This window comes from Exiguobacterium sp. SH0S1 (assembly GCF_004337165.1).
GTDB lineage: Bacteria > Bacillota > Bacilli > Exiguobacteriales > Exiguobacteriaceae > Exiguobacterium > Exiguobacterium aurantiacum_A.
This window is the reverse complement of record NZ_SJVC01000003.1, coordinates 57,672-286,265: the sequence shown is the minus strand read 5'-3', so window position 1 is coordinate 286,265 and position 228,594 is coordinate 57,672. Positions and strand designations below refer to the sequence as shown.

Sequence of the window (228,594 nt, the reverse complement as noted above, 5' to 3'; positions counted from 1 at the left end):
AATACAACATCCATCCTCCACCGACGCGCTCTAACCATTCAACCGTCTGATGAAACTGATAGTCTGCTACTTGTTTGTACATTTGATCACTTCCTAGTTTCAGCTTAGCAACGACCGAACGGTTTATCGATTTTGAATGTGTTCACACGACACATTCTCGCTCGGTCCGTTTTTGCTGTATACTGGCTGTAGCAAACCTGAATTTAGAAAGGAGAAACCACATGCGCCCACTACAACTGTCTCCCGAGACGGCGGTCGAGCTTGCCAAAAAGTTGAACGTACCGCTTGAAGAACTCATGCATATGCCAAAACATATCCTCGTTCGGAAGATGATGGAGCTTGAAGCATCTAAGACCGAGCCGAACGAAGAAAAGGAGACGGAATGACGTCTCCTTTTTTTGTTACCCTTGTTTATTCTTCCGTTTTTTCGCGACGTACCAGAGTCCAAGGATGGCAAGCGCAGCCCCACCGGCGACGGCGTACTTGCTGTAATCCGGACGGCGTTCTGTCACGACGAGCGTCGACAGCGGCGCGACGGTGAGGTGCCGGTCTTCGACGAGGCGTGGCGCCGTCAAGTTGACGGTATGATCCTCGACATGAACTTCGAACTTGCCTGCTGGCAGCTTCACGTCGACCGGTACTTCGAGTCCGTTATGGTAGACGAGATGACGCTCGACATAACCTTCGACGTGACGATGAAGTTCGTAGGCGATTATCCCTTCTTCTTCGTCAAAGAAACGTAAGTGCTTTCGAATCTGTTCGGTGTTCTCGAGACGGAACAACGGATACTGTTTGCGTAAGTTGATCAAGCCTTTCACATATTCGACGCTCGGCGTCTCTTGCTCGGCCCGGGTCCAGTCCAATCGGTTGATGACCTCGCCCGATTTGAAACTGTTCTCGTCCCCGTCTTTCGTGCGGAAAAACTCTTGACCGCTGTGAAGGAACGGAATGCCTTGACTGAGCAGGACGATCGTCGTCGCAAGACGATGACGGCGACGGCGCGTCGTCTCATTGTCGTCAGGACTAGCGGCGGCAAGTTTGTCCCAAAGCGTCAAGTTGTCATGGCATTCGACGTAGTTGACGACTTGGTTCGGCTCATCGGCGAAGCTTTGACTCGTGACCGCACCGGCGATCCCGCGCTTCACGTCAGCCGTCAGCTCGGCGTTGCCGCTGATCCAGCCCGGCAAGTCTTCGATGAACACGTCACCACGGATTCCGTCCCGGATTGCATCGTTGAACTGGGCGATACGTGGCATTTTATGGGCGTTGTGTTGGTTTGCCTTCTTACGAACTGCCAGTGGTGTATCGAGATCCCAGCCTTCTCCGGTGACGAGGATCGAGGGATCGATCCGGTCGAGTGCTTTGCGGACTTGGTTCATCGTCTTGACGTCATGCAGCCCCATCAAATCAAAGCGGAAGCCGTCGATCATGAACTCTTTGGCCCAATACGAGACACATTCGACGATCAGTTTGCGCATCATCGCCCGCTCTGACGCCGTATCGTTGCCGCACTCCGAGCCGTCGGCAAGCGTCCCGTCCTCGTTCAACCGATAGTAGTAGTCCGGCACGAACTGGCCGAGCGGTGTCGTCAAAGCGTCATACGTATGGTTGAACACGACGTCCATGATGACGCGGATCCCGCGGTCATGGAGCGCTTGAATCATCGCCTTCAATTCGAGGATACGGGCGGCCGGGTCATCCGCTGTCGAGGCGTACGAACCTTCGACCGCGAAATAATGGACCGGGTCATAGCCCCAGTTATAGTTCGACTCGCTTTCCCGCGACTCGTTGACCGAACCGTAGTCAAAGAACGGCATGAGTTGAAGGTGGGTCACGCCGAGCGCTGTGATGTAGTCGAGCGCTGTCGGGTATCCGTTTTTCGTCTTCGTGCCGGCCTCGGTCATCCCGAGGAATTTGCCACGGTGCATGACACCGCCATCCGGGTGGCTCGTCAAATCTCTCACATGTGCTTCATAAATGACCGCTTCTTGCGAAGAGTGGAAGAGCGGACGTTCTTTGATCCAATGGTCCGGGTTGATTGAAGACGGGTCGAGCAGGCAGCCCCGCTTCCCGTTGACGCCGACGACTTTCGCATACGGATCGAGGGATTCGATGCGTTTGCCGTCAACGATTGCCTCGAACACGTAAAACTGACCTTCGAATTGCGCCCGGTCAAGCTCGACCATCCATGTCCCTTTTTCGGCCCGTTCGAGCTCGATGCGATCAAACTTACGCGCCCGCGCCGTACGATAAAGCTTCACTGTCATTTGCTCGGCTACCGGCGACCACACCCGCAGACGGATGAGTTCACTTTTAAACGTCACCCCAAGGTCTTTTCCATGATATGCAACGTGATCCAAGTCTACATTTGTCTGTCTATCGATTGTATGTTCCATCGTTTCACTCCTTCACTGCTTCAAATCTGCTATCATTATAACAAAACCCATACAAAGGATGGATGAAACATGGCAAAAGACAATTCTTTTGATATCGTGTCAGAAATGAACCTCGAAGAAGTGAAAAACGCGATCCAAATCGCCGAAAAAGAAATTTTGAACCGTTACGACTTTAAAGGGTCGAAGAGTGAGATGTCACTCGATAACGGTGACCTTGTCCTCGTCTCAGATGACGATTACAAACTCGAACAGTTAAAAGACGTCATGATCTCGAAGTTGATCAAGCGCGGTGTGCCGACGAAAAACCTCGACTATCAAAAAATCGAACGCGCACTCGGCGGTACCGTCCGTCAACGTGTCAAGTTGAAGAGCGGAATCGACAAAGACGATGCCAAGAAGATCAACAACGCCATCAAAGAGTCGAAGTTGAAAGTGAAATCGCAAATTCAAGACGATCAAATTCGTGTGACGGCCAAGTCACGGGATGACCTACAAGCGGTCATGCAACTCGTCCGTGAGCTCGAGTTATCGGTCGATGCCCAGTTCACGAACTACCGATGAAACTCGCCATCATCAGTGACCCGCACGGTTCGTTTGATGATTTGAAAGCCGTCCTCAAGGCGGTCAGGCGCGAGACCGAGCACATCCTCTGCCTCGGCGACTTGTACGAGTGCCATATCGGCAAAAAACGGCGCAACGAACGGTTTCATGACGTCTCTGACGTCATGACGTTTGACGAGCAGTACGAGGCGCTCTTGACGTTCCCGAGCCTGCGCGGCAACCAAGAAGAACGGATTGACGAAGTGCTCATCGTGTCGCACCCTGTCAAGACCCGCATCTCATTATTGCCTGAACAGACGACACTCGATGAGGCGCTGTTCTTACATGGTCACCAAATCGAGTGGAGCGCCGACTGGGAGCCGATCGTCGAAAAAGGCAAGTACCCGCTCGTCTTCATCGGGCATAGTCATATTCCGGGCATCTACCGGAAAGGCCGCTCGATTCCCTGGGAAATCGGGACACCGTTCAAGTTGAAGAAGAAGCGCTACGTCATCAACGTCGGCGCCGTCATCTTCGACCGAGAATGGTGTCTGTATGATACGAAGACGCGAACAGTCACGCGGATGAAGGCGTGACACAACAAAAGGGACCTTTCGCAGGTCCCTTTTGTCGTATTTACATTTCTTCTGGAGCTTGGACACCGATTAAACGGAGTCCTTCCGTCAAGACGATCGTCACGGCTTTGACGAGCGCGAGACGCGATTGTTTGCCCGCATCTTCTTCAAGCACACGGACGTGGCCGTAATACTTGTTGAACGATTGCGCCAAGTCGAGGACATAACGGCTGATGATCGACGGCTCACGGCGCTCATGGGCACGCGTGATGACGTGTGGGAACGCGTTGAGCATCGTCACGACGCCCCACGTGTGGTCGTCGTCCGCACCTGCGAACGTCGCACCGTCGTAGTTGCCTTTACGGAGGAGCGAGTTCGCCCGTGCGTTCGTGTACTGCACGTAAGGTCCCGTCTCCCCTTCGAACTTGAGCATGCTGTCGAGGTCGAACTCGATGTTGTTGATGCGCTCATTCTTCAAATCGTGGAAGATGACGGCGCCGACGCCGACCATACGAGCCACGTTCTCTGCGTTTGGAAGCTCAGGGTTCTTCTGTTCGATGTTCGCTTGCGCTTTCTCGATCGCTTCTTTCAATACTTCTTCAAGTAGGACGATGCGGCCTTTACGTGTCGACATCTTCTTCCCTTCTTGCAAGATCAAGCCGAACGGTACGTGGTGCATGCCGTCGACGAAGTCGTAACCGAGCTTGCGGAGTACCGAGAACAACTGTTTGAAGTGGAGCGCCTGCTCGCCACCGACGACGTAGTTCGCTTGGACGAAGTTGTACGTCTCATGACGATAGACGGCCGCAGCCAAATCACGTGTCGCGTAAAGCGTCGCGCCGTCTTTCTTTGTGATCAGGCAAGGTGGCAAGTTCTCGTCTTCAAGCGAGACGACCATCGCCCCTTCACTCTCGACGAGCAGGTTCTTCTCTTCGAGCATGGCGACGATCCGGTCCATCTTGTCGTTGTAGAACGCTTCACCGTGGAAGCTGTCAAACTCGACACCGAGGAGATCGTATACTTTTTGGAACTCTTTGAGCGACTCGTCACGGAACCACGTCCACAGTTCGGTCGCTTCAACGTTACCGTCCTCGAGCTTTTTGAACCAAGCACGGCCCTCGTCTTCAAGCTCAGGTTGGGTTTTCGCTTCTTCATGGAAGTGAACGTATAGCTTTAAGAGCTCAGCGATCGGATTTGCCCGGACCGCTTCTTCATCGCCCCACTTCTTATAAGCGACCATGAGTTTCCCGAATTGTGTACCCCAGTCACCGAGATGGTTGACACCGACGACGTTATAGCCGTTTTTGCGAGCGATCTGGTTGATGGCGTTACCGATGACCGTCGAGCGCAAGTGCCCCATCGAGAACGGTTTGGCGATGTTCGGTGATGAGAAGTCCGTGACAATCGTCTCGTTGCGTGTTGCATGCGTCGCGTAATCCGCTTGCTCGTCGAGAACCACGTTAATGATTTCCTGCGAGACGACGCCACGGCTCAAGAAGACGTTCACGTATGGACCGGCCGCTTCAACTTTTGTGAACAGTTCGTCGTTCAATTCACCGGCGATGTCAGTCGCAATCATGACCGGCGCTTTCCGGTACGCCTTGGCGAGTTGGAAGCATGGGAACGCGAGATCCCCGTGTGCCTCATGTTTTGGTTTTTCAATCAATGCCTCAATCTGGTCGAGCGTGAGTTCGTCACCGATGACACGTGACAGAGCCTCCGCATACTTGCGTTCATAACTCATGTAAATTTCCTCCTTCAAATCTAGTCATAAAAAAAACGCCCTTTGCACAGATGCAAAGAGACGGGTTGGCCCGCGGTACCACTCTTCTTGCCTGTTTTACACAGACCACTTTAACGGTGATAACGGGGGGCCCCCGGCTACGCCTACTCGCTTCGGATAGCATCTCAAAAGTGCGTTTCGCGATGTTTGTCAGCCTAGGCTCTCACCAATCCCTAGGTCGCTTTGTTGACTAAACGATCGTTACTCTCTTTTTCATCGACTTTCGTCTATGTGGTTGAAAAGCAACTTCATTATAGAGGATATTTGATGTAGACTCAATGCTAGAATTCAGCCATTATGATGAATAGGCAGGACTTGGGCGCAACCGTGCCGAATCTCCTACCATACATATGAGAAGACTTTTCCCACACAGGAGGGAACTATGAATCATTTTCGCAAAATGTCCGTCCTCGGTTGGAGCATTTGGAGTTTGATCGTTTTACTGACCATCACCTTGTTTACAACCGGTGTTCTTGATATTCCGGCGATCGAGCCGCTTCCGTTCATCTTGATCGCGCTGCTCGTCGTCATTTTCCAAATGGACTCGATTGAACGAAAAGGCATTTATTTCACGTTTTCAGAAAGTATCGTCCTCATCATCTTTTTATTCTTTGATTTTGAGACGGCGCTCCTCGTCAACCAAATCGGACTTCTCGTCTTTCAGTTCGCCAACCTAAAACCGCGCGTCGCGCTCCGCCGCTTTCGGTTCACTTATCCTTGGAACGCGATCACGTCATTTTTAGAAATCGCCATCCCGGCAAGTGTTTACTTGGCCCTCGGAGGTGAAACTGGTCTTGGCTTCTATTCGCAGGATTCGTTCGTTCCGCTCGTCGGTCTGATCATTGCCATAATTTTGAACACGGTCGTCCAGAAGTATCAAGTCGGCTGGTGGTTCCGCGTCGATATCCCGGTCCGTGATTTTTTGAGCATCGCGTTTTACACGTACATCGTCAGTTTGGTCTTCATCTTCGCCGCGTCGTTCTTCCGTGAGACGAACTTGCTCGTCGTCAGCAGCATCGCGGCCGCCCTCACGTTCTTTATTAAGCGGTTGATGATTCAAAAAGGGCGCCAAGACGCGTTCAAGTCATTGATCGAACAGTACGATGAAGCGAAAGAGGCCGTCTCCCTATCTCAAAGCGAGGCCCAGGCGATTGAAGTGTTCTTGAGTCAATGTGAGCGCCTCAACCAATATGATAAAGGGTTTGTCGAGTTCGTCCTGTTCGACCGAACGCTCTATTTCGATTTGTTGACGCGACAGCCGATCGACCGTCCACTCGTCTTCGACTTGATGGAAGCGCGCCATCCACACGCCAAGTCTGTCGATTATGAGATGCGCTTCGAATGGGACGCAGCGTTGTCAGATGCGTTTCATGACGATTACCACAGCTTCATCTCAGTCCAGTCAGAAGAGATTGACGGGATTCGCACACGTATCGTCATGATTGGTGAACACGTCTATGGCTATCCCCCCATCATTCAAAACGAGATGGTAAAACTGTTGAAATCGTTCAACCGAACGATCAGCCGATGCCACGAGCGCGACCGCCTATACACGGAAAGCCGCACCGATAGCTTGACGCTGCTCGCCAATGCGCGCGCGTTCTACGAGTATGGGATTCAACAAATCTCGGACGGCTCGATGTACCCGATCTCGGTCGCGATGCTCGACATCGACTTCTTTAAAAAAATCAATGACACGCACGGTCACCAAGTCGGAGACAGCGTGCTCCAAGAGTTCGGGCGGCGAATCCGGCAAATGCTCCGGACCGATGACTTTGCGGCCCGTTACGGGGGCGAGGAGTTCATCTTGCTGCTCAATCATTGCGACGTCGACCAAGCCGTCGATATCGCCGAACGGATTCGGCAGAAAATTGAAGATAAGCCGTTCCGTGTCGATGGGGTCGATATTCCCGTGACCGCCTCGATCGGTGTCGATACGATTCAAGCGTTCGGCGACAAACGGCTTGACGATACGATCCGTAACGCTGACCGGGCCCTTTACGTCGGCGGCAAGTACGCCGGTCGTAACCGCGTCGCCCATTACAACTTTTTGACGACATGACTTCCCCCCGCGTCCACTGGCGCAGGGGGATTTCTGTTGACAACCCGATTTGAAACAGGTACGTTAGGAAACGTGTCTAACAACTACATCATGACGACTTTTTATCAAGAGAGACGGAGGGACTGGCCCTTAGATGTCTCGGCAGCGGGTAACCTGTGCCAAATCCAGCGAGCGTTCTGCTCGAAAGATGAAAAGGGTGTCTCTTACAGAGAGAGCCTTTTTCGGAAGGCTCTTTTTTTCTATTCTTTGAAATGAGGTGAATCGATTGGAACAACCAACAGCTAACAAATGGGCGCTCTTGCCCTTGCTCGTCTTCCTCGTCTTCTTCATCGGGGCGGGTATTTATTATGGCGACTTTTACAAGTTCCCGGTGCTGATCGCGGCGTTGATCGCTTTAATTGTCGCTGCGATGATGACGAAAGGAAGCGTCACTCAGACCGTTGAGCGCATCGCCCAAGGTGCCGGTAATCCAGGCATCTTGATCATGATATTCATCTTCCTGCTCGCCGGTGCGTTCTCGAGCGTCGCCGGTGCAATCGGTGCGATTGACGCGACGGTCAATGCGGCCTTGACGTTCCTGCCACCGTCACTCTTACTGAGCGGACTGTTCGTCATCGCCGCTTTCATCTCGATGGCGATGGGCACATCGACCGGTACGATTGCCGCGCTCGCCCCGATCGCGCTCGGCATCCATCAAGAGAGCGGGGTCAATATCGCGATCGCGGCCGCGGCCGTTGTCGGCGGGGCCATGTTCGGAGACAATTTGTCGTTCATCTCGGATACGACAATCGCCGCCGTCCGGACACAACGGACGAACATGCGCGACAAGTTCCGGACCAACTTTTGGATCGTGCTCCCGGCCGCAATCATCACGACCGTCCTGTTAGCCGTTCTCTCAAGCGGAGAGTCGACGATTGAAGTGGCCGCGTTCGAATGGTACAAGTTGATTCCGTATCTCGCCGTCATCGTCCTCGCCTTGACCGGACTGAACGTCATCCTCGTTTTGCTCGGCGGCATCGCGCTCGCTGGCATCATCGGGCTGATTGACGGAAGCTTGGCCGTCACGTCTTACGTCACGGCGATGGCCGACGGCATGATGGGCATGGCCGAGATCTCGCTCTTGACATTATTCATGGGCGGACTCGTCGGACTCATCTCGCATAACGGTGGACTCACCTATTTACGAGACGCACTCACGTCACGGATTCAACGCCGGGCTGGTGCGGAATGGAGCATCGCCGGGCTCGTCAGTGCGACGAACGTCGCGACGGCGAACAATACGATCTCGATTCTCGTAGCAGGCCCGCTTGCCGCGAATATCGCCGATACGTATGACATCGAACGGAAAAAGTCAGCGAGCGTACTCGACATCTTCTCGTGCGGGGTACAAGGACTTCTGCCTTACGGGGCGCAGCTCCTCATCGCCGCCGAGTTGACGAACACGGCGTCCCCCGCCCTCGTCCCGTATATGTTCTATCCGTTCCTCCTGTTCATTTGCGGAGGCTTGGCGATCGTCTTCAACTTCCCACGTTTCAAAAAAACCAACTAAGCAAAAATCCTCGAAGGCGGTCGCCTTCGAGGATTTTTATGTTCTCGCTTCACGTTTACGTTTGAGCTCTTCGTTCCGTTTTTTGAAAGCGCGCCGTTTGAGAAGTTCTTCGAGACCCCGGCTGATCGCCCACAATACGAGCAAGAGCAAACCGAGCATCGACAAGCGGAACGGGCTTTGGATGAACTCTTGCCACTGATCACCGATGACCGAGAAGATGACGACGACGAGCAGTTTCCCGAATCCGGCCGCCAATACGAACGTCCGGAGCGGCATTTGAATCAAGGCGAGTAAGTACGTGATCAAACTGACCGGGATGAACGGCAACGAATATAAGAATCCGAGCGAGATTGGACTCATATGGTTGATGCGATCGAGCCAATAGACACCCTGTTTATGTTTTTCGAGCCAACGCGTCATCGGTTTGCGGAACACGTATCGGACGGCGGCGAACACGAGGAGCGTCCCTGCCAAACTGCCGATCCATGACAAGAGCACACCGAGCCAGAAGCCATACGTGGCCGCGTTCGCCGAGATGATCAAGACGAGCGGGAGGAACGGGAAAATCGCTTCTAGGAACGGGGCCCCAAGTCCAGCCCAAGGACCTCCCGGCAGTCCTTGGAGCCATTCGATGATGTTCAATATATATTGTTGGAGTGATGTGAGCATTTCAGTTTCCACCTTCGGCTTTCGTTACTACCTTTTACCCGAATTCGTTCAAGAGGACGCATCCCCCTGCCCTCCTCAAAAAAAAATAAAAAGTATTTGCGAAATTTCACTGTGATATCTATCATATAATAATGGACTTGTGGTTGCAGGCAAGTTCATTCGTCGAACGACACAACCCAACGTTCGTTTTCCTGCAAAAAACTGAACACAGGGGAGCAATAACATGGAAACAAAACCAATGCGGGTCTTACTGTACTATAAGTACGTCAACATCGAGGACCCAGAAACACTGACACAACAACACCTCAAGTATTGTAAGGACCTCGGGATCAAAGGACGTATCTTGATTTCTTCCGAAGGAATCAACGGGACGTGCTCGGGCACTTGGGAACAAACCGAACAGTACATGAACGACTTGAAAGCCGATCCATACTTCAGCGACATCGAGTTCAAAATCGATGAAGTCGAAGAGCATGCTTTCAAGAAAATCTTTGTCCGTCACAAACAAGAGCTCGTGACGTGGCGCTTTGATGGCGAGTTCGACGTGCCTAAACAACACGGTGCGTATCTCGAACCGGAAGAATGGAAAGAGATGATGAATCGCGATGATGTCGTCATCCTCGACGTTCGTAACAACTACGAGTACGATCTTGGTCACTTCAAAAATGCGATCAAAATCGACGTAGAGGCTTCTCGTTACATGCCAGACTGGCTCGAGGAGAACAAAGACCTCTACGAAGGGAAAACACTTCTCACGTACTGTACCGGAGGCGTCCGTTGCGAGAAATTTACCGCATATATGCGTGACCAAGGTCACGACAACATTTTCCACTTAAAAGGCGGCGTCGCCATGTACGGCAAAGACGAAGCAACACAAGGGGAAAACTGGGACGGCGAGCTTTACGTCTTTGACGAGCGCATCAACGTCCCAGTCAACACGGTCAATCCGTCAGTCGTTTCAACGTGCATGCACTGTGGAACGAAGACGGTCCGTTACGTTAATTGTGCCAACCCGGAGTGCAATGCCCAACACTTCTGTTGTGAAGAGTGTGAACCCAAACAGATGCGTTCATGCTCGAAAGAGTGTCAGGAGCATCCACGCAACCGCTATATCATCGAGAATATTGCGGAACAACTTCAAGAGACTGAAGGCGTCGTCGGGTAACAAAAATCGACCGAATAGCGTCGCGGGCAAATGCCCGCGACGCTATTTTTGACAGAAACTTTACGTCTAGCGCGGCATGGAATCGGGTATAGTGTAGATACTATTGTCAGACAGGAAGTGACTGAATTGCTCTTTAACGAACCGTTACTCGCCGCAATACTGGCCTGGTTTATCGCCCAGGCGGCCAAACTTGTGACCGAACTCATTCGAACACGTGACTTTGAACTTGAAATTATGTTCGCCTCAGGCGGAATGCCAAGCTCCCACACCTCGACCGTCGTCGCGCTCGCGACCGCGATCGGCCGGGCTGAAGGCCTCGACTCAAGCATGTTCGCCCTCGCGCTCACGTTCGCGACGATCGTCATGTACGACGCGACCGGCGTCCGTCAAGCCGTTGGTTTCCAAGCCCGTCTATTGAACGACTATTTTAAAGGGATCAAGCACGACACGCCGATCTTGAACGAACTCGTCGGCCATACACCGTACCAAGTCATCGTCGGCGCATTGCTCGGCCTCGTCGTCGGACTATTTTTCCCAATGTAAACGATACACATGTCCAGGCATGTCGGTCCCCTCTCAAAAACTGTCCATCTTTTTGTGAACTTTCACAACAGAGACGGTATAGTGATAAAGAGGAGGAATCGACATGCCTTTTTTACAGAAATCATATGAATCACTCGACACGCTCGCCGAAGCGATCGGGCAAGCGATCCGCGCACCGATCACGATCGAAAATCGCCACCATCAGCTACTCGCCTATAGCACGCATCCCGACTCGACCGACCCGGCTAGGATTGCGACCATCATCGGCCGTCGCGTCCCGGAAGCCGTCATCGAAGATTTGTGGGAAAGCGGTATCCTGCAAGAGCTGATCGACCGAGACGAGCCTGTCGTCATCCCAGCCCGGATGGCCATCGGTCTAGGCGAGCGCGCCGCCGTCGTCATCAAGCAGCAAGAAGACGTGCTCGGCTACATTTGGAGCCTGGCCCGGACGACCCCTTTCTCCGAGCAGGAGCTCACCGTCTTGAAGGAAGGGGCAAGTATCGCCAAGAAACTGCTCATGACGATCGCCATGCACGAACGTCGCATCGATGCCGAACTCGAGCGTTTCTTTTTAGAAGTGCTCGCTTCGCCATACCTCGCTTCCGCACATCGGGAACGCTTGAACGAACTTGCCCCGATTGCCGTCGCGAGTCGCCTGACGATCATCGACTGCTTGCAGCCGATCACTCCGCAATTCGCTGAGCGGTTATTTTATGCGCTTGCGACACAAGAAGCGATCGAGGTCGTCCTCCACGCTATCGACGGCCAACAACTGCTCGTCTGGCATTATATGAAGTCCGAGCTGTCTGAAGAAGAGGGCGCCCTCCTCCAGTGGGCCGGTCGCTTCGAGACCCAGCTGCAAGACAAGTTCACTGACGCCGAACCTCGCCTCGGGATTAGCGGGCGTTTCTTCGAAAGCGATACGCTCTATGCCGCGACCGAGGAAGCAAGACGGGTCACATCGCTACGCCGGAAGTTCCCGTTCGAGCTCGCTAGTGCCCGGGCGTTCGAACAAATTGGCATCTATCAACTCGTCCCCGATTTGTCCAGACGAATCGGCCTGCGCCTCGAGACGCACCCGACGATCGAACGGTTGCAGGCGTATGACCAAGTCCACCGCACCGAACTCGTGACGACGCTTGAATGGTATTTCTATTTTGACGGGAACGTCAAACGAGTCGCCGCCCACCTCCATATCCATCCGAACACGGTCTTGTATCGGATTCGACGGATCGAAGAACTGACGAGCATCACCCAAGTCTCGCTCCCGGAACGGGCCGCTATTTATTTAGCGATCAAGGCCGGACAATATCGTCAAGACGACTGATCCCCACTTTGTGAAAAATCACAAAGTGGGGGTTGTCGCTTTTAGAATCCATGCTAAAGACAGCGATTTCACTTGGGTCTATACTAGAGGTGTGAACAAATTGTGTCAGCAGATAGAAAGGGGAATTACACATGAAAATCGGGGTACTGAAAGAGATTAAAAATAACGAAAACCGCGTCGCGTTGACGCCGATGGGTGCATCAGTCTTGACGGAACTCGGACACGAGGTGCTCGTCGAGACGGGAGCCGGCATCGGGAGCGGCTTCACGAATATGGAGTACATCGACGCTGGGGCAAGCATCGTCGATTCAGCACAGGACGTTTGGGGAGACGTTGAACTCGCCTTGAAAGTAAAAGAGCCACAGCCGTCAGAGTATCAATATTTCCGTTCAGACCTTACGCTCTTCACGTATTTACATTTAGCGGCCGAACCTGAACTCACGAAAGCGCTCGTCGATTCAGGCATGACCGCCATCGCCTACGAGACGGTCGAAGTCGACCGCACGCTTCCGCTACTCACACCGATGAGCGAAGTCGCAGGACGGATGGCTGCTCAAATCGGGGCGCAAATTTTAGAAAAACCGCATGGCGGCAAAGGGATCCTCTTGTCAGGTCTTCCTGGAGTGCCTCGTGCGAACGTCACCGTCATCGGGGGCGGTGTCGTCGGGATGAACGCGGCCCGCATCGCGATTGGTCTCGGAGCCAACGTGACAATCATGGACATCAGCCCGGCTCGTCTCCGCCAAATCGACGACCAGTTCGGGAACACGATCAACACGCTCATCTCGAACCGCTATAATATCGCGAAGCAAGTCGCCGAAAGCGACCTCGTCATCGGTGCCGTCCTCATCCCGGGCGCGAAAGCACCTAAGCTCGTCACGAAAGAGATGGTGCAACAAATGTCACCGGGGTCCGTCATCGTTGATGTCGCCATCGACCAAGGTGGGATCTGTGAGACGATCGATCATATTACGACGCATGACGCACCGACGTACGAACGCTACGGTGTGCAGCACTATGCCGTCGCCAACATGCCAGGGGCGGTCCCGCGCACGTCGACGCTCGGTTTGACGAACGCGACGATGCCTTATATCGTCGAGTGCGCTCAAAAAGGAATCTTCCCGGCGCTTCGCGAAAATGCAGCGCTCCTCAAAGGGTTGAACGTCATCGACGGTACGGTCACATACGAAGCCGTCGCCCGTGACCTCGGCTACACGTTCGTACCGGCCTCTGAAGCCGTCACGAAGCAGCTCCACGCGTAATCGAACACATCCGAAATATGCGGACAGAAAGACGCCCGAACGGAAAATCCCGTTCGGGCGTCTTTCGTATGTTTATGCGTTTTCAACGGCGATGTCTTCACCGATGATTTTCACCTCAGGTTCAAGTTCAATCTCAAACTTCTGTTTGACCGTCGCTTGGACGTGACGAATGAGCGAGATGTACTCAGTCGCTGTTGCCTGATTGATATTGACGATGAAACCCGCGTGCTTGAGTGATACTTCCGCCCCGCCGATGCGCTTGCCTTGCAGTCCGCAATCTTGAATCAGTTTGCCGGCAAAGTAACCAGGCGGGCGCTTGAACACACTGCCGCATGACGGATATTCAAGTGGCTGTTTCGATTCACGCTTATGCGTCAAATCGTCCATCACGTCTTTGATCGCTTCATAACCGAGCGGATCGAGTTCGAACGTCGCCTCTAAGACGATCAATCCTTCTTTCGAAACTCGGCTCGTTCGATAATCGAGGTCAAGCTCATCTTTTGAGAGCGTGAGTAGTTCGCCGTCTGGCGTCAAAACGACCGCACTCGCAATCACATCTTTCGTCTCGCCGCCGTAGGCACCCGCGTTCATATAGACAGCGCCTCCGACCGTTCCCGGAATACCGCATGCGAACTCCAGTCCAGACAGCTCTTCAGTGAGCGCCTGGCGCGACACGTCGATGATGGCCGCTCCTGCTTGGGCGATGATTCGGTTGCCGTCACGGCGAATCGTGTTCAACTCGTTCAAGTTCAAGACGATGCCACGCAGGCCGCCGTCTCGAACGATCAAGTTGGAACCGAAACCGAGAATCATGAATGGTACGTTTTCGCGATGGGCGAGCTCAAGGACGGCTTGAACTTCTTCGTACGTGTGTGGGGCCACGAAATAATCCGCTTTCCCGCCCAGTTTTGTATATGTGTGTGCTGACAGCGGCTCGTCTTGCTTGAAGCGCTCGGCCGGGATGATTGTGAGTAGTTGGTCTAAAAAGCTCATGCGTTGCCTCAATCCTTTACGGTCTATTTTATTAGTGCCGCAAGCGAAAAAGTTCGCCTCGGACACGTTGCTGAATGGTTTCAGTACGAAACACAGTATACAAATGTTTACCGAGAGTGACAAGCAACGTTTTCTTTACAATCTAGCAAATGGTTTACAACAATAATGATGTCGCGACGGCTACGACAATCGGGATTGTGAAATTATCCCAATCTCGATACGAAATCGCTTCTGTTAGCGTCGCTATGATGGAAATGATAAACCCATAAGTTACCACTTGCCACATCGGAATATCTTTCCACAAAAACAATAAAAAGAGTACCGCGTACGAACTTAAGAACATGGCCATGCTGCCTTGGAACGATCGCTTTTGCCCATACAGGTCATAGATCACCGTCCCGTATTTGCGTCCAATGAGGGCTGCTAAGCCGTCTCCCCATGCCAATACGAGCGAGCCCGCTAAAAAGGCGAGCGGTTCCGTCTCGAAAAAGAAGAACAAGATGACGAGGAGTGCGATCGGGTAATAGACGGTCCCGAGCGACTTCCGCTCGGTCTGATGGACCGGAGACGGGCTCTTATATAGAAGCCACGCGTTTGCGAACGTAAAGAAAACGAGCGGTATGGCGGCGATGTACCATGTGTCCATCAACCAGACGGCGAGCAATGACCAATGCCCGACCGCAATATGTACGCTCTTTCGAATTGTCTCATCCGTCCAGCCGAGGCGCTTGCCAATCTGTTCGAGACCGACGAGAAACACCAGGACAATGACGATGGACAGAATAGAACTGACCCATTCATTCATCCTTGGACCACCTTTATGTGCGATTTTTATACGTATTCATTATACCTTAATCAGGCCAGAACCTAGCTTCCTTTTCAAACATTTGGTAGAATGAGGTCAAATGACTGTATAGCCCGCGAACGAAGTCGGCTATAGAAAGGATGCCTGTATGCGCGATGCAATTTCGATTCAAACGTTGGCTGATTGCCTTCACTATATGCGGGTTGGTGACGTCGATCGGGCCATCTCACTTTTTCCTGAAGAGGTGCGTGAGCATTTCCCGAAAGAGCTTCGTAAAATCCATTTGTTTCATATTGAAAAGAACGGATTGTCGATCAATCAAATCGTGGCCTTGGCCAACACACTGACCGGAGAACATTTGTCCGCGACGACGATTCAAAACTGGACGAAACGCGAAGTTCGCAAAATCATCGGTGTCCCTCGGGTCGGCAAAAAATATTCACTGCAACAGGCTGCGATCATTTATTTGCTAGACGACTTGAAGCATTTGTTTTCGCTCGAAGAGACGAGCTCGCTGCTCGCACTCATCTTCAACAATCCCGACCGCGACGAGGACGACCTCATCTCCCCGATCGACTTCTACCGCTTGTACGCGGAGTATGCCAAGTCGACGAGCCCGATCGAGATGTTAGATACTCGTGCGAAGCGTTCGATCGAGAAGATGGGACACACCCATCCGAACATCATGCACGTCCTGAAGCTTTGTTTGTACGCGCACCGCGTGACGACACTCGAGCTCGAGGCCAAACACTATTTAAGCCGCTTCATTTGAGCCGATCAAATGAAGCTTTTTTTGTGGAACGCAAAAAAAACACCAGTCGCAGTGACTGGTGTTCGTCATATTGGTTAGACTGACATGGCGACCGGCATCCGTGATTTGACCGTCAACGTCTTCAAAACTGACAACAACTCGAACATCGAGAGCTGATCCGCCTCTTTCGTCAAACAGAAAGAATCGTCATCTTGTTTGCGAAGTTCCGCCACAAGTTTTCCAGCTTTATCGCGAACACTGAACTTGTAGCGTTCGACATCGTATTGAATCGTGTAGAGACCACGTTCATAGACGTTGTATTCACACTTTTTCCCGAATAACGAGAACTTGTCTTTCAATTGACCAATCGCTTGCCCGTCGTGGTTCATGACGACCCACTTTTGACAGTTTGGGATGTACTTCCCGTGAGCGATTTGTCGACCGGACAAGTTGTGCACTTGAACACTGCCCTCCGTGTCGCGGTGAACAGATCCGATTGCATCATTTGTTTCGTCATAAATGGTCGCCTCGCCTTGCGTAAAGACACAACCTTTTACATAAATTAATTTGCGCACCGCTTTTTCCTCCTACTACGTTCCAACCTCGATTTTTGTGTTTGTTCGGTTGGTCATTCTGTGAAACCCCAATTTAGTTTCTAGTAGTCGTGTTTCTCTGTTCAACTACTACATATTTCATATGACGAAGATGATTATTGCACCGTTTGAGGAAAAAGACAACCCCTTTTTCTTCGACACAATCCGCCAGTCTGTCAAAGCTGTGAACAGGCGCCACTTTAGCGCTTAAATCCAGCCTGTTTGAGCAGCTGTTCGAGCTCTGTTCTTGCAATCAGACGAACTTGATTTGGTTCGGCGAGTTCGTATGCACTATCCGTATAGGACGAGTTCGTGACGACCCATCCTTCGTTCGCCCCGTAGTATGGAACGGACGCGGCTACTTGCTGGACCGCTTCGAGTCCGACAACTTTTTCATAGCGTTTTGCTTGGACCGCGATCGACCAGCCGTCCGACGTTTCAAGGAGCAAATCCGCCCCGAAATCACGTGACGCCGGCGTGACCGTCACGGTGTACCCGAGCGCTGTGAACACTTCTTCTAAAAACAGCTCAAACTCACGGCCGTCCATTCGATCAATCCGATCAATCGTCGACAGGCGCATCCGCCAGATGAGCCAAGCAATCCCGAGAGCGAGCACCGTGACGACGCTCCACATCGGTGCTTCAAACCACCATAATCCGATGGCGATCAATAGGCTAAGCGCCATTCCTTTCACGTCAATCGTCCTCCCTACCTTTTCTTTTATTTACTTTACCGAATCAATGCAGGAAAACAAAGGGTCTTCTGTCGAATGTATTCCAAATGTACCCGTTTGATATAAAGAAGGAGGGATCAAACGTTAATGGAGAAAAGGATGTATCTCCAAAACGAACTGCTGCACGCTTTACCTTACGGCGTCGCGCTGATTACGAAGGACGGTACGATCGTTCAGGCGAATCGTCCGTTCATGGAGCAGTTTCCTGAAGACTTACAGACGAAAACGAATATTTTCCACATGGTCAACCAGTCACCTCTCACCATGGAATTGTCGCGCCGGATGGAGCAAGGACTTCCTTGGATATACGAGATGCCGACGATTCGCGTCCATGCGATCCCATATGAACATATATATATTCTCTCCATCGAGCCGCTCCCGCTCGACACGCGGGTCACGGTCCAACATAACGCCTTTGAGGCGATGATGCATACCGAGCTCGACATGGCGATGATCATGACAGATGCCAATCTGCTCATCAATCGCTTCAATAAAGGAGCGACCGAGCTGTTCGGCTATCAACCTCACGAAGTGCTCTATGAGATGACACCGTTCGCCTTGTTCGAGTCGCGAGAACTGAGTGAGAAGCGAACGCATTATCAAGACGAGACGGAGCGCTTGTTGTCGTTCGAACAGATGCTGCGCGTCGCACTCGATCGTGGAGACCGAGAATGGAAGTTTCAGCGTAAAGATCGTACCCATTTTGTCGGCAAACTGTTCATGCAGCCGGTCTATGAACACAATCAAATCATCGGCTTCTTTTTCTTCGTCTTTGATGTCAGCCCTGAAATCGCGCTCAAAGGCGAACTGCTCCATAAAGAGCAGCGTTACCGCATGTTTGCTGAGTCCGTGATTGAAGCTGTCCTGTTTCACGAAGGGGGAACGATTCTTGACGCGAACAAGGCAGCCGAAACGATTTTCCGTATCCCGGCCGAGGACATGGTCGGACGCCAAACGATCGAATTTATCGCGGAAGGCTACCGGGCCGATGTCCTCAGACGGGTCCGTAATCACATTCAAACCCCTTACGAAGTCATCGGACGGCGCGAGGACGGTACCTTTTTAGAGATGGAAGTCTATCCGAAAGAAGTGACGTTCCAAGGCCAGACGCTCCGCGTCGCCGTCATGCGCGATATTAGTGACCGTAAAAAAGTCGAGCGCATGCTTGAACGAGAGAAAAATGCGATTGCTCGTCAGCGCGACATCATCCAATCGATTCTGCAAGCATCGAACGAGGCGTTCGTCTTGACCGAATCGAACGGTAGTGTCCTGTTCATGAACGTGCATGCCCGGCGCTTACTCGACCTGCCCGGCATCGCTCCGAACAAGATGCAGGAACGCATCCCGCTCCTGACGACATTCCGGGGCCGTGATCGCACTGAAATGTTAAAGAAAATCGACCTCTTGCTCGACGGGTCGGCTCGTGAAGTGTCGCTCCGTTTTTCGATTCCGCAACCGAACGATCGCGACGAACAGTATTATGAGATGTACGGAACCGGCATGGACACAAAACGGCAGATTGGGATGGATAGTGGCTTTTTGTTCGTCTTCCGCAACCGGACCGAAGAAGAGCGGATGGACCAAATCAAAAACGAGTTGGTCAGCACCGTCTCACACGAGTTGAGAACGCCATTATCTTCTTTATCAGGATACATCGAATTGATGCTGACACGTGACTTGTCGAAGGACAAGCGCGAACGTTATTTAAAGACGATGGCGAAAGAAGCGAAGCGGTTGACGGACTTGTTGAACGACTTCCTTGATATTCAGCGCATGGAAGATGGCAATCAAGAGTATAAACAAGACCGCTTCGTCCTGAACGAGCTCGTCCGTGAAGTCGTCGAACGCTTCCGCGAGACGACTGACCACTCGATTCATTTCGATGATGCCGACGAGTTGCTCGTTCTCATCGCCGACAAAGACCGGATCGAGCAAGTCATCATCAACTTGCTTTCAAACGCCATCAAGTACTCACCTCACAGTCATGAGATTGAAGTTCGCGTCCGGAAAGAGCACAAGCAAGCCCACGTGTCCGTCCAAGATTTTGGAATCGGGATTCCCGAGCACGCGTTTGAAGAACTGTTCAAAAAATTCTACCGTGTCGACAACTCAGATACGCGTCAAATCGGAGGCACCGGCCTCGGGTTGTCAATCTGTAAGGAGATCATCGAGTCGCACGGCGGCAGCATCGAAGTCGAGTCGAGCGTAGGCGTTGGCTCGACGTTCACGTTCACGTTAGATGTAGCGGAGGAGACGTCATGAATCAATATGCCTTTACCGGTTTCCCAGGATTTTTAGCAGGAAAGCTGATTACCCATCTCGCGACATTGCCAGATCAGATTGGAACGATCTATGCGCTCCATTTACCGGCACAACGACCAGAAGCGCTCGCTTTGAAACAAGAACTGTTAGCCACGACTTCGCTTCAAGACGAGCAGTTAGTGCTTGTTGAAGCCGATATCACACTCCCGGAAGTCATTCTCGACCCGATCATGCGGTCGGTCATCGAACGGGAAGTGAATTATATCTTCCACTTAGCGGCCGCTTATGACTTGAGCATCCCGTATGACGTCGGCTACCGAGTCAACTTGCTCGGGACGAAGCATATGACGGCGTTCGCCAAACGGGCAAAACATTTAAAGCGATACGTCTACTTTAGTACCGCCTACGTCTCCGGACGCCGCCAAGGGACCGTCTATGAGAACGAGCTATGGCATCGGGTCCAGTTTAAAAACCATTACGAGGCTACGAAGTATGAAGCGGAAGCCATCGTCTCCCGTGAACTCGGCTCGATACCCGCGACGATCATCCGTCCCGGTATCGTCATCGGTCATAGCAAGACCGGAGAGACGAAAAAATTCGATGGCGTCTACTTCGTGTTGAAGTTGATGGACCAGTTGCGTCAAGCGGCGCCGCTCCCGTATATCGGACGGCAAAACATCGAAGTGAACCTCGTACCGTATGACTACGTGGTCGAAGCGACTGCTTATCTCGCCCACGCCCCAGTCGGTCTAAAGCGCACGTTCCATTTGACCGACCCGTTCCCGCATGGGGCTCGGGAAGTGTACCGTATGATCCATGAAGCGATGTTTGGTCGCTCGCCTCGCGGAACGATTCCCCATTTCGCCGCAGAAACCGGATTTTCCGCTTTGCAGCTATCGGAACGATATGGGGTTCCAAAAGAACTGCTCGCCTATTTTAAGCATCAAGTCCATTTCGACACGACGCAGACGCTCCGAGCGTTAAACGGGACCGGCATCGTTTGCCCGGATTTACAAGACTACTTGCCTGACATCGTCGCTTATTACAACACACACAAAGAGGCTGGGACATAACTAGCCAGTTTTAAAGCTTTTCAATAAAATGAGAAGAGGCCACCAGGAGCGAACAAGTCGCTCCCGGTGGCCTCTTTCTTATAAATCTACTGGGTTATGTCCAAGCCTCAATAACCTGAAACTGGGTCCTGAACGTTTAATTCAGGACCCAGTTTTTATTCTTTATTCAAAAATAAATGGCAACACGTCACATCATATAGAATGCAGTTATTAGACAAACATTCAGACGGTTCTACATAGTCCTACCAATCGCAGACCGTACTGCGGCCTGAATGGAGGGGACGAGCTCCTTCCCAGAGGAAGCGTTCAAAACGGCGACAACGAACTCGTGGACGCGTCCGCCAAGATCAACGGGCGATGGAAGAAATGTTTCGGCTGGAGAACCGCACAAGAGGCGTTTGTAGAGGAAGTTTTGAGCTCAATTTAACAAAACCTCATTTAAAAAAACCAAAAACGATAAAATTTAAAGATTGCCCAACCAGATATGAAAGCATAAATAATAAATATGCTTCGAGATACGTACGGGATGGTGATGTATTTTAAACTAAGCACTGTGAATAAAGTTATAATTATAGAAATAAATGGTGCCCAATAAAATGCAGACAATACTAAATTGGCATCGTCCTCTGCCGGAAATAATAAAATTAACCAGAAGGATAGAACACACCATGTAATGAAAGAAAACAGAATAAATAAAATTTCTTTCAAATGACTCTCCTACTTTCAAGTGAGGCTAATCGGAAATTGATCCGGGTATTTATTGGACCATTATTATAACCAATTAATTTCACATAATAGGTAACTCCTGCACTGAGACTTACATTTAATTCAGAAAAAACGGTTCCGTTACTATCATCATTATATGCAATTTGATTCATTAAAGACGGATCAGAATAAGGGTGCAACACTGTATCATTCGTCCCGTTTCCTTTTTTGTGTGTCTTCATCCAATTAACAGCTTCTCTTTCGGATAACGGATCTTCCGGTCCATCTGTCGTGCGACCGTGAACAGAATGGTCAGCGAGCCGACACGGCCGAGGAGCATCATGAACATGATGAACCCTTTCCCGGCGTCATTCAGTTCAGCCGTGATGCCGAGCGAGAGCCCGACCGTTCCGAAGGCAGACACGGTCTCGAACAAGAGGGCGGTCGCCGGAATGTGATCATTCGTCAAAATCGTGAGTGCCGTGATCAACATAATAAAGAAGAAGCTCGAGATGGCGACGACGTATGCTTTCTTGATTTGAAACGCGTCGACCGTCCGCTCGAGAATGACTGTCTCTTTTTTACCGGCGATGAACGCCCACATGTCCGCTAAAATGACAGCGACGGTCGTCACTTTAATACCAGATCCCGTTGATGCCGCTCCGGCCCCGATATACATCAAGATGAGGATTAATCCGATCGACACCGGCGCCATCATCGAGATGTCCACCGTATTGAATCCAGCCGTCCGTGTCGTCACCGCTTGAAAGAACGTGACGTTTAACGCCTCGCCAATCGGGCGGCCGTAAAGTGCACCTTCCACTGATACCCACTCGAATAGCATAAGTCCGAACCAGGCGATTCCGTTGATGACGCCAAGCGAAGCAATCATGATTTTCGAATGCAAAGCGAGTCGCTTCCATCGTTTCACTTCGGTCGCGTCGGCAATCGTCGTGAATCCGAGACCCCCAATCATCAAGAGCATCGAAATCGTGACGACGATGGCCGTATTCTGCTCGAACTGCATCAAGCTGTCGGGCCATAATGCAAAACCTGCGTTATTGAACGCCGAGACGGCATGGAAAAAGCCATAATATAGTGCTTCGCCGAACCGATAATCGCTCGTGCTGTAAAGTTCGACCGTCAAAAATAACATTCCGATGAACTGGACGATGATGGTCGTGAAGACGATGTTGCGGACGAGGCGGACCGTTCCGCCCGGACCTGACAAGTTGAGCGATTCTTGGAGTAAGATGCGCTGTTTTAAGCCGATTTTCTTACCGAGCACACTGAGCAGCATGAGCGCGACCGTCATGAATCCGAGTCCGCCGATTTGAATCAAGGCGACGATGACGAGCTCGCCGAACGTATTGAACGATGAGCCGATGTCGATCGTCGACAGGCCGGTCACCGTGCCTGCTGACGTCGCGATGAAGAGGCAATCGATCCAAGAGACCGGTTCGGTTTGGGCGAATGGCATATACAGCAACGTCGCTCCGATCAAGATGGCGAGTAAAAATCCAGTCGCGATAAATCGGGCCGGTTTTTCAAAGATGAGCCGGTATAGCGCCTCAATTCGTTTAAGGCGCAATTCCCGTACGGTCAATCGATGTCGCATCTCGCTATCTCCTTTAAATCGAGTTTTCTAAGCATCATCTTACTCCTCGACGTGTAAATTGCCAACTAGAAAAATGTATCGCTAACCCTTCCTATATTTTTTTGGTAATATTAGAGATAGACTTTATGAATATTGAGGAGGTTGAATGAAACCGTGGACCCTAGTACGGTAGATCATTCGCTAAAGGATGTCTCGCGAAGGTTGGAGCGTCAATCACAATGTATGCCCGCCCATCTCTATTTCCAGCTCGAAGAACTGTTGAATTGGTCACTTGATCAAGAAGTTATGAATCAATTGTACGCATTATTAAAAAAATACGATGTGCTAACCGATATAGAGCGTGAAGAACGAAATATCAGCATCCAACTGCTGATTGACGAAAACGGCGCTTAACCATCGGAACGCATTTGCGGGAGACGAGTTAAGTCTCTCGCTTTTTTTATATCTTGATTTTTTTTAGAAAGGTGGAAAACATAGACATGGATGTCGTCACTTTAGTCGGACTTTTACTCGGTTTCTTTACGTTAATCGGAGGGATGATTTTGAAAGGAGCGGGGGTCGCTCCGCTGATCAACCCTGCGGCCCTCGTCATTATTTTTGTCGGGACGGCGGCCGCGGTCAGTATCGCCGTTTCGAAAGAACAGCTACAGACGGTACCCCAACTATTTAAGATTTTATTCAAAAAACAAGAACTGCCAAGCAAATCTGGTTTGTTGACGCAATTCGTCGACCTGTCGACGCAGGCACGTAAAGAAGGCCTGCTGTCACTCGAGACGGCACTCGAGCAAGTCGAAGAACCGTTTTTGAAACAAGGCATGATGATGGTCATCGACGGTCAACCGTCTGAATATATCGCCGAAGTGATGTCGCGTGATATCGAGAATATGGAAATACGCCATAAAGCGAACGCTGATGTGTTCACGCAAGCAGGCACGTACGCTCCGACGCTCGGTGTACTTGGAGCCGTCATCGGGCTCGTCGCCGCGCTAAAAGACTTATCCGATATTGATAAACTCGGCTACGCCATCTCCGCCGCCTTTGTCGCGACGCTGTTCGGGATTTTCAGTGGATATGTTCTTTGGTTCCCGTTTGCCAACAAGTTGAAGCAATATTCGAAAAGCGAGGTCGTCGTCAAGGAAATGATGATCGAAGGAATTTTGTCGATTCAAGGCGGAGAGTCACCAAAGACGTTAGAAGATAAGTTGGCCGTGTATTTGTCTCCAAAGGAGCGAGCGAACTATGAAGCGCAAAAAGAAGCATGATCATGAAGAACACATCCCGGAAGGCTGGCTCATCCCTTACGCTGACCTGCTGACGTTACTTCTCGCTTTGTTTATCGTGTTGTTCGCCTCAAGTAACGTCGACCAGACGAAGCTCAATAAGATGTCTCAATCGTTCAATCAAGTGTTCTCAGGCGGCACGAGTGTCTTCCAAGCCTCAACGGCGTCAAACAGTGACATTAGCCGAACGGACAAGACAGATACGACCGCCAATCCGCGGACGTATGAGCTAGCCAAACTCGACGAGTTAAAAGAAGAAGTGAATCAGTACATTAAGAAAAATGGATTAGAAGACGAAATCGAGGCGACCATCAACTCAAGTGGGCTCGTCCTGACGATCCAAGACCGGGCTTTGTTCAGCATGGGGGAAGCGACACTCGACGCTGACGCCCGCACGGTCGCCCAGTCGATCAGCGGCATTCTCGAACAAGCCGGGAATCGAGAAATCGTCGTGTCCGGTCATACCGATAACGTGCCGATCAATACGGCTCGTTTCCCGTCGAACTGGGAACTCAGTTCAGCCCGAGCGACTGCGTTCATGCGAGGTCTGTTGACGAATGAGTCGCTCAATCCGAATCAGTTCACGCTCGCAAGCTACGGGGAATATAAGCCGATTGCGACGAACGAAACGGACGCCGGGCGTTCTAAAAATCGCCGTGTCGAAGTATTGATCAAGCCGCTCGTCGACTTATCAGAAGGTTCACCAAAAATGATCGAAACGCTCGTCTTACCATGAAGAAAAGCCCACTCTGCGACAGAGTGGGCTTTTTGTTAACGTGTCCATTCAAAATATTTTCGGGCGAGCTCGGTGAGCGGGCTCTCGAAGAGCCGCTTCCGCCAGTATAGATCGGCCGCTTTCTTAACGGCCTCGCTCCGCGAAGGATACGGATAGATCATACGTGACAACTTGCCGATTTTATCACCGCGTTGCATCGCATAGACGACAATCTGCATCCAATCGCCAGCCGTCATCCCGACCGCGTGTCCTCCGAGAATCTTGCCGTTCTTCCGGGTGATGATTTTGACGAAGCCTGTCTCTTGGCGATCGGCGACGAACCGATCGACTTCGGACAGCTTCGCCTCAAAGATTTCGATGTCATCCCCGTGACGCTCACGCGCCTCGGCCTCGGTCAATCCGACATGGAACACTTCCGGGTCGGTAAACGTGATCCAAGGCATCTTGCTGTAATCGACCTTGTTCCATAGCCCGAACAAGGCGTTGGCGACGACCGCCTTGCCTTCTTCGCCAGCCGCATGTGTGAACGGTAACGTCTTGATCGTATCTCCGATGGCGAAGATGTGGGACTGTGACGTCCGATACGTCGACGTCACATCGACATAGCCGTCTTTCACGTCGACTTTCGCCCGATCAAGGCGAAGTTCTTCGATGCGTGGAGCACGTCCTGTCGCCATGAGCAGTTTTTCCGCCTCATACTCGACAGTTTCCCCATCGACTTCGGCTGTGACTTTGATGCGTCCTGCCACTTCAGCAATCTGTTTGACCTTGACACCGATTTCTAGATGCAGCGCCATCTCAAGCTGTGAGCGGAGCAACGCACTGACAGACTCGTCTTCTTTCGGCAAGAACGCGTCTTGCGCCTCGAGCACGGTCACTTGGCTACCGAGCCGCGCGAACGACTGTGCCAGCTCAAGTCCGACCGTGCCGGCCCCGATGACGATGATGCTCTCTGGGAGCGTCTCTTCTTCAAACACGTTTTCATTCGTTAAGTAGGAAACGTTGTCCAATCCATCGATTGGCGGGACGGTCGGTTTCGACCCGGTCGCGATGACGAACTTTTTACCGATCAGTAAATCGTCACCGACTTTCAGTTCGTACGGGCTTTGGAACGACGCTTCTCCGATGTATACATCGACCCCGATCTTTTCGAAACGCTCCGTCCCATCGTGTTCTTGAATGATCGCCCGCGCTTTGTCGACTCGTGCTTTCGTCGTCTTATAATGATCGCGCCCGTCAAACTCGGCTCCGAGCACACGTGCGGCCTGCATCATCGAACTCGCATCTTTCGAGGCTGCGATGAGCGCCTTCGACGGGATACAGCCGACGTGGAGACAATCGCCACCCAGATGTTTTTTCTTCTCAATCAGTGCGACTTTCACACCTAAATTCGCGGCACCGGCTGCGACCGTCATCCCGGCCGCGCCTCCCCCGATTACAATCAACTGATAGTCCTTCATCCCATCAACCTCCGATATCGTTTGCTTACGTCGTCCATCCGTTTCCGGTTCACACCGAAGTCGGAATGACCGAGTCGTGAAGCAGAACGAAATTCTACTTGTCTCGCTTCATCGTCAAATAAAAATTCCACATCATCTTTAAAACGCATCACTTTCGAAGAGACGACGTAATGGAGCGTGTCCGTCGTCTCCTCGGCAAGCTCCGTCCGAGGTAGCTGCCCCATCACCATTTTGATGGTTTCGACCGTTTGATCGCGGTCTTTTCCATACGGAAGCGGGTCCATGTGCAGCGCTTTGATCGACGTTTGTGTCGATACGGCATTCGGACTTCCTTTCAACGGTTTCAATGTTTTTGCGGCCACGACAAAAAACCTCCCTCATTCTACATACAATTGTATGTATCCTGAATTCGGAAGGTTTAACCCTTTTATTGCAGTTCGCTCGGGTCGAGCGGTAACAGAACTGTCACAGTCGTCCCTTGTCTGACTTCACTTTCGATGACAAGTTTCCCTTCATGCGCCTCGATCAACTCCTTAGCGATCGCAAGGCCGAGGCCGCTGCTGCCTTTCGTCACTTGCGCTTGATAGAACATTTCCGTGATGCGCTGCAAGTGTTCTTTCGAGATGCCAGGTCCTTGATCGATAATCGAGATGAAGGCGACCCGCTCCGACTGGACGAAGCGAACCGTGAGCGTCCCGCCGACTGGTGAGAACCGGATCGCGTTTTCAAGTAAGTTTAAGAATACTTGCTTGAGCCGGTTCTCATCGAATAGACCGACCGACTTGGCCGGGTAGCGCTCGATCAACGTAATCTGCTTATCTTCAAGCGATTGTTTCAGTTGAATCGTTACTTTGCGTAACAGGGAGACGAGATCGAGCTCTTGACGATAGAGCACGAGACGACTCTCCTCGATTTTCGTGTAGTCGAGCAATTGCTCGACGAGACCGATCATTCGCTCGGTCTCCGAATGAATGATACTCAGACCGAGCTCTGTCTCGTCTGACAGTTGTTCGTCCCCGCCTCGGATCGTCTCAGTCCAGCCTTTGATTGAAGTGAGCGGCGTCCTGAGCTCATGGGAGACGTTCGACAAGAATTCGTTGCGCGTCGATTGGTGCTGTTGCACTTTAGCGCCTAAGTAAGTCAGCGTCCGGGCAAGCGCCCCGAGCTCGTGCTTCTCGTTCGAATATACCTCGACGTCGAAATCACCTTGCGCCATCTCGTCAGCCGTCTCAATAATCTCGCGGATCGGACGGACGAAGCGGTCCGCGATTCGGATGACCGCGTATAGCGCCACGAGCCAAATCAAGACACCGATCATGAGGACCGCCATCCAAATCTCGCGGATGAGCGTGTCTAAGTCTGCGAGCGGACGCGTGAAACTGATGGCGAACTCACCCGTTCCCTCGGTCATGATTGGGCTCGTCACCGACAGAAAGTGTTCTTCGTTCACGTCATAGTCTTGGACGACCGACTCTCCTCTAGCGAGACGCTCGAGCTGCTCAGGTGTATACGACGCTTGTTGTGCTCGCTGTCCGGTCGTTTTTATAATCGCGCCAGAGCGGTCGACCATCGTCAAATCCGTACCCGGATACCCGAACGTCCGGACGAGGACCGAGAACGCGCTCGGTGTCTCAAATCCGACTTGCGCCTGTGGATACAAATAAGCACTTGTCGTCGCATGGCTGACCAACGCATCGGACTCATACTCGTAGTAATAACGGTACGTACCGTACGACAGGACGCTTACGAGCAGTAAGAGCACGAGTGTCACGACAATCATCATGCGGATGACGAGCTGTTGTCTCATCCGTCATGTCTCCGCCACTTATAGCCATGCCCCCATAGCGTCTCGATATAGGCCGGATGGCTCGGGTCGTCTTCAATCTTTTGCCGTAAGCGGCGAATGTTGACGTCCACCGTCTTCCGGTCCCCGAAGTAGTTGATGCCCCAAACCGCATCAAGAAGCGCATCACGTGATAAGACGACTTCTTCGTTTTGGACGAGATGACAGATCAAGTCATATTCGGTCGGCGTCAAATCGATCGATTGTCCGTATTTCGTCACTTGTTTCGCCGCCAAGTCGATGGCGAACGGTCCTGACTTGAGACGTTTCTTCTCTTTGCGCTTCACTTTTTCGACGCGTCGCAGGAGCGCATGAATGCGCGCGATGAGCTCGCCCGGGCTGAACGGCTTGGCGATATAGTCGTCCGCCCCTTTCCCGAGACCTTCGATTTTATCTTCTTCAAGCGTGCGTGCCGTCAACATGATGATCCCGACGTTCTCGTCTAAGTCACGAATTGCGGCGCACGCTTCAAAGCCGTCCATCTCAGGCATCATGACGTCTAGCAAGACGATATCGAACGGTTCACGATCGAACGCGGTGACCGCTTCACGGCCGTTCGTTGCCTCAAAGACATCAAATCCGGCTCGTTTTAAATTTACGATGATAAAGCTGCGAATCGCATGCTCATCTTCGGCTACTAATATCCGATTCATATTTCCACCTCTTCTGGAGTTCACTACTCTACATTATAGTTACGTTTTTGCGACAAGGTTGTCAATTGACCTCAAATCGTATTAGGATGGAGTCATTAGATTCTGAAGGAGGACTCCTTACCACTATGAGTTATAACATGATTGTTTTAGATATGGACGATACGCTCCTCACGAGCGACCACACGATTTCCCCTGTCACGAAAGCGGCGTTACTTGACGTCCAAGAACGCGGCCACAAAGTCGTTTTAGCAAGCGGACGTCCGACGTACGCCATGTGGGAAGCAGCTCGTGAACTCGAGCTCGCCAAATATGGTAGTTACATCTTGTCATTCAACGGTGCTTCAATCATCAATTGTGAAACAAATGAAGAAATCTTCTCAAGCACGTTAATGCCAGACACAGTCGCCCACCTCCATGATATCAGTGTCCGGGAGGAAATCGCGATTCATACGTACATCGGTAACGAAATCGTAACCGATCAGCCGAACCCGTATACCGATCTCGAAGGCGAATTGACGGGCATGCCGGTCATCCACGTCAACGATTTCAAAGAAACCGTCACGACCCCTGTCGTCAAATGCCTCATGCTCGGCGATGGAGAAACGCTCGCCCCAATCGAGACGAAGCTACAAGTCGAGCTCGAAGGCAAGCTCGCCGTCGCCCGTTCGAAACCGTTCTTCCTCGAGTTCACGGAAGCCGGTGTGACGAAAGGGACGAGCCTCGCCTTTTTGGCTGACCACGTCGGAATCGACCAAGCACACGTCATCGCTTGCGGAGACGGCAACAACGACTTGACGATGATCGAATGGGCCGGACTCGGTGTCGCCATGGGTAACGCCAACGCCACGGTCAAAGGGAAAGCCGACTTCATCACGAAGTCAAACAATGAAGATGGAATCGCCCACGTCATCGAGACGTACATGAGCAGTGTCGTTACGAATCGTTAAGCAATAACCGTTTGAACCAAGGAGGAATCACGATGAATAAAGGATTGAAACGAGCTGGACTCGGACTAGTCGGAACGGCCGTCGCCGGTGCTGCCTACGTCTTCTTGTCACCGAAGCCTGCGTCCCGTCTCGTCAAAACTTCATTTACTGGAGGCAAGGAAGTCGCGATCAAAGGATTCGACGAAGTCGTTCAAAAGACGTCGGTCCGTAAAGACATCGATTACTATTCTGCCTACGAGAACGGGACGTTCGATTTGATTCGCTATGAAGGCGATAAGCATGTCGTCCCGACAATCTTTTGGGTGCACGGTGGCTCGTTCGTTGGCGGTGATAAGGCCGATGTGTTCAAGTATGCGACGTCGATCGCAAGCAACGGCTACAACGTCGTCAGCATCAACTACGCCCTCGCCCCGGACGTCACGTATCCGGTGCCACTCCAGCAAATCGAAGAGGCGTACACGTATATTGCCGACAACAACGATCGCTTCCGACTCGATCTCGACCGCGTCTTCTTCGCCGGAGACTCGAACGGAGCGCAGCTCGTCGCCCAATTCATCGGGATTCAACTGAACGATGACTATGCACCGTCAGCCGAAGTGAATCAAGTCGTCCCGCAAGACTCGATCCTCGGCGCGGTTCTCTTGTCTGGCCCGTATGATTTGAAACGGACGATTCTCGAGTCTTCGAAAGCCGTCAACCGTTTCTTGTTCAAGCGGATCGGTTGGGCCTACTTCGGGACGTATAATTGGGAGAACCTCCCCATCGTCAACGAAGCGTCTCCTCTCGTCAACATCCCGGCCACGTTCGTCCCGACGTTCATCACCGACGGGAACACGGGGTCGTTCGAGACACAAGCGAAAGAGTTCGCGACGATTCTCTCCGGACGGACTGACGTGACGAGCGTCTTCTATAATCGAGATGAATACGAACTCGGAAACAGCTATCACTTCGAGATGGATCAACCAGCAGCCAGTTCAACGTATCGTCGCTTGATCACGTTCTTGCGCGAAACGACCAAATAAAAACAACCCCGACTTTTTTCAAAGTCGGGGTTGTTTGCGTCATTTGAGCAAATCCATTGCGCGGCCAATCAGCTCGTTGCGAGAGTCTGAAGTTTTCCGTAACGCTTGTAGCCGGTCGATGAGTGCTTGACGAAGCTCGTCTGACTGAACGAGTTCCAAGCATTCAATCTGAGCCAACCAGGCGTCTGCATGCTCAGAGAGGACCATCGGGACGAGAGCGTCGATCGACTCCCCTTGTTCACGCATGAGCCGGATGCGATTGAAGAGCGGGTCGTCTTCCGTCCACGTCCGGGCGTCCCGTTCGATTTGAACCGGTTTCTCTAGGACGACGAGCTCTTCGACGTCCGTGCCCGGGAAGATCGACGGTAGCGAATCGTGTCTCACTTCAAGCGTCGCGAGCTCGATTTGTTTGCCGTCGATGTGCACGCTCACGTCTTCTAGCGTGATCTCGTCTGTCGTCTCGCTGACGATGCGGCCATCGAGGCGAACGTCCGCTTCCGCGAGCGCTTCTTGGATTGGTCCATCTAAAACGAGTAGTCCGTGATTGCTCAAATTGCGAAGCTGGCCGTGGTCAACTTTCACGCAGTCCCCCCATTGAACGAGGGCAACTCGGCCTGTGTTCGTCACGTGTCGAACCGTTCCGACACGGTCGGTCCCATCTTCGAGCCGGATCGTCGATTGACTTCCTGAGGCGAGCGCCTTCTCAAGCGATGCGATTCCGCCCGTGTGGACGGCCATCCGTGATTCGAGTTCATCGAGCGCATCCGTCAACGCCTCGAAGTCAGGGATGACGAACAGTTCACTTTGCATATTCGTCACATCCTGTTTCGTCTCTAGCGCATGCTCGAGGTTGAACGGATGTTTCGTGACGGCGTCGGTCAGGCAGTGACGGCTCTCGCCGACCGAAGACAACAGTCCGGCCCCGTAAATGAGCGGGCGCTCGATGTCGCCGATCAGTCCGAACTCGACCGTCCACCAAAAGATACGTGCCACTTGCTGCGCTTCGGAGAAGCCCGTCACTTGCGCTTTCGCTTCATGCAGCGCTTCTAAGGCGGCTTTGACATCCGCTTCCGTCGAGTTGGCATTCTCTTTCACGATCGTCAGTCGTTTGAGTGCCGCGAACGAGGCGTGTTCCTCACGGTTCATGAACGCTTTCGCGCCAAGTTGACCGAACCGTTTCACGATTTTAGAAAACTCAGGGTCCATCAGCATCGGCGCGTGACCGGCCGCCTCATGGATAATGTCTGGTGCCGGGCTGTACAAGATGTTCTCGACTTTCCGGATGTCGGTCGCGACCGGTAACATCCCGTTCCCTTGGAAGTCAAAGAACGCGACGCCAGGAATCAATCCGTCGACCGCGACCGTCGACCAACCGGCCGCTCGCATCTCGGCGGTCATTTTTTCGACGTCCGGGAGGCGTTCTGGTCCCATGCCTGTCTTTTTCAACCCTTCGATGTAGAACGGATGGGCCTTGCCTTCGAGCGTATGCAAATTGAGCCGTAATACGAAGCGCCAGACCGCGTGATCGGTCGGTGTGTACTCGTTGTAAAACTGGGGCGAGATATGAGGCGCCAAGTGGCGTGGGATTGATTGTGTGAGCATGATATTTCCTCCTTTTGTCTACTGGACGTCAAAAAGTCCCTATCGATTCACTCGATAGGGACGACTTAGCCGCGGTACCACCCTGATTACTAGACGTTGTCTAGTCACTCTAATCCGATAACGGGGGACCGCTCACATGTGAGAGCTCACAAACTGTAATTCGATTCATCTTTTGGGCGTGTTCGCAGCACCACACGCTCTCTGGGCCAGGGAAGATGTCTCTACTTCGGTTTGATCATCGCTTTTGTTACTGTTATGCAGTTATGCTTCTACGCGAACTTGCTTTTAAGCGTTAAAGTATCTTGTTGGTTGTAACTTTACCAAATCGTTTTGTCGACGTCAACAAAAAACAGTCCGCAACTGCGAACTGTCACAAACACCAATCAATTTCAGGTTGTCCCCACTGTTTCAGCAAATCGTTCACTTGCGAGAACGGACGGGATCCGAAGAAGCCGCGGTGTGCCGACAGCGGACTCGGGTGGACCGATGTCAAGATCGCGTGCTGCGGCCCGATCAGCTTTTGTTTCTTTTTGGCATCGTTTCCCCAAAGAATAAACACGATCGGTTGCTCACGCTTCCCGAGTTGCTCGATGATCGAGTCCGTGAACTGAACCCATCCTTGTCCGCGGTGTGATCCGGCCTTACTCGCTTCGACCGTGAGCGCGGTGTTGAGCAACAATACGCCTTGGCGGGCCCAGTTCTCTAGATTCCCGCTCTTCGGCACGCTACAACCCAAGTCTTCATGCAACTCTTGAAAGATGTTGCGCAGCGATGGCGGAAAACGGACACCGTCTTGGACCGAGAAGCTGAGTCCGTGGGCCTGATTCGGACCGTGATACGGGTCTTGGCCGAGGATGACGCATTTGACGTCTTTAAACTTCGTGTAGACGAACGCGTTCCAAATGTCTTCCCGCTGCGGATAGACGGTCGTCGTCGCATACGCCTCATCGACGAACGCTTTCAAGTCAACGAAGTACGGCTGCTCCATCTCTGCTTCAATGATGTCACTCCAGTCGCCGAGCAAGCGGTCTGATAACTGTTCTCCCATTTGATTCGCCCCTTTCCGTCTTATCATACCCGAATCGACGGCACACAAAAAGACGAGCCCAGTGGACTCGTCCGATGATTATACTGTGACTATGCCTGCTACTTCTTTCGCAAGTGCTTCTGCTTTCGCTGTCGCGTCAGCAACGATGTCTTCGATCTTGTCTGGGAACTGGTTCATTCCTTCAACCGCAAGTGTCGTCACTTCGTTCACGCCGACGAACGCAAGCGCTTGACGGAGGTACGCGTCTGCAAAGTTGAGGTCTGTGCCTGTGTAGATGCCGCCTGTCCCTTGAATGTGGATCGCTTGTTTGTTCTCAAGGAGACCGACCGGCCCTTGCTCTGTGTAACGGAACGTCTTGCCGGCTGAGAGGACGCTGTCGAGGAACATCTTCATGCGTGCTGGGAAGAAGAAGTTCCACATCGGCGTCGCAAACACGTAAAGGTCTGCTTCCATGAACTTCTCGAGCATACCGTTCATCGTCGCGACTTTTGAAGCTTCGACGTCTGTGAGTGCTTCACCAGACGCGAATTTTCCCCAAGCGCTTAACACGTCGCCATCGATTTCTTGGACGTCGACATCGTAAAGCTCGATTGCTTCGACTTCAAGCGATGCGTTTTCTTGTTGAAGCTTCGTCATGAACGCTTCTGCGACTTGTTTGCTGTATGACAACTCTGTCGGTTTTGGGTTAGCTGATACGTATAATACTTTTTTCATAATGGGTTCCTCCACTGGTAATCTCTATTTTGATAACAACAGTTAGAACTATATCATCTGTATATCTCACCGTCAATTATTTCAACTTCAAGATAATTGACAAAAAAACAGGCAGGCGTTATTTGCCTGCCGCGTTGTAGCCGACGCGTTTCAATAAATCGATCAACGTCTCGGTCTCTTGTTCGCTGAGCGGTCCATAAATATCTTTGAAGATTTCAATATGCTCAGGATAGACGACGTCCATCAATTGCTTGCCTTCGCCTGTCAACGACGCGTACGTGACACGACGGTCTGACGGGCAGGCGACGCGCTCGATGAGCCCTCGCTTCTCAAGCTTGTCGATCACATACGTGACGCTGCCACTCGTGATCAAAATTTGATCGCCGATTTGTTGCAGCGGCGTATCTCCTCGTTTATACAATACGGATAGAACACCGAACTCTGTTGAATTCAATTGGTGGCGTCTAAGATCGTCTTTGACACGATCACTGATTGCGTCCATCGCTCTTGCTAAGACGACCCATGCCTTCAATTCGAGTGATTCAATCATGTCGGTTTCACCTCAATTCGTTCATCATTTACCTTTAGTATAGCAGGACATGAGCAGTATACGTCGCTAAAAACACTTCGTCAAGAAACTTCTCCGTTGTCGCGTCTCCTTGAAACGTTTAGAATAGAACTATTGTGATTTTTAGAAAGGGTGGACGGTATGCGTGAGTATTATGAGATTTCATTGACGATTAAAGCAGGCTATTTGAGTTCGGTCATCGAGTTGTTGAACCGGGAAGGCATCGCCCCTGACTATGCTCTTGAAAAAGAAGGCGCGGTCTTTTTACTGTTCAACCACTTGCCATGGCCGAACGTCACGCGCGAACCGCACGCAGTCGAGCGTTTCTTGTTGACGTTGTCGCGCGAAGACTACCTGTTCGTCAAGACGAAACGAAAATCGCCCGTACCCGGCCATGAACCGGTCGCCTGCATGGGAGCGTACGATTCGCCTTTCCACGAATATTTGAAAATCGAGCTCGCCGTCGACGAATCCGATGCGAGCCATCTCGATATGTCGGCGTTCCGCCATTACTAAACAACGCACGCGCGTTGTTTTTTTTGATGACTAGGTTTGAGCGTGGACGGGAATATAGGACAATATCTGACTGATAAAGGGGAATGTCTTGAATGGATACAGTTATGTTGATCGTCAACCCATCGTCTGGGAAAGAATTAGGGAAAGAGCATGCGCCGTTCGCTGAAGAAGTGCTACGCGAACGTTACGGAAACGTCGACGTCCGTTTTACTGAAAAAGCCGACGACGCCACACACTTCGCACGAGAAGCGGCGTCGAAACAATATAAAGCCGTCGTCGCCATGGGCGGCGATGGCACGTTAAACGAGACGGTGGCCGGTCTCGCCGAAGCCGATCATCGTCCCGACTTCGGAATCATCCCGCTCGGAACGGTGAACGATTTGGCACGGGCTCTCGGCGTACCGAGTGACCCGAAAGAAGCGATTGAAGCGCTGCGAACGGCAAAACCGTCACCGATGGACATTGGGAAGTATGAACACGGCTACTTCATGAACGTCATCGCCATCGGCCTCATCGCTGAGGCGGTCGATGAAGTCAGCGTCGAAGAGAAGACGAAATGGGGCCCGTTCGCCTACTTGATTGAAGGCATCAAAGCGTTCCGGGAACACAGTCCTTACTCGTTATCAGTTCAGGCCGAAGAGCACACGTTCGACGGGGACGCTTTTCTCGCCGTCATCGCGCTGACGAACTCGGTCGGCGGCTTTGAAAACTTCGAGCCTGATGCGAAGTTGAACGATGGCCTGCTTCACGTCTACTTGTTTGAGAATCTCGGTTTCACAGACGCCTTCCAGCTCGCCCCGGCCTTATTTACCGGCAAGCTTAAAGAAACAGACAGTGTGACCGCGTTCCAGACGAAGCGGGTGTATGTCGATTCGCCTGATTCGCTTCCGGTCAACGCCGATGGGGACACGGGCGGGAAACTCCCGCTCACGTTTGAAGTGCTCCCAAGCCATCTCCAAGTGCTGAAACCAGTCTAATCTCTCGCCTCGGCATAGAAGGCTCGTTCGAGAAAGGAGAGATCGTTCGATGAACATCACACTCGTTCCGCTGCTCGAAGCGTCAGACGACATCGTCAAGACGTTCAACCGGTGGAACAACGATCCCGAAATCGTTCATTTGATCCGCCCTGCTCGCTCGGAAGAAGAACTCGCGGCCGAGCAACGGATGACCGTCGCCGACTTGACGGATCGACTTCAGACACACGATATCTTTCTCATTTACGCTGACGACAGGCTCGTCGGCGAGGTGAACGTGATGTATGACGCAAACCATCTATACGTTCAAGAACCAGGGAGTGCCTGGCTCGGACTCGTCATCGGGGAAGCGGCGGGTCGCGGCAAGGGTGCGGGCAGCGAGGCACTCCGACTTTTGGAGGAACGGCTTCGTCACCAAGGCACCCCGCGCATCGAGCTCGGCGTGTTCGGGTTCAACGAGGCGGCACACCATCTCTATAAGAAGCTCGGTTATGAAGAAATTGCGCGCATCCATGCGTTCACGTACTGGAACGAACAATTTTGGCCTGATATCCGCATGGAAAAGCGACTGACATGACAAAGACCTTCCTCAAGCGAGGAAGGTCTTTCGTCAGTTGTTCAAGTTTTCGACTTCGACGACGCGGAACCCTTTTTGTTCGAGTTTGGCGACGATCTTGTCTTTCTTCGGCTCATCACAGTCAGGCGGCAACGTGATCAAAACACGGCGAAGGACTTTACTCTTCGCGTCGAGCGTCATCAAACTCGCGATAGACGAGTATTTGCTGACGACTTTCGTGATTTTCTCGAGCGCACCTACCTGCTCGCTAAGTGCGATCGTGACGACGTAGCTGCCTGTGTCACGGCTCCACGCCTCTTCGAGCATGCCGAGCATCTTCCCGTGTGGCAAAATGCCGTAAAATTCATTGCTCTCGTCTTTTAGGACCGCGATATACGGTAACTCTTTGATCGAGAAGAAGACTTTGAAGAATCCGTCCGACTCGTGGACGTATTTCTGCGTATTTTTAATCAATTCCATGACGTTGTCGTCAAGGCTCGCGCCACTCATTCCGTGACGGTAAATATGCATCTTATAAATGTTACCGCGGAAAAATATTCCCGTCTCATCGAGGACAGGGACACAGCGGTATCCTGTCTTTTCAAGCGTATCGAGCGCTTCACGTAACGTCGCCTTTTCACTGATTGTGACGACGTCTTTTTTTGGAATGCATAAGCTATGCACTAACATGCGGTTTTCCTCCTAGCAAATTAAAAGTGGTCTACACCCTATTCATTACTATTCCCCAAATATGATTGAAATCCTGCCATCTTTTTCAAAACTTCGATTCAACCTTTGGCGGTCATGGGATTTGTCGTAACGCCTAAAAGTCGTTATAGTGAAACTATCCAAACAGACAAAGGGGATTGAACGACTATGACGATGAAAAAAGCATTAACGATCGCTGGTTCAGATACGAGTGGCGGTGCAGGCATTCAAGCTGACTTGAAGACGATGGAAGAGCTCGGTGTGTATGGCATGACCGCACTCACGGTCATCGTAGCCCAAAACCCGCATAACGCTTGGCACCATGAAGTCTTCCCGATTGATACGACGTTGATCGAGAAGCAGATTGACACCGTCCTCGCCGGAATCGGCGTCGATGCCGTCAAGACAGGGATGCTCCCGACTCCAGAAATCATCGAGCTCGCGGCTCGTAAAATTAAAGAGTACGGCATTCAAAACGCAGTCGTCGACCCGGTCATGGCTTGTAAGGGAGCCGACGAGATCCTCAACCCGGACGTCGCCGTCGCGATGCGTAAGCACCTCGTCCCTGTCGCCAAAATCATCACGCCGAACTTGTTCGAAGCGCGTATGCTCGCTGGCCTCGACAAGACACCGTCGACGATGGAAGAAATCAAAGAAGCCGCACGCTTGATCCATGAGCTCGGTGCTGAAATCGTCATCGTTAAAGTCGGTGGAAAACTTGGGTTCGACACGGCGTTTGACGTCCTCTATGACGGTAACGAGTACCGTCTGCTCGAAAGCGAAAAGATCGAACCTGCTTTCACGCACGGTGGCGGTTGCACATTCTCTTCAGCCATCGCCGCATCACTCGCGAATGGACATTCCGTCGACGAGTCGATTCGCATCGGGAAAGAGTTCATTACAGAAGCGGTCCGTCACTCGTTCCGCCTCAACCAATACGTTGGGCCGACGAACCATACCGGTTATCGTCAAAAACTAGCAACACAATCATAAACAAGGTGGCCCGGGGCGAACGTCCTGGGTCATTATTGCCATTGGAGGAGACTAGCGTGAAACCGATTCAACCTGAAACGATTCAAACGTATTTAAACGCACACGTGTCGACGCCTTTATACGCTCACGTCGAGACGACGAACGGCGCTTACGCCACACATAACGACCCGGATTTCCATAACGCCGGGATGTTTATCCGTAACGTCGTGATCGAGTACAGTATCGGTCAAATCAAAGGAGACGGACCGTATCGAGTCGGACTAAAGCTCGATCACGGCTGGCTCTACGTCGAAGGATTGACCGACTTTGAACAACACGGTGAACAGTTGCTGCTCGCCGGGCACGACCGTCTCGGACGCCTCGCCTGCGCGCTGCATCTAGACGTCAAACCGCTCCCGCAAGGAGCATCGGAGGTGGACAGCCAATGAACGGACCGTTACTTGTTATTTTCCCACACCCGGACGATGAGGCGTTCAGCTCGGCCGGAACGATCATTCAACATCAGAAGAACGGATTCCCCGTCACATACGTCTGTCTGACACTTGGTGAGATGGGCCGTAATATGGGCTCGCCAATCTTCACGACGCGTGAAGAACTACCAAGAATCCGTAAACGCGAGCTCGAGGACGCCTGTGCCGTCATGGGCATCGACGACCTCCGGATGTGGGGACTGCGCGACAAGACCGTCGAATTCGAAGACGAGACCGAACTGACGAATCGCTTCAGCAAGTTGATCGCCGAAGTGAAACCGACCCGCGTCATCTCATTTTATCCAGGATATGCCGTCCATCCCGACCATGAGGCGACAGCACGAGCGGTCGTCCGGGCGCTCCAAGAGATGGACGAAGCGAAGCGTCCCGAATTTTTAGGTGTCGCTTTTGATCACCGGACGGAAGATGAGCTCGGCAAACCTCACGTCCTCATCGAAGTCGGTCAGGAGAGTGCCGCCAAACGTGAGGCGTTGCTCGCCCACCGTTCACAGACGGAAGGGTTGCTCCGTGCAATCGACAACGCAGAAAACGCCCACGTCATGGAGTTACTCCAACGTGAGCGCTTCTATCATTATCCGTTCTCATGATTCAAACGCGTAACGCGTCATATACAGCAACAAACCTACAGTCCCTAACCCGATCAACGTTCCTAGCACGACGACGATATGTCCCATGTTCTCACCTCTACTTGGTTTTACGAACTGAATGAGTAATAAGTTTCAATAACGCGTGTGCGAACACGCGTTATTTTTATTAAAAGTACAAGACGTAGATAACGGCAGCCAAGACGAGCCGGTAAATCGCGAACGGCGTCAGTTTCACTTTGTTGATCAACTTCAAAAAGAATTTGATGGACAGCAACGCGAACAAGAACGCACTGACGAAACCGATCAGGAAAACAGGCAGCGTGTCGACCGTGAAATAGCTCCACTTGCTGTAAAGCGAGAGCGCGCTCGCCCCGAACATGATCGGGACGGCCATGATGAACGTGAAGTCGGCCGCAGCCCGGTGACTCATCCCGAGCAACACTCCGCCCGAAATGGTCGAGCCCGAACGTGAAAAGCCTGGCCAAAGCGAGAAACATTGAATCAAGCCGACTCCAAGCGCTTGTTTGTATGTGATGTCGTCGAGTGTCGGCGTCGTTTGTCGTTTCACGCCGGACAAGTCGGCGGCAATCATGAAGAACGCACCGATGACGAGTCCGATCAATACCGTCTTAATCGAAAACAGATGCGTGTCGATGTAGTCCTCAAACATGAGTCCGAGCACGGCCGCCGGGAGCAGACCGATAAAGATATGTAGCAGGTTCAACTTTTTCGTCGGCCCTTCATGTCGAATCGCGAGCAATTCTTTCGGATTCAATAACGCTTTGAACCGACTCCTGAAAACGACGATGACCGCTAAGATCGAACCGAGCTGAATCACGATCTTGAACGTGTTGGCTACTTCTTGACCTAGAAAACGACTCGAGTTGAGCCAAATATCGTCGACCAAGATCATATGTCCAGTCGAAGAGACAGGCGCGAATTCCGTCAATCCTTCGACGACGCCTAATAAAAAACCGATGAATAATTCATACCATTCCATTGCATTGTCCCCTACTCCAGTATTGCTTTTTATCATACACGGACGGGACGACGTTCTCTCTCGGTCTTAAGACGTAAAAAAAGAGGACGTAATGCCCTCTTTCCCCTTACATCAATAAAGGAAGCCGGCTAATGTGCAATCTTAGCCGCTTCTTGAGACCACCCCCCGACTCAGGACGGCTTGACACGCGCACACGAACGAACCGATGACGAAGAAAGCAGTAAATAGCGACAATCCCGCACCCCCGATGAACAATACACCGAGTCCGATAATCCCGCCATGCAAGAGCATCGATACCGTTGACTCGGTCGTGGCTCGAATCATGGACGGAAGAGCGCGATGGAGCACCCCGAAGTAGAGCGGTTCGACCGCCCCGACGAGTAGCGCCATCAGTGCCATCCAGAGCAGTCCGAACTGATTTGGGAACGTTCCGAGCAGTATAAACCCGATCCCGATACCCCAAGCGATGAGTTGTTGCCAGCGAGCGACCGGGGCAACTTTCAATAACACCGGGGCAAGCAGTTGACCGGGAATTTGAATGAGCAACAGTACGGTTGAGACCGCCCCGAACCAGTAGATCGGGACATTGACGTCACGCGCGTACAGCTGCCAAAACTCATCCACGAAATTGAATGCACTAACGACCAACACGAACGACCCGGTCAGCATGAGCAGTGACTTGTCGTTCCAAATGAAGCGGAAACCAGCCTTTAACTGCCGCCATGTCACCGCTTCTTCGTGGACCACCCGTCTCGGTTCGACGAGCAATAGACTGCACATCGTCGCGATGAACAGGCTCACAAGCGATAGCATGTAGTTGAACTCAAACGGAAACTTGGTCGCGAGCAAACTTCCGCTAAAGGCGGCGATGACGGCCGCGACGAGCCCGATGGCATTCAGGCGACCTAGCAATCGCTCAAACGCATCCGTATCTCCGTCTTGCTCGAGCGTTTCATACAACAAAGCGTTCTCGGACCCGCTGCGCAGCACCGCCCCGATGGCGGACAAACTAATCGCCAAGACAAACCCAATCAACGAAAACGACAGCAACAACACAATAAACGATAGCCATTCGAGCGCAATGCCGATTTGCAGCAGACGTCGTCGTTCCCAGCGGTCGGCTAAGACGCCGGTCGGCACTTCAAGGAACACGACGATGACGGCATAGACGATTTCCGTGTAGACCACTTCTTGAATCGTGATGCCGCGCGACTCCCAAAACAGACGTTCAATCGTATAGGCCGGAATCAACGCCTCAAACCAGCGCATCGCACCAAGCAACCCTACGTTTCGACGGACTTAGCTAGGGGACCGTGCTCTTCGTCTCATCATGATCTCCTCCTTGTTTACCTATTCCCGATTCCACAAAAAAGCCACGGAACATGTCCGTGGCCGATAGATTATTTTAATAGGTTGAGCATCTCACGGTTAAACGCCGGAATGTCGTCCGGTTGACGGCTCGTGACGAGCTGATTTTGGCAGACGACGACTTCTTTGTCGGCATACTTCGCACCGGCATACTCCATGTCGACTTTAATCGACTTGTACCCGGTCGCGTCGCGGCCTTCGAGCGTCTTCGCCGTGATCAACAGTTGCGGCCCGTGACAGATAGCGAATACCGGCTTCTTCGCATCCATGAACGCTTTCGCGAACTGGACGAAACGTTCGTCTTCGCGCAACAAGTCAGGTGAGAATCCGCCTGGTAAGAGCAGAGCGTCAAAGTCTTCTGGAGACACGTCGTCGACACTTTTGTCGATCGTGACTTTTGCCTCGCCTTGTTTGCCTTCGACGGTGTTACCGGCTGCCTTTTCGATCGTGACAACTTCGTGCCCCGCCTCCACCAATGCGTCGCGTGGACCTGTGAACTCTACGTCTTCAAACATATTCGTGATTAGCGTTGCTACTTTTGCCATATCGGAAACACTCCCTAATTTTTGTTTTATGCACATAAGGACTGTTCCACCCGTCACGGACCGTTAAACATTCAGCGGAATTTTGAGACGTACGGATTGTCCCGCTCGAAGAAGCGGTACGCATAGTCACGCGCCTCGCCGCTGTTCGGGATACCGATGCGCGGACCGGCCTCAATCTCGTTCACACCGTCCCCTTCGATAATATAGAGCGGTTCATGTTGGAGCGAGTGTCCGTACAAGTCCATCGTGATCCCGAGCGCCTTCGTCAGTTTACCGGGTCCGTTCGTCCGGTCGAACCGTTTGATGCCAGGACGATTGAATTCAATTAACTCCTGCCCGACGACGGGTTCGATTGCCCGGATCAACACGGCTTCCGGTGAGCCGATCGGACCGCTGACGACGTTCAAGAGCGTATGCGTGTGCATTTGATACGTGTATACATGTCCAGACTGCCCGAACATGATCTCGGTCCGATTCGTCCGTCTGCCGCCAAAACTGTGGGCTGCCTGATCGACCGCCCCGAGATACGCCTCCGTCTCGACAATCTTGCCAATGATCTGTCCGTCGAGATGATCATGGACGAGATAGTGTCCGAGCAACGACCGGGCCAGTTCGAGCGTCGGTTGTTCATAAAATGATGGGTCGAGCCGTTTCATCGTCATCCCTCCTCGTCCTTATTTTCTCAAACGAGGCTTGGCGACACAAAAAAGATGCCCTGAACGCGTTCAGGACATCACTTTCATTACGATGCGAGCTTGATCGCATCACGCTGCTTCCCCAACTTCACGTAACCGAGCACGATCGAGAAGATCGGGCTGAGCCAAAGGAAGAACGCGAACGGTGCGTATTCGAGCACCGGCACGCCGAGTGTCGCGGCGAAGAAGGCACCGGACACACCCCAAGGAATGAGCGGGTTGATGACCGTCCCGCCGTCTTCAAGCGCACGCGACAAGTAACGTGGGTCGATGCCGCGGTCGATAAATCCTTGTTTGAACGCTTGCCCCGGGAGCAAGATCGACAAGTACTGCTCACCGGCGAGCAAGTTGACACCAATCGAACTGAGCACGACTGACAGCACCGAGCTGCCTGGTGACTTCAGACGCTCTAGTAACGCATCGACGATTGCTTGGAACACGCCCAGCTCACGGAGCAGTCCACCGAAGGCGAGGGCAATCAACACGAGGCTGACCGACCAAAGCATCGATTCAAGGCCACCGCGATCGAGCACGGCCGCGATCGTCTCGTTCTCGACGCCCGACTTGAATCCGGCCTGCATGACACCGAACCAGTTCGAGACGTTCCAATTACCTTGGACGAACCCGGCCGTCAACACACCGGCGAACATCCCGACGAGCATCGTCGGCAATACCGGCATCCGACGGAAGGCGAGAACGGCGACGAGGACCGGGGCGAGCAGTGTCAACCATGACAAGTTGAACCGTCCGGCGAGTGCCGTCTGTGCTTCCGCGATTTGCGTCGTGTCGGCTGCTTGACCGCCGCGTCCGAGAACTGTGAATAAGATGAGTGTGATTACAATCGCGGGAACGGTCGTCCCCATCATGAAGCGGATATGGTCGAACAGTTTGACACCAGCCACAGCCGGTGCGAAGTTCGTCGTATCCGATAGCGGACTCATCTTGTCACCGAAGAGCGCACCTGACACGATGGCTCCGGCGGCGAGCGCCGGGGAAATCCCGAGTGCCATCCCGATCCCGAACAAGGCGACCCCGACGGTACCGACCGTCGTGAAGGCACTGCCCGTGAACGATGACACGATCATCGTGATGAGAAGCACGCTCGGTAAGAACCACTGGGCTGAGATTGTATTTAAACCGATGGAGAGGATCGTCGCCACCGTGCCAGACATTTGCCATACTCCGATCAGCATCCCGATCAACAATAAAATCATGATCGGCATAATCGCTTCACGAATCCCGTTGATCATCGCGGTCTCGATGCGTTTAAAGTCGCGCGTACGATAATACGCGTATCCCCCTATTAGTACCATTGTGCCAAAGATCGCCATATGTGGCGTCGCTTTGGCCAAAAACATCAGTGCGAGCAAGGAAATCCCGCTCATCAGCACGACGAATACAGCCTCTTTCCCTTTCATCTGCATCGACGTCCCCTCCTTTCAGTTCCATTATTTTCTACCTAACCGCTTAAACGCTTTTATGCATGAAAGTGTGTCAGTGATGTTCTTTACTATACCTACTTCTCTTTTCCCTGTCAAACGTCTTTTTATGGTAAAGTAAACGCTCGAGGGTGACCTCCGGAGTTCGTAACCTCCTCCGACATCAAAACTAGCGAAAAAGGAAGTGTGCACGTTGCAACACGAAAAAGCATTGGTCGTCTTCAGTGGCGGTCAAGATTCAACCACTTGCCTGTTTTGGGCAAAACAACAATTCTCTCATGTGGAAGCCGTGACGTTCGCCTACGGGCAGCGCCATGATGCGGAAATCGAGGTCGCGAAAGAGATCGCGGCCGAACTTGATGTCCCGCACCACATCCTCGATTTGTCCTTACTCGGACAACTCACCTCAAACGCGTTGACGAGACATGATCTCGACATCGACAATGCGGACGTCCCAAATACGTTCGTCGATGGACGCAACCATTTATTCTTATCTTTTGCGGCCGTCATGGCCAAACAACTCGGTATGCATCACATCATCACCGGCGTCTGTGAGACCGACTTCTCGGGCTACCCGGACTGTCGCGACCAATTCGTCAAATCATTGAACGTGACGCTCAACTTAGCGATGGACTACCCGTTCGTCATCGATACGCCGCTCATGTGGCTCGATAAAAAGCAGACGTGGGAACTCGCGGACCGGCTCGGAGCGTTCGACTTCATCAAAGAGCGGACCCTCACCTGCTATAACGGTGTACTCGGTTCAGGCTGCGGCGAATGTCCGGCGTGTGTACTCCGTCAAAACGGGCTCGCTGCATACGAGGAGGTACGCGTATGAAACACGCCCCATTCCTCGCCCCGACGAGCGTCGAGGCCAAACAAGACGGCTCGCTCATCTACTGCCCGCACCGCGTCCAAATCGTCAAAGAAGTGACGTTCGATGCGGCCCATCACTTGTTTGATTACGATGGGAAGTGCCGAGCGCTCCACGGACATACGTACAAACTTCAAATGGGGATCAGCGGTTTTCTCGACAATCGTGGGATGACGCTCGACTTCGGTGACTTGAAAGCCATCTTTAAAGAAGAGCTCGAACCGTATCTCGACCACCGCTATTTAAATGAGTCCCTTCCATATATGAATACGACAGCAGAAAACATGTGCTACTGGATTTTCGATCAGCTCGCTAAGCACTTGCCTGACGAACGCGACGTCCGCGTCGAATTCGTCCGCCTTTATGAGACACCGACGTCCTACGCCGAGTTCCGGCGCGAATGGCTGGTGGACTGATGAAGATCCCTGTCCTCGAAGTGTTCGGGCCGACGTTTCAAGGTGAAGGCCGCGCCATCGGACAGAAGACGATGTTCGTCCGGACCGCCGGTTGCGATTATCGCTGCGCCTGGTGCGACTCCGCCTTCACCTGGGACGGTTCGGAAAAACCCGACATGCTCTCGGCTGACGAAGTGATCGAGCGCCTTGACGCACTCGGGATGTACGATTACGTCACGATCTCAGGCGGCAACCCGCTCCTCATCGCCGGTATGAAAGATTTGGTCGAAAAGTTGAAGGCACGCGGCGTCAAACTCGCCGTCGAGACACAAGGTAGCCGGTATCAAGACTGGCTCCAAGACATCGACGACGTGACACTCAGCCCGAAACCACCGTCGTCCGGCATGACGACCGATTGGGAAAAACTCGACGCCATCGTCGAACGGCTGCGTCCCGAACAGACGACGTTTAAAATCGCCGTGTTCGATGAGGTCGATCTCGCCTATGCGAAAGACGTCCAAACCCGCTACACCCCGGACGTCATGTACTTGTCGGCCGGCAACCCTGAGCCCGGGGCGGACGGTGACATCACCGACGCGCAGCTCAGACGTTTGAAAGAGTTGTGGGAAGACGTCGCGCGTGACCCGTCATGGCAAAGCGTCCGTGTCTTGCCGCAGCTACACACATTACTGTACGCCAACGAACGTGGCGTCTAAGGAGAATGAATATGAGACCAGAAGACTTACAAGACTTGTCACTCCTCGGCCAGAAGAGCGTCCCATACATTTTTGAATACGCCCCGGACGTGCTCGAGGCGTTCCCGAACCGGCATCCGGAAAACGATTATTTCGTGAAGTTCAACGCACCGGAATTCACATCGCTCTGTCCGATCACGAATCAGCCGGACTTTGCGACGATCTACATCTCGTACATTCCGGACGAAAAACTCGTCGAGTCGAAGTCACTCAAGCTTTATTTATTCAGCTTCCGTAACCACGGCGACTTCCACGAAAACTGCATCAACGTCATCGGGAAAGATCTCGTCAAGCTGATGGAACCGCGCTACCTCGAAGTGTGGGGCAAGTTCACGCCCCGCGGCGGCATCTCGATCGACCCGTACTACAACTACGGCAAGCCGGGCACGAAGTACGAGCAAATGGCCGAACATCGCCTGTTCAACCACGACTTGTACCCTGAGACGGTCGACAACCGTTAAGCAAAAAGTAGGCGCTCATCCAATTGAGCGCCTACTTCTTTTTGTAACGGTTGATTTGTTGCTTGATTGGTTCGCGGAACACGGTCGCGACGAGTGTCAACACGACAAAGACAGCGAGCGCGAGGATGACCAGCTTCATATCCCCGCTCGCGAGGCTACTACCGAGAAAATTATTAGCGAACGCCCCCGGAATCATACCGACCGAGGTCGCGAAGACATAAGCTGGGAGTCGCACTTTCGCCAAACCTGAGGCATAACTGACCAAATCAAAGTTGACGAGCGGGATCAATCGTAAGATCAAGACGTAAAAGAATCCGTCTTCTTCGATTTTGTGCTGAATCTTCTCATAATCGCTCGATTCGAAATGGCGCAGAAACCGGTCTCCGAAGCGAACCGCTACATAATAAGCGACGAGTGCGCTGAGCGTGGCACCGATGACCGTATAGACGACACCGGGCAGCGTCCCGAACGCCAACCCGCCCGCAACCGACAAGACGGACGTCGGAAATAAAATCAACGGGCGAACGGTGAACAATAAAATATAAATGAGCGGGGCGAGCCAACCGAATTGAACGATATAGTCTCGGATCTCCCCCGGTCGCAAGTCGATCCACTGATAGAGAAACGTCGCTGTCCCGAATACGAGCAAAACGACGGCAATGACCCATTGTGTTTTCCACTTGTTCATCGGTCGACCTCCCCTCTTTCTTTCATCATATCGCCTCACCTCGAAAAAGTAACGCCTTCCTTTTTTTAGGAATCACAGTGTGGTACGGTTAGAAAAAGCAGAAGGAGGAATCCCAATGTACCTGGCAGATGCCATCAAATTGAAACACCTGCTCTTGAAGCAGATTGATAAGTTGTTACAAGAAGTCGAACGGGTCGCGTTCATCGAGCTCGAGAAGGATGAGCCGCTCCCGACAATCCAATCCCGCTCGCTCGAGGATATCGAGGTCGAGCTCCAATCGATTCGGACCGACATGCGTCGTCTCGACCGCCTCGTCTGTGAAGCGCACTTGCATAACGTCATCGAGACGAACGATGGACCGCTCCCGCTCGTCGAGGCGATCGAGTTCGCCGTTCAGTTGCGAGCTCAGGCTCGGATGTATCAAGACTTGGCCGAACGTCCGAAACGCGAATTTCAATCGGGTCACGGTGAAGGCACTTCTGTCATCAAGCACGCGCTTTATGATCCGGAACTGTACCGTCTGAAGGCGCTCGACGTCGAGAAACGGGCCAACCGTATCTCAAGCGCTATCGATGCGGCCAATCACCGAACCGAAATCGATTTTGATGCGAGCCGATATATGTAAGCTAAAAACGCGCCGGGGAATATCCCGACGCGTTTTACATGTGATGATGGTCGTTATGATGGTGCGAACCAGACCGACGTCTCGGCGCCGGCTCATCGGCGAACTTCTCGCCGTCCAAAATACCGAGCCGCTTATATTGGCGGTCGACCCGTTCTTTCGTCTCGTCTCCGACGTGCGGTGATTCCATGACGAGTTGATAGCTACCGAGCGCCACCCGGAACGGCTCCATCTGCGTGCGATGGACCGGAAACGACTTCACGTCCCGTAAATAATCGGCGAGACGGTTTGCTGATGCGTCATCGGGATGATCTGCGAGGTCTGAGGCGAAGCGTTGCATGTCTTTCAATAGACCCTTCGTCTTCGTCACTTGGCGAATCATGCTTATAATAGCGATTATAATCACGGTTAAAATGCCGATAATAAAAATCGGAAAGATACTGAACATCCCACTAAAAAACGAATCTCCCATCCCTGTCGAATCGATGTATACTTCTTCCCCGAATGCGAACGTGTTGACCATAATGTCTCCCCCTTTTTTCCTAATATACGGACGCCGCTTCATTTGGTTTCATGCCTACAAAAAAAGCCGCGGCACTCGCCACGGCTCAACTGTCAGTTCAATTGTTTCTCCATCATGATGCGCGGTGCGCCATCTTCCGTGTACGCCCCCATGATGTCGTAGCCGCAGAGCAGGTTCAAAATGATGACGCCTTTGTTCGTGTTGCGCGCTTTCGTCCGAATCGAGTGGAATCCTTGCGCTTTCACCCATTCGAGTTGCGTATCCATCAACTTGCGGCCGATCCCGTACTTTTGGAACTCAGGATGCACGCCGCCAGCCCAGCTATAGAAGCGATATGGCTCAGCCTCGTAGCCGATCTTGAATCCGACGGGCCGGTCGTCAGAAAATGCGAGTAACACGAGCGGGTTGGCATGGCGGTACAGTCGTTCTTTAAAACGAAGTTGGTCGATGTCGCCGTACAGATGGCGATACAGGTTGAAGAATTCCTCTTCAAACTCGCTAAAGTTCGTCGTCACATCTTTCACGATAAATGAACTGGTCGTACTCATCTTTCCATCCCCTTTCGAAATATGGACAAGTTACTCGTACGCCTGTTTATTTCGCCATCTACTCGGATTTTCCTGTTTCTCGCTCAAATGCGTTCAAACCTTTTTGTTTGTACACCCCGAGCGAACGTTTCGGGAGGCTCCGCACCATCCAGTTTTTGAACACACGTTGTTTGTCCTCGATCGATAGTCCGTATCCTTCCGTCACGATATGACGGGCCCGCGTCGTCACGTCATAAAGCGAGATGGCGGCAGCGACCGAGATATTTAAACTTTGGACATAACCTTGCATCGGGATGACGTAATTCCCGTCCGCTTTCGCGAGTGCCTGCTCCGACACACCGTGATGCTCGTTCCCGAATAAGAGCACGGTCGGTTTTGACACGTCGACGTCTTCGAGCGGGATCGCCTCTTCGCTGAGCGCCGTCGCGAGTATTTGATAGCCGTCCGCTTTCAACTGATCGATCGCCTCTTCAATCGAAGCGTGTTCGACGACGTCGACCCAGCGATCGGCACTCTTGGCGATAATCGAGTTCGGTTTGAACTTGGCCCGTCCCTCGACGACGTGAAGCGTCTGCACACCGAACGCGTCCGCCGAACGCAATACGGCCGACTGATTGTGCGGATCGTCAACGCCCTCGGTCAATACCGTGATGTGATTCGTCCGCGTGTTCAATACGTCTTGCATCCGCTTGACGCGGTCTGGCATAAGCATCGAGAACAAGAGCCGATCCTCTTCTTTCATCACGCCCGTTCGTAACAACTCTTCAAGCAACGTGGCCTGCTCTTCTTTTGACAATGCTGATGTCGTCTGTCTCCATCCCATTCTTCTCGCCCCTTTCAACCTCTAGTATTTTAGCGGGATTCGTTTCGACTGACAAGCGACGTCGTAAAACAGCGTATTTTCATCCTTCCATGAAAATTTATGAATTTTAGGAAACCGGTTGCACAAATTTATGCAATCGATTACAATCATTAATGCAAGCGATTGCATTGGCGATCGTTCTTAACAGAGAAAAAGTTCCTAACAGGAAGGAAGCGTATAGCATGAAACAGCTCATCTCATTTGATTTTTGGCAAAAACTCGGTAAGGCCTTGATGGTCGTTATCGCCGTTATGCCGGCAGCAGGACTCATGATCTCGATCGGTAAATTGATCGGCATGTCAGCCGGAGACGTCAGCATCTTGCTCACGACGGCACGCATCATCGAAGACTTAGGTTGGGGCATCATCGTCAACTTACATATCTTGTTCGCGGTCGCCATCGGTGGCTCGTGGGCGAAAGACAAGGCCGGTGGTGCGTTCGCCGCACTGATCGCCTTCATTTTGATCAACCGTGTCACAGGCGCCATCTTTAACGTCAACGGTGCCATGCTCCAAGACCCGGAAGCGACAGTCCAATCCCTCTTTGGGGCCGACCTCGTCGTCGCTGACTACTTCACATCTGTCCTCGGTTCACCTGCCCTGAACATGGGTGTGTTCGTCGGGATCATCGCCGGTTTCCTCGGTGGTGCTCTTTATAACCGGTTCTACAATTTCAGTAAATTGCCGAACGCCTTGTCGTTCTTCAACGGGAAACGGTTCGTTCCGTTCGTCGTCATCCTCGGTTCGGTCGTCGCGGCGATCGCGCTGTCGATCATCTGGCCAACGATTCAAGGGGCACTCAACAGCTTCGGCCAATGGATTGCCACGTCACGTGACACGGCACCGGTCCTCGCGCCGTTCATCTACGGTGCACTCGAACGTCTGTTGTTACCGTTCGGTCTTCACCACATGCTCACCGTTCCGATGAACTACACGGAGCTCGGTGGCACGTACACGATTTTAACGGGCGCGACAGCTGGTTCAGTCGTCGCCGGTCAAGATCCACTTTGGTTAGCTTGGGTGACGGACCTCGTCAACCTTCGCGCCGCTGGGGATACGGCTGCTTACAACACGCTGCTCGCTGACGTCGTACCGGCCCGTTTCAAAGTCGGTCAAGTCATCTTGTCGTTCGCCGCACTCATCGGTGCCGCTTATGCGATGTACCGTAACGTCGATGAGGACAAGAAAGCCCAGTACAAGCCGATGTTCCTCTCGGCCGGTCTCGCCGTCTTCTTGACGGGTGTCACTGAGCCGATCGAGTTCATGTTCATGTTCGTCGCTCCAGTCCTTTACGTCATGTATGCACTCATGGCCGGTGCCGCCTTCGCCTTGGCGGACATTATCGACCTTCGTGTCCACGCGTTCGGTGCGATCGAGCTATTGACGCGGATCCCGATGATCATCAAAGCCGGACTCCTGCAAGACTTGATCAACTTCTTCCTCGTCTCGGCTGCGTTCTTCTTCATCAACTTCGGGGTGTTCAACTTCTTCATCAAGAAGATGAACTTGCCGACGCCTGGACGTAACGGCAACTATATGGAAGAAGCGACAGAGCAATCGACGGTGACCGGCAACGAGCAGGTCATGGGGATTATCGCTCTACTCGGTGGGGAAGATAACATCGAGGACGTCGATGCCTGCATGACACGTCTTCGTGTCACAGTGAAAGATATGTCGCTCGTCTCAGAAGAGCGCGAATGGAAAAAGAACGGCGCCATGGGTCTTATCTTAAAAGACCGCGGTGTCCAAGCAATCTACGGCCCGAAAGCCGACGTGTTGAAGTCTGACATTCAAGACGTCATCGGTGCATAATCAACAGGCCAGCTCGTGCGAGTTGGCCTGTTTTTTCTAAAGGAGGACTACTGTGAATATTTTGACGCTCAACTGTCACGCCTGGTTAGAAGATCGGCAACAAGAGAAAATCGACTCAATCGTAGAACGGATCGCGAGCGAGGAGTATGACATCATCGCGCTCCAAGAAGTGAACCAACATAAAGAAGCGCCGCTGATTGACGGTCTCATCCGTGAAAACAACTTTGCCCACGTCCTCGTTGAAAAACTCCGTGAGCAAGGGGTCGCCTATTACATGACATGGGATTTCGCCCATTACGGGTATGACATCTACGAAGAAGGCGTCGCGATCTTATCGCGGACACCGTTCGTCTCGACCGAGTCGTTCTTTGTCTCCCAAACGACCGACCCGAACGATTACAAGTCCCGAAAAATCGTCAAAGCCGTCGTTAGCGGCACTGACGAACCGACGGCCGTCTACTCGTGCCATCTCGGTTGGTGGCATGATGCGGACGAACCGGCTCGTCACCAGCTCGATGAACTGCTTCGCCGCGTCGAAGATGACGACCGGGCTCTCCTGCTCGGCGACTTCAACAACGACGCGTTTCTGCGCGGTGAAGGCTACGACTATTTGATCGACCACGGTCTTCAAGACTTGTTCTTTCTCGCGGCTGAGCGTGAAGGCGATGCGACCGTCCAAGGAAAAATCGCCGGTTGGGACGAGAACAAGCAGGCGCTTCGCATCGACTTGATGTTGACGAACGCCCCGATCCACGTTTCGCGTCACGCCGTCGTCTTTGACGGCGACAACGGACCAATCGTGTCAGACCATGCCGGTGTCGAAGCGACCGCGTTTTGGCGATGAGACAACCCCTTTCTTTCTGAACTGGAGATAAAGGGGTTTTGCTTTGCCAAAAAATCCTGTATGGTTGGAAACGACTGATGTCTAACAACCTTTGAACGAAAGAAGTGATTACATCTTGACGACCACCCCATCGCTCAGTCGCAACGACTGGACGCTCATCTTATCACTGGCGTTGCTCACGTTCGTGCTCGGCACGAGTGAGTTCGTCATTGTCGGAATTTTACCCGATATCGCGGATGGACTGACCATCTCGATTGCCACCGCCGGGACGCTCGTGTCCGCCTTCGCCATCAGCTTTGCCATCGGCACCCCGCTCATGATGTCGTTCACGAGCCATATGCCGAAACGACGACTTATGCTCGGACTCACGCTCGGCTTCATCGTGCTCAATTTCTTGAGTAGCCAAGCACCGAACTACGGTCTTCTGCTATCAACACGCATGGTGACCGCGGTCGTGACCGGTGTGCTCATCTCGCTCGCCATGCTTGTCGCCAGTGAATCGGTACCGCCGACGAAGCGCGGCATCGCCGTCTCGTTCATCTTCGGCGGCTTCACGATGGCGAACGTGTTCGGTGTTCCGCTCGGGACTTTCATCGGGCAACGCGCGGGCTGGGAAGCGACGTTCTTCATGACGACCGCACTCGGTGTCGTCGCCTTATTCGCGGTCTACCGCGTCGTCCCCAACCAGTTATCGAGCGCGAAGACATCGATCTCTGACCAGCTCCGGCTCTTGACGAATCCGCGTATTTTGATCGCCTTCTTCATCCCGGCTCTTGGATTCGGTGCGACGTACGTCGTCTATACGTATCTCGTCCCGATCTTAAAAGGCGTGCTCGGCGTTCCGGTCGCATGGATCAGTCCGATCCTGCTCGCCTACGGTTTCATCTCGATCTTCAGCAACATGGCGGCCGGGAAAATCGCGAGCCATAACCCGATCGGTCGGCTCCGGTTCGTCTTTCTCATCCAAGCGGTCGTGCTCGCGGCGCTTTATGTGACGACGTCGAACGTGACGCTCGGTCTCATCAACATCGCCCTCATGTCGTTCATGGCGATTCTGCTCACGACGTCGACGCAAATTTATTTGATCGATTTGGCCGAGAAGTTCAACCCAGACGCCAAAGGTCTCGCCTCGTCACTCATGCCTGTCGCGAGCAACGTCGGTATCGGCATGGGGTCTGCTCTTGGTGGTCTCGTCTATGCGAACGCACCGGTCATGATGCTCGCCCTCGTCGGTGGCGCCGTCGCCTTACTGACCGCGGCTTTGACGTCACTCAGTCATCGTCTCGACCAACGCTAAACAGCGTGCCCGAACCCGGGCACGCTGTTTTTTTAGAGCCAATCTATGATTTGATCAATCGTCTCATCAAGTTGTTCTCTTGCGCTGAGCGGGCTGTCGTTATCCCCGTCTTGCGGCCCGTACATCCCAAAGTTGGCATGATTGCCACCTTCGATCTGATGGAACGTGGCGTCACTCGGCACGCTGTCAAGGCTCGTTTCGATATCGGCCGGTGTCGCCAGACCATCCAATTCACCCGAGATCGACAAGACGCGCAAGTCGCTATCCGTCATCGAGCTGATCGGATACGAGGCGAGGAAGATGACCCCGTCGACTTTATCTTCGTTTTCGAGCGCATAGCCCGAGGCGGCCGAACCGCCGAGCGAATGACCGGCGACGTACCAGCGCTCGATATCGGGATGTGCCTCGATGATTGTTTCCGCCGCATCGATATCTAAGATGCCGAGGTTCAAGCGCAGCGACGGGATGGCGACAAAGTGCCCTGCTTCCGCCAATCGGGTCCCGTAATAGGCGTACGCCTCTTTATCGACTTTTGCACCCGGGTACAAGATAATCCCGACCTCGCTCGCCGGGTCACCGAACTCTAGTCGGTTGTCGACCTGTTCAGCTTCAGCCGCATAGCCAAGCGCTTCATCCGTCGGTCCGTACGTCATTTGAGTCCAAACGACGAAGCCGATCACGGCGACAAGGATGACGGCAAGCAACGACAGTCCGATCCACTTCAGTTTTCTCTTCATTATATACCTCCATTTGCATCCACTTCGTCGTCACGGTACACTAATAGTAAAAAAGGGAAATACCAGGGGGACACCATGACGAAAAGTTCTGTAACCACGACGATTCAGTGGTTTATTTTTATTTTAGCTACCAATATTGTACCACCGCTCGCCATCGCCGCCCTATTTGAACTGTCGCCGGCCGAGACGATGACGTTCATCTCGCGCTCGCTGTTCATCTTCGCACTGTTCAGCATCATCCAGACGCTGTTCGGCCACCGTCTGCCGATCTTAGAAGGACCGGCCGGCATTTGGTGGGGTGTGTTCACGCTGTACGCCTCGATCGGCCCTGCCCTTTACGGCAGCGGGCAAGAGACGCTCCAAGCGCTCGGCTTCATGCTGTTCTTGAGCGGTGTGCTCGGCGTCGTCATGACCGTGACCGGACTGCTACGGCGCATGTTGTCGCTATTCACGCCTCAAGTGCTCGGTGTCTATATGATTTTGCTCGTCCTGCAATTATCCGGTGCCGTCATTAAAGGCGGTTTCGGTGTGAGCGAGGACGGCATCAATATCGTGCAAGCCGTCGCGACAGCCGGGCTCGTCTTGTTCGCACTCACGCTCGAGCGGAGCCGCTTCAAACAATACGGTCTCGTCATGACGCTTTTCGTCGGGTTCGGATTGTTCAACCTGCTCGGTCTCGGCAACCCAATCGTTCGTTCGGACTCGTTCTTCCTCGTTCCCGAGCTGTACCCGTTCGGGGCTTGGGTATGGGATTGGAACTTACTTCCGACCGCTTTCGTCATCACACTTCTACTCATGACAAACGTGCTCGCGAACATTAAATTGATTGAGCGCATCGTCAGTTCACGGACGAAACAACAAGTCGAAGGCAACGTCGCCGCGTCCGGCGTCGTCAGCGGCGTCAGTCAGATGGTCGCTGGTTTGTTTGGAACGCCTGGACCGGTCGCGATCTCTGGGACAGCCGGTTTCTTGTCGTCAACGGAGAGCGTGCACCGTGCCCCTCACCTCGTCGCTCACGGCTTAATGATGGTGCTCGCTTTAATCGGACCGTTCGTGTCGCTCATCGCAAGCATCCCGGCCGCGGTCGGGTACGCCATCGTCACCCCGCTCATCGCGACGATGATCATCATCGGGATTAACGAGGCCGCGTTCGAGTTGAACCAAAAGACGGCGTCGCTCACGGTCGGCCTCCCGCTCGTCATCGGGGCCGGGGCGATGTTGCTCCCGCCTGGAGCGATGAACGATTTACCGCCGCTCCTTGCGACCGTGTTCTCGAACGGTCTCGTCCTCGGGACGGTCGTCGCCTTGACGACCGCCATCCTAAGCCGAATCCACGACTAAAAAAGAACTGACCTCGCGCCTGAGGTCAGTTCTTTTCGGTTACGTGCATATGGAAAGCTTTGTCGTGCGGCAAGACGGCACCGTCTTCCGCCTCGAAGTGTTCGCGGTCCTTGAAGTAAGCCGCAATCGTCAACGTGTCCCGATGGAGGGCACGCTTGAACGCTTGCTCGACCGTGACCGGTGTTCCGTCATCGTTTTTCAGTTCGAGACCCATCAGCTTGTAGCCGATCGTTTGACCACCACGGCTCATCTGGCACGCCTCAATCGCATAAGAGACGAGTGTCGGTGTGATGACCGCGTGGACGAACTCGCTCTTCACTTTCTTCCGAACGAGCTGTTCGACACCGAAACTTAGTAACCCGGCAATGACACCGTCAATCATGACGGCTTTCGTGCGTTTACTCGTCACTCGCTTCATTGGCTCATTCCCTGCATCATTCCAGACGTCAACACTTCCGTGCCTTGTCCTTCTTCTGCCGCCATGATCAAGGCTCGGGCCACATGTAACGCTTGGATTGGGGCCGCGTTTGGCACTTTTTCGAGCAACAGTGGTTGGAATGGGCGGCTGACGACTTCAGCCGCTTTCTCACCGAGCCGGAACGACTCGCGGTCGCCGAGTAAGAGCGACGGGCGAGCGATAATCAAGTGCTCGAACCCGAACACTTTGAGCCCGTTCTCGAGTTCGCCTTTCACTCGGTTGTAGAAGAACGGCGAGCGCAATGACGCACCTTGTGCCGAGACAACGGCGTAACGTGTGGCGCCGTGGCGTTTCGCGACACGCGCGACTTCGAGCGGCAACTCGAGGTCGACATGTTTGAACGCCTGCTGCGATCCGGCGACGGCAATCGTCGTACCGAGTGCACAGTACACATCGTCAATGTGAGGCAACGTCTCATCCATCTTCTCAAAGCCGACAACTTCATGTAATTTCGGGTGACTCCAACGTTTCGAGCGGCGGACGACGATCCATACCGCGTCATACCGTTCTTGTTCGAGCAACTGCTCGACGAGCTCGCGTCCGATCAAACCGGTCGCGCCGACAACGAGTGCTGTTTTTCCCATCCTAGTTCCCCCTTGTTACGTACTCCTTTCAGTCTAGCTGACTTGCCGTTCATCGGCAACGACCTCGTCGGGACTGAACCGATCGACGAGACGGAAGAAACCGTTTAAGAACAGGGCTGTGAATGAGCCGGCAACGATGGCGCTATCCGTGAACAGTTGGATCGATTCCGGCATATTGGCGACAATGCCTGGGTTGGCTGTGATGCCGAGCCCGATGCCGATCGAGAGCGCGATCGTGATCAAGTTCTCGTTTTTCGCAAAATCGACTTGGCTAAGGATGCGAATCCCCGACGCGGCGACCGTTCCGAACATGACGAGCATCGCCCCACCGAGCACCGGTTTCGGGATGAGCGTCGTGAACGTCGCGACTTTCGGCAAGAAGCCGAGCAAGATCAAGAGCCCGCTCGTCCAAAAGATGACACGACGTGATTTGACACCCGACAGCTGGACGAGTCCGACGTTTTGACTGAACGTCGTGTACGGGAAGCTGTTGAAGATCCCGCCGAGGATCGTCGCCACACCTTCGGCTCGGTACCCTTTCGTCAATTCGTTCGATCCGATCGGTTTTTTCGTGATATCACTCAATGCCAAGAACACACCAGTCGATTCGATCATCGAGATGATGGCGACGAGCGTCATGACGAGAATGGCCGACACGTCAAACGTCGGCACCCCGAAGTAGAACGGCTGCACCATTTGGAACCAGCCGGCCTCACGGACCGGGCTGAAATCGACGAGACCGAGGAACGCGGCGACACCGGTACCGATCAAGACGGCGAACAAGACCGCTGCCGCCCGACTGAACACGGTACCGACTCGGTTCAAGACGAGAATCAAACCAATCGTCAATCCGCCGAGCGCCAAGTTTTGCATCGAAGCGAAACCAGGCTCACCCGGTGTCCCGCCGCCGATATCATTGATGGCGACCGGGATGAGCGAAAGGCCGATGATCGTCACGACCGAACCAAGGACGACCGGCGGGAAGAATCGGGCCAGTTTGCCGACGAAGCCTGAAATCAAGATGACGATGACACCGCTCGCAATCAACGCCCCATAAATCGCTGTAATACCGCTCGAACTGCCGATGGCGATCATCGGACCGACCGCTGTGAACGTACAACCGAGCACGACCGGTAGCCCAACACCGGTGAAGCGGGTCGTCCATACTTGAAGCAATGTCGCGACGCCGCACATGAACAAATCGATGGCGACGAGATACGCGAGCTCAGTCGGTCCGAGCCCGATGGCCCCACCGACGATAAGCGGGACGATGGCCGCGCCTGTGTACATCGCGAGCAGATGTTGGAACCCGAGACTGGCCGTTTTGAACGTGTTCATCGGACCACCTCTACGAATGAGATGCTATCTGCTCCAAGTTTGGCGATACGGGCGAGTGATTCGACACGATACCCTTTGTCGATCAGTTTTTCCCGTCCTGGCTGGAACGACTTCTCGATGACGATGCCGACACCCGCGACGGTCGCACCGGCCGACTCGACGAGCTGCGTCAAACCGAGCGCCGCTTCCCCGTTCGCGAGGAAGTCATCGATGACGAGGATACGCTCATCCGGTTGGACGAAACGACGGCTCAAGCTGATGCGGTTCGTCTCTTGTTTCGTGAACGAATAGACGTCCGCTTCGACGAGGTCGTCTTGGAGCGTGAGTGATTTTCGTTTGCGGGCGAACACGAACGGGATGCCGAGCTCGAGCGCCGTCATCATCGCTGGGGCGATCCCGCTCGATTCGAGTGTGACGATTCGGTCGATCTGGTCATCACGGAATCGGTCTGCGAATTCACGACCGATCGCCTGCATCAATTCAGGATCGACTTGGTGGTTCAGGAACGCATCGACTTTCAATACTTGGTCCGACAAGGCACGGCCTTCGTCTCTAATTTTGTCTTCTAACTGCTTCATTGTGTTTCCCTCCAATAAAAAAATGCGATTCGTCACCCCTACCCGGGGACGACGAACCGCATGAAAACACAAAGAATGCACACGACAAGCGTCACCCGTAGTCGAACCATTTACGGTGGTTCGGTAGAGACTTGTGAGCCATATTCTCACGGATATACGAGTGCGAATCTTTTTAGTTATATAAGATAAAGTTTATTGTAGACGAGATTGCAGAAATTGCAACCCGTTTATGAAAAGACTGCTAAAAGTCCGATTTTTCTGAAACTGCTGTATACTGAAGATACTGGAAAAACGAGAGGAGCCACATCCATTATGAAGTTATTCGTTCTTGGTGCCACCGGACGGACCGGCCATCAGTTTGTCGATCAAGCCATCGAGCACGGCCATCACGTGACCGCCTTCGTGCGCGAACAGAAAAAACTCATCCCGACCCCACAGCTCGAGATCATAGAAGGCGACGTCACGGACAGTTCGGCGTTGACCGACGCGCTCAAAGGGCACGACGCCGTCATCAGCTGTCTCGGGACCGATTTGAGCGACGCCGATTTCTTGGCCAGCGTGACCGATGCGCTCGTCCCCGCCATGAAAGCGAACGATGTGACGCGCATTCTGTACCTCGCGTCTGCCGGGATTGACAAAGAGATTCCCGGGATCGCCGGAACGGTCGTGACGTTCATGCTCCGGAAGCCGCTTCGCGACCACCGGGCCGCGGTCGACCTGTGGCGCAACTCGTCGTTCGACTACACGATCGTGCGGCCGATGCAACTGACGGACGGTCCGCGAACATCGGTGTACCGGACGGACATCGACGGGATCCCTGCCGACGGTAAACAGATTTCACGCGCTGACGTCGCCCAGTTCATGTTGAACACGGTCGAAGAGAACAGTTTCGTCCGGCAGTCGATCGGACTGGCGTACTAATTTTTTTGAATCCATGCTACAATATCGGATAGTCAACTTTGAAGGGAACGAATACGAATTATGAGTATATTAACAGTACAAAACTTGAGCCACGGTTTCGGTGACCGCGCCATTTTAAATGACGTGTCTTTCCGTCTATTAAAAGGTGAACACATCGGCCTCATCGGAGCAAACGGTGAAGGAAAATCGACGTTCATGAACATCATCACGCGCAAACTGCAACCGGATGAAGGGAAAATCGAGTGGGCGAAAAACGTCCGCGTCGGTTACCTCGACCAGCACGCTGTCCTCGCACGCGGGATGACGATTCGTGACGTGTTGAAAAGCGCGTTCCAATACTTGATCGACATGGAGACACGCATCGGCGAACTCTACATGGAAATGGGCGACGCGTCACCTGAACAGATGGACGACATGCTCGCTGAAGTCGGCGAACTGCAAGAGACGCTCGATTCGAACGACTTTTATATCATCGATGCGAAAGTCGAAGAAGTCGCCCGCGGACTCGGTATTTTAGACGTCGGTCTCGACCGCGACGTCGCTGACCTGTCAGGTGGACAACGGACAAAAGTGTTGCTCGCGAAGCTACTCCTTGAGAAGCCGGACATCCTCCTCCTCGATGAGCCGACCAACTATTTGGATGAGATCCATATCGAGTGGTTGAAGCGTTATCTTCAGAACTACGACAATGCGTTCATCTTGATCTCGCATGATATCCCGTTCTTAAACAGCGTCATCAACTTGGTCTACCATATGGAGAACCAAGATTTGTCGCGTTACGTCGGCGACTACGACAAGTTTATGGAAGTGTACGAGATGAAACGGTCGCAGCTTGAGTCGGCTTATAAACGCCAACAAGCGGAAATCGCTGATTTGAAAGACTTCGTCGCCCGTAACAAGGCCCGCGTCTCGACACGAAACATGGCGATGTCACGTCAAAAGAAACTCGACAAGATGGACGTCATCGAGCTGAGTGCGGAACGTCCGAAGCCAGAGTTCCGTTTCTTGCAGGCGCGCACGTCAGGCCGTCTCATCTTTGACGCAAAAGGTCTCGTCATCGGTTACGATGAGCCGCTCTCACGTCCGCTCGACTTGCAGATGGAGCGCGGTCAGAAGATCGCCCTCGTCGGCGCGAACGGAATCGGGAAGACGACACTCTTGAAGAGTCTGCTCGGCTTGATCAACCCACTTGAAGGAACGGTCGAACGCGGCGAGTTCTTAGAGATCGGCTACTTCGAACAAGAAGCGGCCGTCAGCAACAACACGTGTATCGAAGAGATCTGGAGCGAGTTCCCGTCGCTCAACCAGCAACAAGTCCGGGCCATGCTCGCGAAGTGTGGTCTCATGACGAAACATATCGAAAGTAAAATTGCCGTCCTCAGTGGTGGCGAGAAGGCGAAAGTCCGCCTCTGTAAGCTCCAAAACAACGAGTCAAACTTACTTCTTTTCGATGAGCCGACGAACCACTTGGACGTCGACGCGAAAGAAGAGTTGAAGCGTGCGTTGAAAGAGTATAAAGGCAGCATCTTGCTCATCAGTCACGAACCGGAGTTCTACCAAGACATCGTCACCGACGTCTGGAACTGCGAATCGTGGACGACAAAAGTATTCTAAAACGTGTAGAGGAAGTGTCGCATGACAGGCCCAATCCAATTGAACGAACGCATCGTTCTCTATGACATCATTCGAGGGTTTGCCCTGTGCGGCATCTTCCTCGTCAACATCCCGAGCATGCTCGGGAGCGACTGGATCTTCGGTAAACCGATGTATGAAGGCAGTGACCTCGTCGTAAGGACACTGTTCGACTTGTTCATCCAGACGAAGTTCTATACAATTTTCTCTTTACTGTTCGGCATCGGCTTCTCGATTTTTCTCGAGCGTTCGTACGCGCGCGGGGATTCGGCGAGCCGCTATGTCCGACGCATCATCATCCTTTTCTTGTTCGGACTTGCTCACCTGGCCATCTGGTCGGGTGACATCTTACATACGTATGCGATGTGGGGGTTGTTGCTCCCCTTGTTTTATGGATTGAGCAACCGCGCGATTTTGACGTGGGCGTGGAGTTTGTTGATCGGGAGTTTTCTCTTGTTCTATGGCTCATCTGTCTTGATGGAGTGGACGACGGGGTATTTCAATCCCGGCTATCCGTTCCCGACCGCGTATAACGCCGGTTTTGGTGCTTGGTTCGATTACCGGCTCGACGTCGAGATCTTTAGCGCGATCTCAAACTCTCTGCTTGTCGGGATTGAAATCTTTTGCCTATTCTTATTCGGTCTCTATATCGGGCGTGAGCGGAAGCTGCTCACATGGACGCTTCAAGGATTGACGCGGACGGCCATCATTTGCAGTGTTCTCGCCTTGCCGTTTTTCGGGGTCATCCTTTGGCATCGTTACGGCGGCGGCGCTTACTACTGGACGAACCTAACAGCCGTCCTCATCTCCGGAAAACTGCTCGCGACGACGTACGTCTGTCTGTTCACCGTCGCCGTCCGGAAAGGACTCACATTCCGTCCGCTCCAGGCGCTCGGCCGGATGGCGCTGACGAACTACTTGACGCACACGCTCGTCGTCGTGCTTCCCGTCATCGCGCTCGGGTATTACGGACGTCTGTCGCTCACTGAAGGATTGTTCTTGAGCATCGCGATTTTGATTGCCCAAACGTTCTTCTCGATGTGGTGGCTCAAATCGCATCGCTACGGACCGTTCGAGAAGTTATGGCGGATCGGGACGTACGGGATTCAGAAGAAAGTATCATAGCATGCAGAAAGGCTCGAAGCATCTCGCTTCGAGCCTTTCTCATTTCTTAGTTCGTCGCCGCTGCTGTCAACACAGGAACGATTTGTTTTTTACGTGATACGACGCCAGGAAGTGTCGCAAGGCCGTCTAACAGTTCGACGTTGAACGCTTGTTCGAACAAATCATGCTTCGCACCGACAACGAGTGCTTCTGAATCATTCGTCAAGATGTTCGTGATGGCGAAGACGAACAAGTCGAGCTGTTTGTCAGCAATCGTCTTAGCCATCGCCGCCTCGACTTCACTTTTACGGCTCAACACGTCGTTCGCGTCAACCGTGTTCACTTGGGCGATCTCAATGCGGTAGTCGCCCATCGCGAACTCTTTCGCGTCGAGCGAGATGAGTTCAGGCACCGTCTTCTGGCTCAAGTCGGCTCCTGCTTTCAACATTTCGAGACCGTACGCCTCGACGTCAGTTCCGGCGATGTCTGCAAGCTCTTTCGCTGCTTTGACATCCTCGTCCGTGCATGTCGGTGACTTGAACAAGAGCGAGTCCGAGATGATCGCCGATAGCATCAATCCGGCCATGTCAGATGCGATTTCGACACCGTGTTCTTTGTACAGCTTGAGCAAGATCGTCGCCGTGCAGCCAACCGGCTCCGCCCGGTAGTAGAGTGCGTCTGCCGTTTGGAAGTTAGCGATACGGTGGTGATCGACGACTTCTAAAATGCGTACGTCAGCAATGTCGGGCGCACTTTGTTGGAACTCGTTATGGTCGACCAAGATGACCGAGCTCGTTTCGTCCGATACACGTTCGACGAGGCGCGGCGCCTTGACACGGAAGTGGTCGAGCGCGTATTGCGTCTCCCCGTTCACCTCACCGAGACGGACCGCCTCGGCGTCCATGCCTAATTTCTTTTTCAGTTCAGCGTAAGCGAGCGCCGAACAGATTGTATCCGTATCTGGATTTTTATGTCCGAAGACAAGTACTGTACTCATGATGCATTCTCCTCACTGTTGTAGTTTTCCCTTATCCATTATACCGTCAATCCCCATTCTTTCAATTCCAAAACAAAAAGAGCCTAGACTCGGCTCTTCACGATTGTTCGTCTTCGTCTGTCTCTTCGAGGTCCGAATGATCACCTTTTGAATCTTCTTCGTGCGAGATATCCGGTTGGTCCCGGTTCAACTTCTCTTGTTCTTCTTGTTCACGTTTGTCTTTGTCTGACATCTGTCTCATCCTTTCGGTACTGAGTCTTGTCGTAGACTGTTCCCCGAGGTTGACGCGGTCAAACGGATGTCTCACATCCGTAAACAAACTGTCATGTCAGTCAGCTTGGACGAACACGACTTCATCCCCGCGGATCTCGACGTTGACGTCTTGTCCTTGGAACAACCATTCGTCCTGCTCGGCGACGACGAAACGAATTCCATCTGCGTTCGTCTCGACGACGGCGTTATCAATCTCTTCTGTGATGACACCGACCGAGAACCCGTGCGTCAAATCAGTCGAACCCCCGTATTTAGCGAACAGACGAACCGTCTGTCCCGCCTCGACTTCCATTTCGTCTTTAAAAAATTGGAGTGCTTCTTCCGTCACGTTGATTTTCATGTAACATCCTCCTCTCGACTTCTGTCTTCATTCTAATCGTTTCTCAAAAAGCGAGCGAGGAAGTTGCCTAGAGTGTCGTGCCCGAAAGATACGTGACGGTCAGACTTTGCGCCCTAACCGCACCGCCGTCCATCCCATCGAACGTCACGTCGAACAAGGCGCGACCGATTTCTTCATGCGGCGCGTGCATCGTCGATAAACCGAACGCCTGGCTGATTGGGTGGCCGTCAAACCCGAGGATGGCGACGTCTTCCGGTATGCGGACGCCACGCCGGTGCATCTCCCCTAAAAAACCGAGCGCGACGTAATCGGACGACAAAAAGAGCGCGCGGGGACGCTCTTTTCGTTGAAGGAACTCTGCCGCTAAGCGGATCCCGTCTTCACTCGTCAAGTAACCGGTCCATACCCATCGCTCACGCGCGGACGCCACTTCATCGAAGTAGGCCCGCTGACGCGCGATTGAGCTCGGACTAGACTGCCGCGATAAGACGATACCGATATCCGCATAGCCGGCTTGCGTTAACACATGCAATCCGGCGACGAACGCCGCGTAATGGTCGACATGGACCGAGGAAATCGTCTCAGGCGCACCGACCGTCGCGACCGAGATCGGGCCGAAACTACGGTACGTCTCCAATTCTTCGAACGACATCGCATGCGACAACAGAATTGCCCCATCGACCTCACGATGCTTCAGTAAGTCGAGTGCTTGCCGCTCTTGATCAAGCTTGTACTCGGTCTGCCACATGACGAGACGATACCCTTTCACGAGCGCCGCTTTCGCGAGTCCGTTGACGAACAGTCCGTAGTACGGATGGTCCATATACGGCAACACGACGACGAATCGCTGCGTGCGCCCAGTCGACAGCGTCAGCGCCTGCTGATTCCGTAAATAGCCAAGCTCTGCCATCGCCGCATGGACACGCTGTCGCTTTTCTTTTGAAACGTATGGATGTTCATTAATCACCCGCGAGACCGTCGTCACCGACACGTCCGCTTGTTTCGCGATATCTCGAATGTTCGCCATCCCGCCTCACCTCAATCTGTCAGTCTTTCCATATAGTGTACCCATTCTACTGACCGACTGTCATCTCTTGCCATCACTTGTCGCCGAATCGCTTGGGCGAGACGAAACCGCTCTTCGACGGATAAATGAAGAAACTCATCTTGAAACTGGGCGCACAACATGCGTCCGAACGGTGTGTACAATTGATTGATGACCAGTTCATAGACGATCCCGCTACACCAAGCCTTCCACGTCGTCGGATTCATCAGGCTTCCCTCCTTTGACTCTACCGTACATTCTGAAACGCGTTTCAGAGCAAGCACTTTAGTAATAATCTCTAATTCCGAACATTAAACGCTAAAATGAGAAATTTTTTAGTTTTTTAACTCGAAATCATTGACGATGTCGATTCGATTTCGTATAGTCAACAAGTTGATAACGTGTATTCCACTTTACCGGACAGTTAATGTTCGGAAATTACTACTTATAAGGAGTCTTTCTAATGAACTTATTCCGTTTACAGCAACACGGAACGAACGTTAAACAAGAAGTGATGGCCGGCATCACGACGTTCGTCACGATGGCCTACATCTCGGTCGTCAACCCGGCGATTTTATCCGACGCAGGCATTCCGTTCGCCCAGGCGTTCACGGCGACCATCATCGCCATCTTGATCGGAACCGGATTGATGGCGTTCTATGCCAACCTGCCGATCGCGGTCGCACCTGGGATGGGCTTGAACGCCTTCTTCGCCTATACACTCGTCGCGCAACAACAGATTGCACCCGAAGCCGCGCTCGGCGTCGTCTTCGTCTCGTCGGTCTTCTTCCTGATCTTGTCGCTGTCACCGATCCGGACGAAACTGATTCAAGCGATCCCCGCTTCATTGAAGCACGCCATCACGACCGGTATCGGGTTGTTCATCGCTTCGCTCGGCTTGAAGCTGTCTGGACTCATCGTCGCGGATGAAGCGAACCTCGTCCGTCTCGGGGAGTTGTCGTCACCGAGCGTCTTGCTCGTCCTCGGTGGGCTGATCGTCTCGGCGCTTCTGTTCTCACGTAACGTCCCGGGTTCCCTTCTTATCGGGATGGTGCTCACAGGTATCGCGGCCTACTTCATGGGTCTATTGAAAATCGAAGGCGTGACGGCGATGCCGACGCTACCGGAAGGGTTGATGGTCAACCCGCTCACCGCTTTCTCTGACGTCATCCAATATGGCTTATTCGGGGCCGTATTGTCGTTCTTCCTCGTCACGTTGTTCGACACGACGGGAACGCTCGTCGGTGTCGGCAAGCAAGCCGGTTTGTTGAAAGAAGACGGGACGATCGAGAACGGGCACCGGGCCTTGTTCGCTGATTCACTCGCAACGATGGGGGGCTCACTCGTCGGAACGAGTCCATCGACGGCCTACATCGAGTCGGCCGCAGGTGTCGCCCAAGGTGGACGGACCGGACTGACGACAGCCGTCGTCGCCGGCTTGTTCGGTCTCACGTTGTTCTTTAGTCCGCTCATCGGTGCGATCTCAGGTGTCGCCGCCATCACGGCGCCGGCCCTCATCATCGTCGGCGCACTCATGCTGACGAACGTCCGCTATATCGATTGGACAGATTTCAGTGAATACTTCCCGGCGTTCATGACGATCCTCATCATGCCGCTCTCAGGCAGTATCGAACGTGGGATCGCCTTCGGCTTCATCCTCTACCCGATCTTCAAGGCGATGAACAAAGAGACGGTCCACCCGCTCATCTACTTGTTCGCCGGATTGTTTATTTTGGAAATGTTTTTCCTATAATACTTTACTTTAACCCTCGTTCCCGACGAGGGTTTTTCTGTTATTAATCAGGGAATCACTGTCGTATAGCAGTTTCTTCATGAATATGTATTCATTATCATTTAGTTCTCAATTAGACAGTATTTTACATTTTTTTGAGAAAATGATTCCATTTTTCTGTTTTGTGCTCATTTGTTATGGAATAATAACTGTGAAACCGTTTTCGAATTTGACTAAAATCAGGAAAGAAGGAATGGACATGCCAAACGTGGCGTTGTTCGTCACTTGTCTCTCCGATACGTTATTCCCATCGGTAGGACAAGCGACGGTCGAACTATTAGAACATCTCGGTTGTGACGTCAGCTTCCCGTTCGAGCAGACGTGCTGCGGTCAACCGGCCTATAACAGCGGCTACCATGAAGAGACGAAAAAGATTGCCAAACACATGATTGAGACGTTCGAGAAAGCGGACGCCGACTATATCGTCGGACCGTCCGGCTCGTGTGTCATGATGATGCGCGACTATCCGCACTTGTTCAAAGACGATCCTGTCTGGAAAGAGCGGGCTGAAGCCCATGCGGCGAAGACGTTCGAACTGACGCAGTTCATCGTCGACGTGCTCGAAGTGACAGACGTCGGGGCGAAATTCCCGGCGAAAGCGACGTATCACGCCTCGTGCCATATGACGCGCCTGCTCGGGATCGAGGCGGCACCGGGACAGTTGTTGAAAAACGTTGATGGGTTGACGATGGTCCCACTCGAAGGGGTACATAACTGTTGCGGCTTCGGCGGGACGTTCTCGGTCAAGATGCCGGACGTGTCGGTACAGATGGTCGACGAGAAAGTCGAGTCGATTTTAAAATCAGGGGCCGACGTGTTGATCGGCGCTGATGCGTCTTGTTTGATGAACATCGGGGGGCGCCTGCATAAACAAGGGCATCCGATCAAGGTGATGCATATCGCGGAAGTGTTGAACGAAGGGGTGAAACAAGCATGAGCATGGGGATTCGGTTAGATGAGAAGTTTCAAGATCGGCGGAAAGACGGGATCGATAACCCGTTCATGCGCCAAGCCGTCAGCTCGGCGCAAAATCGCCTGCGCGACGGACGTTTGAACGCGGCCGGAGAACTCGGGGATTGGGAAGCGTTCCGCGACCATTCGGAAGAGATTCGCCAGCACGTGCTCGAGCATCTCGATTATTACTTACACCAGTTGAGTGAGAATATCTCGAAGCGGGGCGGCAACGTCTTCTTCGCCGAGACGCCGGAGGAAGCGAACCGCTATATCCGCGAAGTCGTGCGCGCAAAAGACGCCAAACACGTCGTCAAATCGAAGTCGATGGTGACCGAGGAGATCGGGTTGAACGAGGCGCTTCACGAAGAAGGGTGTACGGTCGTCGAGTCGGATCTCGGGGAATGGATCCTTCAGCTCGACAACGACCCACCGTCGCACATCGTCGCACCGGCGCTCCACAAAGACCGGAACGATGTCCACAAGACGTTCACGACCCATGGCTACGACGGAACGAACGACCCGACCGAGCTCGGCCGCTACGCGCGCCGTGAGCTGCGCAAAGACTTCTTGAAAGCAGAGGTCGGCATCACCGGTTGTAACTTCGCCATCGCCGAGAGCGGCGCCGTCGGTCTCGTCACGAACGAAGGTAACGGGCGGATGGTCACGTCACTCCCGAACACCGTCATCTCGGTCATGGGGATGGAGCGGGTCGTCCCGTCTTACGAAGAGTTCGAAGTGCTCGTCAACATGTTGTGCCGGAGCGCGGTCGGTCAACGGCTCACGTCATATATCACGACGTTCGCCGGCACGAAAAGCGTCGGTGAAGTCGACGGCCCGGAAGAATTCCATCTCGTCATCGTCGACAACAAGCGGTCCGGTATTCTCGGGACTCAGTTCCAGTCCGTGCTCCAATGTATCCGTTGCGCGGCATGTATTAACGTCTGCCCGGTGTATCGTCATATCGGCGGCCACGCCTATGGTTCGATTTATCCGGGACCGATCGGCGCCGTGCTCGCCCCGCTGCTCGACGGTTACGAGAACTATAAAGAACTGCCGTATGCGTCAAGTCTTTGTGGTGCCTGTACGGAAGCGTGTCCGGTCAAAATCCCGCTCCATGAACTGTTGATCGAGCATCGCCGCGTCATCGTCGAAGACAAGAAAAAATCGCCGTTCGTCGAACGCATCGCCATGAAAGGCTTCGCCGTCACATCATCGAGCCCGTTCTTGTTCGAGGCGGCCGAACAGATCGCGCCGTTCGCATCGTCCCCGTTTGCGACAGCGGGGCAAATCGACAAAGGCTTACCGGCTTGGACCGACTCGAAAGACTTGCCGCAGCCGGCCAAACAGACGGTCCGCGACTGGTTTAAGAAACGGGGGAATGCACAATGAATCCAGGAACGATCACCAACCGTGAAGACTTTTTAAAGCGGATCGCGGGACAACTCGGACGCGACGTCGATTTGACGCCTCCGAAACGAGTATACAAGCACCGTCCGCAAGACGAGGTGTTGAAAGACGCTTCAACAGAGGAACTCCTCGAGACGTTCCGTATGGTCGCGACGCGCATTCATACCGACGTCGTCGAATGTGAGTCGACTCATCTCGATGACACGCTCCGTCTTCTCCTCGAACGATACGATGGCAAGACGATTATCGCTGAGGACGATGCACGCATTAAGGAATGGGCACCCGAAACGAGCCTGTCGTTCGACTGGTGGGATGCCGCGCGTCCTGATGACAGCCGCGCCCTTGCCGTAAAAGCTGACGTTGGGATCACGATTGCCGACCAAGCACTCGCTGAAAGTGCGACCATCGTCCAATACGCGGCCCCCGGAAAATCGCGGACGATCAGCTTGTTGCCACAAGATCACATCGCCATCATCCCGAAATCGGTGCTCGTGCCCCGGATGACGCAAGCCGCGAAACAACTGGCCGAACTCGATCGCAACGGCGAGCTCGCCTCACCGCAAGGCGTCAACTTCATCTCGGGCCCGTCAAACTCGGCCGATATTGAGATGAACTTGATCGTCGGTGTCCACGGACCGGTCCGTGTCGCCTACGTTCTCGTACATGATCTCTAACGAAAAGACTCGCCACGACGGCGAGTTTTTTCGTTTATTCTTTATTCGACGGTGATGCTGCCGTTCGTGCTCGTCAGTTTGACTTCAAGCGCACCGTCCCCGAACGTCCGCTCGTTCGTCCGATGCCCAAATATGTCAAGTTGGCCGTTTCTCGTCTTGGCGCGGATGACGGTGTCGCTCGGCTCTTGCTTCAGACGCAGTTCGATTTTTCCGTTCGTCGTCTTCAATCGAAGCGGATGTTCAATCGCATCAATCACACAATCGATACGTCCGTTTGACGACTTCGCCTCGATTGCGCCGTCCACGTCGACGATGTCGAGCCGACCGTTTGACGATTGCAGAGTGAGACGTTCAATGACAGAATCTCTCACTTCGACTCGACCGTTCGATGTTTGAACGTCAAAGTCTTGGCCCGCGCTCATCGTCAGGCAGACGTTCCCGTTTGACGAGCGCACCGTCCCGTGACCGGCCCGGACCTCACTCGCGTTGATGCGACCGTTCTCGCTCTCGACCTCAATCAAAGCAGCTCGCACCTCACGGACGTCACTCGAGCCGTGCCGATTGTTCAGACGGACCGACTCATACGTGTGACGCGGCAACTCGACATGCAACACCGGTGTTTTCGTCCCGAACCACGAGAACAAGTCGGACAGTCCGAAGCGGCGTTCCGACTCGATCCGCACCTCGAGCGTGTCGTTGACGATATCCATCTTGACGCCATGTTCGGTCTCATCTTCTAGTGTCGCGTAGGCATAGCCGTCCGCGGACGGTACAACGTTCACGTGCGCATTTTGAACGCGAATCGAGACGTGTTGAAACGCCACGTTTGGGCTCTTGACGATGGCAGGCGGCGCAATCGGCTCCGCCGCAATCGAATCGACCGACACGAGCAGTTCTGAGGCGAGCATGTTCGGTGTCCCGAGCTCCTCGGCCATCGCTTCGTCACTTTTCCCATCGAGTCGCCCGCTCGCAAAGTATTCCGCAACGTCCCGCAAAATATCGACCCGATCGATGATGCTGATCCCCATGAGCAACCGTTCGAGTTCAGTTAAATACTGCTCTTCTGTCATTTGTCGTCTCCCCTTTTGATCAATTCGTTGACTCCGGTCGTGAATGATTCCCATTCCGCTCGCAATTCGTCTAGATGGACCTTCCCTTGCTCCGTGATGGCGTAGTACTTCCGTGGCGGTCCTTCTACCGACTCCTTCAAATACGTCGTGAAGTAGCCTTCCGACGTGAGTCGCCTGAGGAGCGGATAGACCGCCCCTTCCGAGATGGCAACTCTTGCCGAGATTGCTTGGACGAGCTCATAACCGTAACGGTCATTCGTCTCGACGAGTGCAAGTACACACAAGTTTAAGACCCCTTTTTTAAATTGAGGGTTCAATCGATTCGCCTCCTCTACTGTTCATTAAACAATAGCATATCATTCACTACTATTCAATAGATATTAGCTAACGTGTTTACTGCATCTCGATAAGTGGTATATCGCTGCAGAAATCTGTACAATAGGGGAACGACACTCGTAGTAAAATAATTGTCACAGCCGGAATGTATGTAGTTCCAGGAAGGAACGGTCCCTATGAAAGCTTGGATTGACGAGCGGATCGGAAGGCAGTTTTTATTCGTCTTCTATTTATTCATTGGACTGATCCTCCTCACCTCACTCGCCGTATACGTATATACGGAAAATCGAATCGAAGAGACGACTTCATCGCTCGAGAACGTCAGCGAACGTCGCACGAATGCGACCGAGCTCTTCGAGACATGGCAGTCGATGCAATATGAGATGCGCGGTTACGTCCTCCTCGGTGACGAGGAGTTACTTGCCCGCGTCAAAGAGAAACAAGTCTTGATCGAGACACAGACCGCCTGGTTCGAAACGAACGCGGTCACAGAAAAAGAACAGACGTATGCGGGGGATGCCCGAGCGTTATTCTCAGCCTATCAACAACGCGTCATGCCGAGCCTCGAGCGTTACGTCGTTGCGAAACGGGAAGGTACGGTCACCGAGCCGTTCCTGCAAATGCCGACGCTCGGGAAAGTGACGCCTCAAACCGAAGCTCAGGCCGATCGGAAGTTCAAGATCAATGCGAAGAGCGCGGCTGACATGAGCGCGAGCATCGTCGACATGGAGACGGTGTTCACCGAATACCGCAACGTATTGAACGCGGAAGAAAACCAACTCCGTGCACAGCTCGCCACCCATACGAAATGGGCGCAAGTGCTTTGGCTCCTGTCACTACTCGCGGTACTATTCGTCCTCTTCATTGCGGTTCGGCCTTACGTAAAACGGTTGACCGATCAACTGCAAGAGTTGATCACGAACAGCGAACGGCTCACCGACGACCGAGTCATACCCATCCCTGTTTTGGTATCGACTCGGAACGAGGTCGGGCAACTGACCGAATCGTTCCGTCAAATGGCGTCGTCGCTGTCGTCGCAACGTTATCAAGTCGAAGAAGAGCGTGAGAAGACCGCGCGGCTCTTGCACTCAATCCGTGACGCCGTCATTTATGTCGAACATACGACGCATGAGAAACTCGCCAACCAGGCGCTCTTCGTCATGTTCAATCAGGCCATCACGAAGCAAAACGAGACGGACCTTTATCGGCTTGATGCCGACCTTGAAGAACTCGGTCTCCAAGTCGATCAAAAAGACTCGTTCTTCTCGTTCATGCGCCGAGCGTTCGACGGTGAAGCGATGGAAGAGAGCGTGACGTTCTCAATGAATCAAGAAGAACGGTTCATCCAAATGTACGCTGAAAAGATTCATTTGCGCGGCACACGCCATGGTACGATGCTCGTCTTCCGGGACGTGACGCAAGAAACCGAGGTTGACCGCTTGAAGACAGAACTCGTCGCGACGGTGTCTCATGAATTGCGCACTCCACTCACGAGCATCATCGGGTTTACCGAACTTATGCGCTACCGGACGATGCCGGCTGAACGGACCGATCAATATTTAGGGATGATTCATCAAGAGACGCTCCGTCTCGAGGATTTAATCTCCAACTTACTCGACGTTCAGCGGATGGAGTCAGGTAAACAGACGTATCAAAACGAGCCCGAAAGCTTGTACGATATTTTGGCAGAAACGATTGCCGTCCACCAAGGCGCGAGTCAACACCATGACTTATCGTTTGAATGTGATAACGACATCCTCGTGTACGGGGACCGGAACCGGCTCAGCCAGCTGTTCACGAACCTGCTCCATAACGCGATCAAATATTCACCGAACGGCGGAAAAGTTGCGGTATCCGTCACGAATGACCAGTCGGACGGCGTCGAAATTTCCGTCACGGACTCTGGCATCGGAATTCCGACTTCAGCGCTCCCGAAACTGTTCGACAAGTTTTATCGCGTCGACAATTCGGCCAGCCGGAAGATCGGTGGCACCGGACTCGGTCTTGCCATCTGTAAAGAGATTGTCGAAGGGCATGACGGGACGATCCGGGTCGACTCACGTGTCGGTCTCGGATCGACGTTCACGATCGTCTTGCCGAAATATATCGAGGAAGATCAAATGAGCGGCTAAACAATAAGGGATGACTCGCCTCGGGCGAGCCATCCCTTATGTTATTGAACTTTGTTTTCTGGACCAAATGCCGGATAGAGCGACAAGCCACCGTCAGCAAAGATGGTCGTGCCCGTGACGTAAGACGATTCGTCTGACGCGAGCCACGCTGCCACCGCAGCAATCTGTTCAGGTCGCCCGATCTTATGGGTCGGGATGAGCGCTTCGAGCCCTGTCTTCTCTTCCGGATCTTGCATCGTCTCTTCGTTGATCGGTGTGTCGATCGCACCAGGAGCGATGGCGTTGACCCGAATCTGATTCGGCGCATATTCGAGCGCGACCGACTTCGTGAACATCTTGACCCCGCCTTTACTCGCTGCGTAATGCGTATAGCCCGGGCGTGGGATCACCTCGTGTACCGAGGACATGTTGATGATATTCCCTTTCAAGTCATGCTCGACGAAATACTTGAGTGCGGCCCGTACCCCGAGGAACGTCCCGGTCAGGTTCGTATCGATAATTTTCTTCCAGTTGTCGAGCTCCATCTCGTGCGTTTTCGCTTCGACTTGGACACCGGCGTTGTTGACGAAAATGTCCATCTGTCCAAATTCAGACACTGCTTTTTCGATCATCTTCTCAGCGAGCCCTTCTTCGGCGACGTCACCTTGGACGGCGACGGCTTTACCTCCAGCCGCCTCGATGCCGCGGATGACTTCCTTCATCTCGTCTTCACTGCTTCTGTAATTTAAGACGACGTTGACGCCTTCTTTCGCGTAGCGCTCGGCCACCGCTCGCCCGATTCCTTTTGAACTACCTGTGATTACTGCGACTTTCCCTTGAAGTTCTGGATAGTTTGCCATGTCGTTTCCCCTTTCGTCTTCTCGGTTTGTAGTTCCCGTATTCCCCTCTTCATGAAACCTTTCGGGCTGTCTTTTGAATATTTATGGGAAATCTACTATACTGAAACAAACTATTCGTTTTCAGGACTCGCCTGAAAAACGTACAAACTTATTCTTATGGAGGTGAATCCCCGATTTTTTGGGGAATTTTTGGACAGTCCCATGTTACTCAGTTTATTGATCGTCGCCTTTCTCATCTTCATGACCGCCTTTTTCGTGGCGGCCGAATTTTCAATCGTCAAAGTCCGGAGCGCACGGCTCGACCAACTCGTTCTAGAAGGAAACTCACGAGCGTCCGTCGCTAAAAAAGTGATCGAGAACCTCGATGACTCGCTATCCGCCTCGCAGTTCGGCATCACGCTCGCCGCGCTCGGCCTTGGTTGGATCGGTGCCGATCAAATCGAAGGAATGATTCAACCGCTCGTCGACCGCTTGAGCGTCTCGCCGTCGGTTTCTACATTCCTGTCGTTCTTAATCGCCTTTTTGCTCATCGCCTTTTTACACGTCGTCATCGGCGAACTTGTCCCGAAGACGCTCGCCGTACATGAAGCCGAGAAATTGACGCTGCTCGTCGCCCGGCCGCTCTACTTCTTCACGAAGCTGTTGTATCCGTTCATCCGGGTGCTCAACAGTATGGCCCGGCTCACGCTCCGCTTGTTCGGTGTCAAGACGACGGCGCAAGAGACGGCGCACTCGGAAGAAGAACTCAAAATTATCATGACGGAGAGTTTTCGAAGTGGAGAAATCAACGAGAACGAACTCGCTTACGTTCAAAATATCTTCTCGTTTGATGAACGTGTTGCAAAAGATGCGATGGTGCCGCGGATGAATATGGTGACGATCGATGAAGAAGACTCGATCGAGACGATTATCGCGACCGTCCAAGAGCATCAATATACGCGCTATCCGGTCACACGAGACGGTGACCGCGATGACGTGCTCGGTTTTATTAACGCCAAACAAGTGTTCACGGCCCAACTCGTCAAGAGTGACGCCCCGCTTGAATCGTTTATCCATCAGTTACCGCTCGTCACGGAATTCACACCGCTCCAAGAAGCGATGGTGAAAATGCAGAACGCACGGACGATGATGTGTCTCGTCATCGATGAGTACGGCGGCACCGCCGGCCTGCTTACGATCGAAGACATCCTTGAAGAGATCGTCGGTGAGATTCGCGACGAGTTCGACCGGGACGAACAAGCCGAGATCACTGAAGTCAATCCAGGCCATTATCGCTTGTCTGGTCTCGTGCTCACGCAAGAGATCGAAGAGCGCTTCGGCATTGAGATCGAGGATGACGTCGATACGATTGGTGGTTTCGTCCTCTCGCAAAAAGCGAATGCACGCACCGGCGAACGTTTCGTCCTGCCAGGTGAGCACGAACTGATCGTCCGCGAGATCGACAATCACCGCATCGTCTTCGTCGACTTGATTCTTGCGCATAAAGATCAGCTTCGAGCCGAAATGGACTGAGTGTCTTTGACTGCCCTCCCTTGAACATTAGGGAGGGCTTTTCGATTGACGCTCGAACTGTCGCTATATTTTCAAGGCTTGTCGTGATATACTGCACATATGTTGCTAATTTGAGTGCGTGTCACTCATTGACACAACATCACCGAACAGTTCATTAATGTTCGGTCCAACAACTACAGAAAGAAGGTTACGCATGGAACGTAAACTATTTTTAATTGACGGAAACTCCATGCTGGCCAGTGCCTACTACGGTGCCGCCGCGAGCCGAACGAAAAAAGGACGCGAGGTATCTAAAAACGATCGGAGTGCCGTCATCGGTATGACCGGCCTCATCCGGACGATTCTACGCAGACATCGTCCGTCTCATTTTGTCGTCGTATGGGACGTCTCACGTGAAACATTGTGGCGTCGCGAGCTTTATCCCGGCTATAAACGCCGCCGTCGCCAGACACCACCCGAGTTGAAGGCTCAAATGGAACTCATGCGCCAATTGCTTGAAGAGAGCGGAATCCCGCAATATCAAGTCGAAGGTTATGAGGGAGAAGATTTGATTGCCCACATCGCTCGGAAGTTCAGCTGCAGCGCGCCTGTCGTCATCATGACGAAGGATAAAGACTTGCTTCAGCTCGTGAGCCCACGCATCACAGTATGGCTTCAAACACAGGAGCTTCAGCAAATGCAAGCTCGTTGTGATATCCAAGACAACCGCCCGCTCCCACTCAAGCGACATCTCGAGATTCGTCCTGAGGAGATCGCAGCGTTGTACGAAGGATTGAAGCCGAAACAGCTCTCAGCGGTCAAAGCGTTGACGGGAGACCGTTCAGACGGCATCCCACCTGTAGCCGGCCTTGACGAAAGTCAATCGGTACAGTTGATCAAACGCTTCGGTTCGCTCGATAAGCTTTACACGGCGCTTAGCGTCAAAGGCGATAAACGACAACTGATCAATGAAACGATCGCGGCACTGACGTCAGAGGAAGTGCCCCGTAACTTGAGACGTACACGCAAAAAAGCCGAGCGCAACATGGAGCTCGTCCGTCTCGATGTCACGGTGCCAGAACTTGAACATTTGAAACTGGCTCATCTTGAGCTCAGCATCAATTCAAAACGGGTCGAACAAGCGTATCAAAAACGTGGCATTCGCCTCTCGTTTGATTCGAGTCAAAAGAAAATTTCAGCACGTTAAAAAGCGCGGACATTAGTCCACGCTTTTTATATTGACCGTAATCCCATCGGTGTCGGTGAGCGACCATTCCGACGTCGTCCCTCCGAGTTCGTGGTTCGTCGAAGCGTCGACAAAAAGCGTCCATGCTTCAAGTCCCGCCTCGTCGTTCATCGGTTCAGTCGGACGGGCCCAGACGTTCGCACCGATGTGATGATGATACCCGTCGGCCGCGAGGAACAGTGCACCCGGGTATGAATCGGTCGTGACGGTAAACCCGAGTCGATGTTGATAGAATAATTTCGCCGCTTCGAGGGAACGTACCTTAAAGTGAACGTGTCCCATCGTCGTCCCGACAGGAAGACCTGTGAACGGACGGTCCGCTGCCGCCTCGAGCATCGATTCGTACTCAACCGGATCGGTCGACATCTTCACGTGACCGTTCGCTTCATATTCCCACTTCTCACGTGGCCGATCAGCATACAGCTCGATGCCGTTCCCTTCCGGATCGTTCAAATAAAACGCCTCACTGACCAAATGGTCGCCTTGACCGACTTCAATCCGTCGCTCGATCAAATGACGGAGAATGCGTCCGAGTTCGACGCGGTCCGGAAGCAAGATTGCCATGTGGAACAAGCCGGCCGCCTTTCGGTTCGGACGCACACCTTTGACTTCATGCAAGATGACGAGCGGCGTATTCGGCGCACCGAGCGTGACGCGGTCGATACCGACTTCGAGTACGTCCATTCCAATGACTTGTTCGTAAAACTGTTTCATGTTTTCTAATTCACTGACCCGGAGCGTGACCGGTCCGAGTTGGATATTGGTTAATTTCATGTTTTCTCACCTCTCTCTTTACTATACATGCCGTGTCCCGTTTGCAGAAGACGGCACAAAAAGGTGGTATAGTTACCGAAAGGATACTTAGAGAGGAGCGAGACTCATGACGATGATCTCAAGCTGTGAAGTCGATACCGCACTCGAACTGATCACCGGTAAATGGAAACCATCGATTTTACTCGCGCTCATCAACGGGGGGACGCTCCGGTTCAGTGAACTGAAACGCTCGCTCCCGAACATTAGCCAAAAGATTTTGACAGCCCAGTTGCGTGACTTAGAAGAGCAAGATATCATCATCCGTACCGTCTATCCGGAAGTCCCGCCGCGCGTCGACTATCAGTTGAGCGAGTACGGCAAGACGCTTATCCCGGTACTTGAGACGATGAACGCTTGGGGCATGAAGCACGCTGCGCGCATGCAACAAAAATAAATTGTCCACATGTGGATAACTCATTTCCGTATCACTGCCCATCACTTATCCACAGGAGGATCTCATGATTCGTTATCCACAGTTGACCGGTCGCCACGTCGGCGTAACCGCCCCGTCGTCCGGAGTACCAGCCGCGCGTCATAGTTTATTCGCACGCCACGGCTTCACGCTTCAATTTGAACCGTCTGTTTGGACACAACACAAAGCAAAATCGGCGCCGGCCGCAGTGCGTGCCGAAGAGATGACGCGACTGTTCCACGATGAGGACGTCGATTTGATCATCCCGCCATGGGGCGGCGTCTTGTTGCTCGAGCTACTCGATAAAATCGCTTGGGACACGCTCCCAGCGAAGTGGATGCTCGGCTACTCTGACGTCAGCTTATTTTTATTCGTCTACACGCTCAAGACCGGCATCGCCTCGGCTCACGGGACGAACCTTGTCGATCTGCGCGGGGAATCGTGGGATGCGACGAGTTCGCGTTGGCTCGACGTCTTATCGACGAAACACGGCGAGACCGTCATTCAACTGTCTTCAGAGCAATTTCAAAAAGAATGGCAGCACGGTAATCCGAGTCCATGCGTCTACCATTTGACCGAGCCGACCGTATGGAAATCACTCGGTGGGATGGAAGCGACCGGTCGTCTGCTCGGCGGTTGTATCGACGTCCTCTTGCATACGATTGGGACGCCTTACGGTGACGTCGCTCAGTTCCAACAGACTCATTTGAACGATGAACCGATTCTTTGGTATTTCGAGAACGCCGAAATGGATGTACCGGCACTCAAACGGACCCTGCTTCAAATGAAGTGGGCCGGTTGGTTTGATCATACGACAGGCATCTTGTTCGGCCGCAGCGATGCCCAACCACCGGTACAAGGTTATACGGCAGAAGACGTCTACGCTGAACTACAGGAACTACTCAACGTTCCCATCATTTATGACATCGACTGCGGGCACGTGCCACCACAACTGACACTCATTAACGGTGCCCATGCCTCGATTCAAGTCGAGGACGGGAAAGGCACGCTCATTCAAACGTTCAAGGGCTGAGGATTCAGCCCTTGATTTTTTGTAGCAATTCGGTCAAATGTGTCCGATAAAATCCTTCGGGAAACCTTTGAACAGATCCTTCGATTGAAGGCACTAATTCGAGCCCACACCCGTAACTCGCACCAATCAGCACCCCTTCAAAATAGACGGCCTGATCGATCAAGCTATGTGTCTTCCAACCGTCCATCCCTTCCCATAGCCGCTTGAAAGCCATATCTCCGAGTTCCATCTCACCTTTCATCGCATAATAGACTCCTTGTGACATCTCGATCGCGGCGATGAACGAGTAATCATCACCCAACAGTCGCTCCATTTCCTTAATCTGTTGCCCGAGCTGCTCGACGCGGCCGTAGTGGATGGCATAAAGTGCCTCTGACAAAGCGAGACGCACTTTGGCCACGTGTTCGTCCGTGAACTGAATGTACTGCCTTGCTTTCACAAACGCCTCATTGATCCGTTGTTCGTCTTTCAGGTAAAGAGCACATAATGCAATCGTCCGATTCACATCGTCGGCTCGATAATACGTTCTCGTCTGATGCATGTGTTTAAGGGCAGAATCTAGATGATGGATGGCCCCAGATAGATTCCCTTCATACGTCATTTCTTTCATGACGAGAAGCATCGCATATTCAATCCGAGTTCGTGACGACATGTTTCGCACGTCTAACAATTCCAATCGATCAAACTGTTCGCTCGCTTCCTCAAACTGATTCCACAAAATGTAGTAGTAAGCTTTCCCGATGAGTGCCATCGCCAGCTCATCTTTTTCATCGAGCCGTTCGAACAAATTGATTGCTCGCTCATAATAAGTTAACAGTTCACTGCGCTTATCGCCATGTTTTAAGTTATCTCCCATAATGACGTATGCCTTCCCTTGCCACACCGAGTTCATCTCTGTCGTCAAATATGGGGATAGCGCCTGCTTGGTAGCTTCCTCGTCCCATGGATTAAGGCTCAATTGGGCGTATTCGATGTCTTCGACGAGCGCTTGCAGCTCCGCCTCGCGAGGATCGACAAGTAACGACTGAACCGACACGTCCAACCGCTTGGCAATCTCGCGCAGACTGCGCATCGACGTTTCGGCTTTCCCGTTCTCAATCATACTGAGCATCGATTTCGTGATGATGCCGTCTGCGAGTTGACTTTGCGTCAACTTTTTTTCTTTTCGTAACGTCTTAATCCGTTGTCCAATCATAGAACACCTCTTAAAAGTTAAATTTAATTGAACTTATTGTTTACAAATCTCTCTTTGTCGTCTATTATAATGTTAAATCACATTGAACTTAATTGCAAAGGAGACTATGTATGACTACTTCTACCTCGAACTTGCACGTGTTGTTGCTCGGGAAATTCATGTCGTTGTTCGCTTCCAGCCTATTCACGTTCGTCGCCGGATTGACGGTGCTGACGACTTCCGGATCTGGGCTCCAGTTCGCCCTCGTCTTACTGGCCGGGACGTTGCCTCGTGTTCTATTATCGCCGTTTGCCGGTGCGTATGCCGACAAATTGAACCGAAAACGCGTCATCATCACGATGGAATCGCTCAACGGGCTATTGTTCTTCTTGGCCGGGGCCGCGAGCCTCATTTGGACGTTCGGCGTCCCTGCTTTCTTGATTATTACATGTCTGCTTTCTATCGTCTCCACTTTCTTGTCCGTCACGTTGACGAGTTCGATTCCACTCCTGTTCGACGAAGACGGGCTTCAACGCGCCAATTCGCTCATCCAAAGTATCATTTCCGTCTCAAGCATTGGCACGCCACTTTTAGCCGGGGCGCTGTTCAAGCTATTACCGATTTCAGCGTTCTTGTTCAGCTCATCCCTCTTGTTCCTTATCGCCGCCCTGTTCGCCTCACGTCTCACATTCCAAGCGTATGAACATGTCTCCACCGATCAATCGACGTGGGACGACGTCCGCTCCGGTTTCCGCTATTTGAAACGCCAACGCGTGCTATGGACGCTGACGATTCTTGCGGCGTTCCTCAACTTCTTCTTCGTCGCTTCAGAAGTCCTATTCCCGATTGCCGCCTTGCAGCAGATCGGGGTCAGCCCGCTCCAGTTCGGCTTTTTGGAAAGTATGTTCGCAGTCGGATTTTTAGTCGCCTCACTTGCCCACGCACTGCCGTTCTTTAAGATCAAGTATCGTCTAGCGACGGTCCGCACATCGCTTATCGTCATGGGTTGCCTCTTTATCGGCCCGGCCGTCCCGCTCTATTTCGACTTCTCGGTCACACCCGCCATCGTCTTCCTCACCGGATTCGCTTTGTTGAGCGGTTTCTTCATCATCCGCATCAATATTCCCATCCAACTGTTTTTGCAGACGAACACGGAACCAAGCTACCTCGGTCGTGTCATGGGCGTCCTCGAATCGCTCGCGATGGGGATCACCCCGCTCGGTTTCGTGTCGTTCGGGTTATTGAGCGAATGGATGTCGGTCACGTCACTTTATGCGATTTGCATGGTATGCCTGCTTTCGATCACGCTGTTCGCGATGCACCGCATCCGTCACGATATCACCGCTGAAAAAGCGACGGTACTGGCTGAAGTCGAAAGCGCGCCGACACATCAATGAACGAAAAAAAGACATCGAACGTTTTTCAGTTCGATGTCTTCTCTGTTGATGGAAGGACTCGTTTCTCTAACAAGAACGGTCCGAACGGGATGACCGAAGCCATGACCGCGAGGACTAGTACTTTGAAGCCCCAGTTGAAGCGCCACGCCATGTAAACCGCTGCCGCCACGTAAGCGACGAACAGGAAACCATGGGCCGCACCGACGATGCTGACGGCTAGCGGCATGCCAGCCAAATACTTGAGCGGCATTGCAATCAACAATAAGAGCAGGAATGACATCCCCTCTGTATAACCGAGCCATTTGAATCGAGTTGCGTTCATATCCGTTCTCCTTTTTAATCGATGCTACATTCATCGTAGCCGATAGAGGTGAAGTTTGTCACAGGGGAACGTTAGAAAGTCGTTAGGCTATTTGACGATTTGGTGAACGATGCGAAATTTTTGTTTCGACGAAGCGGCGAAGGAACAAACCGTCGACGCCGATCTTGCCTGCGTTGTAGCCCGCGACGAGAATCAAGACCGATACGATCAACATCGTCGGGTTCGTGCTGACCGTCCCTGACAATAAGAATGCCATGTTCATGACGAGTCCGAAGAAAGCCGCACTGCGTGTGAGGGCACCAAGCAAGAGACCGAGACCAACCAAGAACTCACCGTATGGAATTAAGATATCGAAAAGTGCTGCGTTTGGGATCGCGAAGTTTTCAAGGAATGTTGCCCACCAGCCGGCGACCGCCGGGTGATCTCCCGTCGCAAGCGTGAGCGCATTATTCAGAAAGCCTTCTGATCCGAAGCCGCCCGTGATTTTACCCCATCCGGCTGTGAGCCATTGATAGCCGAGCCAGATCCGTAATACCGTCAAGATGCCGGTTGCGATGTTGTGGTTTTGCCAAAACTTTGTGAACATGATAATTCCTCCTTTTGAATGGTTGAATGATGGCTTATATGTGATTACATTCACAATATATCACCCATGTTCATGTTTTCACATAGCTTGAGACAATAGTTCACGTTTCGTTCATATGTGTGTCACAGGTCAGTCACTTTTTGGAAATTGCACCAAAAAAAGCAATGTCTACTCGAGACATCGCTTCCACTGATTTAAAGATCAACTTGTTGTGGCGGTTGGCCTTTTTTATTCATCACACGCATCGATTGCGGTGAGATTTTTAAAATGACGAGTTTTGGATCATCCGGGCCGTCGAACCAGCCCTCAAGTTTTTCGTTCCACACTTTTTCTTTCATCGACTCGTCATCAGACACCGACGTCTCTCCTAAAATCTCTAGATACGTGTCGCCGACCCCGTCCCCGTCGTAGCCGATCAAGACGTGCGTATACGGATTGTTCTTCAACTCATCGACTTTATCCGTATCTTTCGAGGTTGCCGTATAGAGTGTCAGACCGTCATGGAAAAACGTCATGTATCGGCTGTGCGGCTTCCCTTTATATACCGTGGCCATCGTTCCGACGTTGCTTGCATCTAGAATTTGTTGTGCCGTTGTTTTAGCATCCATTTAAAAAGCCCCCTTATCATAGTCACTCGTATAATCATTCCCTTGCGGCATTTGATTAAACACGAAGACACGAAAAAACCTGCTCGCCGAAGCGAGCAGGTTATAAAATTCCTTGGAAAGGAAGATTAGATTTTTTCAACGTTAGAAGCTTGTGGGCCACGAGCTCCGTCAGTGATTTCGAAAGTTACTGCTTGGCCTTCTTCAAGTGTCTTGAAGCCGTCGCCTTGGATTGCTGAGAAGTGTACGAATACGTCGTCTCCGCCTTCCATTTCGATGAAGCCGTAACCTTTTTCTGAGTTAAACCATTTTACTTTACCTGTGTTCATAATGAACCCTCCTGAAATAAACGCTGTGCGTTCTAGTAGTGCCTTACTAGAAAAAACTGACCAAAAAAAAGCACAAAACTTGTTGGATTATCTTTCATGAAAAATAATCCCAAGCGATTGTGAATTATGTTTCCAGCTATTCTTAATTAAGCACATATGTAATATACCATGGATAAATGCTTCTGTCTACTAAATACTTCGGTTTGCTAAAAATAATTTCAAAACGGGTACACCACATGTAGTGAACGTTAGGAGGACGACTCATATGATGAATCAAATTGACCGCACGCATATCGCTGCCACCATCGCCCGTCACGCGGCCTGGTCGACAGATGAGCTATTGACGGAGACGCTCGCTTGGCATCAAGCGACGCGACACGACCATTATCCTGACCAATCGAAGTCGTACCGCTCCCACTTGCCGATGACGGAACGAATCACACCGGTGACGAGTGCACTCCCGCTCGAGGTCGTCGACGATCTCGTCCGGCCCGTCTGGATGCGTCGTCTCGACGCGGAACATTTGAATTTACTGCAGACGACACGCCATCACGTCGACGTGACCGATTACGGGGCCGTCGGGGACGGCAAGACGGACTGCACGCTCGCATTCCGGCTCGCGCTTCGGTCGAACCGCCACGTCCACGTGCCGGCCGGTGTCTATATCGTCCGTGGCGTCCGGATCCCCTCGAACTGCGTGCTCGAAGGTGCGGGACAGCAGGACACGGTATTACGCTTGGCCGACGGCACACCGAAGCATCGCCGGCTGCTGCGAAATGCGACACCGTTTTATGGGAACCATCACATCGAGGTCGCCCATCTGACGCTCGACTGGAACGTCGAGCGCCTTGGCGACGTCGATCGGACGTCGAGTGGAGACACGGCTTCGAGCGCGTTGACATTCGCCCACGTCAAATTCGCCTGGGTCCATCACGTCACCGCCAAAGGTGCCGGGCTGCACGCGTTCGATATCACCGCCCCTCACTACCATTACCTCGGGGACGGGTTGCGTGCCAAAAAAGGCAGCCGCTACATCTGGCTCGACCGCTGCGAGGCGACGAATTATGGGGACGACGGCATCACGACGCATCATAGCGACGCCATCTACATCACGAACTGCTACTGTCATCACCCGCACGGACGTACGCACGCCCACGGCTTCTCCAATTCAAACGGCATCGAGGTCGATGACGGTTCGCGTCACGTCGTGCTCGTCAACAATATGACGGAAGGTTGTTTTGGAGGCGTCGAGGTGAAAGCCCACGGTACGTCCTCGGCCGCCCATGACGTCCATATTTTTGGGCACGTCTCGTATCGTGATAATCGGTCCTTCAATTTTCGCCACATCGGACACCACTTGGCCGACGATCCCGAGTCGAAGACGGCGCGGTTCATCTCGGGGACGAATTTACTATCGATTGAACCGGTACGCTCGAAGCTATACGCCAAGTCATCACCCCGTAGCCTCGTCATATCGGCGTATCAAGACGTATTGATCCATGGCTTTACGGCCATCGGTGACCCGTCCTATGATTATACAGGACATCCAGCGCTCGCCGTCCAGTATAAGTCTCGGAACGTTCAATTAAAACGGATCGCCACAAGCGGGTTCGTTTCCAGCCGCGCCGACATCGAACTGTTCGGCGGCGACAATCGGACCGATCACGTCACAATCGAAGATGTCACATGCCGGAATTCGGCCCCGATCTCTGTAAAGATCGGCGGACAGCTCGCTAACGTCGTGCTAAAACACATCGAAGGCGAACAAAAAAGTGGAGATGTTCTCATCTCCACGAGTAGCCCGGTCGAAGCGCACGACTTATTCGCTTATGGTTTCTCAGATCGGGTGCGAAGTGACGCTTGAGTCGACTCGACGAGCTCATTCAACCGGGCTTCGTCCAAATTGAGCGAACTGACCGTCTGTTTGGCCATCATCCGGACGATGGCTTTGTCGAGGAAGCCCATCCGCTCAAAGTCATAGCCGCTGCCGACGACTTCGACGAAGTAGGCGTGTGCTCGTAAATGTTCCCCGTACGCGCTTTCGAGCTCACGTTGCCGCTCCGCCGCGGTCGGCGTGCCGGCGCACAAGTACAATCCGAGCGGACGTTCAAGCAATTGGACTTCGCTTTGCTTCAACCAGTCGGTCAGCTCGTCTTGGACTTTCCCCATCCGGATCGATCCCCCGACGATGACGTGGTCGACCGTTGCCCAATCGACGTCTGGCTCATCGACCAAGTTTTGAACGTGGACGTTTCCGGACAACCGTGCGGCCAAAAGATGGGCGACTTTCTCGCTCGTACCATATCGTGACGTATACGCAATCAACGTCTTCATCTCGTTTCCCCCTTATTAAGTCAGAATCTACTCTTCCTATTCCCGAATGGTTTGGAGAATACTATACGCTTGAAAAAAACTCGCCGCTTGGGCGAGTTTTTTGTCATAGTTTGTACACTTGTGCCTCGTAGGGACGAAGCGTGAACGGTTCGATCGGCTCCATGTTGCCGATGATACGGTCTTTGACGTCATACGGCAACGTCCGTTCTTGTGTTTCAGCAGAGAAGTTGCACAGCACGAGCCACGTCTCTCCTTCGAGCGTCCGCGTGAACGCGTAGACGGCTTCGTCTTCAGGGAGCAACAGCTCATACTTCCCGTAGACGACGACCGGATTCTGTTTCCGCAGCGCGATCAACTGACGGTAGTAATGGAAGAGTGAATTCGGATCAAGACGTGCCGCTTCCGCGTTCACGTCGACGTAGTTCGGATTGACATCGATCCACGGCGTACCGGTCGTGAACCCACCTTGCGCGTCAGCCGACCATTGGACCGGCGTCCGCGAATTGTCGCGTCCGCGGGCGTGGATGCCGCGGAAAATCTCCTCGTGCGTCAACAAATCGTTCGATGTGTAATCGCGATACGCGTTGAGCGTCTCGATGTCACGGTACTTGTCGATCGAGTCGAACGCGACGTTCGTCATGCCGAACTCTTCGCCTTGATAAATGTACGGCGTCCCTTTCAACATGTGCAGGAGTGTCGCAAGCATCTTGCCAGAGACGACCCGGTACTCATCCGAATCGTTGCCGAATCGCGAGATCGCCCGCGGTTGGTCGTGGTTGCTCCAATATAGGCTGTTCCAGCCCTCTTCCTCGAGTCCTTCTTGCCAACGCGAGAAGATCGTCTTCAACTCCGTCAGCTTCCAGTCAGTCGGATTCCACTTCCCAAAGCTGCCGTTGCCGACGTCGACGTGCTCGAAATGGAACACCATGTTGAGCTCGTCACGGTCTTCACCGGTGTATAGCTTCGCCTCGTCGACGCTGACACCCGGCATCTCCCCGACCGTGATCGTATCGTACTTCGACAACACTTCACGATTCATCTCTTGCATGAACTCATGGATGCGCGGCCCGTTGAAGAAGAACGGCGTTCCGTCTCCGTAGCCCGTCCCGCGCGTCTTCCCGTCCGGATAGCTTTGGTCTTTCGAGATCATATTGATGACGTCCATCCGGAAACCGTCGACGCCTTTGTCGAGCCAGTAAGCCATCAAATCATACACTTCGCGGCGCAGCGTCTCCGACTCCCAGTTCAAGTCGGGCTGTTTCTTACTGAACAGATGCAGATAATATTCGTCGCTCGCTTCATCGTACGCCCACGCGCTGCCGCCAAAGAAAGCGCCCCAGTTCGTCGGTGGCTGACCGTTCTCGCCTTTTTTCCAAATGTAGTAGTCGCGGTACGGGCTGTCTTTCGAAGACCGAGACTCCATGAACCATTGGTGCTCATCGGAAGAATGGTTGACGACGAGGTCCATCATGATCTTGATGCCGTGACGGTGCGCCTCTTCGAGCATCGCATCGAAATCGTCCATCGTCCCGAACTCATCCATAATCGCACGGTAGTCGCGGATGTCATAGCCGTTGTCATCGTTCGGCGAATCGTACACCGGTGACAACCAGATGACGTCGATCCCGAGTTCAGCCAAATAGGACATCTTTTCCGTGATGCCCGGGATGTCCCCGATTCCGTCCCCGTTCGAGTCGTTAAAGCTGCGCGGATAAATCTGATAGACGACCGCTTCTTTCCACCATTGTTTCATAAAAGTCTCCTCCTCATCATCGGTTCAGATCTGACGTCATCATCGTACCTTGTCCCGCCGCCTGTGCCTATCCATGATATGATTAAAATATGCACAATCTTGCTATTATAAAGGAGTAATTCGATGGAAATCGGCTTTTGTGGCTATTCGTATCACACAGCAGCATATACTTTTCCGTTCGCCAACCGGTTGGACACGTACTTGATCCGCTTGCAGACTGAAGGGTCGGCCCGAATCCTCGTCAACGGGGAGACGTACGTCGCGTACCCCGGCGATCTGCTGCTCGTCAAACCGGGTGACTACTATGAGTTGAATATCGATACCCCGGCGAGTGGCGACTATCATTTGTTCTGCGCTGGTCCGACGCTCGACACCTGGTGGTCGACGACTACCCGCTCACGGCTCACCACGATCTCGATTGACCCTCGCCTCCTCTCGCTTTGGCAACACGTCACGGAAGAGGCACGACGACCGACCGATGAACAGAGCACTGCGTTGATCGAGAAGTTGATCGAGGCGCTTCTGCTCATGCTCGACCGATCGATGCGAGACGTCCGGACGAATGTACGTCCCCCGGTCGTGTCTCGCATGATGCGTTATATAGAAGGAAACGTCACCGCCGACTTCAAAATTGCCGACGTCGCCGCTGCCGTCGACTTGAGCGTATCGCGGACCGTGCATCTCTTTAAGGAAGTGACCGGGATGACGATCATCGAGTACGCGCACACGATCCGGCTCCAGCTCGCCGAAGAGCAAATGCGGTATACGCAACATTCGCTCGAACGGATCGCCGAGCTGTCCGGGTTTCGAACGTATCCTTATTTCCATCGGATTTTCAAACGGAAATATGGCGTCGCACCAGGGGTTTACCGCACACTTCAACAAAAAAACGAAAAAAAATAATCAAAAAGTGATCCATTTTTTGAACCGCTCCGTTAGATGGGTGTAAACAACGACAACCATTCACAAAAAAGGAGCGATTGAACATGAAGAAAAAAACAATGAACAAATTTGTAGCACCGGCACTGGCACTGGGGTTACTCGTACCATTGAACGCCCAAGCAGCAGAGGCGCCAACGGTGAGCACGCCAGCTGGAGACCTTCGTGCCACGCTCGACCAATTACTATCTGAGCATTATGTCTTAGCCGTCACATCGATGATGAAAGCTTACGACGGGGCACCGGATGCCGAAGTCGCAATGAAAGCACTCGATCAAAATGCGCTCGACATGACGCCAGCCATCGCCTCAATCTACGGTGACGAAGGCGCGGCTCAGTTCGAAGACATCTTCGCCGGCCATAACAGCTACTCGGCTGACTTCGTCGAAGCTGCCAAGTCAGACGACAAAGAACTTCGTGCCGAGGCTGAAGCCGAAGTCGATGAGTTCGTCGAAGAATTCTCGACATTCCTCGATGCTGCGACAGAAGGCAACTTACCGAAAGAAGCAGCCGCTGACGTCCTTGAACTTCACGAAGATCAAGTTCTCTCGGTGTTTGATAACTACGTCGCCGGTGACTACGAGTCGGCTTACATGACATACCGTGAAGGCTACAAGCTCATGTTCGACATCAGTAAAGCCCTCTCAGGAGCGGTCGTCACGCAAATGCCTGACAAATTCCCGACACCTGCTGACACGCCAGCTGTAGAGCTTCGTTCGACATTGAACAGCCTCGCCGGTGAACACTTCGCTCTCGCTGCGATCGGCATGCAAAAAGGCTACGACAAAGCGGAAGATTTCGACTACGGCAGCTGGGCTGAAGATCAAAACACGCTCGACTTTAAAGCAGCCATCGGTTCGGTCTACGGTGACGAAGGTGCGGCTCAGTTTGAAAAAGTATGGAACGGAAACCACATCACAGCACAAGGTGACATCGTCGCAGCAACACTTGAAGGCGACGAAGCTAAAATCGAAGAAGCACGCATGAAACTCGATCAGTTCGCTGTCGACTTCAGTACGTTCCTCGATGCAGCGACAGAAGGCAACTTGCCACAAGCGGCCGGTCAAGAAGCGATCATGCAACATGAGGCACTCGTGCTTCAAACGTTTGATCAATATGTAGCCGGTGACGCAGATGCAGCTTGGATGTCATTCCGTGAAGGATACGCGTTCATGTTCGGTGTTGGTGAAACACTCGGTAACGCGATCGTGACACAAATGCCTGACAAGTTCGCTGAAACAGCAATGCCTGCAGAGATGCCTGAAACAGGTCTCGGTGGTGCACAAGCACAATCAATGAATACCCTTTACGCTGGCCTAGCTATACTTGGCGGAATCATGCTCGCCTTTGTTACGCTTCGCAACCGTAAAGTATCAGAACAATAAACTAAAGGAGAGAGCCCAATGAACAAGCGCCATTTGTTTTTGGCGCTCTCTCTATTTTGTTTTGGCTTCTGGTCGTGGACGAGCGCTCAAGAATCGTCATCACCACCTGTAGAAGAAAAACAAATAGAGGAGAGCCCAGATTTATCGGCTGAATTCTCACTTCTACAGGAAGAGGTGAAGAAACTTCGTTTAGCCGAGGAAGAGGAAAGCACTAAAGCCGTGACACCTGTCCAGATTCAAATCCCGAGCATCAATGTCGACACCGCGATCGAACAGGTCGGCGTGCTCGATAACGGACAGATGGGCGTACCCGTTGACGAGAATCAAGTCGGCTGGTTCGAACCCGGTGTCAAACCAGGCAGTAAAGGCAACGCCGTCGTCGCCGGACACGTTGATAGTAAGACGGGGCCCGCCGTCTTTTATGAACTCGATCAACTGAAGACAGGCGATGACGTGACGATTATCGATGAGATGGGCAACACGCTGCGGTTTCGTGTCACAAAAACAGAGAGTTATGACACGAAAAATGCCCCGATCGACGAGATTTTTGGCGCCACGTCAAATCGCAACTTGAACTTGATCACGTGTTCCGGTACGTTCGGGGACGGCGGTTATGACCAACGTTTCGTCGTTTACACGGAGCTTGTCGATAGCGAGATCAAGTCGACAGTCGAACTCGACGCCCCGACGAACGTCACGTTAAGCGGTAACTTGCTCACATGGCACGCGGTCCGTGACGATGCCGTCATCGGCTATCGTGTCTATGAAGTCATCGACGGGAACGCGACACGTATCGAGAGCGTCCCGTCACACGCCCGGAAGAGTGTTGAAGTCACGAACGGGCAGGCAACGTATTACGTGACGGCGATCGACCGGCTTGGAAATGAGTCGACTCCTTCGGAATAACAAAGGAAGCAAAAAAGAGCCCGCAGACGACTGTCTGTGGGCTCTTTCGATTAGACGAAACATGGGATTTGCGGGTTGAACGTCTTGTTGTTCTCCGTCATGATCTGCTTCTTGATCTTGCCTTCTCCGAGATAGACGATACGGTCGGCGAGCGCTTCCGCGTCTTCCTCGTCGTGCGTGACAAAGATCGTCGTCGTGCCCGTCTGTTTGAGGAGACGGCGCAAGTCGTCGCGGATCCGGTGTTGGAGCGACGTGTCCAAGTTACTGAACGGCTCGTCTAAGATCAAGAGGGACGGCTTCGGTGCGAGCGCACGCGCGAGCGCGACACGCTGCTGCTGACCGCCGCTCAGCTCATACGGGTAGCGATGCCGGAACTCAGATAAGTTCACGAGCGTGAGCATCTCCTCGACCCGTTCGTTCCGCTCCTTCCGGCTGAGCTTATGGAGGCCGAAGCGGATGTTCTTCTCAACGGTCATGTGCGGGAAGAGCGCATAGTCTTGAAACACCATGCCGACGCCGCGTTGTTCGGGCGGCATAAACTGGCAGTCGTCACAACAGACGCAATCGTTGACGACGACGACGCCTTGATTTGGCATCTCGAGACCGGCGATGAGGCGCAAGATCGTACTTTTCCCCGAACCGCTGTCGCCGAGGAGGGATACGATTTCGCCTTTCGTGATCGAGAGCGAGAACCCTTTGATCGTCTCTGCTTCTGCACCTTTATAGCTGAAGTGTAAATCGTTGATTTGAACAAACATTAGTCGGCCTCCTTATCAAGCACCTTATGGAACACAAAGATTAACAATCCGCTCATGAGAACGATGACGATCGACGCGAGCGCCGCTTCGTGAATCTTCTCATCACTGACATATTTGAACGCCTGCGTCGCAAGCGTCGAGAAGTTGAACGGCTGCAAGAACAGTGTCAGCGGCAACTCTTTCATAATATCGATGAAGACGAGGATGAACGCGCTCATGATCGCCCCTTTGATCATCGGGATATCGACCCGGAAGAACGTCTGAACCGTGCCCCAACCGAGCATGCGTGACGCTTCCGTGAACGACTTCCCGACTTTCTCAAATCCGCTCTCGATCGAGTTGTAACCGATGGCGAGGAAACGGATGACGTAGGCGAAGATGAGCATGATGAGCGTCGTCCGGAACACGAACGTCTGTCCGAGATCGAGCGCGAGCGCTGCTTTTAGCACCCATTCGTCTAGTAGTAAAAACAACGTGATGACAGCGATGGCGATAGCCGCTCCTGGGATCGAGTAGCCGAGCGTCGTCACTTTCGAGATGACGCGCGTCATGTTCGATGGGAACAACCGCGTATAGTTGGCGATGATGAGTGCGAATACGAGAATGATGATTGTCGCGATAAAGGCGACGCTCACCGTGTTCCAGACGAGGCGGAAAAATTCAGCCGTGAACACTTGCTCGAACGTCAAGAACGTCCAAGCGACGAGTTGGATGAACGGGATCGCGAAAGCGATAACGAAGATCGTCGCCACGTAACCGAACACGGCGTAACGATGCCAGCCGTTCAACGGTCTTGGCTTGAGCGGCTTCACTTTTGTCGTCGCATAGCTGAACTGCTTGCGGCCTCGGACGAGTCGTTCCGCCATCAAGATAGCGATGACGATGATCATGAGCGTGCCGGCAAGTTTTAACGCTGAAGACGTGTCCTTCATGCCGAACCACGTGCTGAAGATGGCCGTACTGAACGTCTGGATTCCGAAGTATTTGACGACGCCGTAGTCGTTCAACACTTCCATCAAGACGAGACTGACACCGCCGATGATGGCGACGCGCGAGATCGGGATGACGACGGTGAAGAAGATATCCCACGACCCGCGTCCGAGGATGCGGGCGTTCTCGATCATCGACGACGACTGATTGTGTAGGAACGCGCGTGTGATCGTATAAATGTACGGATACAAGAACAACGTGAAGATGAAGATCGTCCCTTGGATCGTCATGATATTGAAGTACGTCTGATCCACGGTGATGCCAAACTCGTTGCGCAGCGTCGTCTGGATGACGCCGGTGTAGTTCAAGATGCCATGATACGTGTAAGCACCGATATACGGCGGGATTGCGAGCGGTAAGATGAGCGCCCATTTGAAGAATCGCCGTAACGGGAAGTCATACACCGTGACGAACCAAGCGAGGCTCGTTCCGATGATGGTCGTCAAGAAACCGGTCACGAGCATGATGAACAACGTGTTCCTCACGTACGTCGGCAGCAGATATTCGCGGATGTGTTGCCAATTGTCATTGACCGGTGCGAACAGTTCTACTAAGACGACGATTCCTGGCAAGACGATAAACGACAACGCGATAAAGCTCAGGATGGACCATCCATTCAGTTGTCGTTTGATTGCATACCAGTTCATGTCTTACAGCTCCCGTTTCTTTCATTTACTTCCTGTCCCATCATATCAGTTTCATCGTCCCGGTCATACCTTTAGACTGTCAGGAAACGCAAAAACCTTCGGCCTGAACATGCGTTCAAGCCGAAGTCGTTTTATTTCCAACCAGCTTCGTTGAAGATGCGGATGGCTTCTTGCTGATTTTCACCGAGAACAGATAGGTTGATATCTTGTTCTTTGAACTCACCCCATGATTTGAGGAGCTCGTTCGGCTCGACCGATTCGTTGACCGGGTACTCGTAGTTGGCGCTTGCGAACTGCTCTTGCGCTGACGGGTCAGACATGAACTCCATGAGTTTCTTCGCGTTGTCAGAGTTCTTCGCCGCTTTCGTCATCGCGATTCCAGAGATGTTGACGTGCGTACCTGTCGTGTCTTGGTTCGGGAAGAAGACACCGAGCGCTTCAGCGACTTTCTTCTCTTCCGCGTCTTCTGAGTTCAGCATGAGACCCATGTAGTACGTGTTCATGATGGCCACATCACCTTCACCGGCGACGACGGCTTTCGCTTGGTCACGGTCGTTCCCTTGTGGGTCACGCGCCATGTTGTTGACCATGCCTTCTGCCCATTCTTTCGCTTGGTCGACGCCGTTCACTTCGATGAATGACGAGAGGAGTGAGATGTTGTACATGTTTTCAGATGGACGAACGAGCACTTTCCCATTCCACTGTTCTTCCGTGAGCGCTTCGTACGTCGACAAGTCTTCCGGCTTCACGCGATCTTTCGCGTAGACGATGACACGTGCACGCTTTGTGAGACCGAACCATTCTTTGTCCGTGTCACGGTATTTTTCTGGGATGTTCGACTCAAGCACATCGCTATCGACCGCTTGAAGATGCCCTGCTTCTTTTGCCTGGTGCAAGTTCCCGGCGTCAGCAGTAATGAAGAGATCCGCTTCTGTGTTCTCACCTTCTGTGTTCAAACGTTCGAGAAGTTCATCACCTTTTCCTTCGACGACGTTGACTTTCACGCCCGTCTCTTCTTCGAACTGTTTGTAGAGCTCTTTGTCGACATCGTAATGACGGCTCGAGTAGACGTTGACGACTTTTGATTCTTCTGCCGTCTCATTGTCCCCCGTAGTAGTCGTCTCTTCCGTGCTCGCGCAAGCCGCGAGCAGTGATGTCGTAAGTGCTGCCGAAAGTCCAAGTGCCATGTACTTTTTGTTCATTTATATTTCCCCCATGTTTTAGTCTCTTTGTTGGTAATGATAATTACTCTCAATCACTATAATCGATGATAATCATTCTCATGTCAACCTTTTTTTGAAAACGTTACCAGTAGTTATGTATTTATAACTTAACAGTTTTGACGATATCATTTCTTGACTTCAAAATGATGAGGCGCCTATAGTTGAAATGAAAAGACCGTCTGGTCGGTACAGAAAGGAGTGACGAAATGACAAACCGATCAACTATCACGAAACAAAAACTGTTAGATGCCGCGACCGAGATCATCATGGAGCACGGAGTGCACCAACTGACATTAGATGAAGTCGCAAAGACCGCTGGTGTCTCAAAAGGTGGCCTGTTGTATCATTATCCGTCGAAAGAAGCGCTTTTGACCGCCATCGTCGAACGGCTTCAAACCGAACAAAACGATTTATACGAATCACTTCAGGCTGACGGCCACGGTCCGGTCGAGGCGTTCGTCCGCCTATTTGATGAGACGAAACTCTATCCGGAACGCTCGCCAATTCATATCGATGCCGAGAAGATGATCGCCTTCTTGACGTTATTCGCCGTCGATCAAGCGTACGCCGACCGTTGGAAGCATGACCTCGACACGTTCTTCGCCGAATTTCAACAGACGAGCGATCCCGTCGAGACGATGATCATCCGCTATGCCCTTGAAGGGATGATGATGTCCGAACACTTCAATGTCGGCGTCCCCCCTACCGCTTTAAAACAAGCCATTATCGCTCGACTCATCGAGCGCGCCCGACACATCGATTCGGGAAACTAGACTAATTTATTAGAGGAGAAATGAACCCCATGCAAAAGATCACGACCTTCTCCGTCAACAACAAGTTCGCAGTTTGGTTGATGACGATCATCTTAACGGCCGCCGGAATCTTTGCCGGCCTGACGATGAAACTAGAGACACTGCCTGACATCACGACACCGACCGTCTCGGTGACGACGATTTACCCTGGCGCTTCCCCTGAACAAGTGCTCGACGAAGTGAGCACCGTGCTCGAAGATCGCTTGAAGAGTTTGAACGGTGTCGAACAAGTCCGTTCGTCTTCGTTCCAAAATGCTTCGAACATTCAAATCGATTATGATTTCAGCACGGATATGGAAGCAGCCGAACAACAGGTCAAAGATGCACTCAGCAACGTCGAGCTGCCAGAGTCCGTCCAAGACCCGCAAGTGTCACGCCTCAGCTTCGACGCTTTCCCGGTCGTCGGTGCAGCCGTTTCAGATGAAAGCCTCGATTTGGCTGAGTTGACAAAACTTGTCGAAGACGAGCTCCAACCGGCCCTTGAAGGTGTCGAAGGTGCCCAGCTCGTCCAAATCGCCGGTCAAGAAGTCCGTCGCGTCGAGCTTCGCTTCGACGAGGCCGCACTTGCCGAATACAACTTGACAGAAGATACGGTCAAACAGTTGATTCAAGCAAACGATGCCCGCATCGCGCTCGGTTTGTACGAGCTCGGGGATACGGAACAGGCCGTTGTCATCGACGGGAAGTCGGAGACGCTCGAAGCGTTCCGCGACCTGCAAATCCCGTACTCACCAGCCCCAGCTGAACCGACCGCCCCAGGGACGCCAAGTGGATTCCCGGCTGGCGAGACACCTGAGTTGCCAAGCGAAGTCCCTGGCACAGTCCCACCTGCGAATGTGCCGACAACAGTCCCGACCGTCGCTTTAAGCGAACTCGCGACAATCGAAGACCGCGGCATCGAAGAATCGATTTCGCGGTCGAACGGAGAACGTTCGATCGGGATTCAAGTGACGAAGACACAAGACGCGAACACCGTCGACGTCGTCAACGCCGTCAAAACGATTTTAGACGACTTTGAGGCCGAATATGATACGGCGAACGTCTCAATCACACTCGACCAAGGTCAGCCGATTGAAGAATCGGTCGAGACGATGGTATCGAAGGCGTTACTCGGTGGTCTATTCGCTATTTTGATCATCTTAGTGTTCCTTCGTAACTTCCGTTCGACGATCATTGCTGTCATCTCGATTCCGCTATCGCTCTTGATGGCGCTCATCGTCTTGAAGCAACTCGATATCACGCTCAACATCATGACGCTCGGGGCGATGACCGTCGCGATTGGACGCGTCGTCGATGACTCGATCGTCGTCATCGAAAATATTTATCGTCGACTCACTCGTCCGAACGAACCGTTACGCGGCAAAGCGTTGATCATCGCCGCGACGAAAGAAGTGTTCGTCCCGATCGCGTCATCGACAATCGTGACGATCGCCGTCTTCTTACCGCTCGGTTTCGTGACCGGCTTCGTCGGCGAACTGTTCTTGCCGTTCGCCTTGACCGTCGTCTTCGCTTTGCTCGCTTCGCTCCTCGTCGCGATCACGGTCGTACCGATGATGGCCGATTCGTTCTTTAAAAACCGTAACAAGCTGAAGCCGGAAGAAGGACCCGGTAAACTTGCCGAATGGTACCGCGGTGTGCTCAACTGGTCGCTCAACCACAAGCTCGTCGTCTTCGGACTCGCGACACTTCTCTTGATCGGCAGTTTCGCCCTCGTCCCAGCCATCGGGGTCAACTTCTTGAACCAAGATTCGGAGAAAACGCTGTTCGTCACGTTCGACCCAGAACCAGGACAGACGCTTGACGACTCAATCGCGGCTGCTGAGATCGCCGAGACGTACTTTATGGAAGACCAGCCGAACGCGACCGACGTCCAGTTCACGGTCGGTGGCGAAAACCCGCTCAACCCGGGGAATAACAAGCAAGGGATCTTCATCGTCCAGTACGACCCGGACACAGAAGACTTTGCCGACGTCAAATTGGCAGACATCGAACAATTGAACGAACTTGCCTCAGGCGGAGAATGGAAAGAACAAAACTTCGCCGGCGGTGCCGGAACGAGCGGTGTGACGTATAACGTCTACGCCAACTCGCTCGAAGATCTTGAAGCGATTGTCCCGACATTCATCGAGACGATCGAAGAAGAGACGGACTACGTCCGCCAAGCGACGTCTGATCTTCGTGAGTCATACGTCCAGTACACGTTCAACGTCGATCAACAAGCAGCAGCTGAAGCTGGCGTCTCGGCCGCTCAACTCGCTCAAACGATCGGTCAGTTCCAAGCACAGGCCAGTCCGCTCGCCAGTGTGACGATCGATGACAAACAGCTCGACGTCATCATCCCGACGGAACAAGTCACGTATGACAGCATTGAAGACTTGCAAGCGCAAGAAGTGACGACGCCGTTCGGGCCGCGCCCAATCTCAGACTTCATCGAAGTCGAAGAAGGCACGACGCCGGACACGCTCGTCCAGCGCGACGGCAAGCTCCTTGCTACCGTCAGCGTCGAACTTAGCACGGACAAGGCGACGGAAGCGTCGGCCGCCATCGAAGAACGTGTCTCTGACATCGATCTCCCGACGGGCGTCTCGTATGACGTCGGCGGCGTGACAGAACAGATTCAAGAATCGTTCACGCAGCTCGGCCTCGCGATGCTCGCAGCCATTGCCATCGTCTACTTGGTGCTCGTCGTCACGTTCGGCGGTGCCATCACCCCGTTCGTCGTATTGTTCTCGCTCCCTTATGCGATCATCGGCGGACTCGTCGCCCTCTTGATCACGGGAGAAACGATTTCCGTATCTGCTTTGATTGGTGCGCTCATGTTGATCGGGATCGTCGTCACAAATGCGATCGTCTTGATCGACCGCGTCATTCATAAAGAAGAAGCCGGTCTATCGACGCGTGAAGCGTTGCTCGAAGCAGCCGGTACGCGACTCCGTCCGATCCTTATGACGGCGCTCGCGACAATCGGTGCCTTATCACCACTCGCCCTCGGACTCGAAGGCGGCGCACTCATCTCGAAAGGTCTCGGTGTCACCGTCATCGGCGGACTCACAAGTTCGACGTTACTGACGTTACTCATCGTCCCAATCGTCTATGAGTTCTTCGCTCGATTCCGCAAGAAACAACAAGCATAATTCAAAAAGAGATTTGACCGAGAGCCGGTCAAATCTCTTTTTGTTGTGTTCAGTAACATTGCATGATCATTTCGGTCTCCTCGAATCGTTTGGCCTGAAGCGCCTCTGTCGGAATCAAAAAGTAGAGGATCCCGACATCGCCGAACATGATATCGAGCTCTTCTGACGAATCCATTTGGAAGAGCAGGAACGGCCGCTTGAAGCGGTCACCATATGTGTCCTGAACCTCTTCGAACACATCATTTTGAATTGCGTTCGGATGACCGCCGATTGCGTGAAATTCCTCATCGTCAATCAGCTCTTCGAACGCCTCGAACTGATCGTCATTCAATAGATGGGCGAGCACATCAACGTTCGGTGCGTATGATTCATCAAACGAGACCCCCCGTTCGTTCAGCGCCTCCCCGACTTTGACACGTTCAAGGTCTGTGTCTTCCGTGTACACAACATGCCAAAGATGACGTTCGTCCTTGTCGCCCCACGGTTGTTCTTCCATATCGTAAAAGAAAGACAACAATCCTTTTTTTGGAAGCGCCTCGACCGACTCACAGCCGGCAAAGTCGCTTAAGCGAAATTGCGCCAAAAACGTCAAGTTCTCTCCAGGATGGTCCGACCCGATCGGTAAATCTGGATAACCACCAAATTTCGAATGGCCAATCGCCACCTCTTCTCGTGTCGTTCGAGGCACCATACTCAAATTGATTCGTTGTTGGAACGCGTTCAAGACGTCTGCCCCATTTTTGATTTGATGTTCTTGAATGAACCGTTCGACTGCCGTTTGTTCCATAAATACACCTCATTTGTTAGTAGTGAGCTCATTATACCACCCCGAACATATGTACCCGTTATCTTTTTTGTCATAGCCTCCATCTTGACCTAGATGATAAAGTTTGAGAGAATTCATACGTTTTGAATGTATATGCGAAAGGATGAATCACATGCAACGTCTTATCAAATGGATTATCGGCCTTTCGCTCTTATTTGGCTTGAGCGCGCTCGGGAATTGGATCGTCGCCGTGCTCGCTTTAAAAGTGCCAGGGAGCGTCATCGGCATGGTCCTGTTACTGCTCTTATTGATGACCAAGATCATCCGCGTCGAATGGATCGAAGATAGCGCCGGCTTCTTGACGAAGCACCTCGCCTTTTTCTTCATCCCGATCGCGGTCGGGCTCATGTCGTATAGCTCGCTTTTAAAGGCGGAAGGCGTTCCGCTCTTCCTCGCCTTGATCATTAGCATGACGATCGGTCTCGTCGTGACGGCGGTCGTTTCCGGAAGACACGGTGAGGCGTCATGACCGTCTTCTGGATATTGATTACCATTGCCGTCTATATGTTGAGCCGGAAGCTGTCATTCAAATGGGCGTCCCCGTTCACGAACGTTGTCTTTTTGAGCACGCTCACGCTCATCTTGTTATTGCTCGTCTCTGGACAGACGTACGACACGTATGCGCCGGCGAAAGATGCGATCACGACACTGCTCGGGCCGGCGACAGTGGCGCTCGGCTTGCCGCTCTATCGCAACTTGCCGATCCTGCTCGCTCGGGCTAAACGAGCGCTCGGTGCCATCGTGCTCGGGACGTTATCAACGATTTTCGTCGCTGTCGGTCTCGGAACTGCCCTCAAGTTGACGGATCACGTCTTGCTCGCCTTGTCCGTCAAATCGGTGACCTCGCCAATCGCGCTCGAACTGGCACGACAGTTGCAAGGTGACGCCGCGCTCGCCGCTTCGGTCGCCGTCGCCTGCGGCATCCTTGGCGCCATGCTCGGCCCAGTGATTCTATCTATGTTCAACGTGACCGACCCGTTCACGCGCGGACTCGCCCTTGGGACGATCAGCCACGGCATCGGGACGGCCCAAGCCGCGACCGAACATCCGCTCTCAGGCGCGACAGGCGGAGCTGCGATGGGATTGACCGCTATCCTGACGTCGTTTTTGTTGCCGCTGTTGTTACCATTCCTATTTTAATGGACAGACAGGGAGACGCTTGCTACGCCTCCCTGTCTGTTTTCAAACAATTTTGATACTTTTCAAAACACCTCTCATGCTACACTAAATGAGTAATGATTCATTAGAGGAGGTCTACCATGCAAGCAAAATTGATTGAACGATTAATGACCTACGCAAAGATTGATACCCAATCCGACTTCACGAGTGAGACGACGCCGTCGACGGTGAAACAATGGGATTTGATTCGCCATCTCGAGGCCGAACTGAAGGCGATTGGGCTCGAAGACGTCGAGACCGACGAATACGGCTACTTGTTCGCGACGTTGCCGAGTAACGTCGACTATGACGTGCCGACGATCGGGCTGCTCGCTCACGTCGATACGGCGACCGATTTTACCGGCACAAACGTCAATCCGCAACTCGTCGAACACTACGCGGGTGGCGATATCGTCTTGAACGAGGCACTCAATGTTATCTTGTCACCGCGTGACTTCCCCGAACTTGATGATTACGTCGGCCATACGCTCATGACGACGGACGGAACGACGCTGCTCGGTGCCGATGATAAGGCCGGCATGGCGGAAATCGTCACGGCGGTCGAATACTTACTGGCGCATCCGGAAATCCCACACGGACCGGTCCGGATTGCGTTCACACCGGACGAAGAAATCGGGCGCGGACCACATAAGTTCGACGTCGCCCGCTTCAACGCCGACTTTGCCTACACGATGGACGGCGGTCCGCTTGGCGAACTTCAGTATGAAAGTTTCAACGCTGCCGGAGCGACCGTCACGTTCCACGGCACGAACGTCCACCCGGGTAGCGCCAAGAACAAGATGGTCAACTCGATGAAACTGGCGATGGCGTTCCATAACCGCCTTCCGGCCGACGAGGCACCGGAACATACGAGCCATTATGAAGGATTCTTCCACTTGAACGGATTCTCGGGTGATGTCGAGACGACAGTTCTCCAATACATCATCCGCGACCACGACCGGACGAAGTTCGAAGCCCGGAAAGTCTTGCTCGAGAAACTTGTCGCCGAATGGAAACAAAAATACGGCGAGGCACGCGTCGACTTGAAGATGGACGACCAGTACTACAACATGGCCGAGAAGATCGAGCCGGTCAAACACATCGTCGACACCGTCGCCGACGTCATGCGCGAGCTCGGGATCGAACCGGTAATCGAACCGATCCGCGGCGGGACCGATGGCTCGCAACTGTCGTATATGGGTCTCCCGACGCCAAACATCTTCACTGGCGGCGAGAATTATCACGGCAAGTTCGAGTACGTCTCCGTCAACAATATGGAAAAAGCGACACACGTCATTATCCAGACGCTCCGCACGTTCGCCGAACGCGCGCGAGTATAACACATGCGCCTCCAATCATTCTCTTCTACACTAGAGACATTGGAGGCGATTTTTATGAAGCATACGTTTCACATGAACCTTGACTGGCCCGGCGGACGTAACGACGTCGGCACGATCGAGGCCGAACGGTTGAAGACGCAAATTTCGATTCCCCCGGAAATGGACGGACCTGGTATCGGGACGAATCCCGATGAGATGCTCCTCGGAGCTGCGGCGACGTGCTATATCATCACGCTCGCGGCCATGCTTGGACGGAGCGATCTTTCCCATCAAGGCATCACGATCGACGCCGAAGGTATCGTCGACGTGACGAACGGCGTGTTCACATACGAGACGATCCGTTATAAAACCGTGATCAACGTCCGCGCTGCGGCGACCGACCGGGATATCACGCTCGTCGAACGGATTGCTAAGAAAGCGAAAGACGGCTGTATGATTTCACGCGCCTTGGCCGGCAACGTGACGTTCGAGCTCGACACGACGGTCGTCCGCACGGGCTGACGATGTACCGGTTTGAACGACCGTTAAAAGAAGGGGTGATCGTCAAGCGGCGCAACCGCTTCGTCATGGACGTGTTGCTCGATGACAAGATTGTCGCGTGCCACTGTCCGGTCACAGGGCGAATCGGTGATCTCGTCTTCGACGGTGTGCCTTGCCTCGTTTCGGCGGCAAACAATCCGCGACGCCATACTTCTTTCACGGTGGAAGCCATCTCGATTGACCGGGACAAGCGCTGGATCGGCATCCATCAAGGACGGGCCAACGACTACGTCGAACATCTCTTGAAAGCGGACGCTTTGCCGGTCTTTCCGTCTCTAGAACGTGTCGAACGTGAAATCGTGTCAGGCGGTTCACGCCTCGATTTCAAAGTCGATGCAGTCTACATGGAAGTGAAAACACCGCTGACGGAACTGTTCGTGACGCCGCTCCCTCGCTTTGAAGGAAACGCAAGGAAAACCCCTGTCGAGACGAAACGGTTCATCCGTCATCTTGAAACACTGATCGCGACGTTGCCACAAGCAGGACGGGCCGTTTTATTGTATGTCTTCTTATATGATGCGCCCATCTTCACCGGCAATCCGAAGCGGAGACACGACGCTTTGATTCGCCAACGGATTCGTGACGCGATCGTGGACGGGTTCGAAGTCTGGCAGTTGAACTGCGAAGTCACCTTAGAAGGAATTACCCCGCTGCGCTGTCTCGAGACGACACATTACTTCAATTAAAAAAGCCATCCTGCGATGACTTTTACTGTAGCAAGAGCGGCGTGACGTACGCCTCGATGACAGCGGAGACAGCGAGGAGCGGGACCGCGATAAATAAGAACGTCTTGATCCCTGCGAGCAATAGCGCTTTGAACGTGACGTCCGTCTCTTTTCCTCGTAACTTCTTCCATACATGACGGTTGAGCGACAGTCCCATCGCCGCCCCGAGCAGAATCGCCGAGATTTCGGTGACGCCGTGCGGTAAAATTCCGAGAACGAGCACTTTAATGACCGACTCGCCCGTGAAACCGACGAGCATGGCGACGAGACCGATGACGGCGGCGTTGATGACGACGAACACATATGGGATGAAGAGTGGGATCATCCCGAGTAAGAAGGCGAGCAACGTGACACGTGTATTGTTCACGAACAAGGCGATCATCGTGTCGCGTGCGCTCGAGTCGAACGTCAGCCCGCTCGCTTCAAACGATTCGCCGAGTTGGGCTAAAATCTCGTCGACTTGTTCGGCCGCGACGAACGTGCGGAATAACCAATACGAGACGACGCCTGTCACGAAGAACACGAGCAACAGTCGGACGAAATCTTTGCGGTAGTAGTCGTTCCACGCCTCGCGGATCGATAGTGATGTTTTCATGAACGATTCCCCCTTATCCATTCATACGAATCCGTTCCACATTTGTTTCATATTTACCCGCGACTGCGCGTTTTTAAAAAACGTGATACAATACACGTCGTAAACAAATCAGAAAAACGAGGTATTCTATACATGATTACAGTAAATAACGTAAGTCTTCAATTCGGTGGCCGTAAGTTGTTCGAAGACGTGAACATCAAGTTCACACCAGGCAACTGTTACGGCTTGATCGGCGCGAACGGTGCCGGTAAATCAACATTCTTGAAAATTCTTGCCGGTGAGCAAGAGACGTCAACGGGTGACGTCAGCTTCTCACCTGGCGAACGTCTCGCCGTCCTCAAACAGGACCATTATGCGTACGAAGACCAGGCTGTGCTTGAAACAGTCATCAAAGGCCATGAGCGCTTGTATCAAGTCATGAAAGAAAAAGATGCAATCTATATGAAAGAAGATTTCTCTGACGAAGACGGCATGCGTGCCGCTGAACTCGAAGGTGAATTCGCTGAGATGAACGGTTGGGAAGCCGAGTCGGAAGCCGCAACGGTGCTTCAAGGTCTTGGCATTACTGACGCGTCGCACCATAAACTCATGAGCGAGCTCACGGGTGGCGAGAAAGTCAAGGTACTCCTTGCCCAAGCGTTGTTCGGTAAGCCAGACATCTTGCTCCTCGATGAGCCGACGAACGGACTTGACATCAAAGCGATTCAATGGCTCGAAGAGTTCTTGATCAACTTCGAGAACACTGTCATCGTCGTTTCCCACGACCGTCACTTCTTGAACAAAGTTTGTACACATATGGCTGACCTCGACTTCGGTAAAATTCAACTGTACGTCGGGAACTACGACTTCTGGTACGAGTCGAGCCAACTCGCATCGCGCATGGCCAACGACCAGAACAAGAAAAAAGAAGAGAAGATCAAAGAGCTCCAAAACTTTATCGCTCGTTTCAGCTCGAACGCTTCGAAGGCGCGTCAAGCGACATCGCGTAAAAAGTTGCTCGATAAGATCACACTGGACGACATCCGTCCGTCATCACGCCGTTATCCGTTCGTCGGTTTCTCGATGGAACGTGAAATCGGAAATGACGTCTTGTACGTCGACAACGTCTCGAAGACGATCGACGGCGTCAAAGTACTCGACAACGTCACGTTCTCATTGAACAAAATGGACAAAGTCGCTTTCGTCGGTCGCAACGACGTCGCCATCACGACACTCTTCAAGATCCTCATGGGTGAGATGGAGCCAGACACGGGTACGGTCAAATGGGGCGTGACGACGATCCAATCGTACTTCCCGAAAGACAACTCGGAATACTTCGAAGGCTCAGATAAGAGCATCTTGGACTGGTTACGCCAGTTCTCGCCAGCTGACGAGTCAGATACGTTCCTCCGTGGTTTCCTCGGCCGTATGCTCTTCTCTGGCGAAGAAGTCATGAAGAAAGCGTCTGTCCTCTCAGGGGGAGAGAAAGTTCGTTGCATGCTCTCGAAGATGATGCTCTCGAACTCGAACGTGCTCGTCCTTGACGATCCGACGAACCACTTGGACCTCGAATCGATCACAGCGCTCAACAACGGACTCGAGACGTTCAAAGGCGTACTCCTCTTCAGTTCACATGACCATCAGCTCATCTCGACGATTGCGACACGCATCATCGAAGTGACGCCGAATGGGATTGTCGACAAAGAAGCGACGTACGACCAGTTCCTCGAGAACGAATCGCTTCAACAACAAGTCGAATCACTTTACCAAAACGCATAATAAAAATCGATCGGCGCGTGCGCCGATCGATTTTTTTATTTGACTTCGACTGTCTCCATGACGTGTTCATGGATGTCGTGTCCTTTCGTCACATGAACTTGGACGTTGTACGTACCGGTCTCCGGGAACGTATGCTCACCCGCATAGCTTCCGTTTTCCGTTTCCTCAAGCTTCACCCAATCGTGCTTATCCGCACCGTCTTTGAATACTTCAAGTTGAACGTCCGCACCTGTCAGCACCTCATGGTCAATTTCAACGTTGACGGTGAACGGGCTCGCTTCATTCGCCGTCACTTGCTTTGGATCGAGTGTGATATCGGCCCCGGCGTGTTGGTGATGGTCTGTTTCAGCCTCGGCTTCGGCTTCTGTTTCTGGATGACCGACCGTCACCTTCGCTGTCGGCATCGTATGCATCGCCCGCGCCGTCACGTGGACTTGGACCGTATAGACCGCTTCATCCGCAAACGTTGCTTCCGTCTCATAGACCCCGTCTTCTGTGAGCGAAGCTTTCATCATCTCACTCTCTTCTTTGGCGCCGTTCTTCCACACTTCGAACTTGATCTCGTCCGCATCATCGACCCCTTTGCCGTCTTGCGTGACGCGAACCGATAACGTGACCGCTTCATCTATTTCTGCTGTCGCCGGTACGTTCAATTCTGCTTCGACAGGTTCCATCGACTGCACCGTCTCCGTCGCATTGTCCGCCTCTTCTGTCCCGCATGCCCCAAGGACGAACAAACCGATTATTCCTGTCGCCATCCCGATTCGTTTCACTGTTTGTCTCATTATGAATCCCCCCTAGTTAATCGCTTACACGTTTCACACATTGTTCATGATATCATCCTTTTTCAGGAATTGTGTGATGATTTTGTGATATTTACCACGTCTTCCGCTCATAAATTGAACACAAAATTTGAGAGTCATTATCCAAAAATTCCTTTGCCTATTTTTAGGATTATAACGTGTTTTGGAACAAAACGGGGTATATAAAATATATACACAGCTCAATATATGGAAAGCCTTGACACCAAGATACATACACCAAGAATGGAGGCGAAAGGAAAAATGAAGAGCAAATTTGTACGGTTATTGATGGCCTTGTTGATCCTGCTGGCACCGTTAGTCACCTATCCAAAATCAGCTGATGCCGCTGCTTCGAAGTTCATAACGAGCGTGAACACGACGAGTAAAGTCGTGGCGTTGACGTTCGATGACGGAGCGGATGGTGCGAATACGAACAAGATTTTGGACATACTTGCCAAGAACAACGTCAAAGCCACTTTCTTTTTGACTGGAACCGGCGCCAACCACCATCCTCAATACATTAAAAACATCGCAGCTAAAGGTCACCAAGTAGGTAACCACTCGTACAGCCACCCATACTTCACCCAGTTGACCGCCACTCAAATGAAGACCGAACTCGACCGTACCGAAGCAATTGTTAAATCACTGACCGGCAAAACGACAAAACCGATCTTCCGGGCTCCGTTTGGCGCCGTGAACAGCGCCGTCTTGAGCGGTGTCGGCGCTGCCGGCTACGCTTATACGATCCAATGGAACATCGATACGATTGACTGGAAAGGACTCACTGCTAGCCAAATCAATACGAAAGTCCAAACGAACATCAAACCAGGATCGATCGTCCTCATGCACACCGGTGCTGGTGCGCCAGGCACACCGCTCGCCTTGCCGACGATGATCTCGCAACTGAAAGCAAAAGGCTACAAATTCGTGACAGTTTCCCAATTGCTCGCTTACCAATCTACTTCAACCTCTAAAACGTATACTGTCAAATCAGGCGACACGCTCTATAGCATCGCTCGGGCTTACAACGTCACAGTCGCTGCACTCGCTGCCGCCAACAAGATCACGAACTACAACTTGATCAGTGTCGGTCAAGTGCTCGTCATTCCAGGAACAAGCGTCACGCCACCCCCAACGACGACTGTCAAATATACGGTAAAAGCAGGCGATACACTCTACAAGATTGCGACACTGTACAAAACGACCGTCGCCAAAATCGCTGCTGCCAATAACATCACCAACATCAACCTGATCAGCGTCGGTCAAGTCCTGGTCATCCCAGGAACAACCGTCACTCCTCCGCCAGCGACGACCGTGAAGTATACCGTCAAGTCAGGCGACACGCTCTATAAGATTGCGACGACATATAATACGACCGTCGCCAAAATCGCTGCCGCCAACAACATCACGAACATCAATTTGATCAGCGTCGGTCAAGTGCTCACGATTCCACGCTGAGCAAGTGTAATGTATGAAACTTTTTTATCAAACGCCTCGTAAATGGAAATTAAGAATGATTCATCCATTCATTGAGGGGAGAAATTGAAATGGGACGAACGATGCTACGTCTTGGAATCGAAACAGTAATCGGAATCGGGTTATCTACCGTTATCTTCTTTACTGTGATTTGGCTAGGTTATTCCGATGCACAAACGACCGGAGATCCGATCACATTCGCTAATATCGAAATTTTTCGAGTGACGAACGAGAACGAAATAGCGAATAACGAAAATATGACTTGGATTGGAATTGTGATCACGGGTGCTTGTATCGCATTGGTTGAGACGTATCGTTCTCTTCGAAAGAATCGGTATGCAAAAACAGCCGCATAAAAAAGATGTCCATCGGCCTCGATGGACATCTTTTTTATGCACCGAGACACTCATCGACCATGGCGACCGCAACATGCGGGTCGTTGACACCGTGGACGAGGACCCGACCATCTTTGAATAAGAGCATCCGGTGACCTCGCCACCGCCATTCTAACGTGAATGGCGTCTTTTTCATTGTGATGTCAGCGCGCTCAAGTTGGTTCGCGATCGGCTCAAGTCCTTCGATGGACCGACGAACTTGAACAACGTCACGTCCGCATAGAAGAGCCGTCTGTTGCCGGTTCGAGACGAGACTCGGATACTCGTTCTGTTGGCACGACGGACACGCCGCGTCGACAAGCCGTTCGACATCGAGTCGTTGCGACTGATTTTCCCATAAGTCCTCAATCAAAAGTCGACGTTCCAATTTCTCATGTCGCCCCGTCAAATATTTCAACGCCTCGACAGCTTGCCGGCTCGCGACGTGGTGGACGATTGGCGCCACGACTCCGGCTGTCGCACACGTCTGCCCAGCGAGCGGCAAGTGGCGCATGAGACAGCGGAGACAAGGTGCCTCACCCGGCAATACGGTATAGTTCATGCCATACGCCCCGACGCAAGAAGCGAACAAGAACGGAATGCCTCGCTCGAGCGCGAAATCGTTCAACAACAGACGTGTCTCGACGTTGTCCGTCGCGTCCAAGACGAGGTCGACGTGAGGCAAGGGACGAAGCCAGTCCCACGAGACGTCGGCGATGTGCGCGTCGATTTCAACGTCTCCATTGATTGCTCGCAACCGTTCAAGCGCAGCGATTGCTTTCGGCGTCTCCGCTGTCGCGTCTCGTTCCGTATACAACGTTTGCCGTTGCAGGTTCGTCACTTCCACATAATCTCGGTCGACGATGACGAGTGCGACACCGGCCCGAACGAGCTGATCGGTCACAGCCGCACCGAGCGCGCCGAGACCGACGACAAGTACGCGCTTTGTCATCAGTTCCGCTTGCCCGTCCGCACCGATTCCATGAAAACGGGCTTGCCGTGCATAACGTTCCGACGAGTGTGTCATCGGATATAGTCTCCTGACTTCCCGCCGTGCTTCTCAAGCAAGTAGGTCGGTCCAATGACGATGCCTTTATCGACGGCTTTCGTCATATCATAAACGGTCAACGCCGCAATCGTCGCGGCCGTCAATGCTTCCATCTCGACACCGGTATCGCCTTTTGTTTTGACGAATGATTCGATGATGAGATCGGTGCCATCCCATTCAAACGTCAAATCGATTTTCTTCAAGGCGAGCGGATGACACATCGGGATGATTCGGCTCGTCTCTTTGGCGGCCATGATTCCGGCTACTTGTGCCACAGCGAGGACGTCACCTTTCTCAAGCCCACCGTTTGTGATGAGCTGTTTGAGCGAACTGCTCAATTCGACTGATGTCCGGGCGCGAGCAGTTCGCGTCGTTTCTTCTTTTCCTGATACGTCGACCATCCACGCTCGTCCCTGTCCATTCATATGCGTCAATTCCATCGTGTCACCCTCCACTCACCATCGGGATCACAGCGACCGTGTCGCCGGCCTCGACCACATACTCGTCAGTCTCATAGCGTTCGTTGACCGCGAACATGAGACGCTCTGCACCCGACACGCCCCTGTCCGACAATCCTTTGCGCAGGGAAGCGATTGTTTGCGGAGCGGGAACTGTATAAGATCGAACTGACAATTCTTCTGCCACGTGGGCAAAACATAATACTTTAATCATTTAAGCGTCACTCCTTCCGGGCGTCCAGGCTGCTGTTCTTTTTGATCTCCGATCCATTTCGTGCCATCCGTCCAGTGCTCCCGTTTCCAAATCGGGACAATTTCCTTAATTCGTTCGATTGCGTACCGATTCGCCTCGTAAGCGTCGGCGCGGTGGGCCGAGCTTGTCGCAATCACGACTGCTTCTTCCAAAATATCGAGCCGGCCAATTCGGTGATGAATCGCAGTTAAAGCGCCAGGCCAACGCTCATCGACTTCTTTCGCGATTTGTTCGAGCATTTTCTCGGCCATCGGCACGTAGGATTCGTACTCGAGCAGTTCGGTCTGTTTCGCTCCGGTCATCTCCCTTACCGTTCCGATAAACAGGACGACGGCCCCGACGTTTCGGTGCCGGACCGCTTCGTAGAGTGCCATCGGCTCGAGGGGACGTTCATTCACTTGATACCAGTTCATATGCCATCCACCCTTCCACCGAACTCATCAAGTGATTCCGGTCTTTCACGGAATCACCGATTGCGATCACATTCGTCAAGTTGACCGGTTGTTCAAAACCTTCTCGAACGAGTACCACTTTCGGATAGTTTTTCTGCTTGTAGCCTTCAATGAGCAGCACATCGACGTGCGCTTCATACCAATTCACGAGTAATTCAAACGTGTCGACGGCTTTCCACTCGATGAACGTCCCGTTCTCACTGATCACACTCGATAACACGGCTCCGGCTAGGGCGTGGCGATGCGAGTCAGTCATTGGCAGGTCGAGCGCCCCTCCATGTCCGTGGTGTTTGATCACCCCGACACGGAACCCCGTCGCCGACAACCGTTCTGTCAGCTCGGAAACGAACGATGTCTTTCCGCTATTTTGATAGCCGACCACTTGCAAGATCGTCAAAGTTGATCGATGATTCGACATCGTACCATGTCCCCTTTCTGAAATCCTCTCGTCCCGCCCGGTAGATGGATCAACGCGTTACATGACGCGAGTGAGGAGACGATACCCGACTTATCTTTTCCGCTCGGATGAACGACCGCGTGTCCGGTCGAATCAATCGTCACATGGGCACGTACGAACCGGTCGAACGGATTCGGTTTCGAAAAATCAACACCGAGTTCCGCCTGTACGACCGTACGCTCGGCTTGTCCATATAGCGTCTTCATATATGTCCCGACAAACAATTCCGTACCGACGAAGCAAGCGGACGGATTCCCGGATAACCCGAACAACAATCGGCCTTCGACGTTCGCGACCGTCGTGACGGACCCCGGGCGCATCCCGACTTTGTTGAACAATACAGACGCACCGAGTGCTTCGTAAACGTCCGGTAAGTAGTCAAAATCTCCGACCGACACTCCACCCGTCGTGACGATGGCGTCACTCGTGTGTAGCGCTTCTTCGATTGCATGTTTCGTCGCGGGAAACGTATCGGGAAGAATCCCGCCATATACCGTTCTCCCGCCGAGCTCCTCGATCTGAGCAAGAATCATATAGGTGTTGGAATTGTAAATTTGACCCTCAGCTTTTCTCTCCCCTGGTTCGGAGAGTTCATCCCCTGTCGCGAACACGGTAATCCACGGTTTTGTGAACACCTCGACCCGCTCGTAGCCGAACGTCGCGAGCAAGGCAATGATGCCGGGGTTGATACGGGTGCCACGATTCACGATATGAGCACCGGTCGCCACGTCTTCCCCACGATAGGAGATGTTTTTATCTCGGACAGGACGTTTGAACGTTACTCGTTGTTCATCCGCCTGAACGATTTCGAGCATGACGACCGCGTCTGCCCCGTCTGGGATTTTAGCACCCGTCATGATGCGGATGGCGTGACCGTCTAACAGCGGTGGGCCGACGTGCCCCGCTCCTTGCACGTATTGAACGGACAAGGTCACCGGCTCGTCACGGCTCGCTGACATCAAGTCGACAGCTCGGACCGCGAAGCCGTCATACGGCGATTTATCAAAGGCTGGGACGTCATGCGTCGCGATGAGGTTCGTCGCGAGAATACGTCCATTCGCCTCATGCAGCATGACTGTCTCTATTGCGGGCTCACCCGTCGCTTCTCGGACGAGTGATATCGCTTCATCGATTGCGAGCGGTTTGCGAAACAACGTCGATACCTTCTCCATCAGTCCACTTCCTTCCGTAGCACCGCCGCATATTCGCTCGGTGTGTTCACATTTTTAAACCAATCCCGTTCATCAAACGTGACGATCGTCGCGGCTGCTACATGAGGCATGACCGCCCGCTCGCCTCGTCTTAACGCGTCTTCAAATCGTGGTAACATCGACCGCGGATACAAGGCGATGAGCGGATGCAGTCTGTCGTCCGCAACAGCGACAACCGGGCGACCATCTCGTTCTAAGGCGAGCCGCTCATATACTTCTGAAGGAAGCAGTGGCGTGTCACACGCACAGACAGCGTACCAGTCGTCAGGCTTTTGACGCATCACGGTGACGATGCCGGCGAGCGGTCCCATGCCTCGCCATTCGAAAGTATCTTCAAGCTGATAATCGTCGGTCACCATGCCAGCTGGTACGACGCTCCATTGTGCTGTCGTCGTCGAGACGAGCGTCTGCCTGGCTCGTTCTTCAAACGAGGCGCCTTGATAACGGGCCTGCCATTTCGGAGATCCGAACCGGCGCGACCGGCCCCCTGCCAAGACGATTCCAATCATCGCGTCGCTTCCCAGACGATGTGCGAAAGTTCAGGTAAAATCAATCGTGTCATCGCCAAATCGACGGCTCCGCGTGAACCTGGCATCGAGAAAATGATGGTATTTCCAATGCGTCCAGCCAAGGCCCGTGACAACATCGCAGCCGGACCGATGTCTTCCGTGAAGCTGACATGACGGAACAACTCACCAAAGCCGACCATTTCGCGGTCGAGCAGCGGCCGGATCGTTTCAATCGTGACGTCACGTTTTGTAATACCCGTACCGCCGGTCGTCAAGATGACGTCCATGTTTTCGTCGACCATTCGTTTGACGGCCGCTTCGATTTCTGTCGCATCGTCCTTTGTGATCTCACGATATGTGACCGTGTGCGCGTTCTCTTTTAATAACGTGCAAATATGTTCGCCAGACACGTCCGTATCGAGCGTGCGTGTATCTGAAATCGTTAAAATGGCTGCCTTGACGCTCTTCATGTTTTGATGTGCGTGATTGTGTGCTTGCATGTCTCTATCCTCCGATATAACTCATTTCAATACGATTGCGTGTCCGATTCCCTGTCCGTGTTCGCTCTTCTGAATAACGGTCGTCGCGTACTTCCCACACCATCTTCAGTGTCATGGCGATGAGATCATCGCTCGCCCCGCTGCGGAGCAGTTCACGAATATCAGTCCCGTCTTCAGCGAAAAGACACGTATACCATTTACCGTCACTCGACAGGCGGCCTCGCGTACACGTCCCGCAGAACGGTTGACTGACCGATGAGATGAAACCGACTTGCGCTCCATCGGTGTAACGGTAACGTTGTGCGACTTCTCCTAGTGATTCAGGTGCAAGTGGTTCGAGTAATCCATTTCGTTGTTTCAACACCTCGAGAATCGATTCAGAAGAAACGACATGCTCGACGTTCCACTCGTTCGCCGTGCCGACGTCCATGAATTCGATGTATCGGAGTGTGATGTTTCGCTCTTTGAAATAAGCGGCCATCGGCGCGACTTCGTGATCGTTCCATCCTTTTCGGACGACCATATTCACTTTCACTTCAAGACCTTGCCGTTTCGCCTCATCAATGCCACGGAGGACTGCCTCCGGTGACGTGCCCCGACCGTTCATCATCCCGAACGTCTCGGGCGACAAGGCATCAAGACTGACGTTAACCCGGTCGAGCCCGGCTTGTTTCAATACTTTAGCCATTCGCTCCAAGTAGACGCCGTTCGTCGTCAAACCGATCGTCTCGATTGTCGTGACGGTGCGGAGGCGGCGAATCAACTCATCAAGATTTGGCCTGAGCAGCGGTTCGCCCCCAGTCAAACGAATTTTTCTCACACCATGTGGCGCAACGATGCGAACGAACCGCTCGATTTCATCAAACGACAACAGCTCATCTCGTTTTAAGAATTGATGGTGGCGGAACGCCTCTTCCGGCATACAATAGCGGCAACGGAAGTTACATTTATCAATAACCGAGATGCGTAAATCTTCTAACGGTCGTCTCCGTCGATCAGTCCATGGTGTCATCATGATTCATCCTCTCTGTCAATCAACGACAGAAGGGACTATCAAAGTCCCTTCCTCGGTTGTCAGCGAATCGGTTTCTCAGCCCCGCTTCGCAAGTAGTAGTAAATCGTGGTCGCGATCGAAATCGCATAAAGTCCGAGCATGACGAACAGCGCACCGTTGAATGAGCCGACGAGTTCAAGCGACCAACCGAACATCTTCGGAATGAAGAACGCTCCATATGCCGCGAATGCTGCCGAGAACCCGACAACGGCTGGTGTTTTCGTCGCCACGAACACGTGGGGGATCATCGCGAACGTCGCACCTGAGTTGAGGCCGGTCGCAATGAACAAGACGACGAACGACAAGAAGAACATCGTCAAGTTGTTGTTCGTGATGGCCATGATGACCGATATCGTCCCGAGCGCCATGATACCGAACACGACGAGCGTCACCTTGGCCGCTCCGACCTTATCGCTAATCCAGCCTCCAAACGGGCGCGAAGATGCGCCGAGGAACGCTCCTAGAAACGCAAGCGCCATCAAATCCGATTCAGGGAATTTCAACTTCAAAATCATCGGGAATGCTGCCGCATAGCCGATGAACGAGCCGAATGCAGCGGTATAGAGCAACGTTTGAATCCAAAAATGCTTTTCTTTGAATACACTCGCCTGATCACGGAGCGACTGGCGTGCGGTCGGTAAATTATCCATAAACCAATACGCACAGAGAGCCAACACAATCGTCGGGACGACCCAGAGGAGCGCGGCGTTTTGTAGCCAAATCTGTTGACCGGTCTCCGTCACAAGCGCGTTCCCACCGATGAACCCGAAAATACTTGTCGTAATGACGAGCGGAGTGATCAATTGAACGAGCGAGACACCCAAGTTTCCGATACCTCCGTTAATGCCAAGCGCCGTTCCTTTTTTCGCTTTCGGATAAAACGCACCGATGTTAGCGTTTGAAGAAGAGAAATTCCCACCTCCGAGGCCACAGAGGGCGGCTAAAATCATGAATACCCAATAAGGTGTGTTCACGTTCTGGACAGCGTAAGCGATGCCGAGAAGCGGCAACAATAGCACCGACGTCGAGAAGATCGTCCAGTTCCTTCCGCCGAATATACTGTTCGCAAACGTATAGAAAAAGCGCAACGTCGCCCCGACGAGTCCAGGTAGTGCGGCCAATGTGAACAACTGACCTTGTGTAAAGCTAAACCCGATTGAATTCAATTGAACGGCCGCGACCGACCACATCTGCCAGACGATAAACGCGAGTGTCAATGCCGGGACGGAGACGAGCAAGTTCCGATTGGCGACTTGTTTTCCCGTCCCTTCCCAAAACCCTGCATCCTCTGGCGTCCACTCGGCGAGCGCGTGCGATCCTTTGTCTAATTGTTGCATTGTCTATTCCTCCTCTTAACGGTTCAATTCGTACCCTAATCCCATCCTATCGACCCCCCTATAAAAAAAGTGTGCCTTCTTTCACACTTATTTCGCATTTTGATAGTTTTAATTGCCCTGTCATCAATCTGTGACAATATCTTCTTCTTTTTGTTTCTGTGACATTGAACACAGAAAATCCCTCCCCAATTCCTTACGATAAGGAATAGAGGAGGGATGAAGATGTCACATCTGATTCAAATTCAATGCACACCAGAGGTTCGACTGGCGCTGCAACCATATTTCTATAGTCAAGACGGTGCCCACGTGTTTCGTGTCTTCGGCACGTCGATTGCCGAAGCTACGTTTACAGAGGACGGGATCGAGCTGACGTTTCCACTCGAAAGCCCGATGGAAGAGCTAGAGGCACTTCACAACTTGCTCGTTCGAATCGATACCCACCACGACGTAACGATTGAGGATTCAAAAGCTGTCATTGGCTATTTAAGAGACGGGACGACGGTAACCGTCTACCGCCAGTTCAAACGCTGGCTAGACTTTTTAGCAGCCGCCCGTGTCCGTTCGATGGAAGGCGTCGTCGTTGAGGTCCGCGCAAACGGCGTCAAACTTGCCGAAGGTGTACTCCGGTCTTACGAACTGGTTGAAGACGGTGCGTTTTATGTATCGGCCTGCACAATCGAGGCCGACGGATTAGAACATTTCGAAGGCGAGCTAGCGCTTGCCGCCGTCATGTGATCAATCGATGACACAGACCGAGACGGGACAGTCTTCACAATGGTTGAGTAGCTTTAACCGTGCTAGGTCATGGATGATGATTTGACGAGACGGCAACGAGATGACGCCGTCTTGCGCGAGCTCGTTCAACATACGGTTCACGCGTTCACGCGATGTGCCGCAATAGTTGGCGAGCTCTTGGTTTTTGAGTTTCAAATCGATGAGAATTCCATCTTCCACTTCAACCCCATAACTGTTCGCCATCCGAATGAGCGTCGAGTAGAGCGCTCCCTTTTTCCCGTTCAATACTAAGTCTCGGAATTTTGTATGTTGTTTCCGCATATGTTCATTGATCATAATCATGAACTCGCGAACAAACTCAGGATTTGACGATAAAATCATCGTTTCAATCCGGTCAATTTTGACGGCATAAATCTCGCTATCCTCTAACGCTTTCGCGTTGAATAAATATCTTGGTTCGATCGCGAATAGCGTCAATTCTCCGCAACAAGCCTCCGCACTCAAACAACGTAACGTCAACTCTTTCCCGTTCTCGGTCAATTTCGAGATTTGGATCAGCCCGCTTTTTACAATATAAAATTCAGACGCATCCTCCTGCTCCCGAAACAAGAAACCATTTTTTGGAACATGGATGATCCGATGGGCCAATTTTTTCGTTTCATCGAGCACCATCGTTTTACTAGAGTGAGTCATTTCCACCGACCTTCCTAAAAAAAACCTGTGCAATTTAGAAGCTTGACTTCATTTTAAACACAAATACCTTTGAAACGCAATCAACATTTGGAAGCGCTTCAAAGGGCAGGTTATTATTTATCACTATATTCAATTTTCTTCCAATATCGATATAACAATATAATCAAGCCGACATTTATAATGGCGATGCTCATGAATAGACGCATCGAGGCGTGGTCATACACCATATAGCTTTCGATTGTATATTGAAATAGAATCATATTCGTTGCCAATAAAATGACAAGACCGATTAAACTCCATACTTTAGGCCCCATGATGAATCTCTCTTCCGACCGCAAAGATCTTCCCGTTCTCGATCTCAAGCAAGATTTTAGGAAGTTCTCGCTGTGGCGGTCCTGACTGCGGTTGACCGTCGACACTAAAATAACCGCGGTGGCATGGACATAAGAGCACGTCTTCTTCTTCCACATAGAACACCGGACACTGCAAATGCGTACATTTATTATTATAGGCGACAAATTCGCCGGTCTTCAAATGGACGAGAAGTGACGGTTCCGTGCCCGGATATTCGAATTCAAGCGATTTTCCCTGTTCGAGCGCCTCGACCGTCGTGATGAACTGACGGTCGGTTCTCGGCTCGCTGCGGACGAAAGTTGCGATATTGAACGGGATTGTCGCGAGACCGAGCGCGATGCCGGCACCGAACGTCGACTTGATGAACGCGCGGCGATTCAATTTCACATCGTCAGCTCGGCTCAAGTTATCAACGAGTCCGGATAATCGTTCCCGGTCTTTTGGTTCTTTTGACATAAGTCATCTTCCTTTCTTCCTCAGTCGGAATAGACGCCAAAGAATTCAGGGACGTAATTCCACTTATCGTCTTGGGATGGTTTTTTCCCTTCAATCATGTTCATTTGCACGCGCTGGCGGCGCAATTGCATCATCTCGTCATGATCGATGAAGCGAATCGCATCCGACGGACAAACAGACGCACACATCGGCGCGATATCATGTTTTGAGCGGTCATAGCACATGTCACACTTGTACATCTTGTTCTTCTCAAAATCGAACTTTGGAATCCCGAACGGGCAGGCGAACGTACAGTTGCGGCAGCCGATACATTTTTCTTCCGAAGCGGACAACACGACGCCTTCTGGCGTGATTTGAATCGCATTGGCCGGGCAGACCTGGGCACAGGCCGGATTTTTACATTGCATGCAGATCATCGGGAACGTCTGACGGCTCTCCGAGAAATCGATGTAGTCAACGTAGTTCCGCTCGAGCCCATCGTGGTCCCCGCATTCCCGACAAGCAGCTTGACAGGCCCGACAGCCGATACAGCGTTCAAATTCTAAATACATGACCTTATTCATTTTGTAGGAACCTCCTCATCCATGATGTGACAGCTCGTCGCAATCGCATGGTCCGCCATGAACGGCACGCTCGAACCGAGTGGAACCGTCAACGGGTTAACGTGCAGCGGGGTATTAGCCGGCAATTTTTTCATTTTAACCGCACATACTTTGAATTCGGGCATGCGCGACATCGGGTCAAGGCACGGATTCGTCAATTGGTTGATCGCGAGCTCTTTGCCCCAGTGGTAAGGGACGAAGACCGTGTCTTTTCGAATCGCTTTTGTTAAACGTGCTTCGACGATCATGGAGCCGCGGCGTGTCTTCAATTCGACTTTGTCGCCCGTTTGAAGACCATAGCTTGATGCGAGCTCAGGATGAATCTCAACGAACGGCAGTTTTGACATCGTGCTCAAGAAATCGATGCGTCGTGTCTGGTTCCCCGTAAGGTAGTGGAAGACGACCCGACCTGTCGTGAGCGTGACCGGATATTCTTCATTCGCGTATTCTCCCGCCGGACGATACGTGACGACCGGTAGATTCGCCTTCCCGTTCGCCGTCCCAAAGCGTTCTTTGAACATCGTCGGTGTACCAGGATGATCTTCGGACGGACACGGCCAAAACACACCGTATTCGTTGTCGATCCGATCCCACGTGATACCGGAATAATCAGCCGGTCCGCCTTTCGTGGCGATCCGGAACTCTTCCCAAATCTCAAGCGGCGTTTCGTACGGGAAGTATTGTCCACGGCCCATTCGTTCAGCGATTCGTTTCATGATTTCCCAATCTGGGAGCGACTCTCCGAGCGGCTCACGGACTTTTCGAATCCGAATCACTCGTCCTTCTAAATTCGTTGTCGTCCCTTCATCTTCCGCCCAAGAACAAGCAGGCAACACGACGTCCGCGAACTCACAAGATTCAGACATGAAGAAGTCACTGACGACGAAGAAGTCAAGCTTGTTGAAACTGTCCCAGACGTATGGAAGGTTCGGTGCCGACACGGCCGGGTTCGAGCACATGAGATGCATCGCTCGGATCGTCCCAGCTTGAATTTCATCAAACATCTCGAACGCGGAAACGCCTGGTTTCGGCATTTCGGAAGGATCGATGCCCCAGACCCCGCTCACATATTCGACCGCTTTCGGGTCGGTGAGTTTGCGGTATCCTGGCAACAAGTCGGCTTTTTGTCCGTGCTCGCGCCCACCTTGTCCGTTGCCTTGTCCGGTCATCGTCGCAACGCCAGAGGCGAATTTCCCGATCATGCCACGCAGAAGTGCCATCGATGTGTAGAGCGATACGTTGTCGACCCCTTTTGACTGTTGCTCGACACCACGAGCGAACAACATGACTGATCGTGGGCTCTTCCCATAAATATGACCAGCTTTTTCAATTTTTTCGATCGCGACCCCAGTCACTTCGCTCGTTCGTTCGAGCGACCAGTCCCGGACGGACGCCTTCAACTCTTCGTAGTTATCGCAGCGTTCGTCTACGTAAGCTTGATCGACGTAGTCGTGTTCGACGAGGAAGTTGAGCAACCCCATCGCGAGCGCCGCATCCGTTCCCGGTTTCAAATCGAGGTGGACGTCGGCCACGCGTGCCATCGGAATCTCGCGTGGGTCGGCCACGATGATCTTGGCCCCTTTATCTTTTGCTTTCCAAATATGTTGCGTCGTCGTCGGATGACATTCGGCGATGTTCGAACCGGCGACGAAGAACGTGTCGACGTGCTCAAACTCGGTCCACGGCAGCGTCGCCCCGCGGTCGATCCCGAGCGTCTTCAAAAATCCGCCGGCAGCCGACGACATACAGAAACGTCCGTTATAGTCGATGAACCGTGTCCCGAGCGCTACGCGAGCATACTTCCCGACGAGGTAACACTTTTCGTTCGTCATCGAGACACCACCGAAGACGGAAACCGCATCTTTTCCATGCTCCCGTTGGATCCGTTTGAAGTTCTCTTCAATCACGTCGAGCGCTTCTTCCCATGTCGCTTGTTCAAACTTTCCGTTCCGTTTGATGAGCGGTGTCAAAATGCGGTCTGGGTGCTCGATCGTCTGATAGGCAGTGACCCCTTTCGGACAAAGCTTTCCTTTGTTGACCGGAAAATCATAGCGGGGTTCAACCCCTTTGACGGCCCCAGTCTTCTCATCGACGCGAATGTGCATGCCGCACTGCATCCCGCAGTAGCAACAATGGGTCGTAATCAATTTCTCGCCCGGTTTGATTAAATTTTGTACTTCTGGCGACGTTAAAAAGTCACTCATCGTCTTCCCCTCCATAGAACGTTTCCGCTCTTCGTTTTGAAAATCCACTGACGTGATAGCCGTTGATCGTTTGAAGCGGATAATGCATTCCGTCACTTCCAGACCGTCCTAACGCCGAATCGAGACGGGCCCGACGACGACAGGAATGACAGAGATCTTGGACCGTGTGTGCTTCGTCTACTTTCACGAGTTGGTCCGACCCTTCGAGCAATTGTTTCACTTGTTCGATCTCTTCATGCGTACCCATCGGTTCTCCGCATTTAACGCACAGGTGTCTCATCTTTCGTCTCCTTTGGGCGCCCGAATCCCGGCATCGACATGCCCGTGTTCGTATCGACCGGGTGTGTCGGCAACTGACCGTTCATTAAATTCAACTGCATCTTCACGCGCATCGAACGGCGACACGGTTGGCAATAGTCAGACAGCTGTGTCCCATCTTGCAAGCCGAGCTGGATTGTCTGCGCTTGTAGGATGGCCTGGACGTCCTCGACTTGATTGTCCGTCGCATAGCGTGTGCCACATCCGGCACAGACGCGCGTCTCGTCCGCTTCGACTTCCCGATAGTTCATCGGTACACTAGCAGCCATCGGGCGGACCGGTAAGTGAAACAGCTTGCCGAACGGGAAGTAACATAAAAAGATGATGACCGTCAATTGATGGAACAAGGCGAGCTCATGATGGATAAATCCACCGAAGAACACGTACGAAACAGTTAATAACAAACCCGATACAGTGACGATGAGCAACATGAGGAGCGGCAAAATATCAAACTCGAACCGCTGTGTCACTTTTACGTCTTGATCGTTGATGCGGCGATAAAGCGCCATGAGCACCCCGACTAAAAGCATGAGCGCGGTGATGTTCAAGCCGTTATAGACCATCTCGGCGAACAGCCCGTGAGCGGCCATCTTGATCGTCGGAATATTAAAGACGACGATTTGATACGTCTCGATGTCGATCAAATCAAAACGCATCCATTGGAACGTCAAACCGAACGTGATGGCGAACGATCCGAGGCATCCCCAAGCGATTAACATATGCTGGGTCCAGCGGTACCATCCACGCTCCCAAATAAATTTCTGCAAGACGATGTTGTTGACCGTCGTCGCGGCGATCGCTTTACTGGCACGCTTCTTTTCTGATTTCATCTGTTTGAGACTTCGCTTCAACACTTGCGAGGTGGCCGGCCGGGCAAAGAATAACGTCAACCGGACGACCATCCCGATCATACAGATGACGGCGGCAATGTAATAACCAAACAACGCCATATCCACATGCTCAAATCCTGCCGAGGCAACCCACGTCGAGAGCACCAAGACGGTAAATCCTACGAACGACCACTTCGCGGCGGTCGAATAAAAATGACGATCAGTCATATGTGTTCCCCCTTCTCTTTCCGAACGACTTCATAGTTTCATCATAAAGATGACATCTAGACTTAACTGTTACTTTTTTCACAGATAAGCGATTCGAGACGTGACAGAATAATGAACGAAGGAGGCGCACGCTATGAAATCTTCTATTAAAATATTTTTGTTTCTGACCATCACGGCCATGCTCGTCGTCTTTTCCATCGGTTTCGTCTTCGCCAACCGGGCGACGACCGAACCGGACGTCGAAGGCTATGTGATCGAAGTGAATGAATCTGACCGCACCGCCCTCATCATCAGCGGCATCAGTGCGGACGAGGCAAAACTAACCGCTGATGCGTTGTTCGCACGAGCCGACCCTGAAAACGTGAGCTGGTTCAAATTTCAAGTGAAGGCAACGTTCGAACAGATTGAGGTCGGCGACCACGTTCACATTTGGAAAAAGACCGGTCCGAGCATTCTCAACACTCCGAACCGATCTTATGTGAAAAAAGTCGACGTGCTCGACTAATATTGACGCTTTCCGTAACGTTCGCTCAGCCACAAGACTAAAAACGCCAGGCCGACCAACCATCCGCTCCAAATGAGCGCTTGGGTCATGTCCCCGTTTAACGTGGCCATATAAATCGCTGTGGCGAGCGTCATCGTCTCGCCCGGAATATTCCCAGCAATCATCATCGTGATACCAAATTCCCCGATCGAACGGGCAAATCCGAGGACGAATCCGCTCGTCAAAGCGGGTAAAAGAAGCGGAATCGTGACATACGTGAACAATTGACGTTCCGTTCCACCGAGCACGCGACCGGCCTCGTACCATTCCGCATCCAACTGTTTTAACCCGAGCCGAATCGTCTGGTAGACGAGCGGGAAAGCCGCCAAGGCAGAGGCGATGATGTTCGCTTGTTTCGTGAACAAGATGGTAACCGGCAACAGTCCCCCAATCCCGTTGTGGCCAAGAACGATCAACGCGTATAAACCAATCACGGTCGGCGGCAAGATGAGCGGCAATAAAAATAGCGTCTCGAGCAACCATTTCCCTTTAAACTGGCGATGATGCATGAGATAGGCGGCCCAGAACGCGAGGACGAAGGCAAGCATCGTCGCGATAAACCCGACTTCGAAAGTAAGTTGCAGTGGGGACTGCGTCATTTAGAAAACCCCTTTGCTAAAAAAATCGCTTGAATATCGTCATCGAATAAACGCTCATATACGTCACGCACATATGGACCATGCGTCAAACGGACAGCCGGATAGGAGATGATGCCGGTCGCTTCAAGCGAGACGGCTTGAAGCGCTGCGACACCTTCTGTCAGCTCTGTTTTATACACGAATCCCCCATTCGCATCCCCTTGCTCGACGAGCGTAAGCACTTGTCTCACGTTTTGGGCAAAGATAATCCGAGATTTCACCTGTCCCCATACTTCCGCTTCATCCAACGCCGTTTTCGCATAACGGCCTGCCGGAACGTTCACCGGGTCTCCAATGACGATTCGGGCGCACAACTCCAATTCCTGCCACTCACTCGTGCAACTTTTTCCCTTTGGGGTCACAAACCACAACTCGTTTTTCAAGAACGCATCCCGGTCTAACACGGGCACCTGCAACTTGTCGACATCCTCCTCACTAGCGGCTAAAAAGATGTCAGCCGGAGACCCGTGATTGATTTGGGATCGTAAGGCGCCACTCCCGTTCGTGACGACGCGGATGTCGACGTCGCCGAGTTCGGCTTCAAGTTGTCGTTCCACATGCTCTAGGACTGGTCCTAAACTCGCCGCCGCTAAAATCGTCACGGTCTCGTCATGGGCGCCAGAAGGACTTGACCAGATTTGACTCAATAACAGGACGACCGCTACCCCGACGATGACTCCACTCACCCGCTTCATGATTGATCACTCCTTTGCTTCTCCTTTATCGTAGCGATTGACTCGCGTTCCTTCTGTATCAAATGTCACAAAAATACACCTCCACGTGATGGAGGTGTAAATTGTATCTGTCAGACAAGCGTACGTGCACGCGGGAACAAAACATTGTTCTCAAGGTGAATGTGTTCGAACGTATCTGATTCTAGTGCCTCTAGACGTTGGTAGACGAGTCGATACGTCCCACACGCACCTTCAGGCGGCGTATAGTCGTTCGTAATGTGACGAAGTTCTTTCAAAATGTCACCGGCCGCTGCATGTTCCGACTCGAGCGCTTCTAAAATGGTCATAATCTTACGTTCCGTCTCAGCCGTCGGTGCCGACTCATGTCGAAGCAACATCGGGAAGTCTTCCATCTCTTCTTTGACGATATGCTGTTCAAGCTCCACTTTCAATTGATTGAACAACTGATGGATGCGTCCAAGGTGTGGATGGTTTTGTCCATGCACGCGGAATACTTTCGTCACATATGGTGTGAGCTGTGGCAATTCATCCGTCAAAAATTGGTGATGCTTATAAATAATATGCTCAATCAATTCCGAAGACGAAGCTGCATCCCAATCGATGCTCGTTTCGTTCATCTCCTGTTTGCGTCGATAGAGCGCGTTGACTTCTTCTAAAATATCTTCCGTCGATCGTTTCGACTTGTCTGTCGCTTCAGCGAGCGGTCGATTGCCTCCGCAACAAAAATCGATTCGATTCCGTTTAAAAATGTCTGCTGCTTGCGGGCATTGCTTGACGATTTCAGATACGTGCGTGTCGCTCGTGAATGTTTGTGTCATCTGTCATAACCTCCATGTTCGTTTTGACATGTTCAGCGTAGCAAGCGTTCAACTTTAAAAATGTGAAATACGTCACATTTAAGCAACTAAAATCGCCTCGTTCCATATTTAGACACACAAAAAAAGCCCCTTTTTCAAGGGGCGTTCGTCAATGTGATGGCGTTTCAAACTGTTCCGCCTCGGTCGATCCAGCGAGCGCGGTCGTCGACGACTGTCCGCTCGAGATGACGAGTGAGACTTCATCGAAGTAGCCGGTGCCGACTTCACGCTGATGGCGCGTCGCCGTGTAGCCGTGTTGTTCGGCCGCAAATTCGGCTTGTTGTAACTCAGAATATGCTGCCATCCCACGATCTTTATAGCCGCGGGCGAGCTCGAACATGCCGAAGTTGAGCGAATGGAACCCGGCGAGTGTGACGAATTGGAACTTGTAGCCCATCGCCCCAATCTCTTGTTGGAACGTCGCGATCTCGTCGTCAGACAGCTTCTTCTTCCAGTTGAACGAAGGCGAACAGTTGTAGGCGAGCATTTTTCCAGGATACTTCGCATGGATTGCGTCCGCGAACTGGCGTGCTTCTTGCAAGTCCGGTTCCGATGTCTCGCACCAGACGAGATCGGCGTAAGGAGCATAGGCGAGACCGCGGGCGATCGCCTGCTCGATGCCGGCCTCGGTCCGGTAGAAGCCTTCCGGCGTCCGGTCGCCGACGATGAACGGATGGTCAATCGGGTCGATGTCACTTGTGATCAAGTTGGCCGCATGCGCGTCCGTCCGGGCGACGATAATCGTCGATACGCCCATGACGTCTGCTGCTAGGCGCGCCGCGATCAAGTTTTTCACAGCCGTTTGCGTCGGGAGCAATACTTTACCGCCGAGGTGACCACACTTTTTCTCCGAAGACAGCTGGTCTTCTAAGTGGACACCGGCCGCACCAGACTCGATCATCGCTTTCGTCAGCTCGAAGACGTTGAGCACACCGCCGAACCCAGCTTCCATATCGGCGACGATCGGCGCGAACCAGTGCGTATCCCCTTTCCCTTCCGCCGTTTGAATCTGATCGGCCCGTTGCAGCGCCTGATTGATTCGCTTGACGACGCTCGGTACCGAGTTGGCCGGGTACAGGCTTTGGTCCGGATACATATGCCCTGATAAGTTCGCATCAGCGGCGACTTGCCAGCCGCTTAAGTAGATGGCCTCAAGCCCCGCCTTCACTTGTTGGATCGCCTGATTTCCGGTGAGCGCCCCGAGCGCGTGGACGTAATCCCGTTTGTGGAGCAGGTCCCACAGACGTTCCGACCCTTTCGTCGCGAGCGTATGTTCGATCAAGACCGATCCACGAAGCTTCATGACGTCGTCGACTCCGTACGGACGCTCGACCCCGTCAAACCGTTCCGACTGAAAAACCTTCTCGAGTTGCATGCGTTGTTCATTCATTGTTATTCCTCCTGTATTATATTAGTTTTGTTTTAATTGAATTGTTATATAACAGATGTTGCAAACTTAATCCAAGTAGGCGCAGCATTCGAGTGCCGACTTGAACGTCGAATGTTCCATCCCACAACTGCGGCAGACGTTTTCCTCGTCCCGCTCTTCTGGTTTGCGGAATACGACGACTTCCTCGACCGGTTCTTTCATGATTTGGAGCGAACCGTCCGTCCGATCGAGCACGAGGCGCATCAAGTCGTTGCCATATACGAATGCGGTATTGGCGAGCGTCGCTGTCGACTCTCCAGAGACGATGCGGCGGACGACCCAACGTTCGATTAACTGTTCGCTTTCGATTTTTTTCGTTGTCATGATGATGCTCCTCCTTTTAAGTTCAATTCAAGTGTCGACTGTGTCAAAAACTGACGGCGGCGGCGATGCAAGATCGGTTCCGTGTACCCGCTTGGCGAATCCGTTCCTTGGAACACTAAGTCTTTTGCTGCTTGATACGCGATCGAGTCGGTCACGTCCGGCGTCATTGGCCGGTAGTTCGGGTCGGCCGCGTTCTGCTTGTCGACGACTTCAGCCATCCGGTACATCGTCGCTTCGACTTGCTCACTCGTACAGACACCGTGATAGAGCCAGTTGGCCACGTGTTGGCTCGAGATGCGGAGCGTCGCCCGGTCCTCCATCAACCCGATATGGTGGATGTCCGGCACTTTCGAGCAGCCGACACCTTGCTCGACCCAGCGGACGACATAACCGAGCAGCCCTTGCAGGTTGTTCTCGAGTTCCTCCCTCACTTCATCGTCTGTATAGACGCGTGTCGCGAGCGGAATCTCGAGCAGGCGTTTCCGTTCGCTGTCGATATCGAACGATCGTTGCACCAACTCCCGTTGGACACGGAACGCATCCACTTGATGGTAATGGAGCGCGTGGAGCGTCGCGGCCGTCGGCGACGGGACCCAGGCGGTCGTCGCGCCGGACTCAGCATGGGCGACTTTCTCCCGCATCATGTCGCGCATCTTATCAGGCATCGCCCACATCCCTTTGCCGATTTGGGCTTGTTGATAGAAGTCGGCCGCGAGTCCGGTCAAGACGTTCAAGCGTTCGTAGGCATCGAGCCAAGCCGACGTCTTCATCTCGCCTTTCTTGCGCATCGGCCCGAACGTGAGCGACGTATGGATCTCGTCACCGGTCCGGTCAAGAAAACCGGTGTTGATGAAGACGATCCGCCCCTTCACGCGTTCGATGCAGTTTTTCAAGTTGAGCGACGTCCGTCTCTCCTCGTCCATCACACCGACTTTGAGCGTATGGCGCGGCAAGTCGAGCACGTCTTCGATCGCGTCGAACAAGTCGTTCGTGAACGTGACTTCCTTTGAACCGTGCATTTTCGGTTTGACGATGTAGATCGACCGTTCCCGCGAGTTCCGTTTTGAGTCGAGGTGACGGCTCGCGATCAGTGACGTGAAGATGCCGTCGAGGATTCCTTCCGGTACTTCCCTTCCTTGATTGTCGAGCATCAAATCTGTCGTCATCAAGTGACCGACGTTCCGAATGAACAGTAAGGAACGTCCCGGCAGCACGACGTCTCGTCCGTTTCTGCCTGTGTAGCGGCGGTCTTCATTCAGCTGGCGCTTAAGGGGCTTGCCGCCTTTCGTGAACGTCGCTTCGAGCGTGCCGTCCATCAGCCCGAGCCAGTTTTTGTACAGGTGGACCTTGTCCCGAGCGTTGACGGCTGCGACCGAGTCCTCACAGTCGACGATGGCCGATAAGGCAGACTCGAGTTCGATATCGGTGAGCCCTGCCCCATCCGTGCGGCCGATCGGATGGTTCCGGTCAAATTTCAGTTCGGCATGGAGGCCGTTATGGACGAGCACTAAGCTCGTCGGACTATCCGGATTCCCGACGTAACCGACGAAACAGTCATTGCTGAACGGGACGTCTTGTCCGTTGATGATGACGTATGGTTCATCGGCGCGAACCGCGTATCCTTCCGCGTCCCGGTGCGAACCCGTTAGAAGCGGGAACGTGTCGTCGAGGTATTGTTTGGCGTAAGCGATGACCGCTTTACCCCGGACCGGATTGTAGCCGGCCGACTTCGTTTTTCCGTCCGCTTCATCGATGACGTCCGTTCCATACAGCGCGTCATAAAGACTTCCCCAGCGTGCGTTCGCCGCGTTCAGTGCATAGCGTGCATTGTCGAGCGGGACGACGAGCTGTGGTCCAGCTTGCTGTGTGATCTCCGAATCGACACCTGAGACGTCGATACTAAAATCAGGGACGACCGGTTCGATGTAGCCGATCGATTGGAGGAAGCGTTCGTAGCTGACAAGGTCAAAGTCTTGTTTCTGTTCGCTGTACCACTTCTGTAACAGTCGCTCAAACGACTCCCGTTCGTGAAGCAACGCCTCATTTCGAGGAATGAACTCGTCTAGTATGCGCTCGACTCCTTGCCAAAACTGATGCCCCGTCTCTGCTCCTGGCAATACATGAGCCGAGACGAAGTCGAGGAGCTCCTGATGTACGCGATAAGTACCTACTTGTGTATACTGTTCCAAGCCTTCACATCCTCCCGTATTTGTTGTTATATATCAGTTGACTTTAATATAGACTATTATATAACAGTTTGGCAACAGGTTTTTTAAAACTTTTTATTTGCCGGCAATCGAAAAACACGTTAGGATGAATTACATGACCCATCAATGATTGAGTCATCAATTAGTTAAGGAGGGTTATGGATGCGCGAATCTTGTTCGCCTAGCGACCAAATTCTCTACAACGTCATCACTGTACAAAAAGAACTCAGCCAGCTGTTCGATACCGAAATGGATGGACTGAGTCTGACCCGATACGATATTTTGAGCAACTTGAATCACGTCGGTCCACTTCGCCAACGCGAGCTGCAACAGCGCGTCGATGTCGATCACGCGGCCATCACCCGTCACTTGAAACAACTCGAGACGCAAGGGCTGATCGCTCGTGAACGATGTCTTCAAGACAATCGCGTCATCTACGTCGACTTGACCGAGCTCGGTCGCGACAAAATTGCACATTGGACCGAGCAAAAGAAGTGCTTATCGGACCGACTTTTTGTAAACATGAAGGTAGAGGAGCAACAACATTTGCTCGACCTGTTAAATACGTTACAACACAACATTCAACACGAAAGGAAGACCCTAATATGAACACGACAACACAGAAAGACTTTATGGAGATTGTAAAAGGACGCCGTTCGATTCGCGTCTATGACGAGAGCGTCAAAATCTCGAAAGACGAAATGACACAAATCCTCGAGGAAGCGACGACAGCACCGTCTTCGCTCAACCTTCAGCCATGGCGCTTCGTCGTCATCGACAGCGCCGCCGGAAAAGAGACACTCCTCCCGCTCGCGAGCTTCAATAAGCGTCAAGTCGAGACGTCATCGGCTGTCATCGCCATCTTCGCCGACTACCAAATGGCCGACTACACGGAAGAGATCTTCAATTCGGCTGTCGAGCGCGGCCTGATGCCTCCTGAAGTCCGCGACCGCCAAGTCGACATGATCAAAGGCATCTTCAAAGACGCACCGAACGAAATGATCAAAGACAGCATCTTGCTCGACTCAGGCCTCGTCGCGATGCAGCTCATGCTCGTCGCCCGTGCCCACGGCTACGACACGAACCCGATCGGCGGCTACGATAAGAAGAATATCGCCGAAGCGTTCGGTCTCGAGAAAGAACGCTACCTCCCGGTCATGCTCCTCTCGATCGGCAAAGCCGCGGAAGAAGGTTATCCGTCGGTCCGTTTCCCAATCGACCGCATCACAGACTGGAAATAAGCAAAAGCTCAATCGCGTCGAGGCGATTGAGCTTTTTTTCATCCGATGTATTTGACGACCTCGTTGAAGTCGCGGCGCGTCTTCGGCGCGAAATCGCGAGCCCGGTAACCGAACGCGACCATGGCCGAGAGCGACCAGGCCCCGCGTTCCATGACACCTTCTGAAATCAACAGTTCATCAATCTGTTGTTGGTTGAACCCTTCGATCGGACATGAGTCGATCCCGATTTGGGCTGCTGCCGTCATCATGTTGCCGAGCGGGATGTACGTCTGGCGCTTGATCCACTCTTGGAACACTCGCTCGTCGTCTAGCAGACGGTAATCTTGTTCTTGGAACTCCTGCACTCGTTTGATTCGGAGCGCATATTCATCCTCGGTCCGTCCTTGGACGCCCGTGATGATATGGCGCAGATAGTCCGAATCATAGCGCATTTCCTGCGGAGTCCGGGCCAAGATCAAGACGAAATGGCTCGCCGTCAACGCTTGTCCTTGAGCACCCCACGTGTTGTCCTTAATTTTTTGAAGTAAATCTTCGCGACGGACGACGACGAACTGCCACGGCTCGAAGCCGAATGAGCTCGGTGACAACCGTCCCGTCTCCAGGATAAATTCAAAGTCGCTTTCATCAATCTTGCGGTCCGCGTCGAACTCTTTCGTCGCTTGACGCCAACGGTACGCTTCTAAAATATCTTTTTTCTTCACTCAAATCCACTCCCCATTACCAAGATGACTCCATCATATCAAATCGATAAATGAGAAACCGTTCATGAAGATTCTTCAGCGGCAATCGGACGTCTTGGACGTAACGGAACGGTGTCTCATCATTCAAAAAGTGTAAATAATCGTCGGACGGATAGTAGAGGATGATATCGACCGGACGCGGCGAGAGCTCGACCGAGTCGAGGATGTTGGCAACGACTTGGCGGAACACTTGAACCGAGAACGGGTTGAAGAAATAAAATCGGTTCGCCTCAGGTGGGATCATAAACCGTTCGGCATACGCGCACTCGAACTGGACGCTCCCACGCGACCGATGCTTCTTCGTATAGTTGACCCAGTTTTGAAGCGCCTCCTCGTGATAGCCCCCATCCATCTCGACCCCGATGGCGCGGACACGGAACGTGTAGGCGAGATAAAACGGCAACCTCCCTTTCCCGGATCCAAAGTCGACGACCGTGTCCGTCGGCTCGAGCGGATAGGCGTCGCGCAACAAGTCGAGCGCAGCATATGGGGTCGGCTCATAGCGATGGTATTCGACCGAGGTCGGGAAGCCTTGCTGAGGCTTCACCGTCTCGATTTGTAGCAGTCGTTCATATTGTTGTTCAGTCATGAAAGTGTCCCTTCTTGATTTTTTGGAAGAATGAATCATGCAACGCCTCGGCCAAGTCGATTTCGCGATCAAGGTACGGCTGACGCGACATCCAACCTTCCCCGGCATAAAGTGCCAGTGCGACGAAACCACTGCCGAAGACGACTGCCGCGAGCGGACGGCCGTCAAGGAACGCATATAGGCAAATCATGGCGATGATCGTGACGCTAACCCGCAACATCCAATGGCTTCGCCTAATCTGTAACTGATACTGAGTCCACATATGGAGCCAAGCGATTAGGAGAACCGACAAGAAGAATGACAAAATTGAAGCATGTGTCCATCCCCAATCGACGAGCACCGGCCTAAACAACGAAACGACCACACCATATTTAATGATCAGCTTAACGATATGATAGGACAGCGAATAGCGCTTCAACACCTTGATGAGCGCATCGCCGGTGCTTCGCGTGACATCTGCTCGTTCGACCCAAATGAAAAACGTATCGCTGACGACAAGGAGCAGGAAGAGCACCGCCCAAACGAACGCCGAAACGTCGCCGACCCAATCAAGACCACCTTGCCAGCACAAGATATACTGATAACCGAGAAAGAAAAAGAGCGGAAACACGACGTACAATCTGAGCCGCCACGTGTTCCAACGCTTGGCCGCATGGTCCATCACGCGTCGCTTCAATAAATACCGAGCTGTCATCGCACGGCCACATGTTCAACCATTTCAAACAACGTCCTGCTTACCGATTGAATCGAGTCGCGCAGCTGTCGTTTCGCCGCTTCCGTCTCAAAACCGGCGTTCCCGATATGAACATCCATGTGAACCTCCTCGCGACCGATTTGCATCATTTGGCATGGTGCGCTAATGTGGATAAGCATGTGTTCTTGTCTATCTATCATACCATGCCCCAAACATAGCCTTGACAACAAAATCCCCCGTAAAGGAGTAAGTACTATGCAACATTATCTAGCCATCGATATCGGTGGTACGAGTATCAAATACGGAGTCGTCCAAACTGATGGGACACTTCTGTCGAACGACCACGTCCCGACCCCTAAGACGTGGAAAGCATTTCTCGAACAGATCGATGCAATCGTGAACAACACGCAAGCCGCGGGACCGATCCAAGGAATCGCCTTTAGCGCTCCAGGCGCCGTCGATTCGTCGACCGGGGTGATTCACGGCGTTACCGCCCTCCCCTACATTCACGAACAGCCTTTCCTCGAGCCGTTTCAAGACCAGTACAACTTACCCGTCACCGTCCTAAACGACGCGAACGCGGCAGCGCTCGCCGAAGGATGGACCGGGGCCGCCGCTTCTTTGAAACGTTATGCGACAGTCGTCATCGGCACAGGTGTCGGTGGTGCTTTTATCGACTCGAACGAAGTCATGGTCGGTTCACACTTCCATGGCGGCGAGTACGGCTATTGGATTCTTGACCCGAATGCCCCCCACCCGGACGGCACGTGGAGTAAAGTCGGTGCGACGGCCGTTCTCGTGAAGCGGTGCAGTGATCGCCTCGGACTGCCCCTCACCGGCAAAGACGTGTTCGACCTTCAATCGGACTCACGTATCCATGAGGAACTCGAAAACTTCTATCGTTGGAATGCAATCGGACTCTACAATCTCCAGTTCGGGCTCGACCCGGAACGGATTTTGATCGGTGGCGGCATCAGCCGGCGGCCTGAAGTCCGTGACGGCATCAAGCGTCACCTCGATGCGCTCACGGATTCGTTCGGTACGTTCCGGATCGACGTCGAGACGTGCGCCCACTTCAATGAGGCCAACTTGATCGGCGCTGTCCGGTTCCACCTTTTAACGAACTAAAAACAGGGTTTCCATCACCGCTTGGTGAAGGAACCCTGTTTTCTATTGTCTGATGCGGTCCTCATGCAAGTGGTGATACACCTCGTCCCGGATCGCTTGGAGCGTCCGATCATGAACAATCACGTGGGCGCGAATGATGCGGTTCGTCCGCTCATCGATTTTCCGCGTCTCTAGATAGCGATCTAAGATCGGTAAACTGAAGTCATCGATTGGCAAATACGTAATCGGGATCACTTCCTGTCCCGATTTAACGGAGACTTGTATCCCGTTCACGTCAGGAAAGAAGTGCGACTCGTAATACGGCTCGATGATGAGCTCGTCTTTCATCGCGTCCCTTACTTCGGGAATTGTCGTCGGCAAGGCAATAAAGTACACCATCTGATCAAACGAGAACGAGACGTCTTGTAACGAAACGTGCAATGCCGCCGCCTCACGCTTGGCGATGTGACGTAAGATGAATAGATAGCAGTACCGGCTCGACAGCAAGATGGTCCCAACAAAGGCGACCGCCATCATCATGACGCTAAACTCACTCATAGCGTCACCCCTTCCCAGCGACAGACTTGATTTTTCCCGCGTGACTTGGCCGCATAAAGCGCCTGGTCCGCACATTCAATCAACTGTTCGACCGTCTGATCACGAAGCGTATGCTTCGAGGCGACGCCAAAACTGAGCGTCAACTGCCCACCCGGTTGTTGATTCCCGTGCATGAATGTTGTACCGAGCACGGCTGAACGAATCGTTTCGGCCACATACGTCGCTCCGATCTCATCGAATCGCGGGAGCAAGACGACAAACTCTTCGCCGCCGAACCGATACGCCATCTGTTCGTCGGGTACACTTCGGCGAATGACGCTCGCGAGTCGCGTCAACAGTTCGTTCCCCGCCAAATGACCGTTCGTATCGTTATAATGTTTGAAGTGGTCGATGTCCATGACGATGAGCGACAGTTCGTCTTCATCACATTCGCGGAACAATACATCCAAATCTTGCTCGAACGAGCGATGGTTCTTCAAACGAGTCAGTCCGTCACGGAGCGCGAGCGTCTCAATCCGTTGATAAAGCGTCGTCTGATGCAACGCAAGCGATGCCTGTTCCGCGATGGGCCGAACCCCATCGATTTTTTGAGGGGTGATCGGCTTCTTGTTGACGACGTTATCGATGACGAGCAATCCGTACGGGATACCTTGATGATGTAACGGGAAGATCGTGCACTCATCCATCTGTAACTCTGTATGTAATAGTCGTAGGACCGCATCATCGGTGATGCTCGCATAGACGTGTTGCGGTCGGCCCGAGTCGAGCGTCTGTTTAAATACATGATTGGAATTAAATGGGAACGTCATTTTGCGAATTCGCTCGTTCAATTGCTCGTCTTGCGTCGAGTCCGTCTCTTTCTCGTCAATCAATCGTTGAAGGTCATAATGTTGCCGTGTGATTTCTTCCCAAATTTGATACCCTTCTTCGGGATTCATCGGTCCCGTCCCCATGACGCCGTAAATGCTGTCTTTTTCCGGGTCGGCAAAAAAGATGATCGAGCGGTTGAAGCCGAGCCCATGACCTGCCGTCACTGACGTCAAAATCGTCTGGAGGAGACGGTCCGGGTCGAGCGTATCTTGCATCGTGAAGCTGACTTCACGAAACACGTTCAATTGACGAGAACTTGTCGTCAACATCCGTAATCGATCCGATCGTTCCCGTTTCAATTGTTTAATATAACCGAACAAGAGCGCGGCACCAAGTCCGAAAAAGATATAACTGAGCAACAACGGAAACGATAAATCTCCTGATTGGCTATAGACGAGCAACCAACCGACAAGAATGGCGGTCACCATGCCCGTCCATTGAAAACAGATGAGGCCGGTCGCGATGAGCAGCAGCACCGACCAATGTAAATCATAAAAGTCGAACAGAATCCCATGCCAAATCACGACAAGGCTACTCGCCCCAACGAGTAGCCAACGGTTCAAAGATGGGGTCGTCATCAAGCGCAGTACGTTGATGACGAGTGTGATCAGGACGATGCCAACAATCAATAAACCGTATACCATCGCTACCCCTCATTTCGTCAATAATCATCTCTACACGTCTATTATAGAGCGATTATTCAAACGTGGGACAGTTTTCGCCCAATTACTGACCAAACTTTTAAGTTTATTGAAAGATTTTCCAATAGACTTCAACGTTTGTTTTACATCATTATTTCGTGTACTTTAGCACAGTAACGTGAAATGATGGAAGCAATTAACCGAATCAAGTGAGGTGGAAACCTAATGGATTTTTGGATAGACACGCTCTCATCGATCGGGACGTACATGCTGATCGCTGCCGGTGTCAGCGTCGCGATCATTTTGTTGCGGAAAATCACGAAGTCATAACAAAAGGCGGCCGGGGCCGCCTTTTGTTATTCAAATAAAATCCGTTGCATCCGCTCCGGTGCCGCTAAAAAGTCGCGCATGACCCGGACGTGTTCGAGTTCATCGAACGTCGTCGGCGCGAGCCCCGCCTCGACTTCCAAAATCGCCGCGTCCGGATACGACATGAGAATCGGTGAATGGCTCGCGATGATGAATTGGCTCCCGGCCTGCACGAGCTCATGCATCCGGGCGAGCATCGTCAATTGACGCATCGGCGACAACGCGGCCTCCGGCTCGTCTAAAATATAGAGGCCCGCGCCCCGGAAACGGTGGAGCATGAGCGACAAGAACGCTTCCCCGTGCGACTGCTCATGGAGTGAGCGACCGCCATACGATTCGTAAAATCGTTCAGGGTCTGGACTCGATCGCGCTATTTCGTCCACGTAACTTGATAGCTGATACGCCGTCTCGGCCCGGAGGAAAAAACCGTCCTTCGGGCGATACGCACTACGAATTGGGCGCAACGCCTCGAACAGCGGGCTATGCGTCGACTCGGTCTCAAAGCGGAACGTCGTCGCCCCGCCTTCCGGATTGAATCCGGCGGCAATCGCCATCCCTTCGATCAACGTCGACTTGCCGCTGCCGTTTTCCCCGACTAAAAACGTGACCGGCTTCGTCAACGTCAATTCGTCAAACGCTTCAAAAATCGGGAGCGAAAACGGATACCCTGGCGTTTCGATCCGATCTCGTTCTAAGCGGACACCTCGTAAAAATAAGTTCAATCCCATTCGATCCAAAAAATCGCCCCCTCGTTTGATTCGACCCCGTAATTGAGTTGCTGCGCTTCAAGCAACAACTTGTTGATGGCGAGTCCAAGACCGTGTCCGTTCGACCGGTCACCTTTGACGTACATATCCCATACGCTCGCACGCATCCTATCATCGAGCCCCGGACCTTGATCCTCGATCTCGAGTCGGTTTCCGACAATTCTGATTGTGATGACGCCACCGTCGGGACTCACCTGGTAGGCGTTATGAAGAAAGTTGGACAACACCCGTTCCATCGCCGTTTGGTCGGCTTGTAGCGTGACCGCTTCGAGTTCGAGTTGGACGGTGACTTGTTTATGCCGGAACCAGTCTTCCATTCGTGCCACCGTCTCACGAACGAGTCCGTCCAATCGGATCGGCTCGATCTGGAGCGGCAGACTTCGTGACGATAACTTCGAGTACTCGAGCATTTGCGTGACGAGACGATCGATCCGGTCAACTTCTTCGGTCATGCTCCGTCCTGTCGATGAGACGTCTTCTGGCTTGACGACGCCGAGCTCGAGCATCTCTGCCTCGTTGCGAACGATGGCGAGCGGTGTCCGAACATCGTGTGTGACCCCAGAGATGAACGTCTTTTGCAGCGTCTCTTTTTCTTGAAGCGCACGATTCATCTGATCGACCGCTTCCGTCAAATCACCGATTTCATCGTCTGTGACCGGCGGCAAGTTGATTGTGTGTGTTCCTGCCATGATCGCCGTTGCCGCTTGTTTCAATTGGACGAGCGGTGACGTCAAGCGCCGCCCCATCCAATACGTCACGCCTATCGCCGCGACGAGGGCGAGCAGGAAGCCACTCCCGAGAATCATATAGATTTGACGGAACTGGGGATTCGCTAGCGGCGCATTCGTATACGTCACGATTTGAATGTCTCCTTCTTCTCGTAAAAACGTCAAGAGACGCGTACCGTTTACGCTGACTTGATCGCGTGCCGCTAATGCGTCCGGGTTCAGCGTCGGTGTCATCTGTCGCCGCATCCGTCCGCCTCGGTCAAGATCGATCGGTTCGCCGTCTTGAAACACGAGGACGTTGAGCTGTCCCGGTATGCCTCGCCCTTCAGCTAATGCGTCATAGACGATGTCCGCTTCACGCTCGAGCTGGGCGTAGCTTTCCGTCTCGGCAAAGCGGCCGATCAAGAGCGACGTGAGTCCGAACGTGAGCACGGCCATGACCACGAGCGGGAGAATGGCGGTCCACAACAACTTTTTCATCAACCGGTTCATCACACGTCCTCCAATCGATAACCGACCCGATGCACCGTCTTCAACTGCCGTTTGATCGTCTTGGACTTGTCGCGGAGCTGTTTAACGTGCGTGTCGACCGTCCTCGTGTCACCGACGAACGTATAGTCCCACACGTCGTCGAGCAATCGGTTCCGGTCAAGCGCTTCCCCGATATGCTTCATGAAATAGAGCAACAGTTCGTACTCCTTATTGGCCAATCGAATCGGTTTCCCGTCTTCCGTCACCGTCCGTGATTTTTCATCCACTTTCAGATCACCGAACACGATGCCATCCGTCTGCTTGACGAGACGCTTCAATCGAATCTCGAGCTCCTTCAAGACGATCGGTTTGACCAAATAGTCGTCAGCACCGAGCTCAAGACCGAACACCCGGTCATCGGCTTCCCCGCGTGCCGTCGTCAACACGATGGCCGGCCGCGGCTGAAGTGTCTGTAATCTCGGAATGAGCGTCCATCCTTCCCCGTCCGGCAGGCGAACGTCGAGCAGTACCGCATCGAACGGCTGATCAAGCAGTCGTTTCGCCTCGGCGAGTGTCCTCGCCACGCTGACAGTAAAGCCCGCGTACGTCAAAAAACGGGCCATCCCGTCCGCTAGCTTCTGTTCATCTTCCACTACGAGCACGTTCATCTGTATCGCCTCCACTCCCATTATATCGCATCAAGAAAGCATCCCATCGTTTCCCAAATACAATTTGCAAAAACCTTGCAACTCCCTCACAACTTGCCGGCGGGCAAGATTTACACTTGAGGTAGTAAAAGGAGGAGATATACATGAAATCATCAAAATTAGCACTCGCTTTGGCCGGTCTGCTTGCCGTCTCGGGCACAGGCGTCTACGCAGCCACGAACGAGACGACGACAACTGAAACGACAGAATCGACGGAAGCTTCGACGCAATGCGAACGCGGTGAACGTGGTGAACGCGGCATGTTCGGAGACCGGGCAGCCGGACAAGCGGCGTTGCTTGAGGCGCTCGGTTTGACCGAAGCCGAGGTCGAAGCAGCACGTGAAGAAGGACAGTCGCTTCCTGAGCTCGCGGAAGAGAAAGGCATCACGGTCGACGCATTCATTGACGCGATCATCGCCTCACACGAAGTGAAACTTGATGCAGCGGTCGAGAACGGTAATTTGACGCAAGCGGAAGCCGACGCGATTTTAGCTGAACATGAGGAGCGATTCGCCGACGTGACAAGCTATGACGACCTAGACATGCAAGGACCGGGAGGCAGAGGTCGACACGGTCACGGGTCGCATCACGGTGGCCAATTCGGTGGTCCAAACCAAGACGACAATACACCTTCAACAGATGACAATGTAGAAAATCAGAGTACAAATTCACTGTAAGCAAAAAGGCAACCAGAGATGGTTGCCTTTTTAGATAAACAGCAATAGCAGCGCATAACCGGCAAGACCGATGGCAAAGGCACGAAAACTGCTGTCACGCTCTTCGGGTAACTCTTCTTTCATGACGTTCAAGATGATGCCACCGGCCAAAAAGGCGACAATCATCGACAGCGTGACTCCATGGAGCGCTGAAAACGCCCCGACACTCCAGCCGACGAGCACCGCGAGTGAAAGCAACAAACGTCCCCGCTCGTCATATAACTGTTGATGGTGGTGTCTCAACCCTTGATCGACCGTGATGAAATGAATCCCTAACGCGAGAAAGTAGAGCGTCATCGCCCAGACCGTGTCGAACTCACTCTCTGCGAGCACATACCCGATGCTAAAATTGTAAAAGATGAACAGCGCCATATGAATCCAAAACACGCTTCCTTCATCTCGTTTTTTCATTTGGGATGCCAATCGCTCCAATCTGTAAAAAACGGCCAAACCGAACATACTAACGATGAGGATATGATTCTCGATCGAGGCGAACAGACCGCTCCCGAGATGTCCTTCGAGCTCGCGTTGGTATTCATTCAATTCAGGCAAGAGATGCAAGAACACGTAAGCGACGGCGACGCCACCGGCGAGCGACAAGAAGCGGCTCCGTGGCGTCTCGCGCACGTGAATCAGTTGACCTGAGAAGTAGTGGATCAAGGCAAATCCGATGGCAAACAACAAACTTAACCAAAACATCTAGTCCACCTCCGACACATTACCCGACAGCCGGACGTTTCGTCATGACTCTCGGTCCTTGGTCCTTACCCGAGCGCTTAAGGTCATACACTTTTTAGTCTCCACGTTCGGCGCGTTGCCGTGCCCGAATCTCTTTTTCAACACGACGCAACGCTTTCTTCGAGCCACGCTCAAAATCATGCGCCTCTTTGCGCTCTCGATAGTCTACGAACAACGTCTCTAAGTCATAACCCGCCGGATAGAGATCAACCGCCTGCGCTTCAAGCCGGACGCGTCGCAACGGATGGTCGCTGAACGTCCCTTCTGCATAAACCGTGACATGTCGCCCAGAATCGTCCGTCGCATAGACGAGCCCGACTTGATTCGTCTCGAGTAACCGGACGCGATCTCCTTTTTCAAATTGCTGGATCAGTTCCGGTTTCGCATTCACCACTTCTTGTGTCAGCTTCGAAGTGTCGACGAGTGTCTGGTCGTATACTTTTTCTTTCATATAACGTGACGCCTGTTTCAAAATCGCTTCGGGCAGCTTCATTTTCCGGGCAATGAACAACGCGTTGCTGTCACCGGACTGACCGATCAACAACCGATACTTCGGCTCGAGCGTGTCCGGGTCGAACTGCATCGCCGCGTTCATGAAGTCCGGATGCGCCTCGGAATACGCTTTGATTTCCCCGTAATGGGTCGAGGCGACGACGAGACAGCCGCGCTTGTACGCCTCTTCTAAAATCGCGATGGCGAGCGCCGCGCCTTCGTTCGGTTCGGTCCCACTCCCAATTTCGTCAAATAAGAGCAGCGATCGCTTGCCGGCCCGCTGCATGATCGTCGCCACGTTATTCATGTGGGCCGAGAACGTGCTGAGGGCAGAACCCATATCTTGATTGTCACCGATATCGACGAACACGTCGTCAAACGTCGAGATGTCCGTGTCGGGATGAGCCGGAATGTGCAGACCGCTCATCGTCATTAAAGTAAGCAAGCCGATCGTCTTCAAGACGACCGTTTTCCCGCCGGCGTTCGGTCCGGTGATGATGAGTCCGCGGTACGTCTCGCCGAGCGAGAAGTCGAGCGGGACCGCCCCATCAAGCAACGGGTGCCGGACTTGTCGCAAACGAATTTTCCCGGTCCCGTTCACGCGTGGCGAAATTCCTTCGATCGTCTGGCTATACTTCCCTTTGGCGAATACCATGTCGTACTGGGCGATGACGTCGAGCGTCGTCTCAATCGCCGGTAACGCTTCGGCTACCATACCGGTCAGCGTCGCGAGCACTTGATAGATTTCAACCGCTTCCTCGGTCCGTTTGACGGCGAGTTCCGCGTTCAGCTTGCTGATCGCTTCCGGCTCGATGAACACGGTCGTCCCCCGGTTCGACGTATCGATGATCGTCCCGGCGACTTTATGTTTGTACGACGCCTTGATTGGGATCGTGAATCGGTCCTGCTTCTTCGTCACAAACGCGTCTTGAATCGCTTCACGGTTGGCCGCGCTCTTCAAAAATTTAGTCAACCGCTCCTCGATCCGTCCTTCGAGAATATCGATTTGCTTCCGAGTCCGTTTCAGTTCTTTTGACGCCTCATCGACGACGCGTCCGGCCCGGATCGACCGAACGATTTCTTCTTCGATCGAGCGCCTTTCACTCATCTCGTCCGCGTACAGAGATAACAACGGTGCAAAGAACGTCTGCTCGGCCATGAATCGTTTCAGTTTGCGGGCCCCGCGGAAAAATTCGGCGACGGCTTCAAGTTCACTCGCCTCGAGCTGGATGCCACGACTGATTTTCCCGATGAGCGGTTCCATGTCGGACACCCCGATGAACGGGACGTGCGACGAGGCGTCTAGAATGGATCGTGCCTCCGACGTCTCTTGCAGTCGTTTCTTCACCGTTTGTAAATGGCTCGTCGGTTGTTGATTTCTGAGCAACTTGCGACCGAACCCGCTGATGCAGTAGCGTTCGACTCGTTGGATGAGTTCAGTATATTGTAGTTTTTCTAACGTTTGTTCGTTCATGGTGATCTCTCCTTTAAATAGGGTGGAGATACTGCGCAAACAAAAAGCGTCGGTCGATGACGACCAACGCAAAAAGACAGACCGGTGTCTGGCAGTTTATGATGGGCGGTATCCGTAACAGAACATGAAGGCATGACAAAAACACGCGTCATCCTACGTTTTTCAGTTCGTTAGGCAGATACGACCTCACTCATCAACATGCAACACCTTTCACTTAAGATTCGTCTTCACTATACAACAAATTTCAGAATAAGTACATTTTTAGATAGCGCTTACAAATTAGGTCTTGTCTTCTTTTAGATAGCGTGCTATGTTGAGACAGAAGAAACGAATATTGATCACATGTGACTGATTCGATCAGGCATGGGGTAAGACGAAAGGCTCACGCCACCCGTCTATACTCCATGCCTGTTTTGTTTTTTCACAATCATTTTCGCAGGGAAAGGATGAAGTGAACATGTTATTGAATAAGTGGATGAAGAGACATACACTGACACTTTATGCACCCATGGAAGGAGACATCATTCCACTTGAGCAAGTGGCCGACCCCGTCTTCAGCGAGAAGATGATGGGCGACGGAATCGCCATTAAGCCGACAAACGGGACAGTCGTCGCACCGGCTAATGGAACGATCGTCCAAGTCGCACCGACGAAGCACGCCATCGGCATCCGGACGGAAGACGGAGCTGAGATTTTGATTCACGTCGGGTTAGACACGGTCGAACTTTCAGGAGACCCGTTCACAGTCCACGTCACTGTCGGTGACCATGTTGACGTCGGACATCCTTTGTTGACAGCGGACTTGGAGCAGATTCATCAAGCCGGGAAGGACACGGTCACTCCGATGATCGTCACGAACGGAAGCGACTTACCTCACCCCTACTCGTTCCACGCGGGCGGGCCCTCGCTTTCCGGAAAGACTGTCGTCGCTCAAGCGGAACAATGACTCCTCGATAGGAGGACACATGTTAAAAATCAAAAAAATCTTAAACAACAACGCGGTCATCGTCTCGGACGAAGGTGAAGAAAAGATCGCCATCGGACCGGGCGTCGCCTTTAAAAAAGGGCGCAACGACATCGTCAATCCACATAAAATCGAAAAACTATTCGTCATGTCGGAAAACGATAAGTTTCAACAACTGCTCAGCCGCATCCCGGTCGATCACTTCACCATTTCCGAAGAAATTATCACGCATGCGGAGAAGCGGCTCGAGACGACGTTCAATGAGCACATCCACGTCGTCCTGACTGATCATATCTCGTTTGCCATCGAGCGTGAAGAAGAAGGGATCTCGCTTCGGAACAAGCTGTTGAACGAGATCAAAATTTTGTATCGCAACGAATATGAGATCGGGCTCTGGGCGCTGCAACTGATTGAGGACAAAATTGGGTTGAAGATGCCGAAAGACGAAGCGGCTTTCATCGCGCTCCATATCCATACACTCAAAGTGAAAGGAGGTGATTTGCGCAAGACGGTCAAACAGACGACGATCGTAAGAGACATGATTCAATCGATTTCACGACGACTCGACCTATCTATCGAAGAAGATGACTTATCCTATCAACGCTTATTAACCCATTTACGATTCGTCATGGATCGGGTCAACCATTACGATCATCACACGATTGACGAGGACATGCTTCAGATGATTCAAACAAAATTCTCGTCCGCTTACGCGTGTGCGTCTGACGTCGCAACTGAAATGGAAAACTTATACGGCATCGTTTTGCCCGAGTCAGAGCTTGGTTACATCACGCTCCACATTCAACGTCTGCAAGATCAACACCAACAAAAAGGAGGACATTTACAATGATGAACTTTTTACAACGTCTTGGACGCTCCCTCATGTTGCCGGTTGCGGTACTTCCGGCAGCGGCCATCCTCATGGGCATCGGTTACTGGATTGACCCATCAGGTTGGGGATCTGGTAACGTTGCAGCCGCCTTTCTCATCAAAGCCGGTGCAGCCATCATCGATAACATTCCAATTCTCTTCGCTGTCGGGGTCGGATTAGGGATGGCGAAAAACCGTGACGGTTCGGCCGCACTAAGTGGGCTTGTCGCGTTCCTTACTATCACGACACTGCTTTCTGCAGGGTCAGTCGCCCTCTTCCAAAGCATCGATGTTGAAGCCGTCAATCCGGCATTTAATAGAATCGAGAACGCGTTCATCGGAATTTTATCAGGTCTCGTCGCCGCGTCCATGTATAATCGCTTTAGTCACGTACAGCTTCCTGACGCCCTCGCTTTCTTCAGCGGCAAACGTCTCGTACCGATCATGACGGCGTTCTCGATGATTCTCGTCTCGATCGCCCTTTACTTCATCTGGCCAGTCGTCTACACAGGACTCGTCGGATTCGGTGAAACAATCTCTAAAATGGGCGCAATCGGGGCCGGACTTTACGGATTCTTCAACCGTCTGTTGATCCCGACAGGTCTTCACCACGCCTTGAACTCTGTCTTCTGGTTTGACGTTGCCGACATCAACGATATCGGTAACTTCTGGTCGGGTGAAGGTGAGAAAGGGATTACAGGTCGCTATCAAGCTGGATTCTTCCCAATCATGATGTTCGGTCTCCCGGCAGCAGCACTCGCGATGTACCACACGGCGAAAACGAAACGTAAAAAACAAGCGGCTTCGCTCCTTCTCGCCGCAGCGTTCGCTTCATTCTTCACAGGTGTCACGGAACCGCTCGAGTTCTCGTTCATGTTCCTCGCACCAGTTCTTTACCTTGTCCACGCGGTCTTGACAGGTGTGTCGCTCTTTATCGCCGCCACGTTCCAATGGACAGCAGGTTTTACTTTTAGCGCCGGTTTCGTCGACTTCTTCCTCAGCTCGCGGCTACCGCTCGCGAACCAACCGTATATGTTAATCGTTCAAGGTCTCGTCTTTGCTGTAATTTACTACTTCGTCTTCCGTTTCATGATCGTCAAATTTAACTTGGCGACACCAGGTCGCGAGTCGGACGAAGAGGTTGATGCAGTCGCGACAGAAATAGCTCCTGAAGGTGACACGAAAACGGCACCAGTCGCAGCAGGTGGTCAGTACTCTGCGATGGCAGCCATGATTTATGACGGTCTCGGTGGTGACCAAAACGTCACCGGTATCGAATCGTGTGTCACACGTCTCCGTGTCGACGTCAAAGACATGGACACGGTCGATCAAACGCAAATTAAGAAAGCGGGCATCCCAGGAATTAAAGTCGTCAGCCCGACCCATATTCAAGTCATCGTCGGGACGAACGTTCAATTCGTCCTCGAAGAGATTGAAAAACTCCGGAGCAACCGCGCCGGATGACGAACGAAAGCCACCTCGCTATGGAGGTGGCTTTTTACTGTCTTTGCTCATACGTTTTGTAGAACTTAATAAAAAAATAAAGAAAAACCCATGGCAATACGTATGTCGTTGTCCACACGAATAGCTCAACGAGTAGTCGCCACGGGTTATATCCGAAAAATCCGAGTATAGACAGCCCAATGAACAGCGCCAGTCCTATCCCTATGTACTTGGTCAACGTCTTAATCTTAACTCACTCCTCTTCCAATTTCCCTTCATAATGTCATATGAAAAATCGGACATGTTCATGACCGAACCATAGCCAAGCCTGACTTTTGATCATGTGAGTGTATCCGCTTAGCTCTTCTTTTTGACTGACATCAACATCAGTGAAACCGTGATGGCATAAATCAATAAAAATATGACGATGCCTAGCTCGAGTGCCGACTCAAACATGGGGTCCCCTCCAATCCATCCTCTTTTTACTATCATTCCCATTCAACATCGATACAAACTGGCTTTACGAAAAGAGATGATTGTAATCCCGGGTTTCTTTACATACAAAAAAGCCCTCTTCCTAAAAAGAGGACCTGTGTTATGTGCTACATGCTTCGCAGTCTGGCAATCCGTTCTTCCGGATTCGGGTGTGTCGAGAACAGCCCGCTCAGCTTTTTCTTCATAGGATCCGAAAAATAAAGTGATGCCGACGCCCGTGACGCCTCTTTCACTGGCGTTTTGACGTTAGCGATTTTCTCGAGCGCCGAAGCGAGTGCGTCCGGGTTCCGCGTCAGCTCGGCCCCGCTCGCATCAGCCAAAAACTCACGATTTCGCGAGATAGCCAGGTTGACGAGCGTTGCGATGATCGGGGCTAAAATCAACAGGACGAGCCCGACGATCATAAAGATCGGATTTTGGTTGTTGTCCCGTCGTCCACCGATACTTCGGAAAAACAGCATCCGTGAGCCGATGTCACTCATGATAGCGATGACGGAGACGAGGGCGAGCGTCACCGTCGCCAGGCGGACGTCATAATTTTTAATATGCGCGACCTCGTGGGCGATGACACCTTCGAGTTCTTCACGGGTCAACTGATCCATTAAACCAGTCGTCACGGCGACCGCCGCCTTCTCGGGTTTGAGCCCGGTCGCGAACGCGTTCGGTGACGGATCATTGATGATGAAGATCCGTGGCATCGGGACACGGGCGACCATCGCCATGTTCTCGACCGTGTGCCATAAGAAACGATGTTGTTCGACCGATGTGATCTCTTGGGCGTGATTCATCTTCATGACGATATTCGTGCTCGACATGATGACGATCCCGATGTAAAACAACGAGAACACAGGAGTGAAGATGAGCCCCGGGAGTGGATCGCCATAGTTCAAATACGAGATGACGACCCCGACGGCTAAGACGAGGAGGACGAATCCAGCCACGATGAACACGGTTTTAATCTTATTCTTGCGGATTTGTTCATACAGAATCATCGTCGCCACTCCAATCCATTAGAATGAGACGCGAACGTTCTCGCGTTCTTCTTCGCGCGCCTCGAGCATGTCGCGTTTTTCGAACTTATGGACAGAAGCGATGATGTTCGTCGGGACCGATTCGATTTTCGTATTATATTTCATGACCGTATTGTTATACAGCTGTCGCGAGTAAGCGACTTTATTCTCTGTCTGGGTCAACTCTTCTTGTAGCATCAAAAAGTTCTCGTTCGCTTTCAAGTCCGGATACGCCTCGCGCAGCGCAAACAAGTTTTTGAGCGCACCGCTCAGTTGATCGTTCACTTCCATCTGTTCCTGACGGCTCGTCTTCGAGCCAAGCTGGTTCCGTAGCTCGACGACTTTCGCAAGCGTCTCTTGTTCATGCTTCGCATACCCTTTCACCGTCTCGACCAAGTTCGGGATCAAGTCGTAACGGCGTTTCAGCTGAACGTCGATCTGCGCCCACGACTCGTCGACCCAGTTTCGATATTTGACAAGTCCGTTGTACATCGAAAAATAGATGACCGCCAAGACGACGATGATACCAATTGCGATAATCCAACCCATTTCAACACCTCATTTCATGATTTACTTCTGTATTAATTCCCTTTCGTCGTATACCATAAGCATAACTTAGGGAATATGTAGAAAATGGTTCATATCTACTGTGGGTTCCCTCACGAATTCATGCAAAGGAGTGTCACAATGTCCGTTCCTACCATCGTTGTTGCCGTGAAAGCGGTAATTGTGCAAGACGACCACCTCCTCATCATCAAACGGGCAGCCGATGACGAGGTCAATCCCGGCACATGGGAGCTCGTCGGCGGTAAACTTGACTTTGGCGAGACGCTCGAACATGCCCTTGAACGAGAAGTATTCGAAGAGTCCGGTTTGTGTGTCGCGGTCCAACAATTGTTGTACGCTACGACGTTTTTGACCGACCCGAATCGCCAAGTCGTCATCATGACGTACTTGGCTCACCCGATCGTGACAACCGTCACCCTCTCCGAGGAACATAGTGACGCCAGATGGGTAACGGCTGACGAAGCACAAAAGTTATTACATCGTCCAATTCTTGACGATCTGGATTCACATGACGTATGGGCCTTGCTTCAACCAAAAATGATCAACTGACAGGAGTGCAAATCATGCTTGTGACTGACCTCGATTCACGATTGGCGGAACTGTACGACGAGATGGTGTCGCTCCGACGCCATTTTCACCAATATCCCGAACTGTCGTTTGAAGAACAGGAGACACCAAAAACGATCGCCACTTATTTGCGCAAGCTCGGCCTCGAAGTCCGCGAAAGCGTCGGCGGCAACGGCGTCGTCGGACGCATTCGAGGCGGCAACGGACCAACCATCGCCTTCCGGGCCGACTTTGACGCTTTGCCGATCCAAGACTTGAAAGACGTGCCGTACCGCTCAAAAGTGAACGGTTCGATGCATGCGTGCGGCCATGACGCCCATACGGCGACACTGCTCGTGCTCGCCAAAGCCTTGAGTGAGACCGACCTGCCGGGAGACGTCGTTCTCATCCATCAGTTTGCGGAAGAACTCGCGCCCGGAGGAGCCAAGCCGATGATCGAAGATGGCTGCTTGGACGGTGTCGACTACATCTTCGGCGCTCACATCTGGACGCCGCTCCCGTATGGCACGATCGGGGTAAAAGCAGGTCCGATCATGGCCGCAGCCGACCGCTTCGAGCTGACGATCAAAGGGAAAGGCGGCCACGGCGCGATTCCGCAACATACGGTCGATGCCGTCATGGTCGGGGCGAACGTCGTCGGTCAGTTGCAACAAGTCATCAGCCGTCGCACCGATCCGCTCGAACCGGCCGTCTTAAGCGTCGGCACGTTCACCGCGGGCCAGGCGTTCAACGTGATTGCTGACGAAGCGAAGTTATCGGGGACAGTCCGAACGTTCACGCTAGAAACACAAGAACGGATCATCGCAGAGATGGAGCGCACCATCTCCCACGTCTGCGCGGCGAGCGAGGCGACGTATGAGCTCGAATATATCCGCGGCTATCCTCCCGTCATCAATCATTACGCCGAGACGGAGCATGTTCGCCAAAGTGCAGCTCGCGTCGTCGGTGAAGCCGGCGTCATCGAGATGTCTCCGCTCATGGTCGGAGAAGATTTCGCCTACTACATGCAACATGTTCCCGGCAGCTTCTTTTTCGCCGGGGCCGGCAATCCTGAAGTCGGCGCCGTCTTCCCTCACCACCATCCTCGCTTTGATGTGGACGAACGGGCCATGCTAAACACCGCCCGCGTCCTCATGCGCGCAGCGTTCGAAACATGGAACACACAAAAAAACGAAGACTGACGCCCTAAGGCATCAGTCTTCGTTTGGCGTTTCTGACAACATCGACACGAGAACTTGGTCGACACGTTTCCCGTCCATATCGACGACTTCGAAACGTAACCCGTACGCCTCGACGATGTCTCCGCGTTTCGGGAAGTCACCGAGCGAGTAAATGACGAGCCCTGCTAGCGTGTGGTACAAATTACGGCCCTCATCGAAACGGTTATCTCGAATCCCGAACGTTCGTTTCAAATCTTCAATCCCGAGCAAGCCATCCGCCAAGTACGTCCCGTCCGCGCGGCGGACCACTTCCGGCGTCTCTTCTTCAATCATCACTTCCCCGACAATCTCTTCTAGTATGTCGAACAACGTGACCATACCGAGGAAGCCACCGTATTCATCGAGCACGAACGCAATCTCGACGCCGTTCTTTTGCATCATCTGCAGCACTTGGCTGGCCTCACGTTGCTTCGGCACGATGAGCGGCTGCTTGATGCGTTTTAAAATCTGTGACGGCTCACGCAACGTCGCGAGCGTTAAAATATCACGGACATCGATGTAGCCGACGAACTCGTCGAGCGAATCGCGTCCGACTGGAAGTTTGTTGTGTTTACTCTCATAAATCGATTTTTTAATATCGTCCATGTCATCCTCGAGGTCGACCCATTCGAGCATCGTTCGCGGCTGCATCAGTTCATAGATCAACTGGTCATGGAAAGCGAAGACGCGCTCGACTTGTTGCACTTCTTCATGGGCAAACGCCCCTTGCTGCGCCCCTTCGAACAACAGCTGTTTAATTTCGAGCTCGGTCTCCCCACTCGACTGCTCTGCTTTCAAGCCGAGCAATTTGAACAAGAACAGTGTCGATTTCGATAAGATCCAAATGAACGGTCGCATGACTTTGCTGAACAAATCAAGCGCCGGAATGATCGACATCGTCACCTGTTCAGGTGACACGAGCGCAATCCGTTTCGGGACAAGTTCTCCGATGATGAGCGACAAATACGTGATGATCGTGACGACGACGACATAACCGACCGTCGGCGCGTACTGCGCGCTCATTCCGAGCTGTGCAAATAGTTCAGCGAGCGGTGTTGAAAAACGCGCGCCCCCGTAAGCCCCGTTGATGATCCCGATCAATGTGATCCCGACTTGGACGGTCGACAACAGGTCTGTCGGGTCTTTTGAATGTTTGAGCGCGATCTTGGCGCTGCGTTTACCTCGATTCGCCTCAACTTCAAGTTTTGCCGGTTTCGACGAGATGAGCGCGATCTCAGTCATCGCGAACACCCCGTTCAACACGATTAAAAATATGACGATCATTAAATCAATTACTATGGAAGAATCCACTTTTTTCATCACCTCTACGTATATTTCGTACTACTCCATCTCATCATATCAGACATTCATTATCCACCTGTACCCGTTTTGCTCACAAAAAAAGCCACTTCATTGTGAAGTAGCCTGTTCCGTCGCTTGATGTTCGATTGCTGCCGCCTGAGCTTGTTTGAATACAATCACGCCTAGTAGCAAGATCATCAACCCGATGATTTGGCCTGGTGACAGTGATAACCGCGGCATACCGAACGCCCCGAAGAAATCGACGCCGAGTGCCCAAATCAACTGGGACACGAGAATGATCGAGACGGATAATGTCGGGCCGAGCAGTTGGATGCTGCGCATCACACAAAATACGACACCGACACCGAGCAAACCACCGAGCGCATAAATCGGTGAAATGTCGAACACGCCGCGGATGTTTCCGCCGAAAAGTGCGAGCGGGACGAGCGAGCCGATGAATCCGACGATAAAGACGAGCACGGTCGTCGCCCAAGCTCCTAAATACACGTTCATTTTGGCATTGACCGCCGCTTGTACACTGATGAACGCGCCAGCCACCGCTGAACAAATGATTCCTACTAACATGAACTGCCTCCTTATTCATACACCATGCCATTGGCACGTTCGTTTAATCGTTTCGCATCGAGAATTGTCACTTTCGTCCGACTCCGTTCGACGAGTCCCTCGTCCGCGAACGCCTGCAGCGTCCGATTCAAGTGGCGATAGCTCGTCCCGAGCCATTCGGCGACTTCTTTCCGTTTCAACTGACTCATCTCTTGTTGGAACAACTCATTTCCTGACGCACTGAGTGAGACGAGATAGCCTGCTAACCGCTCTTCAAGCGTTGACATCAGATGATTCGAGGAGGCGTTCGCCTCAATAAATAACTTTTCCGACACCCCGCGGAGCAGATGTTCCGTGAACTCGATCGTCCGGTTATGCGTCCGCAGCGCTTCAAACGGGATGCGCAGACACGTGACCGCCCCTACAGCTTCGACCGTATGCAGGACGTCCCGGCCGCTGGCGTACTCAATATCGCCAATCAAAGACGGCGCTGTCTTCAACCGCAAGAGTCTCAGTTTCCCTTCCTCGCTCAACGTATAAATTTTGACGCGTCCCTCTAAAACGACGAACAACGACTCAATCGTTTGATCGTTCGCACACAACATCGCACCGGTTGGAAATGTCACGATCGACGACGCCGCGAGTGTCTCCGTTGAAAAAAGATGGTGCCAGTTAAGGCGTGTTAACGCAGCTTCAACCCCCATGTCACCCCTCCTCACGTGAATGTGTAAATCCCGATACCGACAACCATCAAGGCGAGTCCCATGATCTGACCTTGATTGACAGGCTTCTTCTTCACCCCGAACCAACCGTTCAAATCGATAAGGAACGCCCCGATCAATTGGGCGACGAGCAACACGCAGATTGCCCACGTCACACCGAGTCGCTGGATGGCCGTCAGCTCTCCAAAGACGACGAAGACGCCAAACAACCCACCTAAACTGTAATACCATGGCACACGCCGGAACGCCGTCATGTCTGCATCACGTTTGAACGCATAAATGCCCAAAGCGAGGATGAGTCCGACAAAGTGGACGATCGTGACGGACAACCAGGCCCCGACTGCGTAACCAAGCTTTGCGTTAAAGATGCCTTGTAACGCGATGAACGTGCCCGAGAGTACTGCAAAAATGATTCCCATACTTACCTCCTATTCTCCTCGTCTGACTGTACGCGAGAATAAAATGCTTGAAAAGGACATATGTCCAAAAAAAAGAACAACCTAGGTCAAGACCTAGGTCGTTCGCATCATTATCCTAAAATTTTCACGATTTCTTCCGCGACTTGCTCAGAAGACTGCGGGTTTTGTCCCGTGACAAGGCGATCATCGACGGCGACGTTGACAGCCCAATTGTCGGCTTTGTCAAAATCTCCGCCCTTCTCACGAAGTGCCGTCTCTAACAAGAACGGTACAGCTGAATCGAGTTGCATCTCGACTTCTTCAGCATCCGTGAATCCAGTCACGCGCTTACCTTTCACGAGTGGTTCGCCGTTGCTCAACTTGACGTTGACGAGGCCGATCGGGCCGTGACAGACAGCTGCAACGATATTGCCGCTCTCGTATACGTCTCGAACGACACGCTGTAACGTCTCGCTTCCTGGGAAGTCGACGACTGTCCCGTGTCCGCCTGGAAGGAAGACAGCATCATATGTTTCATCCGCTACTTGATCAAGGCGGACCGTATCTTTCAACAAGGTTTTCGTATTTAAGATTTCTTCCGGTAATCCGTCTTCTAGGCTGTTCGCATCGATTGGCACGTCTCCACCTTCGATACTAGCAATCGTTACTTTGTAGCCTTGTTTCTCGAACAAAAGGTACGGTTCAGCGAACTCCCCGAGCCATAACCCTGTTTCGTGGCCGTTCTCTAATTTATTGGCAGATGTCGTGACGATCAGTACGTGTTTAGACATGTGATTTCCTCCTTCTGAAATAAGCATACGAATTAAATGTTCCCGTTGTGGTTCGATTCAAACCATCGAACGCTCGACACGACGAGACGTCATTCTTTTTTTGACCTGGTCATTTTTTTAAAACAGCAACGGCGTCTGAACTCGTTATACTCGGATTATCAGTCATCAGGAGGGAACCATCGTGACCAAATCGATACTTGAATGGGGATTTCTCGCTGTCGCCGCTTTGATTGTCGTCCTCGTAGTACTCGGCGGAATGTGGACGAACATGTGACCTCGCTTCGCTGAGATGTCACATGATTGTTCGTTTGAAACACGCCTTAAATTGGGAACAGACACATGTTGTCCTATCGCCACATTCATTTGAGAAAGGATGTTGAATATGTCAGAACGCGTTTTCATCAGTCCCGCAAAGTATGTGCAAGGCAAGAATACGATTGACCGGATCGGAGAGTATGTCGGGCATTTCGGTTCACAGGCACTTCTCATCGCTGACGATATCGTCTGGAGCTTGATCGGGGAACGGGTGACCGCCTCGTTGACGTCGAGCGGTGTGAACGCCGAGAAAGCCGACTTTGTCGGGGAGGCGTCACGTCACGAGATCGAACGGATCGCCAAGGCGGCAGAAGCGAACGAGACGGCGTTCGTCATCGGCATGGGCGGCGGGAAAACGCTCGACACGGCCAAAGCCGTCGCCGATGCGCTTAATGCCCGCATCGTCATCGTGCCGACCATCGCCTCGACTGACGCCCCGACGAGTGCCCTCTCGGTCATCTATACGGATGAAGGTAATTTTGAGAGTTACCGGTTTTATAAGAAGAATCCCGATTTGGTCCTCGTTGACACGAAACTGATCGCCGAGGCCCCGGCCCGCTTCCTCGCCTCAGGGATCGCCGACGCGCTCGCGACGTGGGTCGAGGTCCGGAGTGTCCTCGCGTTCGGTGGCAAGACGATGGCAGGCGGCGTCCCGACGATCGCCGCCGAAGCGATCGCCAAGCGCTGTGAAGAAGTGTTGTTCGATTATGGGATTCCGGCTTATGAATCGGTAAAAGCAAAAGTCGTCACGCCGGCGCTTGAAGATGTCGTTGAAGCGAACACGCTATTGAGCGGTCTCGGTTTCGAGAGCGGTGGATTGGCGGCAGCCCATGCCATCCATAATGGCTTTACCGCCTTAGACGGGGAGATCCATCATTTGACGCACGGTGAGAAAGTCGCGTTCGGGACACTCGTCCAGCTCGCGCTTGAAGGACGGACGCAAGCCGAGTTCGAACGGTACGTCGCCCTTTACATGGCGCTCGATTTGCCGGTCACACTCGAAGACGTGAAACTAAAAGACGCGTCACGAGAAGATATCTTGAAAGTCGGTCAAGCAGCGACCGCTGAAGGGGAAACGATTCATAGCGGTTTCGACGTGTCGCCTGAAGATGTGGCCGACGCCATCATCGCCGCCGACCGTTACGCCCGCCTCTACCAAAGCAAACTGACCTAAAAAGACGAGGAACGGCTACTTGAGCTGTTCCTCGTCTTTAGTTGAAGTTACGAATGAGACGACGATGCCGAGCGCCATACAGCTGACTGTCAGCACGAAAAACGTCAGTTGATTCGCGTAAATAATGTTCGTGAACTGGTTCCAACCCGACGCGTACGCCGCATTTTCAGAAGCTCGTATCCCGTCCCGCAACGAACTTGCCTGCCCGAAGTTCACGTATAGACCGATCCCCGCCATCAATATGCTCCCGGCGAAGAGACCGACCCGCGCGAGACCGTTCACCGACGCGACCGTTCTCCTGGCGAGCCGGACGGTGATCCAAATGAACAACAAGACGAACGGCCAGCCAACCAACAAGACGAGCACGTACGGGTTTCCTTCGCCCGCTGGCTCCGTATAGGCGGCCGTCATCGTTTCACCGAGCTTGAATAACATAAATGTGATGAGCGTGATGATGAACCACGCCTTGATCAACTTCTCCATGACAACACCTCGTCCCCAGTATACCAAAAACACCATGCGCTTTCGCACACGGTGTCAAGTCACTCTTTCGGACGAACGGCGTAGTAGATCAAAATGACGAGCCATGTCCAAACCCCGGTAAAGATTCCGAGAATCGCGATGATGAAAAAACCGAGCGGGATCATCGATTTCGTCCGGTTGTAGTCTTTCCACATATTCGATAACCCTTTGATATTGAAATACAAAAAGGCAAAGAATAGAACGAGCAATAACAACGGTAAGCCAAAAATAAGTTCCATATGCGTCCACTCCTCTCTTCTGTTGCACAGTTCTTGTCTATACAATCAGTTTACTTCGTTTAAGCCCCCCGGCACATCGGGCTGGGGCAGTACATCTATCGGGTCACGAGACGGAGACTGTCGTTTGAGTATTCCCTAATCACTCGTCTTTTCATCATTTCAAAAAAAGGGAAAGGAAAACTATCCATGCATAAGGGGGTCGTCCTAATGAAACTCATCCGCCTGCTGCTCATCCTCGTACTCGTCTTCACCGCCTCGTCTACTTATGCCGCCACCCCGTCGCCTCAGCCCGGCTACACGATCAAGACGACGAAACTATACTGGCGGGCCATGCAATCGTCACCGGTCGCCAAGACACTCCTCACAAACACACCCGTCCGTTACACAACGTACAATCGAAGCTGGTCGAACGTCTACATCGGGAGCACCCGCTACTTCACACCATCGAGCAATCTAAAGTCCGGTATCCCGAAACTCACGTCAACGGAGCGGTTGCGGCTCGTCAACAAGCAACATGGCCTGTCCGCGTCCTATCGGTCCCGTCAACTCGTCACGCTCACCATCCCGACCGTCTATGCAAAAGGAAGCGAACGGACGCTCATGGCTGCCGAGGCGGCGCACGCGCTCGCTCGTCTCTACTATGACGGCCGAAAACAAGGACACACGCTTTACGCATTGAGCGCGTACCGGTCCTACGCCACGCAAAAATCACTCTACAATTATTGGGTCAACGCTCGCGGCACGGCCTATGCCTCGATGTATGTCGCTCGTCCCGGCCACAGTGAACACCAAACCGGGCTTGCCGTCGATATGACGAGTCAACAGATGCGGATGGGACTATACGCCTCGTTCGATCAGACACCTGAAGGCAAATGGATGATCCAGAACGCGCACCGCTATGGTTACATCGTTCGCTATCCAAAAGGGAAAGAAAAGATCACTGGCTACAACTATGAGCCGTGGCATCTCCGCTACGTCGGTGTGAAGGAAGCGACGACGATGAAGCAAAACAACTGGACGTTCGAAGACTGGTGGGCCAAACGCTAAGTCCGAGCATCTAGTCGCTAGGAAGCGAGGTGCCCCATGTATACTAGACGTGTACGAATTTGCAGAGGAGGACATCTCGATGTGGATTGTGATGAACAAACTAGATGTTGAAAAAGGGAAAGTCGATGCGGTCAAAGCCCGATTCCAAACGACAAAAGGAATCGAGACGATGGACGGATTTATCCGCATGCAAGTGTTGACCGATACGTCTGACGAAACGAAAGATCAAGTCGTGATCATGACGACGTGGCGCGACGCTGCGAGCTTTGAAAACTGGCGCGACAGCGGTGCCTATAAACACGCCCATAAAAAACGGGACGACGGCACGTCTGAAGTGAAGCCCGTCGTCCTCGGAAATACCGTCACCCAATACGAGGTCGCGATCGAGCACATGGCCTCAACCGATCACGTATAAAATATCTTGCGGTCGGATGATACCGAGAAGCGGTTCACTCTCTTCCCCGGTCTCGGTGATCAAGAGCGCGTCGAGGCGCACACCGTCTTTCATGTTGATGAAATGTTGATGCGCCTCGATGACAGACGTCTCCTTCGCAACGAAACGGTAACGACGAAGGTGCGGATCGTGATGAAGTACGTCTTTAACTTGAACGCCCTCGAGTGACACGTGCGGGCCGTCGATTGTCTCGGCGAGCCAGCTGGTCACTCCTTTTTTTGTCAATAAACCACGCCACGAGCCGTCAGTGTTATAGACCGGGAACTGGGAATAGTTTTTATCCCGAATCTCACCGAGCACCTCGACTAACGCGTCATCGGCATTAAACGTCGTCACGAGTTTACGAAACAGCGGGATGACTTGACGCGGGTGCAACAGCTCCCGCTCCACTTCGAGCATCAACTCGACGATCGAGTCGTGCGGTTCGGCGATAATGAAATCAGGCTCTCGCCGCTCGTGGACGATCGCGTTGCGCAACTGGCTCATTTGGTGCAAATCTTCTTTATACCGTTCGATGATCGGATTATGCTTGGCGAGACGGTTGACCATGTTGCTGAAGCTGAAATGTTGTCCGTCCCCCATCTCACGGCTCAAATAATCTTCGATCCGGTGGTACGATGCGATAAATTCTTCGGCTCGACTCATATGTTCACTCTCCTTATCGCCTATCTATACCCTATTTTTTAATCGTTTGAGCAGGAAACCATTCCTTCGTATCGAATGAATGGACATCACCTATTTTTGAAAGGAGGAGAGCCGATGGCGACCCCGATCCAGCAAGCTACGCCCTTATCCAATCAAGACGCGTTCCGCTCCGGGATGCGTGCCGGCATCCCGGTCGCGGTCGGTTATATTCCGATCGCGATCGCGTTTGGCCTCCTCGCCAAATCGTTCGACATGCCAAACGTCATCACGTTGGCCATGTCGTTGTTCATCTTTGCCGGTGCAAGCCAGTTCATCGGTATTCAATTGATCATGGCCGGTTCGATGTATTGGGAAATCGTCTTGACGACGTTCATTTTGAACTTGCGCCATTTCCTCATGTCGGCCTCGTTGTCGCAACGGATCGAGACAACCTCGAACCGTTTCCTGGCTGCCATCGCATTCGGGGTGACCGATGAAACGTTCAGTGTCGCCTCGACTCGAAACGAAGCGACACGTGGCCACTTCGTGCTCGGTTTGAACTTGATCGCCTTTTTCGCTTGGAACGTCGGGACATGGATCGGCGTATTTCTCGCTTTCGGCCTCCCCCAGTCAGTCCAGGCGAGCATGGGCATCGCCTTGTACGCCATGTTCATCGGATTGCTCGTCCCATCGCTTACGCGAAAACCGGTCATCGTCGTCGCGGCGCTTGCCGTCGTGACCCAAGTCGTGCTCTATTGGGGTGTCGCCCCGTTCATTCCGCTATCATCGGGTTTGAGTATCATCATCGCGACAATCGTCGCCGCCGGGGTCGGCGCCCTGCTTTATGAACAGGAGGGCGTAACATGATCAGTCTGTTCCTGCTCGTCCTCGCTATGGCGCTCGTCACGTACGTCCCGCGGCTCGTGCCGCTCCTTTGGCTGCGCGACTTGAAGTTACCGCCGCTCTTGAAGCGCTTCTTGTTGTTCACACCGTATGCCGTGCTCGCGAGCTTGATTTTCCCGGGTATCCTCTATTCGACGAGCAGCCTGTCGTCAGCCTTGGCCGGAGGCGTCTTCGCCACGATGCTCGCCTTGTTGCGCGTCAACTTGATGCTCGTCGTGCTCGGCGGCATCCTCGGGGTGTACGTCGTCGAAACGTTCATCTGACAAACAGGTCTGTCTCCGCGGAGACAGACCTGTTATCGTTTAGGCGGACAACGCCTCACGGCGCAGCTGAACGAACACATCGACGAACGCCGCGTCCCATTGGGTGCCACGCCCGCTCTCTAAAATCGACAGCGCCTTCTCGACAGGCATCCCTTGCCGATACGGACGGTCTGACGTCATCGCGTCGTAGGCGTCAGCGATCGCCATGATGCGGCCGAAGAGCGGGATAGCTTCACCGGACAATCCGTCTGGATAGCCGTTCCCGTCGATTCGTTCATGGTGTGACCGTACACCCGCCATGAGCGGCTGAAGTGAGACCGGCAACGTGATCTGATTCAAAATATGAATCCCGATTGTCGGATGCTCTTGAATTTGGGCGAACTCGTGGTCTGTCAGTTTTCCTTCTTTCAACAAAACGTCGTCACGAATCCCAATCTTCCCGATATCATGAAGCAACGCCGATTTGCGGAGTAGCTCAATCTGCGCCTGCGGCCAACCTAACGCACATGCCAGTTCGACAGAATAGGCGGCAACCCGTTCCGAATGGCCGGCCGTGTAGGAATCACGGGCGTCGAGCGTAGCCGCGAACAAGACGAACAAGCTGTTCAGCAGTTGATCGTTTTCTTCCTCACGTTCATTGACGTTCTTCACCATCTGATTGAACCCGTTCACCAGCTGCGAAAACTCATCAGCGTACGGGTTGTCGATCGGTTTCAGCTCGCCGGCATCGAGCTGTTCGATCCCTTGTGTCAACGTGGCAAGCGGACGCTTGATGTTGTCGTATAGGAGCAGGCTACTGAACGTCGCGACACCGACGATCACGACCAAGATCAACCCGGCCCAACGCCAATATGCGTCGACTTGCTCGACGGTCGACAGTTGGACGCCCGAAGCGAGAATGAACAACATGACCGGAAACACCCCGATGACGAGCATACTGATCAAAAGCTTCGTCCGGACGCTAATTGACTGGTACGACGCCTGGAGCGGTGTATCGTACAGTTGCTCACTTTGAACTTGTAAATGAAGCAACAACGGCTCGACCGACCGATACGTCAAGAAGAACTCGATGAGCGCATGTAAAATCGCGATCAATACCGCCCCAAAAGCCGCCATTCCAATCAAACGGTACGGCAAATTGATCCAATCTTGTTGAATCGCCAATGCGGTCAAGCTCATGGCCGGCACTGAAAGACCAAATAAATGAGGTCCTAGTATGCGCTTCACCGTCAACGTCGGAAAGTGACTCGTCTGATCGAACGCCTGTTGAAGCGCTTCGTAACTAGGCGCCTCACTTCGAAAGACATTCCGAATCGGCCGGATGTGACGCCGATATATCAGTAATTCGAGACTGATCATGACCACACCTGACACCGCCATGATGGCAAATAAAGATATCACTTCAGCACGGGACAGTTCGAGCGTTTGGAAGATGAACAGACCCCCGACACCGAACACCGCGATCCCTGAACCGATGATATAATTCATAATTAACGTATTTTGAAAGCGTTCAAACACTTTGACCCCTCCTATTCTTCACCGACTTCTCTCATTCTGTTTATCGACCAAAAATCACCCTTTTTCACAACACAAAAAACGAGCCTCTCACTAGAGAGACTCGCTCAGTTCACTGATTATGGACGACGTGGACCTTCGTTGTCGTCGGGTGAACGGTTATCTTCTGGCGTGATGTTTTCATGGAACGGGTTCGGTTCTGGACCGTCCACGTTCGTCACATCCGTTGTCCGATTCGTTTCACGTTTCAACTCTTGGTTCGTTTGATCCGCTTCACGTTTCGACTGATCGATACCTTGCTTCGCCTGTCGCTTCGCAGCTTCGGCTTCTTGATTCATTTGTGCTTTCTCTTGTTCGAGACCCTCTTTTGATACTTCCGTCTCGTCGATGCTCTTCTCAGCTTTTTTCAAGTAGCGAGCTGCTGTTTCACGTCCACCGAGACCGAAGGCAAGGCCGAACGCAAGGGCGACAGCACCGAGGATAAGCAGGAACGCCGTATTGACGATCATCGGTGCGATGCCGAGCTGACTGATGGCCATGAAGAAGGCGATCCCGAGAATCGCATACTTCGCGACGTGGCGTAGTACGCTCGGTTGACCTGACGCATCGACGAGCACGCTGCCGACGAGACGCTCTGCCATATTGGCGAGCCAGAAACCGACCGCCAAGACGATGATGGCTGCAATGACCATCGGCAAGTAAGCAAAGATTGCCGTTGCGAGCGAGGCCATGAAGTCGAGGTTAGCGACTTGCAGGGCTTCCGACACGAACAACAAGATGATGATGATTTGAACGATCGTACCGATTACTTGAGCAATCGACGTCGATGATGTCGAACGTCCACCGAGACCCATCTTGCTTGCGAGCGAGTTGACGCCCAAATTCTCAAGAAGTGATACGACCACCCCTTTGAGCCATTTGGCAACGAACACACCAGCGAGAATCAAGACGATTGCGACGATGATGTTCGGGATCATGGCCAAGACGTTGTTCAACATGGAGATGGCAGGGTCTGAGATGCCTCGAATGTCGAGTGCCTCAAGTGCTGAGATTGTGACCGGGATCATGATCAAGATGAAGACGACCGTACCGACCGCTTTCGCCAGGCTTGACCCTTTCACGTAATCTGCCAAGTGAAGTTTCTCGGCAAACTTGTTGAGTCCTGCCGCTTCCAAGAACTTCGTCAAAATATCGCGGACAATTTTCGCGACGATATAACCGATCGCAAAGATGAGTGCCGCTGCGACGAGTTTCGGAATGAAGGCGAGGAAGCTGTTCAACAAGTCTTCAAACGGTCCACTGATGCCTCGGAGACCGAGCGCGTCAAGGACGGCAGGAAGTGCTAGCAACAACACCAAGTAGAAGACGATGTTTGCGACCGTGTCGACCCATTTCGTCTGGTTGACACTTGTCGACTCCTGACCTGTCTTCTCCATCAACTTGCTCAAGTTGAGGCGATGACCAGCCATTTGAATCGCTTTTTTCAAGAGCGTCGCGATGATCCAGGCGACGAGTAGAATGAGACCTGCTTTGACGACTCCGGTAATTAAACCTGAGAAGCCTTCGTAGATTTGGCTAAACGGCTGCGTGATCGCTGGCACGTTCATAAATTCGAAGATGATTAAGAATGCGAGAAGCAATACTCCAAAGAAGACGACTTTCGCGATGATCCGTTCAGGTGTCCACCGCTTTTCTTCTCTTCCGGGTTTACCCGGCTCCCCTTCTTGCTTGACACCAACACGATCGTCGAGGCGTGCTTTACGCAGCGCTTTACGCGTCACGTTTTCCAGAACTTTCGCCACAGTAAAACCGACGACAAGGACAAGAAGTGCAAGCAAGAGCTCTGGCAACCAAGACATGAACGTGTTGAAATTATACGTTGTATCGTTCATCCGACATCTTCCTCCAATCTCTTTTTAAAATGATTATTATTTCATACGACTCTCTGTATAAATACCAACATTTTCATCTACCTAAACATAGACAATTCGCATCCTTGAATAAATATTAAATGGAAAAATGATTTTCTAGGAAAATTTTACCTCAATAAACAAGGCGTGTCTTTCTAGTTCAAATATGATACGAATTAAGAAGAAGTATTTTTAAGGAGGAGTCAAGATGAACATCGCCCTGATTGCCCACGACAAGAAAAAAGATGATTTAATCGTACTCGTCAAAGCTTATTCTCACATATTAGAGAAACATCATTTGTTTGCGACGGGAACGACCGGAACACGTGTCGCCGAAGCGACGGGACTTCCGGTCCATTGCTTTAAGTCGGGACCGCTCGGTGGTGACCAAGAAATCGGCGCCTCGGTCGCCCGTGGAGAGATGGATATGGTCATCTTCTTCCGTGACCCGTTGACCGCCCAGCCCCACGAGCCGGATGTGAGTGCATTGATGCGCCTCTGTGACGTCTACTCGATTCCGCTCGCCACAAACATGGGCGGAAGTGAAATCTTGATTCGCAGCATCGAACAAGGCGACTTTGAATCGCTCAAACTTTCCCATAACGACGAACCGCCTGTATGACCATTTTATATAGAAGAGAGGAATTGTCCTGAACCCACATGTATCGAACGACCCGACCGTACAGCAATTTTACGAACAAGTGCGAACACATCTGTCTGAACTGTTAGACGACAACTCAACAGCGGAGCGCTTGCTCAACAGTTTGGCCGGGTATATTCAACAAGCAGAAAGAAGCGGTCAATCCCTCGACGGCCTGACGAGTCAAGACCCACGCGCCTATGCAATGTTCTTGATCGAAAAACCAAAAACGAACGACGAGTATCGTCGTCGTTACCGCTCCATCATCGAGCAGTCGGGCGAACTTAAAATGCATGAGAAGGTACAGGCGAACCGTGAGTTCGACTGGGCCGTCGAGCGATTGAACGAGACGCAGCTCGAACTCCAAGACATCGAAAAGCGTGACGTCTCGTTTCTCGCCTACACAAAAATCGAGGCGATCAAATCGTCTCGCCGCATTTGGAACCAGTTCGGCTGGCTGCTCGGCATGGTGCTCGCGTTCGCTTACGCCAACCTGTTGCTCGTCATGGACGACTTGTTCAGTCTACGACTGTTCAGTGCACCGACGACCTCGTATCCGCTCGATTACTTCGCCTTCGTGCTGCCCGTCTTACTGACCGGTGCCGTCTTCGGTTTACTGACGCGCTTCCGTCACCACTTTCAGACGATCGGACGGCGCATCTTGTTCGCACTGCTCATCATTCTCGTGTATGTCGGCTTCGTGATCCTGATCCAACCGCTCCTGTTCACGCTCGGATGGTCGTTTTTGATTCAATTGACGCCCATCTACGCGTTAGTGTTGTTAGCGATTAGCGGCTTCATGGCGCTGTGGACACTCGCCGAGTTTGTCTGGAAGAGCACGCGTTGCCATCTCGGGAACGATACGATGACCATTTATTATTAATGACGCCAGTCTCAGGTGAGATGGCGTTTTTTGTTTGAACATTCGCCAGAACGGAAATTACTAATACCGTGACGTCAATTTAATCGTAAGACGAGATGATAAAGGGGGCAGACCATGTCAGACCGCAAAATGATCGGGTTATTTCATAGCGAGCAAGAAGTGATGGACAAAGTGAACGAACTCAAAAAGGCCGGGGAAGCGGAGAAAAATATGCATGTCGTAGCCAAGCGGGACGGGGAAATTTCCGCATTGCGCGATCACACCGATGTGAACGCCGAGGCTGGGATTCGAGATGTCAATTGGTTAGACCGCGTCAAAGCATTCCTGCACGGCAGCGACCGGATTCGCGATGAGCTGCGTAATATGGGTCTTAGCGATGCCGAGGCAGAGGAATACTATTCAGCCATCGACGACGGCAAACTGTTGCTTTACGTTGATAAACATTCGTACGAGCGCTATCCGAATATGTATAAAAAAGACAGTGAACTCGACCACGATCAAGGGGAAAAGGCAGACGGGATTGCATTCGATGCCAAACCGTTCAATGATCATGATGAAAAACCACGCGGTACGAAAGAAGATCCGATTGTACGGGGACATTCCGGATTAGAGGACCATCGCCGATTATAAGGAGGAGACAACCATGAGTGAGAAACGATTTATTAGCATGTACGACACGCAAGAATCGGCTCTAGGAAAGATTGAGGAGCTACGTGCCAAAGGATACAAAGACTCAGACATTTACGTCGTCGCCAAACATGAGGACAGCGTCTCGATTTTGCGCCGTAAAACGGACGTGCACACCGAGGCCTCACACGATACAGGTTGGTTCGACAAAGTCCGTTCGTTCTTGAGCGGCCACGAAGACGTTCACGCCGGGCTCCGCAACATGGGACTGAGCGAAGAAGAAGTCAACCGCCATTACAGCGACGTCGAGGCCGGGAAGATTTTGATCTATGTCGATGAAGACTACGAACGACGTCACAATGAAAGTTTGACGATCGATTCGACGCCTTACAACGATACGAAACATGATACAAGCCACCAAGGACACCATACTGCTGACGGTTTGGAAGTCGATTCGAAGCCGTTTAACGAACCAAGCCACGAGTCGACTACTCGAGAGCATCGCAATGATGACGGCCTAGAGATCGACTCAAAACCGTTCAACGAATCCTCATCAGACAATCCGAATCGGGCCGTCGACCCAGAGCAAGACAAACTGGACGAAAAGGCCAAACTGAACGATAAAGAAGCGAAGCTTCGTGGTCTCGATGACCGTGCTCTACGCAACGATGTTGAAGATCCAGACAACATTCGCCGATTTTAATGGACATAAAAGAGGAACCTGACACATGGCGTCAGGTTCCTCTTTTTTACGTCAATCGATTTTTTGGTTCTTTCCCTTCAAGTACGTTGACGATGGCTTCTCGGTTGAGCGCCATCATCGAGAGGCGCGTCTTGATCGTGGCGCTGCCGATATGCGGGAGCGTCGTGACGTTCGGAAGCGTCAAGAGCGGATGGTCCATCGCCACCGGTTCTTTCGCGAACACGTCGAGCCCCGCTGCCCAAATCTTGTTTGCTTTCAATGCCTCGTACAGTGCCGACTCATCAATGATCTCGCCGCGGGCGACGTTGATGAAGACGGCCGTGTCTTTCATTTTGGCGAACTGTTCGGTGCCGATCATGCCGCGCGTCTGTTCGGTGAGCGGTGCGAGCACGACGACGAAATCCGACTGCTCGAGCAAGTCATCGAGTTCGGCGTAGACGAATCCGTACATCGACTCCGATTCATGACGACGCGTCCGATTATGGTACAAGACGTCCATGTCAAAACCGCGGGCCCGCCGTGCGACCGCCTCGCCGATGCGTCCCATCCCGATAATCCCGAGCTTCGCCTGATGCAGGTCCATCCCGACGTAGCCCATCGGTGTCCACGATTTCCATTCCCCCGCCCGCAAGTCACGTTCTGCTTCTCCGAGCCGGCGCCCGGTCATCATCATGAGTCCGAACGCGAGGTCCGCTGTCGTCTCGGTCAAAACGTCCGGCGTGTTCGTCACGACGATGCCGTGCTGTTTTGCCGCTTCGATGTCGATGTTGTTATAACCGACGGCCAAGTTCGAGATGACTGCGAGGTCAGGCGCCTGTTCGATCAACTCGCGGTCGATCGTGTCGCTGAGCATCGTCCATAGCGCATGAGCCGATGCTGCTTCTTTCAACAAGACGTCACGCGGTACGCTCACCGCCTCTTCGTCCCACATGCGGACGTCATACTTGTCTCGCAGCGGCTCCACTGCTTCTTCTGGCAGACGTCGTGTGATGTAAATTCGTTTCTTCATATCCATTCCCCCTGTTCTCTCTCATCGTAACAAACTTCGAATCACGATTTGTCTTTCGACATCGGATTCTCTTTTATGAACTGATCGAACAATGAACTAAAGTCACTGTTGAGCAGTTGCTCGATCGTCTTCGAAGAATCCATCGCATTGCGATACGCGACTTCATTGATGGCAAGGCCGATTGCCCAGGTGATCCCGGATGCCACTGTCGCATTGATCACGCTCGCCGCCGCGTTCGCACCCGGGAAGAACTTCATGACGTTCAACAACAGCGTCTTCGAAAGCGTCCGTCCGATTTGCGGGATGATCGTGCTGCCAATCAACGTTTTCAACATATCATCGCTCGCTTTGACGCCCCAATAACGGAACAAGTGGACGCTCATCGTCACTTGGATCGGTGTCAACGCGATGGCATCCGCGAACGGGAGTGGCACGGCAGCGGCAGTCCCAGCACTCGCGACATAGCCCGAGATGATCCGGTTCGCCTTCTTACGTTTCAGCTTGAGCATCGCTTCGCTCTCCGCATGAATCTCCATGAGCAATCCTTCTTGAAGTGACTGGTCGAGCTGGTCGACCGACCATGTGACGAGACGTTCCCAGTCAAGGTGGTCCCGAAGTTCAGCATCGTTCAATAACTCACCGGCGACACTTACCTGAAAAATTGCGTCTTCCGGTACGACTCCAGCCAATTCGTTTCGCAGCGCCGTCAATTCATCCATGTCGACTTGATCGATTTGCGTCAATAAGACAGCGACCGAAGTGACGTCGTTCAACTGTTTGATCAGCGTCCGATCGAGCGGTGTGACCCGTTTCATCGAGGCGTTGATAGCGTACCAGACGAGGTGCATCTGCTCGGCCGCAGGTTTTGTCTGCGCCCGTTCGACAAAGCCGATGACTTCGTCGGCATACGCCTGTTGGCGCTCACTTCCGATTTCGTACCCTTCACTATCATAGAGGACAATCGCGATGTCATCACTCATGAACTGGTGGATTCCACGCGTCACCGGCTCGCCGGCCGCCACTTTCGTCAAATCGCGACCGAACACATGGTTGACGACCGAGCTCTTCCCAGAACCGGTCGCACCGGCGATTAAAATGTTCGGCTTCTTGACTTCGCCTCGCAGACGACCCAACTCTTCTTTCAAATCGTACGTATCTAAATTAAATGGCACTTTTTTCTCCATATGACTTCCTCCTCATTGCTTGAGCGTACGCCCAAGCTGCTTCATCTCGTTCTCGAATCCACGTTGCACGTCCTGAACGATCGCTTGCCTGACCGTCTCATACTGTTGGTCGATGGCTTTTTTGATGCCCCGCTCCGCCGTCCGGCGCTTGAACGCCCAGTAGATGAAATGAATACCCGGAATCATCCCGAGCACCATCTTTCGAATCGTCCGCTTAAATGAATAATCAAAGCCGAGTTCGACCCGGCGCGTCTTGAAACCGACGTCCGCCTTTTTGCCGACGAGCGGATAGCGCTCCATCAGTTGAATGTAATGACGGACCCCCTGCGCCATCGCTTCTTCTGTCGTGAGCGCGGCCTGTTCGAGCGTGCTCTCCAAATCTTTTTCGATTTGACGCGCTTTCCAGCTGATCATCGCTTGCGGAGTGATCATCCGAATTTTTTCAGCCGAACGGTAACTCCGGTCGCGCCACGCTTCGAGCTCGTCCAATAAATGCCGGGTCAAGTTGAGCGGTAATTTCCGCTCGACATCCTGCCAGAGGTTCGTTCGGTTCCGCTGCCAGACCGCCTCATAACCGAGCGTCGGTACGACTTGTCCGCTCAGCAGCTTTTTCTCGACACTGTTCACTCGGATCATGGCGTCACGATTGATGCCAAGTTCTCGCATCAAGACGTCTTCCATCGCCTCGGCTTTCTCCACGTTCATCGCGCTGTCCGGATTATAGTTCGTCAAGATGATGGTGACGTTGCTCTCTTTCGCATAAAGCGGCTTCAAAATCGACTCGAGCTCATACGTTTCGACACGACCTGAGTTGATCGACAGCAAATAATAAATCGTGTGGAACCAGTCAGCGATGTCGAGTGCCCCTTCCCGCTTATTGACGACGGCGATGACCGCTTCATGCCATTCTTCAGACCGGTCGGCTTCAAGTCCCCACGTATCAAAAAAGCGGAACAAGATCCCGCGTTCAAGATCGTAATACTCGTATTCGTGCAGGCCTTCTGCCGTCACCGGGCTGCCCGCCCGTGACTCGGCCACGTCACGTCCGTAAATATAGTTCAAGAAGGCGCTCTTGCCGACGCCTGTTTTTCCCGCGATCAATATGTTCGAGACAAGCCCCGTGTTGTCCATATGGTTCCCCCTGCAGTCGTTGTATAATACCATTATACTAAACGGCCGCTTTTGAAACGTCCGACGGAAGGATGAGACGCATGCTTCACCACGTAGAGCTCTATGTTTCTGACCTGAACAAAAGTTTAATCGCTTGGGACTGGCTCCTCACAGAGCTTGGGTATACGGTATACCAACAATGGGAACACGGAAAAAGTTATCGTCATGGTGAGACGTACCTCGTCTTCGTTCAAACCGAACCGGCATATCTCGAACCCTCGTACCATCGGAAGCGAACAGGACTGAACCACCTCGCCTTTCACGCTGAATCGGTGGAGCAACTCGAATCTTTTCGCAGCCGCTTGTCCCGTTACGGCTTCAATGAGCTGTACGCCGACCGTTTTCCGTATGCGGGCGGTCCGAACTACGTCGCGCTCTATTTCGAAGACCCGGATCGCATCAAAGTCGAACTCGTGGCGACGATGTGAACGGATACAAATCCCCTTATCGAAAGTTTGTGAAAACAATTGCAAACTTTTTTAAGACCTCCTAGACTTAAGTTGTCTAAAGGAGGTCTTATTCAAATGGAAAAACAAGTTATCGATTATATGGAAGAAGCCGCCCATAAAAAAGCGACGCTCCTTCATCACTCGTTCGGTCAATACGCACTTCGCTCGCTCGTCGCCGGTTTTTTGATCGGGATCGGAGTCGTCTTCGCATTTACGGTCGGAAACATGTTCATCGACGTACCAGGGACGATGCTGTTTGCCGGCATGAGTTTCTCGGTCGCACTCGTCTTCATCGTCTGGATGGGCGGAGAGCTGTTCACGAGCAACACGATGTACTTGTATACCGGTGCGAAGCGTGGACGTGTCGCATGGAGCGATCTTGTCAAAGTGTGGGGCATCAGCTGGATCGGCAACTTGGTCGGCGCGCTGTTGCTCACGATCCTCGTCATCGGCGCCCACAGCATGGGTGACATGAATAGTGACCACTTGCTCGCAGTCGTAGCTGCTAAAAAGATGGGCGTTGACGCACTCGCCATTTTCTTAAAAGGAATTCTTTGTAACGTACTCGTCTGTATCGCCATCTTCATGCCGCTCAAGACGCAAAACGACGTCGCCAAAATCATGTTGACGATGCTCCCGGTCGTCGTCTTTTTCGCCGCCGGTTTCGAGCACTCGATCGCCAACATGGGTATCTTCGGGCTGGCCCTCTATTATGTGCCGTCTGAAGCCATCAACATCGGGCTCGCACTCTATAATCTACTGTTTGCCACACTCGGCAATATCGTCGGGGGCGCCTTGTTCGTCGCCGGCACGTACCTCCATTTGAACGCAAAACCTGGGACGGCGAACGTGGAAACGCTCCGCCAGAACGCATAAAAAGACAGGGGCCCCGATGCAGGGCCCCTGTTGTTGCGTAAATGATTATTTTGACGAATCGGCAGCGGCGATTTGAACCGCACCTTCTGCGACTTCGTCCTCGTCGACGTCCCAACATTCCGTGTTCTCGATGCCGAGCTTACGGGCCGAGAAGCGTGGGTTGAGACCTTGGGCCCGTTGCTCTTCGTAGTCACGAAGTACTTTGAAGGCAACACCGCCGAGAAGCGAGATGGCGACCAAGTTGATGAGTGTCATACCGGCCATGAACAAGTCGGCGAGACTCCAAACGAAGCCAAGGCTCGCGACCGAACCGAGGAAGACAAAGCCCATTGTGAGAAGGCGGAAACCGAAGACAGCGCCTTTGCTCTTCTTGATGAACTCGATGTTCGTCTCACCGTAGTAGTAGCTACCGACGATCGAGCTGAATGCGAACAAGAGGACACTGACAGCGATGAAGCCAGGTGCCCAAGCACCGATTTGCTCAGCCAACGCGTTTTGAAGGAGTGCGATCCCTTCACCGTTACCAGCCGCGTAGCTGTCCGAAAGGAGGACGATAGCCGCTGTCGCCGTACAGACGATCAACGTATCCAAGAACACACCGAGCGTCTGCATGAAACCTTGTTTCGCCGGGTGTGACACTTCTGCTGCCGCTGCTGCGTTCGGTGCCGAACCCATACCAGCTTCGTTCGAGAAGAGACCACGACGGACACCCATCATGATAGCCGCACCGACCGAACCGCCAAACGCTTGCTCGATTCCGAACGCGCTCTTGAAGATCATGCCGAGGACGGCTGGCATTTCTGTGATGTTCACGACGACGACATAAAGAGCGACGATCAAGTAAAGGACAGCCATGATCGGTACGACGATTGCCGAGAAGTTCGCGACCCGTCGGACGCCACCGAAGATGACGAGTCCTGTCAAGACGACGAGGATAGCGCCACCGACTGCAGCTTCGAGACCGAACGCGTTATCAAACGCTGCTGCGATCGTGTTCGATTGTACCGAGTTGAAGATAAGACCGAACGTGAATGCGATCAATACTGCAAAGATGATACCAAGGACGCGGTTGTTGAGCCCTTTTTCAATGTAGTAAGCTGGACCGCCGCGGTATGCGACGTCGTCTTTTACTTTATACACTTGAGCGAGCGTGCTCTCGATCATCGCGGTAGCGCCACCGACGAGGGCGACGATCCACATCCAGAACACTGCTCCCGGTCCACCGAGTGTGATCGCGACCGTGACCCCTGCCAAGTTACCAGTCCCGATTCGCGTTGCCGCTCCGATGAAGAACGACTTCGCCGAGCTGATGCTCTTACTATCTGTGGCGTCCGATTTTTCTGTGACGACACGGAACATCTCTTTTAAGTAGCGGAACTGCATAAACCTTGTCTTGACCGTAAAGTAAATCCCGGCCCCAATCAATCCGACGATAAGCACGTACGACCATAAGATGTTGTTTAAAAAGTCGACGCTTCCTTGTAACAAGTTTTGTACAGCTTCCATGAATAAGTTCCTCCCTGTTGTGGAAATCTAAGTTGAAGATTTTTTATGATGTCTTAGTTCTGAATTATACAAAGATTCTGACAATTAGCAACAATTTTTTTATAGGTGAGTTCACAAAAAATTCACATGACACACGACAAAAAGACTGAAAAACCGACACTTAAAGCGCTTACATGCTATTTTGGAAGAATGAATAAATCATCATTTTTATTTCGTTATTTGATTTAAGGTTTCACTTTTTTTAAAGAAGCTTCATCTGCATGACTTCAACGATCGCCATTTCATTGATGCGTCTCCTGATTGACCCCAACAAAAAAACAGTCGCTCGCATGAGCAACTGCTTGGTTTATACGCCGGTCCGTTTCTTCTGGTTGTTCGGCTTTTTCGTCAACTGGTTCGTCAACGGTTTTTGCTTCGTCCCACGAAGTCCTGTCGGCACTTTCGTTTCGTTCTGTTTCTTCTCGGCGAGTTTTTGCTTCATCGCCTCTTGGAAACTCAATTTCTTTTCACTCATATTATTCACCTCCAGCTTCGATCACTTTTACCCGACCGACCTGTCCATCGTTTAAGCGTACTTTAATGCCGTGCGGGTGACTTGGCGAGTTCGTCAAAATGTCTTTGACGACGCCTTTCGTCAACTTCCCGCTCCGCTGATCTTGTTTCAGGACGATCTGGACGTGGAGTCCTGGGCGAATGTCCGCGCGTTTCTTACCATCCATACCCGACACCCCTTTCCGTATAGTCAACCTCTATCATATGCTCTTTTCCCGCATTTGTCACAGTCTATTCAAACGGTCCGATCTGACCAAGCGTTTTCGTCAAATAACTTTGATCGGTCACAAACGTCGTCACGCCTTGTCCCCACGCGATTGAGACATCGACCCGTCCCCTTTCGAACGCAATCGTTAAAATCGTCCGGCCGCTCTCATTTTGAAGGTGGGCCTTACCGCTCAATTGCTCATACGCTTCGGTAAGGTCTCGTCCAAACGAGACATAGTCAGCCGTCCGGACCATTTCTGCGTCGCGAGCGAGGACGAGTTTTAGCGTCGTACGATTAGCCTCAGCAATGATGAATCGAACCGTGACGTCGTCGTTCCCGAGTTCGATCTGATGCATACTGATCCCCTCCTAAAAGACACCTCCCGAATGGAAGGTGTCTCGTCATTATAAGCGATATAACCGGGCTTCAAACGGCTTCAGCATGAACGTGTCTTGCTCGATCGGTTCCGGGTCCACCTCATTCGTCAAGACGAGCGTCGCCTCGTCAAGACCAGGCAGCGTCGTCTCGGCCGGATTCGCCGTCAAGTTGACGAGCACATAAAAGCATTGTTGCTCGAACTTGCGCTCATACGCGAATACTTGCAGATGTTCCGGCAAGAGATCACGGTAACTTCCATACGTGAACGTCTCCTCGGCTCGGCGTAGACGGATCATCGCCTTGTAGAACGACAGAATCGAGTTCACGTCTTTAGACTGTGCTTCCACGTTCAACGTCTCATATTCGGCATGGATCGGCATCCACGGGGTGGCTGACGAGAAGCCGCCGTGCGGCGAGGCGTCCCATTGCAACGGCGTCCGGACGTTGTCGCGTGACGTCCCCCACACGTGTTGCATCGAGTCGATTTCACTCATCCCGTTCGCGATCCGTTCGAAGTACTCGTTCTTTGTCGCGACGTCATCGTAGTCGTGAATCGATGGCAACGGCACGTTCTTCATACCGATTTCTTGCCCTTGATAGATGAACGGCGTCCCGTGCATGAAGAAGTACATCATCCCGAGCGCGGTCGCACTCTCACGCCAATAGTGGTTCTCGTCCCCGACGAGCGAGACGGCACGCACCATGTCATGGTTCTCGATATAGAGGGCGTTCCACCCTGTTTCAAGCAACCCTTGTTGCCACTTGTCAAAAATAAGTTTCAGTTCGACGACGTCAAGCGGGGCGAGCCGGGACTTGCGCATAATATCGACGTGGTCGAAATGGAACGCCATGTTCATCGCCCCGTTTCCAGGTCCCATCCACAGGTCGGCCGCTTTCGGCTCGATCCCGTTCGTCTCGCCGACCGTCATGATATCGTACTTGGCGAACGTCTCGCGCTTCATCTCTTGGAGATACTCGTGGATCCCCTCGATATTTGAATACATCGAGAACGCCGTGACGTGACGTTTGCCATCCGGGGAAGGCAACATCGTCTCGGTCGGCATCTTTTTAATGTGGCTGATCGCATCGACCCGGAACCCATCGATTCCTTTATCGAGCCACCAGTTGATCATATCGTAGACCGCACCGCGCACTTCTTCATTCTCCCAATTCAAGTCAGGCTGTTTTTTAGAGAACACGTGAAGGTAGTGCTGCTCGGTCGCCGCGTCATATTCCCAGGCCGAGCCGCCGAAAATACTGGCCCAGTTGTTCGGTGGCTCGTCTTCTGACCCGTCTCGCCATATATACCAATCCCGCTTCGGGTTGTCTTTCGAACTTTTCGATTCGACGAACCATGGATGTTCGTCTGACGTATGGTTGACGACGAGGTCTAGCAATAGCTTCATCCCTCGCGCATGGACCGCGCTCAGCAACGCATCGAAATCTTCCATCGTCCCGAACTCTTCCATAATGTCTTCGTAATCGCTGATGTCATAGCCGTTGTCATCGTTCGGTGATTTGTACATCGGACAGAGCCAGATCACATCGATGCCGAGGTCTTCCAAGTAATCAAGCTTTTCGATAATGCCACGGAGGTCGCCGATGCCGTCCCCGTTCGAATCTTTGAAACTGCGTGGGTATATTTGATAGACGATGGCTTCTTTCCACCATGCCCGGGCGATGCCTTGCTTCTCACTTTGTCTGAACGCCGTCTCCATACGCCAAATTCCTCCTAAGCCTACGATTAGTATCAATGAAGGTACATACCACTGTTTGGGTAAATCTAATCTTACAATATCATTAGTGCAAGCGTTTGCAAAGAAGTGCAAATAAAAATGCAGTCTTAGAGACTACATTTGTTCAACCGTCGTCACTTGTTCACAGAACGTACCGATCGCGTCGGCTAATCGACCGCGATCATGGTCCATCGTCGCCACATGGTACGATTGCTCCAAAACGATACGCTGCTTCGGCGCCTGAATCTTGTCATACAACCACATCGAATCTTCCGGCGGGACGACGTGGTCGACAGCGGAATGGATGACGCACGTCGGAACTACTACGTCCGACACACGAGGCCGAACTTCCTCGATCAAAGCGAGCAATTCGCGAATGGCCGACGTCGGTACTTTGTCGTAGACGATCTCATACACGTCATTTGCCTTGATATCCGGCTCGTCCTCGTCGATGAAGCGACAGACGTCGTCAGCCGCATGACACGCGTAGCCCGGTACAGACAACGCCGCGTTGATCGTGATGACGGCGTCGGCAAGGCCAGCGAGCGCGGCTTTTAAGGCGAGCGTCCCGCCCATCGATTGTCCGACGACGATGACGTGGCGACATCGCTCGCGCAAAAAGCGGATACCTGCTTCCATGCTCTCATACCAGCACTTGCTCGTCGAACATCTAAAGTCCTCGGGGTCGGTCCCGTGCCCCGTCAAGCGAGGGGCATACACCGTGAAGCCCTTTTCCATCAAGTCGATCCCGACATCGCGCACGCTTTGTGGTGTCCCATTAAAACCGTGACATAATAATATCCCGGTTTGATTCCCTTCATAATAAAACGTCCCCGCTCCCGGGATGACCGGATAAGTAGTCGTCGTCATTCGTTTCCTCCCTATCAATTCACAGTTAACCGATACACTTAATTTGTATTAATGAATTGTAAGAGTTCATGGCCTTATCGTCAACCTAAAAGGGAAAAATCCAAAAACTCATTACCTTGTCATCGAAATGTAATATGAACTTCGTGAAAAGGAGATTGAGTTCTGACGTCTGCTTGGTTATGTTTAACATGTAGTTGCAAAGTTGGTAAATGATAGTCAAATACACCAATCGATGGAGTCGCAACGAGCCATTTTCATAGACACCAGTCGATTAATGTAAGCGCTATCATTTCTTGTATTGACTAGGAGGGGGCTAAACGCTCAACAAGTGACCAAACGAATTGGGAAATCGTATCGGCCATCTACATACCAAAGGGAGACTACAACATGGGGAAACCAAAAGCACGTTCACTCAAACAAATGACCGGCCTCGCTTTATCAGCCGGACTGATCGTCAGCAGCATGACGCCGATCGCGGCAAACGTACAAGCCGAAACGTTGAACGCAGCAGACTTATTCATCTCGGAGTATATTGAAGGCTCAAGCAACAACAAAGCGATTGAATTGTTCAACGGAACCGATTCAGCCATCGACCTCTCTGCCTACAAGCTCGAACTGTATTCAAACGGCGGGACGGCTCCTGGCACGACGCTCAACTTGACGGGGACCCTCCAACCGGGTGGCACGTATGTCATCGTCAACGGCAGTGCGAGTGAAGCGCTCAAGGCAAAATCAAATGCGACGAGCGGCGTGACAAATTTTAACGGTGATGACACGCTCGTCTTGAAAAAAGGTGACACTGTGCTCGACGTCTTCGGTCAAATCGGTGTCGACCCGGGCACAAAATGGGGAACAAGCGTCGCAACCGCTGACCAGACGTTGATTCGTAAAGATACGGTCACGACCGGAGATGCTAACGGTACGGATGCGTTCGACCCAGCGGCGGAATGGAACTCACAACCAATCGATACGTTCACGAACCTCGGGTCGCACACGTTCCAAGGTGTCGTATACGGCGATGGCGGAACGGTAGAACCACCGGCACCGGTCACTCCGATTTCAATCAGTGATGCCCGCACGAAGGCAGAAGGTGAAACGGTCACGATCAAAGGCGTCGTTACGGCCAAACTTGCGAACACGATCTCGATTCAAGACGCGACAGGCGGCCTCTCAGTCCGTCCGACATCACTCGCGGTCAACGTCGGCGATGAAGTCGTCGTCACAGGTGCGATCGGTTCATACCGTGAGCTCCTTCAATTAAACAATGCGGTCGTCGTCTCGAAACAAACGGCGAGCGTCCCAGCTGCGCAAGTTCTCACAGGCGAACAGATCAATGAGGACGTCGAGTCTGAACTCGTGACGGTGAAGAACGTCACACTAACAGGCAGCGGTCAGAACTTGACGGCGACAGACGGAACGAAGGAATTTGTCGTCCGTGACGAACGCGGCGTTCTCGATTTACAGACGGACGTCAACTACGCATCAATCACGGGAATCGTCCAACAGTTCGACAACACGTATCAAATCATCCCACGTGATGCGGCTGACACAGCCATCGACCCGACGGTACTCCGTCCGGCAACGGCGAAGCCAGGCGCCGGCACGTTCGTCGGACCTCAAGACGTGACGCTTTCGACGACGACTGCGGGCGCTGAAATCTATTACACGCTCGATGGTTCAGACCCGAAAGTGAACGGGACACGTTATACAGGTCCAGTCCGTGTCGAAGAGACGAAGACGCTCAAAGTCGCCGTCAAGTCAGGCGATGCGTTCAGCGCCGTGACAACGTACGACTATAAGATCACGGACAAGATCCGCATCCATGACATCCAAGGCGCGAGCCACACGTCACCGATGAACGGCCAAACGGTCGAAGGCGTCGAAGGAATCGTCACGTACACGTTCGTCTCGATGGGAACGACGTATTACTACATTCAAACACCGGACATGGAAGCCGACCAAGACGCACGCACGTCAGAAGGCATCATCCTGTACGGCGGACGTTCGATCGCCGGCATTCAAGTCGGAGACCTCGTCAACGTGAAAGGTGTCGTCAGCGAGTATGCGATCGAAGGCTATAGCGATCGCCAACGGACAGATATGTTGATGACACAAATCGATACACGCAACGGACAAGTCGATGTCGTGAAGAGTGACGTCACACTCCCGACGCCAGTGAAGATTGACGAGTCGAACTTACCGACCGAGTTTATCGACAGCGACGCCCTCGCCGTCTTCAATCCAGACAAAGACGCCATCGATTTCTGGGAAAGCTTAGAAGGGATGCGTGTCGAGACCGCTAACCTCAAGTCAGTATCGCCGCAACAAAACGGTGACCTCGTGACCGTACTCGAAAGCACGCCGACCGAGACGTTCAACGGAGGAATCCTTTTGAAGAAAGATGACGCAAACCCGGAACGTATCCAGTTCCGTCTCGAACCGAACGCAGAAGCGCGTGAGTTCGATGTCGCGACCGGTGACCGTTTCAACGGACCAATCGTCGGTGTCGTCGGTTATTCATATGGAAACTACAAAATTCAAGCAGGTCTCGATGAGATGAAAGCTGCCTTTGTCAAAGGTGATGCTAAGCGTGAGACGACATTCATCGAGGCAGAAGAAGACAAGTTGACGATCGCTTCTTACAACCTCGAGAACTTCTCGAACAACGTGAAGGAGACGTCGGACGAGAAGGCGCTCAAACTGGCGAAAGCGTTCGTCGAAGAGTTGAACAACCCGGACATCATCGGCGTGACCGAAGTTCAAGACAACAACGGTCAAAGCACAGGAGATGCTGCAGCTGACCAAAGCTATCAACGCTTGATCGATGATATCGTCTCAATCGGCGGCAAGTCGTACAAGTACGTCAACATCGATCCGGAGAACAATCAAGATGGCGGCGCACCGAACGCCAACATTCGTGTCGGCTTCTTGTACAATCCGGAACGCGTCTCGCTCACGGAAGGCATCCCTGCCGGTGACGCGACAACGGCCGTCGGTTACGAAAACGGCAAGTTGACACATAACCCGGGCCGAATCGCGCCACTCGACCCAGCATTCAACAGTTCACGTAAGCCGCTCGCGGCCCAGTTCGACTTCCAAGGCGAGAACGTCGTCGTCATCGCCAACCATTGGAACTCAAAAGGTGGCGATACCGGCTTCTTCGGTTCACAACAGCCGGTCGTGCTCGGCAGTGAAGTGCAACGGAAAAAAATCGCACAACTCGTCCACAACTTCGTAGCGGACGTGAAAGCCGATAACCCGGATGCGAACGTCGTCGCCCTCGGTGACTTCAACGACTTCGAGTTTTCGGACGCGCTTCAAATCTTCAAAGGTGACTTGATGACGAACATGGTCGAGAAAGTCCCTGCCGTCGATCGTTACTCTTACGTCTACCAAGGCAACTCGCAAGTGCTCGACCACATCCTCGTGTCGAACCGTTTGGCCGCTACGACCGAGATCGATATGATCCACGTCAACGCCGACTTCACAGAGATGTCGGGCCGGGCCAGTGACCACGATCCGGTCCTCGCGCAAATCGACCTCACACCAGAACCCGTTGTCGATGTGAAACGTTACACGGTCGAGAACAATAAGGCTGCCCGTCTTGTCCTTCAAGACGACTACATCGGCGTGACAATCGGTAAAGGTACGAACTTTAAGAACGGCATCTTCGTGCGCGGCGTTTACACGGAATTGACGGGTGACCCGCTCAAGAACGTCGTCGTTCAAGTGAAGCCGAAACAAGCCGGTGCCATCATCGATTTCAAAGGCGCGACCGTCAAAGAAGTCATCGTCGACGGAACAAACCTTGCAGAAATTCGTGGTGCCGAGAACGTCAAACGCATCACGTATACGAAAGGCGCATCTGCTAAAACAGTTGTCGTCAAAAAATAACGAACGCTACCGCAGACATCTCGTCTGCGGTTTTTTGCGTTTTCAATCTCAAAATTCGGGGATTAAGAAGAAGATGCTGATTATCGGAGGATGACGTCATGGAAATGCACAACGGGAACTTATATTGGCCGATCACTGAGTCGGAACAGATCGTCTTACAAAAGCCGATCCAAAAAGAACAGTACGACGTGCTCGTCATCGGAGCCGGCATGTCCGGCACATTGACGGCTTACACGCTTTATGAGGACGGCATCGACTTCGCCGTCCTCGACAAAGGGAAAGTCGGAGCCGGAAGCACGGCGGCGAACACTGGGCTCATCCAGTATTCAAACGACATCATGTTGCATGAGCTCGCTGATCAGATCGGGGAAGTCGATGCCGTCCGCTTCTATAAATTATGTAGGGAGGCGGTCGATGCGCTCGACGAGGTCGCCGAGACCGTCGACGCAAAAGACGTCTACATCCGACGCGACAGTCTTTGCTTCGCGAGCGAGGAGGCAGATGTCTCCAAACTGAAACGTGAATATGAGATGCTCACCAAGCACGGGTTTGACGCTGAATGGCTTGATCAAACGGCACTCCAAGACCGGTTCCCATTTGATAAACCGGCCGCACTGATCACAAAAGGCGATGCTGAAGTCAACCCGCTCACGCTCAGCCGTCAAGTCGTTCGCCACCTATCGATGAACGACGTTCCGATTTTCGAGGAGACGGACGTGACGGAAGTCGTGCCTGACGGGGACGGCTGGCTCGTGTTGACGCCTGAAACAACGTTCAAGGCTAAGCATGTCATCTTCGCGACCGGTTACGGGCCGGCACCACTGCTCGACACCCATCGCATCGAGCTCAATCGTTCCTACGCCATCGCGACGAACCCAATCAAGGATTTCAAGGATTGGGACGGGCAGGCGCTCATTTGGGAGACGAAACGTCCTTACCTGTATTTACGGACGACGGTCGATGGCCGGATCATCGCCGGTGGCCTCGACGAAGAAAAGCCGGAAACACCTCATAGTGAGGCACTTATTCATAACCGGGCCGAGCGGATTCGCCAAGAAGTCGCGGCGCTGTTCCCGATGTACGATTTGACAGTCGAATACGCTTGGGCAGCTCTGTTCGGTGAATCGATCGACCATCTGCCCTTCATCGGGGAACACCCGGACCGGAAAAACCTGTTCTACCTGCTCGGGTATGGCGGCAACGGTACGGTTTACAGCATGTTAGGTTCTAAAATCTTGAGTGATTTAGTGCGCGGCATCGACAATTCGGATGCCCGGCTCGTACGATTAGATCGGACGCGTTAATCCCCTGGCGATCAGGGGATTTTTTCATACATAAGATCGGAAGTGATAACCATGAAATCGAAACGAAAACCGAAGTGGGTATATCGTCTGAGACGAGCACTGCTGCTCGTCCCTGCCATCGCGTTCACCGCTTACGTGTGGCCGAATGACCCGCCGAAGCAGAAAGACAAAACCGAGCAGATGTCTCAGCACGAAGCAGCTTATACGATTGAAGCGAGCAAACCGATACATGAAGATGACGCGGTCCGCTATGAATACGATGTCGTCGTCCACGGACGTCCTGACGTCGAGACGCTCCAGTCCATCAGCCATGACGTCATGCGTGAAGTGACCGAACGAGACACGTTCCAAGCCGCATTGATCCGTTTCTATGATCACGAGGCGTATATTGGCACCGACTCTCCCCTCGGTCAGGCTGTCTACGCGCCAGGAGGCGACTGGTCGCTCGCCGAGACGGTCGAGGCCGGTGACTACGACGACATGGTGTTCGGTTGGCAGCTTCGCGAGAAAGAATGGACCGGCCAACTATCTGAAGGCGAGGTACGTGTCTGGGAAGAGTGGAACAAGATTTACGAGGCGAAACAATCCAACGACCCTGATTTGAAAGCAAAAGTGACCCGGACCATCTCGACGAAATACGATCTCGAGCCTGAAAAAGTACAGCATATCGTCTTGAAACAGAGCGTTTGGGCAGCGTTGTGACATCTATCAATTAACGTACCCCATTTTAAAATGGGGGTTTCTTCTCGTAGCGTTAGGGAAAAACCGTAAAGTAGGTCAATCACGGCTTACGTCGGGAGAGCATATACTTATGGGGAGGCAACATGATGGGGAATAAAAAAGAAGAACAGTTGAAACAACATACGATCGACAATGAACAAACAGCAGGACTGACGACGAACCAAGGACTGAAGATGGCGGAGGATGAGTTCTCGCTCAAAGCGGGGCTTCGGGGACCGACGCTCATCGAAGATTTCCACTTCCGTGAAAAAATGACGCACTTCGACCATGAACGGATCCCGGAACGGATCGTGCACGCGCGCGGTGTCGGTGCCCACGGGGAGTTCCAAGTATACGAGTCGCTCGCCGACTATACGAAAGCGGATTTCTTGAACGACCCTTCGAAAGTGACGCCTGTTTTCGTCCGCTTCTCGACGGTACAAGGCTCACGCGGTTCCGGGGACACCGTCCGCGACGTCCGTGGTTTTGCGACGAAGTTTTATACGGACGAAGGCAACTATGACCTCGTCGGAAACAATATGCCGGTCTTCTTCATCCAAGACGCCATCAAATTCCCGGACCTCGTCCACGCGGTGAAACCTGAACCGCACACGGAAGTGCCGCAAGGCGGGAGTGCCCACGACACGTTCTGGGATTTCGTCGGCCAAAACCATGAGGCGGCTCACCACGTGATGTGGGCGATGAGCGACCGCGGCATCCCGCGCAGCCTGCGCATGATGGAAGGGTTCGGCGTTCATACGTTCCGACTCGTCAACAAGGAAGGGAAAGCCCATTTCGTCAAGTTCCATTGGAAACCGAAGCTCGGTGTCCACTCGCAAGTGTGGGACGAGGCGCAAAAGGCCGTCGGGAAAAACGCCGACTTCCACCGCGTCGACTTGTATGAGGCGATCGATAAAGGCGACTACCCGGAATGGGAACTCGGACTGCAGATGATCCCAGTCGAAGACGAGTTCAAGTTCGACTTCGATATCCTCGATCCGACCAAACTGTGGCCGGAAGAAGAGATCCCGGTCAAACTTGTCGGGAAGATGACGCTCAACCGGAACGTCGATAACTTCTTCGCCGAAACCGAACAGGTCGCATTCCATCCAGGGCACATCGTTCCCGGCATCGACTTCTCGAACGACCCGCTCCTGCAAGGGCGCTTGTTCTCATACACAGATACACAGCTATCACGTCTCGGCGGACCGAACTTCCATCAGATCCCGATCAACAAACCGGTCTGTCCGTTCCATAACAATCAACGCGACGGCATGCATCAAATGTCGGTCCATAAAGGCCAGACGAGCTACCATAAAAACGCGCTCAACAACAATCAGCCGGCACCTGTGCCGGTCGACCAAGGTGGATTTGAGCATTACCAAGAGAAAGTCGATGGTCACAAAGTCCGTGGCCGCAGCGACAGCTTCCTCGACTTCTACTCACAAGCCAAAATGTTCTACAACAGCATGACCCCGGTCGAAAAGCAGCACATTCAAGACGCCTACAGCTTCGAGCTCGGCAAATGCGAGTCGGACATGGTGAAAGAAAATGCCGTCGACTTGTTGAACCGGATCGACCGTCAACTCGCCTCGGTCGTCGCCGACAACTTAGGCGTCGCACTGCCTGCCGAGAACAACGAAGTCGTCTCGGACAAAACATCGCCTGCCCTCAGCATGGCGGACACGATCTCGAAACCGGATACGAAGAGCGTCGCCGTCCTTCTCGCCGGTGATGTCGATGCCGTGCAAGTGAAGGCGTGGGTCCAAGCGCTCGCCGACAAAAAAGTGAACTATAGCCTCGTCGGGAAGAAATCGTACACGCTCGGTGACCTCAAAGTGAAAGAGACGTACGATACGGTCGACTCGAGCCTGTTCGACGCCGCTTTCCTCGTCAGCGCCGCGAGTTCGGTCGAAGACGACGTCCTCGAGTTTATCGAGAACACGTATAAACACTTCAAGCCGCTCGCTTTGCACTTACACGATGATTCAGTGCTCGATCAGTGCCGCGTCAAGACGGACCAACCTGGCGTCTACACGTTCAAACAGCACAGTCTCGACGGATTCGACACGTTCATCGACGGGATTGCCAAAGCCCGGTTCTGGGACCGCGCTTAACGATTCACGAACAGAAGGACTCAACTCGGTATTTTCGAGTCGAGTCCTTTTTTGTCCACCCTTCTTTTCCACGCCTGCAAACGTTATACTAGGTGGGGTATAAGTTGATGGAGGAGGAATCGTGTCATGCGAAATAAGATTGATTCATATGTGACCGACACCGAGCAACAACGCCGTCTGTATAAACGGACGTTGTTCGTCGTCGTGCTGTCTCAAATTTTCGGGGGTGCCGGCCTCGCCGCAGGCATAACCGTCGGGGCGCTCCTCGCCCGCGACCTGCTCGGGACCGATGCGTATGCGGGTGTCCCAACGGCGCTGTTCACGCTCGGCTCTGCCGGCGCCGCGTTTCTGATCGGGATGATATCGCAACGGGTCGGACGCCGGTTCGGACTCGCGACCGGGTTCTTGACGGGATCCCTCGGTGCGTTCGGTGTCATCTTTGCCGCCGCGTTCGAGAGCGTACCGCTCTTGTTCGTGTCGCTCCTTATTTACGGGGCCGGGACGGCGAGTAACCTCCAGGCCCGTTACGCCGGAACGGATTTGGCGAATGCGACCGAACGGGCGACCGCGGTCAGTATCGCCATGGTATCGACGACGTTCGGTGCCGTCGCCGGACCGAACTTGGTCGAACCGATGGGGCGGGTTGCTGACGCCATCGGCATCCCGACGCTTTCTGGTCCGTTTTTACTCGCGGGAGCCGCCTACTTCGTGGCCGGTCTCATCTTGATCGTGTTTTTAAACCCTGACCCGCTCCTCGTCGCCCGAGCCATCGAATCGAAACGGAAGCAATCGACAGACGCGACGCAACGTCAACCCGAAGAAGTCCACTCTCGTCTTGGCGTGTACGTCGGTGCTTTCGTCATGGTGCTCAGCCAAATCGTCATGGTCGCCATCATGACGATGACACCTGTCCACATGCGGCAGCACGGCCATGAACTGAGCGCGGTCGGTCTCGTCATCGGCTTCCATATCGGCGCGATGTATTTACCCTCGCTCGTGACCGGCGTGCTCGTCGACAAAGTCGGCCGTGAAATCATGGCCATCGCTTCCGGGGTGACGTTATTCTTCGCAGGCGTCGTCGCGGCGTTCGCACCGGCCGACTCGCTGTTCTTGTTGATCGTCGGCCTCGTCTTGCTCGGTGTCGGTTGGAACTTTGGTCTCATCAGTGGGACGGCCATCTTGGTCGATGCGACGACACCCGAGACGAGAGCGAAGACGCAAGGATCGGTCGACGTCTGGATCGCCTTGTCCGGCGCCTCGGGCGGCATGCTGTCCGGTATCATCGCCTCCCAGTCGAGCTATTTGACGCTATCACTGCTCGGTGGAATCGTTTCACTCGTTCTCGTACCGATCGTCCTCTGGTACCGCCGCCACTTGATCTAATGAAAAACCGATCCGCTCACGCGAATCGGTTTTTCATGCACAATGCGTCGTCTCTGACAAGCTCTCATCAATTTGCTATACTCCTTTAGTTATGTTTACTAACTATTTAGGTTCAAACAAATAAGGAGGCGTCATCGCCGATGCAATTGACCGCACAAAAATTATGGACGAAAGACTTCCTCATCATCTCGCTCGTCAACTTCTTCTTGACGCTCATCTTTTTCTTGCTCATGGTAACGATCGGTGTCCACGCCGTTGCGACGTACGGCGCGACGACAAGTGAGGCCGGTCTCGTGACCGGGATCTTCATCATCGGTACGCTCGTCGGCCGGCTGTTCATCGGACGCTTGATCGATTCAATCGGACGGCGCAAGACGCTGTTGATCGGGCTGACCTTCTTCACGGCCACGATCCTGCTCTATTTCGTCGACCTCGGCGTCGGCTTCCTACTGTTCACCCGCTTCGTGCACGGTCTCGGCATGGGTTTATCGAGCACAGCGACCGGCACGATCGTCGCACAGATCATTCCCGGAGCGAGGAAAGGTGAAGGTATCGGGTACTACAGCATGAGCTCGACGCTCGCCACCGCCATCGGCCCGTTCGTCGGCTTGCTGATGAGCCAATATACGAGTTTCTCGACCATCTTTATCGCTTGTCTCGTCGTCGGCGTCGTCAGTTTAGTGAGCGCCTTGTTCGTCACCGTTCCCGAGGCCGACAATCCGGAAATCGTTCGCGGATTGTCACTTAAGGCGTTCGTCGAGCCGAAGGCGTTACCGATCGCGCTCATCATCGTGATCGCCGCGCTCAGTTTTTCGAGCGTCTTGTCTTACATCAACTTTTACGCGACCGAACTCGACCTCGTCGAAGCGGCGAGCGTCTTCTTCCTCGTCTATTCGATTTCCGTCCTGTTGTCGCGCCCGATCACGGGACGGCTCATGGACGCGCGTGGCGCCAACGTCGTCATGTATCCGGCCATCTTCATCTTCGCGGTCGGGCTGCTCGTCCTTAGCCAAGCGACGAGCGCTTTGGGCCTTTTACTCGCCGGCGCGTTGATCGGGCTCGGCTTCGGCAATATTCAGTCCGGTACACAGGCCATCGCCGTCAAGGCGGCCTCACCTGGACGGATGGGGATGGCGACGTCGACGTTCTTCATCGCCCTCGACGCCGGGCTCGGCTTCGGTCCCTACTTCATCGGGCTACTCATCCCGCTGACCGGTTTCTCTACCATCTATCTGTTGCTCGCCGGGGTCGTCGCCTTCACGATTTTCTTGTATTACGTGATGAACGGCCGTCAAGAACGGGACCGTCTCAAACAAGCTGCCTGACAGGACTTTCACAGTCCTGTCTTTTTTGGAATGTTCACACATCTTTTTATGAATGTTGTAATATAAGAATGACGTGTCAAAAATTCGACTGAAATGAGGGACATTATGCGCGCCGACCAGACGATCCAACACCATTCTTCCATCCTGCTCCAGACGTTCGACAAAATCTCGGATTTTGTGTTCTTCATGGAAGTGGACGGTTCGACCTATCGCTATGTATTTGTGAACGAGCCGGGGAAGCAGGCCATCGGTTGGACAGACGCTGACGTCGGAAAGTGTGTCGGCGACATGGTTCCGGCCGAGACGGCCGCACTCATCACCCACCATTATGACGAGGCGATTCGCGCACGAAAGAGCATCGTCTATGAAGACTGCCGCCTCGCTGATTCGTTCTACTCAGAAACACTCGAGTACCAAGATGTGATCTTGTTGCCGCTTCATTATTTCGAGTCGGAAGTGACGCCGGTATTTGACGAATCCGGTGCCTGCACCCACGTCATCTCGGTCGTTCGGGAAGTGACGGAGCGGAAACGGCGTGAGCTCGAGCTATCGATTTTACGTGACCAGCATGAGTCGTTGCGCCGCTACTCGCCCCACGGCATTTTCGTGCTCGACCCCGAACTTCGGGTCAAGTCGATCAATCCTGCCGTCACAAACATCACCGGCTATTGCGAGGCCAACTTCATCAACCGTTCGTTCCTCGACTGGCTGCCGGACTCGGAACAACCGCTCGTCCGCGAGGGACTCCAGTTCGCCTTATCCGGAAAGCCCCACAAGTACGGGGTCACGGCGCATGATAAGACGGGTGAAGCGCTCGACCTCGCCGTCTTGAACATCCCGATCGAGATCGGCGGCAACATCACCGGCCTGTTCGCCATCATCATCGACCATACGCCGGAGAAGACCGCCGAACGAGCTTTACAAGAGAGCGAGCGACGCTATCGCCAGCTCATCGAGACGATTCCAGAAGGGATCATCGTCCATAAAGACGGCCTAATTTTATATGCGAACGCCGTGGCGTTAGAGACGATCGGGGAGACGTATATCGAGAGCGAATCCATCTTTACATATATCGCTGCCGAATACCATGAGGTGACGAGGAAACGCCTTTCTGCCTTGCAGCTCGGTGATCCTGTCCAAGACACGGAAATCGTCCTTGTCACGCCGTCCGGTCAGCACTTACACGTAGATATCGGCAGTCTATTGATTGATTATGAAGGGGCGACCGCCGTGATGACCGTCCTGCGTGATGTGACCGAGAAACGAGAGATGGAACGGGCGTTACGCCAAAGCGAGACGCAGTACCGACTGATCACGGAAAACATGAGCGACCTCGTCTGCATCCTCGAGCGCGACGGCCGTGTCCGCTACGCCTCGCCGTCCCACCAGAGCGTCCTCGGCTATGCGCCTGCGGTTTACGAAGGCAAGAATACGCTCGACTTCATCCACCCGGAAGACGTCACGCCGACGAGACAACAGCTCAAAGCGATGACGGCCGGCAGTGAGCCGCTCACGCTCGAGTTTCGTCACCTCCACCACGATGGCAGATGGATTTGGCTCGAGACGAAGATTCAGGCTATCTATGAAGAAGCGACGTTGCTGCACTATTTAACGGTCACCCGTGAGATCATGCAACGTAAAGTACTCGAGAAACAACTGAAACACTTAGCTTACCACGATACGCTGACCGAGCTCCCGAACCGCCGTTACTTCTTGGCTTACTTAGAAGAGGCGCTCTCGAGGGTTGAAGAGGACGGCGAGGAGCTGGCCATCCTCTCGCTCGATATCGATCATTTCAAACAAATCAACGACACGCTCGGACATGACGTCGGTGACGAGCTGCTGCGACAGTTCTCACTCCGTCTCACCCAGGCGCTACGGAAACAAGACGTGATCGCCCGCTTCGGCGGCGACGAGTTCTCTGTATTGATCCGCTATACCGATTTGTCAGCACCTGACCGGGTCGCGGACAAGCTGATTGTTTCGCTCCAGCACCCGTGGCAGATCGAAGGCCACACGTTCGTCACGACGTCGAGTGTCGGTGTCGCTCGTTACCAATCAGGCATGACAAAGAAACGATTGCTCAAGCAAGCCGATCTCGCACTTTATGAAGCCAAGTCGAACGGCCGCAACCGATATGTGATGTTTCAAGACCGCTGACTAGCGGTCTTTTTTCACGTGAAACATTAACGTAGTTAGCCTAAACACGAACATTAATAATATAAATAACGTTATTGTATTGAAAATATACTTTTTTTCGATACATCCCTTTGACTTTCATCAAAAAATGCGTTACATTACCGAATGAGCGAAATATTTCTAGACAACTTAATTAAAATGTTCGTAAATAGGGGTGCAAACGATGGATAAAGTGTTTGATTATGAAGATATTCAATTGATTCCGGCAAAATGTGTCGTCGATAGTCGTTCGGAATGTGACGCGAGCGTCACACTCGGCGGCCTCACGTTCCGCCTTCCGGTCGTTCCGGCGAATATGCAGACGATCATCGATGAGAACGTGGCGCTCTCGCTCGCTGAGAACGGCTATTTCTATATCATGCATCGGTTCAATCCGGAAACGCGGCTACGGTTCATCGAAGACATGCACGGACGTGGCCTGTACGCGTCAATCAGTGTCGGCGTGAAAGAAGACGAGTATCGGTTCGTCGAACAGCTCGCCGAAGCGGGACATACACCAGAATTCATCACAATCGATATCGCACACGGCCATTCGAACGCGGTCATCCGGATGATCCAACACATCAAACAGCATCTTCCGAGCTCGTTCGTCATCGCCGGGAACGTCGGGACACCGGAAGCGGTCCGTGAGCTCGAGCATGCCGGGGCGGACGCGACGAAAGTCGGCATCGGACCGGGCAAAGTGTGCATCACGAAAATCAAGACCGGCTTCGGGACAGGCGGTTGGCAACTCGCCGCGCTCCGCTGGTGTGCCAAGGCGGCGACGAAACCGATCATCGCGGATGGGGGCATCCGCACGCACGGCGACATCGCCAAATCGGTCCGCTTCGGGGCGTCGATGGTCATGATCGGCTCACTGTTCGCCGGTCACGACGAGTCTCCGGGGGAGACGTTCGAGCAGGACGGGAAACTGCTCAAAGAATACTTCGGGTCGGCTTCTGAATTCCAAAAAGGGGAACGGAAAAACGTCGAAGGCAAGAAAGTGTTCGTCGAGCACAAAGGGGCGCTTCAAGACACGTTGACCGAGATGGAGCAAGACCTCCAGTCGGCCATCTCATACTCGGGTGGGAACAATCTCGACGCGTTACGTACCGTCGATTACGTCATGGTGAAAAACTCAATCTTCAACGGGGATAAAGTGTACTGAAAAAGGCGACTCGCGCGAGTCGCCTTTTTCATGCATCGGTCAAACGTTTCGTCATCATGTAGTAGTCAGAGCCCGGGGGATAGTCGTGGAGGACGCCGGCCACCTCGTAGCCGAAACGTTCATAAAACGCTTTCGCCTGAAACGAAAATGTCGTCAGCTTTACTTGCATGGCGCCGAGTGCGCGGGCATGACGCTCACTTTCCTCAAGGAGTCGTGTCCCAATCCCTGCACCGGCATGGTTGGAGTCGACCCATAACCGATCAAGGTCGAACCAGCCCCAGTAGACGCTACCGAACAGTCCGGCAATCACTTGACCGTCACGCTCCACTTTCAACTGGACGACCGGGACGTCGGCATTGCGGATCGCTCGGTGATGCGCTGAATGAACATCGTTGAACGCACGCAACCGACTCGTCAAAAACTGTTGGAACGCCTCGTCGTCTTCACGGATGTGGATGATGTCCATCACGCTTCACCACCTGACCCGTTCACAAAAAACGTGATCAGTTCTTGCTCTTCTTCATCAACCGGATGACCGGTCAAGCGTTCGTATTGAGCCGTTATCAACTCTTTATTTCCCGGGAAATCGAGACTGATTTGCGCTAGAATCCGTAACGTATCACGGTCTTTCTCATACTCTGCCCGCGTCGCCACTTGACCGTGCGACCAGACGTACGCCTCGGCCTCGAACGTGTCGAGGACGCTCAACAACCGTAGCGTCTCCCCGGCCGTCATCCGCCAAGACGGGGCATACAAGTTCGCATATAGCGCGTCCCCTAAAAACAGCACTTTCTCTTCCGGGATATAGGCGACGACCGCGTCGGCCGTATGATCGCCCCCGACGTGTTTCAACAAGACGTGGACGCTACCGAGGTCGAGCGTCAATGTGTCGTCGAACGTCACGGTCGGTAGGACGACTTGCATCGAGCGGGTGTCCCCGAACTCGAGCCGGATCGCCTCCGCACAAAAGGCGATCTCGATGCCGCTCTCGACGCGTTCATCGAGCGACTCGTCGTCCCAGTTGTATGGCATTAGACGCTCCATCCTCGCTTTCGTCGCCCTACTTGCGACCGAGACGGTATCTTGTAACGCCGACAGACCGAAGATGTGGTCCCAGTGCCAGTGCGTCAACGCGACGAGCGACGGACGGCTGATCCCCCGCTCGGCCAAGGCGTCTAAAAATAAGTTCGCGTGGGCCTCGGAATTGCCCGCATCGATCATGAGCGTATGGGTGTCCCCGACGACCGCGCCGATGATCGGCCGGTCCGTCTCACTAACGGGCGTCATATACCAAAAGCGTTCTGAGTAGCGTTTTAACGTCTGCATGAGCCCCCTCCTTTCTTTCACTTGTTTTCTTGATACGAATCATAAATATAGTAGCCGTCCCCGCCACCGTTTTTAGCGATATACATCGCCGCATCCGAGTGATGGATGAGCGTGTCGAGGGAAGACAAACTAGCGTCAGAATATGCGACACCAATACTGGCCGAGAGATGTAGCGCCAATCCGCCCCCGACCGTTATTTCCCGGGAAATCACGGTCGATAGTTGGTCAAAAACGGCTTCTTCAAGCGATTCCGAACCTGTCTCGATGACAATCAAAAACTCATCCCCGGCAAACCGGTACGCTTTCCCTGCATGCATGTGACTGAACGATCCGATCCGTTTCGCCACTTCGACGAGCACTTCATCGCCGACGAGATGACCGTGCGTATCGTTGATTCGCTTGAAATCATCCAAATCGATGAACAGGAGCGCCACCGGCCGTTTCCGATTCATCGTCTGTCTCAAGTCCGTCATGAGCGAGTGACGGTTCGGCAATTTAGTCAGCCCGTCTTTTGTGATGAGCTCGATCACTTCCTGATGTTTACGTTCTCGGCGAATCTCGTTCTCCATCCAACGGGTCACGAGTAAGATCGTGTCCGTCATCTCGTGGATTGCCACCGCATCGGCGACATCGTTTAAACTGCCCTGCTCCGCTAGGAAGACGACCCATCCGAACGTCTTGCCTTCGTTTGATAACGGCAAGCTGATCATCGATGCGAATTCGACCCCTTCGAGGACGAGCTCCGAACGTTTCAATTTTTGATGCCCGACCGTCGCCAGCGCATGAACGTGCTGCAGTCGCTCGTCCGTCCAATCGATCCAGGCATCCCCATCGGCGGACAGGACGCGCTGGCGTGATTCTGTCGAGAAGATGACGGCATGCGAATAACCGATCCACTCCCTGAGCACTTCTTGGATTCGCTTCAGCTTGTCAGCAAACGGGGCTTGGATGGCCGTCACCTCGTACAGCGACTCGAGTGTCTGTTGACGCCGCTCTTGGGCACGTGCCTGTTCGGTCAATTCAATTTCGGCCATCACCCAACGCGCAAAATCTTCAAGCGTCTGCACCGCCTCATGCTCGAACGAGCGGGGCACTCCGTCGGTGACGCAGAGCGTTCCGATGACGTGTCCGCTTCTCGTCATAAGCGGCACACCCGCATAAAAGCCGATCCCTTCGAGCAACGGATTCTCACTCAACGCCTCCGCGGTTTTGACGTCTTCGATCACGAGGGATCCCTGACCGGTCACGACGCGGTCACATAGCGTCCACTTCCGATCGATGTGGGGTGGACTTTCGAAATTAGTACCTTGGCACGATTTGATCCACTGCCGGTCCGGTGTCAGGATCGAGATGAGCGCGATCGGCATCTCGAGCGTCTTCGCGACGAGTCGGCTGATGCGATCGTACCGTTCTTCCCGCGGGGTATCTAAAATTTCGAGCCGAAGGATTGTTTTCAATCGTTCGGCCTCTGTCTCATCGAACCGTGCCGCTAACTTGGACCGGTCCGAGCCGTCTAACCGCAGCGCCTCGTATTGACAGACGATTGTCTCAAGTGCCGGCTCGAGGTTAGAGAGCGAGAGCGGCCGGCTGAAGAAATAGCCTTGCACGTCGTCGCATCCGAGCCGCTGGATTGCACGGTACTGTGCTTCCGTCTCGACACCTTCCGCCGTGACTGCTAAGTTCAGTTTTTTAGCGAGTGCGACAATCAGTTTGACGATCTCATATTCTTTTAATCCGTTGTCTTTATCGAGCTGACTAATGAACGACCGGTCGATCTTGATGCCGTCGATGTCGAACATCTTCAAATAGTTGAGTGACGAATAGCTGACGCCGAAGTCATCAATCAAGATGCGGAATCCCGCCGCCTTCAAGTAGTCGACTGTCTGGATCCCGATGAGCGGTTCCTGCATGAGCGTATGTTCCGTGATCTCGAACTCGAACTGATCAGCTGAGAGGCCATACGTTTTAAGAAGCGGGATCAGGTTGCTTTGGACGTAGTCTTGACGGAACAAGACCGGGGACAAGTTGACCGCGACACGGCGGCCGTTGAACAGCCCGGGTCGATCGCTCAAATCGCGGCAGACGCGTTCGAACACGAACTCAGTGATGTCCTCGATCAACAGTGACTGCTCCGCAATTTTGATGAATGTTTCAGGCGAAATGTTTCCGAGCACGGTGTTCTTCCAGCGGACGAGCGCCTCGAAATGGACGGCGCCATTCCGACAGTCTACTTTCGGCTGATAGACGACGCCGAGTTCGCCTGCCTTCAATCCTTTATGAAGTTCCATCTCAATCGTCATCTCGTCGATGTAATGCTGCATATAATCGTCTTTCTCATACACTTTAATCATCTGTTTACCGGCTTGCCTTGCTTCTAGCAATGCCGTCGACGCGTTCATGATCACTTGGTCGGCGTCTTCACTGCCAGAACTGATACCGAGACAGCCGGACAGGGTGAACTCGGTCTCGGCAACATGGTACGTGTAATCCGCGATTGTCGCCAGTAAACGTTCCCCATGCATGTATGCTGTCTCGATCGAGGTATGCGGCAGTACAGCGATGAAATCTTCCCCGTCGACGCGGCCGATAATCGAGCCCTTCGGCAGCAAGTCAGATAAGTGACGGGTCATCTCTTTGATTAAACGTTGCGATCGCTCCACCCCTTGGAGCGACAGGATGATCTTAAAACGGTTGATATGGAAGCGCATGACGCTCGTCGCTTCCTCACGCTCTCGTGTGGCGAACAGTTTTTCAAGCTCGAGCTTCACTTTCATCAAGTTCGGCATGCCCGTCAAATAATCGATGTTCTCGATGCTGCTGAGTAGCTTCATCTCCGCATCTTCCGACAAATCGGTCGTCAAACCGAGAACGTAGCGCACTTCTCCAGTGGCGTCCTCGAGCGGCATGAGCATGGATGAGGCGAAGCGTGCGGTGTTGGCTTCTATGTTCATCTTTGACATGAAATAGACCGGCTCACGAGACGAAACGACCACATCATAGTGCAAAATCAACTCGTTCGCGACGTCCGGCGCATACATCTCGTGCAAATAGCGACCGCTCACATCGTCCGGAAGCGACGACGCGCGCTTCCCTTGCTCACTGACACGGACGTAACGATACCCTTTCGGCGTCACTTCCATCAAAAAGACCATTCGATACAAGCGAACGAATACATCAAACAAATAATGTGGATCGCCCTTCATCTGTTGCATACTTTACCTCCATACAATCTCCATTTCTTTTAGTTTAGAACTTTTACGCTGACTTGTTCATAAAACCGTTCAAAAAAAGGGAAAGTATTTTTGGAAATAGCTAAAAAAATCGGGTATAGGTAAATGAGTTTAGATGAAAAGTGAGGTGAACCGTCATGCTCAGTCGGAACGTCTATCCACAGACGCGACCAGGGAAATGGTCCGTTGTCCTGTTGCTCGCCGTCTTTCTGCTCTTAGTCGTCTCTGCTCTCATCGTCCAGTCGGGTCAACCGTTCAACTTCGACACCTTGTTCGATAACACATGGGGTGTCGTCTTCTCGATGTCAGCCATCGCCGCTGCCCTCGGTGCGTTCGTCGTCGGTCTATACACCATCCTCCGCAACCACGAACGCTCGGTCGCCGTCTTCTTTACTGTCTCTCTCGGCGGACTCGTCGCCTTGTTCGTGCTTATGCAACTGTTCCGCTAATCTAAAACGCTCCTTCCCGATATGAGAAGGAGCGTTTCGTTAGAGGAGTTCTTTCGCGAGCAGACGGTAGACGTTCAATCGCTGTGCTTGTGTATGTTGGATACTGCAAATCATCGCCTCGTCAAAGCCATACTGCACGGACTCGTCCTGCAATTGCGCCGCGATCTGTTTTGGCGTCCCGACGAGATGGATGGCCCGGTTGTTGGCGATGTGGATCTTGTCGACTTCGGTGAGCGGGTAATCGTTGGCCGCTTCCGGGCTGAGCAGTTGACGCAGCTGCCCTCTCATCAGGAATAGGCGTGACAAGTCGGACGGACGCGCCAAATATTCCGCCTCTTCCTCCGTTTCGGCCGTCGTCACGAGATACGTGACATTGATTTCAGGCTTCTCCATGAACGCTGACGGTGTGAAGTGATGCCGGTACGTGTCGAGCGTGTCTTTGCTCAGTTCCCCGTTAAAAAATTGGGCGAACGAGTAGCCGACGCCCATGCGGCCGGCTTGGACGGCGCTGTTGCCGCTTGACCCGAGCAGCCAAGCCTCAGGGAGCGTCACCCCGGTCGGTGCGGCCGGCGTCGTTTTGTACCACCGTTCTTCCGGCGTCTCATCGTTGATCAGTTGGAGTGTCGTCTGCAATTTCTCATATAGTCCGTCCATCATCGGCTTCTGTCCTTGCGACATCGCGTAGATGGCGTTGGCGTCGCCACCCGGGGCCCGGCCGACCCCAAAGTCGATTCGACCTGGTGCGAGTGCGCTCAGCGTCTTGAACACTTCGGCCATCTTGAGCGGCGAATAGTGCATCATCATGATGCCGCCCGACCCAAGACGAATTCGTTCCGTCTTCGCAGCGATATAGGCCGCGATGACTTCCGGGGCCGAACTCGCGAACGACATGCCACCGTGGTGTTCAGCCATCCACATCCGGTAATACCCTAGCTCTTCTGCCACTTGGGCGAGTTCGACGGCGCTCTGTAATGCATGTTCTGACGTATGGCCGGACGTCACCGGCGCTTGATCGAGGACGCTTAATCTCATCGTTATCATCCACTCCTTATAGTATATATGTTGAACATCTCGAATTTGTAAGACTCGCCGTCATCATACTAAAGTCGACTTGACAATACGAATAGTCCGCTCATCGTGACGCTGTCTTTTTTCAGAAAATTACAACGGATTGTTGCTAGGCACGTAACCCCTTCTTTATAATGAACGAGAAGATGCGATTCCTTCATAGCAAATCACGAAACGCATGATGGGGACATGCGGGTGATATGCGCCAACTACTATTTCGGGGAAATGGGGTAACTAACATGAATCAGACACCAAACAAGCCTGGCCAAGACGGGACATCGTTCACGACCAACGACTTTTTGAAATTTTTGATTCCTTCTTTAATCGGTCTCATGTTTTTCATCGTGCCGATCCCGACCGATGACGGATTCACCATCCCGGTCGCTCTCTTGTCAAACCAGTTGATCGGTTTGATCGGTGATGTCGTTCCGACACTCGCCGTCATCATGATGGGCATTTCCGTGCTCGGTTCGCTTTGGACGTACATGGCCAAACCGGCGTTCGTCCTTGAGCGGCCACACTTCAATTCACTGTTCAACGTCACGCCGTTCTGGTTCGGGATGCGGGTCGTCGGTCTGATCGCCGGGGTGATGACGCTGCTCGTGATTGGGCCGGAGATGATCACATCCGAGTTTACGGGTGGCCTGTTGCTGTATGATTTGATCCCGATTTTGTTCGCGACGTTCTTATTTGCCGGCATGTTGCTGCCGCTCCTATTGAACTTCGGCCTGCTCGAGTTCGTCGGGACGATGCTCATCAAAGTGATGCGCCCGCTCTTCAAACTGCCGGGCCGGGCCTCGCTCGACTCGCTCGCATCTTGGGTCGGTGACGCGACGATCGGGATTCTGTTGACGACGAAACAATATGAGAACGGCTACTACACGAAACGGGAGGCCGCCGTCATCGCCACGACGTTCTCGGTCGTCTCGATCACGTTCACAATCGTCATCTTGTCGTATATGGAGCTCGATGCTTACTTCTTACAATATTACGGCGCCATCGTCGTGTCAGGTATCGTCGCAGCACTCATCATGCCACGAATTTATCCGTTGTCGAAAAAAGCCGACACCCCATATGAAGAGACCGAGTTGAAACCGGAAGAGCCGGTACCGGCCAACGTCTCGATGCCGAAATGGGCACTCCGTCAAGCGTTGCTCAAGTCACGCTCAAGCAAGAGCTTCGTCGCCACGTTGAAAGACGGTTTCCAAAACGTGCTCGACATGTGGCTCGGTATTTTGCCGATCGTCATGGCCGTCGGGACGATCGCGCTCATCACTGCTGAGTACACGCCGCTATTTACGATTCTCGGCAAACCGTTCGAACCGATTCTGATGCTGTTGCAAGTGCCGGAGGCGGAAGCCGCCGCTCAGACGATGGTCGTCGGTTTCGCCGACATGTTCTTGCCAGCCGTGCTCGGCAGCGGTATCGAGAGCGAGATGACACGGTTCATCATCGCCACTGTATCGGTCACGCAGCTCATCTTCATGTCGGAAGTCGGGGGACTGCTCCTCGGGTCGAAACTTCCGATTTCATTCTTCGACCTCGTCCTCATCTTCTTGCTCCGGACGTTCATCACGCTCCCGATCGTCGTCGGGATCGCCCACTTGGTATTTTGACGACAGAACGCCTCTTCTCATATTTCCCTGAGAAGAGGCGTTGTTTGTATAATAGAGAAAAGGGAGGGGGGCGCCATGGAACATCATTACGCCGGACAGCTCGAAATTGCGAAAAAAAGCTATGCCGGCATCATCGACCCGGAAGCGTATGTGAACGACCGCTATCATGGACATTGGACGGTGAAATCTAAGCAACGGGTCGACGGGGTCCCGGCGTTGCTTCAAAAAGCGTTCAACGGTGGGAAGAATAATTGTACCCTCACATCGATGACGGCCATTTTCCGTTATTACCATGACCACGGCTATCCCAACATCCCTGACGACGTGTTTCAACTCCAACAAGACGCGCGCGAGATCGCCCTCGCCCATCAGTTCAAAGACGAGAAAGGGACACCGCCGACACGAATCAGTGCGATCATCACAAAACTCTGGTCCCGTTATGGCTATGCTGGGCACGGGAGTTCCCGCTATTTATGGAAGTGGTCGACGTTCGAACGGGAACTGGCCGCCGGTCGACCGTTCATTTTGAACATGGCGAACGGATTTTATAAAAATCATTCCGTTACGGGAATCGGCTATATGATCTTTAAAAAGCCCGGCTTCCCGGACGTCGTCTTGCTCGAGGTGCTCGACAATCGCTCACAGAATATCCGTTATATCGACTTCAACGAGTTCAACTTTTGGGGCAGCATCACCCGCGTCCTTCCTCCTAGCGGACAGTAATTGTGATCCCCCCTCTAAATGCGGTATAGTGAAGTATCATTTCATAAGGACGTGTAACCATGCGTATTAACAAATTTATTAGTGAATCTGGCAAGGCGTCCCGCCGCCAAGCCGATCGTCTCGTCGAAGAAGGACGGGTCACGATCAACGGGAAGAAAGCGAAAATCGGGGACCAAGTAAACCCAGGTGACGAAGTACTCGTCAACGGTTCGGCCGCCCGTGTCGCCCGCAACAACGTCTACATCGCTGTCCATAAACCGGTCGGCGTCACGAGTACGACAGAGAAGAAAGTCAAAGGCAACCTCGTCGACCTCGTCAACCACCCGCTCCGCATCTTCAACATCGGCCGGCTCGACAAAGACTCAGAAGGGCTCATCTTGATGACGAACGACGGCGATATCGTCAACGAAATTCTTCGCGCAGAGGGTGAGCACGAGAAGGAATACATCGTCTCGGTCGACAAGCCGATCACACCAGAGTTCGTCGAACAGATGGAAGCCGGTGTCAAAATCCTCGGCCAGAAGACGTTACCGTGTAAAGTCCATCCGCTGTCGAAGTTCGATTTCAACATCACATTGACGCAAGGACTGAACCGCCAGATCCGCCGCATGTGTGAAGCGCTCGGCTACGAAGTATACCGCCTTCAACGCGTGCGCGTCATGAACATCACGCTCGGCAAGCTCCCGCCCGGACAATGGCGCGACCTATCGAAAAAAGAGCGCGAGCAGTTGTTCCGCGAATTGAATTACGAACCGAAAGAATGGTACTGAAACAAGCCCAGACGCTTTTGTCTGGGCTTGTTAGCGTTCATAGAGAAAGACAATCGTTTCTCTAGTTCCGACGATCTCATGTCGTTTAGGCGAAAAATAGTCAAACGTTCACCAAAACGGGAATAGTTCTATACAGATGATTTTGTAACGGAAAAGAGGTGAATCGTCATGAATGGCGCCTTGTTCCCACGCACCTCGGTCGGCAAGTGGTCGATCATTCTCATTGGCTTGTTCCTCGCCATGTACGTGCCGTTCTTGTTGCTCGACAACTTCGACACGACGTTCACGTCAACGCTTTGGAGCGACAACGCCGCACACATGCTTCGACTTAGCTACATGACCACGTTCTTCGTACTCGGACTCGGGGCGTTCGTGACCGGCTGGTGGGCCATCTTGAAACAAAAAGAGTACGCCGTCCTCGTCTTCTTCGCCGCCGTCCTCGGTTCAGGATTGTTCGTCCTGCTCGTCATGGAACTCGTTGGGATTTTGGAGTAGCGAAAAAGTAGGGCCTCAGATGAGACCCTACTTTTATTTAGCCGTGACGCCCCCATCGACCGGGAGTTCGATGCCGGTGATATGGTTCGCCTCGTCTGACGCGAGGAACAAGACGGCTGCCGCCACCTCATGTGCCGTCCCTAAATTCGGCAAGGCGACTTGGTTCAAGAAATGTTGTTTATAATCTGGATGCTCCATGTGCGGCGCGCTCATCGGCGTGACGATATAGCCCGGGTGGACCGAGTTGACGCGAATGTTTTGTTTGCCGTAATCGACGGCTGCTGCTTTCGTGAGCGAGCGGACCGCACCTTTCGATGCCGTATACGCTCCTGCTCCGGCCATACCGGTCAACGCCGAAATTGATGAAATGTTGACGATCGAGCCGCCGTAATTTTTCTCCATGAGCGGGATCGCATATTGTGTTCCGAGCATGACGCCATCGATGTTGATGCGATACGTCCGCGCCCAGTCGTCTTCTGTTTGCTGTAAAAATGGTTTAGCGAGCGCGATGCCAGCGTTGTTGACGAGAATGTCGAGCTTGCCGCACGTTGCTTGGACTTCTGCGTAAACCTTCTCCCAATCTGTACGTGATGTCACGTCATGGCGAATCGCAAGCGCCTCCCCGTCCTGCACCCGAATCGCCTCGACAACGCTCGTTACCGCTTCAAGATTGATGTCGGTCGCGACGACCGTCGCCCCTTCTTTTGCGAACAATTTCGCCGTCGCTTCTCCCATCCCACTGCCTGCACCTGTGATGACCGCAACTTTCCCCTTTAATCGCATTAAATTCTCTCCATTCTTAAATTGTGATAGTCTAACTATCATAATAATAGACGAGGCACATTCACTTCTCAACGAAACTGCCTGAACACGTTATAATGACGAGACAACAAAGAGGTGATTAGATGAACAAACGACAACAAAATAAAGAAGATCGCTTGAATCACATCATCGATCAAGCTGAGACACTTTTTTTGAAAGACGGGTTTGAGCGCGTCCAAATGCAGGACATCGCCGACGCTGCAAACATCGGGGTGGCGACGCTGTTCCGCTATTTCCCGAAAAAAGACCAACTGATCGTTGCGGCCGCCGTCCATAACTTGACGCCGACGTTGCACGTCTTCAAGGAATTGACGGCGCGTCCCGGAGACGCCTACTCAAGACTAGAAGCGATACTCGATTATTTGCTTGGGCAACAGCTTCGTCAGACGAGCCACTCCCGATTCCGCGAGGCGTTCGAGAGCTACGCCTCGTTCGTCGCCTCCCCGCTCCCTGGAATCGACGGCTATATCGAACTGCAGCGCCAAATCATGGCGACGCTCGAGCCGCTCATCCAAGACGGGCGGACGGACGGGTCGTTCCGTCACGATATCGACGTGAAAGAGACGGTCATCACCGTCATCAACGCGTTCGGAACGTTCGGTAACAACATCATCTTGAAGTCGCACATCAGCTATTTAGAGAAAGATATCGACCCGACGATCCAACAGCGCGTCTTGAAAGAGATGCTGCTCGCTTACGTGCGGGCATGACAAAAGCCCCTTCGCAGTTGAAGGGGCTTGATGTTTAGGCAAAAAAAATGAGCACCTCTCTAAAGAGGTGCTCTCGAAAAGTCTACCGCGTCGAACCACGCTCCACAACGTGCTCCCGAAGGAATGTCCGCCGTCTTACATAGACCAGCTCATCGCATGTACTCAACAATAAACGTTTATGAGAATCACGTCAAGATTATTTATTCAAAAATTTAGAATACCTTTTTCAATTAATTGGATGTTATAATTTAGTTTGTGTTTTTTCATTTCCATGCAGATTAATTATTTCCATTAATAGGAGGAACAAGTTTTGAAAAAGGGATTAACCATTTTAGCTTTGTCGTTTTTACTAGTAGGATGTAACGCAACGAAAGAAGAAGTTGTGACCGAGAGTAAAGATTCAGCAGATTCAACTAAGGAAGTAACAGTAAAAACAGAAGCTGACTCAAGTACTGATCAAGCTTCAGAAAAGTTGACTGAAGAAGCGGATGCGACACCTGCGGATTCTGCCGTACCTGTTGAGAATACGTTTAAGCTTACAGAGCTGAAAGGGAACGACATCAACCAAACTCTTCGTAAACCAGCAGACTTTACAGGGAAAGAATTTTCCTTCATCGCACACGTACACAACACACAAACTTCAGAGGATGGGATTCAAACACTCACCGTACGAGTTCGTGATTCGGCCAATGAACATACCGCCATTATCGACTACAATCCTATTTCATTTAGTAATGAACGTATTGTAGAAGGCGACATTGTTGCTGTTAACGCCACTTTTGAAAAAATCGTGAATAGTGAGTTTTCAGAAGGAGACGCGCCTAAGTTTAAAGCCCTCGCCAAAACACGCGTAATTGATTATTTATCCATGCTAGGAGTAGCTACGTATTATGAGGGTTTAGGCATTTCTGTTGATCAATTAAATATCAATGTTGAAGACGGATCTTCGATTGATTCGATTGAAGAGGTGATTTCGATGCCAGTCCATGAGGATAGTCAAGTCCTCCTCGAAGATGCAGGATCTGATACCTTCTCGTTTTTGTCAACTACCTCAAATGATACGAAAATGTATTGGATTGGAGAGTATGACGACGAGTTCCGAATGGAGGAATATGAATTCACGACTCAGCTTTACGTTTACTTCGGAAAAACTCAAAACGAGGCAAAGAGTTTTAAATTTGATAACTTCGAACGTCTGTACGTGGATTATTGGACAGAGTAAATAACAGTCACTTCTTAAAACAGGTTAGATGGGGTCAAACCTTTTCTAATCTGTTTTTTTCTATTCTCGATATTCCTACTGCCTTGACATCTCTCCAAAAATTAGGATAATGAAGAGTGTTAGCACTCTTGTGTAAAGAGTGCCAAAATCGAACGACAAAGGAGAACGGTCATGACAAAGAAACAGTTTCAAGCCGAATCGAAACGAATTTTAGAGTTGATGGTCCACTCAATCTATACACATAAGGACATCTTCCTTCGTGAGCTCATCTCGAACGCGAGTGACGCCATCGACAAGATGTATTACCGCGCCCTCTCGGACGAGGCGATCGACTTCAACAAGGACGACTATTTCATCAAAGTCGAACTCGACAAAGACGCACGCACCGTCACAATCCGTGACACCGGGATCGGGATGACGGAAGACGAACTCGAATCGAACCTCGGGATCATCGCCAAGAGCGGTTCGCTCGCAATGAAGCAGGCGACGAAGATGGAAGAAGACCACAGCTTGATCGGTCAATTCGGCGTCGGTTTCTACTCCGCGTTCATGGTCGCCGACCGTGTGACGGTCCGGACCCGTTCAGTCGATAGTGACCAAGGATATCTTTGGGAGTCAGACGGCATCGATGGCTATACGATCGAGCCGACGTCTAAACAAAAGATCGGAACAGAAATCGTCTTACACTTGAAAGCCGACACCGAAGACGATACGTATTCTTCGTTCTTAGAGGAATATGAGATCCGCTCGCTCATCAAGAAGCATTCGGACTTCATCCGCTACCCGATCAAACTCGACGTGACGAAACACCGTCCAAAAGACGACTCGGAAGAATTCGAGGACTACGTCGAAGAAGAGACGATCAACAGTATGGTCCCGATTTGGCGCAAGCGGAAGAGTGAGCTCTCGGACGAGGACTACACGGCGTTCTACCACGAGAAGCGCTACGGTTTCGACGAGCCGCTCAAACATCTCCACTTGAACGTCGACGGTTCGATCCGCTATCAGTCGATCCTCTATATCCCATCGACGGTCCCGTACGACTACTACACGAAAGAGTTCGAGAAAGGGCTCGAGCTCTACTCGAACGGCGTCTTGATCATGGAGAAATCGCCTGACTTATTGCCGGACTACTTCGGTTTCGTCAAAGGGATGGTCGACTCAGAAGACCTATCGCTCAACATTTCCCGGGAGATGTTGCAGCAGGACCGCCAACTGCGCGTCATCGCTAAGAACGTCAAGTCGAAAATTAAAGGCATGCTCGAGAAGATGCTTCAGAATGAGCGCGAGGACTACGAGAAGTTCTTCGACGCGTTCGGCCGCCAAATCAAGTTCGGCGTCTACGACCAATTCGGCGCCGCGAAGGATGAGTTGAAGGACTTGCTCTTGTTCCACTCGTCGAACGAGAAAAAGCTCGTCTCGCTGAAAGAATACGTCGAGCGTATGAAAGAGGACCAGAAGTACATCTATTACGCGACGGGCGAATCGATCCATCGTATCGATCTTCTCCCGCAAACGGAGCGCTTGAAAGAAGAAGGCTTCGAGATCCTCTACTTCACAGAAGAGATCGACGAGTTTGCCATTAAAGTGCTCCAGTCATATGAAGACAAAGAGTTCAAGTCGGTCGCGAGCGGTGACCTCGGTCTCGATGATGAGGCGGCGAATTCGCTCAATGAAGACAATAAAGACTTGTTTGCCTTCATGAAGACCGAGCTTGGCGATCGTGTCAAAGAAGTGCGCGCGTCAACTCGTCTCAAGTCGCATCCGGTCTGCTTGACGGTCGCAGGTGACGTCTCGATCGAGATGGAGAAGATCATGAACACGATGCCGAACGGCGGCGGCATGAAAGCAGAAAAAGTGCTCGAAGTGAACGCCGACCACGCCATCTTCCAGACGTTGCAACGCGTCTATACGGAAGACGAGGCGAAAGCGAAACAATATACCGATCTTCTTTACCAGCAAGCACTCCTCATCGAAGGGTTACCGCTTGAAGATCCGGTAGCGTATTCGAATGCGGTATGTGCGTTAATGGCAGAATGATTGAAAGGCAGAGGGCGACCTCTGTCTTTTTATGTTTTCCGATAAAACCAGCGTTTCACCGCTTCGTTGAGCAAGACATAGCCAATCAGCAGCCCGAGTAACGTGAATAGAATCGGGAACGGTAACGGATAGAGGCCGAGCAATGACGCGTTCGGCAAATAAGGCACGACGATCGCGACCGCACCGACAAGGATCGACGCGAACAAAAGGATCGGGGCCGGACGACTGTGATACAGAATCCGGCGTGTCCGCATGATCATCAAGATGAGCAGCTCGGTCAAAATCGAGAAGACGAACCAACCGCTTTGAAACACGGACTCGTTCGCATTGAATAAGACGATCAACACTAAAAACACCGTGTAGTCGAATAAAGAACTGACGAGTCCGAAGACGATCATGAAGCGGCGCACTTCTTTCAAATCCCATCGTCTGGGCACACGTACGTCCTCGGTGTCGACTCTATCTTGCGAAATGGCCAGGGCCGGGAAGTCGCTCAAGAAGTTGATCATAAGAATCTGTTTCGGTAATAACGGCAGGAACGGTAAGAACAACGAGGCCCCGGCCATGCTGAACATGTTCCCGAAGTTGGCGCTCGTCGTCACCATAATGTATTTGAGCGTGTTCGCAAACGTCGTCCGGCCGAGGACGATACCACGCAGCAAGACACGCAGGCTCTTTCGAACGAGTACCAAATCAGCCGACTCTTTGGCGATATCGACCGCATTCTCGACCGTCAGACTGACGTCGGCCGCATGGAGCGCCGGTACGTCATTGATTCCGTCACCCATGTACCCGACGACGTGCCCGTTTTTCTTGAGCGCCAAAATAATCCGTTCTTTTTGGTTCGGGTCGACCTCGGCAAAGAGTGTCGTCGTCTCGATTTTTTGCCACAATGCCTCGTCCGACATTCGAACCAAGTCTTTCCCGGTCAGGATACCGGTGACTTGCAGACCGACGGCTTCAGCGGTGTGCAGCGCGATCGAAGCGTTATCGCCTGTGATGATCCGGAGGTCGACACCATAGACGGCAAGTTGACGGATCGTTTCGGCGACATCAGCTTTCGGATGATCGAATATGAGCAAGAAACCGATGAACGTCATACCGGTCTCATCGTCGACACTGTACTCTTCACGAATCGTCACTCGTTTTTCCGCAACCCCGAGCACCCGGATACCCTCGGCGCTCCAGTTTTCAAATTGAACTTCTAGCTCCATTCGCGCGAACGAGTCGAGCGGGTGGCTCGTCGCGTGCTTCCATACATGGTCGCACGTATCAAGAACACTATGGAAGGCACCTTTCGCCAGCATGCGAACGTCCTGCCCGTCTTGCACGATAACGCTCAAGCGCTCTCGCATGAAGTCGAACGGGACTTCCCCGAGACGTGTCACTGCCGCCACGTCGATCTGGCGGTGACGGCGAATCATATCGTCTAAGTCGTTCTTCATTCCCGTCTGGAGCGTGGCGTTCAAATAGGTGGCTCGGAACACCTCTTCCGAGGAGACACCGCTCGCATCGACTGCATCGTCGATTCGAATTTGTCCTTCCGTCAGCGTCCCCGTCTTGTCCGTACATAGTACGTCCATGCCCCCAAAGTTCTCGATGGCGGTCAATTTGCGAACGATGACCCCTTCTTGTGCCATTGCTCGTGAACCTTGGGATAGTGTGATACTGATGATGGCACTGAGAAGTTGCGGTGTGATCCCGACCGCAAGCGCCACAGCAAACAAGAGCGAGTCGATGACATCCCGCTCGAACCAAACGTTGATGGCGAAGACGACAAGTGTCAGCACGAGCATGATGCGCGTCAACAGATAACCGAAATGACGGATTCCTCGTTCGAACTCCGTCTCCGGAGGGCGGAGCGTCAACCGCTTCGCGATTTCACCGTATTCGGTCGTCCGTCCCGTGTGAACGACGAGCATCGCCGCGTTCCCGCTTTGGACACTTGTTCCCATATAGACGCAGTTGAAGCGTTGTTCTAACGACTGGTCAGGCGCCGTCACGCCGACTTGTTTTTTGACCGCACCCGACTCCCCGGTCAGCATCGACTGATTGACGAAACAATGCTCACTCGTCAGAAGAATCCCATCAGCCGGCACCAAGCTCCCTGCTGACAGTTCGACGACGTCGCCTGGGCACTAATTCAATGGCAGGCACGTCGATCAAGTTGCCGTCGCGCCAAACTAAGACGTGGACTTTCACTTTGTCACGCAATTCTTCAACCGCTTTGCTCGCATGAAATTCTTGAAAATAACTGAGGACGGCACTCGCCAAGATGATAGTTAGAATGATGCCCGCATCGACATAGTCACCTGTCAGTGCCGAGATGAGCGTCGCTCCGAGCAGAATGAGAATGATCGGACTTTTAAATTGTCCAAGCAATAACGCAAGCCGGGTAAAGCGGCGTTCTTTGGCGAGCGCATTTAATCCAAATTCGACTTGCCGATGCTTGACCTCAGTAGAACTTAGACCGTGAGTTGATGAGTCAAGTGCTTGGATTAAGTCAGGGACAGGGCGAGACCAATATTCATCTGTCTGGACATCTCTCATGACCGTTGCCTTCTTTCATAATGAAAATGAATATGGATGTGGCTACATGAGTTGTATTCCCGTTTTTAGATGAGATGCTTGATTTGTTTTCGTTTATCCTACAAACAGGATCACAAATAGACATGATACAATTGAGCAGGATAATTGTAGAACAACTAAACAAACGAGGTGACATATGCTGTTCGAAAAAAACAAACTATACAAACGCTCTGTCCTTCACGATCAATACGGCGGGAGTCGTCAACGTGGAATTAGTACTCCGAACAAACATAAGCTAATCTTTATTTTTGATAGCGGGATGGATGAAGAGTTTGGATACAAGAATGGCTGGAGTGAAGACGACGGTTTATATTATTACAGCGGTGAGGGTCAAGAAGGGAACCAATCTTTTTCTTTTGGAAACAAAGCTCTCCTAAACCATATCGAAAATGGAGAAGACGTCTATCTCTTCGAATCACTTGGAAAAGGTAGTTATCGCTTCGTGGATCAACTTATTTTAATCGGTTACGACATTCAATTCGGAATTGATAAACACCATAACCAGCGCGAAGTAATCGTTTTTGCATTCGAACCGCTACACGTTGTTCAAGAAGAAGCCCATCATTTTGCATCAACTATGCGCTATAAAACCGTTGAAGAGTTAAATGAAATTGCTTTACGTGATCCGAAACGAGCTACTGGTTTAAGTATGCCAGCTCGAAAATTACAAGTTCGCGAACAAACAGCAGCTCTTTATTACGCTGTGCTGGCTCGGGCAAATAATTGCTGTGAAGCTTGTGGAAACCAAGCCCCGTTTGAAACAGAAGAAGGTCCTTATCTCGAACTCCATTCTTTATATAAAGAATCAGATGATGGATTATCACGTCCCGATCAAGTGGCTGCATTATGCTCAAATTGCCACGCTCGCATGCACAAAGGGAAAGACGGAGCGGACTATAATAAACAACTGATTCATAAGTTAACAACTTGACGAACCTTAATCCAATATGGATAAGGTTTTTTTGTATGCAATTGATAAAATGTTGATTATTTACGAGAATGAAGCGCTTAATCTCTTCTTTACTCTTTTAACCAATAACTGTTCTACTCATTTTATATGAGTTTAAAAAAACAAATTAGCAGTTTTCATGTAACCGTTTTCTTTACTGTTATGATGCGATTTTAAATAAACACCTTGATAGATCAACCTTTTAGGTAGCATGCATACGTCTTGACAATTTCGCCTAGTTATATGAAATTAGTATTACATTATAATTATTCTAGTAGAGATACAATTCCGCTAGAGTAAAAACCCAAGGAGGACATACCCCATGTCATTAATCGGCAAAGAAATCTTACCATTCACAGCACAAGCGTTCCAAACAGGAGAATTCCTCGAAGTATCAGACAACAACCTTAAAGGTCAATGGAGCGTCGTTTGCTTCTACCCGGCTGACTTCACATTCGTCTGCCCGACTGAACTTGAAGACCTTCAAAACGAATACGCGACATTGAAAGACCTCGGCGTCGAAGTCTACTCAGTGTCTACAGACACACACTTCACGCACAAAGCTTGGCACGAAACGTCAGAGAAAATCGGCAAGATCGAATACATCATGATCGGCGACCCGTCACACACGATCTCACGCAACTTTGACGTCTTGAACGAAGAAGATGGCCTTGCTGACCGCGGTACGTTCATCATCGACCCAGACGGCGTCATCCAAACTGTTGAAATCAACGCTGGCGGCATCGGCCGTGACGCGAGCACGCTCGTCAACAAAGTCAAAGCAGCACAATACGTCCGCAACAACCCAGGCGAAGTTTGCCCAGCGAAATGGGAAGAAGGCTCAGCGACACTTCGTCCAAGCCTCGATCTCGTTGGCAAGTTGTAAGGAGCGGATTCCATGTTAGAAGCAGATATTAAACAACAATTAGACCAATACTTGCAGCTCATGGAGGGCGACGTCGTCCTCCGTGTGAGCGCTGGTGATGACGCCGTCTCAAACGAGATGCTCGAACTCGTCAACGAGCTCGCAAGCATGTCGTCACGTATCTCCGTCGAAAACGTCACGCTCGAACGCACACCGAGCTTCAGCGTGAACCGTCCGTCTGAAGAGACGGGCATCGTCTTCGCCGGAATCCCGCTCGGTCATGAGTTCACGTCACTCGTCCTCGCGTTGCTCCAAGTGAGCGGCCGAGCGCCGAAAGTCGACGCAGATGCGATCAAGCAAATCCAAAACATCCAAGGCACGTACCACTTCGAGTCGTACATCAGCCTCAGCTGCCATAACTGTCCGGACGTCGTCCAAGCACTTAACGTCATGAGCGTGCTCAACCCGAACATCTCACACACGATGATCGACGGCGGCGCGTTCAAGGCAGAAGTCGAAGCGAAAGAAATCATGGCCGTCCCGACCGTCTTCTTGAACGGAGAAGCGTTCGGTAACGGACGGATGTCACTCGAAGAGATCTTGGCGAAACTCGGCACAGGTCCTGACGCTTCGGCGTTCGAAGACAAAGAGGCGTATGACGTCCTCGTCATCGGTGGTGGTCCGGCTGGTGCAAGTGCGGCCGTTTACGCAGCTCGTAAAGGCATTCGTACCGGCATCGTCGCTGAACGCTTCGGTGGTCAAGTGATGGACACGATGGGCATCGAGAACTTCATCGGCACGTCGTACACGGAAGGTCCAAAACTCGTCGCGAGCTTAGAGGAACACGTGAAAGCATATGGCGTCGACGTCATGAATCTTCAACGCGCGAAGCGCCTTGAGAAGAAAGACCTCGTCGAAGTCGAACTTGAAAACGGCGCGATTCTGAAGAGTAAGAGTGTCATCTTGTCGACAGGGGCACGCTGGCGCAACGTCAACGTCCCAGGCGAAGCCGAGTTTAAAAACAAAGGTGTCGCCTACTGCCCACACTGTGACGGTCCACTCTTCGAAGGCAAGCGTGTCGCGGTCATCGGCGGTGGTAACTCTGGCGTCGAGGCGGCAATCGACCTCGCCGGCATCGTCAAGCACGTCACGGTACTCGAGTTCGCACCTGAACTGAAGGCCGACCAAGTACTTCAAAACCGTCTTCACAGTCTACCGAACGTGAACGTCGTCACGAACGCCCAGACGACTGAAATCACGGGTACTGACAAAGTGAACGGGATCTCGTACATGTCTCGTGAGACGAACGAAACGCATCACGTCGAACTTGAAGGCGTCTTCGTCCAGATCGGCCTCGTCCCGAACACGGACTGGCTCGATACGGTCGAACGCAACAACTTCGGAGAGGTTATCGTCGACCATCATGGTTCGACGAACATCTCAGGCGTGTTCGCTGCAGGCGACTGCACGAACAGTGCCTACAAACAGATCATCATCTCGATGGGCTCTGGTGCGACAGCCGCACTCGGTGCTTTCGATTACATGATCCGCAACTAACGAAAAACTCGTCCTCCACGTGGGGACGAGTTTTTTTTATAGTTCAAACGACTTCCCAGTATCCGGAATGAACAGGATCGACTCCCCCGTCTCCGTTTCAAATACATACGCGACAGTTGGGACGAACGGATTCCATTCGTCCCCGTTCGTTCGCACACTTTCCGTATAAGTGACGCTCCCGTACGTTGTGAACAGTTCTTGTTCCGCGGCAGCGACCGAGTAAGTCGGAATCGAAAGTACGATTGTAGCGCCGACTAAAAACACACTCACAAATGCGGACCATACTTTACGTCTCGGATACGTGAGCTTCACTAAAATCAATATCGAAATCATCCAACCGATCGGCACACCAAATGTCGCCGCACCTCCGTACCACGCGTCATTCACGTAAAGTAAAGTCACCGTCACTGCCAAACCGAGCGCCCACCACCATTTCATCCCAATCACCTCACTCCAATTATCCCAAAAACAGGAAAATAGGCAACTGAATTCCGGTTTCCTAATACTTTTATTCATAATTGTTGTACATCACACTATAGTGTATAATATACAGTATAAAAAGAATCGAAGGAGGCAAAGAGATGTCTGATGTAAAAGCCTCATTGATGACCGAGTTACGACGAGGCACCTTGACGATTGCAGTCTTGAGTCAACTGAAGACACCACAGTACGGGTATTCACTCGTTCAGGCGCTTCTCGATGCCGATGTCAGCATCGATCAAAGCACGCTCTATCCGCTCTTAAGGCGGCTTGAAAAGCAAGGGCTCGTGACAAGCTCGTGGGATACGACTGAGAGCCGGCCTCGCAAATATTACGTCCTCAGCGCAGAGGGAACGGATATGTTGCAGGAGTTGTATGCAGAATGGAATAAGATGTCGCTCACATTAAACCGTTTGATAGAAGGAGGAAACGACCATGAACCTTCGTGATGTGTATATTGCAGAAGTGACGTCTCGAATCCCTGAGTCGATGCGAGAAGATGTTGCGCTTGAACTCGAGTCCACGATTGATGATATGACGGGAGACGACCCGTCCGAGAAAGCTCTCTTGGAGGCCCTCCGTCAGTTAGGTGACCCGAGCATACTGGCCGCACGGTATGCCAATCGCCCGCTCCATTTAATTGGTCCAGCCCTATTCCCAGGCTATGTGAGTATTTTGAAGACCGTCTTGCCAATTGCTATCACACTCTCGATTATTCTCGCAACTATCGCTTATCTTGCTGATGCGAATGTTGAATCATCATGGGTACAATTCATCATCCAAGGACTGGTTCAAATCAGCTCTGCAATCTTCGAAGTCGTGATTCAGACTTTCTTCTGGATTACGCTTGTCTTCTTTATCATCGAGCGGGCTTCCCCAGAAGGAGATGTCCCTTTATCGAAATGGTCACCAGAAAAATTAAAGAACGTAAAACCACGTACAAAGTTCATCCCCCTCAGTTCAATCGTATTTGATTTTGTTATGGTCGTTGTCTTGCTGATGCTCTATGTGAACACTGATCAATGGATCCGCTTATCAATTGACGGAGAGACATTCCCCCTCATTAACCCAGAAATATTGGATCGATTTTTCCCGTTCGTAATTGCGCTAGCCGTCTTTGACATCGGAATTGGAGTTTATAAGTGGATTGTGCGCTATTGGACGAAACCGCTCGCCCTATGGAATGTGGCCTTGAACGTTCTATGGATTGGAGTGACGGCACTGATTCTGCTGCAACCAGAGCTCATTTCATCGGAAGCTCTCGCTCTCCTAGCCGAACGAACCAGCGTCGCTCTCACGACACTCACACAATGGGGTGTATGGAGCATAGTGCTGACTGTCGTCGTCGTCTGTCTCATCGATTTGATTGAAGGATGTTATAAAGCGTTTCGTCCTTAATTGAAATACTCATCTCGCATTCAAACGTTTCATTCCCCAGGAAAGTGGAATAGCCGAGAAGAGAACGTATTTCCACGGAGGAGGCATTTTATGAACATTCCGACCATCAAACTACACGACGGTTACGAGATTCCAGCTATCGGACTCGGCACCGTCTTCTTACGAGGCGAGACCGGTGTCGACGCCATCACGAGCGCGATCCGTAACGGTTATCGTCTCATCGACTCAGCGATTCGCTACGACAACGAAGGCGCGCTCGGGGAAGCAGTCCGCCAGTCCGGTATCCCGCGTGAGCAGTTATTTTTGACGTCGAAACTGCGTGGTCAATATTTCGATTATGATGAGGCCCTCAATATGATTCAAGAGTCGCTCTACCGGGCCAACCTCGACTATTGGGACTTATTTTTACTCCACTGGCCGAACCCGAAGCAAGATAAATACGTCGAGGCATGGCGCGCGCTCATCCAAGCGAAAAAGAACGGATGGATCCGCTCAATCGGCGTCTCGAACTTTATGCCCGAGCATCTCGACCGCTTAATCGAAGAGACGGGTGAGACACCAGTCATCAACCAAATCGAGCTCCATCCCTACTTCTCCCAAGTCGAGCAACGTCAAGCCGACAAAGAGCGTGGCATCATCACCGAGGCGTGGAGTCCGCTCAGCCGGGCCCGGACCGTCATCCATGACGAGACGATCACCGAGCTCGCCAACCAAAAAGGTAAGACGGTGTCGCAAGTCATCCTGCGTTGGCACATCCAGCTTGGCGTCATCCCGCTCCCGCGTTCGTCGAGTGAGCTGCACCAACAAGAAAATCTCAACGTCTTCAACTTCGAGTTGACCGAGGACGAGATGGAGACCATCAATGCGTTGACGAAACCGGATGGCCGCATCGACAACCAAGACCCGAGAGAATACGAAGAATTCTAAAAAAAAATGAGCCGCATGGGCTCATTTTTTTTCGTTAAAACGCCGGGATCGCCGTTTCGTCGTAATTCTCTTCTAAGAACGCACGGACTTCGTCGCTCGTGAGCGCTTCACCGAGTTTCTGGATTGCTTCGTCGTCCTTGTTGTCTTCACGGGCGACGAGCGTGATGGCGAAGTCGTTCTCGACCCCTTCCGTCAAGAGCGCGTCGCTCTTCGGTGTCAGGTTGAGCGGTGCCGCGTACGCCGGCGTCATGAGGACCGCGTCGACGTCGTCATAGGCACGCGCGAGCATGAGAAGGTCGACTTCTTCAAACTTGAGGTTTTTCGGGTTGTCCGTGATGTCCGCTTGCGTGTAATACGAACCGGTCTTCTCCCCAAGTTTGATCACGTCGTGTTGTGCGAGGAGCGAGAGTGAGCGGTCGATGTTCGAGACGTCGTTCGCGATCGCGATCGTCGCACCTTCTGGGATGTCGTCGATGTTGTCGTACTCTTTCGAGTAGACGCCGTAGTTGGCGAAATAGATCGGTTCGATCGGGACGAGGTTGGCGTCATTGCTGCGGTTGAACTCTTCCATGTACGGGACGTGCTGGAAGAAGTTCGCATCGACTTCTTTCGCCGCGAGCGCCGTGTTCGGTTGCACGTTGTCGCCGAGGACGACGATTTCGAGTTCGATATTGTCTTCCGCGAGCTGGTCTTTCGCAATCTCGAGCATGTCGGTCATCGGTGGGATGAGCGAGGCGACTTTGAGCGTCTGCGGCTCGTTCGTCGGTGCTTCCGTCGTTGTTTCGTTGTCAGTTCCACACGCCGCGAGGACGAGTGTGAGTGAGGCGAAGAGTGCCATTAATTTTTTCATTGATTTTCCTTCTTTCTGTAGGTGATTAGCGTTTATCGATGACCCGGGCCACCGTCGTACCGGTGAACTGAATCAGCTGGACGAAGACGAGCATGATGAAGATCATGTACAGCATCAGCTCCGTCTTGAACTGTTGATAGCCGTAGCGGATGGCGAAGTCGCCGATGCCGCCGCCCCCGACCACCCCCATGATGGTCGAGTACGAGATGAAGCTGATGATCGACGTCGTCAGCCCGAGGACGAGTCCGGACCGGGCCTCGACGTATAAGAATTTGAAGATGACGTCTTTGATCGACGCCCCCATCGATACGGCCGCCTCGACGACGCCGCGTGGGACGTCTAGGAGCGACTGCTCGACGAGACGAGAGTAGTGGGCGATGGCGATGATCGCGAGTGGCACGGTCGCTGCCGCCGTCCCGAGCGCCGTTCCGATGATGAGCCGCGTAAATGGAATCAAAAACACGACGAGGAGCAGGAACGGGAACGAGCGGACGATGTTGACGACCAAGTTGAGCACCGAGAAGACGGCCCGATTCTCGAGCAACTGCCCTTTCCGGGACAAGTAGAGCCACGTCCCGAGCGGTAAGCCGACGAGGACGGCGGCGAGGATCGAAACGCCGACCATGATGAACGTCTCACCGATCGAGCGCCAAATCTCGGTCTGATATTGAACGAGCACGTCAGGCATACGGCTCACCCGCCTTTCGCAACTCATTGACGAACCAGGCCGGATTATTGTCGATTTCCGGGACACCACGCGGGACGAGATCGAGCGTCTCATACACCGAGCCGTCCGCCATGACGGTCACGCGGTCACACACTTGCTTGATGACGTCCATCTCGTGGGTGACGATGACGATCGTGACACCGAGCGCCTCGTTGATCGACTTCAGCACGCCGAGGATCTCGGCCGTCGTGTTCGGGTCGAGCGACGAAGTCGGCTCGTCACACAACAAGACGTGCGGTTCGTTCGCGAGCGCCCGGGCGATGGCGACGCGTTGCTTTTGCCCGCCACTCAGCTGGGCCGGGTACTTGTCCTTGAACGACTCGAGCCCGACGAAGCGGAGGCATTCGAGCACCCGTTCCTCGTGCTGCGCTTTTGGTCGCCCGGCCAGTTTGAGCGGGGCGACCACGTTGTCATATACCGTCTTGTTGCCGACGAGGTTGAACTGTTGAAAGATCATCCCGATGACGTGTCGCTGTTCGCGGAGTTGCCGGCTCGATAGACTCGTCAGTTCGTTCCCATCGACCGTGACCGTCCCTGCGTCCGGCGTCTCGAGCAAGTTCATCAGGCGCAGCAGCGTCGACTTGCCGGCACCGCTCGCACCGATGATACCGTATACCTCGCCTCGTTCAATCTGAAGCGAGACGTCACGGACCGCCTCGTCACGACCAAACTGTTTGCTTACATTCGTTAACGTGATCATAGACCGTCCCTTTCTTTCATACTGGAAAAGTGGAATGATAACCGTTCTCCATTTTAGCGAACTAAAGGACGATTGTCAGTTGAGGCGGCTCGTCATAATGGTTCGGTCTGAGCTTGAAGTACGTTTTACTTCACTTTCCGCCTTCTAGACACTTATAATAAAATTAATAAATACCATAGGGGGTATATGAATGACTACCGAAATATTATTGACCTTCGCTGTCTTGGCGCTAGCGATCGTCTTATTCGTCACCGATAAACTCCGGACCGACCTCGTCGCCGTCTTGATCATGGTCATCTTGCCATGGACCGGGGTCATCACGGCTAATGAGGCATTTTCTGGATTCGCGTCAAACGCTGTCATTTCTGTCATCGGGGTTATGTTGATCGGTTACGGTGTCGAACGTTCCGGCATCATGACCGTCGTCGCAGAATTTATCACGAAACGAGTCGGGGTCAAAGAAAAGAACGTCATGGCAACGACATCGACAACCGTAGGACTCATCTCGGCGTTCATGCAAAACATCGGTGCGGCCGCCTTATTTTTACCGGCCTTGAAGCGGATCAGTAAAAATGCCAACATCCCGGCTTCCAAGCTGATCATGCCGATGGGGTTTGCCGCCATTCTCGGGGGCACACTGACGATGGTCGCTTCGGGCCCGCTCATCATCTTGAACGACTTGTTGACCGAGTCCGGGTTTGACGCTTTAAACTTGTTCGCTGTCACACCAATCGGTCTCGTTTTGCTCGCGACCGGCATCCTCTACTTCTACTTCGCGGGCGGCCTCGTCTTGCCGAAAGCGTCCGGGGAAACGCAGACGACGAGTGCTTCTTTCATGGAAGAAACGCATCAATTGACGACCGACATCCATGAGCTCGACGTCAACGCTCGCCTTGCCGGACAAACGATTGAACAACTCGATATTTGGTCGACGTATGGGATCAACATTCTCGCACTTCGCGAAGGTGAGAGCCACGTCTATGGCCCTTGGCGCAAGACTCGCCTCGCCATCGGGCAGACGCTCGCCATCCTCGGAACGGACGAGGCGATCAATCGCTTCGCGGCCGATTATGAACTGACCATCAAACCTGAACTTGAATACTTCGCTTCGCTTGAAAATGAAGACGAGAGCGGGTTCGCTGAGATCATCATCCCGCCGACGTCGCCGTTCATCGGGAAGACGCTCCGCGATATTGGCTTCAGGAAAAATTTCCGACTTGAGCCGCTTGCCATCGTCGGAAGCGACGGTACGCAGACAAAACTGGAAAACGTCCCGTTCGAAGCCGGCATGCAACTCGTCGTCTACGGCAGCTGGAAAGATTTGATCAATTTGCGGAACGGTCGCGAAGTCGCGATTTTAAGCGATGTGAAAGCACCCGAACTCACTCCGCAGCAGAACAAGAAAAAACCAGCCTTGTTTTCAATCATCGTCGCCCTCGGTCTCGTCTTTCTCGGTTTTCCACTGTCGCTCAGCTTCTTTACGGGAGCTCTGCTGATGATTTTACTCGGTGTCATCCCGAAAGATGAGATTTACCCAGCCATTGACTGGAAGACCGTGTTCTTACTAGCCGGGCTCATCCCGCTCGGTATAGCCTTTGAAAAGAGTGGCGCTGCCGCTTATACGGCGGATGCCATCGTCAATCTCGTTGGCGGGTGGAGCACGCTCGCAATTCTATTCATCATCGGGATCATCACGATGTTCTTCTCACTCTTCATGTCAAACGTGGCAGCGACCGTCTTGCTCGTCCCGCTCGTTCTGATGATGGCCGATACGTTCAACATCGATCCGATCGGTCTTGCGCTACTTGTCGCGGTATCAGCTTCGAACTCGTTCATTTTACCGACCCATCAAGTCAACGCCTTCATCATGGGACCGGGTGGTTACCGCAACGCGGACTATATGAAGGCCGGAGGAGTCATGAGCCTCCTCTTCCTTGTTGTCTCGGTTATGATGATTTACGTATTATATATGTAACATTCAAAAAGGCAGAAAGCGCAATCACGCTTTCTGCCTTTTGTGCATTTAAATCGGGTGCCGCTTGAAATGGTCGGCGATATGAGACCGCATCGCATCACGGTTCTCAGCGAAGATACGATGTCGGTGTCCGTTTCCGCCTGACGGATGCGGAAACCCGCTCACGACACGTTCTGGTGCGATGAGCCCTCGGGCGACGAGCGTCTCGACGGCCCGACGCACGTTGACACCCATCGGTAAAATGAGCGCATCTTCGAGGACGGCCATCTCGTCGGCGAAACTGCCCTCGACGTATGAACGGAACAGCTCCGTTCTTAACATGTCCGGACTCGAACCGTTATAGTTCTTTCCTTTATAAAAAACCGGATAAGGCAACACAGCGGTGTTCTGCACGAGATGGTTCGCCTCACCGAACAAGTCGAGCGTCGACTCGATCTGGAGATGGTGATGCAAGTCCAAGTCGTCGAGCATAGTCACCAAGTTCTTGCGGATCGGCCCTGAGAAGCTGCCGCGCTGTTTGACGGCCTGGAGCGCTGCTTCATCCGAAGCGTCAGCCAAGTCGCGGATCGCCTCGAACGACTGTCGCATTTGATAGAGACCCGGCGTGATGCCAGCAATGACGACTTTAGCGTTCGGATTGATGTATTCGAACGGGGCATAATAAATGGTCAATTGCTTCTTCGGGTCTTCCTCAAGAAGGAACGTCTCGCTCTTCAACGTCGCTTCGTCCATGTCAGGAAGCTCAATGATTTTCTGTTTATAGGCTTGAAACAGGTCGGTTCGTGTCGGCACGATTCATCCTCCTTTCGTGTTCTGTCTTATCCTGTTCCCCAAAATCATTATGTGAAAAAAGTTCATGAAAGCGACAAGACTTCGCCTTTAGTTAAGCGTTTTCATTCCCTTTTTTATGCTATTCTTTTCTTGTCAGTTTGGTAATTACATATCTTTAATCACCTATAATTAGGATGGGGAGCGTGGGATAAAGTGAAAGCAGTCGTAGTCAATTCATCTAACAAAGCGAATATCGAAGTGGTTGAAAAGGAGTTGCGCCCACTAAATTCTGGAGAGGCGCTTGTCGACGTCGAGTATTGTGGCGTATGTCACACAGACCTACACGTTGCCGCGGGAGATTTCGGTGATGTCCAAGGCCGCGTACTCGGACACGAAGGCATCGGGATCGTTTCAAAAATTGCTGACGACGTAACGAGTTTGAAAGTCGGAGACCGCGTCAGTATCGCCTGGATGTATCATGCCTGCGGGCGTTGTGAGTACTGTACGACTGGACGCGAAACGTTCTGCCGCCACGTACAAAACGCTGGATATAGCGTTGATGGCGGGATGGCCGAGCAAAGTATCGTAATGGCCGATTTCACTGTCAAAGTACCAGACGGACTCGATCCGGCACAAGCTTCGAGTATCACGTGTGCCGGTGTCACGACGTATAAAGCCATTAAAGTGGCTGATGTGAAGCCAGGTCAAATCGTTGTCATCTACGGATGCGGTGGTCTTGGTAACCTGGCAATTCAGTACGCCAAACACGTGTTCAATGCGTACGTCGTCGCAGTCGACATCAATGACGACAAACTCAAACTCGCTAAAGACAGCGGCGCCGATATGATCATCAATCCAGTGACAGAGGGCGCTGCGGACAAAATCATCCAAGAGCAACTCGGGGGCGCACATGCAGCGGTCGTCACGGCCGTTTCAAAAGTAGCCTTCAACTCTGCGGTCGACGCTGTAAGAGCGTGTGGAAAAGTTGTCGCGGTCGGACTTCCGTCTGAAACAATGGATTTGAATATCCCACGTCTCGTCCTCGATGGCATCGAAGTCGTCGGATCACTCGTCGGTACACGTAAAGACTTAGAAGAGGCTTTCCAGTTCGGGGCCGAAGGAAAAGTCGTACCGGTCGTCCAGAAACGTTGCCTCCACGAAGTCCAAGATATTTTCGAAGAGATGGAACAAGGTAAAATTCAAGGACGAATGGTCATCGATTTCAAAAATAAAGAATGCCAGTAAAAAAACGAGGCCATTTGGTCTCGTTTTTTTACTGGCGTCTAAACCGGGTCATCGTATGACATGATCATCTGTTCAGTTGAACTTGAGATACTAGCGCATTGACGCGCCCTATCCGCTTTTGTATAGTTAGGAACGACAAAACAGAATAGGAGTGACCAATTTGACTCCATACGAACAACTTACGCCAACGCACCTTTTGGATTTGCTCGGTGAGCGCCACGATCAAATCCGACGCATTAGCGAACGGGCATGGAACGAACAACATGATATTTACATCTCCAACTCGGAATGGTACATCCTCGCCCGCATCTACCGAAAGAATCCGACCATCTCCGAAGTGACACGGAACGTCCATGTGTCACGCCAGGCGATCCATAAACTGATCAAGAACTTGAAGACAAAAGAGCTCGTCACGGTGACCGACCACCCGACGAGCCGAAAAGACAAATGCATTCAGCTGACCGACCTCGGTATCCGCTGTTATGAACAAAACGAGGCGCTAAAAGCCGATCTCGAACAAAAAATTGCCACGACACTTGGCGACGATGCGTTTAATCAATTGCAGACGTTGCTCCAAACCGACTGGAAACTGTGATCTCTTCTCATCATAAGAAGAGGTTTTTTCCGTCTGTGCGGCCTTCAATGTCAACCGGGTTGACAATTTACATCAATTACCTCTATAATGGATATTAGGAAGAGGTGATCGATTTGTTCAAAATTGATGATTTAATCATCTATTCGACCCACGGAGTTTGTCGCATTGACGAAATTTCCGATATGACGGTCGCAGGTGAGACGAAGTCGTACTATACGCTCCATCCAATCAACAACGCGCAGAAGCTACAGATCAGTATTCCGGTCGATAGTGACAAAGTCATGATGTTGACACTCTTGGAAGCTAAAGAAGCAAAAGAGATCCTCGAATCGTTCCGCTCTCCTGGTGTCGAATGGAATCCCCATCCGAATAACCGGAACCGCGAATTCTTGCATGTCGTTCATTCGGGCAACCGTCACGATATCGCTCAAGTCATCAACACGCTTGCTCGGAGACAAACCGAAGCAGTTTCGTTGAACAAAAAGTTATATGAACAGGATCGTAAGATTTTAGAAAACGCTAAAACGATTCTTGTGAAAGAACTTTCACTCGCGCTTCATTTGTCGGAAGAAGTCATCGATCAACAGATTGCCGCTTATTTGAGCGCTGAACCTGTTGCCGCCACTTGATTGGACCCTTCTATATGAAGCGGTCTTTTTTTATTGTTTGAACGCCTGTAACACTTGTTCCTTCAACGGTTGGAAGCTCATCCCTAAGTTCCCGTGGTACATAAAATGCTTCGAGCATAGCACCGTCCCGATTCCACCGTCACGGTATGTAAATGGAATCGGGCCTTTTGCAATCCAGTCGCAGAGTCGAAGGTTTCGATTGAAAGTCTGACGTGGAACCATGTGCTCCTCTTCAAGCAAATCGAGCAGTTCGCCGAGTGCCTGTTTGCTATGGACAATAATTACTTTCGGTCGATAGGTGAATAACAATTCTCGGAACACTCGATTCCCATACTGAATCAAGTCAGGATTTACGCTAAGCAAATCTTTCGCTCGTCTCGTCGGATAGGCGTTCATATTCGTCTCAATCACTTCAACTTCTCCATTCGCCCTCAGCTCTAAATCTTCGACAAATTTATTCAAGCCGATCCGCGTGCGTGATAAGTCCGTCTTCCCTTGCGAACGGCGAATCATCTTCACGCGCTCCAAAAACTGCTCTCGATGACAAAATGTATCGATATACTCTTCAGCACTTGCAAAGTCGTCCTTATGCATCGGCGTCGCTGGATTGATGCCAACGATGAAGACGTTGCCTTTTGAACTCGGGGATTTACTGACGAACGGTCGGAAATAGTAGGGATGGGGCGCACGTTCGACCCAACTTTTTAACACTTCAACTGAACACATGCCCCGGTCTCCTCTCAATCAGTCTGTAAAGTCACATCTTCAGCTAATCCTGTATTGTTAATCTTGTTGTACTGGTCATAAGCTTCCGTCACTTCGTTCAAGTCTTCTGGATCAATCAAAAATGTTTGAGTCCCTTTCTCAATCAGCAAAAGCGGCTGCCCTTTGAACTTTACTTCATCCAAGATCTCGGATGCGTCTCGAACGATCACTGTCTCCGTTGTTGGCGTAAGGCACCGGACTTCTGTATGATCTAGCCACTCCAATATTTCTGTGACTTCCGACTCGACATCAAACAATATGGCGACCAAAACATAATGATCCCCTTGTTTCATCAGGACAGCATAGCAATCACCCATTTGGACGCATTCCGTCTTCGCCGTCTCCATATAGTCTTCGTAATGAGGGAGGACACAATACTCGTAACTGTCCGGATATTTTCGCAGGTGTTCGAGATAAGCACCATACTTTTTTCTTTCCCACTGTGTAAGCTTGATTTTATCCATCCTCTACCTCCTACATGATGGTATTCACCTTTTATTTATAACCAATATATGGTTTTTAATGTTGCAATTCAAAAGAAAAAGCGAGAATATTTTCGCATTCTCGCTTCAACCGATTCAATTGTGCACGACACCCTTTTCTTTCAAGCCGAGCGCCATTGCCGTCGATTCGTGGATCGTCTTGAACAGCTCAGGATGGTCTGAGAGCGAGACGCCGTACGATGGCACCATCGCCTTGATCTTCGGCTCCCATTCCGGCAACTGCTCAGGGAAGCACTGCTCGAGCACTTTCAACATGACGTGGACGGCAGTCGACGCACCGGGTGACGCACCGAGGAGCGCCGCGACCGAACCGTCTTCCGCACTGACGACTTCTGTCCCGAATTGGAGCGTGCCTTTGCCTGCTGGCGTGTCTTTGATGACTTGCACACGCTGACCAGCGGCGACGATTTCCCAATCCTCGTTTTTCGCGGTCGGGATGAACTCACGGAGCTCGTCCATCCGCTTGTCGTGCGACAAGAGCACTTGCTCGATCAAATATTTCGTGAGCGGCATCTCTTTCGCCCCGGCCGCAAGCATCGTCACGACGTTGTACGGTTTGACCGATTGGATGAGGTCGAGGTTCGAGCCTGTCTTCAAGAACTTCGGCGTAAAGCCGGCGAACGGTCCGAACAAGAGCTCTTTCCGTCCATCGATGTAACGTGTATCAAGATGCGGCACCGACATCGGCGGCGCGCCGACTTTCGCCTTGCCGTATACTTTGGCGTGGTGCTGCTCGATGACGTCACGGTTTTTACAGACGAGGAACAACCCGCTCACCGGGAATCCGCCGATATGCTTCGACTCCGGGATACCCGTCTTTTGCAACAACGGCAAGCTGCCGCCACCGCCGCCGATAAAGAGGAACGGCGCCGTATGCGTCTCGATCGTATTCGCCTCGATGTCCTTCACTTTCACTTCCCATAGCCCGTCTGGCAACCGTGTCAAGTCCTCGACGCTATGCTTGTAGTTGACCTCGACATCATGATTCGTCAAATGGTCAAACAGCACCCGCGTCAGCGCGCCAAAGTTGACGTCCGTCCCTGAGTCAATTTTCGTCGCGGCAATCGGCTCATCGATCGTGCGACCTTCCATGACGATCGGCATCCATTCGCGCAACTGCTCCGGATCGTCCGATAAGACCATACCATCGAACAACGGATTATTTGTTAGCGCTTCCAAACGTTTCTTCAAGAACCGGATATCTTTCTCCCCTTGGACCATGCTCATATGTGGGATCGAGCGGATAAAGTCTTCCGGTTGTTGGATCAATCCTTTGTTCACTAGATGCGCCCAAAACTGGCGCGAGATTTGGAACTGCTCGTTGACGTTAATCGCTTTTGAGATGTCGAGCGTGCCGTCCGAATTCTCGGTCGTATAGTTCAACTCGCAGAGGGCGGCATGCCCCGTTCCTGCGTTATTCCACTCGTTCGAGCTCTCTTCCCCTGCGCTTGCGAGCTTCTCGAACACTTTGACTTCCCACTCCGGTACGAGCTCTTTAAAGAGCGACCCGAGCGTCGCGCTCATAATTCCCGCACCAATCAAAATGACGTCTGTTCTCTTTTGGACACTGCTCATGAAAACCCCATCCTTCTCCCCTGGATTTGTGTATGAAACGATTCAGTAAATCCCCATTCGCCGATCGTTTCTTTGTAATCGTTATACTGATTATAACGCTTTTGTGATGAAAGATAAGGGTTAAGTAGTGAAAATAGAGATGAAACTTTTTATCGAGTTTACACTTCGGAAATCGCCGACGTCACACTTTGTTTCGAATGGTATGATGAAGGCAACTAAACGAACAGAGCGAGGTCAGAAGTATGAAAAAAAAAGTAAAAGTTGTAGCAGCTGTAATCGAAAATGAGAACCAAGAGATTTTGTGCGCACTTCGCTCAACCGATATGCTTATCTCAAATATGTGGGAGTTTCCTGGTGGGAAAGTCGAAGCTGGTGAAAATCTACAAGAAGCACTTGAGCGAGAAATTCTTGAAGAGTTAAACTGTGAAATCACAGCACATGAAGTGATTAATGAACACGTTCATGAATATGAGACGTTTATCATTCAATTAATTTCACTGCGTGCTGAATTGAAGTCAGGCACTCCGGTTGCAACGGAACATGACGCTTTGATCTGGTTGAAACGAGAAAACTTACATTCCCTCGTCTGGGCGCCAGCAGATATCCCTGCCGTAAATGACGTCATCAATCAAACGACGAAAGCCGAGAACGTGTAAAAAACACGTCTCGGCTTTTTTCAATGCGTTTGTTCATGAAGGTAGTCGTAGATTTGTTGATCGACGCTTTCCTGTAAAAGTAAATTCATCGTTACTACGGGCAATTCCTGTCCATCTTGATTCAGCATTGTCGTATCTTGAACTGATTCCAGATCCGGGGTCACTTCTCCTAAGTAGTAGAAATCTCCACCTTCATCGTCATCTTTCTTCACAAACAGATGAACGTCGATGTCTCGCTGTTTCGAATTTACAATTTTAATAACTTCTTCTGACTTAGTTGTTCTGCGACTTCTCGTAAACCAATGGAATACTTCAGGATTGATAAATGTATCTCCATAGTTCACACTTGCTTCCACGTCTTCACCTTTATGATACGTTACAAAAATCGGACACGTTTGATGTTTAACTTTGTAGCCGTATATCGTTGATTGCTCTTCTTTATCCCAGTTCAAAAGCCGGCACGCATCTTTTCTCGTATATTTCTCAAGTCTTGTCAAAGGTTTAGTTTGATCGTAACGCTCACTTCTTGCGAGCGAAGACTGTAACACGTCGTTAAACAAGCGGTAGAACCATTCATTTGTTAATAGCGACTGTACGTGCGAAGACAACTGATACGCTTCATTTTCCAATGTAATGAGCGGGTGACCTCCGTATTTCAATTGATCTGCATCTTTGAAAAAGCCTAACGATAATACATTCTCTAAAGATTGCAACGTTGCTTCATCACAACGAACGCCTTGTTCAAGTAGCAAGTTCATAAACTCTTGTTTTGTCACTGTCTTCCGGTGTAGAAGTGCTTGTAACAACAAAACTTCATGAACTCGTTTCCCTGATAATAACTCTTGAGTCACCATCAATAATACTTGCGAATGAGAATGTGGAAGATTCGGAAGATCACGCTCTACTGTATTTAACAGTTCTCCATAGTGCCCCTTTTTCGTTCCCACGACAATTGGATCCATCGAATGATTTTCGATGAAATCAAGAAGCATTGGTGTACGGCCTAAACGGTTCTTTAAGTTTTGATAGGCTTCCTTCAATACTTTTAAATCCGTTAATCTTGCTTGGTTAATCGATTCATAAATACGTTCTTTTGCAATTGCTTCAAAATTGATTGTCGATGTTCCAGACATATAACTACGATCAATCACTTTCCGTCGAATCGAATCTTTATTTTGAGAATGGTCATCCGATAAAGCAACCGGAATTAAATAGTTATTTTTATAGTTTGCGATGAAATCGATTACTGTGACATACCGTTTCGAGTCATGTTTGCGCAATCCTCGTCCTAACTGTTGAACAAAAACAATACTCGACTCTGTCTGACGAAGCATAACGACTTGGTTAATACTTGGAATATCAATTCCTTCGTTGAAGATATCAACTGTCAGAATATAATCTAAGCGCCCTTCTTCAAGATTCGCAACTTCAAGTCGCCGTTTCTCTTGTGAATCATCTCCAGTTAATGCACAAGTTCTAAATCCACGCCGATTCAATTCTTCAGATAATCGTTTTGCCTCTCGTTTTGAACTACAAAACATCAATCCGCACAAACGTTCTCCAGAAAATCCGTAGTAATCAATTTTTTCCACAATTCGTGTAACTCGCTCTAATGAAACGAGTTGATTAAACATATCCATTTCAACTTGATTTCCACTCACCGCAAGGTCTGTCACCCCAAAATAATGAAACGGGCACAGCATATCTTCTTCAAGCGCTTCTTGTAATCGGATTTCATACGCAATGTTGTAGTCAAACAGTTTAAACAAGTCATATCCGTCCGAACGCTCAGGAGTTGCCGTCATACCAAGTAAAAATCGCGGTGTAAAATACTCAATCATTCGTTGATACGTATTCGCACCGGCGCGATGACTTTCATCAATCAAAATATAGTCAAACGTATCCGGGTCAAATTGATTCAACGTCTCTTGTTTTGAAATCGTTTGAATCGTTGCGAACATATATTTAGCATTCGTTGCTCGGCTTGAACCCGAAAGGATACCAAAGTCTTCGTCTTTCCCGCCAATTACTCTTTGAAAATCTGCTTTTGCTTTTTGAAGAATTTGCTCTCGGTGAACGACGAACAGCATTCTATTCGGATGATAACGGCGTACATCAAAAGCGGCTAAATATGTTTTTCCTGTACCTGTAGCGGAAACGACGAGGGCACGCTGATTTCCTTGGGCACGAACTGCTTCGATTCCGTTTAAGGCAGCGAGCTGCATCGAATTCGGCTCTACTCGTAACGCGTCTTCGATTCGATTCACATCATACCGACTTGGAAACTCGGCAACCCGATCACCGAAGATCGGACGATAGACTCGTTCATACGCCGTAATCCATTCTGCCGTCAGCGGAATCGACTCATTCCACATGTCCTCAAATTGTAGTAAAAAGTGTTCAACAATTTCCCCATTCTCATGAGATGTCAATTTTACATTCCATTCATAATTCGTTTTTAACGCTCCAGACGTCAGATTGGAACTTCCAACAATTAATGAGTAGTATTCATTATGCTGAAAAATGTAACCTTTTGAATGAAACGCCTCAACTTCGGCGATGCGGACCTCAACGTTTTGAAGCTTAAGTAGTTCTTTAAAGACTTTTGGTTGGTTGAAGAATTGATACGTCGAGGTCATGATTTTTCCGCGAATTCCTTTTTCATGTAAGTCGAAGAGCGTCGATTTTAGTGTCGCTAACCCCGATTCGGTGATGAATGCGACAGAAAATAAAAAGGACCGACATACTTTTAACTCATCCGTCAAAGAAGTTAAGACGTCTTGCCGCTTGCTCTTCTCATTGACGAGTAGCTCTGGTTTAAATGGGCTGATATGATGATGATTCTTATCAAGAAACCCTTTTTCCAATGAATTTTTTAATTGGTCTGTAAAATGGCTCATTTAATCCTCCATCTTGAATTATAATAAATTGAAATAATTCCTATTACATGAAATCGTTTTACATATATTTCATTATTATCTTCTCATCAAAAATGATCAAGGAGAATCCACTATGCCAACCATCTACCTCGTCCGTCACTGTTCGGCCACCGGTCAAGAGCCGGACGCTCCGCTCACGGAAGCCGGTGAACAGCAAGCGCTCGACCTTTCTGCTTTCTTTCAAGACATCTCGATCGAGCGCATCATCTCAAGCGATTACGTCCGGGCCGTCGCTTCAATCACACCTGTCGCTAACGAGCGGAACTTAACGATTGAACAGGAACCGAAGCTTCGTGAGCGCATCCTCTCGCTCGAACCACGGGCTGATTGGTTCGACCTACTCCGCCACTCGTTCGACGACCCTTCGTTCAAGTTACCCGAAGCTGAATCGGGCCTAGACGCAACTGCTCGGATTTTGGACGTCGTCGCTCAAACAAACAGTTCGACGATTCTCGTGACGCACGGCAATCTGCTCGCGCTCTTGTTACAACATATGGATAACCAGTTTGATTTCGAGACGTGGCGGAATCTTAGTAATCCGGACGTCTATCAGTTGGAAATTGTGGATAACTTTTTTTCAGTCAAACGCGTCTGGTCGGACCCTGCCTGTGGATAACGTTATCCACAGAAAAAGCCGTCTCATCACGAGACGGCTTCACTGCTTCACTTTTCCACAAAGAACATCGAGATCGCACCTAGACCGACGTGCGTCCCGACCGAGACACCCATCTGCATCAGATAAATCTCACCTTCGAAGTCCGATTCGGCTTGGATTTTCACTTTCAAGTTCTCAGCGATTTTCTGGTCCGATGTATAACCGATGATGATGAAGTTCGTGATGTCTTTGTCGTAGCGTTTAATGAACTCGTCCGTGTAGTGCTTGAGCACTTTCCGAGTTCCGCGTTCTTTGGCGACGATGGCACCTTTCCCGTTCTTCATGCTCATGATCGGCTTGACCATCAACAGCTTGCCGATGATCGCGCTCGCGTTCGAGATGCGGCCACTCTTGATCAAATGATCCAAGTCGTCGACCGACAAGAAGTGTTTCACTTTCATCTTATACGCCTCATTGAAGTCGACGAGTTCCTCGAACGTCGCACCCGCTTCACGCATCTGTGCGCTCTTCATAAGTAACCAACCGCTGCCGTGGCTCATCGAACGGGAATCGACGATATGAATCTTCACCGTCGAATCCGGATGCGCCTCTTCAAAATATTCTTTGCCGAGCACGGCCGATTGATACGAACCACTCGTCCCACTCGACATGCAGATACATAAAATTTCGTGATGGCCGGCCGTGACGGCATCTTCCATCAGCTTCAAAAACGTCGCCGGGCTCGGCATCGCCGTCGTCGGAAATTCCGGTAGCGCTTCCAACATTCCGTAAAACTCATCGGGCTGAATATCGACGCGGTCTTCATACGACTTATTGTTCATCGTGATGATGAGCGGAGCTACACCGATATCATATTTTGCTAAAATGTCGTCTGATAAATCGCAAGTTGAGTCGGCTAGTAATTTAATCATAGTATCCTCCAAATTGTCTCCTAAGGTGACGGGAATCGTCCTAGTTCACTACGTCGATTAAGACGTCAAGACAGGACACCTTTAGTGTACCAAATATAGAGGGTTTGATGTTTTTTTACTAGGCTCAATGTGCGACTTATTCATGTTTTTGAATCGATGTGCGAATTCGGGTCGTATACACTATAGGACTCACTATTCCTCACATGCAAAACAGCATGTAATGCTAACACTAAGCTTGTAGCCGTAAGGAGAAGACATGATGCAAAAACGACTTTCTTGGAAGCAGCTGAAATGGTTGGTTCCATTCCTATTGATTGGCCTGATTCTTTATCAGAGCGGGCAAGAACTACAAAACTTATCGCTCGCAGCCGCCTTCTCGGCGTTAGAAAAACTGACAGGATTCGAACAATCCAGCTTGATCCTTCTTGGCTTGCTCGCCGTCCTGACGATGACCGGATACGACTACTTTTTACTCCGCTCATTGAACGTTCATATCCCGGTCCATAAGCTGCTTCGTGCGGCTTGGATCACCAACTCGATGAACGGCATGCTCGGGTTCGGCGGCGTCATCGGCATCGCGCT

Annotated in this window: 236 protein-coding genes, 2 riboswitches and 2 other annotated features (2 of these 240 running past the window's edge); of the genes, 110 read left to right on the top strand and 126 right to left on the bottom strand. The window is 52.3% G+C overall.

The annotated features are described in order from the left end of the window. Positions 1–82, bottom strand: the start of a protein-coding gene (locus tag EVJ20_RS10555) for a hypothetical protein (RefSeq protein ID WP_131508158.1). 710 nt of this gene lie to the left of the window's left edge; 82 of the gene's 792 nt are visible here — the first part of the coding sequence; its start codon is at positions 80–82; its stop codon lies beyond the left edge, outside the window. Positions 83–221: 139 nt separating this feature from the next. Between EVJ20_RS10555 and EVJ20_RS10550 the strand changes: the two genes are divergently transcribed. Continuing rightward, positions 222–386, top strand: a complete 165-nt coding sequence (locus EVJ20_RS10550) for a YycC family protein (protein WP_016509685.1) — start codon at positions 222–224, stop codon at positions 384–386. A gap of 15 nt (positions 387–401) precedes the next feature. On the opposite strand, the gene pulA is transcribed toward EVJ20_RS10550, so the two are convergent. Further along, positions 402–2,396 carry a type I pullulanase gene (gene pulA / locus EVJ20_RS10545; protein ID WP_131508156.1) on the bottom strand — a complete coding sequence of 665 codons (1,995 nt, stop codon included), beginning with the start codon at positions 2,394–2,396 and terminating at the stop codon, positions 402–404. Between the two features lie 69 nt (positions 2,397–2,465). Between pulA and EVJ20_RS10540 the strand changes: the two genes are divergently transcribed. Next, positions 2,466–2,957, top strand: coding sequence for a YajQ family cyclic di-GMP-binding protein (locus tag EVJ20_RS10540; protein WP_034780837.1), 492 nt, complete (start codon positions 2,466–2,468; stop codon positions 2,955–2,957). Next, positions 2,954–3,532 (top strand): metallophosphoesterase family protein, encoded by a 579-nt coding sequence (locus tag EVJ20_RS10535; RefSeq protein ID WP_070329198.1) that lies wholly within the window; start codon positions 2,954–2,956, stop codon positions 3,530–3,532. Before EVJ20_RS10540 ends, EVJ20_RS10535 begins: the two co-directional genes overlap by 4 nt. A gap of 40 nt (positions 3,533–3,572) precedes the next feature. On the opposite strand, the gene argS is transcribed toward EVJ20_RS10535, so the two are convergent. Next, positions 3,573–5,255 (bottom strand): arginine--tRNA ligase, encoded by a 1,683-nt coding sequence (argS, locus tag EVJ20_RS10530; RefSeq protein ID WP_131465991.1) that lies wholly within the window; start codon positions 5,253–5,255, stop codon positions 3,573–3,575. A 53-nt stretch (positions 5,256–5,308) separates the two neighbouring features. Further along, positions 5,309–5,520: a binding site (T-box leader), on the bottom strand. 156 nt (positions 5,521–5,676) lie between these two features. On the opposite strand from argS, the gene EVJ20_RS10525 reads away from it, so the two are divergent. Both EVJ20_RS10525 and EVJ20_RS10520 read left to right on the top strand, forming a co-directional pair. Then, entirely contained in the window at positions 5,677–7,356 is a 1,680-nt protein-coding gene (locus EVJ20_RS10525; protein ID WP_236633531.1) for a GGDEF domain-containing protein, read from the top strand. 98 nt (positions 7,357–7,454) lie between these two features. Further along, positions 7,455–7,550, top strand: a riboswitch (SAM riboswitch). Between the two features lie 71 nt (positions 7,551–7,621). Then, complete coding sequence (locus EVJ20_RS10520) at positions 7,622–8,905, top strand: Na+/H+ antiporter NhaC family protein (RefSeq protein ID WP_070329196.1); 1,284 nt, start codon at positions 7,622–7,624, stop codon at positions 8,903–8,905. Between the two features lie 36 nt (positions 8,906–8,941). On the opposite strand, the gene EVJ20_RS10515 is transcribed toward EVJ20_RS10520, so the two are convergent. Further along, positions 8,942–9,574: a TVP38/TMEM64 family protein gene (locus tag EVJ20_RS10515; RefSeq protein WP_131441650.1), complete on the bottom strand. Its 633-nt coding sequence runs from the start codon at positions 9,572–9,574 to the stop codon at positions 8,942–8,944. 223 nt (positions 9,575–9,797) lie between these two features. Here EVJ20_RS10515 and trhO point away from each other — a divergent pair, with 223 nt between their 5' ends. The 4 genes from trhO (at position 9,798) to ald (ending at position 13,871) form a co-directional block, all read left to right on the top strand. Further along, positions 9,798–10,739 (top strand): oxygen-dependent tRNA uridine(34) hydroxylase TrhO, encoded by a 942-nt coding sequence (gene trhO / locus EVJ20_RS10510; protein WP_131508154.1) that lies wholly within the window; start codon positions 9,798–9,800, stop codon positions 10,737–10,739. Between the two features lie 117 nt (positions 10,740–10,856). Beyond that, complete coding sequence (locus EVJ20_RS10505; protein ID WP_070329193.1) at positions 10,857–11,282, top strand: divergent PAP2 family protein; 426 nt, start codon at positions 10,857–10,859, stop codon at positions 11,280–11,282. A 103-nt stretch (positions 11,283–11,385) separates the two neighbouring features. Next, entirely contained in the window at positions 11,386–12,609 is a 1,224-nt protein-coding gene (locus EVJ20_RS10500; protein WP_131465989.1) for a PucR family transcriptional regulator, read from the top strand. 131 nt (positions 12,610–12,740) lie between these two features. After that, a complete protein-coding gene (gene ald, locus EVJ20_RS10495) occupies positions 12,741–13,871 on the top strand; it encodes an alanine dehydrogenase (RefSeq protein WP_071398884.1) in 1,131 nt (376 codons plus the stop codon). 72 nt (positions 13,872–13,943) lie between these two features. On the opposite strand, the gene murB is transcribed toward ald, so the two are convergent. After that, positions 13,944–14,864 (bottom strand): UDP-N-acetylmuramate dehydrogenase, encoded by a 921-nt coding sequence (gene murB, locus EVJ20_RS10490; RefSeq protein WP_131490612.1) that lies wholly within the window; start codon positions 14,862–14,864, stop codon positions 13,944–13,946. A 154-nt stretch (positions 14,865–15,018) separates the two neighbouring features. After that, on the bottom strand, positions 15,019–15,669 hold the full coding sequence (locus EVJ20_RS10485) for a diacylglycerol/polyprenol kinase family protein (protein WP_070329189.1): 651 nt from the start codon (positions 15,667–15,669) through the stop codon (positions 15,019–15,021). A 148-nt stretch (positions 15,670–15,817) separates the two neighbouring features. On the opposite strand from EVJ20_RS10485, the gene EVJ20_RS10480 reads away from it, so the two are divergent. Further along, a complete protein-coding gene (locus EVJ20_RS10480) occupies positions 15,818–16,441 on the top strand; it encodes a DUF1836 domain-containing protein (protein WP_070329188.1) in 624 nt (207 codons plus the stop codon). A gap of 74 nt (positions 16,442–16,515) precedes the next feature. Here the strand turns inward: EVJ20_RS10480 and EVJ20_RS10475 are convergent, their stop codons facing one another. Beyond that, positions 16,516–16,995, bottom strand: coding sequence for a hypothetical protein (locus EVJ20_RS10475; RefSeq protein WP_070329187.1), 480 nt, complete (start codon positions 16,993–16,995; stop codon positions 16,516–16,518). Positions 16,996–17,213: 218 nt separating this feature from the next. Further along, on the bottom strand, positions 17,214–17,699 hold the full coding sequence (locus EVJ20_RS10470) for a restriction endonuclease (RefSeq protein WP_233589717.1): 486 nt from the start codon (positions 17,697–17,699) through the stop codon (positions 17,214–17,216). 135 nt (positions 17,700–17,834) lie between these two features. Between EVJ20_RS10470 and EVJ20_RS10465 the strand changes: the two genes are divergently transcribed. Continuing rightward, complete coding sequence (locus EVJ20_RS10465) at positions 17,835–20,009, top strand: PAS domain-containing sensor histidine kinase (RefSeq protein ID WP_131441645.1); 2,175 nt, start codon at positions 17,835–17,837, stop codon at positions 20,007–20,009. Continuing rightward, positions 20,006–21,082 carry an SDR family oxidoreductase gene (locus EVJ20_RS10460; RefSeq protein WP_131508152.1) on the top strand — a complete coding sequence of 359 codons (1,077 nt, stop codon included), beginning with the start codon at positions 20,006–20,008 and terminating at the stop codon, positions 21,080–21,082. The genes EVJ20_RS10465 and EVJ20_RS10460 overlap by 4 nt, the downstream gene beginning before the upstream one ends. A 943-nt stretch (positions 21,083–22,025) precedes the next feature. Here EVJ20_RS10460 and EVJ20_RS10455 read toward each other — a convergent pair. Then, positions 22,026–23,405: a TrkH family potassium uptake protein gene (locus EVJ20_RS10455; protein ID WP_131505159.1), complete on the bottom strand. Its 1,380-nt coding sequence runs from the start codon at positions 23,403–23,405 to the stop codon at positions 22,026–22,028. A gap of 201 nt (positions 23,406–23,606) precedes the next feature. Between EVJ20_RS10455 and EVJ20_RS10450 the strand changes: the two genes are divergently transcribed. The 3 genes from EVJ20_RS10450 to EVJ20_RS10440 all read left to right on the top strand — a co-directional run bounded on the left by EVJ20_RS10450 (position 23,607) and on the right by EVJ20_RS10440 (position 25,421). Then, entirely contained in the window at positions 23,607–23,798 is a 192-nt protein-coding gene (locus EVJ20_RS10450) for a hypothetical protein (RefSeq protein WP_233589722.1), read from the top strand. Between the two features lie 86 nt (positions 23,799–23,884). Next, positions 23,885–24,667, top strand: a complete 783-nt coding sequence (gene motA, locus EVJ20_RS10445; protein ID WP_070329182.1) for a flagellar motor stator protein MotA — start codon at positions 23,885–23,887, stop codon at positions 24,665–24,667. Further along, positions 24,645–25,421, top strand: coding sequence for a flagellar motor protein MotB (locus tag EVJ20_RS10440; protein WP_070329181.1), 777 nt, complete (start codon positions 24,645–24,647; stop codon positions 25,419–25,421). Before motA ends, EVJ20_RS10440 begins: the two co-directional genes overlap by 23 nt. A gap of 35 nt (positions 25,422–25,456) precedes the next feature. On the opposite strand, the gene EVJ20_RS10435 is transcribed toward EVJ20_RS10440, so the two are convergent. From EVJ20_RS10435 to EVJ20_RS10420, 4 genes are all read right to left on the bottom strand, one after another. Beyond that, the gene (locus tag EVJ20_RS10435; protein WP_070328307.1) at positions 25,457–26,881 is read right to left on the bottom strand and encodes a dihydrolipoyl dehydrogenase family protein; all 1,425 of its coding nucleotides are present in this window, start codon (positions 26,879–26,881) and stop codon (positions 25,457–25,459) included. Further along, the gene (locus tag EVJ20_RS10430) at positions 26,878–27,243 is read right to left on the bottom strand and encodes a DUF1499 domain-containing protein (protein ID WP_070328308.1); all 366 of its coding nucleotides are present in this window, start codon (positions 27,241–27,243) and stop codon (positions 26,878–26,880) included. Before EVJ20_RS10430 ends, EVJ20_RS10435 begins: the two co-directional genes overlap by 4 nt. 65 nt (positions 27,244–27,308) lie before the next feature. Next, the gene (locus tag EVJ20_RS10425) at positions 27,309–28,688 is read right to left on the bottom strand and encodes a sensor histidine kinase (protein ID WP_070328309.1); all 1,380 of its coding nucleotides are present in this window, start codon (positions 28,686–28,688) and stop codon (positions 27,309–27,311) included. Then, positions 28,685–29,377, bottom strand: a complete 693-nt coding sequence (locus EVJ20_RS10420; protein WP_131457893.1) for a response regulator transcription factor — start codon at positions 29,375–29,377, stop codon at positions 28,685–28,687. The genes EVJ20_RS10425 and EVJ20_RS10420 overlap by 4 nt, the downstream gene beginning before the upstream one ends. A 125-nt stretch (positions 29,378–29,502) precedes the next feature. On the opposite strand from EVJ20_RS10420, the gene EVJ20_RS10415 reads away from it, so the two are divergent. After that, a complete protein-coding gene (locus EVJ20_RS10415; protein WP_131465979.1) occupies positions 29,503–30,324 on the top strand; it encodes a Cof-type HAD-IIB family hydrolase in 822 nt (273 codons plus the stop codon). A 32-nt stretch (positions 30,325–30,356) separates the two neighbouring features. Then, positions 30,357–31,346 carry an alpha/beta hydrolase gene (locus EVJ20_RS10410; protein WP_131465977.1) on the top strand — a complete coding sequence of 330 codons (990 nt, stop codon included), beginning with the start codon at positions 30,357–30,359 and terminating at the stop codon, positions 31,344–31,346. Between the two features lie 39 nt (positions 31,347–31,385). Here the strand turns inward: EVJ20_RS10410 and EVJ20_RS10405 are convergent, their stop codons facing one another. The 4 genes from EVJ20_RS10405 to EVJ20_RS10390 all read right to left on the bottom strand — a co-directional run bounded on the left by EVJ20_RS10405 (position 31,386) and on the right by EVJ20_RS10390 (position 35,260). Continuing rightward, positions 31,386–32,948, bottom strand: a complete 1,563-nt coding sequence (locus EVJ20_RS10405; protein WP_131490606.1) for an aromatic amino acid hydroxylase — start codon at positions 32,946–32,948, stop codon at positions 31,386–31,388. A 53-nt stretch (positions 32,949–33,001) separates the two neighbouring features. Continuing rightward, positions 33,002–33,196: a binding site (T-box leader), on the bottom strand. Positions 33,197–33,318: 122 nt separating this feature from the next. Continuing rightward, positions 33,319–33,996 carry a uracil-DNA glycosylase gene (locus tag EVJ20_RS10400; RefSeq protein ID WP_070328313.1) on the bottom strand — a complete coding sequence of 226 codons (678 nt, stop codon included), beginning with the start codon at positions 33,994–33,996 and terminating at the stop codon, positions 33,319–33,321. Positions 33,997–34,074: 78 nt separating this feature from the next. Next, the gene (locus EVJ20_RS10395; protein ID WP_131508150.1) at positions 34,075–34,710 is read right to left on the bottom strand and encodes an FMN-dependent NADH-azoreductase; all 636 of its coding nucleotides are present in this window, start codon (positions 34,708–34,710) and stop codon (positions 34,075–34,077) included. Between the two features lie 118 nt (positions 34,711–34,828). Continuing rightward, positions 34,829–35,260, bottom strand: coding sequence for a MarR family winged helix-turn-helix transcriptional regulator (locus EVJ20_RS10390; RefSeq protein ID WP_016509745.1), 432 nt, complete (start codon positions 35,258–35,260; stop codon positions 34,829–34,831). A 159-nt stretch (positions 35,261–35,419) separates the two neighbouring features. On the opposite strand from EVJ20_RS10390, the gene EVJ20_RS10385 reads away from it, so the two are divergent. The 3 genes from EVJ20_RS10385 to EVJ20_RS10375 all read left to right on the top strand — a co-directional run bounded on the left by EVJ20_RS10385 (position 35,420) and on the right by EVJ20_RS10375 (position 37,345). After that, complete coding sequence (locus EVJ20_RS10385; protein WP_070328315.1) at positions 35,420–35,794, top strand: hypothetical protein; 375 nt, start codon at positions 35,420–35,422, stop codon at positions 35,792–35,794. A gap of 92 nt (positions 35,795–35,886) precedes the next feature. After that, entirely contained in the window at positions 35,887–36,771 is an 885-nt protein-coding gene (locus EVJ20_RS10380; protein ID WP_070328316.1) for a diacylglycerol/lipid kinase family protein, read from the top strand. Between the two features lie 49 nt (positions 36,772–36,820). After that, complete coding sequence (locus tag EVJ20_RS10375) at positions 36,821–37,345, top strand: GNAT family N-acetyltransferase (protein WP_131465970.1); 525 nt, start codon at positions 36,821–36,823, stop codon at positions 37,343–37,345. A gap of 33 nt (positions 37,346–37,378) precedes the next feature. On the opposite strand, the gene cbpA is transcribed toward EVJ20_RS10375, so the two are convergent. Further along, on the bottom strand, positions 37,379–38,014 hold the full coding sequence (cbpA, locus tag EVJ20_RS10370) for a cyclic di-AMP binding protein CbpA (RefSeq protein ID WP_070328318.1): 636 nt from the start codon (positions 38,012–38,014) through the stop codon (positions 37,379–37,381). 186 nt (positions 38,015–38,200) lie between these two features. Here cbpA and pdxK point away from each other — a divergent pair, with 186 nt between their 5' ends. The 3 genes from pdxK to bshB2 are packed head-to-tail and all read left to right on the top strand — an operon-like array spanning position 38,201 to position 40,103. Next, positions 38,201–39,025 carry a pyridoxine/pyridoxal/pyridoxamine kinase gene (gene pdxK / locus EVJ20_RS10365; protein WP_070328319.1) on the top strand — a complete coding sequence of 275 codons (825 nt, stop codon included), beginning with the start codon at positions 38,201–38,203 and terminating at the stop codon, positions 39,023–39,025. Between the two features lie 56 nt (positions 39,026–39,081). Beyond that, entirely contained in the window at positions 39,082–39,453 is a 372-nt protein-coding gene (locus EVJ20_RS10360) for a YojF family protein (RefSeq protein ID WP_016509734.1), read from the top strand. Beyond that, positions 39,450–40,103 (top strand): bacillithiol biosynthesis deacetylase BshB2, encoded by a 654-nt coding sequence (bshB2, locus tag EVJ20_RS10355; RefSeq protein WP_016509728.1) that lies wholly within the window; start codon positions 39,450–39,452, stop codon positions 40,101–40,103. The genes EVJ20_RS10360 and bshB2 overlap by 4 nt, the downstream gene beginning before the upstream one ends. Before the next feature lie 166 nt (positions 40,104–40,269). On the opposite strand, the gene EVJ20_RS10350 is transcribed toward bshB2, so the two are convergent. The 5 genes from EVJ20_RS10350 to nhaC all read right to left on the bottom strand — a co-directional run bounded on the left by EVJ20_RS10350 (position 40,270) and on the right by nhaC (position 45,135). Beyond that, positions 40,270–41,103 carry an undecaprenyl-diphosphate phosphatase gene (locus EVJ20_RS10350; protein ID WP_070328320.1) on the bottom strand — a complete coding sequence of 278 codons (834 nt, stop codon included), beginning with the start codon at positions 41,101–41,103 and terminating at the stop codon, positions 40,270–40,272. 141 nt (positions 41,104–41,244) lie between these two features. Further along, complete coding sequence (locus EVJ20_RS10345) at positions 41,245–42,372, bottom strand: MFS transporter (protein WP_131490602.1); 1,128 nt, start codon at positions 42,370–42,372, stop codon at positions 41,245–41,247. 131 nt (positions 42,373–42,503) lie between these two features. Further along, positions 42,504–43,016 (bottom strand): type 1 glutamine amidotransferase domain-containing protein, encoded by a 513-nt coding sequence (locus tag EVJ20_RS10340; protein WP_131490601.1) that lies wholly within the window; start codon positions 43,014–43,016, stop codon positions 42,504–42,506. Between the two features lie 71 nt (positions 43,017–43,087). Next, positions 43,088–43,678: a DNA-3-methyladenine glycosylase gene (locus tag EVJ20_RS10335; RefSeq protein ID WP_131490600.1), complete on the bottom strand. Its 591-nt coding sequence runs from the start codon at positions 43,676–43,678 to the stop codon at positions 43,088–43,090. A gap of 80 nt (positions 43,679–43,758) precedes the next feature. Next, positions 43,759–45,135, bottom strand: coding sequence for a Na+/H+ antiporter NhaC (gene nhaC / locus EVJ20_RS10330; RefSeq protein WP_131444130.1), 1,377 nt, complete (start codon positions 45,133–45,135; stop codon positions 43,759–43,761). Positions 45,136–45,343: 208 nt separating this feature from the next. Between nhaC and queC the strand changes: the two genes are divergently transcribed. Genes queC through queF form a run of 4 tightly spaced genes read left to right on the top strand, consistent with a single transcriptional unit; the run spans position 45,344 to position 47,635 of the window. Continuing rightward, positions 45,344–45,988 carry a 7-cyano-7-deazaguanine synthase QueC gene (gene queC / locus EVJ20_RS10325; RefSeq protein ID WP_035386372.1) on the top strand — a complete coding sequence of 215 codons (645 nt, stop codon included), beginning with the start codon at positions 45,344–45,346 and terminating at the stop codon, positions 45,986–45,988. Then, the gene (gene queD / locus EVJ20_RS10320; protein ID WP_016509716.1) at positions 45,985–46,440 is read left to right on the top strand and encodes a 6-carboxytetrahydropterin synthase QueD; all 456 of its coding nucleotides are present in this window, start codon (positions 45,985–45,987) and stop codon (positions 46,438–46,440) included. The genes queC and queD overlap by 4 nt, the downstream gene beginning before the upstream one ends. After that, positions 46,440–47,135, top strand: coding sequence for a 7-carboxy-7-deazaguanine synthase QueE (queE, locus tag EVJ20_RS10315; protein WP_201739013.1), 696 nt, complete (start codon positions 46,440–46,442; stop codon positions 47,133–47,135). The genes queD and queE overlap by 1 nt, the downstream gene beginning before the upstream one ends. A gap of 11 nt (positions 47,136–47,146) precedes the next feature. Further along, positions 47,147–47,635: a preQ(1) synthase gene (gene queF, locus EVJ20_RS10310; protein ID WP_070328325.1), complete on the top strand. Its 489-nt coding sequence runs from the start codon at positions 47,147–47,149 to the stop codon at positions 47,633–47,635. 31 nt (positions 47,636–47,666) lie between these two features. On the opposite strand, the gene EVJ20_RS10305 is transcribed toward queF, so the two are convergent. Further along, positions 47,667–48,323: a TVP38/TMEM64 family protein gene (locus EVJ20_RS10305; RefSeq protein ID WP_131465962.1), complete on the bottom strand. Its 657-nt coding sequence runs from the start codon at positions 48,321–48,323 to the stop codon at positions 47,667–47,669. A 115-nt stretch (positions 48,324–48,438) separates the two neighbouring features. Here EVJ20_RS10305 and EVJ20_RS10300 point away from each other — a divergent pair, with 115 nt between their 5' ends. Next, a complete protein-coding gene (locus tag EVJ20_RS10300; protein ID WP_070328327.1) occupies positions 48,439–48,948 on the top strand; it encodes a hypothetical protein in 510 nt (169 codons plus the stop codon). A 34-nt stretch (positions 48,949–48,982) separates the two neighbouring features. Here the strand turns inward: EVJ20_RS10300 and EVJ20_RS10295 are convergent, their stop codons facing one another. The 3 genes from EVJ20_RS10295 to EVJ20_RS10285 form a co-directional block, all read right to left on the bottom strand. Then, positions 48,983–49,468 (bottom strand): hypothetical protein, encoded by a 486-nt coding sequence (locus tag EVJ20_RS10295; RefSeq protein ID WP_131508148.1) that lies wholly within the window; start codon positions 49,466–49,468, stop codon positions 48,983–48,985. A 92-nt stretch (positions 49,469–49,560) separates the two neighbouring features. Beyond that, complete coding sequence (locus EVJ20_RS10290) at positions 49,561–50,016, bottom strand: GNAT family N-acetyltransferase (RefSeq protein WP_236633530.1); 456 nt, start codon at positions 50,014–50,016, stop codon at positions 49,561–49,563. Positions 50,017–50,074: 58 nt separating this feature from the next. Then, a complete protein-coding gene (locus EVJ20_RS10285; protein ID WP_070328329.1) occupies positions 50,075–50,839 on the bottom strand; it encodes a TrmH family RNA methyltransferase in 765 nt (254 codons plus the stop codon). Between the two features lie 221 nt (positions 50,840–51,060). Here EVJ20_RS10285 and EVJ20_RS10280 point away from each other — a divergent pair, with 221 nt between their 5' ends. From EVJ20_RS10280 to EVJ20_RS10270, 3 genes are all read left to right on the top strand, one after another. Then, positions 51,061–52,689: a PTS transporter subunit IIBC gene (locus EVJ20_RS10280; RefSeq protein WP_131465955.1), complete on the top strand. Its 1,629-nt coding sequence runs from the start codon at positions 51,061–51,063 to the stop codon at positions 52,687–52,689. Between the two features lie 52 nt (positions 52,690–52,741). Next, positions 52,742–53,533, top strand: coding sequence for an endonuclease/exonuclease/phosphatase family protein (locus tag EVJ20_RS10275; RefSeq protein ID WP_070328331.1), 792 nt, complete (start codon positions 52,742–52,744; stop codon positions 53,531–53,533). A gap of 115 nt (positions 53,534–53,648) precedes the next feature. Then, positions 53,649–54,830 carry an MFS transporter gene (locus tag EVJ20_RS10270; protein ID WP_236633758.1) on the top strand — a complete coding sequence of 394 codons (1,182 nt, stop codon included), beginning with the start codon at positions 53,649–53,651 and terminating at the stop codon, positions 54,828–54,830. Between the two features lie 32 nt (positions 54,831–54,862). Here EVJ20_RS10270 and EVJ20_RS10265 read toward each other — a convergent pair whose 3' ends face one another. Continuing rightward, positions 54,863–55,567: an alpha/beta hydrolase gene (locus EVJ20_RS10265; protein ID WP_131508146.1), complete on the bottom strand. Its 705-nt coding sequence runs from the start codon at positions 55,565–55,567 to the stop codon at positions 54,863–54,865. A gap of 75 nt (positions 55,568–55,642) precedes the next feature. On the opposite strand from EVJ20_RS10265, the gene EVJ20_RS10260 reads away from it, so the two are divergent. Continuing rightward, a complete protein-coding gene (locus EVJ20_RS10260) occupies positions 55,643–56,908 on the top strand; it encodes a purine/pyrimidine permease (RefSeq protein ID WP_131508144.1) in 1,266 nt (421 codons plus the stop codon). Positions 56,909–56,933: 25 nt separating this feature from the next. On the opposite strand, the gene EVJ20_RS10255 is transcribed toward EVJ20_RS10260, so the two are convergent. Genes EVJ20_RS10255 through EVJ20_RS10240 form a run of 4 tightly spaced genes read right to left on the bottom strand, consistent with a single transcriptional unit; the run spans position 56,934 to position 59,886 of the window. Further along, positions 56,934–57,326 (bottom strand): RDD family protein, encoded by a 393-nt coding sequence (locus tag EVJ20_RS10255; RefSeq protein ID WP_131508142.1) that lies wholly within the window; start codon positions 57,324–57,326, stop codon positions 56,934–56,936. After that, a complete protein-coding gene (locus EVJ20_RS10250) occupies positions 57,323–57,970 on the bottom strand; it encodes an NAD(P)H-binding protein (RefSeq protein WP_131490593.1) in 648 nt (215 codons plus the stop codon). Before EVJ20_RS10250 ends, EVJ20_RS10255 begins: the two co-directional genes overlap by 4 nt. 33 nt (positions 57,971–58,003) lie before the next feature. Next, complete coding sequence (locus EVJ20_RS10245) at positions 58,004–59,308, bottom strand: nucleobase:cation symporter-2 family protein (protein ID WP_071398846.1); 1,305 nt, start codon at positions 59,306–59,308, stop codon at positions 58,004–58,006. Next, positions 59,305–59,886 (bottom strand): xanthine phosphoribosyltransferase, encoded by a 582-nt coding sequence (locus tag EVJ20_RS10240; RefSeq protein WP_131465946.1) that lies wholly within the window; start codon positions 59,884–59,886, stop codon positions 59,305–59,307. Before EVJ20_RS10240 ends, EVJ20_RS10245 begins: the two co-directional genes overlap by 4 nt. Positions 59,887–59,964: 78 nt before the next feature. Then, positions 59,965–60,066: riboswitch (purine riboswitch) on the bottom strand. 132 nt (positions 60,067–60,198) lie between these two features. On the opposite strand from EVJ20_RS10240, the gene EVJ20_RS10235 reads away from it, so the two are divergent. From EVJ20_RS10235 to EVJ20_RS10225, 3 genes are read left to right on the top strand one after another with little or no spacing between them, the layout of a single operon-like run. Then, positions 60,199–60,807, top strand: a complete 609-nt coding sequence (locus EVJ20_RS10235) for an NAD(P)-dependent oxidoreductase (protein ID WP_131508140.1) — start codon at positions 60,199–60,201, stop codon at positions 60,805–60,807. 60 nt (positions 60,808–60,867) lie between these two features. Further along, positions 60,868–62,421 carry an ABC-F family ATP-binding cassette domain-containing protein gene (locus EVJ20_RS10230; protein WP_070328340.1) on the top strand — a complete coding sequence of 518 codons (1,554 nt, stop codon included), beginning with the start codon at positions 60,868–60,870 and terminating at the stop codon, positions 62,419–62,421. 21 nt (positions 62,422–62,442) lie between these two features. Further along, positions 62,443–63,564 carry a DUF418 domain-containing protein gene (locus EVJ20_RS10225; protein WP_131505151.1) on the top strand — a complete coding sequence of 374 codons (1,122 nt, stop codon included), beginning with the start codon at positions 62,443–62,445 and terminating at the stop codon, positions 63,562–63,564. A gap of 46 nt (positions 63,565–63,610) precedes the next feature. Here the strand turns inward: EVJ20_RS10225 and EVJ20_RS10220 are convergent, their stop codons facing one another. The 5 genes from EVJ20_RS10220 to EVJ20_RS10205 form a co-directional block, all read right to left on the bottom strand. Continuing rightward, a complete protein-coding gene (locus EVJ20_RS10220; RefSeq protein WP_131465941.1) occupies positions 63,611–64,540 on the bottom strand; it encodes a manganese-dependent inorganic pyrophosphatase in 930 nt (309 codons plus the stop codon). Positions 64,541–64,637: 97 nt separating this feature from the next. Beyond that, the gene (locus EVJ20_RS15355; RefSeq protein ID WP_016507966.1) at positions 64,638–64,772 is read right to left on the bottom strand and encodes a hypothetical protein; all 135 of its coding nucleotides are present in this window, start codon (positions 64,770–64,772) and stop codon (positions 64,638–64,640) included. 96 nt (positions 64,773–64,868) lie between these two features. Then, positions 64,869–65,153: a HesB/YadR/YfhF family protein gene (locus EVJ20_RS10215; protein WP_016507928.1), complete on the bottom strand. Its 285-nt coding sequence runs from the start codon at positions 65,151–65,153 to the stop codon at positions 64,869–64,871. Between the two features lie 67 nt (positions 65,154–65,220). Then, the gene (locus EVJ20_RS10210) at positions 65,221–66,180 is read right to left on the bottom strand and encodes a LacI family DNA-binding transcriptional regulator (protein ID WP_131465939.1); all 960 of its coding nucleotides are present in this window, start codon (positions 66,178–66,180) and stop codon (positions 65,221–65,223) included. An 11-nt stretch (positions 66,181–66,191) separates the two neighbouring features. Continuing rightward, positions 66,192–66,425 (bottom strand): hypothetical protein, encoded by a 234-nt coding sequence (locus EVJ20_RS10205; RefSeq protein ID WP_131444158.1) that lies wholly within the window; start codon positions 66,423–66,425, stop codon positions 66,192–66,194. A 236-nt stretch (positions 66,426–66,661) separates the two neighbouring features. On the opposite strand from EVJ20_RS10205, the gene EVJ20_RS10200 reads away from it, so the two are divergent. The 4 genes from EVJ20_RS10200 (at position 66,662) to EVJ20_RS10185 (ending at position 71,025) form a co-directional block, all read left to right on the top strand. Next, on the top strand, positions 66,662–67,951 hold the full coding sequence (locus EVJ20_RS10200) for an NCS2 family permease (RefSeq protein WP_070328344.1): 1,290 nt from the start codon (positions 66,662–66,664) through the stop codon (positions 67,949–67,951). Positions 67,952–68,189: 238 nt separating this feature from the next. Further along, positions 68,190–68,927 (top strand): (Fe-S)-binding protein, encoded by a 738-nt coding sequence (locus EVJ20_RS10195; protein ID WP_070328569.1) that lies wholly within the window; start codon positions 68,190–68,192, stop codon positions 68,925–68,927. Positions 68,928–68,929: 2 nt separating this feature from the next. Then, complete coding sequence (locus EVJ20_RS10190) at positions 68,930–70,333, top strand: LutB/LldF family L-lactate oxidation iron-sulfur protein (protein WP_070328570.1); 1,404 nt, start codon at positions 68,930–68,932, stop codon at positions 70,331–70,333. Then, on the top strand, positions 70,330–71,025 hold the full coding sequence (locus tag EVJ20_RS10185) for a LutC/YkgG family protein (protein WP_071398835.1): 696 nt from the start codon (positions 70,330–70,332) through the stop codon (positions 71,023–71,025). Before EVJ20_RS10190 ends, EVJ20_RS10185 begins: the two co-directional genes overlap by 4 nt. Positions 71,026–71,066: 41 nt before the next feature. Here the strand turns inward: EVJ20_RS10185 and EVJ20_RS10180 are convergent, their stop codons facing one another. Together EVJ20_RS10180 and EVJ20_RS10175 are read right to left on the bottom strand one after the other, a co-directional pair. Beyond that, positions 71,067–72,095, bottom strand: a complete 1,029-nt coding sequence (locus EVJ20_RS10180; RefSeq protein ID WP_131508138.1) for a DUF4097 family beta strand repeat-containing protein — start codon at positions 72,093–72,095, stop codon at positions 71,067–71,069. Further along, positions 72,092–72,412 carry a PadR family transcriptional regulator gene (locus tag EVJ20_RS10175; protein ID WP_131465935.1) on the bottom strand — a complete coding sequence of 107 codons (321 nt, stop codon included), beginning with the start codon at positions 72,410–72,412 and terminating at the stop codon, positions 72,092–72,094. Before EVJ20_RS10175 ends, EVJ20_RS10180 begins: the two co-directional genes overlap by 4 nt. A gap of 195 nt (positions 72,413–72,607) precedes the next feature. Here EVJ20_RS10175 and EVJ20_RS10170 point away from each other — a divergent pair, with 195 nt between their 5' ends. Beyond that, entirely contained in the window at positions 72,608–74,563 is a 1,956-nt protein-coding gene (locus EVJ20_RS10170; protein ID WP_131465933.1) for an ATP-binding protein, read from the top strand. A gap of 41 nt (positions 74,564–74,604) precedes the next feature. Here EVJ20_RS10170 and EVJ20_RS10165 read toward each other — a convergent pair whose 3' ends face one another. Beyond that, a complete protein-coding gene (locus EVJ20_RS10165; RefSeq protein WP_131490586.1) occupies positions 74,605–75,402 on the bottom strand; it encodes a glucose 1-dehydrogenase in 798 nt (265 codons plus the stop codon). Between the two features lie 201 nt (positions 75,403–75,603). On the opposite strand from EVJ20_RS10165, the gene EVJ20_RS10160 reads away from it, so the two are divergent. Both EVJ20_RS10160 and EVJ20_RS10155 read left to right on the top strand, forming a co-directional pair. Then, on the top strand, positions 75,604–76,914 hold the full coding sequence (locus EVJ20_RS10160) for a hemolysin family protein (RefSeq protein ID WP_071398830.1): 1,311 nt from the start codon (positions 75,604–75,606) through the stop codon (positions 76,912–76,914). Between the two features lie 193 nt (positions 76,915–77,107). Beyond that, positions 77,108–78,100, top strand: a complete 993-nt coding sequence (locus EVJ20_RS10155; RefSeq protein WP_070328350.1) for a 5'-3' exonuclease — start codon at positions 77,108–77,110, stop codon at positions 78,098–78,100. Between the two features lie 12 nt (positions 78,101–78,112). Here EVJ20_RS10155 and EVJ20_RS10150 read toward each other — a convergent pair whose 3' ends face one another. Further along, on the bottom strand, positions 78,113–78,913 hold the full coding sequence (locus tag EVJ20_RS10150; protein WP_131508136.1) for a VOC family protein: 801 nt from the start codon (positions 78,911–78,913) through the stop codon (positions 78,113–78,115). A gap of 106 nt (positions 78,914–79,019) precedes the next feature. Here EVJ20_RS10150 and EVJ20_RS10145 point away from each other — a divergent pair, with 106 nt between their 5' ends. Both EVJ20_RS10145 and EVJ20_RS10140 read left to right on the top strand, forming a co-directional pair. Continuing rightward, complete coding sequence (locus tag EVJ20_RS10145; RefSeq protein WP_071398828.1) at positions 79,020–79,346, top strand: winged helix-turn-helix transcriptional regulator; 327 nt, start codon at positions 79,020–79,022, stop codon at positions 79,344–79,346. A 64-nt stretch (positions 79,347–79,410) separates the two neighbouring features. Further along, the gene (locus tag EVJ20_RS10140) at positions 79,411–80,397 is read left to right on the top strand and encodes a S66 family peptidase (RefSeq protein ID WP_131508134.1); all 987 of its coding nucleotides are present in this window, start codon (positions 79,411–79,413) and stop codon (positions 80,395–80,397) included. Between the two features lie 4 nt (positions 80,398–80,401). Here the strand turns inward: EVJ20_RS10140 and EVJ20_RS10135 are convergent, their stop codons facing one another. Then, entirely contained in the window at positions 80,402–81,592 is a 1,191-nt protein-coding gene (locus tag EVJ20_RS10135; RefSeq protein ID WP_131508132.1) for a helix-turn-helix domain-containing protein, read from the bottom strand. A gap of 110 nt (positions 81,593–81,702) precedes the next feature. On the opposite strand from EVJ20_RS10135, the gene EVJ20_RS10130 reads away from it, so the two are divergent. Next, on the top strand, positions 81,703–82,968 hold the full coding sequence (locus tag EVJ20_RS10130; RefSeq protein WP_131508130.1) for an MFS transporter: 1,266 nt from the start codon (positions 81,703–81,705) through the stop codon (positions 82,966–82,968). Positions 82,969–82,993: 25 nt separating this feature from the next. Here EVJ20_RS10130 and EVJ20_RS10125 read toward each other — a convergent pair whose 3' ends face one another. The 4 genes from EVJ20_RS10125 to EVJ20_RS10110 form a co-directional block, all read right to left on the bottom strand. Then, on the bottom strand, positions 82,994–83,290 hold the full coding sequence (locus EVJ20_RS10125; protein ID WP_021068057.1) for a DUF3817 domain-containing protein: 297 nt from the start codon (positions 83,288–83,290) through the stop codon (positions 82,994–82,996). Positions 83,291–83,372: 82 nt separating this feature from the next. Continuing rightward, positions 83,373–83,876: a DoxX family membrane protein gene (locus tag EVJ20_RS10120; protein ID WP_071398824.1), complete on the bottom strand. Its 504-nt coding sequence runs from the start codon at positions 83,874–83,876 to the stop codon at positions 83,373–83,375. Positions 83,877–84,070: 194 nt separating this feature from the next. After that, complete coding sequence (locus EVJ20_RS10115) at positions 84,071–84,484, bottom strand: pyridoxamine 5'-phosphate oxidase family protein (protein WP_070328358.1); 414 nt, start codon at positions 84,482–84,484, stop codon at positions 84,071–84,073. Positions 84,485–84,609: 125 nt separating this feature from the next. Continuing rightward, on the bottom strand, positions 84,610–84,810 hold the full coding sequence (locus EVJ20_RS10110; RefSeq protein WP_016507985.1) for a cold-shock protein: 201 nt from the start codon (positions 84,808–84,810) through the stop codon (positions 84,610–84,612). Between the two features lie 265 nt (positions 84,811–85,075). Between EVJ20_RS10110 and EVJ20_RS10105 the strand changes: the two genes are divergently transcribed. After that, complete coding sequence (locus tag EVJ20_RS10105) at positions 85,076–86,674, top strand: glycoside hydrolase family 55 protein (RefSeq protein ID WP_131508128.1); 1,599 nt, start codon at positions 85,076–85,078, stop codon at positions 86,672–86,674. Here the strand turns inward: EVJ20_RS10105 and EVJ20_RS10100 are convergent. Then, positions 86,638–87,144, bottom strand: coding sequence for a flavodoxin domain-containing protein (locus EVJ20_RS10100; protein ID WP_131508126.1), 507 nt, complete (start codon positions 87,142–87,144; stop codon positions 86,638–86,640). The genes EVJ20_RS10105 and EVJ20_RS10100 overlap by 37 nt on opposite strands. Before the next feature lie 103 nt (positions 87,145–87,247). After that, entirely contained in the window at positions 87,248–88,897 is a 1,650-nt protein-coding gene (locus EVJ20_RS10095) for a glycoside hydrolase family 13 protein (protein WP_131508124.1), read from the bottom strand. Positions 88,898–89,020: 123 nt separating this feature from the next. Here EVJ20_RS10095 and EVJ20_RS10090 point away from each other — a divergent pair, with 123 nt between their 5' ends. The 3 genes from EVJ20_RS10090 to EVJ20_RS10080 all read left to right on the top strand — a co-directional run bounded on the left by EVJ20_RS10090 (position 89,021) and on the right by EVJ20_RS10080 (position 92,127). Then, complete coding sequence (locus tag EVJ20_RS10090) at positions 89,021–89,800, top strand: AraC family transcriptional regulator (RefSeq protein ID WP_131490580.1); 780 nt, start codon at positions 89,021–89,023, stop codon at positions 89,798–89,800. Between the two features lie 83 nt (positions 89,801–89,883). Then, entirely contained in the window at positions 89,884–91,221 is a 1,338-nt protein-coding gene (locus EVJ20_RS10085; RefSeq protein ID WP_131508122.1) for a copper amine oxidase, read from the top strand. Between the two features lie 18 nt (positions 91,222–91,239). Then, positions 91,240–92,127 carry a class F sortase gene (locus tag EVJ20_RS10080; protein WP_131508120.1) on the top strand — a complete coding sequence of 296 codons (888 nt, stop codon included), beginning with the start codon at positions 91,240–91,242 and terminating at the stop codon, positions 92,125–92,127. Between the two features lie 50 nt (positions 92,128–92,177). Here the strand turns inward: EVJ20_RS10080 and EVJ20_RS10075 are convergent, their stop codons facing one another. The 3 genes from EVJ20_RS10075 to EVJ20_RS10065 form a co-directional block, all read right to left on the bottom strand. Further along, a complete protein-coding gene (locus EVJ20_RS10075) occupies positions 92,178–92,885 on the bottom strand; it encodes an ABC transporter ATP-binding protein (protein WP_071398816.1) in 708 nt (235 codons plus the stop codon). Further along, entirely contained in the window at positions 92,885–94,522 is a 1,638-nt protein-coding gene (locus EVJ20_RS10070) for an ABC transporter permease (RefSeq protein ID WP_071398815.1), read from the bottom strand. The genes EVJ20_RS10075 and EVJ20_RS10070 overlap by 1 nt, the downstream gene beginning before the upstream one ends. 131 nt (positions 94,523–94,653) lie before the next feature. After that, a complete protein-coding gene (locus EVJ20_RS10065; protein ID WP_071398814.1) occupies positions 94,654–95,724 on the bottom strand; it encodes a Fe(3+) ABC transporter substrate-binding protein in 1,071 nt (356 codons plus the stop codon). 227 nt (positions 95,725–95,951) lie between these two features. On the opposite strand from EVJ20_RS10065, the gene EVJ20_RS10060 reads away from it, so the two are divergent. Next, positions 95,952–96,518 carry a TetR/AcrR family transcriptional regulator gene (locus tag EVJ20_RS10060; protein WP_131441679.1) on the top strand — a complete coding sequence of 189 codons (567 nt, stop codon included), beginning with the start codon at positions 95,952–95,954 and terminating at the stop codon, positions 96,516–96,518. A gap of 29 nt (positions 96,519–96,547) precedes the next feature. Further along, a complete protein-coding gene (locus tag EVJ20_RS10055; protein WP_131508118.1) occupies positions 96,548–99,691 on the top strand; it encodes an efflux RND transporter permease subunit in 3,144 nt (1,047 codons plus the stop codon). A 49-nt stretch (positions 99,692–99,740) separates the two neighbouring features. Here EVJ20_RS10055 and EVJ20_RS10050 read toward each other — a convergent pair whose 3' ends face one another. Next, positions 99,741–100,478, bottom strand: a complete 738-nt coding sequence (locus EVJ20_RS10050; RefSeq protein WP_131465898.1) for a YwqG family protein — start codon at positions 100,476–100,478, stop codon at positions 99,741–99,743. 151 nt (positions 100,479–100,629) lie between these two features. Here EVJ20_RS10050 and EVJ20_RS10045 point away from each other — a divergent pair, with 151 nt between their 5' ends. From EVJ20_RS10045 to EVJ20_RS10025, 5 genes are all read left to right on the top strand, one after another. Continuing rightward, positions 100,630–100,986, top strand: a complete 357-nt coding sequence (locus EVJ20_RS10045; protein WP_131508117.1) for a CidA/LrgA family protein — start codon at positions 100,630–100,632, stop codon at positions 100,984–100,986. Beyond that, positions 100,983–101,657, top strand: a complete 675-nt coding sequence (locus EVJ20_RS10040; RefSeq protein ID WP_131465894.1) for an LrgB family protein — start codon at positions 100,983–100,985, stop codon at positions 101,655–101,657. The genes EVJ20_RS10045 and EVJ20_RS10040 overlap by 4 nt, the downstream gene beginning before the upstream one ends. 119 nt (positions 101,658–101,776) lie before the next feature. After that, positions 101,777–103,015, top strand: a complete 1,239-nt coding sequence (gene pepT, locus EVJ20_RS10035; protein WP_131508115.1) for a peptidase T — start codon at positions 101,777–101,779, stop codon at positions 103,013–103,015. A 54-nt stretch (positions 103,016–103,069) separates the two neighbouring features. Next, positions 103,070–103,516, top strand: a complete 447-nt coding sequence (locus EVJ20_RS10030; RefSeq protein ID WP_131508113.1) for an OsmC family protein — start codon at positions 103,070–103,072, stop codon at positions 103,514–103,516. A gap of 2 nt (positions 103,517–103,518) precedes the next feature. Then, a complete protein-coding gene (locus EVJ20_RS10025; RefSeq protein WP_131508111.1) occupies positions 103,519–104,241 on the top strand; it encodes a DNA/RNA nuclease SfsA in 723 nt (240 codons plus the stop codon). 22 nt (positions 104,242–104,263) lie between these two features. Here the strand turns inward: EVJ20_RS10025 and EVJ20_RS10020 are convergent, their stop codons facing one another. Further along, positions 104,264–104,875, bottom strand: coding sequence for a stage II sporulation protein M (locus EVJ20_RS10020; protein WP_161568110.1), 612 nt, complete (start codon positions 104,873–104,875; stop codon positions 104,264–104,266). A gap of 132 nt (positions 104,876–105,007) precedes the next feature. Between EVJ20_RS10020 and EVJ20_RS10015 the strand changes: the two genes are divergently transcribed. Continuing rightward, entirely contained in the window at positions 105,008–106,633 is a 1,626-nt protein-coding gene (locus EVJ20_RS10015) for an ABC-F family ATP-binding cassette domain-containing protein (protein WP_070328113.1), read from the top strand. Positions 106,634–106,668: 35 nt separating this feature from the next. Here EVJ20_RS10015 and EVJ20_RS10010 read toward each other — a convergent pair whose 3' ends face one another. Then, positions 106,669–107,418, bottom strand: a complete 750-nt coding sequence (locus EVJ20_RS10010; RefSeq protein WP_131508107.1) for a FixH family protein — start codon at positions 107,416–107,418, stop codon at positions 106,669–106,671. A 279-nt stretch (positions 107,419–107,697) separates the two neighbouring features. Here EVJ20_RS10010 and EVJ20_RS10005 point away from each other — a divergent pair, with 279 nt between their 5' ends. Both EVJ20_RS10005 and EVJ20_RS10000 read left to right on the top strand, forming a co-directional pair. After that, the gene (locus tag EVJ20_RS10005) at positions 107,698–108,894 is read left to right on the top strand and encodes a LysM peptidoglycan-binding domain-containing protein (RefSeq protein ID WP_071398801.1); all 1,197 of its coding nucleotides are present in this window, start codon (positions 107,698–107,700) and stop codon (positions 108,892–108,894) included. A gap of 89 nt (positions 108,895–108,983) precedes the next feature. Then, positions 108,984–109,268, top strand: coding sequence for an LlsX family protein (locus EVJ20_RS10000; protein WP_131490567.1), 285 nt, complete (start codon positions 108,984–108,986; stop codon positions 109,266–109,268). Between the two features lie 34 nt (positions 109,269–109,302). Here the strand turns inward: EVJ20_RS10000 and EVJ20_RS09995 are convergent, their stop codons facing one another. The 10 genes from EVJ20_RS09995 to EVJ20_RS09950 are packed head-to-tail and all read right to left on the bottom strand — an operon-like array spanning position 109,303 to position 116,565. Continuing rightward, entirely contained in the window at positions 109,303–110,313 is a 1,011-nt protein-coding gene (locus EVJ20_RS09995; protein ID WP_131508105.1) for a ThiF family adenylyltransferase, read from the bottom strand. Then, positions 110,310–110,774: a cyclic pyranopterin monophosphate synthase MoaC gene (gene moaC, locus EVJ20_RS09990; protein ID WP_131441220.1), complete on the bottom strand. Its 465-nt coding sequence runs from the start codon at positions 110,772–110,774 to the stop codon at positions 110,310–110,312. Before moaC ends, EVJ20_RS09995 begins: the two co-directional genes overlap by 4 nt. A gap of 4 nt (positions 110,775–110,778) precedes the next feature. Further along, positions 110,779–111,006, bottom strand: a complete 228-nt coding sequence (locus EVJ20_RS09985; protein WP_035385838.1) for a MoaD/ThiS family protein — start codon at positions 111,004–111,006, stop codon at positions 110,779–110,781. Continuing rightward, positions 111,003–111,458 (bottom strand): molybdenum cofactor biosynthesis protein MoaE, encoded by a 456-nt coding sequence (locus EVJ20_RS09980; protein ID WP_131465877.1) that lies wholly within the window; start codon positions 111,456–111,458, stop codon positions 111,003–111,005. Before EVJ20_RS09980 ends, EVJ20_RS09985 begins: the two co-directional genes overlap by 4 nt. Continuing rightward, a complete protein-coding gene (gene mobB, locus EVJ20_RS09975) occupies positions 111,436–111,915 on the bottom strand; it encodes a molybdopterin-guanine dinucleotide biosynthesis protein B (RefSeq protein ID WP_201739235.1) in 480 nt (159 codons plus the stop codon). The genes EVJ20_RS09980 and mobB overlap by 23 nt, the downstream gene beginning before the upstream one ends. Next, positions 111,891–113,126 (bottom strand): molybdopterin molybdotransferase MoeA, encoded by a 1,236-nt coding sequence (locus tag EVJ20_RS09970; RefSeq protein WP_131508103.1) that lies wholly within the window; start codon positions 113,124–113,126, stop codon positions 111,891–111,893. Before EVJ20_RS09970 ends, mobB begins: the two co-directional genes overlap by 25 nt. After that, entirely contained in the window at positions 113,126–113,674 is a 549-nt protein-coding gene (locus tag EVJ20_RS09965) for a molybdenum cofactor guanylyltransferase (protein WP_131465873.1), read from the bottom strand. The genes EVJ20_RS09970 and EVJ20_RS09965 overlap by 1 nt, the downstream gene beginning before the upstream one ends. After that, the gene (locus EVJ20_RS09960; RefSeq protein ID WP_070328105.1) at positions 113,671–114,174 is read right to left on the bottom strand and encodes a MogA/MoaB family molybdenum cofactor biosynthesis protein; all 504 of its coding nucleotides are present in this window, start codon (positions 114,172–114,174) and stop codon (positions 113,671–113,673) included. Before EVJ20_RS09960 ends, EVJ20_RS09965 begins: the two co-directional genes overlap by 4 nt. 4 nt (positions 114,175–114,178) lie before the next feature. Continuing rightward, positions 114,179–115,189: a GTP 3',8-cyclase MoaA gene (gene moaA, locus EVJ20_RS09955; RefSeq protein WP_016507982.1), complete on the bottom strand. Its 1,011-nt coding sequence runs from the start codon at positions 115,187–115,189 to the stop codon at positions 114,179–114,181. A 59-nt stretch (positions 115,190–115,248) separates the two neighbouring features. Beyond that, positions 115,249–116,565: an MFS transporter gene (locus EVJ20_RS09950; protein ID WP_131441227.1), complete on the bottom strand. Its 1,317-nt coding sequence runs from the start codon at positions 116,563–116,565 to the stop codon at positions 115,249–115,251. Positions 116,566–116,787: 222 nt separating this feature from the next. Here EVJ20_RS09950 and EVJ20_RS09945 point away from each other — a divergent pair, with 222 nt between their 5' ends. Then, positions 116,788–117,300 (top strand): hypothetical protein, encoded by a 513-nt coding sequence (locus EVJ20_RS09945; RefSeq protein ID WP_236633528.1) that lies wholly within the window; start codon positions 116,788–116,790, stop codon positions 117,298–117,300. Here EVJ20_RS09945 and EVJ20_RS09940 read toward each other — a convergent pair whose 3' ends face one another. From EVJ20_RS09940 to EVJ20_RS09910, 7 genes are all read right to left on the bottom strand, one after another. Further along, on the bottom strand, positions 117,301–117,993 hold the full coding sequence (locus EVJ20_RS09940; RefSeq protein WP_070328101.1) for a Crp/Fnr family transcriptional regulator: 693 nt from the start codon (positions 117,991–117,993) through the stop codon (positions 117,301–117,303). It lies immediately after the preceding gene. Between the two features lie 113 nt (positions 117,994–118,106). Then, positions 118,107–118,307: a hypothetical protein gene (locus EVJ20_RS09935; protein WP_131508101.1), complete on the bottom strand. Its 201-nt coding sequence runs from the start codon at positions 118,305–118,307 to the stop codon at positions 118,107–118,109. Continuing rightward, positions 118,297–118,803 carry a QcrA and Rieske domain-containing protein gene (locus EVJ20_RS09930; RefSeq protein ID WP_070328099.1) on the bottom strand — a complete coding sequence of 169 codons (507 nt, stop codon included), beginning with the start codon at positions 118,801–118,803 and terminating at the stop codon, positions 118,297–118,299. The genes EVJ20_RS09935 and EVJ20_RS09930 overlap by 11 nt, the downstream gene beginning before the upstream one ends. Positions 118,804–118,823: 20 nt before the next feature. Continuing rightward, positions 118,824–119,366, bottom strand: a complete 543-nt coding sequence (locus EVJ20_RS09925) for a 4Fe-4S dicluster domain-containing protein (protein WP_070328098.1) — start codon at positions 119,364–119,366, stop codon at positions 118,824–118,826. Then, entirely contained in the window at positions 119,363–121,609 is a 2,247-nt protein-coding gene (locus tag EVJ20_RS09920) for a molybdopterin oxidoreductase family protein (RefSeq protein WP_070328097.1), read from the bottom strand. The genes EVJ20_RS09925 and EVJ20_RS09920 overlap by 4 nt, the downstream gene beginning before the upstream one ends. Beyond that, the gene (locus EVJ20_RS09915) at positions 121,602–121,856 is read right to left on the bottom strand and encodes a hypothetical protein (RefSeq protein WP_131441229.1); all 255 of its coding nucleotides are present in this window, start codon (positions 121,854–121,856) and stop codon (positions 121,602–121,604) included. Before EVJ20_RS09915 ends, EVJ20_RS09920 begins: the two co-directional genes overlap by 8 nt. A 13-nt stretch (positions 121,857–121,869) precedes the next feature. After that, on the bottom strand, positions 121,870–122,985 hold the full coding sequence (locus EVJ20_RS09910) for an MFS transporter (protein ID WP_070328095.1): 1,116 nt from the start codon (positions 122,983–122,985) through the stop codon (positions 121,870–121,872). Between the two features lie 133 nt (positions 122,986–123,118). On the opposite strand from EVJ20_RS09910, the gene EVJ20_RS09905 reads away from it, so the two are divergent. Continuing rightward, positions 123,119–123,490 carry a DUF3221 domain-containing protein gene (locus EVJ20_RS09905; protein ID WP_131465863.1) on the top strand — a complete coding sequence of 124 codons (372 nt, stop codon included), beginning with the start codon at positions 123,119–123,121 and terminating at the stop codon, positions 123,488–123,490. On the opposite strand, the gene modB is transcribed toward EVJ20_RS09905, so the two are convergent. From modB to EVJ20_RS09875, 6 genes are all read right to left on the bottom strand, one after another. After that, the gene (gene modB, locus EVJ20_RS09900; RefSeq protein WP_131508099.1) at positions 123,487–124,128 is read right to left on the bottom strand and encodes a molybdate ABC transporter permease subunit; all 642 of its coding nucleotides are present in this window, start codon (positions 124,126–124,128) and stop codon (positions 123,487–123,489) included. The genes EVJ20_RS09905 and modB overlap by 4 nt on opposite strands. After that, positions 124,125–124,862 carry a molybdate ABC transporter substrate-binding protein gene (modA, locus tag EVJ20_RS09895; RefSeq protein ID WP_131508097.1) on the bottom strand — a complete coding sequence of 246 codons (738 nt, stop codon included), beginning with the start codon at positions 124,860–124,862 and terminating at the stop codon, positions 124,125–124,127. Before modA ends, modB begins: the two co-directional genes overlap by 4 nt. A gap of 110 nt (positions 124,863–124,972) precedes the next feature. Further along, complete coding sequence (ric, locus tag EVJ20_RS09890) at positions 124,973–125,680, bottom strand: iron-sulfur cluster repair di-iron protein (protein ID WP_131508094.1); 708 nt, start codon at positions 125,678–125,680, stop codon at positions 124,973–124,975. Between the two features lie 148 nt (positions 125,681–125,828). After that, on the bottom strand, positions 125,829–127,109 hold the full coding sequence (aceA, locus tag EVJ20_RS09885) for an isocitrate lyase (RefSeq protein WP_070328090.1): 1,281 nt from the start codon (positions 127,107–127,109) through the stop codon (positions 125,829–125,831). Positions 127,110–127,175: 66 nt separating this feature from the next. Further along, a complete protein-coding gene (locus EVJ20_RS09880; protein WP_070328089.1) occupies positions 127,176–127,472 on the bottom strand; it encodes a hypothetical protein in 297 nt (98 codons plus the stop codon). Continuing rightward, positions 127,469–129,661, bottom strand: coding sequence for a malate synthase G (locus EVJ20_RS09875; protein ID WP_131505128.1), 2,193 nt, complete (start codon positions 129,659–129,661; stop codon positions 127,469–127,471). The genes EVJ20_RS09880 and EVJ20_RS09875 overlap by 4 nt, the downstream gene beginning before the upstream one ends. A 180-nt stretch (positions 129,662–129,841) precedes the next feature. Between EVJ20_RS09875 and EVJ20_RS09870 the strand changes: the two genes are divergently transcribed. Then, a complete protein-coding gene (locus tag EVJ20_RS09870; RefSeq protein WP_070328087.1) occupies positions 129,842–130,288 on the top strand; it encodes a MarR family winged helix-turn-helix transcriptional regulator in 447 nt (148 codons plus the stop codon). Continuing rightward, positions 130,285–130,920: a nitroreductase family protein gene (locus tag EVJ20_RS09865; RefSeq protein ID WP_131441238.1), complete on the top strand. Its 636-nt coding sequence runs from the start codon at positions 130,285–130,287 to the stop codon at positions 130,918–130,920. Before EVJ20_RS09870 ends, EVJ20_RS09865 begins: the two co-directional genes overlap by 4 nt. Positions 130,921–130,958: 38 nt before the next feature. Here the strand turns inward: EVJ20_RS09865 and EVJ20_RS09860 are convergent, their stop codons facing one another. The 4 genes from EVJ20_RS09860 to EVJ20_RS15350 are packed head-to-tail and all read right to left on the bottom strand — an operon-like array spanning position 130,959 to position 133,062. Beyond that, complete coding sequence (locus EVJ20_RS09860) at positions 130,959–131,621, bottom strand: NAD(P)H-dependent oxidoreductase (RefSeq protein ID WP_070328085.1); 663 nt, start codon at positions 131,619–131,621, stop codon at positions 130,959–130,961. 16 nt (positions 131,622–131,637) lie between these two features. After that, a complete protein-coding gene (locus EVJ20_RS09855; protein ID WP_070328084.1) occupies positions 131,638–132,249 on the bottom strand; it encodes a class I SAM-dependent methyltransferase in 612 nt (203 codons plus the stop codon). Further along, the gene (locus EVJ20_RS09850) at positions 132,242–132,943 is read right to left on the bottom strand and encodes an ABC transporter permease (RefSeq protein ID WP_131508092.1); all 702 of its coding nucleotides are present in this window, start codon (positions 132,941–132,943) and stop codon (positions 132,242–132,244) included. Before EVJ20_RS09850 ends, EVJ20_RS09855 begins: the two co-directional genes overlap by 8 nt. Next, positions 132,940–133,062 (bottom strand): hypothetical protein, encoded by a 123-nt coding sequence (locus tag EVJ20_RS15350; protein ID WP_255417728.1) that lies wholly within the window; start codon positions 133,060–133,062, stop codon positions 132,940–132,942. Before EVJ20_RS15350 ends, EVJ20_RS09850 begins: the two co-directional genes overlap by 4 nt. Positions 133,063–133,198: 136 nt before the next feature. On the opposite strand from EVJ20_RS15350, the gene EVJ20_RS09845 reads away from it, so the two are divergent. Then, positions 133,199–134,071 (top strand): ROK family protein, encoded by an 873-nt coding sequence (locus tag EVJ20_RS09845; protein WP_161568109.1) that lies wholly within the window; start codon positions 133,199–133,201, stop codon positions 134,069–134,071. 42 nt (positions 134,072–134,113) lie between these two features. Here the strand turns inward: EVJ20_RS09845 and EVJ20_RS09840 are convergent, their stop codons facing one another. The 5 genes from EVJ20_RS09840 to EVJ20_RS09820 form a co-directional block, all read right to left on the bottom strand. Beyond that, entirely contained in the window at positions 134,114–134,608 is a 495-nt protein-coding gene (locus EVJ20_RS09840; protein WP_131505127.1) for a hypothetical protein, read from the bottom strand. Further along, entirely contained in the window at positions 134,605–136,122 is a 1,518-nt protein-coding gene (locus EVJ20_RS09835) for a diguanylate cyclase (RefSeq protein WP_131465848.1), read from the bottom strand. Before EVJ20_RS09835 ends, EVJ20_RS09840 begins: the two co-directional genes overlap by 4 nt. Before the next feature lie 353 nt (positions 136,123–136,475). Further along, a complete protein-coding gene (locus tag EVJ20_RS09830) occupies positions 136,476–137,216 on the bottom strand; it encodes an AAA family ATPase (protein ID WP_131490630.1) in 741 nt (246 codons plus the stop codon). Beyond that, positions 137,207–138,475, bottom strand: a complete 1,269-nt coding sequence (locus tag EVJ20_RS09825) for a HAMP domain-containing sensor histidine kinase (protein ID WP_131465846.1) — start codon at positions 138,473–138,475, stop codon at positions 137,207–137,209. The genes EVJ20_RS09830 and EVJ20_RS09825 overlap by 10 nt, the downstream gene beginning before the upstream one ends. Further along, on the bottom strand, positions 138,475–139,122 hold the full coding sequence (locus EVJ20_RS09820) for a response regulator transcription factor (protein ID WP_070328077.1): 648 nt from the start codon (positions 139,120–139,122) through the stop codon (positions 138,475–138,477). The genes EVJ20_RS09825 and EVJ20_RS09820 overlap by 1 nt, the downstream gene beginning before the upstream one ends. A 143-nt stretch (positions 139,123–139,265) precedes the next feature. On the opposite strand from EVJ20_RS09820, the gene EVJ20_RS09815 reads away from it, so the two are divergent. Beyond that, on the top strand, positions 139,266–139,838 hold the full coding sequence (locus EVJ20_RS09815) for a hypothetical protein (protein ID WP_131470233.1): 573 nt from the start codon (positions 139,266–139,268) through the stop codon (positions 139,836–139,838). 30 nt (positions 139,839–139,868) lie between these two features. Here the strand turns inward: EVJ20_RS09815 and EVJ20_RS09810 are convergent, their stop codons facing one another. Both EVJ20_RS09810 and EVJ20_RS09805 read right to left on the bottom strand, forming a co-directional pair. Then, entirely contained in the window at positions 139,869–140,576 is a 708-nt protein-coding gene (locus EVJ20_RS09810; RefSeq protein ID WP_131508088.1) for a hypothetical protein, read from the bottom strand. A 94-nt stretch (positions 140,577–140,670) separates the two neighbouring features. Beyond that, entirely contained in the window at positions 140,671–142,581 is a 1,911-nt protein-coding gene (locus EVJ20_RS09805; protein ID WP_131508086.1) for an endonuclease MutS2, read from the bottom strand. Positions 142,582–143,038: 457 nt separating this feature from the next. Here EVJ20_RS09805 and EVJ20_RS09800 point away from each other — a divergent pair, with 457 nt between their 5' ends. From EVJ20_RS09800 to nagE, 3 genes are read left to right on the top strand one after another with little or no spacing between them, the layout of a single operon-like run. Continuing rightward, on the top strand, positions 143,039–143,527 hold the full coding sequence (locus EVJ20_RS09800) for a PTS sugar transporter subunit IIA (protein ID WP_236636367.1): 489 nt from the start codon (positions 143,039–143,041) through the stop codon (positions 143,525–143,527). A gap of 19 nt (positions 143,528–143,546) precedes the next feature. Continuing rightward, a complete protein-coding gene (locus EVJ20_RS09795; RefSeq protein ID WP_131508084.1) occupies positions 143,547–144,395 on the top strand; it encodes a PRD domain-containing protein in 849 nt (282 codons plus the stop codon). Next, positions 144,392–145,879: an N-acetylglucosamine-specific PTS transporter subunit IIBC gene (gene nagE / locus EVJ20_RS09790; protein ID WP_131508082.1), complete on the top strand. Its 1,488-nt coding sequence runs from the start codon at positions 144,392–144,394 to the stop codon at positions 145,877–145,879. The genes EVJ20_RS09795 and nagE overlap by 4 nt, the downstream gene beginning before the upstream one ends. Positions 145,880–146,460: 581 nt before the next feature. Here the strand turns inward: nagE and htpX are convergent. Both htpX and EVJ20_RS09780 read right to left on the bottom strand, forming a co-directional pair. Then, positions 146,461–147,342 carry a zinc metalloprotease HtpX gene (gene htpX / locus EVJ20_RS09785; protein ID WP_236636370.1) on the bottom strand — a complete coding sequence of 294 codons (882 nt, stop codon included), beginning with the start codon at positions 147,340–147,342 and terminating at the stop codon, positions 146,461–146,463. Positions 147,343–147,363: 21 nt separating this feature from the next. Further along, positions 147,364–147,912, bottom strand: a complete 549-nt coding sequence (locus tag EVJ20_RS09780; protein WP_131465838.1) for a LemA family protein — start codon at positions 147,910–147,912, stop codon at positions 147,364–147,366. A gap of 138 nt (positions 147,913–148,050) precedes the next feature. Between EVJ20_RS09780 and EVJ20_RS09775 the strand changes: the two genes are divergently transcribed. After that, positions 148,051–148,479 (top strand): NUDIX hydrolase, encoded by a 429-nt coding sequence (locus EVJ20_RS09775; protein WP_131508080.1) that lies wholly within the window; start codon positions 148,051–148,053, stop codon positions 148,477–148,479. Between the two features lie 14 nt (positions 148,480–148,493). Next, complete coding sequence (locus EVJ20_RS09770; protein WP_131508078.1) at positions 148,494–149,678, top strand: M20 metallopeptidase family protein; 1,185 nt, start codon at positions 148,494–148,496, stop codon at positions 149,676–149,678. A gap of 12 nt (positions 149,679–149,690) precedes the next feature. Here the strand turns inward: EVJ20_RS09770 and EVJ20_RS09765 are convergent, their stop codons facing one another. The 5 genes from EVJ20_RS09765 to EVJ20_RS09745 all read right to left on the bottom strand — a co-directional run bounded on the left by EVJ20_RS09765 (position 149,691) and on the right by EVJ20_RS09745 (position 153,473). Beyond that, positions 149,691–151,016, bottom strand: a complete 1,326-nt coding sequence (locus tag EVJ20_RS09765; protein ID WP_131508076.1) for a hemolysin family protein — start codon at positions 151,014–151,016, stop codon at positions 149,691–149,693. Positions 151,017–151,106: 90 nt separating this feature from the next. Continuing rightward, positions 151,107–151,583: a DMT family transporter gene (locus EVJ20_RS09760; protein WP_131465832.1), complete on the bottom strand. Its 477-nt coding sequence runs from the start codon at positions 151,581–151,583 to the stop codon at positions 151,107–151,109. Positions 151,584–151,594: 11 nt separating this feature from the next. Then, positions 151,595–152,266, bottom strand: coding sequence for a Crp/Fnr family transcriptional regulator (locus tag EVJ20_RS09755; RefSeq protein ID WP_083274036.1), 672 nt, complete (start codon positions 152,264–152,266; stop codon positions 151,595–151,597). A gap of 11 nt (positions 152,267–152,277) precedes the next feature. Then, positions 152,278–152,703, bottom strand: a complete 426-nt coding sequence (locus tag EVJ20_RS09750; protein WP_070328066.1) for a DMT family transporter — start codon at positions 152,701–152,703, stop codon at positions 152,278–152,280. A gap of 110 nt (positions 152,704–152,813) precedes the next feature. Next, positions 152,814–153,473 carry a type 1 glutamine amidotransferase domain-containing protein gene (locus EVJ20_RS09745; RefSeq protein ID WP_071398770.1) on the bottom strand — a complete coding sequence of 220 codons (660 nt, stop codon included), beginning with the start codon at positions 153,471–153,473 and terminating at the stop codon, positions 152,814–152,816. A 382-nt stretch (positions 153,474–153,855) separates the two neighbouring features. Here EVJ20_RS09745 and EVJ20_RS09740 point away from each other — a divergent pair, with 382 nt between their 5' ends. Then, positions 153,856–154,962 carry a glycerol dehydrogenase gene (locus tag EVJ20_RS09740; RefSeq protein ID WP_070328064.1) on the top strand — a complete coding sequence of 369 codons (1,107 nt, stop codon included), beginning with the start codon at positions 153,856–153,858 and terminating at the stop codon, positions 154,960–154,962. 15 nt (positions 154,963–154,977) lie between these two features. On the opposite strand, the gene EVJ20_RS09735 is transcribed toward EVJ20_RS09740, so the two are convergent. Together EVJ20_RS09735 and EVJ20_RS09730 are read right to left on the bottom strand one after the other, a co-directional pair. Next, a complete protein-coding gene (locus EVJ20_RS09735; protein ID WP_070328063.1) occupies positions 154,978–155,445 on the bottom strand; it encodes a hypothetical protein in 468 nt (155 codons plus the stop codon). 59 nt (positions 155,446–155,504) lie between these two features. Beyond that, a complete protein-coding gene (locus EVJ20_RS09730) occupies positions 155,505–155,723 on the bottom strand; it encodes a hypothetical protein (protein ID WP_016507949.1) in 219 nt (72 codons plus the stop codon). Between the two features lie 207 nt (positions 155,724–155,930). On the opposite strand from EVJ20_RS09730, the gene EVJ20_RS09725 reads away from it, so the two are divergent. Together EVJ20_RS09725 and EVJ20_RS09720 are read left to right on the top strand one after the other, a co-directional pair. Further along, positions 155,931–156,770 (top strand): M15 family metallopeptidase, encoded by an 840-nt coding sequence (locus EVJ20_RS09725; protein WP_131508074.1) that lies wholly within the window; start codon positions 155,931–155,933, stop codon positions 156,768–156,770. Between the two features lie 79 nt (positions 156,771–156,849). Continuing rightward, positions 156,850–157,185 carry an antibiotic biosynthesis monooxygenase gene (locus EVJ20_RS09720; protein WP_070328061.1) on the top strand — a complete coding sequence of 112 codons (336 nt, stop codon included), beginning with the start codon at positions 156,850–156,852 and terminating at the stop codon, positions 157,183–157,185. Here the strand turns inward: EVJ20_RS09720 and EVJ20_RS09715 are convergent. Continuing rightward, the gene (locus EVJ20_RS09715; RefSeq protein WP_131457851.1) at positions 157,168–157,869 is read right to left on the bottom strand and encodes a CBS domain-containing protein; all 702 of its coding nucleotides are present in this window, start codon (positions 157,867–157,869) and stop codon (positions 157,168–157,170) included. The two genes, EVJ20_RS09720 and EVJ20_RS09715, sit on opposite strands and share 18 nt — an antisense overlap. A 114-nt stretch (positions 157,870–157,983) precedes the next feature. On the opposite strand from EVJ20_RS09715, the gene EVJ20_RS09710 reads away from it, so the two are divergent. Both EVJ20_RS09710 and EVJ20_RS09705 read left to right on the top strand, forming a co-directional pair. Next, positions 157,984–158,715: an AzlC family ABC transporter permease gene (locus EVJ20_RS09710; protein WP_131457852.1), complete on the top strand. Its 732-nt coding sequence runs from the start codon at positions 157,984–157,986 to the stop codon at positions 158,713–158,715. Further along, positions 158,712–159,014, top strand: coding sequence for an AzlD domain-containing protein (locus tag EVJ20_RS09705; protein ID WP_070328058.1), 303 nt, complete (start codon positions 158,712–158,714; stop codon positions 159,012–159,014). Before EVJ20_RS09710 ends, EVJ20_RS09705 begins: the two co-directional genes overlap by 4 nt. Positions 159,015–159,053: 39 nt before the next feature. Here EVJ20_RS09705 and EVJ20_RS09700 read toward each other — a convergent pair whose 3' ends face one another. Continuing rightward, positions 159,054–160,532, bottom strand: a complete 1,479-nt coding sequence (locus EVJ20_RS09700; RefSeq protein WP_131508072.1) for an HD domain-containing phosphohydrolase — start codon at positions 160,530–160,532, stop codon at positions 159,054–159,056. Positions 160,533–160,648: 116 nt separating this feature from the next. After that, complete coding sequence (locus EVJ20_RS09695; protein ID WP_131508070.1) at positions 160,649–162,421, bottom strand: mechanosensitive ion channel; 1,773 nt, start codon at positions 162,419–162,421, stop codon at positions 160,649–160,651. 226 nt (positions 162,422–162,647) lie between these two features. On the opposite strand from EVJ20_RS09695, the gene EVJ20_RS09690 reads away from it, so the two are divergent. From EVJ20_RS09690 to EVJ20_RS09675, 4 genes are all read left to right on the top strand, one after another. Next, complete coding sequence (locus EVJ20_RS09690) at positions 162,648–163,061, top strand: methylglyoxal synthase (protein WP_131508068.1); 414 nt, start codon at positions 162,648–162,650, stop codon at positions 163,059–163,061. Positions 163,062–163,140: 79 nt separating this feature from the next. After that, positions 163,141–163,962: a hypothetical protein gene (locus EVJ20_RS09685; RefSeq protein ID WP_070328055.1), complete on the top strand. Its 822-nt coding sequence runs from the start codon at positions 163,141–163,143 to the stop codon at positions 163,960–163,962. Between the two features lie 114 nt (positions 163,963–164,076). Then, the gene (locus EVJ20_RS09680) at positions 164,077–164,592 is read left to right on the top strand and encodes a general stress protein (protein WP_131508066.1); all 516 of its coding nucleotides are present in this window, start codon (positions 164,077–164,079) and stop codon (positions 164,590–164,592) included. A gap of 13 nt (positions 164,593–164,605) precedes the next feature. Next, positions 164,606–165,292 carry a general stress protein gene (locus EVJ20_RS09675; RefSeq protein ID WP_131508064.1) on the top strand — a complete coding sequence of 229 codons (687 nt, stop codon included), beginning with the start codon at positions 164,606–164,608 and terminating at the stop codon, positions 165,290–165,292. A gap of 46 nt (positions 165,293–165,338) precedes the next feature. Here the strand turns inward: EVJ20_RS09675 and EVJ20_RS09670 are convergent, their stop codons facing one another. From EVJ20_RS09670 to EVJ20_RS09660, 3 genes are read right to left on the bottom strand one after another with little or no spacing between them, the layout of a single operon-like run. After that, a complete protein-coding gene (locus EVJ20_RS09670; RefSeq protein ID WP_131508061.1) occupies positions 165,339–166,301 on the bottom strand; it encodes a 2-hydroxyacid dehydrogenase in 963 nt (320 codons plus the stop codon). Between the two features lie 41 nt (positions 166,302–166,342). Next, the gene (locus tag EVJ20_RS09665) at positions 166,343–167,485 is read right to left on the bottom strand and encodes a YcjF family protein (RefSeq protein ID WP_131508059.1); all 1,143 of its coding nucleotides are present in this window, start codon (positions 167,483–167,485) and stop codon (positions 166,343–166,345) included. 12 nt (positions 167,486–167,497) lie between these two features. Continuing rightward, positions 167,498–168,616, bottom strand: coding sequence for a GTPase (locus EVJ20_RS09660; RefSeq protein WP_131508056.1), 1,119 nt, complete (start codon positions 168,614–168,616; stop codon positions 167,498–167,500). Positions 168,617–168,696: 80 nt separating this feature from the next. Here EVJ20_RS09660 and EVJ20_RS09655 point away from each other — a divergent pair, with 80 nt between their 5' ends. Together EVJ20_RS09655 and EVJ20_RS09650 are read left to right on the top strand one after the other, a co-directional pair. After that, the gene (locus tag EVJ20_RS09655; protein WP_070328049.1) at positions 168,697–169,083 is read left to right on the top strand and encodes a VOC family protein; all 387 of its coding nucleotides are present in this window, start codon (positions 168,697–168,699) and stop codon (positions 169,081–169,083) included. Between the two features lie 96 nt (positions 169,084–169,179). Continuing rightward, the gene (locus EVJ20_RS09650; protein WP_131508054.1) at positions 169,180–169,980 is read left to right on the top strand and encodes a formate/nitrite transporter family protein; all 801 of its coding nucleotides are present in this window, start codon (positions 169,180–169,182) and stop codon (positions 169,978–169,980) included. A gap of 45 nt (positions 169,981–170,025) precedes the next feature. Here the strand turns inward: EVJ20_RS09650 and EVJ20_RS09645 are convergent, their stop codons facing one another. From EVJ20_RS09645 to EVJ20_RS09625, 6 genes are all read right to left on the bottom strand, one after another. Then, on the bottom strand, positions 170,026–171,486 hold the full coding sequence (locus EVJ20_RS09645; protein ID WP_070328047.1) for an alanine/glycine:cation symporter family protein: 1,461 nt from the start codon (positions 171,484–171,486) through the stop codon (positions 170,026–170,028). A 346-nt stretch (positions 171,487–171,832) separates the two neighbouring features. Beyond that, positions 171,833–172,000, bottom strand: coding sequence for a hypothetical protein (locus EVJ20_RS15245; RefSeq protein WP_016507944.1), 168 nt, complete (start codon positions 171,998–172,000; stop codon positions 171,833–171,835). A 1-nt stretch (position 172,001) separates the two neighbouring features. Beyond that, entirely contained in the window at positions 172,002–172,205 is a 204-nt protein-coding gene (locus EVJ20_RS09640) for a YwbE family protein (RefSeq protein ID WP_016508010.1), read from the bottom strand. Between the two features lie 64 nt (positions 172,206–172,269). Beyond that, positions 172,270–172,602, bottom strand: a complete 333-nt coding sequence (locus EVJ20_RS09635) for a hypothetical protein (RefSeq protein ID WP_131465814.1) — start codon at positions 172,600–172,602, stop codon at positions 172,270–172,272. 48 nt (positions 172,603–172,650) lie between these two features. Beyond that, complete coding sequence (locus EVJ20_RS09630) at positions 172,651–174,306, bottom strand: glycoside hydrolase family 13 protein (protein ID WP_131508167.1); 1,656 nt, start codon at positions 174,304–174,306, stop codon at positions 172,651–172,653. Positions 174,307–174,474: 168 nt separating this feature from the next. After that, on the bottom strand, positions 174,475–175,230 hold the full coding sequence (locus tag EVJ20_RS09625; protein WP_131465812.1) for an alpha/beta hydrolase: 756 nt from the start codon (positions 175,228–175,230) through the stop codon (positions 174,475–174,477). Between the two features lie 387 nt (positions 175,231–175,617). Between EVJ20_RS09625 and EVJ20_RS09620 the strand changes: the two genes are divergently transcribed. From EVJ20_RS09620 to guaC, 8 genes are all read left to right on the top strand, one after another. Beyond that, entirely contained in the window at positions 175,618–179,124 is a 3,507-nt protein-coding gene (locus EVJ20_RS09620; RefSeq protein WP_131508052.1) for a chitobiase/beta-hexosaminidase C-terminal domain-containing protein, read from the top strand. Between the two features lie 98 nt (positions 179,125–179,222). Continuing rightward, positions 179,223–180,428 (top strand): NAD(P)/FAD-dependent oxidoreductase, encoded by a 1,206-nt coding sequence (locus EVJ20_RS09615; protein ID WP_131508050.1) that lies wholly within the window; start codon positions 179,223–179,225, stop codon positions 180,426–180,428. A 51-nt stretch (positions 180,429–180,479) separates the two neighbouring features. Next, positions 180,480–181,130 (top strand): hypothetical protein, encoded by a 651-nt coding sequence (locus EVJ20_RS09610; protein WP_131508048.1) that lies wholly within the window; start codon positions 180,480–180,482, stop codon positions 181,128–181,130. A gap of 125 nt (positions 181,131–181,255) precedes the next feature. After that, complete coding sequence (locus tag EVJ20_RS09605; RefSeq protein ID WP_131508046.1) at positions 181,256–183,265, top strand: catalase; 2,010 nt, start codon at positions 181,256–181,258, stop codon at positions 183,263–183,265. A gap of 126 nt (positions 183,266–183,391) precedes the next feature. Then, positions 183,392–184,648, top strand: a complete 1,257-nt coding sequence (locus tag EVJ20_RS09600) for an MFS transporter (protein ID WP_070328033.1) — start codon at positions 183,392–183,394, stop codon at positions 184,646–184,648. Between the two features lie 140 nt (positions 184,649–184,788). Beyond that, positions 184,789–185,973 (top strand): MFS transporter, encoded by a 1,185-nt coding sequence (locus tag EVJ20_RS09595; protein ID WP_070328032.1) that lies wholly within the window; start codon positions 184,789–184,791, stop codon positions 185,971–185,973. 105 nt (positions 185,974–186,078) lie between these two features. After that, positions 186,079–188,133, top strand: a complete 2,055-nt coding sequence (locus tag EVJ20_RS09590; protein ID WP_131508043.1) for a PAS domain S-box protein — start codon at positions 186,079–186,081, stop codon at positions 188,131–188,133. A 202-nt stretch (positions 188,134–188,335) separates the two neighbouring features. Then, positions 188,336–189,319: a GMP reductase gene (gene guaC, locus EVJ20_RS09585; protein WP_070328030.1), complete on the top strand. Its 984-nt coding sequence runs from the start codon at positions 188,336–188,338 to the stop codon at positions 189,317–189,319. Between the two features lie 28 nt (positions 189,320–189,347). Here the strand turns inward: guaC and EVJ20_RS09580 are convergent, their stop codons facing one another. From EVJ20_RS09580 to EVJ20_RS09570, 3 genes are read right to left on the bottom strand one after another with little or no spacing between them, the layout of a single operon-like run. After that, complete coding sequence (locus EVJ20_RS09580) at positions 189,348–189,785, bottom strand: GNAT family N-acetyltransferase (protein WP_236636363.1); 438 nt, start codon at positions 189,783–189,785, stop codon at positions 189,348–189,350. After that, positions 189,785–190,645: an MBL fold metallo-hydrolase gene (locus tag EVJ20_RS09575; RefSeq protein WP_131508039.1), complete on the bottom strand. Its 861-nt coding sequence runs from the start codon at positions 190,643–190,645 to the stop codon at positions 189,785–189,787. The genes EVJ20_RS09580 and EVJ20_RS09575 overlap by 1 nt, the downstream gene beginning before the upstream one ends. A gap of 17 nt (positions 190,646–190,662) precedes the next feature. Then, the gene (locus tag EVJ20_RS09570; protein ID WP_131508037.1) at positions 190,663–193,857 is read right to left on the bottom strand and encodes an EAL domain-containing protein; all 3,195 of its coding nucleotides are present in this window, start codon (positions 193,855–193,857) and stop codon (positions 190,663–190,665) included. 155 nt (positions 193,858–194,012) lie between these two features. Here EVJ20_RS09570 and EVJ20_RS09565 point away from each other — a divergent pair, with 155 nt between their 5' ends. After that, positions 194,013–194,324: a hypothetical protein gene (locus EVJ20_RS09565; RefSeq protein WP_070328026.1), complete on the top strand. Its 312-nt coding sequence runs from the start codon at positions 194,013–194,015 to the stop codon at positions 194,322–194,324. A 39-nt stretch (positions 194,325–194,363) separates the two neighbouring features. On the opposite strand, the gene EVJ20_RS09560 is transcribed toward EVJ20_RS09565, so the two are convergent. Beyond that, positions 194,364–195,356: an MsnO8 family LLM class oxidoreductase gene (locus EVJ20_RS09560; RefSeq protein ID WP_131457876.1), complete on the bottom strand. Its 993-nt coding sequence runs from the start codon at positions 195,354–195,356 to the stop codon at positions 194,364–194,366. A 275-nt stretch (positions 195,357–195,631) separates the two neighbouring features. On the opposite strand from EVJ20_RS09560, the gene EVJ20_RS09555 reads away from it, so the two are divergent. The 4 genes from EVJ20_RS09555 (at position 195,632) to EVJ20_RS09540 (ending at position 198,996) form a co-directional block, all read left to right on the top strand. Beyond that, positions 195,632–197,008, top strand: a complete 1,377-nt coding sequence (locus EVJ20_RS09555; RefSeq protein WP_131466085.1) for a YjiH family protein — start codon at positions 195,632–195,634, stop codon at positions 197,006–197,008. Between the two features lie 75 nt (positions 197,009–197,083). Beyond that, positions 197,084–197,731, top strand: coding sequence for a C39 family peptidase (locus EVJ20_RS09550; RefSeq protein WP_131466083.1), 648 nt, complete (start codon positions 197,084–197,086; stop codon positions 197,729–197,731). A 59-nt stretch (positions 197,732–197,790) separates the two neighbouring features. Next, complete coding sequence (gene rluF, locus EVJ20_RS09545) at positions 197,791–198,501, top strand: 23S rRNA pseudouridine(2604) synthase RluF (RefSeq protein WP_131441292.1); 711 nt, start codon at positions 197,791–197,793, stop codon at positions 198,499–198,501. Positions 198,502–198,669: 168 nt separating this feature from the next. Beyond that, positions 198,670–198,996 (top strand): hypothetical protein, encoded by a 327-nt coding sequence (locus EVJ20_RS09540; RefSeq protein ID WP_070328021.1) that lies wholly within the window; start codon positions 198,670–198,672, stop codon positions 198,994–198,996. 33 nt (positions 198,997–199,029) lie between these two features. Here EVJ20_RS09540 and EVJ20_RS09535 read toward each other — a convergent pair whose 3' ends face one another. After that, positions 199,030–199,779, bottom strand: a complete 750-nt coding sequence (locus tag EVJ20_RS09535; RefSeq protein ID WP_131508035.1) for an SDR family NAD(P)-dependent oxidoreductase — start codon at positions 199,777–199,779, stop codon at positions 199,030–199,032. Between the two features lie 122 nt (positions 199,780–199,901). Between EVJ20_RS09535 and EVJ20_RS09530 the strand changes: the two genes are divergently transcribed. The 3 genes from EVJ20_RS09530 (at position 199,902) to htpG (ending at position 203,790) form a co-directional block, all read left to right on the top strand. Next, positions 199,902–200,528 carry a TetR/AcrR family transcriptional regulator gene (locus EVJ20_RS09530; protein WP_131508033.1) on the top strand — a complete coding sequence of 209 codons (627 nt, stop codon included), beginning with the start codon at positions 199,902–199,904 and terminating at the stop codon, positions 200,526–200,528. 310 nt (positions 200,529–200,838) lie between these two features. Next, complete coding sequence (locus tag EVJ20_RS09525; RefSeq protein WP_131508031.1) at positions 200,839–201,750, top strand: hypothetical protein; 912 nt, start codon at positions 200,839–200,841, stop codon at positions 201,748–201,750. 171 nt (positions 201,751–201,921) lie between these two features. Further along, entirely contained in the window at positions 201,922–203,790 is a 1,869-nt protein-coding gene (gene htpG / locus EVJ20_RS09520; protein WP_131508028.1) for a molecular chaperone HtpG, read from the top strand. 29 nt (positions 203,791–203,819) lie between these two features. On the opposite strand, the gene mgtA is transcribed toward htpG, so the two are convergent. Together mgtA and EVJ20_RS15175 are read right to left on the bottom strand one after the other, a co-directional pair. Further along, positions 203,820–205,889, bottom strand: coding sequence for a magnesium-translocating P-type ATPase (mgtA, locus tag EVJ20_RS09515; RefSeq protein WP_161568108.1), 2,070 nt, complete (start codon positions 205,887–205,889; stop codon positions 203,820–203,822). Next, the gene (locus EVJ20_RS15175; RefSeq protein WP_161568107.1) at positions 205,879–206,340 is read right to left on the bottom strand and encodes a cation-transporting P-type ATPase; all 462 of its coding nucleotides are present in this window, start codon (positions 206,338–206,340) and stop codon (positions 205,879–205,881) included. The genes mgtA and EVJ20_RS15175 overlap by 11 nt, the downstream gene beginning before the upstream one ends. Positions 206,341–206,515: 175 nt before the next feature. Between EVJ20_RS15175 and EVJ20_RS09510 the strand changes: the two genes are divergently transcribed. From EVJ20_RS09510 to ahpF, 3 genes are all read left to right on the top strand, one after another. After that, positions 206,516–207,310 carry a hypothetical protein gene (locus EVJ20_RS09510; protein ID WP_131508026.1) on the top strand — a complete coding sequence of 265 codons (795 nt, stop codon included), beginning with the start codon at positions 206,516–206,518 and terminating at the stop codon, positions 207,308–207,310. 340 nt (positions 207,311–207,650) lie between these two features. Continuing rightward, the gene (gene ahpC / locus EVJ20_RS09505) at positions 207,651–208,214 is read left to right on the top strand and encodes an alkyl hydroperoxide reductase subunit C (RefSeq protein WP_016510347.1); all 564 of its coding nucleotides are present in this window, start codon (positions 207,651–207,653) and stop codon (positions 208,212–208,214) included. A gap of 12 nt (positions 208,215–208,226) precedes the next feature. Then, a complete protein-coding gene (gene ahpF / locus EVJ20_RS09500) occupies positions 208,227–209,750 on the top strand; it encodes an alkyl hydroperoxide reductase subunit F (RefSeq protein WP_131508024.1) in 1,524 nt (507 codons plus the stop codon). A gap of 36 nt (positions 209,751–209,786) precedes the next feature. On the opposite strand, the gene EVJ20_RS09495 is transcribed toward ahpF, so the two are convergent. Further along, complete coding sequence (locus EVJ20_RS09495; protein ID WP_131508023.1) at positions 209,787–210,188, bottom strand: hypothetical protein; 402 nt, start codon at positions 210,186–210,188, stop codon at positions 209,787–209,789. A 143-nt stretch (positions 210,189–210,331) separates the two neighbouring features. Between EVJ20_RS09495 and EVJ20_RS09490 the strand changes: the two genes are divergently transcribed. The 3 genes from EVJ20_RS09490 (at position 210,332) to EVJ20_RS09480 (ending at position 212,555) form a co-directional block, all read left to right on the top strand. After that, on the top strand, positions 210,332–210,679 hold the full coding sequence (locus tag EVJ20_RS09490; RefSeq protein WP_035386661.1) for a PadR family transcriptional regulator: 348 nt from the start codon (positions 210,332–210,334) through the stop codon (positions 210,677–210,679). Beyond that, positions 210,666–211,628, top strand: a complete 963-nt coding sequence (locus EVJ20_RS09485) for an HAAS signaling domain-containing protein (RefSeq protein WP_131441314.1) — start codon at positions 210,666–210,668, stop codon at positions 211,626–211,628. The genes EVJ20_RS09490 and EVJ20_RS09485 overlap by 14 nt, the downstream gene beginning before the upstream one ends. A gap of 90 nt (positions 211,629–211,718) precedes the next feature. Next, positions 211,719–212,555 (top strand): aldo/keto reductase, encoded by an 837-nt coding sequence (locus EVJ20_RS09480; protein ID WP_131441315.1) that lies wholly within the window; start codon positions 211,719–211,721, stop codon positions 212,553–212,555. A gap of 34 nt (positions 212,556–212,589) precedes the next feature. Here the strand turns inward: EVJ20_RS09480 and EVJ20_RS09475 are convergent, their stop codons facing one another. From EVJ20_RS09475 to EVJ20_RS09465, 3 genes are read right to left on the bottom strand one after another with little or no spacing between them, the layout of a single operon-like run. Continuing rightward, a complete protein-coding gene (locus EVJ20_RS09475) occupies positions 212,590–213,405 on the bottom strand; it encodes a MetQ/NlpA family ABC transporter substrate-binding protein (RefSeq protein WP_016510571.1) in 816 nt (271 codons plus the stop codon). Positions 213,406–213,430: 25 nt separating this feature from the next. Then, entirely contained in the window at positions 213,431–214,093 is a 663-nt protein-coding gene (locus EVJ20_RS09470; RefSeq protein ID WP_071398721.1) for a methionine ABC transporter permease, read from the bottom strand. Next, positions 214,086–214,832, bottom strand: coding sequence for a methionine ABC transporter ATP-binding protein (locus EVJ20_RS09465; protein WP_131441317.1), 747 nt, complete (start codon positions 214,830–214,832; stop codon positions 214,086–214,088). The genes EVJ20_RS09470 and EVJ20_RS09465 overlap by 8 nt, the downstream gene beginning before the upstream one ends. Positions 214,833–215,022: 190 nt before the next feature. Here EVJ20_RS09465 and EVJ20_RS09460 point away from each other — a divergent pair, with 190 nt between their 5' ends. Next, positions 215,023–216,807 (top strand): SLC13 family permease, encoded by a 1,785-nt coding sequence (locus tag EVJ20_RS09460; protein WP_131441318.1) that lies wholly within the window; start codon positions 215,023–215,025, stop codon positions 216,805–216,807. Positions 216,808–216,855: 48 nt separating this feature from the next. Here the strand turns inward: EVJ20_RS09460 and EVJ20_RS09455 are convergent, their stop codons facing one another. After that, complete coding sequence (locus EVJ20_RS09455; protein ID WP_131441319.1) at positions 216,856–217,599, bottom strand: hypothetical protein; 744 nt, start codon at positions 217,597–217,599, stop codon at positions 216,856–216,858. 192 nt (positions 217,600–217,791) lie between these two features. On the opposite strand from EVJ20_RS09455, the gene adhP reads away from it, so the two are divergent. From adhP to EVJ20_RS09440, 3 genes are all read left to right on the top strand, one after another. Then, positions 217,792–218,823 carry an alcohol dehydrogenase AdhP gene (adhP, locus tag EVJ20_RS09450; RefSeq protein ID WP_070328005.1) on the top strand — a complete coding sequence of 344 codons (1,032 nt, stop codon included), beginning with the start codon at positions 217,792–217,794 and terminating at the stop codon, positions 218,821–218,823. A gap of 160 nt (positions 218,824–218,983) precedes the next feature. Continuing rightward, positions 218,984–219,418, top strand: coding sequence for a MarR family winged helix-turn-helix transcriptional regulator (locus tag EVJ20_RS09445; protein WP_070328004.1), 435 nt, complete (start codon positions 218,984–218,986; stop codon positions 219,416–219,418). A 104-nt stretch (positions 219,419–219,522) separates the two neighbouring features. Next, entirely contained in the window at positions 219,523–220,047 is a 525-nt protein-coding gene (locus EVJ20_RS09440) for a CarD family transcriptional regulator (RefSeq protein WP_016510581.1), read from the top strand. A 30-nt stretch (positions 220,048–220,077) separates the two neighbouring features. Here the strand turns inward: EVJ20_RS09440 and EVJ20_RS09435 are convergent, their stop codons facing one another. The 3 genes from EVJ20_RS09435 to mqo form a co-directional block, all read right to left on the bottom strand. Next, entirely contained in the window at positions 220,078–220,773 is a 696-nt protein-coding gene (locus tag EVJ20_RS09435) for a hypothetical protein (protein ID WP_131441320.1), read from the bottom strand. Positions 220,774–220,787: 14 nt separating this feature from the next. Further along, the gene (locus EVJ20_RS09430; protein ID WP_131441321.1) at positions 220,788–221,276 is read right to left on the bottom strand and encodes a hypothetical protein; all 489 of its coding nucleotides are present in this window, start codon (positions 221,274–221,276) and stop codon (positions 220,788–220,790) included. Between the two features lie 114 nt (positions 221,277–221,390). Further along, a complete protein-coding gene (mqo, locus tag EVJ20_RS09425; protein WP_131508021.1) occupies positions 221,391–222,890 on the bottom strand; it encodes a malate dehydrogenase (quinone) in 1,500 nt (499 codons plus the stop codon). 242 nt (positions 222,891–223,132) lie between these two features. On the opposite strand from mqo, the gene EVJ20_RS09420 reads away from it, so the two are divergent. Next, positions 223,133–223,546: a (deoxy)nucleoside triphosphate pyrophosphohydrolase gene (locus EVJ20_RS09420; RefSeq protein ID WP_070328000.1), complete on the top strand. Its 414-nt coding sequence runs from the start codon at positions 223,133–223,135 to the stop codon at positions 223,544–223,546. Positions 223,547–223,566: 20 nt separating this feature from the next. Here the strand turns inward: EVJ20_RS09420 and EVJ20_RS09415 are convergent, their stop codons facing one another. After that, positions 223,567–226,446: a DUF3427 domain-containing protein gene (locus EVJ20_RS09415; protein WP_131508019.1), complete on the bottom strand. Its 2,880-nt coding sequence runs from the start codon at positions 226,444–226,446 to the stop codon at positions 223,567–223,569. A 112-nt stretch (positions 226,447–226,558) separates the two neighbouring features. Here EVJ20_RS09415 and EVJ20_RS09410 point away from each other — a divergent pair, with 112 nt between their 5' ends. Further along, positions 226,559–227,101 carry a histidine phosphatase family protein gene (locus EVJ20_RS09410; RefSeq protein ID WP_131508017.1) on the top strand — a complete coding sequence of 181 codons (543 nt, stop codon included), beginning with the start codon at positions 226,559–226,561 and terminating at the stop codon, positions 227,099–227,101. A 47-nt stretch (positions 227,102–227,148) separates the two neighbouring features. Here EVJ20_RS09410 and EVJ20_RS09405 read toward each other — a convergent pair whose 3' ends face one another. After that, entirely contained in the window at positions 227,149–228,012 is an 864-nt protein-coding gene (locus EVJ20_RS09405) for a DegV family protein (protein WP_071398712.1), read from the bottom strand. A gap of 259 nt (positions 228,013–228,271) precedes the next feature. Between EVJ20_RS09405 and mprF the strand changes: the two genes are divergently transcribed. Further along, positions 228,272–228,594 carry the start of a bifunctional lysylphosphatidylglycerol flippase/synthetase MprF gene (gene mprF, locus EVJ20_RS09400; RefSeq protein ID WP_236636360.1) on the top strand. Its footprint extends 2,176 nt past the window's final position, so 323 of the gene's 2,499 nt are visible here — the first part of the coding sequence; it begins with the start codon at positions 228,272–228,274; the stop codon falls past the right edge of the window.

Coding starts and splice junctions, on each gene's coding strand:
- EVJ20_RS09770 (WP_131508078.1), top strand. CDS start 148,494: ATGCTTGTGACTGACCTCGATTCACGATTGGCGGAACTGTACGACGAG.
- EVJ20_RS09870 (WP_070328087.1), top strand. CDS start 129,842: ATGCGCGAATCTTGTTCGCCTAGCGACCAAATTCTCTACAACGTCATC.
- EVJ20_RS10095 (WP_131508124.1), bottom strand. CDS start 88,897: ATGAAACAATGGTGGAAAGAAGCGGTCGTCTATCAGATTTATCCGCGC.
- EVJ20_RS10005 (WP_071398801.1), top strand. CDS start 107,698: ATGAAGAGCAAATTTGTACGGTTATTGATGGCCTTGTTGATCCTGCTG.
- EVJ20_RS09825 (WP_131465846.1), bottom strand. CDS start 138,475: ATGAACCGGTTGATGAAAAAGTTGTTGTGGACCGCCATTCTCCCGCTC.
- EVJ20_RS09615 (WP_131508050.1), top strand. CDS start 179,223: ATGGAAATGCACAACGGGAACTTATATTGGCCGATCACTGAGTCGGAA.
- EVJ20_RS10135 (WP_131508132.1), bottom strand. CDS start 81,592: ATGATTGGACAACGGATTAAGACGTTACGAAAAGAAAAAAAGTTGACG.
- EVJ20_RS09985 (WP_035385838.1), bottom strand. CDS start 111,006: ATGATTAAAGTATTATGTTTTGCCCACGTGGCAGAAGAATTGTCAGTT.
- EVJ20_RS10455 (WP_131505159.1), bottom strand. CDS start 23,405: ATGCGACATCGATTGACCGTACGGGAATTGCGCCTTAAACGAATTGAG.
- mqo (WP_131508021.1), bottom strand. CDS start 222,890: ATGAGCAGTGTCCAAAAGAGAACAGACGTCATTTTGATTGGTGCGGGA.
- EVJ20_RS10155 (WP_070328350.1), top strand. CDS start 77,108: ATGGAACGTAAACTATTTTTAATTGACGGAAACTCCATGCTGGCCAGT.
- guaC (WP_070328030.1), top strand. CDS start 188,336: ATGGATAAAGTGTTTGATTATGAAGATATTCAATTGATTCCGGCAAAA.
- EVJ20_RS09980 (WP_131465877.1), bottom strand. CDS start 111,458: ATGAACTGGTATCAAGTGAATGAACGTCCCCTCGAGCCGATGGCACTC.
- EVJ20_RS09830 (WP_131490630.1), bottom strand. CDS start 137,216: ATGGGATTGAACTTATTTTTACGAGGTGTCCGCTTAGAACGAGATCGG.
- EVJ20_RS09835 (WP_131465848.1), bottom strand. CDS start 136,122: ATGGTATACGGTTTATTGATTGTTGGCATCGTCCTGATCACACTCGTC.
- EVJ20_RS09430 (WP_131441321.1), bottom strand. CDS start 221,276: ATGGATAAAATCAAGCTTACACAGTGGGAAAGAAAAAAGTATGGTGCT.
- htpG (WP_131508028.1), top strand. CDS start 201,922: ATGACAAAGAAACAGTTTCAAGCCGAATCGAAACGAATTTTAGAGTTG.
- EVJ20_RS10335 (WP_131490600.1), bottom strand. CDS start 43,678: ATGACGATGAAACGGCTCGACCCATCATTTTATGAACAACCGACGCTC.
- EVJ20_RS10405 (WP_131490606.1), bottom strand. CDS start 32,948: ATGCTCACACAATCAATCCCACGCCACTTGGCGCCTCATATCTCGCCC.
- EVJ20_RS15355 (WP_016507966.1), bottom strand. CDS start 64,772: ATGTCAGACAAAGACAAACGTGAACAAGAAGAACAAGAGAAGTTGAAC.
- EVJ20_RS10250 (WP_131490593.1), bottom strand. CDS start 57,970: ATGGGAAAAACAGCACTCGTTGTCGGCGCGACCGGTTTGATCGGACGC.
- EVJ20_RS10350 (WP_070328320.1), bottom strand. CDS start 41,103: ATGGAATGGTATGAATTATTCATCGGTTTTTTATTAGGCGTCGTCGAA.
- EVJ20_RS09705 (WP_070328058.1), top strand. CDS start 158,712: ATGATCAGTCTGTTCCTGCTCGTCCTCGCTATGGCGCTCGTCACGTAC.
- EVJ20_RS09655 (WP_070328049.1), top strand. CDS start 168,697: ATGCTTCACCACGTAGAGCTCTATGTTTCTGACCTGAACAAAAGTTTA.
- EVJ20_RS10390 (WP_016509745.1), bottom strand. CDS start 35,260: ATGATTGAATCACTCGAATTGAAGGCATGGGTCGTCTTAGCAAGAGCG.
- EVJ20_RS10030 (WP_131508113.1), top strand. CDS start 103,070: ATGAAGCATACGTTTCACATGAACCTTGACTGGCCCGGCGGACGTAAC.
- EVJ20_RS09725 (WP_131508074.1), top strand. CDS start 155,931: ATGAAACTCATCCGCCTGCTGCTCATCCTCGTACTCGTCTTCACCGCC.
- EVJ20_RS09600 (WP_070328033.1), top strand. CDS start 183,392: ATGCGAAATAAGATTGATTCATATGTGACCGACACCGAGCAACAACGC.
- EVJ20_RS09960 (WP_070328105.1), bottom strand. CDS start 114,174: ATGCAAGCACACAATCACGCACATCAAAACATGAAGAGCGTCAAGGCA.
- EVJ20_RS10065 (WP_071398814.1), bottom strand. CDS start 95,724: ATGAACAAAAAGTACATGGCACTTGGACTTTCGGCAGCACTTACGACA.
- EVJ20_RS09575 (WP_131508039.1), bottom strand. CDS start 190,645: ATGCAGACGTTAAAACGCTACTCAGAACGCTTTTGGTATATGACGCCC.
- EVJ20_RS10400 (WP_070328313.1), bottom strand. CDS start 33,996: ATGGGAGAACAGTTATCAGACCGCTTGCTCGGCGACTGGAGTGACATC.
- moaC (WP_131441220.1), bottom strand. CDS start 110,774: ATGGAATTGACGCATATGAATGGACAGGGACGAGCGTGGATGGTCGAC.
- pulA (WP_131508156.1), bottom strand. CDS start 2,396: ATGGAACATACAATCGATAGACAGACAAATGTAGACTTGGATCACGTT.
- EVJ20_RS10410 (WP_131465977.1), top strand. CDS start 30,357: ATGAATAAAGGATTGAAACGAGCTGGACTCGGACTAGTCGGAACGGCC.
- murB (WP_131490612.1), bottom strand. CDS start 14,864: ATGAGCTTTTTAGACCAACTACTCACAATCATCCCGGCCGAGCGCTTC.
- EVJ20_RS10380 (WP_070328316.1), top strand. CDS start 35,887: ATGGATACAGTTATGTTGATCGTCAACCCATCGTCTGGGAAAGAATTA.
- EVJ20_RS09495 (WP_131508023.1), bottom strand. CDS start 210,188: ATGAAATGGTGGTGGGCGCTCGGTTTGGCAGTGACGGTGACTTTACTT.
- EVJ20_RS09590 (WP_131508043.1), top strand. CDS start 186,079: ATGCGCGCCGACCAGACGATCCAACACCATTCTTCCATCCTGCTCCAG.
- EVJ20_RS10225 (WP_131505151.1), top strand. CDS start 62,443: ATGACAGGCCCAATCCAATTGAACGAACGCATCGTTCTCTATGACATC.
- EVJ20_RS09665 (WP_131508059.1), bottom strand. CDS start 167,485: ATGGAGAAAAAAGTGCCATTTAATTTAGATACGTACGATTTGAAAGAA.
- EVJ20_RS09715 (WP_131457851.1), bottom strand. CDS start 157,869: ATGAGTCGAGCCGAAGAATTTATCGCATCGTACCACCGGATCGAAGAT.
- moaA (WP_016507982.1), bottom strand. CDS start 115,189: ATGATGACACCATGGACTGATCGACGGAGACGACCGTTAGAAGATTTA.
- EVJ20_RS09735 (WP_070328063.1), bottom strand. CDS start 155,445: ATGGAGAAGTTGATCAAGGCGTGGTTCATCATCACGCTCATCACATTT.
- EVJ20_RS10010 (WP_131508107.1), bottom strand. CDS start 107,418: ATGAGACAAACAGTGAAACGAATCGGGATGGCGACAGGAATAATCGGT.
- EVJ20_RS09765 (WP_131508076.1), bottom strand. CDS start 151,016: ATGAAAAAAGTGGATTCTTCCATAGTAATTGATTTAATGATCGTCATA.
- EVJ20_RS09420 (WP_070328000.1), top strand. CDS start 223,133: ATGAAAAAAAAAGTAAAAGTTGTAGCAGCTGTAATCGAAAATGAGAAC.
- EVJ20_RS09415 (WP_131508019.1), bottom strand. CDS start 226,446: ATGAGCCATTTTACAGACCAATTAAAAAATTCATTGGAAAAAGGGTTT.
- EVJ20_RS09710 (WP_131457852.1), top strand. CDS start 157,984: ATGGCGACCCCGATCCAGCAAGCTACGCCCTTATCCAATCAAGACGCG.
- EVJ20_RS09910 (WP_070328095.1), bottom strand. CDS start 122,985: ATGACTGATCGTCATTTTTATTCGACCGCCGCGAAGTGGTCGTTCGTA.
- EVJ20_RS10205 (WP_131444158.1), bottom strand. CDS start 66,425: ATGAATCCGACGACGTGGAAGGCTTGGTGTAGCGGGATCGTCTATGAA.
- EVJ20_RS10000 (WP_131490567.1), top strand. CDS start 108,984: ATGGGACGAACGATGCTACGTCTTGGAATCGAAACAGTAATCGGAATC.
- EVJ20_RS09945 (WP_236633528.1), top strand. CDS start 116,788: ATGTCACATCTGATTCAAATTCAATGCACACCAGAGGTTCGACTGGCG.
- EVJ20_RS10055 (WP_131508118.1), top strand. CDS start 96,548: ATGCAAAAGATCACGACCTTCTCCGTCAACAACAAGTTCGCAGTTTGG.
- EVJ20_RS09560 (WP_131457876.1), bottom strand. CDS start 195,356: ATGAGATTAAGCGTCCTCGATCAAGCGCCGGTGACGTCCGGCCATACG.
- EVJ20_RS10425 (WP_070328309.1), bottom strand. CDS start 28,688: ATGAGACAACAGCTCGTCATCCGCATGATGATTGTCGTGACACTCGTG.
- EVJ20_RS10345 (WP_131490602.1), bottom strand. CDS start 42,372: ATGCGCTGGTTTGAGGCGTTGATTCCGGCCTATACGATTGAACGTCTG.
- EVJ20_RS09530 (WP_131508033.1), top strand. CDS start 199,902: ATGAACAAACGACAACAAAATAAAGAAGATCGCTTGAATCACATCATC.
- EVJ20_RS09750 (WP_070328066.1), bottom strand. CDS start 152,703: ATGGGAATCATTTTTGCAGTACTCTCGGGCACGTTCATCGCGTTACAA.
- EVJ20_RS09800 (WP_236636367.1), top strand. CDS start 143,039: ATGTTATTGAATAAGTGGATGAAGAGACATACACTGACACTTTATGCA.
- EVJ20_RS10500 (WP_131465989.1), top strand. CDS start 11,386: ATGCCTTTTTTACAGAAATCATATGAATCACTCGACACGCTCGCCGAA.
- EVJ20_RS10480 (WP_070329188.1), top strand. CDS start 15,818: ATGCGCGATGCAATTTCGATTCAAACGTTGGCTGATTGCCTTCACTAT.
- EVJ20_RS09660 (WP_131508056.1), bottom strand. CDS start 168,616: ATGGACAACACGGGGCTTGTCTCGAACATATTGATCGCGGGAAAAACA.
- EVJ20_RS10395 (WP_131508150.1), bottom strand. CDS start 34,710: ATGAAAAAAGTATTATACGTATCAGCTAACCCAAAACCGACAGAGTTG.
- EVJ20_RS09730 (WP_016507949.1), bottom strand. CDS start 155,723: ATGGAACTTATTTTTGGCTTACCGTTGTTATTGCTCGTTCTATTCTTT.
- EVJ20_RS10230 (WP_070328340.1), top strand. CDS start 60,868: ATGAGTATATTAACAGTACAAAACTTGAGCCACGGTTTCGGTGACCGC.
- EVJ20_RS09950 (WP_131441227.1), bottom strand. CDS start 116,565: ATGCAACAATTAGACAAAGGATCGCACGCGCTCGCCGAGTGGACGCCA.
- argS (WP_131465991.1), bottom strand. CDS start 5,255: ATGAGTTATGAACGCAAGTATGCGGAGGCTCTGTCACGTGTCATCGGT.
- EVJ20_RS10015 (WP_070328113.1), top strand. CDS start 105,008: ATGATTACAGTAAATAACGTAAGTCTTCAATTCGGTGGCCGTAAGTTG.
- EVJ20_RS10485 (WP_070329189.1), bottom strand. CDS start 15,669: ATGAATGAATGGGTCAGTTCTATTCTGTCCATCGTCATTGTCCTGGTG.
- EVJ20_RS10415 (WP_131465979.1), top strand. CDS start 29,503: ATGAGTTATAACATGATTGTTTTAGATATGGACGATACGCTCCTCACG.
- bshB2 (WP_016509728.1), top strand. CDS start 39,450: ATGAACGGACCGTTACTTGTTATTTTCCCACACCCGGACGATGAGGCG.
- ric (WP_131508094.1), bottom strand. CDS start 125,680: ATGACACAAACATTCACGAGCGACACGCACGTATCTGAAATCGTCAAG.
- EVJ20_RS10340 (WP_131490601.1), bottom strand. CDS start 43,016: ATGGCAAAAGTAGCAACGCTAATCACGAATATGTTTGAAGACGTAGAG.
- EVJ20_RS09935 (WP_131508101.1), bottom strand. CDS start 118,307: ATGGGGCCTAAAGTATGGAGTTTAATCGGTCTTGTCATTTTATTGGCA.
- EVJ20_RS10200 (WP_070328344.1), top strand. CDS start 66,662: ATGAACTTATTCCGTTTACAGCAACACGGAACGAACGTTAAACAAGAA.
- ahpF (WP_131508024.1), top strand. CDS start 208,227: ATGTTAGAAGCAGATATTAAACAACAATTAGACCAATACTTGCAGCTC.
- EVJ20_RS09650 (WP_131508054.1), top strand. CDS start 169,180: ATGGAAAAACAAGTTATCGATTATATGGAAGAAGCCGCCCATAAAAAA.
- EVJ20_RS10265 (WP_131508146.1), bottom strand. CDS start 55,567: ATGAAGAGAAAACTGAAGTGGATCGGACTGTCGTTGCTTGCCGTCATC.
- EVJ20_RS09635 (WP_131465814.1), bottom strand. CDS start 172,602: ATGCATCAGATCGAACTCGGGAACGACGACGTCACGGTTCGATTCATC.
- modB (WP_131508099.1), bottom strand. CDS start 124,128: ATGACGCAGTCCCCACTGCAACTTACTTTCGAAGTCGGGTTTATCGCG.
- EVJ20_RS09670 (WP_131508061.1), bottom strand. CDS start 166,301: ATGAAGAAACGAATTTACATCACACGACGTCTGCCAGAAGAAGCAGTG.
- EVJ20_RS09850 (WP_131508092.1), bottom strand. CDS start 132,943: ATGACAGCTCGGTATTTATTGAAGCGACGCGTGATGGACCATGCGGCC.
- EVJ20_RS10105 (WP_131508128.1), top strand. CDS start 85,076: ATGATGAATCAAATTGACCGCACGCATATCGCTGCCACCATCGCCCGT.
- EVJ20_RS09410 (WP_131508017.1), top strand. CDS start 226,559: ATGCCAACCATCTACCTCGTCCGTCACTGTTCGGCCACCGGTCAAGAG.
- EVJ20_RS09640 (WP_016508010.1), bottom strand. CDS start 172,205: ATGGATGGTAAGAAACGCGCGGACATTCGCCCAGGACTCCACGTCCAG.
- EVJ20_RS09565 (WP_070328026.1), top strand. CDS start 194,013: ATGCTCAGTCGGAACGTCTATCCACAGACGCGACCAGGGAAATGGTCC.
- EVJ20_RS10385 (WP_070328315.1), top strand. CDS start 35,420: ATGCGTGAGTATTATGAGATTTCATTGACGATTAAAGCAGGCTATTTG.
- EVJ20_RS10435 (WP_070328307.1), bottom strand. CDS start 26,881: ATGAAGGACTATCAGTTGATTGTAATCGGGGGAGGCGCGGCCGGGATG.
- EVJ20_RS10300 (WP_070328327.1), top strand. CDS start 48,439: ATGTACCTGGCAGATGCCATCAAATTGAAACACCTGCTCTTGAAGCAG.
- EVJ20_RS10120 (WP_071398824.1), bottom strand. CDS start 83,876: ATGTTCACAAAGTTTTGGCAAAACCACAACATCGCAACCGGCATCTTG.
- ahpC (WP_016510347.1), top strand. CDS start 207,651: ATGTCATTAATCGGCAAAGAAATCTTACCATTCACAGCACAAGCGTTC.
- EVJ20_RS09820 (WP_070328077.1), bottom strand. CDS start 139,122: ATGAACGTGCTCGTAGTGGAAGATGAACAGAAGCTAGCGGACGGGATG.
- EVJ20_RS10525 (WP_236633531.1), top strand. CDS start 5,677: ATGAATCATTTTCGCAAAATGTCCGTCCTCGGTTGGAGCATTTGGAGT.
- aceA (WP_070328090.1), bottom strand. CDS start 127,109: ATGAATGAACAACGCATGCAACTCGAGAAGGTTTTTCAGTCGGAACGG.
- EVJ20_RS10125 (WP_021068057.1), bottom strand. CDS start 83,290: ATGAACGCAACTCGATTCAAATGGCTCGGTTATACAGAGGGGATGTCA.
- EVJ20_RS10210 (WP_131465939.1), bottom strand. CDS start 66,180: ATGGCGAACATTCGAGATATCGCGAAACAAGCGGACGTGTCGGTGACG.
- EVJ20_RS09925 (WP_070328098.1), bottom strand. CDS start 119,366: ATGAATAAGGTCATGTATTTAGAATTTGAACGCTGTATCGGCTGTCGG.
- EVJ20_RS09810 (WP_131508088.1), bottom strand. CDS start 140,576: ATGTTTTGGTTAAGTTTGTTGTTTGCCATCGGATTTGCCTTGATCCAC.
- EVJ20_RS10535 (WP_070329198.1), top strand. CDS start 2,954: ATGAAACTCGCCATCATCAGTGACCCGCACGGTTCGTTTGATGATTTG.
- EVJ20_RS09920 (WP_070328097.1), bottom strand. CDS start 121,609: ATGAGTGACTTTTTAACGTCGCCAGAAGTACAAAATTTAATCAAACCG.
- EVJ20_RS10290 (WP_236633530.1), bottom strand. CDS start 50,016: ATGAGTACGACCAGTTCATTTATCGTGAAAGATGTGACGACGAACTTT.
- EVJ20_RS09905 (WP_131465863.1), top strand. CDS start 123,119: ATGAAATCTTCTATTAAAATATTTTTGTTTCTGACCATCACGGCCATG.
- EVJ20_RS09755 (WP_083274036.1), bottom strand. CDS start 152,266: ATGGGGGTTGAAGCTGCGTTAACACGCCTTAACTGGCACCATCTTTTT.
- queD (WP_016509716.1), top strand. CDS start 45,985: ATGAAACACGCCCCATTCCTCGCCCCGACGAGCGTCGAGGCCAAACAA.
- EVJ20_RS10160 (WP_071398830.1), top strand. CDS start 75,604: ATGTTACTCAGTTTATTGATCGTCGCCTTTCTCATCTTCATGACCGCC.
- EVJ20_RS10060 (WP_131441679.1), top strand. CDS start 95,952: ATGACAAACCGATCAACTATCACGAAACAAAAACTGTTAGATGCCGCG.
- EVJ20_RS09475 (WP_016510571.1), bottom strand. CDS start 213,405: ATGAAAAAATTAATGGCACTCTTCGCCTCACTCACACTCGTCCTCGCG.
- EVJ20_RS15175 (WP_161568107.1), bottom strand. CDS start 206,340: ATGAGAGATGTCCAGACAGATGAATATTGGTCTCGCCCTGTCCCTGAC.
- EVJ20_RS10240 (WP_131465946.1), bottom strand. CDS start 59,886: ATGAAGCAGTTAGAAGACAAAATTAGAGACGAAGGCCGTGCCTTGTCG.
- EVJ20_RS09645 (WP_070328047.1), bottom strand. CDS start 171,486: ATGGAAGCTGTACAAAACTTGTTACAAGGAAGCGTCGACTTTTTAAAC.
- EVJ20_RS10235 (WP_131508140.1), top strand. CDS start 60,199: ATGAAGTTATTCGTTCTTGGTGCCACCGGACGGACCGGCCATCAGTTT.
- EVJ20_RS10220 (WP_131465941.1), bottom strand. CDS start 64,540: ATGAGTACAGTACTTGTCTTCGGACATAAAAATCCAGATACGGATACA.
- EVJ20_RS09965 (WP_131465873.1), bottom strand. CDS start 113,674: ATGATTGGAATCGTCTTGGCAGGGGGCCGGTCGCGCCGGTTCGGATCT.
- EVJ20_RS09780 (WP_131465838.1), bottom strand. CDS start 147,912: ATGGGTTGGATTATCGCAATTGGTATCATCGTCGTCTTGGCGGTCATC.
- queE (WP_201739013.1), top strand. CDS start 46,440: ATGAAGATCCCTGTCCTCGAAGTGTTCGGGCCGACGTTTCAAGGTGAA.
- EVJ20_RS09550 (WP_131466083.1), top strand. CDS start 197,084: ATGGAACATCATTACGCCGGACAGCTCGAAATTGCGAAAAAAAGCTAT.
- EVJ20_RS09555 (WP_131466085.1), top strand. CDS start 195,632: ATGAATCAGACACCAAACAAGCCTGGCCAAGACGGGACATCGTTCACG.
- queF (WP_070328325.1), top strand. CDS start 47,147: ATGAGACCAGAAGACTTACAAGACTTGTCACTCCTCGGCCAGAAGAGC.
- EVJ20_RS09795 (WP_131508084.1), top strand. CDS start 143,547: ATGTTAAAAATCAAAAAAATCTTAAACAACAACGCGGTCATCGTCTCG.
- EVJ20_RS10190 (WP_070328570.1), top strand. CDS start 68,930: ATGGGGATTCGGTTAGATGAGAAGTTTCAAGATCGGCGGAAAGACGGG.
- EVJ20_RS09405 (WP_071398712.1), bottom strand. CDS start 228,012: ATGATTAAATTACTAGCCGACTCAACTTGCGATTTATCAGACGACATT.
- EVJ20_RS10280 (WP_131465955.1), top strand. CDS start 51,061: ATGAAACAGCTCATCTCATTTGATTTTTGGCAAAAACTCGGTAAGGCC.
- modA (WP_131508097.1), bottom strand. CDS start 124,862: ATGAAGCGGGTGAGTGGAGTCATCGTCGGGGTAGCGGTCGTCCTGTTA.
- EVJ20_RS10025 (WP_131508111.1), top strand. CDS start 103,519: ATGTACCGGTTTGAACGACCGTTAAAAGAAGGGGTGATCGTCAAGCGG.
- EVJ20_RS10085 (WP_131508122.1), top strand. CDS start 89,884: ATGAAGAAAAAAACAATGAACAAATTTGTAGCACCGGCACTGGCACTG.
- EVJ20_RS10260 (WP_131508144.1), top strand. CDS start 55,643: ATGACGAAAAGTTCTGTAACCACGACGATTCAGTGGTTTATTTTTATT.
- EVJ20_RS10215 (WP_016507928.1), bottom strand. CDS start 65,153: ATGAAAATCAACGTGACGGAAGAAGCACTCCAATTTTTTAAAGACGAA.
- EVJ20_RS09760 (WP_131465832.1), bottom strand. CDS start 151,583: ATGTTAGTAGGAATCATTTGTTCAGCGGTGGCTGGCGCGTTCATCAGT.
- EVJ20_RS10245 (WP_071398846.1), bottom strand. CDS start 59,308: ATGAACACGTTCAAAACGGCCAGTCTCGGGTTCCAACATCTGCTCGCG.
- EVJ20_RS10100 (WP_131508126.1), bottom strand. CDS start 87,144: ATGAAGACGTTGATTGCGTATACGTCACGATATGGTACGAGCGAGAAA.
- EVJ20_RS10130 (WP_131508130.1), top strand. CDS start 81,703: ATGACTACTTCTACCTCGAACTTGCACGTGTTGTTGCTCGGGAAATTC.
- EVJ20_RS10040 (WP_131465894.1), top strand. CDS start 100,983: ATGACCGTCTTCTGGATATTGATTACCATTGCCGTCTATATGTTGAGC.
- EVJ20_RS10170 (WP_131465933.1), top strand. CDS start 72,608: ATGAAAGCTTGGATTGACGAGCGGATCGGAAGGCAGTTTTTATTCGTC.
- cbpA (WP_070328318.1), bottom strand. CDS start 38,014: ATGTTAGTGCATAGCTTATGCATTCCAAAAAAAGACGTCGTCACAATC.
- EVJ20_RS09930 (WP_070328099.1), bottom strand. CDS start 118,803: ATGTCAAAAGAACCAAAAGACCGGGAACGATTATCCGGACTCGTTGAT.
- pdxK (WP_070328319.1), top strand. CDS start 38,201: ATGACGATGAAAAAAGCATTAACGATCGCTGGTTCAGATACGAGTGGC.
- EVJ20_RS09690 (WP_131508068.1), top strand. CDS start 162,648: ATGAACATCGCCCTGATTGCCCACGACAAGAAAAAAGATGATTTAATC.
- EVJ20_RS10110 (WP_016507985.1), bottom strand. CDS start 84,810: ATGAACACAGGTAAAGTAAAATGGTTTAACTCAGAAAAAGGTTACGGC.
- EVJ20_RS09745 (WP_071398770.1), bottom strand. CDS start 153,473: ATGTCTAAACACGTACTGATCGTCACGACATCTGCCAATAAATTAGAG.
- EVJ20_RS10375 (WP_131465970.1), top strand. CDS start 36,821: ATGAACATCACACTCGTTCCGCTGCTCGAAGCGTCAGACGACATCGTC.
- EVJ20_RS10180 (WP_131508138.1), bottom strand. CDS start 72,095: ATGACAGAAGAGCAGTATTTAACTGAACTCGAACGGTTGCTCATGGGG.
- EVJ20_RS15350 (WP_255417728.1), bottom strand. CDS start 133,062: ATGGATGTTCATATCGGGAACGCCGGTTTTGAGACGGAAGCGGCGAAA.
- nagE (WP_131508082.1), top strand. CDS start 144,392: ATGATGAACTTTTTACAACGTCTTGGACGCTCCCTCATGTTGCCGGTT.
- EVJ20_RS09470 (WP_071398721.1), bottom strand. CDS start 214,093: ATGCCTGACGTGCTCGTTCAATATCAGACCGAGATTTGGCGCTCGATC.
- EVJ20_RS10460 (WP_131508152.1), top strand. CDS start 20,006: ATGAATCAATATGCCTTTACCGGTTTCCCAGGATTTTTAGCAGGAAAG.
- EVJ20_RS09840 (WP_131505127.1), bottom strand. CDS start 134,608: ATGAGTGAGTTTAGCGTCATGATGATGGCGGTCGCCTTTGTTGGGACC.
- EVJ20_RS09915 (WP_131441229.1), bottom strand. CDS start 121,856: ATGGGTACGCATGAAGAGATCGAACAAGTGAAACAATTGCTCGAAGGG.
- EVJ20_RS09605 (WP_131508046.1), top strand. CDS start 181,256: ATGGGGAATAAAAAAGAAGAACAGTTGAAACAACATACGATCGACAAT.
- EVJ20_RS10185 (WP_071398835.1), top strand. CDS start 70,330: ATGAATCCAGGAACGATCACCAACCGTGAAGACTTTTTAAAGCGGATC.
- EVJ20_RS09680 (WP_131508066.1), top strand. CDS start 164,077: ATGTCAGACCGCAAAATGATCGGGTTATTTCATAGCGAGCAAGAAGTG.
- EVJ20_RS10090 (WP_131490580.1), top strand. CDS start 89,021: ATGGAAATCGGCTTTTGTGGCTATTCGTATCACACAGCAGCATATACT.
- EVJ20_RS10140 (WP_131508134.1), top strand. CDS start 79,411: ATGATTCGTTATCCACAGTTGACCGGTCGCCACGTCGGCGTAACCGCC.
- EVJ20_RS09720 (WP_070328061.1), top strand. CDS start 156,850: ATGTGGATTGTGATGAACAAACTAGATGTTGAAAAAGGGAAAGTCGAT.
- EVJ20_RS09845 (WP_161568109.1), top strand. CDS start 133,199: ATGCAACATTATCTAGCCATCGATATCGGTGGTACGAGTATCAAATAC.
- EVJ20_RS10465 (WP_131441645.1), top strand. CDS start 17,835: ATGGAGAAAAGGATGTATCTCCAAAACGAACTGCTGCACGCTTTACCT.
- EVJ20_RS09940 (WP_070328101.1), bottom strand. CDS start 117,993: ATGACTCACTCTAGTAAAACGATGGTGCTCGATGAAACGAAAAAATTG.
- EVJ20_RS09625 (WP_131465812.1), bottom strand. CDS start 175,230: ATGACGACGACTACTTATCCGGTCATCCCGGGAGCGGGGACGTTTTAT.
- EVJ20_RS10020 (WP_161568110.1), bottom strand. CDS start 104,875: ATGAAAACATCACTATCGATCCGCGAGGCGTGGAACGACTACTACCGC.
- EVJ20_RS10540 (WP_034780837.1), top strand. CDS start 2,466: ATGGCAAAAGACAATTCTTTTGATATCGTGTCAGAAATGAACCTCGAA.
- EVJ20_RS10285 (WP_070328329.1), bottom strand. CDS start 50,839: ATGGGATGGAGACAGACGACATCAGCATTGTCAAAAGAAGAGCAGGCC.
- EVJ20_RS15245 (WP_016507944.1), bottom strand. CDS start 172,000: ATGAGTGAAAAGAAATTGAGTTTCCAAGAGGCGATGAAGCAAAAACTC.
- EVJ20_RS09570 (WP_131508037.1), bottom strand. CDS start 193,857: ATGCAACAGATGAAGGGCGATCCACATTATTTGTTTGATGTATTCGTT.
- EVJ20_RS09620 (WP_131508052.1), top strand. CDS start 175,618: ATGGGGAAACCAAAAGCACGTTCACTCAAACAAATGACCGGCCTCGCT.
- nhaC (WP_131444130.1), bottom strand. CDS start 45,135: ATGCAGATGAAAGGGAAAGAGGCTGTATTCGTCGTGCTGATGAGCGGG.
- EVJ20_RS10165 (WP_131490586.1), bottom strand. CDS start 75,402: ATGGCAAACTATCCAGAACTTCAAGGGAAAGTCGCAGTAATCACAGGT.
- EVJ20_RS10050 (WP_131465898.1), bottom strand. CDS start 100,478: ATGGAACAAACGGCAGTCGAACGGTTCATTCAAGAACATCAAATCAAA.
- EVJ20_RS10515 (WP_131441650.1), bottom strand. CDS start 9,574: ATGCTCACATCACTCCAACAATATATATTGAACATCATCGAATGGCTC.
- EVJ20_RS09485 (WP_131441314.1), top strand. CDS start 210,666: ATGAACCTTCGTGATGTGTATATTGCAGAAGTGACGTCTCGAATCCCT.
- EVJ20_RS09540 (WP_070328021.1), top strand. CDS start 198,670: ATGAATGGCGCCTTGTTCCCACGCACCTCGGTCGGCAAGTGGTCGATC.
- EVJ20_RS09805 (WP_131508086.1), bottom strand. CDS start 142,581: ATGAACGAACAAACGTTAGAAAAACTACAATATACTGAACTCATCCAA.
- EVJ20_RS09695 (WP_131508070.1), bottom strand. CDS start 162,421: ATGAACGATACAACGTATAATTTCAACACGTTCATGTCTTGGTTGCCA.
- EVJ20_RS09510 (WP_131508026.1), top strand. CDS start 206,516: ATGCTGTTCGAAAAAAACAAACTATACAAACGCTCTGTCCTTCACGAT.
- trhO (WP_131508154.1), top strand. CDS start 9,798: ATGGAAACAAAACCAATGCGGGTCTTACTGTACTATAAGTACGTCAAC.
- EVJ20_RS09970 (WP_131508103.1), bottom strand. CDS start 113,126: ATGGAGAAGGTATCGACGTTGTTTCGCAAACCGCTCGCAATCGATGAA.
- EVJ20_RS10195 (WP_070328569.1), top strand. CDS start 68,190: ATGCCAAACGTGGCGTTGTTCGTCACTTGTCTCTCCGATACGTTATTC.
- EVJ20_RS09460 (WP_131441318.1), top strand. CDS start 215,023: ATGACTACCGAAATATTATTGACCTTCGCTGTCTTGGCGCTAGCGATC.
- EVJ20_RS09775 (WP_131508080.1), top strand. CDS start 148,051: ATGTCCGTTCCTACCATCGTTGTTGCCGTGAAAGCGGTAATTGTGCAA.
- EVJ20_RS09435 (WP_131441320.1), bottom strand. CDS start 220,773: ATGTGTTCAGTTGAAGTGTTAAAAAGTTGGGTCGAACGTGCGCCCCAT.
- EVJ20_RS10115 (WP_070328358.1), bottom strand. CDS start 84,484: ATGGATGCTAAAACAACGGCACAACAAATTCTAGATGCAAGCAACGTC.
- EVJ20_RS10255 (WP_131508142.1), bottom strand. CDS start 57,326: ATGAAGCGAGTGACGAGTAAACGCACGAAAGCCGTCATGATTGACGGT.
- EVJ20_RS10420 (WP_131457893.1), bottom strand. CDS start 29,377: ATGAATCGGATATTAGTAGCCGAAGATGAGCATGCGATTCGCAGCTTT.
- EVJ20_RS10440 (WP_070329181.1), top strand. CDS start 24,645: ATGAAGCGCAAAAAGAAGCATGATCATGAAGAACACATCCCGGAAGGC.
- EVJ20_RS10075 (WP_071398816.1), bottom strand. CDS start 92,885: ATGTTTGTTCAAATCAACGATTTACACTTCAGCTATAAAGGTGCAGAA.
- EVJ20_RS10145 (WP_071398828.1), top strand. CDS start 79,020: ATGACGATGATCTCAAGCTGTGAAGTCGATACCGCACTCGAACTGATC.
- EVJ20_RS09865 (WP_131441238.1), top strand. CDS start 130,285: ATGAACACGACAACACAGAAAGACTTTATGGAGATTGTAAAAGGACGC.
- EVJ20_RS09610 (WP_131508048.1), top strand. CDS start 180,480: ATGAAATCGAAACGAAAACCGAAGTGGGTATATCGTCTGAGACGAGCA.
- rluF (WP_131441292.1), top strand. CDS start 197,791: ATGCGTATTAACAAATTTATTAGTGAATCTGGCAAGGCGTCCCGCCGC.
- mobB (WP_201739235.1), bottom strand. CDS start 111,915: ATGTCGAATCATCGATCAACTTTGACGATCTTGCAAGTGGTCGGCTAT.
- EVJ20_RS09740 (WP_070328064.1), top strand. CDS start 153,856: ATGTCAGAACGCGTTTTCATCAGTCCCGCAAAGTATGTGCAAGGCAAG.
- motA (WP_070329182.1), top strand. CDS start 23,885: ATGGATGTCGTCACTTTAGTCGGACTTTTACTCGGTTTCTTTACGTTA.
- EVJ20_RS09480 (WP_131441315.1), top strand. CDS start 211,719: ATGAACATTCCGACCATCAAACTACACGACGGTTACGAGATTCCAGCT.
- EVJ20_RS09535 (WP_131508035.1), bottom strand. CDS start 199,779: ATGCGATTAAAGGGGAAAGTTGCGGTCATCACAGGTGCAGGCAGTGGG.
- EVJ20_RS10045 (WP_131508117.1), top strand. CDS start 100,630: ATGCAACGTCTTATCAAATGGATTATCGGCCTTTCGCTCTTATTTGGC.
- EVJ20_RS10070 (WP_071398815.1), bottom strand. CDS start 94,522: ATGAACTGGTATGCAATCAAACGACAACTGAATGGATGGTCCATCCTG.
- EVJ20_RS10305 (WP_131465962.1), bottom strand. CDS start 48,323: ATGAACAAGTGGAAAACACAATGGGTCATTGCCGTCGTTTTGCTCGTA.
- EVJ20_RS09855 (WP_070328084.1), bottom strand. CDS start 132,249: ATGACTGAACAACAATATGAACGACTGCTACAAATCGAGACGGTGAAG.
- EVJ20_RS09880 (WP_070328089.1), bottom strand. CDS start 127,472: ATGACAACGAAAAAAATCGAAAGCGAACAGTTAATCGAACGTTGGGTC.
- EVJ20_RS10295 (WP_131508148.1), bottom strand. CDS start 49,468: ATGGTCAACACGTTCGCATTCGGGGAAGAAGTATACATCGATTCGACA.
- EVJ20_RS09675 (WP_131508064.1), top strand. CDS start 164,606: ATGAGTGAGAAACGATTTATTAGCATGTACGACACGCAAGAATCGGCT.
- EVJ20_RS10150 (WP_131508136.1), bottom strand. CDS start 78,913: ATGAAATTAACCAATATCCAACTCGGACCGGTCACGCTCCGGGTCAGT.
- EVJ20_RS09595 (WP_070328032.1), top strand. CDS start 184,789: ATGCAATTGACCGCACAAAAATTATGGACGAAAGACTTCCTCATCATC.
- EVJ20_RS09580 (WP_236636363.1), bottom strand. CDS start 189,785: ATGGACATCATCCACATCCGTGAAGACGACGAGGCGTTCCAACAGTTT.
- ald (WP_071398884.1), top strand. CDS start 12,741: ATGAAAATCGGGGTACTGAAAGAGATTAAAAATAACGAAAACCGCGTC.
- EVJ20_RS10550 (WP_016509685.1), top strand. CDS start 222: ATGCGCCCACTACAACTGTCTCCCGAGACGGCGGTCGAGCTTGCCAAA.
- EVJ20_RS09490 (WP_035386661.1), top strand. CDS start 210,332: ATGTCTGATGTAAAAGCCTCATTGATGACCGAGTTACGACGAGGCACC.
- EVJ20_RS09815 (WP_131470233.1), top strand. CDS start 139,266: ATGAAATCATCAAAATTAGCACTCGCTTTGGCCGGTCTGCTTGCCGTC.
- EVJ20_RS09465 (WP_131441317.1), bottom strand. CDS start 214,832: ATGATCACGTTAACGAATGTAAGCAAACAGTTTGGTCGTGACGAGGCG.
- EVJ20_RS10470 (WP_233589717.1), bottom strand. CDS start 17,699: ATGGCGCTTAGCCTATTGATCGCCATCGGATTATGGTGGTTTGAAGCA.
- pepT (WP_131508115.1), top strand. CDS start 101,777: ATGCAAGCAAAATTGATTGAACGATTAATGACCTACGCAAAGATTGAT.
- EVJ20_RS10080 (WP_131508120.1), top strand. CDS start 91,240: ATGAACAAGCGCCATTTGTTTTTGGCGCTCTCTCTATTTTGTTTTGGC.
- EVJ20_RS09995 (WP_131508105.1), bottom strand. CDS start 110,313: ATGACACACTCGTCGGAACGTTATGCACGGCAAGCCCGTTTTCATGGA.